This is a genomic window from Clostridium chauvoei (assembly GCF_002327185.1).
GTDB classification, from domain to species: Bacteria; Bacillota; Clostridia; order Clostridiales; family Clostridiaceae; genus Clostridium; species Clostridium chauvoei.
Window position 1 is genome coordinate 461,374 of sequence record NZ_CP018624.1, and the last position, 230,686, is coordinate 692,059.

Here is a 230,686-nt window from a genome sequence, read left to right on the forward strand (position 1 = left end):
TAAGGCATATAATATTTTGAGGAATGAAGGATATATAGAAATAGATAGAAGACATGGAGCAAAAATAAATACTAATTTAGACATGAGTCAAGGATTTAAAGAGAAAATGGAACAAGAGCTTGAACTTATAATTGTAGAGTCAGGGCTTCGAGGTATTGGATATGAGGATTTTATTAAGATGTGTAAAGAGATATTTGGAAATATGGAAGGTTTAAAAGTTATTGAAAAAGAAGGGTGGTAGTATTCTATATGAGAATAATTTTATTATTTACAGGAGCAATTTTGTTAATTTCATTTTATATTAATAATCAATCAGCTGCTAAAAACAATAATAATATTTTACTTGGAGTAACAATGCCTTTTGAAGGAATTAAAAATAAAAAAGTATTAAAAATTATACTAGATTATAAAAATGAAAATATTAAATTTACTACTTTAAGTTTTGTAGTTCTTCTTCCTATATTATTTATGTCATATATTTCATTTCAATTTTTATATTTATTTTTATGGGTGTTAGTAATAATATATGGTAGTAATAGGGTATTTTTAAAATACAATTATAAACTTAAAGAGTTAAAAAGAAAGAATAACTGGTTTATATCAAAGAAATATTTATTAACTATAGACACTGAAGTTTCAAGAATGAAAGATAAAATGCCAATTTCATGGTTATGGTTTATTCCAAGTATAATTATTTCAATTATGCCTATAGGTTTTTCTTTAATTAATAGAAAAATACTAGGAACTCCTGATATTGTTATATCATTGACATCTATTATAACTACTGTAATTTTCATTATATTGCATAGAATATATTCTAAAAAAAGTACAGAAGTTTTTAGTGAAGATTCTAAGGTGAATTTAGCTTGTAATACAATATATAAAAGAACCTGGACTTTAGGATTTATTATAGCTGCAACTATTCAAAGTATAAGTTATTTATTAATATTTTTATTAACAATATTAGGGGAAATAAATATCTTATTATTTAGTTTAGTTGTTATCATACCTGTATTAATAATATTATTAGGTGTATATTTTATTAATGATAAGATACGAGTAGAAAAGAATAGATTAATTAGAACTTCTGAAAATCCAATATATGTAGATAATGATGAGTATTGGAAAAATGGTGAATATAACAATCCTAATGATTATAGAACTATGGTAGAAAAGCGAGTAGGTTATGGTATGACTTATAATATGGCGACTAAAAAGGGGAAAATAATGACTTATGGATCATATGTGTTTGGAATACTTATATCTGTTATTTTAATATTTATGTTTTTTATATTTGATTTTAGTAAAATTACTTTAACAATTAATAATAATTTAGTTAAAATATCTGCACCTATATATGGAACAACTTTTAATATTGAAGATATTCAGGATATAACTAAAGTAGATAATATAAATAAAGGTATTAAAACTAATGGGATTGGAACTGATAGATATAGTTTAGGTCATTATAATATAGATGATTATGGAAATTCATTGTTATATATATATTCTAAAAATCCACCGTATATAGTAATTAAACTTAAAGATAAAAATCTTTTTATTAATGGAAAAAGTAAAGATGAGACGGAAATATATTATAATGATTTAATAAATAAATGGAAACATTAATTAAAAAACGCACTTTTAAAGTGCGTTTTAACTATTCTAAATATTTAAATACTCCTATCATATCTAAAGTCCCATAACCCCATTCTGGGTTAGGATAAACATCATTCATTCTTTTTGATGTTCCTCTTGATAAATAAGTTCTTAGCTTTTGGGCATACATATCAGGATCGTTTCCATCTGTTATCCCCCATTGAAACATAAGTGCACTTGCACCAGCTACAACTGCAGCAGATACACTTGTTCCACTAATTATAGTAGTTTGATTATTTGGAGCTGTAGTTTTAGCATTTATTCCACCAGCAGCTATATCAATTCTATCTTTTATATCATTTAGAAATGACATTCCAGAGCTATTAACAATGTTATAGTTATTTTGATTATAGTTAGCTACAGTTATTATGAACTCAGCAGAACCAGGACCTGTAAAAGTACCATATGGGTCTGGGGAAGTAAATCTAGTATCACCTAAAGTAATTCCTTTTGGAAGAAGCCAAGCATTATAAGTTCCGTCTAAAACATAATCTCCAAATAATCTAAGTTTCCATGTTCCAGGTCTTAAATAACTCATATCTATAACTATGAGTTCATCTCCAGATAGTTCATCTGGTAAGAAATAAGTTACGGTAACAACAGTCTTTTCAAATATAAACTTATTAGTTTGTTGTTGATTTAAAAAAGCAGGAATAATCCCTGAATTTTCACCAGAGGCTGAAATTATTTCAAGAGACATTATATTAGGTTTATCTACCCAGATTTCTAATCTAAAAAACTTTTGCTTATCTGATATATATAATTGAATATCTTGAAAGTCACCTTTTTTTTCAATTCTTCCAGATGTATGTCCAGAAGTATCAGCTTCATTTCCAGAGCCAGTAATAATAGCTATTCCTTTATTATTAGAAATATCATTTATAAAATCTTCTAATAATCCATCACCTTTATGATTTCCAAAGGTAGTTCCAAGGGGAAGGTATATAACCATTGGTTTATTAACTTTTATTGCATATTCATATAAGTAATCTATAGCTAACATAATAGCAGTTCTATCAAAAATAGGAACTGTAGGAGTAAGGTATTTTTTTACAGCAACAGCTTCAATTAATTTTACCATTACAAACTCACAATCAGGTGCAGCACCTTTAAGTTCAGGATCTACTCCTGTTGCACCAATAATTCCAGTCATTGCAGTACCATGACCTATTTCATCTTTAGAAGGTACAATTTCATAAGGATTTTGACCAGAGTTAAAAGCTTTAATTGCAGTATTTATTCTTTGATTAGTATATATTGAACCAAAGGGAACTCCATCACTTAAATCAGGGGTGTTAATAGTTTGATCCCATATATTTAAAATTCTACTTGTTCCATCAGCATTCATAAACTCTTTATTTAAGTAATCAACTCCAGTATCAATAATTCCAACGATAACACCTTTTCCAGTTAGAAAAAAGGGAGGCTCTATTTGAGTAAGATTTATATTAGCTGCAACTATAGGGCTTAAACTTTGTAAAGTATAACCATAATATCTACTTATATAAACTATAGAAGGAAAAGGATTATTTTCAAGAGTAAATCTGTCATTAGGATCTTTAAGAGGCATTGATATAATAGCATATTTATTATTTATTACAGTTATATACATAGTTGATGAGTTTTTGGCATCAGCAACGATATCCCCTTGATATTCAACTATATAATGTATATAATTTTCATCACCAAATATAGCTGGTGGAGCATTAGAAAAATGTTTATTCATTTAAATTAACCTCCAGTTCTTTAGGAATCCGTATAAATAAATTATTAATATAATATTCAGTATAATTATCATAAGAGCGAAGATAAGATCTAGTGCCAGATAAAGTATTGAATATTCCAGCTACATCTAATTTTCCATATCCCCAAGATGGATTAGGGTAAACTTCATTTGGCTTTCTTGAAGCTCCTGTTATTAGATAATTTATTATTTTAGGTGAGTACATAGTAGAATCATTTTTATCTATAATTCCCCATTGTACAAGTAAAGCACAAACACCAGCTACTATTGAAGCAGCAACAGAAGAACCTGTAACTAAAGTAGTTGTATTATTTATATTAGTAGTCAGTATATCTATGCCAGGGGCAACTATATCAGGTTTAATAAAGTTGTTTAAGGGATAACCTTTTCCAGATTCAGAAACTATTGAGTCTGTTAAGTGGTTATAGTAGCCAACAGAAATTATTTTTTTGGAAGCAGAAGGCACAGTTAGAGTAACATATGGATCAGGGGATAAGAATTTTGTGCCAGCTGGTAATGTTTTTTCCGGAGATAGCCATATATCAAATCTACCATCTGTAACATATTCAGCTTTTAATTGGAATTTCCAAATGCCAGGTTTTATATCTGTAAATGATAAAATAATTACTTGAAGTCCTGTAATATTATCAGGAACAAAAAAGGTTATATCTAAGAATGTATTTTCATAAATAAATTTAATTTGCTCAACTTGATTTATTTTTGAAGGAATAAATTTAGAGCTTTGTCCTGAAGGGGAAATAACATTTAGAGCAAATTTATTTGGTTTTCGAACCCAAATTTTAAAAGAAAAGTTATTAAGAGCTTTAACGATTTTTAACTCTACTGTTTTAACTTCACCTACATTAGGTGTATATCCTGAAGCATGGAGATCAGCAGCTCCTTGATTCCCAGTAGAAGTAACTACAACTAATCCTCTATAGGATGCAAGTTCATTTATATACCGAGCAACTAATCCAGTACCATCATGGCTATAGTCTGAGGAGCCAATTCCAATGAGGATTATCATAGGTTTATTAATACTTATAGCATATCTACGTAAATACTCTAAGCCAGCCACAAATTCAGCGGTGTTATAAACAGGAACATTAGTAATTCCATTTAACATAAGATCACGCTTAAAAGTTGCAGACTCAGCAAGCTTTACTATTACAAAATTACAATCGTGTGCAATTCCTCTAATATCTTTATTATATCCACGAGCACCTACTATACCAGCCATTTGAGTACCATGACCATTAGTATCCTTAGAAGGAACAATAGAATAGGGGTCTTTACCAGTGCTTGAAGCATCTAAAGCTTTATTAATATCATTATTTGAATAAGTAGTGCCTATAAATACATTGTTATTAGAGGCATCGCTTACTATTGTTTGATCCCAAATAGACTCTATCCTTGTCGTACCATCTTCACGAATGAATTCTTTATTTAGATAATCTATACCAGTATCAACTAACCCAACTAAAACACCAGAACCAGAAAGGTTTAAGTTAGGATTTAATTTTATAGGTTCAATATTACTAGTATTTTCAGCAGAGGTAGATTGTAAAACAAACATATTTCTAAAATTAATAAATAAGATTGAAGGTACATCTTTTAAAAGTTGTTGTAATTGACCAGCTTTAACAGATACAATAGCAAATTTTTCAGTTAATACATCACCACAAGCATAAGAAATTTTTGAAATTTGTCCTAGAAAATCACCTCTATATTCAATTAAGTATTCATAATAATCGGGATTAGAATAAAAACTACATTGTTTTACATCTGTCATAGAAAATCACCTAATAATTAATATAATTTATGATATGAGATATTAAAGAAATGTGATAATACATATTTAAAGGATAGTATTGATTTAATAGCATATTTTAATATAAAATTAATTTATAATTTGGTATTTAAGGAGACAATATGAGAAAAGCTTTAGAAGATTTAATTACAACATCAACAGTAAAAGATTTAAATGAAATAGATATGAAGGAGATAATTGAAGAACAATATTTTGTGAAAAATAAGCTTATAGTAAATTCGAAAAAGGGAGACCTTTTAAAAGAATTAAAGTTAAGCTTACAGAAATGTAAGAATTTTTATTTTAGTGTAGCTTTTATTAATTTTAGTGGTGTACAGCTTCTTTTGGATTCTTTTAAAGAATTAGAAGAAAGAGGAGTAAAAGGTAAAATAATTACTTCTACATATTTAAATTTTACTGAGCCTAAGGCATTAGAAAGATTAAAGGGCTTTAACAATATAGATTTAAAGATATTTATAGCCGATAATGAAAATGGATTTCATACTAAGGCATATATTTTTGAGAATGAAGAAAATTATAAAATTATCATAGGATCATCTAATATTACGCAAAGAGCATTAAAAAGCAATGTGGAATGGAATGTTATGGTTATTTCTAAAAAAGAAACTGAATTTGTTCAAGAAGTTTTAGACGAGTTTAATTATTTATGGGGTGAAACATGTTTTATAGATAATGAATTTTTGGATAAATATAAGAGTTTTATAAATACAATAAAGCAAGGAGAAAATAAAAATTTAATTAATTTTAATGATTATAAAATAATTAAACCTAACTTAATGCAAGAGAAAGCATTAGAAAATTTAAAGAGGTTGAGGTCGTTTAAAGAAAATAGGGCATTAGTTATTGCAGCCACAGGAACAGGGAAAACATATATGTCTGCATTTGATGTAATGAACTTTAATCCTAAAAAATTATTATTCATAGTACATAGAGAAGATATTTTGCGTAGTGCAGCAAAAACATATATAAGTTTATGTAAAAACAAAAATATAAAGATAGGTTTTTATACAGGAAATATTAAAGATGAATCTGTTGAGTATCTTTTTGCTACCTCTCAAACTATGGAAAGACATTTAAAAAATTTTAAAAGAGATGAATTTCAATATATAATTATAGATGAGGCACATCATAGTACAAGTCCAACATATGAAAAAATTTTAAGTTATTTTTCCCCAAAGTTTTTATTAGGTGTAACAGCTACTCCAGAGAGATGTGATGATGGAAATATTTTTGAAGTGTTTGATAATAATGTTGCTTTAGAGATAAGATTACACGAAGCATTAGAAAATGATTTAATAGTACCATTTCATTATTTTGGAATAACAGATATTGAAAGTTGTAACTTAGATAAGGTGAATTTAGATAATATTTCAGAAGTATCTAAAAAATTGATGATAAATAAAAGAGTAGATTTTATAATAGAAAAAATGAATTTCTATGGTTTTGATGGAGAGTATCAAAAGACAATAGGGTTTTGTATAAGTAAAGAACATGCAAATTATATGGCAACTGAATTTAATAAATACGGTATAGAAAGTATTTCATTAACCGGAGATGATTCAATCAATAAAAGAGAAGAGGTTATAAAAAGGATTCAAGATAATAATGATCCATTAAAAGTTATATTTACAGTAGATATTTTTAATGAGGGGGTTGATATACCAGCTATTAATCAAATATTAATGTTAAGACCAACTAATTCACCAATTGTATTTATTCAGCAGTTAGGAAGAGGGCTAAGAAAATATAGTGATAAAAATTTCTTAACTGTTATTGATTTTATTGGTAATCATAATAAGGCTTTTTTAATAGCATTAGCTTTAAAAGGTAGCAGATATTATGATAAAGATAGTTTAAAGGTAGCTGTTTCAACTGAGTTTATAGACATACCAGGATGTACTAATATACAAATGGATAGAATATCAAAGGAAAGGATATTAGAACAATTAAATACTGAGAATTTTAATAGTTTAAAATATCTTAAAGATGAATATAATGAATTTAAAGCACTTATAGGAGGAAAGATTCCTTATAGCTTAATGGAGTATATAAAATATGATGGAGCACCAGATCCACTCAAATTTATAAATTATCAAAAAACATATCAGGGTTTTTTAGCTAAGGTAGAAAAAAATTCCAGTATAGAGGAAGTCTTAATAGACAAAGAATTTTTTAATATCCTTAAAGAATTTTCTAATAAGTTACCAATAAAAAGACCATATGAATTTGCAATAATAAAGTATTTGATTAATCATAGCAATATAACAGTAGAAATTGCTATAGGGCAAATATCTAAATATTTAGATTCAGTAAATAAAAATACAATTCTACATAGTTTTAAAACATTAAATCAAGATTTTTATGATTCAGCACAAAAAAATAATAATATTAAGTTATTTAATTATGAAAATAATACCTTGATTAAATTATTGCCATTTGAGAGAATATTACAAAATAAACAGTATAGATGTATAATTGAAGATTTAATAAATTATGGACTTGTTAGATATGAAAAACAATTTGGAAGTAAAAATTACGGAAATCCTTTTTTAAAATTATATGAGCAATACCAAATGGTAGATATAGCATTATTATCAAACTATGAAAAAATCCATAGTTCCTTTAGAGGATCAGGACTTATAACTAATGGACGAGAGTATTTTTTATTTGTAGATTTACATAAGGAGAAGTCAATTAAAGAAAGTATAAATTATAAAGATGAATTTATAGATAATAAAAACTTTCAATGGCAAACTCCCAATAGTACTTCTAAAAGTTCAGAAAGGGGAAAAAATATAATTTTTAATAAAGAAAGAGAAATTAATCTACATTTGTTTGTTAGGAAATATAAAGAAATAGATAAAGTAACACAATCTTATATTTATATTGGAAAGAGCAATAGTATTAATTATAAGGGAGAAAAACCAATTACAATTAATTTAGAATTAGAAAATAAAGTACCTGAAAACTTATATATTGAGCTTACAAAAAAAGTTTAATTTTAAAATATATTATAAATAAAGGGGCTGTCGCATAGCGGGTAAAAAAATCCGCTAGCGATAGCTCCTTTTCTATATTTTTATAAAATTTATTACACATTTTATAATATAAATAAACTCTATTTAAAAATAGACGCACTTTAATAAAGCTAATAAAAAAGACTTAAAAAATTTAACTATAAAGCTTCTTTTAGCTCAAATAAATGCTTACCAGTTCGGTTAGATTGTATTTTGTTATGTAATTTATTAACATTATGAGCCATAGCAATTAGGATGCATACTTCTATTCATTCTAAGTAAGATGCATTCATCAGTAATAATTCTTTCTAAATCTTCTTTTCTTTGACGATTAAACTTTTTTGAAGTTTCAAGTTTCTTAGTTCTTTCCCCCAATGGAATTTTAGAATTATTTCCTTTAATACATTTACTCTTAAAGCTACAATTACTACAGTCCTCACATGAATAAATTGTTTTTTCACTTTCATATCCTGTTTTAGATTTCTTGAACTTTATACCATTGACTTTTAGAGTCTTACCATTCTGGAAAATAAATAAATCATTCTCAGCGTCATAATCCATATTTTCTATTCTGCCAATATCATTCTTATACTTTCTTGTCTTTGATATTTCATAATTAGAAGGTTTAATAAATGCTATTTGATTATTATCCTCAATAAATGAGTAATTCTCTTCACTTTCATAGCCAGCATCAGCAACTATTTTTGAATATTTAAAATTTAGATGCCATTCCATACTTTTTAAAAAGGGTATTAATGTAGTAGTATCTGTTGGCTGTGGTCCCACAGTAAGCCACGAAATATATTCTGCATCAACACCGTGTTGTACATTATAAGCAGGTTTAAGTTGACCATTTTTCATAGAATCTTCTTTCATTCTCATAAAAGTAGCGTCATTATCTGTTTTTGAATAACTATTTCTTTCTCCGCAGGTGTATACTTTTTGGTTATATTCTTTGAATTTTGAAAGATACTCTTCAAGCTTCTCTATAGATTTTTGAAGTGGTGATTTTCTTTTACCACATCCGTGGACGAATTCAATAGTTTCAATTTTCTTTAATTCATAAAGCCTTTTCTTTAGCTTTTTTACGTGCCTCATTTGAACTTTATTTTTATAAATCAATTTAATACCATAAAGTTCTTCGCATTCTTTTACAAGGTCGGCTATTTTTGTTAATAATTTAGCCATGTTTTTTGTCACAGCTTTTTTCCAAACGAATGTATATTTATTTGCATAAGCTTCTATTTTAGTACCATCAATAAATATTGATCTGCCTGATATTTCTCCAATCTCATAAAGAAAATTAGACATTTCAGCCAATATCTTTTCAGCACATGGAGCAAAATGTAAACTTCTAAATCTTGCAAATGTTGAGTGATCCGGAGCAGATGCCCCTTCGAGTAAAAACATAAAATTTATATCTCTAAGACATGCTGTTTCTATATCTCGTGAAGAATAGAAACCATTCATATATCCATAAAGCACAATCTTTAACATGTTCGTTGGCGATACTTGATTTTCTCTTATTTTAGAATAAGTAGAATATAGGTCAGTTAAATCCATCTCCTCTACAAACTGACTTAGTAATCTCACCGAATCATTTTCTGGAATTATGCAATCTATATCAAAAGGAAGTTTTAATTGATAAAACTTTCGATTTACAGTATAATTTTGTTGTAAAATATTTTTTAGTTGCATAAAAAACATTTTACCATAAATCCTAAACTATTGAGTTTGGGATTTATTTTTTTTTTGCATCAAAAAGGAGCTGTGCACTATTATTTAGTGCGACAGCCCCTTTAGTTTAATAGAATTAAGCTTGGTTAATTGAACCGAATAATTCCATTTTTTCTTTAACGATATCTTTTATAGCTTCAAATCCTGGAGCCAATAGCTTTCTTGGATCGAATCCTTTTCCTTGAATATCTTTACCAGCTTCTATGTATTTTCTAGTAGCTGCTGCAAATACTAATTGACATTCAGTGTTAACGTTGATTTTTGAAACTCCTAATGATATAGCTTTCTTAATCATATCTTCAGGGATTCCAGTACCACCGTGTAATACTAATGGCATAGTTCCAGTAGCTTCGTTTATTTTAGCTAATGCATCGAAGCTAAGTCCTTGCCAGTTTTCTGGATATTGTCCGTGAATGTTTCCGATACCAGCAGCTAACATAGTAACTCCTAAATCAGCTATAGCCTTACATTCAGCAGCGTCTGCGATTTCTCCAGCACCTACAACTCCATCTTCTTCTCCACCAATTGATCCAACTTCAGCTTCTAAAGAAATTCCTTTTTCAGCAGCAAGTTTAACCATTTCAGTTGTCTTTTCTATATTTTCATCTATTGCATAGTGTGATCCATCAAACATGATTGATGAGAATCCAGCTGCCATAGCTTCTTTAGCTCCTTCATAGCTACCGTGATCTAAGTGTAATGCAACAGGAACAGTGATTTTTAATTCTTCCATCATTCCGTTAACCATTCCAACTATAGTTTTGTAACCACACATATATTTACCAGCACCTTCTGATACTCCTAAGATAACTGGTGAGTTGTTTTCTTGAGCAGTTAATAAAACAGCTTTAGTCCATTCTAAGTTGTTGATGTTGAATTGACCAACAGCATATTTACCTTCTCTAGCTTTGTTTAACATTTCTTTTGCTGAAACTAACATGGTATACCTCCGTATAAATATATTTTTTAGGGTTTAATAAAAAAATATATTTTAAAATATTTTTTTTCTTTCCAAAAGTTATTATACCCCAAAATACCTATAATGAAAACAAAAAAATAACAATTCTACTTTTTAAACTTAGATAATATGACATTTTTTATCATATATATTGACGAAAAACTTTAAAAATAGGATGAAATCATTAAGTTTTAATAAATTTATCTTAGAATTTGTTAATATTATAACTATTTTAAATTTTATATAGCTTACTTTTTATAATGAAATATTTAAAATTAAAAGTTTTTTGTAATTGTTCAGGAATATATTTAAATGTTATAATGTATTTTATGATTTTAATATAGGTGGTGTAAATATGGAGTATATAAATGATATAAATATACAAGAAGCTATAATACATATAATTGATTCAAACGGCGAGGAACCAGTTTTAAATGAATATACTCTTGATTTAAATGATGATATCTATAAGTTTTTATATAGGCATATAGAAAAATGTTTTAAAGATGAAGAACTAAAGTATGCAGTATTTAATCCTGAAAGAAATATAGTTAAAGAAGTGGTTCAAGACTATTTAAATAACATTGATGGAAGTGAGTTAATATCATTATCTCAGGAATTAGCAAGACAATTGTTTATTATAATGAAGAGTAATGTAAATATTCCTTCTTGTGATTTAATTGTTATATCTTTAATTACAGATCAAGGTCCTATGATAGGAATACTTAAGATGGATTATGTTAAGAATTTTACTCATGAAGTGGAGTTTATAGAAAATAAAATTGGAATAGGAATAATTCCACAATTAGCAGGTCTTCCAGGAAGTAGTCAAAGAATTCAAAAGGCAGCCTTTATTAAGCCTATTAGAGAAGATAATAAATATGATTTAATGGTTATAGATAAGCAAAGAAAAAGTAAAGATCAAGATGAATATGGAGCTAATTATTTTATAGCAAACTTTTTAGGTTGCTCTTTAATAACTAATGAAAGAGATATGACAAAGACTTTATTAAAAGCTACAGAAACTTGGACTAGAAATAATGTTACTGAGAATGCAGATAAGGCTGAAACTATAAGAACTACAATTAAGAGTAAGTTAAAAGAAGAAGATAGTATAAATATAGATAATTTATCTCATGAGTTATTTAAAGAAGAACCACAAAGAAAAGAAGATTTTTTAAATTTTATTAAAGGTCATGGATTAGATGAGGTAACTGTAGATAAACAGTGGGTAGAGAAAAAACTTAAAAGAGTACGACTTAAAATTGATAAAGATATAGATTTATATATTAATGAAGAGGCTTATCACGATAATTCAAGATTTGAAATTCAAAGGAATGGTGATGGAAGCATTAATATGATAATAAAGCATGTTGTAAATTATTTAGAAAAATAACAAAAAGATGAAAAACTAATTAGTTTTTCATCTTTTTTATTACCATTCACCAGGATAGGCAACTATGTTTACTGTTACGCTTTGTCTTCCAAAAGAAATACATTCCTCATGAGAATTTAAGTATAAATCAATTCTATTTCCTTTAATATCTCCACCTGTATCAGAAGCTATTGCGTAGCCATAGCCAGGAATGAAAACTTTAGATCCTAAAGGTATTACAGAAGGATCAACAGAAACTGTACTTATTCCACTAGGGTCTCTAACAGGTTTAAAACCCATTGCAGTTACAGTACCACCAGTATAAGCTGTTGCTTCCATAGTAAGAGTTTTCTTAGATTCATTAGTATTATTTTCAGAACTATTATTGTTATTGTTTGTACTATTAGTATCATTATTATTAGAATTATTTGCCGCATTGTTTGCAGCCGTAATTTCTTCAATTTTAGCGTTTCCTGTTGAAATTCCATCATTAGCTTTATCAATGACAGATTCTGTATTAAGTTGCGGAATTAATGATTTTAAAGTACTTATAGCATCTTGAAGTTGTTTTATGGTAGAACCATCAGTATTAACTACAGATAATGGATGAGAAATAAGTTTTTCTTCATTGGCTTCAATTATTGAAGCTACTTCAGCTTTTTGACTATTAAGCTCATCTAATTTACTATGTAGTTTATCTTGTTTTTCATTTACTTCATTTAGATCCTTTTCAATAGTTTCGCGCAATGTTTTAAGTTTTTCTTGCTTTTCATTTAATTCATTAGCATTTTTTATTAAAAGTTCTTGCTTGTCTTTTATTTCAGTAACCATTTGCTTGTCCAAAGAAATGATTCTCCCCATAGAATCAATTCTATTAATAAATTCAAATAAGTTACTAGAATCTATTAAATAGGCTAACATACTAGTAGTCATATTACTTTTATACATAGTACGTAATCTACCATTTAAAATATCTTGTTTAGCATCAATATCTTTTTTTGCTTCTTCTATTTGAGAATTTATAAGATTTATTTTAACTTCAGTTTCAGTAGTTTCATTATTATTTTTTTCAAGTTTAGCATTAATTTCAGCAATTTCACCATCAAGCTTACTTATATCAGTATTAAGTGAAACTATACCTTCATCTAGTTGTTGATACTTAACTTTATTTTCTTCGATAGTTTGTGTTTCTGGTGATAGTGCTTTTACCACGGATGTATAGCTTAGGTTAAAACATAAAGCTACTACAGTAAGAGACAATAAAGTTTTTTTAATCAAATATTCTACCTCCTAGTTAATATAGATTGTACATAGTTAAGTATACACTATAACATAGGAGTTTTGTCAAATATCCTAAAAATGGATTAGGGGGAAGGGGATAGTATTTCTATTTTAAAGATACAATATCCTCCTTGGATTTAGCTATAAAGTCTTTTAAGAAATTAAGTTGTTTATTTATAGAATTGAAGCTAGGTCCACCAAAAACTTTTCTATCTTCAACGCAAGTAACTAAATCTATAGCTTTGTATATGTCTTTAGAAAAGATAGGAGAGAAACTTTTAAGTGTGTCTAAATTTAATTCTTCAATGGATTTATTTTCTTTAATACAATAAAGAACTATTTCACCTACTATTTCGTGTGCATTTCTAAAGGCAACCCCTTTTTTTACTAAGTAGTCAGCAACATCAGTAGCATTTGTAAAGCCTAAGGCAGCTCCTTTTCTCATTATATCTTTATTTACTTTTAAGGTTTTAAGCATTGCAGTAAAGGTTCTAATTGAAATAGTTACTGTATCTAAACCATCAAATAAAGCTTCTTTATCTTCTTGCATATCTTTGTTATAAGCTAGAGGAATTCTCTTCATTACAGTAAGTAAAGTTATTAAATCACCATAAACTCTACCAGTTTTTCCTCTAACTAATTCAGCTACATCAGGATTTTTCTTTTGAGGCATTATAGAACTTCCTGTACTATATTCATCAGATAATTCGATAAAGTTAAATTCATTTGTACACCAAATAATTATTTCCTCGGAAAATCTTGATAAGTGCATCATTATTATGGATAATGCAGAAAGGGTTTCTATAGCATAATCTCTGTCAGATACAGAATCTAAACTATTTATAGTTACTTTTGAAAATCCAAGTTCATTAGCTATAAAATCTCTATCAAGTGGATAAGTAGATGTAGCAAGAGCTCCACTACCTAAAGGCATTTCATCTAATCTTTTATAACAATCCAAAATTCTCCCAAGATCTCTTTTAAACATTTCAGCATAAGCTAAAAGATGATGCGCAAAAGTTATAGGTTGAGCTTTTTGCATATGAGTATATCCTGGCATTATAGTATCAATATTTTCATTAGCTTTTTCATAAATAATAGTTTGTAGGTTTATAATATCTAAGGATAATTCCTTTAAAAAGCGTTTTAGATATAATTTAGTATCTAATGCAACTTGGTCATTTCTGCTTCTACCAGTATGAAGCTTTTTGCCTTCATCACCTATATAATAAGTAAGAGTAGACTCTATAAAACTGTGTATGTCTTCAGCTGTTTCATCTATTTTTATAGTTTTATTTTCTAGTTTTTCTAAAATTGAATATAGACCTTCTATTATTTTTTCACTATCATTTTTAGGAATGATATTTTGTTTTCCAAGCATCTTTACATGTGCAAGGCTACCTTCAATATCTTCCTTATACATTCTTGAATCTATTCTAATAGAAGAGTTAAAGTCATTTACAAGTTTATTAACTCCTTTTTCGAATCGTCCTCCCCAAAGTTTCATAATTATTTCACTCCATTTTTTAATGCTGAATCCATTTTAGCTTTAACTGTAATAGGAAGTCCGAATAGATTTATAAATCCAGCAGAATCATTTTGATTGTATACTTCATCTTCTCCAAAGGTTGCATATTCTTCACTATATAGTGAATATGGGGATGTCATACCAGCATTAACTATATTTCCTTTATATAATTTAAGCTTAATTTCTCCAGTAACATTTTCTTGAGTTTTACTAACAAAAGCTGAAAGTGACTCACGAAGAGGTGTATACCATTGGCCATTATAGACAATATCAGCAAATTTTAATGAAATTATTTGTTTATAATGAGCAGTTTCTTTATCTAAGCATAATTCTTCTAAATCTTTATGTGCTTTATATAAAATACTTCCACCAGGAGTTTCATAAACACCTCTAGATTTCATTCCAACAAGTCTGTTTTCAACCATGTCAACAATACCTATTGCATTTTCTCCTCCAATTTTATTAAGCTTTTCAATTAAAGTAACACCATCTAAATTTTCACCATTCAATGCAACTGGAATACCTTTTTCAAAGTTCAATGTTATATAAGTTGGATTATCAGGTGCATTTTCTAATGTGTTGCACATTTCAAGAATCTTTTCATAGTTAGGTTCATTTTCAGGAAATTCAAGATCTAAACCTTCATGACTTAAATGCCATAAATTTTTATCTTTACTATAGTTTGTTTCATAACTAATAGATATTGGAACTTTTTTATCTAATGCATATTGAATTTCTTCTTCTCTAGATTTTATATCCCATATTCTCCAAGGTGCAATTATTGGCATATCTGGAGCAAAAGCTTTTATGGCAAGTTCGAATCTTACTTGATCATTACCTTTACCAGTACAGCCATGACAAATTGCATCAGCACCTTCAGCCATAGCAATTTCAACTATTCTTTTTGCGATAATAGGTCTAGCAAAAGATGTACCTAAAAGATACTTATCTTCGTAAATAGCGTTAGCTTGAATAGTTGGAAATACATAATCATGCACAAATTCCTTTGTTAAATCTTCAATATAACACCTAGAAGCACCTGTCATAAGAGCTTTTTCTTCTAAACCCACAAGCTCATCACTTTGTCCAACATTACCTACTACAGCTATAACTTCACATTTGTAATTTTCCTTAAGCCATGGGATTATCACTGATGTATCAAGGCCTCCAGAATAAGCTAAAATAACTTTGTTAAAAATTTTCATATATAGTCCTCCTTTAAATTTGACTTTTTAAAATTAAAAAATGGTTAATTTTTCTGTTTTCATAATTATACATACAAATGAATAATTATGCAATAATTATTTGATTTTATTCATAAAAGGACTTTGGTGAAAATGATGGAGAATATAGAATAAATAAACATTAAAGGTTTAAGTAAATAAAACGATAGTAATAAATATATAACTATTATATAAATATTTAATAAAAACCCAACAAACGAGGAGGATAAAAAATGCAATTTTTTAAGAGTTTAAAAATATCTACAAAGTTAATAGTAAGTTTTTTTGTATCAGGTATTTTAATGATTGCTATTGCATCTATAGGTATATTTGGAATGAGTAAAATCAGTGATTCAACTGAGGGGTTATATAATGACAATGTAATTGGTATTTCATCTATTCAAACTATAGATAAGAATACCTTTAACATTTATTCAAATATGAGACTTATGATGTACACAAAGGATAAAAGTCAATTGCAAGAATTAGTTAAGCAAATTGATGAGCTTACTGCAGAAGATTCAAAACTAATGGAAGAATATAAGGCTAGTATAACAAGAGACGAGGATAGAAAACTTTTTGATGAATTAAGTAAAAATTTAGTTGAATATAGAAGCGAAAGAGCAAAATATATAGAGTTAATAGAAGCAGGAAAAATGGATGAGGCTGCAAAATATTTTGACCAATTTTCCCAAGTAAGAACATTGGTAAGATCAAGCTTAGATAAGCTTCATAATTTAAATAATGAATGGGCTCAAGAAGCTTTAGAAAAAAATCAAGATATTTTCAATGGTTTGGTAAAATCAGCGATAATAGTAATAATATTAGCTATAGCATGTTTAATAGTAAGTTCTTACTTAATTATAAAAGCTATTGTTAAACCTCTTAATAAAATAGGAGAATTAGCAGAAAGATTATCAGATTATGATTTTTCAACTTCACTAGAGGTGGAAAGCGATGATGAATTTGGTTTAGTTGCAAATGCATTAAATTCTGCACAAGAGAATGTTAGAGATTTAATAAAAACTGTTATAAACAGCACTCAAGATATGAGCGCATCAAGTGAAGAATTATCTGCAACAGTAGAGGAAATGACTTCAAAATTTGAAATGATAAATGAATCATCAAAAGAAATAGGTTCAGGAGTTCAGGAAACAAGTGCAACAGCAGAAGAGTTATCAGCTTCTATTCAAGAAGTAGATTCAAGTGTTTCAATACTATCAAGTAAAGCTGTTGATGGAAGTAGCAATGCTATAAACATAAAAGAAAAAGCTGCTGAAATAGAAAAAAATAGTAAAGAAGCTGTTGAAACAACAAAAAATTTATATAGCAATATGGAACAAGAAATTTTAAAAGATATAGAAAAGGGTAGAGTAGTTGATAATATTAGTGTTATGGCGGATACTATTTCATCTATAGCAGATCAAACTAATTTATTAGCACTTAATGCAGCAATAGAAGCAGCAAGAGCAGGGGAACAAGGTAAAGGCTTTGCAGTAGTTGCTGAAGAAGTAAGAAAACTTGCAGAACAATCATCAATTGCTGTTGAAAATGTTAAAGTTACCACAGAAAAAGTTCAAGAAGCATTTAGAAGTTTATCACAAAATAGTAATGAACTTTTAAAATTTATGAATGAAAAAGTTACAGGTGAATTTGAAAACTTTGTACAAGTTGGAGAGCAATACCAAGAAGATGGAAACTTTATAAATGATATGTCAAGAGAGTTAGCATCTATGACAGAAGAGATTTCAGCTACTATAAACCAAGTTAGTGAAGCTGTTCAAAATATGGCTGAAATGGCTGAGGATTCATCAGAAAATATAACTGGAATACAAGAAAGTATAAATGAATCTACGTTAGCAATGGAACAAGTTGCAAATGCTGCACAAGGCCAAGCTGAATTAGCACAATCATTAAGTGAATTACTTATAAGATTTAAAGTTTAAAATATTTTAATATATTAAAAAAGTAGTACTGTCTACTAAAATGATTTTCTAAAGCATTTTAGTAGGCAGTTTTTTATTTTCAAAATATGAATATCTATTAATAAAAGTACTAAAAATACTATTATACGAAATTTTTAGGAGGGAATAAATGTGAAAAATAAAATTTAAATTTTTAATAGTGACGCTAGCAGTTATGCTTATAATACGTACTATAACTGAAGCGTATTTTGCAACACAAATAGTAATATGGAGTCTTGTGAAAGGTTATGATATAATTACCTTATTTATTTATAAAGCGGGGATAGGAATATGTTACAATTAATTCAAAATTTAGACGTAAATATACTTACATTGATAAGGGAAAACTTAACTAATCCATTTTTAGATAAGATAATGAAGACAATTTCATCATTAGGAAGTGGTGGACTTATTTGGATAGTTATAGCAGTCATATTATTATGTATCAAAAAGTATAGAAAAGTAGGAATAACATTAATATTAGCATTAATTATAATGACTATATTAGGTGAGGGAATTATTAAGCACTTAGTCCAAAGACCAAGACCATTTTTAGTAGTTCCGGATATAGAATTAATAGTTAAAGCACCTATGTCTTATTCTTTTCCTTCTGGACATACAGGGTCTTCATTTGCAGCAGCCTTTGTTTTAAGTAGTTATTTTAAAGATAAAAAATATTTATTTTTAGGAATAGCAACTTTAATGGGCTTTTCTAGACTTTATTTATTTGTTCATTACCCTTCAGATGTAATTGCAGGAGTTATAGTAGGCTTTATTAGCTATAAAGTTGCGAGTATTTTAATAAATAAAATCTTTACTAAAAATATTGTGGAATTAATAGTTTATAATGTAAAATATATGTAAAGGGTTCTTTTAGTATATTCTAATGAAATATATAGGAGGAAGGAGAAGTGGAATTTTATATAGAGTCTAAAGGAATATCTACAGAAAGAGATAAAAGTAAAGTATCCCTAAAAAATATAGAAAAGATTTCTATAGATGAAGGATTAAATATTATAGGAAAAACTATAAAAAGTATAATTAGTATGGGATATTTAAATAAAATATCAGAAGTTGATTTAGAATTAGCATATAATGAATTTTTAGCTTGGGTAGATGAGTTAATAGAAAATGAACCTATAAATAAAAATATAGTAGCTATTAATTTTGCATTATCTGAAACTAGAAGGGGATTTCAATTATATATAGCAGGTTCTAAAGAATGGGATTTTTATGATGATGATTGGATGTATAATAGAGATTATTTTCCTAAAAACCAAAACTGTAGGATAAGATTACTTAATAAATTAAAAAGTAATTATGATAAAGATGAATATATAAAAATGTTTTTCTCCATTATAGTGATATCTACATATTTTATATTAAAGTATATAAAATATAATAAAGTAATTACTAGTAGAAATATTAATATATCTTTAGGAACAGATGATTATATAATTAATTTATGTCAATTATTTAATGGAAGAATAGAAGTATACAAAAAAGCAATTCCATTACCAATAGATGAATAAATAAAGCCTTTTTGATTAATACTATTATTAAAACAATCTATAGTTATTATAGATAGAATAATAGGAGGTTTTGTGTTATGGGTATGGAAAAACTAGAAAGAAAAATGAAAAGACTTTATAAACAAGTGAAGTCAGGAAAAGTTACAGAAGAAATAGCAGATGAAATGGCTGATATGATGGATACCATAGAAAATATGGGATCAGAAGCAAAAGAAAAATTTGCTGATATGATGGATGACATGAAAAAATCCATATCAAAAATGAAAAAGTAGTATATTTAAGTCTATAACCACTAAGATTTTTAATCTTAGTGGTTTAATTTTTATAAGAAAAAATAAAAAAATTTATTAAATTTTATAATCAAATACAAACGGTTGTACTAATATAATATAAAGAGAAAAAATTAAGAGTGGAGAATAATATGAAAAGAAGTAGTGGGATTTTGATGCATATTTCATCTTTACCAAGTAAATATGGTATTGGAACCTTTGGAGAAGAAGCATACAGATTTGTGGACTTTCTAAAAAAAAGTGGACAAAGATATTGGCAAATATTACCCTTAGGTCAAACAGGATATGGAGATTCTCCTTATCAATGTTTTTCAGCTTTTGCAGGAAATCCATATTTTATAGATTTTGATTTGTTAAAAAATCAGGGATTTTTAAAGGAGTCAGATTATAACAGTGAATTTTTTGGAGAGAATAAAAATTTAGTAGATTATGGAACTCTGTTTATTGCAAAAAACAAAGTTCTTAGAAAAGCTTATGAAAACTCTAAAGGTAAATTAGAAAGAGAAATATATCAATTTTCAGAAGGAAATAAAGAATGGTTAGATGACTATGCCTTATATATGTCAGTAAAAAAACACTTTAATTTAAAGAGTTGGACAACCTGGGATAAGGATATAAGATTAAGAAAAATTGAAGCTATAGAAAAATATAAAAATGAATTAAAGGATGAAATTAATTATTGGAAGTTTATACAGTATATATTTTTTAATCAATGGAGTAGATTGAAAAAGTATGCTAATAATTTAGGGATAAAGATAATAGGAGATATCCCCATTTATGTAGCAGAGGATAGTGCTGACCTTTGGAGCAATCCACAATATTTTAAGGTGGATGATAATATGCTTCCAACTAAAGTTTCTGGATGTCCTCCAGATTTATTTTCTGAAACAGGACAACTTTGGGGAAATCCTATTTATAATTGGAGTTTAATGGAGAAAGAAAATTATAAATGGTGGATAAAAAGAGTACGAGAAAGTTTAAATATGTATGATGTTATAAGAATAGATCATTTTAGAGGTTTTGAATCTTATTGGGAAGTACCTTATGGGAATGATACAGCTATAAATGGTAGTTGGGTTAAAGGACCTGGTATTAAGCTATTTGATGAAATAAAAAAAGAGTTAGGTGAAGTAAGTATTATAGCAGAAGATTTAGGATTTCTAACTGAAGAGGTTATTGAATTTAGAAATAAGACAGGCTTTCCTGGTATGAAAGTATTACAATTTGCTTTTGGGGGAGGAAACAGTTATCTTCCCCATAATTATGAAAAAAACTGCGTAGTTTATACAGGAACTCATGATAATGATACAATTTATGGTTGGTATAATAATACAGCAAGTGAACAAGAAGTAGAATCAGCTAAAAAATATTTAGCATTAAGTTATGATGAAGGTATATCTATTGGATTTATAAGGGGAGCATTTAGTAGTGTTGCAGATTTAGCGATAACAACTATGCAAGACTTTTTAGGTTTAGGAAGTGAAGCAAGAATGAATCTTCCAGCTACCTTAGGTGATAACTGGAAGTGGAGAGTTAAAAAAGAAGATTTAACAGATGAATTAGCAGAAAAAATATATCAATTGACTATGAGATATGAAAGAATATAAGTTGAAAAATAGTTAATGTTTATAAATAATTGAACCTGTAGAGTATTAGTTATAGTACACTACAGGTTTTTTATATTATAATGAGAAGTATATTTAAAATTAAAGGAAGTAATAAGATGAATAGAGATTTAGATTTAGGTAAAGAAAGTATAGGTAAGTTATTTTTGAAGTATTCAATTCCTAGTGTTATAGGAACTTTAATATTTTCAATTTATATTGTAATTGATGGGATTTTTATAGGAAGAGCAGTAGGTTCCAGTGGACTTGCGGCTATAAATATAGCTATGCCATTTTTTAGTACTTCATTTGCTATAAGCTTAATGGTATCAGTTGGGGGAAGCACTATAACCAGCATAGAACTTGGTCAAGGTGATAAAGAAAAGGCTAGAAATACTTTTAGTTTAGCCTTTTATTCACTTTTATCAATTTCAATAATAGCGTCAATAATAACGATATTATTTACTAAGGAAATTGCAATATTTTTAGGAGCAACAGGTGAGTTAATAAAACCAGTATGTGAATATTTAGCTATACTAGCATTATTTTTACCGGTATTTACATGTTCAGGATATTTAGCTTCTGGACTTAGAACTATTGGAAAACCAAATTATTCAATGATTTGTAATATTGTTGGATCAGTATTAAATATTATACTTGATTACATAATGGTTATAGAACTTAATATGGGGGTTTTTGGAGCCGCATTAGCTTCAGGTATAGCCTTTGCAGTTGCTTTTATAGTTGCAATATTAGGATATTTTAATAAAAATTCAGTGTTAAAATTTGTTAAATGTAAAGTTGATCTTAAAAAGGTAGGAAGATTCTTTTATAATGGTTCGTCAGAGGCATTAGCTGAATTTGCCTTTGCTTTTTCAACATATTTATTTAATATTGTTTTAATAAATAGATTAGGAGAAATGGGAGTTTCAGCTTTTTCAATAATACAATATATAGCATCATTAGTTGTAGCTGTATTTCTAGGAATATCAACAGGAATATCACCCATTATAAGCTATAATTACGGAGCTAAAAATAATAAAAGAATAGGAAGTATAACAAAGATTTCATTGGTAGTTATGACAGCTCTTGGCATTATATGTACAACAACATTATTTGTTGGAGGAGAAGGATTAATAAGGTTATTTGTTGATGGAGATGAGGCTTTAATAGAAACTACAATAGGTGCTTGCAAAATATATTCAACTTGCTTTTTGATAAGTGGAATAAATATATTAGCCTCTGCATATTTTACAGCTTTAGAAGATGCAAAAACATCTATTATAATTTCAATGCTTAGAGGAATTATTTTTATTTCAATAGGAATAATTATATTACCGCTATTTTTAGATATTAATGGAGTATGGTTAACTGTAACTTTTGCAGAGTTAATGACGGTTATAATTTCTTATAGATTAATGAAAAAATCTTATTTATCAATGAAATTAGAAAATAAATAATTAAATTTTATAAGGTGATTAAAATTTTAGTTACCTTTCATGTTAAAATATATTTAAAATTTAAATTTAAGTAGAGGTTAAAATGATTAATTTTAGATTAGCTAAAGAAAATGATTTAGATAAGTTATGTAATATATTAGATGGAATAATTGAAAATAAACCAGAGGGTTTAAATTGGTCAAAGGATTATCCTAATAGAGAAGTTTTAAAAACTGATATAGAAAAGGGTGAATTATTTGTATTAGAAAAAGGTGATATATTAGGAGTAGTTGTTTTAAATAGTAGTGAAGATATAAATTATAAAAATATAAGCTGGAATAGTAATAAAACACCTTTAGTCATACATAGACTTTTTATAGCTAATGATTATATGGGAAAAGGTTATGGTAAGTTATTAATTGAAAAAATAATAGATAAAGGAAGAAATGATGGATTTGAATCTATACGATTAGATACCTTTAGTAAAAATATTAATGCTCAAAAGTTATATACTAAAAGTGGTTTTACATATAAAGGAACTATTAATTTAGATGGAAAAAATGGTGATTTTTTTTGTTATGAAATTAAATTTTAGGAAATTTTCTGAAAAGTAGTTGACAAATTTATGAAAGAATAATATATTAATATCAACAACAAAAACTTAATACATTATAAGATGTTTCTTATAAAGAGTGGTGGAGGGACTGGCCCTATGAAGCCCAGCAACCTACTTTTAAAATAGGTAGATAAACTTTCTAAAAGTGTTTATTTGTGTACTTGTTTTTAAGAGTGTGGTGCTAATTCCTGCAGCTAGGTTTAGCTGAAATATGAGAGAATAGATTGATGGGCGATTTCTACGCACTAGAGTTTTATTCTCTAGTGCGTTTTTTATTTTAGTAAATTTAAAGGAGGTTCAGATATGATTGAAATAAATAATTTAAGCAAAAGTTTTGGAAGTTTTGAGGTTTTAAAAGATATTTCTTTAGAAATAAAAAAAGGAGAAATATATGGACTAATTGGACATAGTGGAGCAGGTAAATCTACTTTATTAAGATGTATAAATGGATTAGAGGGTTATGACAATGGGTCTCTTAAAGTTATGGGTAAGGAAGTTAAAACTCTAAAAAATAATAGTCTAAGAGAATTTAGAAAGGATTTAGGTATGATATTTCAAAACTTTAATCTTTTAAAGAGAAAGTCTGTTTTTGATAATGTAGCACTTCCTTTAGAGGTTTGGGGTTATAAAAAAAGCTATATAGATAAAAGAGTTAAAGAACTATTGAATCTTGTTGGATTAGAGGACAAGGCTAATAGTAAACCAGAAGAATTAAGTGGAGGACAAAAGCAAAGGGTGGCTATAGCAAGAGCATTAGCTTTAGAACCTAAAATACTACTTTGTGATGAAGCTACATCGGCATTAGATCCTAAAACAACAAAAGATATATTATCTTTACTTGCAAGAATTAATAAAAAATTAGGTATTACAATTGTCATTGTTACACATCAGATGGAAGTGGTTAAGGAAATTTGTAAAAAGGTAGCGTTAATAGAAGGGGGCATTTTAAAAATAAAGGGACAAGCAGAAGATCTTTTCTTAAAACCTGGAGTATCTCTTAAAAAATTTTTAGGAGAGGAAGAGGAGGAACTACTACCAGATGAAGGTATAAATATAAAATTATTCTTTCCAAGTACAGCATCAGAAAATGCACTTATAACAAAGATGGCTAGAGAAATTGGAGTAGACTTTTCTATTGTAGGGGGTAAACTTGAAAAGTTTAGAGAAAATGTACTTGGAAGTTTAGTTATAAACATTAATAAAGAAGACAAAGACAATATAATATCTTACTTAACAAATAAAAATATAATATTGGAGGTGCTTAATTAATGATAGATATTTTAATACCAGCATTAGGGGAGACTTTGGTTATGGTATTTTTCTCAACATTATTTTCTTTAATATTAGGGTTTATACCAGCCATTGTATTAGTAATAACATCATCAAATGGATTAAAGGCTAATAAAGCGATATATAAAATTTTAGATTATGTAATAAATATTTTAAGAAGTTTTCCATTTATAATTTTAATGATATCAATAGCGCCAATAACGAAGTTTATAGTTGGGAAATCAATAGGAACAGTAGCAGCTGTTGTACCTCTTACAATTGCAGCAGCGCCATTTGTTGCAAGAGTGATAGAGTCATCATTAAAAGAAGTGGATCAAGGAGTTATAGAAGCTGCAAAATCTTTTGGAGCATCAGATACACAAATAATATTTAATGTAATGATTAAAGAAGCAATACCATCAATAATATCAGGTTTAACATTAACTATTATAAGTATTATAGGATATTCTGCTATGGCGGGGGCTGTAGGTGGTGGCGGTCTTGGAGATGCTGCTATAAGGAATGGTTATCAAAGATATAATACAGAGGTAATGGTAGTTACAGTTATTATACTTATAGTTATAGTGCAAGGTTTACAATCATTAGGAAATTATTTATACAAAAAATTATCATAAAATTAAGAATATTAGGAGGATTGATTATGAAAAGAAAATCAATAGTAAAAACATTATTAGTAGGAGTTTTAGCATTTACTTTAGTAGGTTGTGGAAAAAAATCATCATCAGATGAAAAAATTATAAAAATTGGAGTTAGTCCAGTTCCACATAAAGAAATTGTAGAGCATATAGCACCTGAATTGGAGAAGGAAGGATATAAGCTAAAGGTAGTAGAGTTTACTGACTATGTTACACCAAATACAGCTTTAGCTGAAGGAGAAATAGATGCAAATTATTTTCAACATACATCATATCTAAATGAGACAAATGACAGTAAGGGGTTAGACTTAACTTATACAGCTGAAATACACTTAGAACCAATAGCTTTATATTCAAAAACTGTAAAAGATTTAAATGAATTAAAAGATGGTGCTACCATTGCAATTCCAAATGATCCATCAAATGAAGCAAGAGCTTTAAGATTATTAGAAAAACAAGGGTTGATAACATTAAAAGATGGAGAACTTATTACACCGAAAGATGTAACTGAAAATAAAAAGAACTTAAAATTTAAAGAATTAGAAGCAGCACAATTACCAAGAGTATTAGATGAAGTTGATGCAGCTATAATAAATGGAAACTATGCTATAGAAGCAGATTTAAACCCACTTAAGGATGCATTAGTAATTGAAGATAAGGATGCAAAAGCTGCAAAAATATATAGAAATATATTAGCAGTTAAAAAAGGAAATGAAAATTCAGATAAGATTAAGGCTTTAACAAAAGCTCTAACTAGTGACTCAAGTAGAAAATTTATAGAAGAAAAATATAACGGAGCAGTAATTCCTACATTCTAATTAAAAATAGGGCTATTATAGCTCTATTTTTTTGTGACAATTTATTAGATTGGAGTATTTTGTTTTTTAATATATATATTTGTAACCAACATCAATTGAAATTAATATATTAAATTAAATAGAAATATATAGTTTTATGTAGTAAATATATAAAATAAGGAGGCAAAGGCATGGCAAAATGGATAATAGATGCAGCCCATGGAGGAAGTGATTCTGGAGCAATTGGATTAATGGGAAGAAGAGAGTCTGATATTGTTTTAGAAGCGGCATATGAAGCTAAAAGATTATTAGAAAAAAATGGAGAAACTGTTCTTTTAACTAGGGTAGCTGATATAGCAATAGATTTAAAAACAAGAGCTGATGTTGCTAATAAGTGGAATGCTGATTATTTTGTTAGCCTTCATATGAACTCTTTTGTTAATAAATCTGTTACTGGAAGTGAAATATTAATATCTGAAAATGAATACAAAGCAGAGGGTTTAGCTAAGTTCATAAAAGATGAATTAATTTCAAATTTAGAATCAAAGGATAGAGGTATAAAAGAAAGTAATAGTGAAATTTTTAAAATGACTAATATGCAAACAGTTATAGTAAGAGCTGAGTTTATATCTAATGAAGAAATAGAAAAAAACTTTGATTCAAAAAAATATGGGTACATGATAGCCAAGGCTTGTTTAGCTAAGGTAGATAAGGTTTTAATAGACCTTCCAGTAATAAATCCTAAGATACCATCAAAGTCTGCATGGAGAGTTTGTATAGGGTATTTTAAAGGTTATGAAGATGCAGAAAAATCACTTGATTCTACTAAAAAACAAGGGTATAAGGATGCCTATATAATACCATATGAAGGATAAAAAGCAGAGCAAAAGCTCTGCTTCTTATTTTAATTAAATTTAATTAATTTATTGATATCATCTTCTTCTAAAGTTTCTTCTTCAAGAAGAGTAATTGCCAATTTATCAAGAATATCTTTATTTTCCTTTAATAAAGCTAGAGTATCTTTATATAAAGAGTTTATTAATTCTCTATATTCCTCAACAACAGGTTGACCATAAGTTGTAGCTAAAGAGCCTAGCGTTGATAATTTAAGTAATCCTAAAGTTTCTCCCATACCATACTCAGAAATCATAGCAAGAGCCATTTCTGTTGTTTGAGTAATATCTCCTTGGGCACCTGTTGAGATTTTATCTACACCAAAAGTTAATTCTTCAGCAGCTCTACCACCTAATAATACCATTATTCTATTTTTTAGATAATCAATTCTTTGATAAGAGCTATCTTTTGGAATAGTTAATGTATATCCTCCAGCACCTTTAGTTGTAGGAATTATTGTTATTTTAGATACTTTATCTTCTGGAGTTTTTATTAATGAAATCAAAGCATGTCCAGCTTCATGATAGGAAGTAAGTAGCTTATCTTCTTTTAATAAATGGTCTCGTTCTTTCTTTTCATATCCAGCTAAAACTATTGAATAAGCACTATTTAAATGTTTTTGTGTTAATACTTTAGAATTTTCTTTTACAGCTAAAATAGCAGCTTCATTTATTAGGTTTTCAAGCTTTGCACCAGAAAAGTAAGAGGTTTTTTTAGCTATATCATGAATATTCAAATTTTCATAAGGTTTATTATTTAAATATAGTGATATAATTTTCTCTCTTGCTTTAATATCAGGAAGAGAAACTTCAACATGTCTATCGAATCTACCAGGTCTAAGTAAAGCTGGATCTAATATATCTAATCTATTAGTTGCAGCAATAACAACAATACCTTCTTGTTCACCAAAGCCAGACATTTCAGTTAAAAGAGCATTCAGTGTTTGATCTCTTTCATCATTACCTCCAGGAGTTTTACCTCCATCTCTTGACTTACCTATAGCATCTATTTCATCTATAAAAATAACAGCTTTTCCTTGAGATTTTGCTTTTTTAAAGAGATTTCTTATTCTAGCAGCACCAACCCCTACATAAACTTGCACAAAATCAGAACCACTTAGCGCATAAAAGGGAACTTTAGCTTCACCAGCAACAGCTTTAGCTAAAAGAGTTTTACCAGTACCAGGTTCACCATAAAGAATAACTCCCTTTGGCATTCTAGCACCATATTCTTTATACTTATCAGGTTTTTTGAGAAAATCTATTATATCCATTAAGCTTTCTTTTGCTTCCTCATTACCAGCAACAGAGTGAAAGCCAAAATCGCTATTTTGGTCATCACTAAAATCTTTAACATCTAGATTAGTTAATGAAGAAGTTCCTATTTTAGATTTATTAATAACCATAAAGGCAATAGAAACTAAAGAAATTACAAGCAGAGCTGCAGATATAGTTTTAGTTAATGGTGGTGAAAATTCGTCCATTACTTTAATATTACTTGAAAGTAAAGTTTCCTTTAAAGTAGGGCTATTTGGATTATCTGTTGAGTATTTTGTCCCATCTTTTAAGACAACCGTAAGATTAGAATTTTTATTCATAATAACTTCAGATATATTTTGGTTAGTTATATCTGATAAAAAACTTGAATATTGTTTATTGATATTAGATTTTGTTCTTAGCGTACTATAACTTAAAACGAAAAGAGAAAGAAGAGCTGTAACAATAGGTAACCAAATTAAGTTCTTTTTACTCTTATTCATAATTACCTCCTAAATTAATATGAATTGTTGTAATACACATTATACAGATTTAAAACTTTAAGTCTAACGATAAACATATAATTTGCCAATGTAAGTTATGGATTAAATGGAAAAGCTAAAATAGAATCTTTTAAATTATTATTAAATAGAGTATACTTTAATTACGTTTTGTAAGTTAGAGATACTCAGATTATTATGTAAAGGGGATAAAGAAAATATATGATAAATAGAACTCAACTAACTGCAGAAGATATAAAATCTCTTCTTAATATTAAAGGAAAAGAGAAGGGGTTCGAGGTTACTAATATAGTAATAAACAGAACGTTAAATTTTGATGGAGCAGTAAGCGGAATACTAAAGGGAAAGGTTACAGGAAATGTAGGAATAAAAGGTATAGAAAATAAGAAATTAATAGTTGAAGTATTAGATTTAAAGCTATCAAGTTTTGGAATATTTAAAGCTAATACTAATTTATTAATGAAAGCTATATCAAAGATAGCTAAAGAACATGAAGTTGAAGTTCAAGGTAATAAATTTTTAGTACAAGTTGACAAAATAAAAGAAGAAATGAAAATGCTAGAAACTATTATAGAAGATATATATATAGAAAATGATCATTTAAATATAGTTGGAGAAAACTTGAATGATTATGTAATAGGATAATTAGAATAAAGGATAAAAAAGATGAATACTAAGATATGGATTTGTTAATTCATAGGAGTAAGTATAGAGGAGGATATTTTATGAATATATCGGATGTGAAAATAGGATTAACTGGAGAAGATTTATTAAGTATAATAAAAGAGTTTCTTAATATTGATGGACTTGAAATATCAGATATTCAATTAAAAAATGAAATAAATGTTACAGGAAGCTTTAATAAGGGTTTTAAGATTGATTTTATTGCAGGAATAAAGCTAGTTAGAATTGAAAATGGAATAATTCATGCAGAAGTATCTTCGTTTAAATTACTTAAAATAGGAATAGTTTCATTAATAAGAAAATTAGCTTTAAAATATGCATTAAAAGCTTTTGAAGAAAAGGGAATTCATTATGAAAAGGGTAAAGTTGTAATTAATATAAAGAAGATATTAAAAGATGTACCATATATAGATTTTGATATTAAAGATTTATATATAAGAAATTCTATATTAAATGTAGAAGTTAAAGATATAAATGTGTCAATTAAAGGTACACTAATAAAAGAAATAGAAGATGAAAAGGAAGTATTAGAGGAAAATACTTCTTTGATGGTAGTAAGTAAAGTAAAGGATAGTTATTCTTCAGGAAGACAGTATGCTATAGATAAACTACCTGAAAAAGCTAAAAAGATAAGTGATTATTTATTTATTATACCAGATATGGTTGCACTTATATACAGATTGTTAAAGGATAGAAGAGTTCCTATGAAGACAAAACTTATTATATCAGCAGCCGTTGCATATATTGCTTTTCCAACTGATATTATACCTGATAGTATTCCATTTATAGGGAAGGTAGATGAGTTAGCAGTAGCTTTTTTTGCTTTAGATAGAATAATATCAGGTGTGCCACTTTATATTATATTAGAAAACTGGGAAGGTAAGAATGATATTATTTTAGTTATAAAAAATATGATAGAATATGTAATAAACTTTACTGGAGCTAGAAATGTAGAAAAGCTTTATAATGTTTTAGATGAATTAGTTAGTCTTTAATAAAGGTTTTATGTTTATACAATAGTATAATTTAGTAGGATAAGTAAAAGGAGTACAGAAGTATGGCTAAAAAGGTATATGCTATAAAAGAAGGATTTGACTTTAGCACAAATCAAAAAGTTGAAAACAAGATAGTAAATACATGGGCAGAATGTTTGAAATATGTAAAAGGTGTTAAAGGAGCAAAGTATAAAAGCTTTGAAAAAATAGAAGAAGCAAAGCAATTTTTAACTGAAGCTAGTAAATTGTTGAAAAAAGGTATAGATAAATACCCACAGGATTGTCTACACATATATGTTGATGGAAGTTATAATTTAACTTCTAAAAAATACTCTTATGGAGTAGTGGCTGTTAGAAATAATGTAATAGAATATATAGATAGTAAAGCTTCTAATGATAGCTCGCAAAGTAATATTAGACAAATAGCAGGTGAGTTAGAAGGAGCAGTTAGAGGTGTAGAATATGCCTTAAGCAAAAATGATAGTAAGGTAGTTATTTTTCATGATTATGAAGGCATTGCTCATCATGCAACAGGTTTTTGGGAAAGAAGAGAAGCATCATCAATAGAGTATTATGATAAAATGAATAATTTCATGAAATCAGGTATAGATATAATATTCGTAAAGGTAGATAGTCACACCGGAGATTTCTTTAATGAACTTGCAGATGAAAAATGTAAAGAGGCTTTAGATATAACTTCAGATAGAGTAGTTGAAAATTGGTTACTTAAGAATAAAGTTATAGTTGATAATTTAAAGATTAAAAATCAAGTATTAACTTTAGCACCAAGTTGTGAATCTAATATAGAATTAGCAGATAAAAAGACAAATAAAGTAGAATCTAGCGAAAAGGTCGAATTTATAGATATTATTAATGAATTTGTTGTTAATGAAGAAAATGGTATTAAGTTAATAAAAAAATTACAAGAAGATAAAAAAGTCGATTTTATTGAGTATTTAATTAAAAAATTAAATGTTCCTAAAAATTCCTAGAGTAAATATTATCTAATTTGGATAACATAACAATGTAACTTTAATATATAAATATAAAGAGGTGTTTTGTATGGGTAGAATGATGAAAGGTTTAGCAGCTGGAATGATGGTAGGAGCTGCAGTAAGTATCATGGTGATTCCACAATTAGATAGAAAGACTCAAAGGAACATAAAGAGAACAGGAAGAAAAGCTATGGGAATGGCAGAAGATGCATATGATACTTTAGTAGGATATGTTAAATAATTCATAAAACGACATTTCAATTCAAAACTAATATATCCTAAAAAAGATGAGAATTTAGAATTCTCATCTTTTTTTGCCTTAAAATTAAATTTCATAGGTTTAATTACAATCTTATACAAACCATTACAAATATTAAAAAAGTGTTAATAAATTTTTAATTTTATGAGGATAAAAATTTAAAATTTATAAAATAACAGGTACTAAAATGATATTTTCTTCTTTTTTTTTTATAATAATTAAAAAAGCATCTAGTTTTATTAACAAAAATAATGGTATAATAAATAAACATAAAGGGTAAAAATTTAATTAAATAAAACAAAGTGCTTTGTACTTTACTTAACAAAATTATGTTATAATTAATTAAATATAATTAAACTTTAATTGAATAAAATTGGTTGAAAAATTAATTGAAAAGTCTAAAGGGGTATATGATGAATTGAAGTTTGATAAAGATTTAGTTTATTAAAAACAATGATAAGATTGAAAAGGAAGAGTGGATAATGGAGATTCTTGCATTAGGAGAAAAGATTAAAAGAAGAAGAAAAGAATTAAATATGACTCTTAAAGATCTTGCAGGGGACAGAATTACTCCAGGTCAAATAAGTTTAGTAGAATCAGGGAGATCCAACCCTTCAATGGATTTACTAGAATATTTAGCTGGGGAATTAAATACATCTGTTGAGTATCTAATGGAGTCAGAAGAGTCACAAGCAGAAAAAATAAGTATATATTATGAACAAGTGGCAGAATCATATATACTAGCAGGTGATCATACTGTAGGTGAAAAGTATATAGAAAACGCTTTATATTATGCGGAGAAATATAACCTAGAATATAGAAAAGCTAAAATATTATATTTAAGAGCTAAAATCTATATGTCAAAAGGTGAATTAGTACTTGCACAACAATATTTCTTATCATCAAATGTTATATTTATAAAAAATAACAATTACGAAGAAATAATTAATACTTTCTTAAACTTAGGAAGAATTACTTTACAATTAAAAGCTTATCATTCTGCAAATAGTTATTTAAGGCAAGCTGAAAAAGTGTATATAGATAATAATATTGGGAATGATTATTTATTAGGAGAGATATACTATTTTATGGCTCAGTCTTATTTCAAGACAGATAATATAGGTAAAGCTATGGATTATTCATTTCTTGCTAAAAGTAAATTCGATCAAGTTAATAATAGAAATGAATATGCTAAAACACTTTTATTATTATCAGAAGAATATAATAAGAAAGGTGATTTAGCAAATGCTATAAAGTACTCACAAAAAACTTTGGAAGTTTATAGAGAATTAGAAGAACTTACAAATGTTTCAGATATAGAAAACAATCTAGGAAAACTATTCTATGAATTTGAAAATATAGAAGAATCTTTTAAACATTATGAAGTTGCTAAAGAAATTAGAATAAAGAAAAAAGACGATAAATTAGTAGAAACGTTAATTAATATATGTGAGAATTACATTAAAATAAAAAATATACCTAAGTGCGAAGATGTATTAAAAGAAATAAATGGGTATCTTAAAGAAGACGATATAGCTGGATTAGTAGAATATAATCTTTTATGGTATAGAATTTATATAATAAAAGAAATGCCAAAAGAAGCTGAGTATATATTATTAGATACTTATAATTTAGCAAAAGCAAATGATTTAAATAAGAAGGCAGGAGAAATTGCTATAATGATAGGTAAATTCTATATAGACAATAAAAAGGACTTTGAGGCTGCTAAATATTTAGATGAAGGAGTTAATGTTTTTAGGAAAATAGGCATTCTTAAAAACTAACTCAGATACGGGGGTTATGAATGGAAATATTATCAACTGGAGAAAAGATTAAAAGGTCTAGAGTGTATCAAGGCATTACTTTAAAAGAATTATGCGGAGACAAAATATCAATTTCTAAAATGAGCTGCATAGAAAATGGTAAGATAAAAGCAGATACAGGAATTTTATCCTATATAGCAAAAAAACTTGGGGTAGACTATAATTATTTAGTTCAAGATGTTCATGAGCAAATTATAGCGAATTTAGAATTATTAAGAAATAATTTAGTTAGTGAAGACGAAATAAGCGATTTAATTCAACACAATTTAAGTTATGCTATAGATTATTCTTATGATGATTTAGCTTTTGAACTTATACATAGATTATTTAACTTCTATGTAGAAAATAATAAAGTAGAAAAGATACAGCTTATAATATCACAGTATTATGATTTATACCAAAAAAATAATACTATTGAAAATACTATTGCTTATTATAGAGATATGGCAATGTTCTTCTATAGTATAGAAGAGTATATGGAAGCTATAAATTACTATAATAAAATAAGAGAAATAATTATAGAAAAGAACGTGGAAGATAAAGCTATATATGCATATACGTCATATAGAGAAGGTTTATGTTATGAAAAATTAAACAATATAGATAGTGCTTATAATTGTTTAAAAGAGGCTATTTTAAACATAGATAGTATAGATGACAATATGGATAAAGGAGATATTTATCATTCTTTTGCCACATTAAACATAATGCTAAATAAACCTGAAGCGGATACTTACATAGAAAAAGCATATGAATATCAAAAAGAAAATCCAATGGCACTATCAGTAGCAAAAGGTAAAAACGGAAAATGTTATTTCTATATTGGAAATAAAGAAAAGGCCATTGAAGAAATAAAAGAAGGCATAGAACTTTTTCCAAAGGATAACTCAAAGAAGTATGTTAGATTTTTAAATGATTGTATACAGACTTTCTATAATAATGGAGAATACAACTTAGCTTATGAGCTAACAGATACGGCATTAAATTTAGCAATTAACACAGAAGATATAGTATTAATTGAAGAAGCTTATTATTTAAAGGGAATGACATTACAAAAGTTAGATAGATATAGAGAAGCGGAAGTATATATGAATCTTTCTTTAGACTCTTTATTTAAGTTTGCAAATAAAGAAAAACGCTATAAAAGATATTTAGATATGGCACAAATGTACTATAAATTAAATGAAACTAAAGATGCATTAAAATATTTTACTCTTGCAATTAAGATGGAAGAAAGTAAATAACAAAAAAACCTCTGTTTTTTAAGACAGAGGTTTTATTTTTTTCAATAATTATTAAGAATACTTTTTCTATAAGAAACTTTATAGCTAGCTTTTTTATTATCTATTCTAGCTTTTCTCATAAAATAAAGTGAGGTTAAAGCTGATATAGCATCAGATACTGGATAAGCTATCCAAGCACCAGTTATACCCATAAATTTTACAAGTATAAATGCAAGTGGTATAAATAAAACCAATTGTCTATATACAGATAATAAAAAGGATAATCTAGCTTCATTTATTGCTTGATAATAATAAATACACATATAGTAAATACCGGCACTAGGTAAAATAGAAATACATATTCTAAAAGCATTAACAGCGACTGATAAAAGGTGTGAATCAGTTAGGAAACATCCTAAAATACCTTTTGCAAATATCATAAGAATAAGCCAAAGTCCTAGAGAAGCTATCATTAGATAGGATCCTCCAACCTTTAATACCTCATTAATTCTTTTAGTATTAGAACATCCATAATTATAAGCGATAATAGGTTGGATTGCAGAACTTATACCTATTATAGTTATAAACATAAACATAGATACCTTAGTAATAACCCCTACAATAACAATTGCATCATCTCCACCATGTGAATATAAAAGATTATTTAATAATACCGCAACAATTGCATCAGAAATTTCAATTATAAAACTTGAAAATCCAATAGAAACTATAGAAAATAATATTCCAACTTTAAATTCATCTTTAAAACTTGTATTTGATTCAGTAGCAGTTTCATTTAAGTTAGTAAAAGCAAAAATCTCTTTAACTTTATTAAAGGAGTATAAGACATATAATAATGCAATAATTTGAGAAATAACAGTGGCTATTGCAGCACCTTTAATACCCATATCAAATTTTGCAACAAGTATAAAATCTATGATTATGTTAATTACAGCTCCTAATGAATTTGAGTAAAGAGTAATTTTAGCATTTCCGAAGGCTGTCATTACATAAGATAAAACAACGCTAATGCATTGGAAAACTCCACCTATGAGAATTATAAGAATATAGTCTTTAGCTAATGGATAAAGCATATCAGAAGCACCTAATGCTGAAATTACGGGTTTTCTAAAGATAAATATAAGAAAAGAAACTGATGTTAATACTACAAATGTAGTAGTTAATGAAGTTATAAGAGCTTTTCTAAGATCTTTATAATTTTTTTCACCGAGACTTCTAGACATAAAAGTAGAAGTACCTACAGCTATTAATAATCCTAATGCAATTAATAACCTTTGAATAGGAAAGGCTACAGTTAATGCTCCAATTGCACTTGGGCCTATATATCTTCCAACAAAAATTGTATCAACCATATTATAAAGTTCTGAAACAAATAAGGAAATTGTAATAGGCAGTGCCAGTTTAAAAATTGCTTTGCTTATCTTTTCAGATGTAAAAAGCTTGTTGTCAATTCCCACAATGACCACCTCGTATTAAATATTGATAATATATCTGGAATAAAGAATAATCCTCTCATAATATATCAACCCCTTTGAAAATTTCTATCATCTTAATATAAGTATACTCTTAATAAGCCTTTATTTTAATTAACCAAAATGCTGACTTAAAAGGTACAATTAAGCTAAATAGATTCATGGATAAAAAAGGAAAAAGTACAAAAACACCATTGAAAATGGTATTTTTGTACTTTATTTAGTACTTTTTATTAAAATTAGCTTAGCTCCATAACCTTTTAGTTCAGTAATTATGTTTAGAATGGTATTTTTTTTCGAATATTTAAAATCAATTTTAGGAAAAGATGCTTTGTGAAGAATCTCTTTCTCTTCTTTATTTAATCTATCTGGAGATCCCATTGAAAGCCAGTAGTTATAAGAAGAACCTATTTTTTCATTAACTTCATAAGTAATTATTCTAGAAGAATGTTTTATATTTACTATATTTAAGGAAAATTTCTTTTTATATACCTTACCTTTTCCTCTCTTTTTATATAAATCATTATAGTCAGCTAAAGAATCTAAATCATCATTATGGGAATATAAAAGGATACAATATTCATCTTCTTTTTTTGTAACAATATAACCGTTATCTAGAGCTACAATTTCATCTCCAAGTTTACTAAGGAGATAGTATGCATAATAAGAAGGTTTTCTTATTCCCATATCATTAACTATACCAGGAGCGCCTATAAATACTTCATTAGTTAAGCTAGTTTCTTTTTCTAATACATCAAAGGCTCTTAATTTATCTAATGAATTACCTTTAAATATTATATTATGAATTATATAAGGAAGCATAAATGCTGTATCATAAATTCTATTACGATTGTTATCATAAGAACTAAAGGAAGTTTCAATAACATCTAAGTTATATTCATCTTTTAGTAAAAGTGTTAATTGTTCCTTTATTTCTTCATTAATTTCAGAGGAAAATTGAAACTTAAAATCCACTATATCAATATATTCGATTTCAGAAAAATACTCAAAAAAACTATTAAGTATATGAATATATTTCTGGGTATCAAATAAAATGTTATCTAAGACTATAAGTGGTTTTAAACCTATATAATCTAAAAATTCTATAACGCTTTTAGCTTTATTCCAATTATAAAATTCAGAATTGGGGAATACCCCCATATCGCTATTGAATAAATTTTCAATTCTACCATAATTAAAATGAACTTCTTCTTGGATTTCTTCTAAAATGTCCTTATTATCTTCGATTAATAAATCAAAAGAGTCTCCAAGATTTATTATTTCTTTATATTCTTTATTAAATTCCTTTAAAGTATCATCCATATTTATATGAATTTTCCACAACTTATTTTCATAATTAAAACGGTCATAATCTTCTAAGTCATAGGAGATATAATCTAGAGCTTCAGATAAAGGGAAAATTTCTGTGATTTTTTGTTTTTCAAATTCTTCTTCAGTTAATTTATTCTTCTTCCTATATTGAAGAGGAGTGCAATTATAGTAAATTTTAAAGTTTTTATTTAAATATCTTACATGAGAAAATCCAACTTCATCAGAAATATCGGAAATACTAAGATCGGTATCTAATAATAACTTAACAGATTCTTCAACACGAGTTAAATTAACTAAATCAGTAAAACTATAGCCAGTAGCATATTTAATTTCATGAGATAGATAGTGTGGACTTAAAAACTCTTTTTTAGCTATATCCTGAAGTGTAATATTACTATCATAATTATTAAATATATATTTAGATATTCTATGATATCTAGCTAATTGATCAGCCTTTTCCTTTAATTCTTCTTTTTCATAAGTTAGATAGTGAAAGTTGTTAATTAAATGATAAAGTAAATCAACTAAAGTCGCTTCAACAACTTCATCATAATCTTCTGTTTTTTGAACAGTTTCACAAAGAATTCGAGATAGAAAAATTCTAAAATCATCATACTCTTCGCCATCTTGAGCATTATCATCACTAGTATTTGTGTAAAAGAAAATATTGTTTATATCTTTATAATACTTTTCAAAAAAGTAAGGATCGATATGAAATACAAGAACTCTATTATCTTCATCACTATGAATTCTATGAGCTTCTTCTACATTTATTATTTCCAATTCTTTTTCTAAAATCTCAAAAGAGTCAGTATCTATATTAACTTTAAGACTTCCTTTAAGAACATATAAAATTTCTATAGAGTTATGCCAGTGAATAGGATATTCCTTTATACTTGTATAAGTAATTTTTACAGGTAAATCCGAAGGATAATTTATATATTCTCTTCTCAAAAAATCATCACCTTCTAAAAATAATAAATTTAAATAAACATATAACGGATTTATATTTTTGTTAAAAGTTTATTAATAGTACTATTATAACCTAACGAGGACAAATTGAAAAATTGGTAAATATTAAAAACAAAAAAAGACTAAATTTACTTTGACTTTCTTTGACTTTTGTATTAATATTTAAATATAGTAAAAAATAATAAGGTAAGAGATAGGAGGAACTAGAGAGATGAATATTGAAAAAATGACTTTAAGAGTACAACAAGCACTAAATGATGCTAGTTTAACAGCAGTAAAATATAACCATCAACAAGTGGAGGTAATTCATTTATTTTCAGCTCTAGTTGAACAAGAAGATGGATTAATTCCAAACATTCTAACAAAGATGGGAATACAAGTTAAAGCATTAAAAAATGAAATAAATAAGAATTTAGATAATATGCCTAAAGTGCTAGGTGAAGGGGCTAATTCTTCAGGGGTTTATGCAACAAGACAAATAGAAGAAGTTTTAGTAAAGGCTGAAGAGATATCAAAAAGATTTGAAGATTCTTATATAAGTGTAGAACATGTTATGCTTGCAATAATTGAAGTTGATAAAAATGGTCCAACTAAGAAGTTGTTAGATAAATTTAATATTAATAAAGATAATTTTATGAGTGTACTAGCAGAAGTAAGAGGAAATCAAAGAGTAGAAACACAAGACCCAGAAGGTACTTATGATGCGTTAGGAAAGTATGGAACAAATCTTACTGATTTAGCTAAAAAGCATAAATTAGATCCTGTAATAGGAAGAGATGAGGAGATACGAAGAGCAATTAGAATTCTTTCAAGAAGAACTAAAAACAATCCAGTTCTTATTGGAGAGCCTGGAGTTGGTAAAACAGCAATTGTTGAGGGGTTAGCAGAAAGAATAGTAAGAGGAGATGTACCAGAAGGTTTAAAAAATAGAGTAATATTTTCATTAGATATGGGAGCATTAGTTGCAGGAGCTAAATATAGAGGTGAATTTGAAGAAAGATTAAAGGCTGTATTAAAAGAAGTTCAAAGTAGTGAAGGAAGAATAATTTTATTTATAGATGAAATTCATACTATTGTAGGAGCTGGAAAAACAGAAGGTGCTATGGATGCAGGTAATTTAATTAAGCCATTACTTGCAAGAGGTGAGTTACATTGCATAGGTGCAACTACTTTTGATGAATACAGACAATATATTGAAAAAGATAAAGCTTTAGAAAGAAGATTTCAACCTGTAATAGTTGAAGAACCAACAGTGCAAGATGCGATTTCTATATTAAGAGGATTAAAAGAAAGATTTGAAATTCACCATGGAATTAGAATTCACGATTCTGCAATAGTAGCAGCAGCTAAGCTTTCTGATAGATATATACAAGATAGATATTTACCAGATAAGGCAATAGATTTAATAGATGAAGCTGGAGCTATGATTAGAACAGAAATAGATTCTCTTCCTACTGAATTAGATAAAATAAGAAGAAGACAATTCCAATTAGAAATAGAAAAAGAAGCGTTGACTAGAGAAAGTGATGAAGGTTCTAAAAAGAAGTTAAAAGCTTTAGAAAAGGATATAGCAGAGCTTAAAGCTAAAAATGATGAAATGACTGCAAAGTTTGAAAAAGAAAGAGATGCTATATTAAATCTTAGAGATTTAAAATCTAAGTTAGATGAAGCTAGAGGAGAGTTAGAAATAGCTCAAAGAAATTATGATTATAATAAGGCTGCAGAAATTCAATATAGTGAAATTCCAGGAATAGAAGCGCAAATAGTTGAAAAAGAAAAAGAAGTAAAAGAAAATTATGAAGGGGCTTTATTAAAAGAAGAAGTAACAGAAGAAGAAGTATCACAAATTCTTTCAAGGTGGACTGGAATTCCTGTAAGTAATTTATTAGAAGGTGAAAGAGAAAAACTTCTAAGATTAGAAGATGAAATGCAAAATAGAGTAATAGGACAAGAAGAAGCTATTACATCAGTATCAAATGCTATATTAAGAGCTAGAGCAGGATTAAAGGATGTAAATAGACCAATAGGATCATTTATATTCTTAGGTCCAACAGGAGTAGGTAAAACTGAACTTGCTAAAACTTTAGCTAGAAACTTATTTGATTCAGAAGAAAATATAATAAGAATAGATATGTCTGAATATATGGAAAAACATGCGGTGTCAAGATTAGTTGGAGCGCCTCCAGGATATGTAGGATATGATGAAGGTGGTCAATTAACAGAAGCAGTTAGAAGAAATCCATATAGTGTAATATTATTTGATGAAATTGAAAAGGCACATGAAGATGTATTTAATTTATTCTTGCAAATATTAGATGATGGTAGATTAACAGATAATAAAGGAAAAACAGTTGATTTTAAAAATACAATAATTATAATGACTTCGAATATAGGAAGTAGCTATCTTTTAGAGAATACTGAAGAAAATGGTGTAGATCCTAAGATAAGAGAACAAGTTATGAATGAAATGAAATTAAGATTTAAACCAGAATTCTTAAATAGAGTTGATGACATAATAATGTTTAAGCCTTTATCAGAAACAGGAATAAAAAAGATAATAGATATATTCTTAATGGAAGTACAAAGTAGATTAAAAGATAGAAATGTTAAATTAGAAGTAACAGATAGTGCTAAAGCAATTATGGCTAGAGAAGGATATGATATAGTGTATGGAGCGAGACCACTTAAGAGATATATTCAAAATACTCTAGAAAATAATTTGGCAAGAAAGATTATAAAAGGTGAAATTACTTATGGTTCAAAGGTAATTATTGATGGATTAGATGATGAAATAGTTATAACAGTTGAATAGTAAATTGTATTTATAACTGGAAATTTTAATTTCCAGTTATATTTTTTTTATAAAAAAAGTATAACTATTTTAAAGACGTAATAATTTAGGAGGTAAGATATGAAAAGTAAAAAATCTATATTTCCATACTTTAGGATATTTAGAAAAAAGAAAAATATTTATTTAAATAATAAAACTATAGAAGATGTAGAAGAAGTTTTGTTAGGTTATTTTAATAAATGTATAGAGAATGAGAGAAAATTAAAATTAGTGAAAAATAAATATATATATCCTAATAGCATTTTAGAAGAGTATAATAAATTACATTATTCAGCGCTAATAGATTTATATAGTTCTATAAAGGCTAGAGCTAAGTTTTATCATGTGTATTTAAATATAAATTCTATTAATAGAAGAGGAAAAACAATTGAAGTAGACGTAGATAAAATAATAAATATAAAATATAAAAATTCTAAAGTATTAACAGAATATAAAGATAATCATTTAATTTATCTAAATGATAAAAATGGAGAGTTATTTGTTAGTAAAGATATAAATGAAGAAGGAATGAAAGCTAGAGAAGTTTTTAATACTATTGATTCTTATGAGGAGTATATTAAAAATAAAATAAGAGTTACTAAAAAGAATAGATTTAATTTAAAATCTAAAGTAAATAAAAAAATAGTAAATAAAATAGGATATAGACATTCAACATATGATGGGACTAAGGCGGCAAAATGGGCTAGTGATAATTGGAATGCATTAGAAGAGTATGAAGGAAATGATTGTACTAATTTCGTTTCTAAAGCATTAAATGCTGGTGGTCTCTCCATAGATAGCATTTGGAAACCTGGAAGCTATGCTTGGATAAGAGTTATAAGTTTAAGAAATTGGTTGGTTAATACAGGGTATGCAAAAGAGTATAAAAGTAATAATGAATTAGAATTAGGAGATGTAGTACAATTATATAGTAGATCTAAAGATAAATGGTCTCATTCTACAATAATTACTTCTATAGATAGTGATGGACAAATTTATGTATCTGCACATTCATATCCTTATCATAATAGACCATTGTTTTCATATTATCCTACATATGCCTATGCCAATATTCGATTTTTAAAGATAACATAAGGATAATAGATGTTATTTTGTTAAAGGTTAAATATGATTTAGTATATTCTGACTTTTTTTTATTTTGGAACTTTAATTTTTTTGTTAGAATATGTTGACAAGACATACCTTTAGGGGTTATGATATACAACGTAATGTGCATGCGGCTTTAGCTCAGCTGGATAGAGCAACGCCCTTCTAAGGCGTGGGCCAGGAGTTCGAATCTCTTAAGCCGCACCAAATGATTTGATTAAGTTATTGCTTGTTAAATCATTTAAAGTTACTTGCGTGTTTAGCTCAGCTGGATAGAGCAACGCCCTTCTAAGGCGTGGGCCAGGAGTTCGAATCTCTTAACACGCACCACACGCTGGGATATCGCCAAGCGGTAAGGCACCGCACTTTGACTGCGGTATTCGTAGGTTCAAATCCTGCTATCCCAGCCATTTAGGTTTACTAGCTCAGTCGGTAGAGCACTTGACTTTTAATCAAGGTGTCCGGGGTTCGATTCCCCGGTAAGCCACCAATTTAATGCTAAGTTATTTAATATATAAGAACTCAGTTTTACTGAGTAATTCGTGCGGAAGTGGCTCAATGGTAGAGCGTCACCTTGCCAAGGTGAATGTTGCGAGTTCGAGTCTCGTCTTTCGCTCCAAAAAAAGAAGTGTAGACTATTCTACACTTCTTTTTGTTTATGTCAATTGAAATTGAGTCAATATTACTTGATACCTGATTCGTATTGTTGAACCATTCTCTTAACCATTTCTCCACCAACGCTACCGCATTGTTTTGAAGATAAGTCTCCGTTGTAGTCTGTAAATGGAACTCCCATTTCACTTGCAACTTCATTCTTAAATTTTGCTAATCCATTTTTGGCTTCTGGTACTAATGTCTTTGCCATAATTAAAACCTCCTACGATTCCAATATTAATTATTGAAATCTCCTAATTATTTTAATATTTAAATTTATATTACAGTCTATTATTTAAGTCCTGATTCGTATTGTTGAACCATTCTCTTAACCATTTCTCCACCAACGCTACCGCATTGTTTTGAAGATAAGTCTCCGTTGTAGTCTGTGAAAGGAACTCCCATTTCGCTTGCAACTTCATTTTTAAATTTTGCTAATCCATTTTTTGCTTCTGGTACTAATGTTTTTGCCATGATAAATTCCTCCTAAAAATTTAATATTAAAATTAAACTTATTATTGTTTTAATTCTAGATGTTTAAACTTTGATGTTACTTGATACCTGATTCGTATTGTTGAACCATTCTCTTAACCATTTCTCCACCAACACTACCGCATTGTTTTGAAGATAAGTTTCCGTTGTAATCAGTGAAAGGAACTCCCATTTCACCTGCAACTTCATTTTTGAATTTGGCTAGTCCGTTTTTAGCTTCTGGTACTAATGTTTTTGCCATTTTAATTCCCTCCTTAAAACTTTAAAAAGTTTTTTTATTTGCTAAGCTTTTCTGCTTTGCATTATTATATTGTGCAGAATAGAGTTTTATAAACTATAAAATTTAAACCAAAAAAGGGAAAAGAGTTTTATTTATACATATATTGGACAGAAGTTTTAAGTAAACCTGCCAGTGATTAATATTAGCCTTAGGAAAGATAAATATTCATATAAAAAAATAGCTATTTAAAATTTAAATAGCTATTTTTTATAAAATTATTGTTTTTTTATTTTTAATATTCCAAGTACAACAGGTATAGTTATTAATGCTGAAACTATAGCTTCAGGAATACCATTTGATACTCCTATAGCAAGTAAAGTTCCAGAAACAGCAGTAGTAGAGATGTCTCTGGCAGCTGCATATTGCTCTAAGTATAATAAGTAAGTTAATCCTAAAACTCCAACGGTATTAGTAAGAGTAGCTAATACTGCGGAAATACCTATTGTAACACTTTTATTTTTAATTATATTTTTTAAAAGTTTATAAATGTAGTAGGCTACTATACCTATTAAGACCCTAGGTACAAGAGCTACTATTGGATTGTAGAATACAAATGAAGTAAGTGTTGGTGCAGTGAAATTTTGATACATTGAAAATAATCCAAACATTAAACCAACAGTTGCTCCTACAATAGGCCCCTCTAAAATTGCACCAATAATTACAGGTACGTGCATAATTGTCAACCTAAAAATAGGTAGTGTAATGAATCCGAGACCAGATACACCTAAAAAGATAGAAATACCTGATAACATTGCTATCATTACCATTTTTCTTACATGTCCTCTCGAGCCGCTCATTTCAGTTGTTTTTAACATTTAACTCCCCTCCGTTCTTATTCCTTTATGGATATAATTCGGTAAAAATGATTATTAAATTTTAAAAGTTCAGTTTCATTTTTGAATACCGACGATTTTATTTTAGCATATGTATCGTAAGTGTAAAGGGGAAATTTATCTTAAATTATAGAATTCTAAAATTTTATATTGAAGAAAAGTTTATATTGTTATAGAATGAGTATAACAGATAGAACAAAAGGGGGTAGAATTATGCTTCAAATAATAAATTATTCTAAAGAATATAAAGGTGGAAAAAAGGCTGTTGATAACCTATCACTTGAAGTTAAAAAAGGAGAGATATTTGGATTTATAGGTCATAATGGAGCTGGAAAGACAACTACTATTAAATCCATAGTTGGAATTTTAGACTTTAAAGAAGGAGATATAATTATTAATGGTATTTCTATTAAGGATAATCCAAAGGAATGTAAAAAAATATTAGCTTATATTCCAGATAATCCAGATTTATATGATTGTTTAACAGGTATACAATATTTAAATTTTATAGGAGATATCTATTGTATAGAGAAGAAAAAAAGAGAGGATTTAATTAAAAAGTATGGAGAAATTTTTGAAATTACTAATGCTTTAGGAGGTTTAGTATCATCATATTCCCATGGGATGAAACAAAAGCTTGCTATAATATCAGCACTTATACACAACCCTAAATTACTAGTTTTAGATGAACCTTTTGTTGGCTTAGACCCTAAAGCTTCTCATAGTTTAAAAGAGATTATGAGGGATATGTGTAATAATGGAAGTGCTATATTTTTTTCAACTCATGTATTGGAAGTGGCAGAAAAGTTATGCAATAAGATAGCTATAATAAAAGATGGTGTTATAGTAACTAAGGGAGACATTAATAAGGTTAAAGGTGATAATACTTTAGAAGATGTATTTATGGAGTTGATAGATAATGAGTAGTTTAATTGTCTTACTTAGAACTAATTTAATTAATGAAATTGGTATAAATAAAATCATAAAAGATAAATCAAAGGTTAGAAGTTTTAAAAGTATATTTATAGCTATTAGCATATTTATAGCTATTGCTGCTTTAGGGTTTACATCTTTTGTATATTCATCAGTATTAGCAGATGGATTAAGTAAATTAGGATATATGCAACTTCTTTTAACTATAGCCTCTATATTAAGTACAATATGTGCATTTTTTACTTCTATATATAAAGCACAAGGCGTATTATTTTCATCTAAAGATTATGATATATTAATGAGTCTTCCTATAAGCTCTACAACAATACTTGCAAGTAAAATCATTAAGTTATTAACGCTTAATTATTTTTTTACAGCATTTATTTTAATACCACCTACAATAACTTATTATATTAGAGTGGAAACACCACCATTATTTTTTGTTTATTTATTTATAGGTTTTATATTTACTCCACTTATTCCTATAATGATAGCTTCAGTAGTAGCATTTATATTAAGTTATATAGCTATTAAGTTTAAATATAAAAATCTAATATTAAATATAGGGACATTTATATTTTTTATTGGGATAATGGCTATATCTATGAAATCAAATGATATTATCAATAGAGTCGCTATAAATAGCAGTTCTATAGTAGAGTTAATTAAAAATATATACCCTCCAAGTTTTTATTTTACTAACGTACTAGCCAATGGGGATATTAAATCATTAATAATATTTATTCTTTTATCAGTAATACCCTTTGTGATATTTTTAGTGATATTCCAAAAAGCTTTTAAGAAAATAAATTCAAAGCTTTCTGAAAGTTTTAAGGTTTCAAATTATGAAATAACATCATTAAATACGTCTTCACAAATTGGAGCATTAATAAAGAAAGAAATCAAAAGATATTTTTCATGTTCAATTTATGTTTTAAATACTTTATTTGGAGTTGTATTAGTTACTATATTTTCAGTAGGTTGTTTATTATTTGGAGAAGATACAATAAAAATATTAATAGAATCACCTATAGCACAAGAGCTAATACCGTTGATCTTAATAGTTGTTTTATCAGGAGCAGTTTCTTTAAGCTGTACTACTAATTCATCTATATCTATAGAAGGGAAAAATTTATGGATTTTAAAATCATCACCTTTAGACGTTAAAGATATATTTAAAGGTAAAATAATACTGAATTTATTACTTTTGATTCCAGTAATTGTTATAAATGTAATAGTGCTTTCTATGGCGTTTAAATTAAGTATTATTAATTTTGTATGGTTATTAGTTATTCCAATTATATATTCAGTATTAATTTCTATAATGGGGTTAGTTATTAATTTATATTTTCCTAAGTTAGATTGGACTTCGGAAGTTGTAGTAGTTAAGCAAAGCATAAGTTCATTTTTAGGGATTTTAATAGGTGGATTATTAGTAGTAATACCTACAATGCTATTTTTAGAATTAAAAATAAATAATGTTAACTTTTATTTGTTTATAGTATCAGTAGTCTTAACATCATTAATTATCATATTGATTTTAATTTTAAAGACTAAAGGGAAAGAACTCTTTAGTAGACTTTAAAATTACTTTTTGTTTTTAAATTAATTTAATTAAAAAATAAGAAAAACACTTTTGAAATAAAAAATATTATAATAGAATTAAATATAGGATTGTATATTTAATTTTAGGAGAAGAATATTATGAAGAATTCAAAAGTGTATGGTAAAATATGTGGAATTGCTATAGGGGGACTATTTATATTATTTATATACTCATTATATATAAAAGAATATATGCAAGCGATAATGTGCATTGTATTTTCAATAATGCCAGCTTATACGATGATTACGAGTTTAAAGAAAAAATAAAAAATTGTTCTATAAAATATATAAATAATAAAGTAAACACAGGGGTGATAAAGTGATTTTGAGAATAGATTTTGATTCGGAAATGCCTATATATTTGCAAATAAAGAATCAGATTATTCAAGGTATAGCTAAAAAAGAAATAGAGGATGGTGAAGAGTTACCATCGGTAAGGGGCTTAGCAGAAGATATTGGAGTAAATATGCATACTGTTAATAAAGCATATGCTATGCTTAAAGATGATGGGTATATAAAGATAGATAGAAGAAAAGGTGCTGTAGTATCTCTAAGCTTAGAGAATACAACAAATAGATTTAAAGATAGCCTAAATTTAGAAATGGAATATTATATGGCAGAATGTTTTAATAGAGGAATTTCTAAAGAAGAAATAAAAAAAGATATAGATGAGATTTTTCGTAAGTTTAAATAATAAGAGAATAAATATAAAGATATAGGTTATAGGAGAGGAGTGTGAATTTTATGGAAAAATATATACCTTGGATAGTTTTGAATATATTAATATTTACAGTATATATAATTAGCTATTATATAAATCAAACATCAAATAATGGGATATTCTTTGGTGTTAGAATTCCAAAAGAATATCAAAATGAAAAAGAGATAGTACAATTAGATGCAAGTTATAAGAAATTAACAATAATTATATTCTTATCTATAGGGTTAATTTCTAATATTATATTTGCATTAAGTATTAATTTAAAAGAGGAAATCTTAGCATTTATAATGGCTGGCATTACTATTTTACTTTTAATAATACACACTATATTATTTGCTATATACTATAAGAAATTAAAATTACTAAAGTACAATAAAGGGTGGACACGTAAGTCTAAAAACATTGTAGTTGTAGATACTACTTTAAGAAAACCTAAAAAAGATGAGAAGATTAAAGTAATAGATTCAAAATATTTTTTACTATTATTTATTTTTCCAATATTAATGATAGTATTAACTTATATTAGATATGATAATTTACCTAATATAATAGTGATTCCTAAAACAAGTTTTGGTGAAATAGAAAAAGAAACGGCTAAAGGTATTTTTATAGTATATCAGTTACCAATAATCCAAATTTTTATGGGTACATTATTTTATTTTATAAATAAAGTAATAATGAATTCCAAGGTGGATTTAAATAGTGGAAGCATAAAAGAAGCGGTAGAAAGAAAAAAGAAGTTTAAAAGATTAGGCTCTATATTAATGTTAGTTACAGGAATTCAAATAATAATTTTATTTTCAGTATTACAATTATCAATTATATTTGGATTTGATAGTAGTTTTATAGAGATTATTTTTCTTCTTATTATATTAGTAACTATGATTATATTTATATTTTCATTTATTAAAGCAGGTCAAGGTGGAAGAAATTTATCTTCTTCAGAAGAATTAGATGAATTATATAAAGATGATGATGATAAATGGATTTTAGGATGTTTATATTATAATAAAAATGATCCATCAGTAATGATAGAAAAAAGAGTAGGAATAGGATGGACAATAAATCTTGGTAATCCTAAAGGAATGGCAATATTAGTCATAACATTGCTATTAATATTTATTATGATTTTATTTGGAATTTTGACAAGTTAATATTAATAGTTAAGTAGAAAGGTTTAGTTTTAAAATATAGATTAAACCTTTTATTTTATTAATTTGTATGTGTATACAATTTTAATTTTTAAATATACTAGAAAAATATAGTTAAAAGTATTAAAATGGTAATTAACACTTTAGATGTATTATCTGTAAAATCATATATAAATTTATAAGGGGTAGGGAGATTTTATGAAATATTACAAAACTAATATAGAGAATTTAAAACTTAGGGAAACAACAATAGAAGATATTCCTTTAATTTTATCGCTTATAAAGGAAATAGCAGAATATGAAAAAATGTCACATGAAGTAATAGCAACTGAAGAAACCTTGAAAAAATCTATATTTGAAAATAATAGAGCGGAAGTTCTTATTGGTGAATTAGAAGGAAAGGTTATAGGATATGTATCATACTTTTATAATTTTTCAACATTTGTAGGGAGAGAGGGATTATATTTAGAGGATATATTTATAAAACCAGAGTTTAGAGGTAAAGGCATAGGAAAAGAACTTTTTAAAGTTTTAGGTAAATTAGCAAAAGAAAATGGGTGTAAGAGAATGGAATGGACATGCTTAAATTGGAATAAACCATCAATTAACTTTTATAAATCTTTAGGGGCTATAGCCATGGATGAGTGGACTACTTATAGATTAAGAGAAAGTGAAATAGATAATTTAAGTATATGATAAAAGGTCAACTTAATGGGTAGACAATTAAGTTGACCTTACTTTATTTAAATTTCATTATTTTTTTCTAAATCAATTATAAATTCACTATTTGGTAAATAGTTCATATGATAATTTTCTTCTGTTTTAGGAGTAAAGCTCCAATCAGCATAATAAAAACGTTTACCATCGATGGAGATTTTTCTATCAATTCCTATTGATACGTTTTCACAAGTACCATCAAAAGCTTCATATTTAGCATCTTTCATAAGAGCCACATCTTTAAGCATTGGTATTACATTAGAATTAAAAACAGAAATAGAGCAGTAGCCTATTAATAGAATTAATAAATAATACCCTTTGTGAATCTTTTTTTTAAATAACATAGAAAGTGTAAGGATGCTTCCTACTAGCCCTGCTAGAATTAAAGATAAATTAAATACTAATATAAAATAGAAATACATAAGCAGCATCTAGTGAGATAAAAATATAACCTCACTAAACTTCACCTCCCTAAATAATGTTTATTACAAAGATAATTTTTATAAGTTATCTTATATATAAATTATACTCCTAATCTTAATATAAGAGTAATGAATTTTAAAAAAATGTAAATTTGTATAATATATGTATGTTGTTTTTATAAATTTACATTAATATAGCATTATTTTTGTAATAAAAAAAGAAGGAAAATCAATAGGTTTATCGTTTTCATGAGTTTTATAAAGGAATGAGATTATCTATTTAAACTCATTCCTTCTAAATCTTTATATAAGCTATATATTTTAAGTAAAGTTTTTTTGAATTAGGATTATTTAATCTTGCAGAATTTAATTCCAAATATTTAATAAACGTTAATCACCCTTGATAAATATTATTAATAAAGATAGAATAATTATTATTATGTTGAAAATAAAGGAGAAAAAGATGAAAGAGTTATTTAAAATAAAAGATATAACATTTTATGAAGAGGAGTTTTTAGATGATATAAAAGAATATGAAGATGTATTACCTATAATTAAAGAACTTAGCTCTAATTTAGATTATGAAAAAATAGAAGTAGTTGATTTAAATGATTGTTGTGAGAAAACAAAGGAAAATTATATTATAGAAATTCCAGGGTTTTTAAATGAAGAGGATGAATTTTTAACTAAAGAAGAAGTTTTAAATATGGGGGAAGCTGCTCAAGGTAAAATATTAGATATTTTTGTTATAAGAATTTATAAATGTACTAAATGTAATAAGTGGATTATAGATATATTAGAGTAGGAGAGATGTAGACTTTGATAAAAAAGATTAGTGAACTAGGTATAAAAACAAAGGAATGTTTATCTTCTTTAAAGAGTGATTTATATAATTTAAAAAGAGAAAACTTAAAAGAGACATTACTTAAAAGAAAGATGTGTATTATAACAATATTATCTATGGTTATAGCTATAATTTTTTTATTTAAAAGTACAATTACATCGGAAAATAAATTGCTTAAAGATTTAGAAAGCTCATTAAAAGATGGATCTAGCTATAGAATTAGTAGGAAAATCAAAATATCTGAAGAAACTCCAAATAAAAAAGAATTGATGCCATTAATTAAATATTATAACTATGATCAAAGTAAAATAGAAGAAGTTATAAAAAGTCTAAGAGAAAAAGGTAAAAGTGGAGTTTTTACTTTGAAAAAAAATAAGGTATTAATTTTTAATAGTTACTATCTAGAATTAACCCCAGTATCTATTAAGTTAAATACAAACTTTAATGATGCGAAGCTATATCTAGATGGTAACTTATTAAGAGATACTAAAATTAAAAGAGGATTAGTACCTGGGATATATTCAATAAAGGCAGAACTTGAAACAGATTATGGAAAAATAACAAAAGAAGAAGAAGTATCTCTTATGCAAAATGAAGAAGTAGATTTGAAGTTAGATGCTATGAATATTACTTTAACTTCGAATTTTAATGATGCTAAAGTATATATAAATGATAAAGACACAGGAAAATTTGTTAAAGATATTAAGGATTTTGGGCCATTTAAAACAAATTCAGATACATATATATTCTTAGAAAGAGAATTTCCTTGGGGAACTATAAAAAGCGAAAAATTTAAGATTAAGGATTTACCAAACATAAATATAGATATAAATATGATTAATGACGAACTTATTACAAATATAGAAGATACAACAAAAACATTTTATAGAAGTGTTTTTACAGCATTAAATTCAAGAGATAAATCTTTAATTCGATTAACAGATGAAGATACAAGAAATAGAATTTATGAGGATATTGAACAAAAGACTTTGCTTTTAAAAAATAATTATGAAATAAGCGAGTTAGAAACAAATATACAAAGTAGTGAATTTAAGTATGAAGATAATACATATAAGGCTAATATAGTTGTTAAAGTTAATTACAATGTGTATAAACAATTTTTTTCTATTTCAAAAAAGAAAAATGAAAATATGTTTTTAACAACTATGAAATATGTAGGAAATGAATGGTTAATTGAAAGTGTCCAAAAATTCACTTTAGAATAATTAGAGGGGAAAGTTTATGAAAAATAAAAGATTAAAGTTTATAGTATATACTATTACTTGTATAATCACCATAAATTACAATGTTGTTTGGGCAGAATCTAGTAGTTCAATACAGCAAGAAATTGATAAAAATAAACAGAGTGTAGAAAAGTTAGAGAGTGAAAAAAATAAGATAAATGGGGAGAAATCTCAAGAAAAGAGTAAGTTAGATGGAATATTAAGCGAAATAGAAAATAAAACGAATATCTTAAATAGTGTTAATGAAGAAGTTAATAGTTATCAAAGTAAAATTGATAATATACAAACTAAAATAGATAATATACATAATGATATACTTGTTGTAGAAAATGAAATACAAGAAAAGCAAGACCTTATAGTGCAAAAAGAACAAGAAGAAAAAACAACTCAAGCTACTCTTGAAACGAGACTTAGAAGTTATTATAAAATTGATATGGCAAGTCAATATTTATATATGATAATTGAAAGTAAAAGTATAACTGAATTATTTAATACAACTGAAAATATATTTAGGATTATGAAATTAGATAAAGAGCTAATATCTAAAGTGAAAGAGGCGCAAAAAGAGTTAAAAGTAGAAAAGGACTCTTTAAATGAAAAAGTAGAAAAAATGAATAAGGATAAAGAAGAAGTTATAGCAAAGCAAGATGAACTTAAAGAAGCTCAAAAAGAATTTTTAGTAAAGCAAGAAGAACAGCAAAAGCAAATGAATGAACTTAGGGCTCTTGAAGAACAAAAATCAGGGTATATAAATTCTCTTTCAGATAAAGAAAATCAATTAGCAGGAAAAATTGGTGATTTGCTTGCTTATAACGAAGATTTACAAGCTGAATTAGATGCTATACTTGCTAATATAAATAATAGTAATAATTTGGGGAATAATGAATCTTCAAATAATAGTAATGAGACTACAACTAACTCTTCAGAAGAAACTTTTTTAAGACCTGGCGGAGGAGAAGTAACAGATGATTATGGCCCTAGAATTAATCCTGTAACAGGTGCCAGTGGGTTCCATAAAGGAGTAGATCTTGGAGATTCTTATGGAGCTCCAGTTAGGGCTGCTAAAAGTGGTACTGTAGAATATGTAGGGGTTATATCAGGGTATGGAAATACTGTGATAATAAATCATGGAAATGGAGTTCAAACTCTATATGCGCATAATAGTGAATTTTCAGTATCAGTTGGACAAGTTGTTAAAAGAGGAGACACTATAGCAAAAGTAGGATCAACAGGCATGAGTACTGGTCCACATATACATTGGGAAATAAGAGTTAATGGACAACATATAAGTCCTATGCCATATGTATAGTATTTTTTTGAACTAAAAGGGATATCTTAAAATGATAGGAAGAAATTTGTCTAAATATCATTTTAATGATATTCTTTTTTACAAAGCAAAAACCTGCACAATTGCTTGTACAGGTTAAAGGGTTTATGTTCATTTAAGAAAGGGAATAAATGAACATGTTGTGGGGTTTTATTATAACTCTATTAGTAAAAAATACTAAAAGAGTGGTATGGGCTTTTTAAAATTGTGTTACATAAATTTGTAATTGGTTATATTTACAATTAATATTATAAAACAAAATTTGATAAAATCCAATAGTTTTTGTAAAATTTATCGAAAATAAATGATTTTTTGAAATTTATGTTTAATGTGTTAAATAAAAATCACTTAATGGTAAAAAATGTTTTGTATTGTAATATAAATAATAAATTGAAAGAGGTGAGAATATGATAGAAATTAAAAAAGAAGATATTCTAAAGGATACTCCAGAATATGAGGAATATGACAATAATGAAGTTTCTTTATCAATTGAAGAAATGAGGGAGTTAGGACTACTAAAATGTGGTGGCTGTTGTCAAAATAAAAAAGGAGATAAAGAGGGTGGATGTGGCAAAAAAACAAAATGCTGTAGAAAAAAGTAAAAAATAAAGTAGAAAATCTATAAAATAATATTGATTTTATAATATTTATTGTATAATAAAATTATTAGAAATATAATATGATGTGTGACTTTATTTCAAACTTGTAATAACTTAACTATCTAGGAGGTATAAACTATGGCTAAGCCTAGCATATTCAGTAGAGATTATAAAAGGCAAATGAGAAGGAGACGAAGAAATAGAGCTATTATAATTTCTAGTGTAATACTATTAATTATAGTAGGTTTTGGAGCTATTAATTTCTCATATGTTAAAGCTAAAATTCAAAATTATGTTTATAAAACTGAAGAAGATATAGAAGAAGTACAAACAGATAAAGAAGTTATACAACAGCAAACAGATGAGATAGAGGAATTTAAGGAAGAAAAGAAAGTTTTAGACTTGTCTATAGGTGATGGTAGAAATATAAAAGTTGAGTATGATGAAAATAATAATATAATAAAATTTAAAGATGTATTAGAAATACCTAAGGGGATTTATTATAATATTAGTCCATCAAAAGAATTTCTACTTATAATAGATGAAAAACAAAATATGAAAATAATAGATTCCAAAAGTAAAGTAGAAAATATAACAAGTCCTACATATATAGCACCAAATGGTGAAAGATTTGAAAAAGATAGTACTTTACAAATATATTCAAATTATATATGGAATTCAGAAGCTAAGTTTATTAGTGATAGTAAAGTAGCTTATATTAGTAATATTCCTTATTTCGGATCTAATCTTAACAAATATATATGGATAGTTGATATTCAAAATAAGACTCATACAACTATATGGAATTCTAAGGCTAAGGATATTAAATTATTAAGCCAAAATGATAAGGGATTAGAAATAAGCATAGAGGGGAATATTAAGTATTTAGATAAACAAGGAAAACTATTAAATTAACATAGAAAAAATTAACCAAACAAATATTTGAAAAGAAATAAGAGTATATGTTATAATAACGTAGTTATATCAAATATGATAGTATTTACTATTTTAGGAGGAAGAATACAATGGAAGCTAAAATGGAGAAAATAGACACTAATGTTGTTAAATTTGAGGTTACAGTAGAAGCTAAGGAATTTCAAAAGGCTTTAACTAAGGCTTACAATAAGAATGTAAAGAAATTTAATGTGCCAGGATTCAGAAAAGGTAAAGTTCCAATGGCTATCGTTAAACAATATTATGGAGTAGGAGCTTTAATGGAAGATGCAATAAACTTTGCAATAGAAGCTTCATACCCACAAACATTAAGTGAAAATAATATAATACCAGTTGATTATCCAAAGGTAGATATTTTAACTGCAGAAGAAGGTAAAGATTTTGTTTACACTGCAGAAGTTACTGTATATCCAGAAGTTCAATTAGGTGAATATAAGGGATTAAAGGTGGAAAAACCAAGCTATAGCATTTCAGATGAAGAAATAAATGCAAAATTAAAAGAAATGCAAGAAAAGAATGCAAGAATAGAAAGTAAAGAAGATGCAGCAATAGAAAAAGGAAACTTAGCTGTTATCGACTTTAAGGGATTTGTTGATGGAGAAGCATTCCAAGGTGGAGAAGGTGCTGACTATACATTAGAAATAGGTTCAGGTACTTTTATAGATAACTTTGAAGATCAATTAGTAGGTGCTAAGATTGGTGATAAAGTAGAAGTTAACGTAACATTCCCAGAAAACTACGGTAAAGAAGAATTAAACGGAAAACCTGCAAAATTCGAAGTTACTGTAAAAGACATAAAAATAAAAGAATTACCAGCATTAGATGACGAATTTGCGAAAGAAGTTTCAGAATTTGACACATTAGCTGAAGTTAAAGAAGACATAACTAAGAAACTTGAAGAAGCTAATAAAGCAAGAGAAGAAAGAGAATATGAAGAAGCAATAATCAATGCAGTTGTTGAAAATGCTAAAGTAGAAGTTCCAGAAGTTATGGTTAACAAAGAAATAGATTCAATGGTTAAAAGTCTTGAACAAAGATTACAATACCAAGGATTAACTTTAGATCAATACTTCCAATTCACAGGAACAGATGCAGATAAGATGAGAGATTACATGAAAGAAAATGCAGCTAAGAAAGTTAAAACTGATTTAGTTTTAGAAGCTGTAGAAAAAGCTGAAAACATAGAAGTTACTGAAGAAGAATTAAAGGCTAAAGCTGAAGAAGTTGCTAAAATGTACTCAGCTGGAGATGAAAAAATGATAAACTTATTACTTGAAAATCAAAAAGAAGCTTTAACAACTGATGTAAAAGCTGGAAAGACAATCAAGTTATTAGTAGAAAGTAACAAATAGAAGTTTAAAAATAAAATTATAAGTTAAAAATAATAAATAGAAGTAAAAGATAATTGCCAGAAAATTTTTTCTGGCAATTATTTCAAATAATATATTAACAAAATAAAAAAAAAATTATATAATTTAGTATAATTACTTTTTTGTATTTTTGGATATAGTATTAGAAGAAGATTTTGTTCAGAAATAATAAACTCATAAATATCTTAATAAATGTTGAGCTATAATGATATTTATATTTAAGATTATAATATTTTAATTTATAATCTTAATTAAGAGGGTAAAAAGTTAGAGAAGGAGGGAATATAATGAGTTTAGTTCCAATGGTTGTAGAACAAACTAGTAGAGGGGAAAGATCTTACGATATTTTTTCAAGGTTATTAAAAGATAGGATCATAATGTTAAGTGGAGAAGTAAATGATACTACTGCTAATCTAGTTGTATCACAATTACTATTTTTAGAAAGTGAAGATCCGGATAAAGATATTTATATCTACATAAATAGTCCAGGAGGATCAATTACAGCTGGTATGGCTATTTATGATACTATGCAATATATAAAGCCAGATGTTTCTACTATATGTATAGGGTTAGCAGCATCAATGGGGTCATTTTTACTTTCATCTGGTGCTAAAGGTAAGAGATTTGCATTACCAAATAGTGAAATTATGATTCATCAACCTTTAGGTGGATTCCAAGGTCAAGCAACTGATTTTGATATTCATGCTAAGAGAATCTTAAAGATTAAAAGTTCTTTAAATAAAATTTTAAGCGAAAATACTAATCAACCTATAGAAAAGATAAAAGCTGATGTTGAAAGAGATTATTTTATGTCAGCAGAGGAAGCTATGAATTATGGGTTAGTAGATAAAGTAATTACTAAAAAGGAAAAAGGTAGTAATAATAAATAATTCTATCTTAACCTGAGTGAGGTGAATTTATGGCTAAGTACGAAGATAAAAAACAACTTAAATGTTCTTTTTGTGGAAAAGGTCAAGAACAAGTAAAGAGATTAATAGCAGGACCTGGAGTTTATATTTGTGATGAATGTATAGATTTATGTTCAGAAATTATCGCAGATGAATTTGAAGAAAGTAGTGAATTAGACACTACTACTCTTCCGAAGCCAAATGAGATAAAAAATTACCTAGATCAATATGTTATTGGTCAAGAGAAATCAAAAAAGGCTTTGTCAGTAGCTGTATATAACCATTATAAGAGAATCAGTTCTAACTTATCAGATGACGAAGTTGAATTACAAAAAAGTAACATACTTTTATTAGGTCCAACAGGATCAGGAAAAACACTTCTAGCTCAAACTTTGGCTAGATTTTTAAATGTACCATTTGCTATAGCGGATGCAACTACTTTAACAGAAGCAGGCTATGTAGGTGAAGACGTTGAAAATATTCTTTTAAAATTAATCCAAAATGCTGATTATGATGTAGAAAAGGCAGAAAAAGGTATAATTTATATAGATGAAATAGATAAGATTGCTAGAAAATCAGAAAATCCATCTATTACAAGAGATGTATCTGGAGAAGGTGTTCAACAAGCATTACTTAAAATTTTAGAAGGAACAACAGCTTCAGTTCCACCACAAGGTGGAAGAAAACATCCACATCAAGAATTTATTCAAATTAATACTTCAAATATATTATTTATTTGTGGTGGTGCCTTTGATGGGATTGATAAAATTATTGAAAAAAGAACTACAACAAGCTCAATTGGGTTTGGAGCAGAAATTCAATCAAAAAAATCTAAAGATATGGGTAAATTATTAAAGGATATAATGCCAGGAGATTTATTAAAATTTGGGTTAATTCCTGAATTTGTTGGTAGATTACCTGTAGTTGTGACTTTAGAATCATTAGATAATGATGCTTTAATCAATATTTTAACTGAGCCTAAGAATGCTTTGGTTAAACAATATTCAAAATTATTTGAAATGGATAATGTAGAATTAGAGTTTACAGAAGATGCATTAAAAGCTATTGCAGATGAAGCTATAGCTAGAAAGACTGGGGCAAGAGGATTAAGAGCTATAATAGAAGAAATTATGGTTGAGATTATGTTTGATATTCCATCAGACGAAAGTATATCTAAGGTTATAATTAATGAAGAGTGTATTAAAAATAATAAATTACCAGAATTAGTTAAACTTTCAGAAGGTGAAGTTAGACCTCAAATAAAGTCAAAAAAAGTAAAGCAAAGAAAAGGCATGGAAACAGCCTAAGATAAAAATATCACTTAATTACAGTTAAGTGGTATTTTTTTTGTAGAAAAAACATGGTTATTTTTCCTTATTTTATAGAATATTAACCTCTCTTTAAGTTAATAATATTGATAGTGGGAAATATCCCATTAATAAATGAAGGGAGGAATGCATTTACAATAGTAAATGTTATGGGTATGACACAAATATTAATAGTTTTACAAGTAGTAACGATGGTAGTTTTTATATTTTATATGATGAGCAATAACAAAAACACTCGATCAACTAAGGTTGTTATCGATAAGGAAAACACAAAAGAGATGGATAAGTTAACTAAAATGAGGAGTATTCAATTAACACAACCTTTAACAGAAAAGAGTAGACCTTCAACTTTTGAGGAAATTATAGGTCAGGAACAAGGTATAAAGGCTTTAAAGGCAGCTTTATGTGGTCCTAATCCCCAACATGTAATTATTTATGGACCTCCTGGAGTAGGTAAGACAGCTGCAGCTAGACTTGTGTTAGAAGAAGCAAAGAAAATGGCGAAATCTCCATTTAAGCAAGATGCAAAATTTGTGGAGATAGATGCAACTACAATAAGGTTTGACGAGCGGGGGATTGCAGATCCTTTAATAGGTTCAGTACATGATCCTATATATCAAGGAGCGGGTAATTTAGGGATAGCAGGAATTCCACAACCAAAACCTGGAGCTGTAACAAAGGCTCATGGTGGAATGTTATTTATTGATGAGATAGGAGAGTTACATCCTATAGAGTTAAACAAATTATTGAAAGTATTAGAAGATAGAAAGGTTTTTTTAGATAGTTCTTATTATAGTTCAGAAAATCCTAATATGCCTGATTACATAAAAGAAATATTTGATAATGGTTTACCAGCAGACTTTAGGCTTATAGGGGCTACTACTAGAGGACCAGAAGAAATAGTTCCTGCAATTAGATCAAGATGTGTTGAGATATTTTTTAGATCCTTACACCCTGACGAAATAATGTTAATAGCTAAAAATGCAGCTAAAAAGGTTGGGTTAGAGATATCTGATATAGGTTTAAAAACTATAAGTAAATATTGCAATAATGGTAGAGAAGTAGTAAATTTAATTCAACTATGCTCAGGTATTGCTATAAATGAAAATAGAAATAACATAACTATGGCAGATATTCAATGGGTAATTGAAAATGGTCAATATAATGAAATTTTAGATAAAAAAATAAAGGAATCTCCTGAGATAGGCGTAGTAAATGGGCTTGCAGTACACGGAGCTAATATAGGTATGCTTATGGAAATAGAAGCAACTGCTAAAGAGATTACTCATAGAAAAGGAGAACTTAAGGTAACTGGAATAATTGAAGAAGAAGAAATGGGTACTAATAATAGACGTGTAAGAAGAAAAAGTACTGCATATTCTTCAATTCAAAATGTATTAACAGTATTAAATAATATTTTTGATTTAGAATGTGAAAAATTTGATATTCATGTTAACATCCCAGGTGGTATTCCAGTAGATGGACCATCAGCAGGAATAACTATAGCAACAGCTATATATAGTGCTGTTAAAAAGTTAAATGTAAGTAATGAAGTTGCTATGACAGGAGAAATAAGTCTTTTGGGTGGAGTTAAACCAATAGGTGGAGTTTCAGCTAAGATATTAGCCGCTAAAAATGCCGGAGCTAAACGTGTTATTATCCCAATAGAAAATTGGAATGATAAATTTAAGAATATAAAAGATGTAGAGATAATACCTGTAAAGACGTTAAAAGAGGTTATAAATATTGCTATACAAACTAATATACATAGTGAAGAAAAAATAGATGTATTATCAGCAAAAGCAGAAAGTTAAAAGTAAATATTAAAATAGAAAGATATATGAAAGTTAAAAAGATTTACTTTCATATATCTTTTTAATTATTTAAAAAATTATTTTCCTTTAGTATGATTGAAAAAAATATGATTTATGTGTATACTATTAAAGTTACATATTATATGTGTAATGGATGGAGGGGAATAATATGAATGAAAATAAAAACACTCTACCTTTAATTCCTTTAAGAGGAATTACAATTTTTCCTAATATGGTTATGCATTTTGATGTAGGCAGAGAAAAATCTATTGCAGCTGTGGAATCAGCTATGGAACAGCAAGCAGATTTATTCCTTTCAAGCCAAAAGGATCCTAATATAGAAGAGCCTGAATTGGAGGATATACAAGAAATAGGGACCATATGTAAGGTAAAACAGCTTCTTAAGCTTCCAAATAATATAATAAGAGTTTTAGTAGAAGGAATAGAAAGAGCTAAACTTATAAATATCGAAGTAAATGAAGAATATATGGAAGCTACAATAGAAAAATTAGAAGAAGTGCAAGATATAGATAAGCAAGAAATTGAAGCTTATGTAAAAATGTTAAAGAAAAGCTTTAATAAATATATAAGAATTTCAGAAGGTGGAAAGGCAACAAATATAAACTTATTTGAACAAGTTAATGATTATAGTGAATTAACTGACGTTGTTGCATCTTATGTAATTATAGATGAAGATAAAAAACAAGAAATTCTTCAAGAATTAAATGTGATAAGAAGAATAGAAAAGTTACTTGCAATAATAGAAAATGAAATTGATATTATAAAGGTAGAGAAAAAAATAGGGAATAAATTAAAAGATAGTATGGATAAATCTCAAAGAGAATACTATCTAAGAGAGCAAATTAGAGTAATCCAAGAGGAACTTGGCGAAGATGATGATGACAAGAAAGAACTTTCAAGATATGAAGAAAAAATAAAAAATGCGAAATTGCCTAAGTATGTTAAGGAAAAGGCTAAAAGTGAACTTTCAAGATTAAAGTCAGCTGGAAGCAGTTCAGAAGGTAATGTAATAAGAAATTATTTAGATTGGATTTTGGACATTCCATGGAATAAGTCTACTAAAGATAACTTTAATATTAATAAAGCTGAAGATATACTTGATAAAGAACACTATGGACTTGAAGAAGTAAAAGAGAGAATTGTTGAGTATTTAGCAGTAAAGCAATATACAAATAGTTTAAAGGGACCGATTTTATGTTTAGTTGGACCACCTGGAGTTGGTAAGACATCTATAGCAAAATCAGTAGCAAAAGCTACAAATAGAAATTTTGTAAGAATGTCTTTAGGTGGATTAAAGGATGAAGCAGAAATACGAGGACATAGAAAGACTTATGTTGGAGCTATTCCAGGTAGAATTGTTTATTCTATAAAAGAAGCGAAGTCTAACAATCCTTTAATGTTACTAGATGAAATTGATAAGCTAGGTTTTGATCACAAAGGAAATGTGGCAGATGCTTTATTAGAAGTATTAGATAGCGAACAAAATAATACTTTTAGAGATCATTATTTAGAATTAGATATGGACTTATCAAAGGTAATGTTCATAACTACAGCTAATTCTTTAGATAATATACCATCACCATTATTAGATAGAATGGAGATAATTGAAGTATCAGGCTATACTTATGAAGAAAAATTCCATATTGCTAAGAAATATCTAATTCCTAAGATATTAAAAGAACATAAGTTAAATAGTGAAAAGTTTAAGGTATCTGATGGAGCTATTAAAGATATTATAAATAGTTATACTTGTGAATCAGGTGTAAGAAGTTTAGAAAGAGTTTTATCTAAATTAGTAAGAAAATCTCTTACAGAAATGATAAAAAAGGAAAAGGAAGTAACTAATATTACAACTTCTAGAATTCAAAAGTATTTAGGAGCTCCTATATATTCTTATGATAAGAGAGAACATGAAGATAGAGTAGGAGTAGTAAAAGGTATGGCATGGACAGCAGCAGGGGGAGATACACTTCCTGTAGAAGCTGTTACTATGAAAGGTACTGGTAAATTAGAATTAACAGGACAATTAGGAGATGTAATGAAGGAATCTGCTAAAATAGCTTTTGGATATGTTAGAGCTAATGCTAATAAGTTTGGCATAAAAGAAGATTTCTACAAGGATACAGATATTCATATACATTTTCCAGAAGGTGCTATTAAGAAGGATGGACCATCAGCAGGGATAACAATAACAACAGCTATAGTTTCAGCGTTAACTAATAAAAAAGTAAGAAGTAATGTATCAATGACAGGCGAAGTAACCTTAACTGGTAGAGTTATGCCAATAGGTGGATTAAAGGAAAAATCAATAGCAGCCTTTAGAGCTGGTATTGATACTATAATAATTCCTAAAGAAAATGAAAAAGATATAGTTAAAATACCTTCAACTATAAAAAACAAGTTAAATATTATTGTTGTAGAAGATGTAAAAGAGGTATTAAATAAAGTAATAATTGGAGTTGATACTATTGATAAAAATTAAAAATTCAGAGTTTATTATATCAGCTGTTAAAAGACATCAATATCCTGAAACAGGATTGCCAGAAGTAGCTTTTGTAGGACGCTCAAATGTTGGGAAAAGTTCAATAATAAATGCATTAACAAATAGAAAAAAATTAGCTAAAGTAAGCCAAACACCAGGAAAAACTAGATTAATAAATTTCTTTATGATAAATTCAGGAGAATTTTATTTAGTAGATTTACCTGGGTATGGATATGCTAAAGTTTCTAAAAAAGAGCAAGAAAGCTGGGGAAATACTATAGAAACTTATTTAACAGGAAGAGAGCAGTTAAAGAGAGTTATACTATTAGTAGATTCAAGACATAAGCCAACAACGCAAGATATACAAATGCATGAATGGATTAAGCATTTTGGATATGAAGAGATTGTAGTAGCGACAAAGAGTGATAAGCTTTCTAATAATGACCTAAGAAAAAGTGAAAAAATAATAAAAGAAACATTAAAACTAGATTCTAATGATAAGTTATATTTCTTCTCATCACTAAATAAAAAAGGTAAGGACCAATTGATTGATAATCTTTTTAGTGGTTTAGTACAAATGGAAGAAAATGTAGAAGAGTAATAGTTCTAAGAACCTGTAGGAATGGGTATTTCTACAGGTTCTTTCTTTTTATTTTAAAAAATTAAATATTTAAGCTTAAAATACAGTGTCAATTTTAATTTAAGCTCATAGTATATAGTATAAACAAACAAAAAAACTAAAAAATCCCAAGGAGGAGTAAATTATGGAAATGAATGAAATTCTAAATGGTTTAAATTCATGCGGATGTAACGATGGAGGGACACCACAATGTGCACCACAATGTATACCAGCATGCGATAATGGATGTGGCTGTGGATTCGGCTCATGGATATGGATATTATTAATCCTATTCTATAGTAATGGATCATGTATGTGGGGAAATAACGGATGCGGCTGTGGATGTGGCTGTGAGTCTAAGAAATCATGTGGATGTGGCTGTGGAGCTAATAATGGAAGCTGCTCATCATATTTATTCCTATTAGTTATCTTATTCTTATGTGCTGGCTGTGGATTTGGCTGTGGTTCAGACAATGGTAACTTAGGTAACTTATTTGGATGTTGCTAATAAAAACTATTAAAAAACCTGTTAAAAAACCTGATTTTAGGAAGGAGAGATAATTATGTCAAAAAAAAGTTGTGAAAAGAAATGTGAATGTTGCTGTCAAGATTGTTGCTGCAACAATGGGTGCGGAAACGTATTTAATGGATTAAATAGTTGTTGCTCACCAATAATATTCTTGTTAATCGCTTGTGGTTCAGGATTATTAAATAATTGTAGATCATATTTAATTATCTTATTATTCTTACTATGTGGAGGATCATTCAATAGTTTCTTTGGCGGAGACAATTGCTGCTGCTAGTATAGAAGATGGAGGGCCTATGGCCCTCCAAAAAAATGTCCAAAAACATAAACATATTTATTATCAATACATATAATGAAAGTATATATTAATTTATTAGGAGGAACCTACATGTCAAAGAAAAAACATAGACATAAGGTAGAACAATGTGATTGTCCTAATTGTAGAAATAAGAATAATAAGGGGACCAACAATCCTTTTGGTATAAATCCAGCTCAATTAATGGGATTACTAGGGGGAATGGACATGAGTCAAATAGGGAATATGCTCTCTTCGATGAACAGAGATGGGTTTGATTTAAACAATTTAAACTTAGGTGCTATGCAAAATATATTAGGTGGAAATAATAATAATAGTGGTATGAATCAAGGTGGCTTTGATGTAAGTTCATTACAAAATATAATGTCTAAAGTTGGAAGTGGAGCAGGATTGAATTTTAATAATTTAGATTTTGGTCCATTGCAAAATATGATGGGGGGGAATAATAATCAAGAAAAATCAAATGAAAATAAAGCTAATGAAAAAAATAATAATAAAATTTCAGATGATTATGATAGTCTAAGTATAGATGAGAACATAGAATTTCTAAGAAATATAAGAAGTATAGTAGATCCTAAAAGAGCAGATTTTATTGATAAAGTAATAGAAGCGTATAACAATGGTTCTTTTAGATAAAATATTTTATAGTTAAAAATGTATAAAAATATGATGGGGAGTTCATACTATAAATGTACCGGAGAAGTATTCTCCTATAGCAAATGAAGATAAATCTTCATTATAGCTAAAACCCCCCATCCCCCTTTAGGCCGCGAAAGCGGCCTTTTACTTTTTAATCAGAAGTCTTTTTTATAGATGATATTTTAAATTCTTTATAGTCATCTTTTTGTATAGTTAAATAAATAATAAGTTCCTTTTTAGTATTATCAGGATCTTGTATTTTAACTTCTTGAAAAGATAAACACCAAGTCATAGATAATATTTCACCATTATCATCCCAATTAACATCATGGAAAAAACCATTTTGAAAATCATATCTATAGTTTTCTTTATCTAAATTCCAAAGAAGACTTAATTCACTACTAGAAATATTAGGTGAAAAAATATCAGGTGGATCAGATATTTCATATTGAGCTTGTATAAGGTCTACAAAAGATTGAACTGAACCAAGACCAGGAACTATAGGTTTTGAAAAACTTATATCTTTTAATTTATCACCATTAAAAATATAGGAACTAGTAGAAGTATCTCCTTTGCTAGAGGATAAGGATAATATTCTAGGTGTTTTAGAGTTAGTAGAATCAAAGATACCTAAGATATTATCATTAGAAGTATAGATATTATAAAAGTCATTATTTTGCCAAGTAAAGATATAGTTTATTGTTGAATTATTCTTAGAGCCTCGAATAATTATTTCAGGTAGTCCATCTCTAGATAAATCAAAAGTATTAATCTTAATCGGCCAACTGTTAGACAAAGAAATTAATTCTTCAGAACCATCTTTACTTCTTAAAGTGAATTCTTTATTTTTACCCTTAATTTTAACTATGTAATATTCTTTTTCTTTTAGTATTTCTATAGTTTCTTTTTCACCATCTCCATCAAAGTCTTGAGTAATATCTTCTCCATTAGATAAACTATTTGAAAATGTAGCAATAACTTCAGCATTCTTATTTAATTTGTAAAAAGAAAATGATAATGTAAGAAGTACTCCTAAAAGGATTAAAGATGATAAAGTAAGTTTTTTCTTTATTACTATAAATTTAGCCATAAAATCACCTCAGTTTAAGTATATGAAGTAATGGTAAGATAAATTCAATTTTAACTAATGCAAAAGAAAAAACCAGTAAATTTAATAAATTAAATCTACTGGCAAATACAATTATTGACATTCCTTACAAATGCCATAAAAGAATACCTTGTTTGATATTACTTTATAATCTGAAGCGTCTTCTGCAGTTTTGTTTAAGTCTTTAAAACTTAGAGTTTCTAAATCATCGACTTTACTGCAATTAAGACATTGAATATGAGCATGCTCGCAAGGGTTGCCGTCATATCTAAAGTTTCCTTCGCCTACATTAATTTCTTGAACTAGCTCTACCTCTACTAAAGTTTTTAATGCTTTATAAACTGTAGCTAAACTCATAGTAGGATATTCAGGTTGAAGAGCTTTGTAAATAGTTTCAGCTGAAGGGTGTTCTTTTGTACCCATTAGGTACTTATAAACTGCTAGTCTTTGAGGAGTAAGTTTTAATTTTTTTTATCTAAAGATAGAAGTTATATTATCCATGATACACCATCCTTATATAGTTTAAATTAATTATATATTAATCAATATATAAAGTCAATTAATAATATACAATAAGAAATAATTACTATTAATTAACTTAATGATATTAACTAAATATTCAAAAAACTCTTGAATATCTAGACAAATTATGTTAATATCAAGATAGATGTTAAGAAATTAACAAATAAATGGAAATTAACAAACGTAAGTAGTTACAAAATACTTCAGTATTATTAATAATAACATAAATTTAATGTATAATATATAATAAGAATAAAAAAAACTAAAAAACTACAAATTTGTTATACTTTTTATGACTTAAGGAGGAGTACTAATGGCAAAATATAAAGTAGGCGATGAATTAATAGAAATAAATGATCCATCAAAAGAAATTAAAAAGTTAAAGGAATTAACTAATCTTACTACGGATGGTGAGTATGCACAAATTTCTTGGGGATTAAAAATTATTAATGTTGAATATGATAAGCCATACGTAACATTAACATATAAAAATTTTAATGGTGAATTAAATAAGGTGTTTGCAGAATGTAAAGATATAGCTAATTTTGATCAAGAAAAGGTATTAGAAAAAGCATTATTGAAGGCATTTACAAACGAAATAATAAATATTTCAGTAGTGAAGAATATAGGACATAAAAAAATGTAGATATAAATAAAAAGAGTTTCACAATTATGAAACTCTTTTTATTTATGAATATAATCCTATGCCTTTTAAAAGAGATATCATTAATGTATAATATTAAATAAAATAGAGAGATTAGGAGTATATATGGATATCTTTATAGCTAGACAGGCGGTTTATGATAAAAATGAAAAGACAGTTGCATATGAACTATTATACCGGAGTTCTTTAGAAAATAAGTTTGATAGTTCTGTAAATCCAGAAGATGCTACATATAAAGTTATTCAAAATATTTCATCTTTTGGATTAGAAAAGTTAACTAATAATAAAAGAGCATTTGTTAATTTCCCAGAAGAAGTTATAAATAGCAATATGGCAACGCTTTTGCCTAAACAGAGAACAGTAATAGAAGTATTGGAAACAGTAAAGCCTACAAAAGAAATATTAGATAACTTATTGTTTCTAAAAAGAAAAGGTTATTGTATAGCTTTAGATGATGTTAATGATATTGATAAAGTTGAAAAATTTATAGGTATTGTTGATATTGTAAAAGTAGACTTTATGTTTTCAAGTAAAGAAAAAAGAATAGAGATAGTTAATTTTATAAAAGATAATAATTCAAAATCAGGTAATATAAAATTGCTTGCAGAAAAGATAGAAACTAAAGAAGAGTTTGAAGAAGCTATAAATTTAGGGTTTCATTATTTTCAAGGATATTATTTTAGTGCTCCATCTGTAATTTTAGGTGAAGATATAGCTATAAAAAATACAACAATATTTAATGTGCTTGTTGAATTATTAAAAAAAAATTTCGATATAAATAGAATAGAAGGAATATTGATGTCAGATGTGGCGTTAAGTTATAGATTTTTACGATTTATAAATTCTGCATACTTTAGTTTTGTTCAAGAAATATCATCTATAAGGCAAGGAATCATGCTTATAGGAATAGAAGAGTTACGGAAATGGTTATCTATAACTTCAGTAGTTGAAATGAGGCTAAGTAAAAATGAGGAATATGCTAATAATACAGTTATAAGAGCAAAATTCTGTGAATTAATTATGGAGAAAATAAACTATGAAGAAAAAGCTAGTGCTTTTATGGTAGGATTATTTTCGGATTTGCACCTTATGATGAAAAGCGACCTTTATAGTGTAGTATCTGAACTTCCTGTAAATTCTGTTATTAAAGAAGCTTTATTAGGTAAAGAAAATATATTAAGTAACATATTAAAAGTTGCGTTAGCATATGAGGAAATTAATACTGAAACTATGTACAAGTTATGCAGTAAAATAAAAATAAATACAGGAAATTTAAGAGATTTATATTTAAACGCAATAGAATGGTCGGAAAAAATAAATACATATTAAAGAAAAAACAAAAAAATTACCAAATCAACCTTAAATATCTTTAAATTTACATAGAGTTATATTATAATAATATTATGGTTTCGTTTTCACATTTGGGTATTGGGGGGTAGAATTATGAGTAAGTGTCCATTTTGGTCTACTAGTAGAGAAAAAGTAAGTTGTTATAGTGATTGCCCGATGAATGAATCAATTCAAGAAGATGAGATTTGTCCATTCAAGGAACATTTAACAACAAAGCTAATATACAAAGATTCTATAAGTGAAGACTTTGCTTATTCACAAGATAAATATTTTGGTTATGAATTAATGGAGAAAATAATGAACTATTAAAAGGAGTGTATTTAACACTCCTTTATTATTTTCAAAAATATAGTAAATCTATTGTAGAAAAATAAAATAATTAATACAATATAGGTAATTATATTTTTAAATAGTTTAACGAAAATGTAAAGGGGATAAAATGAATATAAATTTAGATGAGTTTCAACAAGAAGCTGTTTATATAAAAGATAGAAATGTATTAGTGGTTGCAGCACCTGGTTCAGGAAAAACTACAGTAATAATAAATAGAGTAAACTACTTAGTAAATAATTTGAAAATAAAGATAGGTAATATAATAGTAATTACTTTTACAAGGGCCGCTGCGGACAATATGAGAACTAGATACAAGAAGATATTTGATTGTGAAAAAGCACCTTTCTTTGGGACTTTTCACGGATTGTTTTATAAGATTTTACTTAGAGAAGGATATAAAATAGACATAATAGATGGTGGAATAGCTTATAGAATAATTAAGAATGTATTATCTAAATATTTAGATGATGTAAATGATGATAAGATAAAAGAAGTTTTAAATAATATTTCATACTTTAAGACTTCTCTAAAAGAACTAGATGAATATAAGCCTACATTATCAAAGGAAATTTTTGAAGATTGTTTTTCTCATTATGAAGAATATAAAGATAAAAATAACCTTTGGGATTTCGATGATTTAGCTATAACTGTTTTCAAGTTATTTAGGGATAATGAAGTAATATTAAAAAAATATAAAATGTTATTTAAATATGTTTTAGTAGATGAATTTCAAGATTGTGATGATTTACAAATAAGTTTTTTAAAGTTAATAAATGATGGGAATGAACTTTTTGCTGTAGGTGATGAGGATCAATGTATTTATAGCTTTAGAGGATCAAAACCAGAATATATGGTAAGTTTTAATGAAGACTTTAAAGATGCTAGAAAGGTATATTTATCAATTAATTATAGAAGTAAATTAAATATAGTGGATATATCTAAAAAGGTAATTAAATATAATTTGAAAAGAAATAAAAAAAAAATAAATTCCTTTAAAGAAAATAGAGGGGTTATAAGATATTCAAAACCTTACGATGAAACAGCACAAGGAGAAGAAATTGCATCAATAATAGAAAAAAGTATAGATGCCGTTGATGAGAATGCAATTCTTTATAGAACAAATATGGAAGCTAGAAGTTTAATAGATACTTTTACGAGAAAAAGAATACCTTTTGTACTTTTAGATAAAGGATACAATTTCTTTGATCACTTTATATGTAAAGATATATTAAGTTATCTTAGATTAGCAATTAATATAAATGATAAAGGAAGTTTTATTAACATAATAAACAAACCTTTTAGATATATAAGTAAAGCTACTATTGCTTATGTAAAAACTTCAAATGAATATAAAAACTCGTTTGATTTAATTATAGATAAAAAGGATACTCCTCCATATCAAGCTAAAAAATAGCAGATTTGAGAAGAGATATTCAATATTTAAACAAAGTATCTTTAGGGAGTGCTATTCAAATTATAATTTCAGAACTTGGGTATATAGATTACTTAAAAGAATACGGTGAACGATATAATCAAAGTATTAGTGACTTGGAAGATATTTTAGAAGAATTTAAAAGCGCAGCACAAGGGTTTAAGACTATAGTTGAACTTTTAAATCATGTTGAAAATGTAAAAGAGCAAATAGAAGAAAGTAAAGCTGAACAAAAAGGAGTTATACTAAGCACTATACACGGTGTTAAAGGAATGGAATTTAAAAATGTATTTATAATAAATTGTGATGAAGAAACAATACCTCATAAATCATCTATTGATAAAAATATAGAAGAAGAGAGAAGATTATTTTATGTTGGTATAACAAGAGCTATAGATAATTTATATATATATTCACCTAAAACTATTAGGGGTAAATTCAAGGAGCCTTCAAGATTTATAAAAGAAGGTGAATTTTCAGAAGAAAACAAAGTAGAGAGTTATGGTATGGAAGTTGGAAATAATATTTTCCATAAAAATTATGGAGAGGGTAAAGTTTTAGATATTGATAAAGATACTATAAGTATAGACTTTGGTGACAACATTTTGAGAAGATTTTCCTTAAAAGTGTTAATAGAGAGTAATTTAATAGATTTTAGAATTGAGTAAAGAGGTTAATATTATGAATGATTTAAATGTTAGAAATCTTAAATTTGCATTAGATATAGGAACACGTTCTATGATAGGGACAGTTTTGGAAGTAAAAGATGATAGGATGCAAGTTATATGTGAAAAATATATAGAACATGAACAACGAGCTATGATAGATGGGCAAATACATGATATAGATTTAGTTTCTAAAGGAGTTTTAGAAATAGTTTCAAGTTTGGAAAGTGAACTTAACATAAAATTAGAATCAGTAGCAATTGCAGCAGCAGGAAGATTCCTAAAAACAATAGATACTAAAGCTGAAATGGAAATAAATCCTGATGAAGAAATAACTAATGATACAATAAGAAGTTTAGAGTTAATTGCAGTAAAAGAAGCTGAAGAGAAAATACAAGGGAATACAGATGGTAAGCTTTATTGTGTTGGATATTCAGTTGTAAGCTATTATTTAAATGGCTTTGTTATATCAAATCTTAATGGACATAAGGGAGAAAATATTTCAGTAGAAGTTATTTCAACTTTCCTTCCAAGATCTGTTGTTGATTCTTTATATACTGTTATTAAAAAAGTAGGATTAAGAGTTGAAAACTTAACATTAGAACCAATAGCAGCAATAGAAGCAGTTGTTCCTAAAAAATTAAGACTTTTAAATATAGCGTTAATTGATATAGGAGCAGGTACATCTGATATAGCTATAAGTGCTAATGAAAAAATTTCAGCTTATGGAATGGTACCTCAAGCTGGGGATGAAGTAACAGAGGTTATAGTACAAGAGTGTTTAGTAGATTTTAATTCAGCTGAAGAAATAAAGAAAAAAATAAATATTCAAGAAGAAATTACATATACAGATGTATTAGGCTTTGAAAATACTATTAAAAGTGAGGATTTAAAAAAAGCAATAAAGCCTATAGTAAAGAAGATAGCGGAAAGTATATCAAAAAAAATTATAGAGCTAAATGGCAGTAAGTCTCCAAGTGCTTTATTTTTAGTTGGAGGAGGGGCTCATACTCCAGGGTTATCAGAAGAGATAACAGCAGAACTGAAAATGGCACCACAAAGAGTTGCTATTAAAGATAGAAAGGCTATTGATGAATGTATTAGCAATGATAATTTAGGCTCAGAAGGTGTTACTGTATTAGGTATAGCATTAGTAGCTGCAAAAAATAATGGTAAGGATTTTATTGATGTAATCTTAAATAAGACTCCTATAACTATGTTTAATACAAAGGAACATAAAATAATGGATGTATTATTACAAGCAGGAATAAATCCAGCGATGTTAATAGCTAAAAATGGGAAAAATATAAAATATACAATAAACGGAAATAAAAGAATAGCTTTTGGAGAAAAAGGAGAGAATCCTATTATAAAGTTAGATGGAAATTTAGCCAATATAGAAGAAAGAATTAAAGCAGGCTCTAATATAGAAGTAACTTTTGCAACAAAAGGCTTAGATGCTAAACCCAAAATAATGGAACAAATAAAGACTTTAGATAGTATAAGTATTTATATAAATGAAAAAATTATAAATGTTGAAACAATATCATTTATAAATGGAAATTTAGTAAGCCTAGATACTGAAATTAAAGATGGTGATAATGTAACTTTTTTAATGCCTAAAACTATAGAAGATTTAAAGAAATATATAATAAAAAAAGAAGTTGCTTTATATAAAAATGATATGGAGCTAGATGATAATTATGAAATTTCTGATGGAGAGAAATTTCACACAAAAGATATAGAAACATCTAAAGAAACTATTGAAAATTCTAGTGAAGAAATAAAGGTAAATGTAAATGGAAAAAACATAGTACTTAAAAAAGATACTGAAAATATATTTGTTAGCATATTTAATTATATAGATTTTGACCTAAAAAATACTCAAGGTATAATAAATCTTAGAATAAATGGTATGGAAGCTAAGTTTACTGATAGTTTAAAAGATGGTGATAAAATAGAGGTATTTTGGAGTTAGTTAAAACCTCTTAATGGTTTTTGTTTCGGCTTATAAAAAGGGGGACGTATTATGAGCTATTTCAAACAACAAGCCTTAAATATTAAGAGTGAACTTATAGATATAAGACGTAAACTACACGAAAATCCAGAACTAGGTATGGAGGAGTATGAAACTTCAAAATTAATAAAAACTTTTTTAAAAAAAGAAGGTATTAATTTTGTTGAAGTAGCTAAAACTGGGGTTTGTGGAATAATAGAAGGAACAAAAGAGGGGCAAGATTTAAAAACAATAGCGTTAAGAGCAGACATGGATGCTTTACCTATTGAAGAAAAAAATTCTTGCATATATTCATCTAAGGTTAATGGAAAGATGCATGCGTGTGGACATGATGCACATACAGCTATACTTTTAGGTTGTGCAAAACTTTTAAATAAAAATAGAAATTTATTTAGTGGAAATGTAAAACTTTTATTTGAACCAGCAGAAGAAACTATAGGCGGTTCTAAAATTATGATTCAAGAAGGTGTTTTAGAAAACCCTAAAGTAGATGCTATATTAGGATTGCATGTAGAAGAAACTGTAGAATGTGGTAAAGTAATGGTTAAAAAAGGTGTAGTAAATGCATCTTCAAATCCTTTTAAAATAATTATAAAAGGGTCGGGTGGACATGGGGCATACCCTCATACTACAATTGATCCAATAGTTATAGCAAGTAATATTATTCTATCACTACAAACTATTGTTAGCAGAGAAATAAATCCTAATAATAAAGCAGTAGTGACGGTAGGTACAATACATGGAGGTACAGCTCAAAATGTAATACCTGAAGAAGTTATACTTACAGGTATAATAAGAACTATGTTTAAAGAAGATAGAGAATATATAAAAAAGAGACTAACAGAGATAGTAAGTGGAATATGTAAGGCATCAAGAGCTAATTGTAGTATCGAAATAGAAGATTCATATCCAAGTCTTTATAATGATAACTTTATGGTAGAGTTATTTAAAAATGTGTCAGATAATATTTTAGGTAGGGAAAATATAATTGTTCAAGAAAATCCTAAAATGGGAGTTGAAAGCTTTGCATATTTTGCAAATGAAAGGCCTTGTGTATTTTATTTTTTAGGATCTTCCAATAAAGACAAAGGGATTATATATCCAGCTCATAGTAGCTTGTTTGATATTGATGAAGATTGTCTGACTATAGGAGTAGCAATACAATGTGAGTTGGTTCTTCAATATTTGACAAGAAGGGAATTTAATATTAATCTATAACAATGGGGAAAATATAATTAAAGATAGAAAAAACACTAGGAGTGATTAGTTTGATAATAGGAATAGGTACAAATGAGGCAGGTCAAAGATTAGATAAGTTCTTAAGAAAATTATTAAAGGATGTTCCTTTAAGTAAAATATTTAAGGCTTTAAGAAAAGGCGACGTAAGAGTAAATGGAAAGAAACAAAAGGAAAATTATACATTACAATTAGATGATGTAGTAGAAATAAAATATATTCAAAGTAATAAAGAAAAGACAAAACCTAAGTTTATAAAAGTAGAATCTGGTGGTTTAAAGATAACTTATGAGGATGATAATCTTTTAGTTGTTGAAAAGTGGCCAGGAGTATTAGTTCATCCAGATCAAAAGGGGCACGAAGCAACATTAACAGATTATGTTTTATCATATCTAAATGAAAAGGGTGATTATCTTCCAGAAAGTGAAGTAACATTTACTCCAGCATCATGCAATAGATTAGACAGAAATACTTCAGGTATAGTTATTTTCGGAAAAACTTTTGAAGGCTTGAGAGAATTAAATGAAATAATAAGAGAAGGTAAAGTAGATAAATATTATAATGCACTAGTTAAAGGTAAAGTTAAAGATGGGTTATATAAAGGTTATATCCTAAAAAATGAGGAAGTTAATATATCAAAAGTATATGATAATGAAGTTCCAAATTCAAAAGAGATAGCCATGGAAGTTAAAACTATACAAACTAATGGTGCATATTCTTTATTAGAAATAAATTTAATAACAGGAAGAAGTCATCAAATTAGAGCTCATTTAGCTCACCTTGGAACACCGATTATAGGTGATAGTAAATACGGAGATAGAAAATTAAATTCTTTCTTTGCAAATAAGTTTGGGTTAGATTGTCAGTTTTTATATGCATATAAACTGATCTTTAGAAATACGGATGGGAAATTAGATTACTTAAAAAATAAAACAGTAGTTGAAAGTTTACCTCCAATATTTAAAAAGATAAAGAAGGATGTATTTAAGTTTTCAATATAGATTATAAAAGGGGATAAGTATGGAAGAGAGAAATGCCGGGAGAGGCTTTTTAATATTATCTATAGCTGGACTTGTAGGGAAGTTACTTTCAGCTGTCTATATGCCGTTTTTAAGAGGAATAATAGGTGTAGCAGGTTATGGAATATATCAAGCAAGTTATGATGTTTTTATATTTATATTTGCAGTAACAAGTTTAGGTACTCAACCAGCTGTTACTAAGGTTGTTACAGAACTTAGAGCTATTGGAAATCATAAAGATGCATTAAGAGCGATGAAGCTTGCCAGAAGGTATTTAGCTATAATAGGGGTGGTAGTTACTGCAATATTTATGACTTTTGCATCTAATATAGCAGAATTTGTTAATGCGCCTAAATCAGGAATAGCATTATTTATTTTAGGGCCAACAATTGTATTATCAGCAATATTATCTTCATATAGAGGATATATACAGGGAATAGAAGATATGACTACCTTAGCTATATCACAAGTTTTAGAACAAATAATAAATGTAGTTTTAAGTTTAGTATTTGCTTTTTTACTTGCAAAATTTAGTTTAGAGTGGGGTAGCGCTGGAGGAACTGTTGGTACTTCAATAGGAGCGTTAGTTGCAATAGTATTTATAATGTTCATATATGAAAAAAGAGATTATGAAGAAGAAGCAATTATAAGTGATACGTCTACTAAAAAAGTAAGTGATAGAATTATTTTAAGAAAACTTATAATGTATGGACTTCCAATAACATTAGTTGCAGGAATGCAAAATGCAGCAGGAATCATTGATGTAGCAAATGTTAACGGTAGATTATTACATGCAGGTTTTATAGGTTCAGAAGTAAATAGCTTATATGGAATATTAGGAAGTTATAAAACATTAATATATGTACCATTAACAATAGTTACTGCTTTAGGAACAGCTATTTTTCCAAAGATAATTCAAGCTTTTGTGGAAAGAAATAAAAAAGAATTAAAAAAACAAATGAGTTATTCTTTTAGAATAACTTATATGATAACTATACCAGCTACTTTTGGATTAGCTGTTTTAGCAAAACCAATTTATGAATTCTTATTTGGAACTTCACAAGGGTATGAACTTTTAATGTATGGTTCTTGTGTTTTAATATTTATGTCAATAACAACTATACAAAATACAATCCTTCAAGGAATTAATAAGTTGTATTTAATATTAGCTACAGCTGGGCTTGGGATAATAATAAAATTTATAGCAAATTACTTCCTTGTAGGTATTAAAGAAATAAATATAATGGGAGCTGTAATCGGGAATTTACTGGCATTTTTAGTTCCAGCAATAATAAATCATATAGAGCTAACAAAGTTCTTTAAGGTAAAAGTTCCAATAATAAAACAAGCAATAACCCCAATAATATCATCAATAATTATGACGTTTGTTATATATATAATTAAGGTTCCTGTACTTAGATCAATCTGGATAATTTCTGAAGGAGCGTTAATGACTAGACTATTAATAGGTCTTGCAACTTTTGTTTTAGTAGCTATAGGGGGAGTAGTTTACTTATACATAATGGTTTGTTTTGGTGGAATAAGAAAAAAAGATTTAGATATAATTTCTCCTAAATTATATAAAGTAATGCCGAGAAGTATTAGAAGACAATTATTATAAAGGTGAGCTGGAGAGCTCACCTTTTTAATCTTCTACAACACCAAAAAAACTTAAAATTGCAAATATACCAAAGGATAATACGCAAATAATTATATTTTTAGCTATAAATAAGTCTTTTAGAAGAGTAATTGATAATATGTTTAAAATCATATAAATTAATATACTTAACAAAATAAAAATACTTATATTAGTTTTAGATAAGTTTAAATCTAAATGTTTTTTTACTTCATAAAGGTTAATTGCAAGACTTAAAGTTGAAGTTATGAACATTGTTAAAGCATATCCTAAAATATTTATACTTGGTATAGCTGTAAATATAAAAAGTGAGATAAGTTCTACAAATGCAACTATAAGAGAGTTTCTTAAAATAATTCCTTGTTTATTTAACCCATTAAGAATTCCAAACATTGTAGTTGATGTAAATAAAATAGGTGCACAAAGAGAACTGATTTTTATATATTGGCCTAAATCGTCTCTGTTATAAAACATCTGCCCTAAAGAGTCAGGGATTATATTGCAAATTATAGTAGTAGCAAGTCCCAGTAAAAAGGCTATCTTCATTACCTTCCTTATTCTAACAGTTGCATTATAATACTCACCTTTACTTAAAGTTTGAGATAAATCAGGTATTATAAGAGAGTTTATAGAGCTTACTACAATCATTGGAAAACTAATTATAGTTAAAGCCATACCAGTGAATTTACCAATTAAACCAAGAGCGGTAGAATAATCGAATCCAGCAACTATTAATCTTCTTGGAATTATTAATGTAGAAGCTGTTGCAAATAAGTTACCTAAAAATCCATTTATACAAAGAGGAAAAGCAATTATAAATACGTTAAATAATAATTGTGAAGCTCTTTCAGGTTTATCCTTGGTTATAGGTGCTTTTCTAGATAAATGTTTATAATAAGTAAAAAGTAGTAATAAACTTTGAAGCTCACCAATTGCAAGTGATACATAAGCTAGGGTTACTAAGCCTTCAATAGTTTTAGACTTAAACATAAAAATTAAAAGGGCAAGAGTTAAAACTCTCATAGCTTTTTCTAAAATATCTATAAAAGAAGGCATAGTTATTTTAGAAACTCCATAAAAATATCCTTTTAAAATATTAGATAAGGCTATAAAAACCATAGCAGGACAAGTAACTCTTATTGCATTTACAGTCCTAACATCATTAACTCCATATTTACTTATAAATGGAGCAAGAATAAAAACAATAATTCCTATAATAACAGCCCATACAATATTAAATATAGCTACAGTTTTCATTGTTTTTCGTATGTTATTATATTCACCTTTAGCGTTATAGACTGCTGATACTTGTGAAATAGCAGCTATAATACCTGCTGTCATCAAGCAAATAAACAGATTATATATTGGCATAACCAAACTATATAATCCGATTCCTTTAGGACCTATAAGATTAGATAAGTATATTGAAAATATAAAACCTAAAATACCAGTTGTTATATTTGATGCGGTAAGTAAAAATGAGTTTTTAACAAAATTATCTTTTCCCACAGCTATTCACTCCTTTAATTACATTTATATTTATTCGAATAAATTAAAAATTATGATATTACATTAAATATTACAAAATACAACAAAGATTATAAGTTATATGTGTTTAAATTTTAATTTAATTATATATTTTATTTTAATTTTGATGTATAATACATAAAAGAGTTACTATTTAAAAAAGGAATGGATACAATGGATATATATAAATTATTTTTTGAAAATATGCCATGGCCAGTTTGGGTTGAAGATATAAATAAAAATATTATATTTTTAAATTCGTTATATAAAAAAGAATATACAAAATGGTTTGATGGTAAAAAAGAAAATGGTGTTTTTGAAAATAGATTAACTGAAAAATATAATAATGAAATTAAAAAATGTATTGAATCAGGAATTTTAAGAAAAGTTTCAGGTGAAAAAGATAATAAATTTATAGAGTGCTATATAATCCCTCTTAAAAATGAAAATCAAGGTGTTAAAGCGGTAGCAGGAATAATAGTAGACGTTACTGAAAAAAAAGAAAAATATTTCAAGTTAAAAAATCAACGTAATATATTAAAGACTATTATAGATGTATTGCCAGAAAGTATATTTTATAAAAGTAATAAATCTAAATTTTTAATGTATAATAAACGATTTAAAGAGTTTTATAAAAGAAGAGGAGTAGATGAATTAAAGGGAAAAACTGATATGGACATATTTTCAGATAAAGAAGTAGCCTTAGAATTTATAAAGCAAGATAAAGAAGTAATTGCTGAAAAGAAAAGTAAGTATTTTGAATGTATAATTACAGATGAGAATGGAGATACAAGAATAGAAGAAAATTTAAAGGTTCCTGTTATAAATAAAGGTGGAGATGTTTTAGGTATTGTAGGATTATCTAGAGATATAACTGAAAGAAAAATATTAGAAGAGAAGCTTAGATATTTAAGTTATACAGATGAATTAACAGGCCTATATAATAGAACTAAATTTGAGGAAAGAGTAAAGGAACTAGATAAGGAAAAATACCTTCCGTTAGGGGTAATAATGGGAGATGTTAATGGACTCAAGTTGGTAAACGATACAATAGGGCATCTTCAAGGTGATAAATTCTTGAAAAATATAGCTAATATATTGAAGGATGTTTGTAAAGAAAAGGGAGATGTATTTAGGTGGGGAGGAGATGAATTTATAATTCTACTTCCTAAGTGTAATAAGAGCCAATGTGAATCTATGATACAAGACATACTAAATAGATGTAAAAATCATGAGTATGAATTTATAAAATTAAGTATAGCTTTAGGAGCTGGAATTAGAACTTCAATGTCTGAAGATATATATAATTGTATAGAAAGTGTAGAAGATAAGGTATATCATCAGAAATTATTAGAATCGAATAATATAAAGAAATCCATTATAAAATCTTTAAGACATAGTTTAGAATTAAAAAGTATAGAAACAGATGAACATATAGAAAGAATAGCTAAACATTCTAATGAAATAGGAAAGAAAATGGGCTTAAGTGAAGTAGAATTAGAGGACCTTTCTTTAGTAGCGCAATTACATGATATAGGGAAGATAGGAATAAAAAAAGATATCTTATTAAAGAATAGTGAGTTAAGCAATGAAGAAATTGAAATTATGAAAACTCATACAGAAAAAGGATATAGAATAATAAATTCGTCTAGCGAACTTATACAAATAGCTAATTCTGTGTTAACACATCATGAAAGGTGGGATGGCATGGGATATCCTTTAGGATTAAGGGGGAAGGAGATTCCTATATTAGCTAGAATAATAGCTGTTGTAGATACTTATGATGCAATGATTACAGGAAGATTACATAAAAAACCTATAAGTAGAGAAGAAGCTATTGAAAAATTAAAGCACTATTCTGGAAATAGATTTGATCCAGAAGTTGTAAAAACTTTTATTACTTTAATTTTTCAGAAGGTTTTAACTTATAATAGTAATTTATAAGATTATAAGCTAATTTAGTAATACAATTCTAAAGTATTATTATATTTTCACAATAGTAGAAAAAAGGATAATTTAAAATATTCAGGTAATATTTTACTTATTTTAAAATATAAATTAATCATAAGGCAAAAAGGAGGGGGATATATGAAACGCTTTATAGAATTTCTAGCCATATCAATTATAATTGTAACCTGTGCTTTTGGCATTTTTAAATTAACAAATAAATATGATTTAGACGTAATATATCAAAATATAGATTGGTCTATTAGATTAAAAGGATGCAATGGGGCAAAAAGTTTTGATTTTGACAAGGACGGAAATTTATACATAGCCTTTAAGGATACAATTAGAATATTGAATAAAGATGGAAAGGATGAAGTTATAATAAATGAAAGCTCCTTTGATATTCTAGATATACTATGGCATGATGATAAACTTTTTATTGCTACAGATAATAGAGTTGTGGAATACGATCCAAAAACTCATGAAAGCCAAGATTTAGTAACAGATATACCTAATAGAGGTGAAAATAAAAATATACAATTATTATATAAAGATGATATTTTATATTTAACAGTAGGGAGTAATACAAACTCAGGTATAGTAGATGAAAAAGGAAAAGCAGAAGATATTGCAACAATTCCGTGGATATTAACAGGTAGTAATTGTGGAGAAAATAAAACAGGACCTTTTTCACCTTATTCAGTTTCAGTAGAAAAAGGAGAAAAGGTAAAAGAAAATAAGATAGGTAACGCTTCTATAATGGCTTATGATTTAAAGAACAAAGAAACTACAATATTTTCTCATGGTATTAGAAATGTTAAAGGTATTGATGATGATAGCGAAGGTAATATAAAAGGTATCGTAGGAGGAATGGAAGATAGAGGACTAAGACCTATAAAAGATGATAAAGACTATATATACGAATTTAAAAAAGGTGCTTGGTATGGATGGCCAGATTATAGTGGAGGAGATCCTATAATTTCACCAAGATTTACTGAGGGGGAAAAAATAGATTTTCTAATAGAAAATCATCCAATAAAAACACCTACAGCACCATTATATCAGCATAAAGATATTAGCTCTTTAAATGGATTTGCAATTGATAAAGAAGGTAAATTCTTTTTGAAAGATACAATGATATTTGCAGATAACAAACAAAGTGTTTTATATGCTCTTACAACAGATGGGATTTTGAAGAAATTAGTAGATTTAAGTGAGAATAGTTATGTAGAAAAGGTTAAGTTTTATGAGGATGGATTCTTTATATTAGATAGTAATCTAGGTTGCTTATATAGATTAGAAACTTTAAATTCAGGTACTTTATTTAATCTTCCAAAAGTAGTATGGATATTTTTTATAGGATTTTTAATAGTATTATTAATCTGTATCATATTCAAATTTAATAAGAAAAACTTAGTTAACAAAAGGTAGACAAAAATATTAATAATAAAACATTATTTTACTTAAAAAGGTGTGTATTTATAAATGCACGCCTTTTATTTATAAAACTTTTTTATGTATTTAATAAAGTGTCGAAAGAAATATTACAAAAAATGGATATTAGATGTTAATATTTAGTATAGAGTAATAATATAATATAAATATATTATGGTGTGGAAGGAGAGTATAAAAATGGGTAAAACGATAATACTTAATTTATCTGATGTAAAGCTAAATGGTGATATTTTAGACATAGGTGAAAGCTTTGGTGTGATATATAACTTGTCAAAAGATATTATGGATGAGATTTCAGTAGATTACATAGGAAGTGAAACTAGACATTTACTTGAAGGTGGAGAGTATGATACATGCACAATATTCTTTTGTTTAAGCAATATATGGAGTAATAACACAAGAGAAAAGTTAATTAATGAAGTTACTAAATATCTAAAAATTGGTGGAGAAATTTGCATATGGGATATAAATAAAGAAGTAGGGGAAGTTATAAGTAATAAAATAAGAGCTATATTACCATCAGGTACTTTTAGGGAATTTGAATTTAAAAACTTAAATCCTCTTTCTAAATCTAATATAGATGAAACTAAAATAATACTTGAAAAATATTATGAAATAGAAGAAACTAAAATGTGGGAAGATATTCATTTTATAAAAGCTAAAAAAATAATAATAAAGTTCTTGAAGTTGATATAGAAACTTGTAGCTGTTAATATATTTAAAGGGATATGTAAATAGTTATAACAATAAGGTTTGTACTCCTAAGGTTTTAAACTTTAGGAGTATTATGGTTTTTGTTTTACATAGAACTTTATTTATAAGAAAGGAAGAAAGTTATGAAAATTTTACTTACTGCTATAAATTCTAAGTTTATTCATAGTAACTTAGCTGTTAGATACTTAAGAGCATTTACAAAAGATATGGATTATAATTGTCAAATAAGAGAATTCTCAATAAATGATAGAGATGAGAAAATATTGGAGGAAATTATAAAAGAAAAACCAAATGTAGTTGCTTTTTCAACTTATATTTGGAATATAGAAATGATAAAAAGACTATCAAATCTTATAAAGCTAGTAGATGATAATATAGAAATACTTTATGGGGGACCAGAAGTATCTTATGATAGTCAAAATATATTAAAAGAATTAAATGGTGAGTACATAATAGAAGGAGAAGGGGAAAAGACATATAGAGAGTTTGTGGAATATAAACTAGGAAAAAGAGACATAGATAGTGTAAGAGGTTTATATTTTAAAAAAGATGGTATAGTAGTTGCAAATGGAAAAAGACCTTTGATGAATATGAATGACATAATGTTTCCTTATGAAGAGGAGGAAAATCTTGATAATAAAATAGTTTATTATGAAGCATCTAGAGGATGTCCATTTAATTGCAAGTACTGCTTATCTTCTACAATTCATGGTGTAAGATTTTTAGATATAGATAGAGTGAAAAAAGAATTACAATTTTTTATTGATAAAGAAGTAAGGCTTGTTAAATTTGTAGATAGAACTTTTAATTGCAATCATAAGTTTGCTATGGCTATATGGGAATTTTTAATAAATCAAGATACCAAAACTCAATTTCACTTTGAAATATCAGCAGACATATTAAAAAATGAGGAATTGGAACTTTTAAAAAAGGCGCCAAAGGATAGATTCCAATTTGAAGTAGGAGTTCAAACTACTAATGATGAAGTTTTGACACGTATAAATCGTTTTGTTAACTTTAGCGATATAAAAGAAAAGGTTCTAGAACTACTTAGTATAAAAAATATAAAGCAACACTTAGATTTAATAGCTGGATTACCAGGAGAGGATTTTAAATCTTTTAAAAAGTCATTTAATGATGTTTATAATATTAACCCAGAAGAAGTTCAACTAGGGTTTTTAAAGTTACTTAGAGGATCTTCAATGAGAGAAGAAGCAGAAGAGTATGGAATGAAATATTCACCGTATCCACCATATGAAATATTAAAAACTAAAAATATTTCATATTATGAAATACTAGAGTTAAAGAAAGTTGAGGAAATGGTCGATAAATATTATAATAGTCAAAAGTTTAATAATATAATAAAGTATTTAGTTGTCAAATTTGAAACACCATTTGATTTTTACCAAAGTTTAGGTAGCTTTTTCGACAAAAAGGGATATTTCAATAAAAATATAGGGAATAATGAGTACTATAAAGTATTTTTAGATTTTAATATGGAAATATTAAAAGAAGATAATTCTATTTTGATGGATTTAGCAAAATATGATTACCTAAATTTTAATAAAAGAAGAGGTATGCCAGCATTTTTTGAAAGAGGATTAGATAAAGAAGAAGAGCAGGCTATTAAGGAAAAAATTAGAGAAAAATATCTATTAAAGAATTATCATGTAGAATCATTTAGTATAAATATAGATAAATTTATGCATAATGGGAAGGTAATAAATGAAAAAACATACTATTTATTTGGGCATGAAGGTGATATAATAAATATTACTGAAGAAATTTATTAATATTAAAAAAAGGCTAAAAAAAGAAAGTAAGTCTATTTAAACATTTACAAACCTTGTAAGAATAGTTTGTTTATGCTTTAAATGAAATAAAATTGTTGAAAAATACACGAAACGGTGTATAATGAAAAATAGTAAAAAGTAATTAATACTATATAAAGTAATTAAATCATACTATATAAAGTAATAAGTGCATACTATATAGAGTAATAATTTAATACTGACAATAGTGTTACTTTTATTAATAAATAAATGACAGTAATAAAGGTGGTGAGATTTTGGCATTAGAAGCAATAGGTGAAATTAAAAAAGCAGAAGCTAAAGCGGAAGCTATAGTTTCAGAAGCTACAGCAAAGGCTAAGGAAATCATAAAAAATGCTACTGTTGAAGCAGAAAAACAATATGATGAAATTTTAGAAAAAGCAAAAGCAAAAAGAATGAAGCTTATGCAAGATGCTCAAACTGAAGGCGATAAACAAGCTGAACCTATCTTAACGAAAGGTGAAAAAGAAGTTCAAGGCATATATGATGTGTCTGGAGCAAAGAAAGATAATGCTATTAATTTAGTCGTTGAGAGGATAGTGAAAATTCATGGCAATAGTTAAGATGAACAAATTCACTTTGCTAGCATTTGAATCTCAAAAAGAAGAGCTTATTCGTAGATTACAAGGATTTTCTAGTGTAGAATTTGTTGATTTACAAGATGAAGAATTACTAGAAAAGTATGAAGAGCTTAAAAGTCTTTCAAAAGACGATATAGATTCAGAGTGCGCAAAGTACGAAGAAAATTTATCAAAAGCTAAGTCTGCAGTAAACTTCTTAACAAATTATGTACCAAAAAAATCTGGATTAAAAGCCTTAGAAGACGATAAGGAATCTTTAAGCTTAGATGAACTTGAAAGCCAAGTAGAGAAATCAGAATGGTTAGCAGTTTATGATAAGGTTAAAGAAAAAGAAGATGAGCTAGCTAGTTTACATGCTAAAATTACTAAACTAGAAGGAGAAATAGAAATATTAACTCCATGGCAATCTTTAGATACTTCATTTGAGTCATTAAATGAATTAAAAATGACTTATTGTGTCTTAGGTACTATTCAAAAGGAATATGAACAAACTTTGGTTGAAAGTTTAGATGAAGTATATCTTGAGATTATATCTAGAAATAACAATGATATTAATGTACTTATTCTTGCTAATTTAGAAGATAAGGAAAAAATATCAGAGGTACTAAGAGGTTTAGGATTTAGTTATTTCAAAACAGAAAGTAAACATGTTCCAATGAAGTCAATTACTGATTTCAAAGCTGAAATTGAAGAGTTAAAATCAAAAGAATTCTTTGTTAAGCAAGAACTTTTAGATTTTAAATCAGAACTAAAGACACTTCAATTAGTATATGATTATTATACTAGTAAGATACAAAGAAAAGCTGTATCAAAGAACTTCTTAAAGACTGACACAATAGTTACAATACAAGGATGGAATTGTAAAGAAGATAACGATAAGTTAATTTCTATATGCAAAGATGTACTTGGAGATGACTATTACTTAAACTTTGAAGAAGTTAAAGATGAAGAAATTGATGATGTACCAATAAAATTAAAAAATGGTAAAATGACATCAGCATTTGTACAAGTAACTGAAATGTACAGTTATCCAAAGTACAATGAAGTAGACCCAACACCACTATTAGCACCATTCTACTTAATATTCTTTGGTATGATGGTTGCAGATGCTGGATATGGCCTTTTAGTTATGCTTGGATCAATTTTTGCATTAAAAGGATTAAATCTTGATAAAAGTAAAAGAGATTTTGCAAGATTCTTCTTTTATCTAAGTATTCCAACAATAGCATTTGGATTAATATATGGATCATTCTTTGGAGATATGTTACCATTACCAAAACTTGTAGACCCTTCAAGGGATGTTAATACAATACTGATATTATCTATAATTTTAGGAGTAATTCAAATATTCTTTGGACTTGGAATAAAAGCATATACATTAATTAAATTAGGTAAGCCATTAGATGCATTTTATGATGTAGGAGCATGGGTAATTACTTTAGTATCAATAGGACTATTAGTACTTGCACCAATGTTTGGATTACCAGCAATAGTTGGAACTATTTCAAAATTTGCAATGATATTCGGTATGATTGTAATTATTTTAACAGGTGGTAGAGCAGAAAAATCTAAGGGAGCTCAATTAGGTCAAGGGTTATATGCTTTATATGGCATAACAGGATATGTAGGAGACTTAGTATCATATACAAGACTTATGGCATTAGGTTTAGCTGGTGGAAGTATAGCAGGAGCATTAAACTTACTTATTGGTTCTTTACCAGGAGTAGCAGTTTGGATAGTAGGACCTGTATTCTTCATATTAGCTCACATATTTAACTTACTTCTTTCATTATTAGGAGCTTATGTTCATACAGCAAGACTACAATATGTAGAATATTTCTCAAAATTCTATGATGGTGGTGGAAAACCATTTGAACCATTTACCGCTTCAGACAAATATATAAACTTAAAAAGAAATTAGGAGGATTTAACAATGGAAATGAGTTGGATTAAATTTTTTATAGAAAATAACGGTGGATTTATTTTTGCTGCAATAGGAGTTGCTTTAGCAGTAGGTTTATCAGGTATAGGATCAGCTAAAGGGGTTGGCTTAGTAGGTCAAGCAGCTACAGGATTAGTTACAGAAGAACCAGAAAAGTTTGGTAAGGCATTAGTTCTTGAACTATTACCAGGTACTCAAGGTTTATACGGATTCGTTATAGGTTTCTTAGTATTCAGTAAGATGACTTCAGGAATGACTTTAGAACAAGGTATGTACTTATTAGGAGCTTGTTTACCAATAGCTTTCGCTGGATTATGGTCAGGTATTGCTCAAGGTAAAGTTGCAGCAGCAGGTATTCAAATATTAGCTAAAAGACCAGAACACAACACTAAGGGTATCATTTTAGCAGCTATGGTTGAAACATATGCATTATTAGGATTCGTTATCTCATTCATGTTAGTAAGTAAGGGATTTTAGGATTGGAGAGAATACGTTATGTCAAATGTAAATAATTTAACTTCTAAAATCCTTAGGGATTCAGAAGAAAGAAAGGGAAATATATTAGCTTCTGCTGAAGAAGAAAAGAATAAAATTCTTTCAAAGAAAGTTAATAAGGCTAAAGAATTAGAGGCTGAAATTATAACTAAAGCTGAATTAGAAGCTAAGACTAGAAAAGAAAGAATACTATCTGCAGCAGCACTTAAAGTTAGAAATAACAAATTGGCTGCAAAGCAAGAAGTTATTCAAGATGTCTTTAAGAAAAGTGTAGATAAGTTAACTACACTTTCAAAAGAAGAATTCTTAAATTTTGTAAGAGAATCAATACTTGCATTAGGAGAAATTGGAGATCAAACTTTAATTTTAAATAATGAAGGACTTGAAGTTGTAGATATTGCCTTTATATATGAATTAAACGAAGCATTAGGCAATAACGGAAATATTAAATTAAGTTCAGAAGCTGGAGAATTCAAAGGTGGATTTATTCTTGAAAAGAATGGCATAGAAATCAATAACACATATGAAGCTTTAGTAAGTTCATTAAGAGATGAATTGGAGTTTGAAGTAGCAAGAGTGTTATTTAATTAAGGAGGGTAACGGATGGACGTAATGCAATTTACCCAAGCATTATCAAGAATTTGGGTATTAGAAACCAGACTCCTTGATAAGGCCAAAATAGAAAGAATGATTGATGCTGATTCAGCAGATGAAGCATTAAAGATACTTGGTGAAACTGAGTATTCAAATGTAATGGCTAATGTTAAAAGAACTACAGATTACGAAGAAATTCTAACATCTGAGTTAAAGAGAGTTTACGATTTAGTAAAGGAACTTTGCCCAGTTAAAGATGTAGTTAGATTAATGAGTATTAAATATGATTATCACAACTTAAAAGTACTTTTAAAAGGAAAATTCCTTGAAAAAGATTTATCATATATGCTTATACATTTAGGAGATTTAGAATTAACTGAAGTTAAGCGTAAGATTGATAGTGAAAATTATAAGGAACTAGATTCAAAATTAGAAAGAGCAGTATTAGAAGCTGTAGCTGAGTTTGAAATTACTAAAGATCCTCAAAAGATAGATATAATTATTGATAATTATATGTTTAAAGAAATGGTTGAACTTAAAAATGAGCTAAACTATGGATTTACAGATAAACTTGTAAAAGCAATAATTGATTCAACTAATGTTAGAACATTATTAAGAATCAAGAAGCAAAACAAGGGAAGAGAATTTGCTTTAGAGGTATTAGTTCCAGGTGGAGCTATAGATCCAAGTACATTAGTTTCACTAATTAATGAATCACCAGAAAATATAATATCTAAGCTTAATAGTACAATTTATTCAGATATGATTAAAGAAGGTATAGAAGCTTATATTAATACAGATTCTGTAAATCTTTTAGAAAAATTAAGTGATAATTATATTATGGCACTTATGAAGGATTCTAAACTTGTTACCTTTGGGCCAGAAAGAATATTAGCATATATTTACGCAAAGGAAACAGAGATAAAAATAATAAGAATTATAATGGTTGGCAAGCTTAATAATATTGCTGAGGAAGTAATAAAAGAAAGGCTGCGTGATATTTATGTATAAGAAAATCGGAGTTGTTGGAGATAAGGATTCAGTTTTAGCTTTTAAAGCACTAGGAATAGATGTTTTCCCAGTAGTTGGAGCTGATGAAGCTAGAATAGCAGTTGATAAATGTGCAAGAAATGATTACGCAGTTATATTCGTAACAGAGCATGTAGCTCAAGAAATCGAAGAAACAATAGCTCGTTACAATGAAGAATTACTTCCAGCTGTAATATTAATTCCAAGTAATCAAGGATCATTAAATATTGGTCTTAAGAGAATTAGTGATAGTGTGGAAAAAGCTGTTGGCGTTAACATTTTATAAGGAAGGTAGGTTAGTAATTTGAAGACCGGAAAGATAATCAAGGTTGCAGGTCCTTTAGTTGTTGCTGAAGGAATGGACGAAGCAAATATATTCGACATGGTTAAGGTTGGAGAAAAGGGTCTTATCGGTGAAATCATTGAAATGAGAGGCGATAAGGCATCTATCCAAGTTTACGAAGAAACTACAGGAATAGGCCCTGGAGACCCAGTTATAACAACTGGAGAACCATTAAGTATAGAACTAGGACCAGGACTTATAGAGTCAATGTTCGATGGAATTCAAAGACCACTTGATGCTATAGAAAAAGCTGCAGATTCACCATTTTTAAAGAAGGGTGTAGCAGTTAAATCATTAAATAGAGAAAAGAAGTGGGAATTTAAACCAACATCTAAAGTTGGGGATGAAGTTGCACCAGGAGACGTTGTAGGAACAGTTCAAGAAACTAAAGTTGTACTTCATAAAATAATGGTACCTTACGGAGTAGAAGGAACTATTAAGGAAATAAAATCAGGAGAATTTACAGTTGATGAAACTGTTTGTGTTGTAGAAACAAAAGAAGGTTTAAAGAACATAATGCTTATGCAAAAATGGCCAGCTAGAAAAGGTAGACCATATGCTAAGAAACTTAAACCAGAAGCACCAATGACTACAGGACAAAGAGTTATAGATACTTTCTTCCCAGTAGCAAAAGGTGGAGCTGCTGCAGTTCCAGGTCCATTCGGAGCTGGTAAAACAGTTGTTCAACATGCTATAGCTAAATGGGGAGATAGTGAAATAGTTGTTTACGTTGGATGCGGAGAACGTGGTAACGAAATGACAGATGTTCTTAACGAGTTCCCAGAACTTATTGACCCAAAAACTGGGGAAAGCTTAATGAAGAGAACAGTACTTATAGCTAATACTTCAAATATGCCAGTTGCTGCTAGAGAAGCTTGCATATATACAGGTATTACAATAGCTGAATACTTCAGAGATATGGGATACTCAGTATCAATAATGGCAGATTCAACTTCAAGATGGGCAGAAGCATTAAGAGAAATGTCAGGTAGACTTGAAGAAATGCCAGGTGATGAAGGATATCCAGCATACTTAGGATCAAGACTTGCTGATTACTATGAAAGAGCAGGTAAAGTTGTTTGTTTAGGTAAAGATGGCAGAGAAGGTGCTGTAACAGCAATCGGTGCCGTATCACCTCCAGGAGGAGATATTTCAGAACCAGTATCACAAGCAACACTAAGAATAGTTAAAGTTTTCTGGGGGCTAGATGCACAACTTGCATATAAGAGACATTTCCCATCAATTAACTGGTTAAACTCATATTCATTATATGATGATACTATAGATAGTTGGATGAACAAGGAAATAGCAGAAGACTGGTCATACTTAAGACAAAGAGCTATGACTATACTTCAAGAAGAATCATCACTTGAAGAAATAGTTAGACTTGTAGGTATCGATGCTCTATCAGAAAGAGATAGATTAAAGCTAGAAGTTGCTAAGTCAATAAGAGAAGATTATCTTCAACAAAATGCATTCCATGAAATAGATACGTATGCTTCATTAGGAAAGCAATACAGAATGCTTAAATTAATACTTTTATTCCAAGTTGAATCAGAAAGAGCTTTAGATGCTGGAGTTTACTTAGATAAGATATTAAAATTAGATGATGTAAGAGATAAGATAGCTAGAAGTAAGTACATTCACGAAGAAGATATAGCTAAAATGGATGATATTGCTAATGAATTAAAAGCTGCTATAGATACATTAATCAACGAAGGAGGGGTTCAAAATGCTTAAAGAATACAGAACTGTTACAGAAGTTGTTGGGCCTTTAATGGTAGTTGAAGGTGTTGAAGGCGTTAAATATGATGAACTAGTTGAAGTTGAACTTCAAACTGGTGAAAAAAGAAGAGGTAAGGTTCTAGAAATACAAGGATCAAAAGCAATGGTACAGCTTTTTGAAGGTTCTTCAGGAATCAACTTAAAGGGAACTAAAGCTAAATTCTTAGGAAGACCTCTTGAATTAGGTGTATCAGAAGATATGCTTGGTAGAATATTCGATGGTATGGGTAATCCAATAGATAATGGTCCAAATATCATACCAGAACAAAGATTAGATATAAATGGTGAAGCTATAAACCCAGTTTCAAGAGACTTCCCATCAGAGTTTATCCAAACTGGTATCTCTGCTATAGATGGTCTTAATACTCTTGTTAGAGGACAAAAGTTACCTGTTTTCTCAGGTTCAGGTCTTCCACACAAAGAGTTAGCTGCTCAAATTGCTAGACAAGCGAGAGTTTTAAATTCAGACTCTAACTTCGCAGTTGTATTCGCAGCTATAGGTATTACATTCGAAGAATCACAATTCTTCGTTGAAGAATTCCAAAGAACAGGTGCTATAGATAATGCAGTTCTATTTATGAACCTTGCATCTGACCCAGCTATCGAAAGAATAGCTACTCCAAGAATGGCATTAACTTGTGCTGAATACTTAGCATACGAAAAGGGAATGCAAGTTCTTGTAATACTTACAGATATAACAAACTATGCAGAAGCATTAAGAGAAGTATCTGCTGCTAGAAAAGAAGTTCCAGGTAGAAGAGGATATCCAGGATACCTATATACTGACCTTTCTACATTATATGAAAGAGCAGGTAGAATAAGAGGAAGAGAAGGATCAATCACTCAAATTCCTATATTAACAATGCCTGAAGATGATAAGACACATCCAATTCCAGATTTAACTGGATATATAACAGAAGGACAAATAATACTTTCAAGAGAATTATATAAGAAAGGTATTATGCCTCCAATAGATGTATTACCATCACTTTCAAGACTTAAAGATAAAGGTATAGGTAAAGGAAAGACTAGAGAAGACCATGCTGATACAATGAACCAATTATTCTCAGCTTATGCACAAGGTAAGCAAGCTAAAGAATTATCAGCTATCTTAGGGGAATCAGCTCTTTCTGATACTGATAAACAATACGCAAAATTTGCTGAAGCTTTCGAAAATGAATATGTTTCACAAGGATTCACTACTAATAGAACAATTGAAGAAACATTACAATTAGGTTGGAAACTTCTTAAGATACTTCCTAAGACAGAACTTAAGAGAATTAGAGATGAATATCTTGAAAAGTATATGCCAAAGGGAGATGAAGAATAGATCATGGCAAGATTAAACGTCAATCCTACTAGAATGGAAATGTCTAAGCTGAAGAAAAGATTAACAACAGCTGTTAGAGGACATAAACTACTAAAGGATAAGCAAGATGAGCTTATGAGACAATTCGTTAATCTTGTTAAATATAATAATGAGTTAAGAAAGTCTGTAGAAGCTGAACTTCAAGGCTCATTGAAGGATTTTGTTATGGCAAGTGCTGTAATGAGTTCTGAATTTCTTGAGGAAGCAGTAGCTTATCCAAAGGAAAGTATTTCAGTTGAAGTTGGAACAAAAAACATCATGAGTGTTAATGTTCCTGAAATGAATTTCAAGAGACAACTAGAAGGAGATGAGGGAAGCATATATCCTTATGGATTTGCTAATACATCTGCAGAATTAGATGATGCTATTGGAAAACTTTATGGAATACTACCAAAACTTCTAGAACTTGCAGAAGTTGAAAAATCAACACAGCTTATGGCTGATGAAATAGAAAAGACTAGAAGAAGAGTTAATGCTCTTGAATATATGACAATACCATCTCTTCAAGAAACTATCAAGTATATAAGAATGAAACTTGATGAAAATGAAAGAGGAGCTTTAACTAGATTAATGAAGGTTAAAGATATGATAGAAGCAAGAAGTTAACTAAAAGGGAGCCTTAGGGCTCTCTTTTAATTTACATAAAAATCCAAGTAACATCATACTAAATTATATAATTACTTTCGGTTGATAAAGGTTGGCAATAATAGTATAATAGATAAGAAATTATTCGTTAACATAGGAATTTTTTATTCAAAGATAATCTAAGGAGTAATCGATTATGCAATATATACTAGCGTTTGCAATGTCATTTTTAATAGTGTATTTAATTATGCCACTATTAATGAAAATGTCTTTTAAATATAATTTTACAGATAAACCAACGAAGAGAAAAAAACATAGAGGAGAGATACCTTTATGTGGTGGAGTAGCTATGTTTATTGGTTTCTTTACTGTTTATCTAACAATAAATAATACATCTCCAATAAGTGAGAAAATATGGTTAACTATTAGTTCATTATTAATTTTATTTATTGGATTTATAGATGATTTTTATAAATCAAGAGGAAAAGAATTTCCTATATATCCAAGACTTATAATTCAGCTATTGGCAGCAGTACTTATATTTAAAGCAGGAATAGCATTTGTAGGATTTACTAATCCAATTACAGGTGAGTACATAACTTTAAATCCAATTATCCAATTTATTTTAACTATAACGTGGATATTCGGAGTAACTACTGTTATAAATTGGTCAGATGGCATGGATGGATTAGCAGGAGGATTATCATTTATTTCAGCTATTACTTTTGCAGGAGCAGCTTTAATATTAAATCAAAGTGAATCTGTTATTATGTCTCTTATAGTTTCAGGAGTAGCTATTGGATTTTTAATGTATAATAAATATCCAGCTAAAACATTTATGGGGGATTCAGGTGCAAATTTTTTAGGTTTTATATTAAGTATAATAGCTTTAGATGGTGCATTTAAACAAGCAACTATAATGAGTTTATTTATACCGATATTAGCTTTAGCAGTACCTATATTTGATAATTTATTTGTTATATTCAAAAGATTTTCAGAAGGAAAGCCTGTTTATCAAGCTGATAGAAGTCAAATACATTATAGATTAGAAGCGAAGGGTTTCAGTCCAAGACAAGTTGTAACCTATATAAATGCTATAAGTTTAGCATTTAGTATAATCTCAATAGTATTGTTACTAGTAAAAAAATAATTGATCATATAAAGCCCATTAAGAATTTTTCTTAATGGGTTTATTTTTATAAGGAAAATATTGACTCAATTTAAATTGAGTGATAATATTTTAAGAAAACTTATGAGGGGGATAAAAATGATTAAAGGGGATTTAGTTAAACTTAGAGCTTATAAAGAAGAAGATATTGTAAAGGCACATGAGTTTCTTAATGATGAAGAAGTAAAAAAGTTTATTTCTGTTGATGCAGCATTTCCAATGACTATTTGGGAAGAGGAAGCTTGGATTAAAACAAGAAAGAGTAATGCAAATTTAACATATGATTTTGCAATTGAGGATTTAAAAACTAATAAATATATAGGTGGATGCAGTATAAATTCTACTAATATAAAAAATAGAAATTGTGTTATAGGAATAATGATAGGAGATAAAGAATATTGGGGCAAGGGATATGGAACTGACGCTTTAAAGATTCTTATAAAATTTATATTTGAAGAATTAAATTTGGATAAAATAAAGTTAAGTGTATTTTCTTTTAATGAAAGAGCTAGAGCGTGTTATAAGAAAATAGGATTCAAAGAAGAGGGTATACTTAAAAAAGAAATATATAGAAATGGAAAATATCATGATGATATATTAATGGCTATATTTAAAGATGAATATTTTAATATAAATAAAATTAATTAAAAATATTTACAACATTTTCTAACTAGTGTATAATGATAAAAAATAAATATTTTCTTATCCAGAGTGGTGGAGGGACTGGCCCTATGAAACCCGGCAACCTATTTTATTGTTTATTCAATAGAATGTGGTGCTAATTCCTGATAGATAAGGGTGATTTTATAGGCGAATTTTACATACCTAAAGGTTATCCTTTAGGTATTTTTTTTATAAATTTATTAGGTTAGGAGGGATAAGAGAATATACTATTGGAGGTATATATGAGTATTACAGAATTATTTAACAAAAAGAAAGTAGTCTTTTCCTTTGAGATCTTTCCCCCTAAACCAACATCGGATATAAAGACTATATATTCTACATTAGAAGAATTGAAAGATTTAAATCCAGACTTTATAAGCGTAACTTATGGGGCTGGAGGGAATTTAGTAGAAAATAGAACTAGAGAGTTATCTGCTTTAGTTAAAAATAAATATGGGATTGAAACCTTAGCTCATTTAACATGTATAGGTTCAACAAAAAAAGAAATAGATTTTATGTTAAATGATTTATCTGAAATTGGAGTAACTAATATACTTGCATTAAGATGGGATATACCTATAAATAAAGAGATAAAAGGTGAATTTAATTATGCAAAAGATCTTATTGAATATATAAAAAAATCGAGAAATGAATTTAATATTTCAGGAGCCTGTTACCCAGAAGGACATCAAGATTATAAAGATGTAAACAGAGAAATAATGTATTTAAAAGTGAAAGAGCAAGAGGGTGCAAATCATTTTATTTCTCAGTTGTTTTTTGATAATAATTATTTTTATGATTTTTTAGATAAAAAAGAAAAAAATAATATAAAATCTCCTATTCAAGCAGGAATTATGCCTGTTGTAAATACTAGACAAATACAAAGAATAGTTTCTCTTTGTGGAGCTACCTTACCTAAAAAGTTTTTAAAGATAATTGACAAATATGAGCATGACAAAGTAGCTTTAAGAGATGCTGGAATAGCATATGCTGTAGAGCAAATAGTTGATTTAATTTCTTCAGAAGTAGATGGGATACATTTATACACAATGAATAATCCTTATATAGCTCGAAGAATAAATGATAATATTAAAACAATACTAAGATATGTAAATGATGATAAGTTATCTAAAGGAAGTATTGTAATATGAAAAATATTAAAGAGTTTGAAGTTAATAAAAAAGAAGTACTTAGATATCTAGGCTATAAGGGTCAAGAAATAGATAAGGAATTAGATTGTGTTATAGAGGAGTGCAGAAAAGAAGTTAAAGAATTAATAATACCACGATATGTATATAAATTTTATAATATAGATAGGAAAAATAATGAGATAAGCATGAATAGTGATAGTTTATTATTAAAAGGAGAAGATATAAAAAAACATTTAGAGAACTCAAAGGAGTGTATTTTAATTGCAGTTACAATAGGTAGTGATGTAGAAAAAAAGATAAAACTTTATGAAAGAATTAATTTAACAAAAGCTTTAATAATGGATGCGTGTGCAACTACAATTGTAGAAGAATTATGTGATTGTATAGAAGCTGAAATTAGAGAGAATCTAATTAAAGAGAATAAAAGCTTAACTTTTAGATTTAGTCCAGGATATGGGGACTTAGATATAGGTATTCAAAAAAATTTTATACAAATAATAGAAGCAAATAAAAAAATAGGAGTGACTGTATCATCCAATAATATTTTATTTCCTAGGAGATCAGTAACAGCAATAATGGGGATTGTTGATGGTAATAAAATTGTCAAAAAAAGAAGATGTATAGATTGTAGCAATTATAATAGTTGTAATTTCAGAAAAGAGGGAGTTAATTGTGGAGATTAAGGAGTTTATAAAAGATAATATATTATTATTTGATGGGGCTATGGGAACTATGCTTCAAAAAGAAGGATTGAAACTTGGTGAAAATCCAGAGATTTTAAATATAACACATCCAGAAATTATTAAAAAAATTCATAAGTTGTATATAGAGGCAGGAGCAAAAGTAATTACTACAAATACTTTTGGAGCAAATGAAAAAAAACTAGAAGCAACTATATATACAGTAGAAGAAATCGTAGAAAAAGGAATTTTATTAGCAATGGAAGCTAAAGAGGATAGGGATGTTTTAGTAGCTTTAGATATAGGACCTATAGGAGAACTTTTAGAACCAATGGGAACTCTATCTTTTGATGAAGCTTATGAGATTTTCAAAAGGCAGGTTATATTGGCAGAAAAGTATGGAGTAGATATTATTTTAATAGAAACTATGACAGATTTATATGAAGCAAAAGCAGCAGTTTTAGCAGTAAAAGAAAATTCCAATCTACCAGTATTTTGTACTATGAGTTTTGAAGAAAGTAGAAGAACATTTACAGGATGTAAGCCATCAAGTATGGCAATTACATTAGAAGGATTAGGTGTGGATGCATTAGGTATAAATTGCTCTTTAGGCCCATCAGAAATACTTCCTATAGTTAAAGAAATTAAAGAGTGGACTAATATTCCTATAATAGTGCAACCTAATGCTGGCTTACCTTCTTTTTCAGTAGGGGATGCAATTTATTATATATCTAAAGAAGAATTTAAAAATGGTATAATAGAATTTATAGAAAATGGAGTTAATATAGTTGGAGGATGTTGTGGTACAACACCAGAATATATTTTGGAAATATATAAAGCTATAAAATGTATAAATCCTGTTAAAAGTAATATAAAGTCTTTTTCAGCAGTATGTACCCCTTCAAAGACAGTAAAGATAGATGGCGTTAAAATAATAGGTGAGAGGATAAATCCTACAGGGAAAAAACTATTTAAAGAAGCGTTAATAAAAGGGGATATGGATTATATATTAAAACAAGCAATAATACAAGTAGATGCAGGAGCAGACATATTAGATGTAAATGTAGGCTTACCAGAAATAAATGAAGAAGAAACTATGATCAGAGTTATTAAAGAAATTCAAGGGATATTAGATGTACCTCTTCAAATAGATTCATCTAATATAAAAGCTATAGAAAATGGATTAAGGTATTATAATGGTAAAGCGATAGTTAATTCTGTAAATGGAGAAGACAAAGTATTAGACAAAGTTCTACCATTAGTTAAAAAATATGGTGCGGCAGTAGTTGGATTAACTTTAGATGAAAAGGGAATTCCAATGAAAGCAGAAGAAAGGGTTAAAATAGCAGAAAAAATATTAAATAGAGCTTTAGAATATGGAATAAAAAAAGAAGATGTTTTTATAGACACTTTAGTTTTAACAGCATCAGCTAAGCAAAAAGAAGTTATAGAAACTATTAAATCTTTAAAACTAATTAGCGAGAAATTAGGATTAAAAACAGTTTTAGGCGTATCCAATATTTCTTTTGGACTTCCTAATAGAGAAGTAATAAATGAAACATTTTTAGCTGTAGCCTTAGGACATGGGTTAAATTTACCTATATTAAACCCTAATTCACAAGGAATGATAGATGTAGTAAATTCATTTAATGTATTATACAATTTTGATAAAGGTTCTACTAAATATATAGAAGTCTATGGAGGCAATAATAGAATAATTGAAAATTTACAAAAAGAAAATGATTTAAAATATATAGTTTTGAAAGGCTTAAAAGATGAAGCTATTAAGGCTACAGAAAAATTATTAGAAGCTATAGATGAACTTCAAATTGTTAATGAATATCTTATACCAGCTTTAGATGAGGTTGGAAATAAATTTGAAAAAGGAGAAATATTTTTGCCACAGCTAATACAATCAGCTGAAACAGTTAAAAACTCTTTTGAAGTTTTAAAAAGAAAATTATTATTGGAAAATAAGGATAAAATATCTAATGGAAAAATAGTTTTAGCAACAGTAAAGGGAGATATACACGATATAGGAAAAAATATAGTTAAAGTAATATTAGAAAACTATGGCTTTGAAGTAATAGATTTAGGAAAAGATGTTCCTGCAATTAATATAGTAAATACAGTTATAGAAAATAATATAACTTTAGTAGGATTAAGTGCTTTAATGACTACAACATTAAAAAGTATGGAAGAGACTATAAAAGCTTTAAGAGCTACAAAAAAGGATATAAAAGTATTTGTAGGTGGAGCAGTATTAACAAAAGAATGTGCGAAAATGATAGGAGCAGATTTTTACGCAAAAGATGCTAGGGAAGCTGTTGAAATAGCGAAAAAACATTTTGGAAAATTATCCTAGAATAATAAGTTTATTTTTGTAAGATACTATTAAAGAAATAAAGAAAGGAGGGAATTAAAATGCAAAAGAATCCAAGTATAAAATGCACAATTAATCAATGTAAGCATCATGCTTGTTCAGAAAACTATTGCACATTAAATGTAATAGAAGTAGGAACTCATGAAGCAAATCCTAAAATGCCTGAATGTACAGATTGTAATTCATTTGTATTAAAATAATAGGATTTAAGGAAGAAGAGACAGAAATTAAATTTTAAATTTCTGTCTCTATTTATGTGATAAGTTACAATTAGTAATAAAGTCAATAAATTCCTTGGATTCATTAGAGATAACTTTATCTTTAGAACTAATCAAGGCTATTTTACTTTTAGGTTTATTTTTAAGAGATACTATTTTAAGGTTAGGATTATTAAAATACTCAACAACCTTTTTAGTTAATAGAGTTATTCCTAAATTTTCAGATACTAATTCCATAATAGTTTCTATCCTACAATTAGTATGAGAAGTTTTTGGAGCAAAGCCTGCCTTAAGACATTCGTTACAACAAAGGTTATATATGGTAGCATTAGAGTTTAATAATATAAATGTTTCATCCTGCAAATCGCAAATACTTATATTATTCTTATTACATAAAGGATTGTTTTTTGAAACTACTAAAACCAGTTCATCAGTGAAGACTGGAACTATATTATAAAGATTAGCATCAATATTGAATGTATTAGTAAAAGCTAAATCTATAGTTGAAGAATTAAATAATTCTGATAAGCTATCTTCATCTTTTTCCATTAGATTTACATTAATATTAGGAAATTTTTTATTAAAAGATGAGATTAAATGGATTACTCCATATTGTGCAATTAAGGGCATTACTCCAATAGATATAGATTTATTACTACAGTGATTTTTCATTTCTTTAATTATTTTATTATGCAAATTTAAATATTCTTTAGCATAATCTAAAAAAGCTTCTCCAGAAGGTGAAAGAGTAACATTTCTAGTACTTCTATTAAAAAGTAGAGTATTTAATTCTTTTTCTAAGGCTTTAATTTGTTTAGACAAAGAAGATTGTGAGATACATAGCTCTTCTGCAGCTAAAGTAAAGCTATTAAATTTTTCAACTTCTAAAAAATAGTGAATTTGTTCTATATTCAAGATAAGTAGCCTCCTAGATGCATATTTATTCCTTTTTGGAAAGAAATATTTTCCTAAAAGGAATTGCAAAAATATCAAAATGATATAAAATATAATTGAAAATAATTATCAATTAATCATTATAATTACCTCTTAATAGAGGTGATATATTTTTTATAACATGAACGATAATGAAAATCAATATAAATAGTGGAGGAAAATTTATGATGATAAATAAAAGGCTCATAAATTTATGTGATGAGTCAAAAAAGTATGTTTTATTAACAGTATTAGTTAATTGGATAGCTATACTATGCAATATTTTAATTGTTTTATTAATAGGAAAATTTATTAATAGAATTTATTTGGGAGAGGAGATAATCCTTACTTCATCAAGTAAAGTAATAAATGCTTTATCCGATTTCGATATGGGACATAATTTATCTTTACTTGGAGCAATAGGAATAATAATTACACTTTTAGTAATTAGATATATAAGTAATTTATATTATGGAAAATTTTCTTATTTAGCATCAGCAAATGCAAGAGTAACATTAAGAGAACTTATATACAAGAAATTATTAAGTCTTGGGACAAACTATAATGAAGTAGAAAGTACATCTTCATTAGTACAAGTTACGGTAGAAGGGGTAGAAGCTCTAGAAGTTTACTTTGGAAAATATCTTCCACAGTTTTTCTATTCAATATTAGCACCTGTGACTTTATTTGTGTTTTTATCATTTATTTCCTTTAAGGCAGCAATAGTATTTATGCTATGTGTCCCATTAATACCTTTATCAATAATAGCTATAATGAAGTTTGCTAAAAGAATATTAAAAAATTATTGGAAAAGTTATTCAAACTTAGGAGATGTCTTTTTAGAGAACCTTCAAGGATTAACAACGTTAAAAGTCTTTGATAGAGATGGAGAAAGACATAATAAAATGAATGAGGAAGCAGAAGGCTTTAGAAAAATCACTATGAAGGTTTTAAGTATGCAACTTAACTCCATAAATATAATGGATTTAATAGCTTTTGGAGGAGCAGCACTAGGGACTATAGTAGCGTTAATTCAATTTAAAAATGGAGAACTTTTAATAGGTAATTTATTAGTAATTATATTATTATCTTCAGAGTTCTTTATACCATTAAGACTTTTAGGATCATTTTTCCATATAGCTATGAATGGAATGGCAGCATCCGATAGAATTTTTGCATTATTAGATAGTGAAGAAAGAACTAAGAATTTAGTAGATACAGATAAAAAATTAGACAACATAACTATTTCTTTAAAAAATGTAGATTTTAGTTATGATGGAAAAAGAAAAGTTTTAGAAAACATAAATATGGAAATAAAAAATAAAGGTTTAGTAGCTATTGTAGGAGAAAGTGGAAGTGGGAAAAGTACTATTGCATCACTTATATTAAACTCATATGTAGTTAATAATGGTGAGATAAAGTTTAATGATATAAATGTAAATAATATCGCATTAGATACTATATATAATAAGCTTTCTTTAATATCAACTAATAGCTATATATTTAATGGTAGTATATTAGATAATTTATTGATGGGAAATGGAAAGGTTACTAATGAAGAAATAGAGATAGCTTTAAAAACAGCGAGATTATATGGATTTGTAAGTTCATTAAAAGATGGGCTATCAACGAATGTTGGTGAAGGGGGCAGTCTTTTATCGGGAGGACAAAAACAAAGGTTAGCTTTAGCTAGAGCAATACTTGCAAATAGAGAAATTATGATTTTTGATGAAGCAACTTCTAATATTGATGTTGAAAGTGAAGAGGATATTTGGAAAGCTATTTATGAATTAGCTAAAACAAAAACAATAATAGTAATATCTCATAGATTAGCAAATGTAGTAGATGCAGAGAATATTTATGTGATGAAAAAAGGTAAAGTTGTAGAAAGTGGAAATCATAAAGAATTATATAAAAATAAAAATACTTACTATGAAATGATAAATACACAAAGAGAATTAGAAGAAATAAGGGTGGTGATTTAATTTGAAAAGGCAATCTGGATTTAAAATAATGACAAGGCTAATTAAAGAATTAAAGCCACTAATACCAGTTATGGTAATAACTATAACTATGGGGATTTTAGGATTTTTAGCAGCTATATCAATAGCTACCTTTGGAGCAATTGCTATTGGAAGTGTGATAGAAGGCGGAATGTTTATATCCTTTAAAGGCTCAGTAACAGTAATGCTTGTTTGTGCTGTATTAAGAGGATTACTTAGATATTGTGAACAATTATCAGGACATTATATAGCTTTTAAAATATTAGTTATATTAAGAGATAAAATATTTACAGTATTAAGAAGATTGGCTCCAGCTAAATTAGAAAGTAAGGAGAAGGGAAACCTTATCTCACTCATAACTTCAGATATAGAATTATTAGAAGTTTTTTATGCACATACTATAGCACCAATAGCTATAGCTATTGTAACAAACTCTATAATAAGTATTATATTATATATAATAAATCCTATATTTGGAATTATATCAGCTGGATTCTTTTTTACAGTTGGATTTTTAATACCATATAAATCTTCAGCTATGGTAAAAGATGATGGGGTTGAGTATAGAAAGATTTTTGGGGATAGTAACTCATATATATTAGATTCGTTAAGAGGGTTAAAGGAAATACTATTATTTAATAGTGGAAATGAAAGATTAAATAAGATAAATGCAAACTCAAATAAGTTAAATAATAGCCTTTATAAAATAAAAAGACATGAAGGAATAATAAGGGCAATTACAGATTTAGTGATAATGTTAGCTATATTAACTTTTGTAATAGTAGGAAGTATCCTTTATATAAATAATACCTTAACTTTTACAGAAATGCTTGTATCAATAGTAATAATAGCTTCATCCTTTGGGCCAGTTGTTGCTTTAAGTAACCTTTCAAATAATTTACTTCATACTTTTGCTTGTGCTGAAAGAATATTTAATCTTTTAGATGAGGAACCAGAGGTTTATGAAGTTTTAGGCAATGAAAATTTAGGGGTTTCAAATATAAAATATGAGAATGTAGATTTTTCATATAAAGGAAGAAAAGATAAAATTTTTGAGGATATAGATTTAGAGATTAAAAAGGGCGATAAAATTGCATTAATAGGGGATAGTGGAATTGGAAAAAGTACATTTGTAAAATTGCTTATGAGATTTTTTGATGTTAATAAGGGAACAATTTCTATAAATAATAGAGATATAAAGGAAATACCAACTAAAGCATTAAGGGAAAGTCAAACCTTAGTAAGTCAAGAAACCTATCTTTTCAATGAAACTATAGAAGATAATATAAAAATAGGAAAAATTAATGCAACTAGAGAAGAAGTTATAGAAGCGGCTAAAAAAGCATCTATACATGCATTTATAGAAACTTTACCAAATGGGTACGATACTAAAGCTGGAGAACTTGGAAGTAATTTATCATCAGGTGAAAAACAAAGAATAGGATTAGCTAGAGCATTTTTAAATGATGGACAAGTACTTATTTTAGATGAACCAACAAGTAATTTAGATACACTAAATGAAGGGGAAATATTAAAGGCTATAAAAGAAAATTGTGAAGATAAAACAATTATATTAATATCACATAGAAAATCTACAACATCTATATGCAATAGAGTATTTAAGGTTTCAAATAAGAAATTACTTGAAGAGTTTTAAATAAAGAATAACCTTTTGTTTTTTAGATTAAAAAGGTTAATTGTAAAAAAGAGGAGGTAAGATAGATGAATAAACTTAAAAAAGGATTCTATATAACAGTAGGACTAATTTGTGTTATATTAGGCTCAATTGGCGTTATACTTCCAATACTACCTACAACACCATTTTTACTATTAGCATCATTTTGTTTTGTTAGAGGATCAGATAGGTTTGATAGATGGTTTAAAGGGACAAAACTCTATAAAAAACACTTAGAAAGCTTTACGACAAACAGAAGTATGACATTAAAAGCTAAGATAAGTATTTTACTATTTGCAGATATAATGATGGCATTTCCGCTTATAATAATTGATAATTTAGTTGTAAAAGTAGTATTAATACTAGTTATTTTATTTAAGTTCTATTACTTTATTTTTAGAATAAAAACCATTAAAGAAAAACCTATTAATGGATAGAGGCGTAAAATATGAGTAGAATTGAAAAAGAAAAAGAGATTGTAGAGCTTATGATTAGGCTTTATTGTAATAAAAAGCATAAATGTGATTGTAAATTATGTGATGATTGTAGTGAACTTTTAGATTATGCTCATAAAAGATTAGATTATTGTAAATTTGGAAACAATAAAACTTCATGTAGTAAATGTAAGATTCATTGTTATAAAAAAGATATGAAAGAAAAAATAAAATCGGTTATGAAGTTTTCAGGACCACGACTTATAATTTATAGACCGTATGAATTTATAAGACATATTTTCAAATAAAAATTATATTATAAAGATAGAAATATAGCAAACAGGCTTAAAAAGCCTGTTTTTATTATTATAATTATAATTCAATTAATTTTATTAAATAAGTGTTGGAAATAAATTATAATAAAATTTAATTAATAATATATCAGAACTAATAATTTCATAAAAAACTTATATAAATTGAAAAATTAATTTAAATTTAAAAATAATTCAAAAAGTATGGAAAACTATAGGTGTTGATAGTATAATAAAGAAAAGAAAATGAAAATGATAAAGAATTAAAAGAGGAAATGGTAAAAAATGATAGAAACTATCATAATTGCACTTATATTTTCAAAAATTAAAGGATATAAAATAAAAACATTATTTAAAAATTGGACTATATATCCCATTATTATTATGGAAATAGTTTATATATTTATACAAGCTAATATATTTAATGGGAATTATCAGCTAATAAAATATGTAGGAGTATTAAAAACTATATATTTGTGTACATATATACCAATGATATTTAAATATAATCAGTATATGCCTGCAATTACAGGAGCTGTATTTACTATAGTAGGAGGATTTTTAAATAATATTGCTATAAGGGCTAATAATGGAAAAATGCCTGTATTCCCAACTGTATCACACTTAACGGGATATATAAAAGCAGATTCCTTTATTAAAATAAATGATATTCATATATTAGGTACTTCAGCTACTAATTTAAAGTTTTTAACGGATATATTTGATATAGGATACGGTGTTTTAAGTATAGGAGATATATTCATTAGATTTTATGTTTTCATAATAATATATAAATCGATACAATATATTAATAAATTAGAAAAGATTTAAATTTAAAAGGGTATTGATGAAAATATAAATGATAAAGGAGAAAGTCACATGTTAAAGCTAGCGCCAATAGAATTTTTTTTAAGAGCAATACCAGAGGGTTTTTTATTTATATTGGCTATATATTCATTTTCTAAGACAAAGATAGATAGAAATAAGTATATTTCAGCAAGTTTACTATATGGAATAGTAGTGTACTCAGTAAGATTTTTACCTATAAGTTATGGGGTACATAGCATAATGAATATATCAATAGTTATATTTATAAGTGCTAAAATAAATAAAATAGATATAATAGATTCAATTAAAGCTGTTATAGCTATTTTTATTATACAATTTGCAACAGAGGGAATAAGTATATTTATAATTCAAAACATAATGCAAAGAGATACTAATTACATATTTAATGATCCTATATTAAAGGTATTATATGGAGTTCCTTCTTTATTTATTGCAATATTTATAGTAATAGTATATTACTTAATACTAAAGAAAAAAGGGAAATTAAAAAATGTATAATATAGAAAGATTATCAGAAACCTTAGCAAATAACATTGCATCAGAACTAAATTTTGATACTGATAGAAAAGAAGTAATTCAATATGGAATTTTTGCTATGATACAAATAGCTTTATCTATAGTATCAGTTTTAATAATAGGTGCTTTTTTAAATATAATGTGGGAAGCTTTTATAGTTTCTTTAGCAATAACTATTTTAAGAAAATCATCAGGTGGAGCCCATGCAACCTCACCAGGAAAATGTACATTTATAGGTACAAGCATAAGCTTGATTATTGCTATAGTATTAAAAAATATATATAGCTTAAATATAGTTTTAACTATAGTATTTATAGGCTTTATAATTTCATATTATTTAGTTTATAAATTAGCACCAGTAGATAGTATTTCTAAGCCTATAAGAAATCAAGAAAAAATTAAACGATTAAAAAAGAACTCTATAATTATAGTTAGTATTTATTTGATTTTAGTGATAATAAATATTTTAACTTTTAAAATTACTGGGCATAAATATTTCATAAGCTATGCTTTATGCATATGTGGAGGAATGTTATGGCAGGTAATGTCTTTAACTAAATTTGGACATAAGTTAATTGAAATTATAGAGTATTTTATTAATAAAATTTTATAATCCTAAGGGGGAGTACAATATGAGAAAATTAAATAATAAGGTATTAATGGCTGTAGCTGCATTTGCAACTGTATTTGCATCAGTAGTAGCAACATCAGCATGTGTATGGTGTTCATATCAACCAGAAGAACCTAAATGTCTTAGAGACAAATAGTAGTAGAGGTCGGATATTCCGATCTCTATTCTTACATTTATAATAAGAGGTATAAAGTCATGGACAAGATAGAAGATTATAAGCAGAAACAGATAAATGACATAGTATCAGTAGTAAAACTAGCTTCATTATTATTTATATCTATAATAATATTTCAATATTTTTTTAAAAGTGAAAAAGGTAATTATATAATACTATATTATAATGTAGCAACAATTTGGATAACTGTATGCTTATTATTATCAATATATTCAATATGGGCATTTTCCACATCTAGAAAATTAAGCTATAAAAATATGAGATATGTGCAAACTGGAGAAAATATACTGTTCTTTTTTATATTTTTAGTTATAATAATTATTTCAGGGAATTATGCTAGTGAATATAAATATTTATTTTTATTTATAATAATAACTACAACTATACAATCAGGAATGAAAAGAGGAATATTAACAGCATGTGCAGCCTCTATAGTTATTTTAATGGTAGATATATTTTTTATACCAGGAGTAGAGGTAAATAGTTACTTTGAAAATGATTTAATATTAAGTGGAGTATTCATACTGACTGCATGGACCCTTGGGTACTATGTAAAAATAGAAGATGAACATATTTATAAGTTAAAAAGTTTAGTAAATGAAGATGGATTAACTAGTGTATATAATCATAGATATTTCCATGATACTTTAAAGGAAAAGGTAATGACATCTAATCTTAAGAACGAAAAAATTTCTATGATATTTATTGATATAGATTATTTTAAGCACTATAATGATCTTTATGGACATCAAATGGGTGATGGTGTTTTAAAGATAATATCAAGCTTATTAAAAGAAAATGTAAGAGAGAAAGATATTGTATGTAGATATGGAGGCGAAGAATTTTCTATAATACTTCCAAATACAGAAGAAAGTGAAGCATTAATTCTTGCAGACAGATTAAGAAATTTAATTGAGAAAACAAAATTCTATGGTGAAGAAAATCAACCAAATGGAAGATTAACTGTTTCGATGGGAGTTTCTACATATCCAACAAAAGCAGAAAGTGATATAGATCTTATTAAAAGTGCTGATGATGCTTTATATAGAGCTAAATTTTTCTATAAAAATAGAGTTGAAGCATATACTTCAATTTTAGATGAGATAAAAAAAGATATTGATGAAAAGGATATAGAATTAGTTACATCAATAAAAACTTTAATAAGTATAATAAATGCTAAAGACAGATATACTTATGCACATTGCGAAAGATTAGTTTTTTATAGTAGACTATTAGCAGATGAACTTAATTTGAATCAGAGAGAAAAAAACATATTAGTACATGGTGCATATATGCATGATATAGGAAAGATTAATATATCAAAAGATATATTAATAAAAAAAATGCCTCTTACGAAGGAAGAATGGGAATTATTAAAGCAACATCCACAAAATGGTGTAGATATAATAAAATCTGTTAAATCTTTAGAATCAGTAATACCATTAATATTATATCATCATGAAAAGTATGATGGTACAGGATATCCGGCTAATTTAAAAGGAGAAGAGATTCCATATTTAGCTAGAATATTAACAGTTATAGATAGCTTTGATGCTATGACATCTACTAGACCATATAATAAGCAAAAAACTTATGAAGAAGCTATAATAGAACTTGAAAAATATAAAAATATTCAGTTTGATCCTAAAATAGTTGATTGTTTTATAGAAGTTTTAAAAGAGAATCATGGGAAGTTAGACAGAATATTTTAAAATTTAATATTTAGAGGGGAGTTGTTTAATTAATGGTTATTAGTAATCATAATATCAACTCTTTTTTTGACTATATATAAATTAATATTAAGAATATAAAAAATGGAGTGATAAAAATGAAAGCAATAATAGATTTACATTGCCACACTATTTCAAGTGGTCATGCATATAGCACTATAAAAGAAAATGTAGAAGGAGCAATAGAAAATGGAATAAAGATATTAGGAACATCGGATCATGGACCTAATATGCCAGGAGGACCTTATATTTTTCATTTTGGAAATTTAAGAGTTTTGAAAAAAGAGATAAATGGAGTAAGAATGTTAAAAGGGGTTGAGGCTAACATAATTGATTATGATGGAAATATAGATATTCCGCTAGATGTTTTAGAACAATTAGATTATGTTATAGCAAGCTTACACCCACCATGTCTTGAATTTGGTTCAAAAGAAGAGAATACTAGAGCTATAATAAAAGCTATGGGAAATCCATATATAAAAATAATTGCTCATCCTGATGATAATAGATATCCTTTAGATTATGAAAAAATAGTAAAAGCAGCAAAGAAGAATAAAGTTTTATTAGAAGTAAATAATTCATCATTAAAGCCAGATAGCTATAGACCAGGAGCTTTAGATAATTATAAAAAAATGTTAAGACTATGTATAGATAACCAAGTTAAAATAATCTTAGGAAGTGATGCTCATATATGGTATGATATTGGGGTATTCGATAATTGTGAAAAACTAATGAAAGAAATTGATTTTCCTAAGGAATTAGTTGTTAATTACAATAAAGAAGATTTAAAGGACTTTATAGAATTAGATAAATAAAATTAATTATGATAGGAGTATTTGTATATGGATAGATTATATTATACTGATCAGTATATTAAAAGTTTTACAGCTGAAATTACTAACATAAAAGAGTTAGATGGAAAGTTTCATGTAGTTTTAGATAAAAGTGCATTTTTCCCTGGCGGTGGAGGACAATCAGGAGATACTGGATTTATAGAAAATCATAAGGTTATTGATGTTTATGAAGAAGGTGGAACTTTATATCATGTTGTAGAAACTAAACCTATAAAAATACATAAAGTTAAATGTTCTATAGATTGGGAAAAAAGAGAAGATGGAATGCATCAACATTTTGCACAACATGTTTTGTCAGGATGTTTCTTTAATCTATTTAATGCAAATACAGTAAGTGTTCATTTTGGTAAAGAAATAAGCACTATAGATATAGAAGGTTATCTTGAAGAAGATAAGATAAGAAAAGCAGAAGCATTAGCAAATGATATTATAGGTGAAAATATAGAAGTAGAATTTTTAACTCCTACAAAAAAAGAATTAAAGAAAATGAATTTAAGAAGAGATTTACCAAATACTAATGAAGAGATAAGAATAGTTAAAATTGGAGATTTAGATATAAATGCTTGTTGTGGAGTACATCCAAAATCAACACTAGACCTTAGAATGATAAAAATTAAGAAGTGGGAAAAACATAAAAAAGCTACTAGAATAGAATTTTTAGCTGGAAAAAGAGCTATTAATGATTCAATTAAAAAGGATAAATTTGCATTAGAAATATGCAAATATTTAAGTAGTAATGAAGAAGAAGCTATAAATGGTATAAAAAACTTAAATATTAAACTTAAAGAGACATTAGATGAAAAAAGAAAAATAGAAGAAGAGATAGCTAGATATCAAATGAAGGAAATGATTGAAGAAGCAGATAAAATTAAGAGTATATCAGTAGTTAGAAAGATATATGATGGTGAAAATATAAAATATCTTCAAAAGCTTACAAGTAAAATAGTAGAAAATGAGAACACTATTGCTTTAATGGTAGTAAAAAATGATGAAAGAGCAAATTTAATTTTTGCAGCATCTAAAGATATAAAAAATATAAGTATGAATGATTTATTAAAGGATGCCATAACTCTTATTGATGGTAAGGGTGGTGGAAGCTCAAGTTTAGCTCAAGGAGCAGGGAAAAATAATAGTAATTTAGAAATGGCTTTAGATTATGCTTTTAATAAATTGAAAAATGCCTAATATTTGTAATAACAATAGAAAAATTATATAATTAATTAAAAACAATATAGATTGGAGTTGGCAAATATGAGTAAAGTAAAAATAAATAAAGTAGATATGCTAGCTGATACTAAATATTTAAAATTATATAATGCAGAATATACTAATAAAAATGGAGATTTAAGAAATTGGACTATAGCATCAAGAAAAGATTTAGATACTATAAATAATCAGTTTTTTAATGGATTAGAAGAAAAAATTGATGCAGTTATAATATTAGCTAAGCATATAAAAGAAGATAAGCTAGTAATTATTAAACAATTTAGAGTACCTCTTAATGATTATGTATATGAATTACCAGCAGGTCTTATTGATAGTGGTGAAGATTTTATTGAAACTGTTAGACGTGAACTTAAGGAAGAAACAGGTTTAGATTTAATAGAAATAGACTATGAAAAAACAAAACAAAAAGCTTATGTATCTACAGGAATGACCGATGAATCAGTAGCGTTTGTTTATTGTAGTTGTGATGGTAAAATGTCAACAGAAAACTTAGAAGCAGATGAAGATATAGAAGTTATGTTAGTTGATAAAGAAGAAGCAAAGAATATATTAACTTCAGATGAAAAAATAGATATAAAAGCATTACTTGCAATACAAAACTTTATAGGCTATTAAGAAAGGAGTTATCCACTAATTGTTTAGTGGATAACTCCTATTTTAAATTTTTAGGAGATTTTAAGAACTTGACCTGGGTAAATTAAATTAGGATCACTTATACTATTTAGTTCAGCTAAATGTTCATAAGTTGTTCCAAATAAACTAGCAATTTCACTTAAGGTATCATTAGGTTTAACTACATAGGTGCCAGTAAAACTATCATTTGAAGGAGTATTACCAGAAGAATATAGTTTTAGAATTTGGCCTGGGTAAATTAAGTTAGGGTTTTGAATATTATTTATTTCTACTAAATAGTCAATAGTTGTATTATGAGTAAGAGCAATTTGGCTTAAAGTATCACCTTCTTGTACTATATAGGTGCTTAATAAAAGATTAGAATTTCCAGTATTAGAAGATGTGGAAGATGGAATTTTTAAAACCTCTCCAGGATATATAAGATTAGGATTGCTAATACTATTTACGTTAACTATAGAATTAACTGAGGTTCCAAAAACATTAGCTATATTACTTAGAGTATCACCAGGTTGTACTATATAAATTGAGTTAAAGTTTTCTGATGAAGTAGATGAATTTATATAGATAGTTAATGTCTCGCCGGGATATATAAGATTAGGATTTTTTATATTATTTGAAAGAGCTAAAAAATCAACTGTAGTATTATATTTACTTGCAATTTCACTTAAAGTATCACCGGGTTGTACAACATAAAGGATTTCCTTACCAGTAGCTTCACTATTATTGATATTGGGCTGTATATTTGGAATACTAGAGCTATTTAATAAAATATCACTAGTAAAGACATCTAAATCTACACCCCCAGAAACACCAGGAACATATCCTGAATCAGAATATTGGAAACCAATCCAACTATCCCATATAGGATTATACATTGGAGTATTTACTCCGTATTCAGCTATCCATAAAGGATAAGCATCTAATATATTAGTTAAATTGTAGTTTGCAAAATTACTATAAGTGTAGATAACTACATCCATACCAGTAAGTTTTTTTACTTCTATTAAAAATATATTTGCTAATTCAGAAAGCTCTGTTTTAGAAAATCCACCTGTTACTTCAACATCTAAAGCGAGTTTACAATCAGGGGTTAATCCACTTATTTTACTTATGAAATAATAAGCTTGATTAATGGAGGATTCTTTACTTTCAGGTATGAAAAAGTGATAGAATCCAACATATAAATTTTGAGATTTGGCATTATAATAATTAGATTTTAAAAATGGATCCGTATAATAGGTTCCTTCTGTAGCTTTTGTATAAACTACTTGAATACCACTATTTTTTACTTTGGCAAAATCAATTACACCTTGCCAGTTACTTACGTCTATTCCTTTTAAATTATCAGAGGATATGCTCTGCATTTAAAAAGCCTCCTTTGTTTATACATAGATTTATTATAGAAATGAATCTACTTATATATACTATGCAGTATAAGGTTTTTTTGCATAATATTATGCTTATAAATATTAAAAGTGATTAGTTTATATAAATATTATATACTTAATTTTTTATAGTATATAATAATAGAGTTTCATTTTTATATGTGGAAAAATGAAAAAATAGAAAAAATGCAACGGAATTAACTTAGAAAAATATAAAATATTAAACTAAAGTATAGAAAAAATATAAAAAACAAAAAATCTTTAATAAAATGGAAAAATATTGTATAATGTTATAGTGGGATTTAAAAAATGTTAAAATAAAAGGGAAAAATAAAAGGGGTTGAGCAAATTGTGTCAAAATAAAATAAGTTATGGTGTAGATATAGAAAACTTTAAGAGTGAATTATTTGCAAATGTATCGCATGAGTTTAAGACACCACTAAATATTATTTTATCAACAATGCAATTAATAAACAACAATATAGAAGAAGAAAAAATATGTTGTGATAGTGATGTTAACTTAAAAAAATATATGAATTATATTAAACAGAATTCATATAGGTTATTAAGACTTGTAAACAATTTAATAGATGAAAGTAAGATAGAGAACGGTTACTATGATTTATGTTGTGGGAATCATAATATAGTTAGCATAATAGAAGACATAACACTATCAATATCTCCATTTATTGAGAGTAAAAAGATAAACTTAGTTTTTGATACTGATATAGAAGAACTTATAATTTCATGTGATCCAGATAAAATAGAGAGAATTATGTTAAATCTATTATCTAACGCAGTAAAATACACAAAAGATAAGGGGAAAATTATAGTTAATATAAAATCAGATAAAAATAAGGTGTTAGTATCTATACAAGACAATGGAATAGGAATTCCAAAAGAGAAGATAAATTCTATATTTGAAAGATTTGAAAGAGTACAAACTGAAGAAACTAAAAAGATATCGGGAAGTGGAATAGGTCTTTCATTGGTAAAGTCTTTAGTAGAAATGCATGAAGGGAAAATTTACGTAGAAAGCAAATTAGGAGAAGGAACAAAAGTATCCTTTGAGTTACCTAATAAAAAACTTAAAGGAGATTTTATTGTACAAGAAAATAGAGATTTGACTTTAGGAAAAGTTGAGAAATGTAAAATTGAGTTTTCTGATATATATAAATATGTTGGTTAATATATTTTATCAGTACAAAGAGGCTGTATCGAAATTTATTTTGATATGGCCTCTTTATTATTTTTAAAGTTAGGTTGAAAATCATCATATAAAGGAAGATTGTAAAAATAAGTATAAGGTATATAATATTTATATAGAATATATTGTAATTTAATATATATTTTAGTTATTGAGGGGATAGTAAGGTTCTACCAAAAGAATTTTTTATGAAACCTCAGTATAATACTTTGATAGAGTTTATTCATAATCAAAATCAACAAGGAATTTTAGAATACGCTGAAAATATAATTAATAACGGAATGCCTGAAGGGATAATTATGATTGACGATGGGTGGAGTGATTATTAAGGTAACAAATCAATTTATGGTAAGGAATATTTTTATGGAATAGAGGCATATTTAATATTTTACGAGAAAAGTAATTTATTAATGGTAGTATAATAATAAAATATATTTAGACAAAGTTATATTAAAATAACTTTAAAAATACAAGGAAATATTGTATAATTATGGAGATAATATTAACTAAATTAAAAAGTTCCTAAAGAATTAGGGAAAGGGGTAACTTTGAAGTACGATAACGAGTTTAACGAACCCGGAAATAGTTTATTCTTAGATTCATTAAATGAGTATGTAATATTATTGAATAATAGCGGAGATATTTTATATTTAAATAAATCTTTATTAAAGAGATTACAGTATTCAAATGAGGAATTATTAAAGAGTAATATAGGAGATATTACCTTTGATAAAAATATTAAAAAAGTAATCAAAAAGGAGCCTAGCAGCTATTATCTAAAGGTATTTACTAAAAATGGGAATGTAGTAAATTTAGATATTAAGGTTATAAAAGGAATTTGGAAAAGTAAAAATACTTATTGTATTATAGGAAAAGAAATAGAGGACAAAGTATATTTAAGAAGTGATTTAGAAGATTTATTTGAAAATATACCTTATTATGCATGGATAAAAGATTGTGAATGTAGATATGTCTATGTTAATAAAAGTTTTTTAGAGTTTATAGGAAAAAATAAAGAAGAGATTTATGGAAAGACTACTTCAGAACTTTTATCAGGAAGAATTAAGGGCAAAGATTTTATATTAGATGAACAATTAGAAAGAAATAAAGAAGAAGTTCTTTCGGAAGAAAAGTTATATATAGATGGAAAAGAATCTATTATGGAGTGTTATAAAAAACCAATATTAGATCAATGTGGAGATATAAAAGCTAGTATAGGAATTGCTAGAAACATGACGCTAAAAAGATTAACAGATAAAGAAGTTATTAAAGAGGATTTTGATTTATTAAAGATATATAATTTATTTGATGATAAAAATAAAAAAATTCAAAGGGATAGCTTATTAAAAGACCTAGGCCCTCATATTGTAAATAGATTTGATGCAAGGGGCGTTTGCATATATTTATATGATTCTAATGAGAAGTATATAAATTTATATTCTATATATGGATTGGAAGAAGCAGAATCAGAGGAACTATGTAAGTGGATAAATAGAAATAACATTTATACAGGATTAAAAGAAATATATTCTAATAAATTAAATGGAATGTATAGATGGAGGAGTAATTTAGATTACATAGCTTTATATCCAATTAAATTTGAAGGTAAAACAATAGGATTACTTTTAATAGGATATCAGTCAAGTTGCATACCTATTCATATAAAAAATATTTTAATAGATGCAATATGCAATCAATTAGGGATTATTATTAAGAATAATATTTTATTTGATGAGGTTAAAGAAAATTTAGAAAAAAAATTAGCAGTAGAAGAAGATATGAATATGCTATTTGATGCAACTAATGAACTTATAAGTGTTATTGATAAAGATAGAAAATTTATTAAAGTCAATAAAAATTGGAAACGAGATTTAGGGTGGAGTAGTTCAGAAATATTAGGAAAAGATTTTTTAGACTATGTTCATCCAGATGAAAGAGCGGAGTCAAAATTAGTATCAGATAATAGATATGAACGATATAAACTAATTAATAGACAGGTATGTAAAGATGGTAGTTATAAGTGGATTTCATGGCAGATAAGACATTTGAAAGACAGAGATATCTTTATAAGTTCTGGAAAAGACATTACAGAAGCACTTATAATGGAAAGAAAAAATAAAATGTTAGAAGAAAGTATGAAGCTAGAAGAAATAAAAAGTGAATACTTTGCTAATATGTCTCATGAACTAAAAACACCTTTAAATATAATATTATCAACTATGCAACTTTTAGATTCTAATATTAAAGAAAAGAGAATTTATGCAAATAATAATATAGATTTAGATAGATATGTAAAATCTATAAGACAAAACTCTTATAGACTTTTAAGATTAGTTAATAATATTATAGATCAAAGCAAAATAGATACTGGATATTTTCAATTACAAAAGGGAAATTATGATATTGTAAAAATTGTAGAAGATATTACTTTATCAGTATTAGAGCTTGTTGAAAATAAGGGGATTACATTAATATTTGATACAAATATTGAAGAAAAAATAATAGCTTGTGATTATGATAAAATTGAAAGAATAATGCTTAATTTATTATCTAACGCTACTAAATACACTCAAGAAAATGGAGAGATTTTTGTAAAAGTAAAGTGTACTGAAGAAGGAATTATGATTTCTGTAAAAGATAATGGAATAGGAATTCCGCAAAATAGATTAGAAAATATTTTTAATAGATTTGAACAAGTAGATAATAAAATAACTAGAAACTCTTTAGGTAGTGGAATAGGATTATATTTAGTTAAATCTTTTGTTGAAATACATGGTGGAAAGATAACAGTAAAAAGTGAAGAAGGTAAGGGGACTGAATTTAAATTTATTATCCCAGATACAATTTTAGAAGAAGTTGAAGATTACAGTGTAAGTAAAGAATTAACTAATAATACAAGTGAAAAATGTAATATAGAATTTTCGAATCTTTCAATATAGATGTATAATTTATTAAAAATAGAAGTTTAGCAAAATATTGCTAAGCTTTATTTTTATTTTTTAAATTTAAAAGTAAACAGTATATAAAATAAAATTTGTAAATGATAGCAATTAGAATGTTAAATTATTAATAGATTGACTGTTTTATAAAAAAGTATTAAATTAGTAGTATCGCTATTTTGAAAAAAATACAAAAGTACTAATAATTAAAGGAGTAGAACAAGTGAAAAATATAATATTAAAGTTAGTAAGACTATTTACAGGTTTTATACTTTGTGCAAGTTCAACAGTACTTATGCTAAACTCAAATTTAGGACTATCTCCATGGGACGTTTTTCATCAAGGTATTTCTAAATTAACAGGGATAACTATAGGACAAGCAAGCATTATAGTTGGAGTAGTATGTGTAGGATTTGGTATATTACTTGGAGAGAAATTAGGCGTTGGAACAATTTTAAATATGTTAATAGTAGGTAAGTTTATAGATATGATTATTGCTATGAATATAATTCCTATAGCTAGTAATATTTTTATGGGAGTAATTATGATGATAATTGGAATGCTTGTTATGGGACTTGGATGCTATTTATATATAGGATGTGGTTTAGGATGTGGTCCTAGAGATGGCGTTATGGTAGGTCTTAGTAAAAGGTTAGTTAAACCGATTAAGTATATAAGATCCAGTATAGAGATAACAGTATTAATACTTGGATACTTTTTAGGTGGAAGTGTAGGTATAGGAACTGTAATAACAGCATTATTTTTAGGTCATAGCATACAATTAATATTTAAAATTTGTAGCTTTGATATAGGTGGAGTTACGCATAAATCAATAACTGAAAGTGTAAAAGCTGCATTTATTATGTTTTAAATAGAATATATTCTATTATTAACGTATTTTTATAGTATAATTATAGTATTTTATATAAATAATAAAACTATTAAAATACGGGAGTGATAGTTTTGGTAGAAGAAAAAATTATGTCTTTTAATGATGAGAATGGAAAAAAAGTTGATTATGCTATTTTAGAACAAAGATTAATTTGTGGCAAAGAATACGTAGCATTAGCACCAGTAAAAAATAAATCTCATATCGAACTTTTTAAAATAAACTTTGATAAAGATTGGAATGAAAGTTTAGTAGAAGTTGAATCACAAAATGAAATAAATATGTTTAAACAAGTTTCAAACCTAAAGTTTTAGAGAATGAAGATAGATTTAACCTATCTTCATTCTTTAATTTTATTAATAAAGAGTGGATATCTAAACTAATAAAATATAAACAAAAAGTTAATATCATACAAAACTATGTACAATATGGAATGTAAAGGTATAAAATAGAATTATTTAATAATTAAACTATAAATGGGGGATAATTATGCAAAAAGTATTAGATTTAATAAGAAAAGATGGAAAAGTTAAAAAAGCTACTTTAAAGGAATTAAATATAAGTTATATAGATAAAATAATGGAACTGCAAAATATAATTTTAAATGGATTAGAGGATAAAACATTATATGCGCCTACAGAAAAGGAAGAGTTTATAGAGTATTTTAAAAAAGGTGCCAAAATATTAGGTTATATTACAGATGAAAATATATTAGTAGCTATGGGAGTGTACATAGAAAAAGGATATGATGATGGAAACTACGGTTATGATATAGAATTAGAAGGGGAAGAACTTTTAAAGGTTGGGCAAATAGAATCAACAGTAGTTAGGGAGGAATTTAGAGGCAATAGACTTCAAAGAATAATATGCCAGCTTTTTGAAAATGTAGCAAGAGAAAATAATATCAAAATTTTATGTGCAACAGCAGCTCCACACAATAAGTTTAGTGTAGATACATTTGAAAAATTAGGTTATGAAGTTTCTAGAGATAAAATTAAATATGGTGGATATAGAAGATATGTATTAGTCAAAAACATATAAAAGAGACATCTAGGATATCTCTTTTATTTTTTAATTAAAGGATTTATAAAAGGATCCTTTTTTGTTTATAAAGTTATCTATCTCTAAAAATGGTATTTTAAAGGTAATAAAACCTGCTGCATAAGGGCCTATTTCATAAGGAGAAAAATAAATATATAGAAAATTTTTATCTATATAAAAATCTTGATTTTCATTTATTCCTTTAAAGCTGTTAGGATATACAAATTCATATTTAGAATTTGTTTGAATTTGATTTTCTATTATAGAGTTAATTTCATTAATCCACTTAGTAGAAGATTTAAACAAATCCTTAAGAATATAGATTTCTCCAGTTTTAAGATTTATACTAGGAGTTAATAATGTCTCCATTCCATGAGCAGCTCCTAGAGGATAATTATACCCTGTAAGTTTTAAAACTAATAAATTTTTATAAAAAAAACTTATAAAAAAATCTCCTAAATAGGAAAAAGTTAAATCATCATATTTATCTATAGGTTTAAGTTTAGATAAATATTTAAGTTTAAGATTTATTCTATTTTCTATAGATTTATTTGACTTTAAATTTACTCGAGGGTAATATACTAGATAATTAACATTAGGTTTATACTTAAGCTTATTAATAGAATAAATTCTATTTAAAATAGTTAAAGTATTAGGTCTATAAATTAGTTTTCCAGATAAAGAAAAATAATACTGAACATAATCTATATAGGCTGAAATAATATTATCTTCAATAATTAAATTACCACTTCCTTTAACTTTAGGAAGGTTATTAACTATAGTTCCTCTTAAATTTATAAAAAAAGTATTATTATAGTTATACGCAGAGGCTAAATTATTATCGAATTCATCAATATTTAAATAGATAAACTCTGAGAGTCTATTTCCATCAGTATCACCAAGAGCATAAATACTATTAACTATATCCTTGATATCACCAAGGGGCATACCTAAAGCAAGACGCTTTTCACTAAGAGATTTTATATTACTATATATAGGTTCATAGATATATTTACCAATCTTGTTAATAACACCATAGGGACCATTAAAATTTTCAGAAGTACTAACTATAGCTACACCATCTTTAAAGTTATCGGCACTATAAAATTTTGGCTTTATGAGAATGTCACCATTTTCATCAATATATCCATAAGGACCATAAGCGTTATTACTAAAGCTCATGATTCCTTCACTATAGGAGCCAACAAATTTATAGTTAAAAGAAGCAATAGAATTACCATTAGTATCTATTAGTTGGAATTTTCCATTCTTTAATTTAACTACTGAAAAATCATCAGAAAAATCATTAGCATTAAGATATATAGGTTTTATAATTTCATTTCCATCAAGATCTATATAGCCATATAAATAGGTATCATTAGGTCCTGAAATTCCAATAACAGCTCTAGAGTTATTAAAATTACCTATATAATTATAAGTTTTTTTAGTAATTTGGTTTCCGGCTTCATCTATAACACCCATATTCCCATCAGTAAAAATACAGATTGCACGACCTTCTTTAAATTCCTGAATATCAGAAAAAGTAGGATCTACTATAAAGTCACCATTAATATCAATTAATCCTGTTAATCCATCCTTTACAACAATAGCAACTCCATTATTATTAAAATCTCTAGCATATTCAAAACTAGGTTTGATAAGGAATTTACCTAAGTTATTTATATATCCATATAATGATTTAGAGGTTATATTTTTTATAGCAGGATATAAATTAATAATATTATGTTTATACTTTATTCCTTTCATAACAATACTCCTAAAGTAATTATAATAATTATAATAGTTAAAAGCAGTTAATAATGTGATATAAAAGAAAAAAAGAGTTATATTTGTTAAGAAAAAGGAATAAAATGTTTAAATTTTCCTAATTTACGTATATAATTAATAGTGGTAGAAAGATGACTAGGAGATAATAGGGAATTATGGGGAAGAAAATTAAAATAATACATATAATATTAATATTTACTATAATTATATTAGGAGTGTTCATATATCGATGTGGGAAAAAAGATTCAATTATGTTATTAGGGAGTAATGATGAGAATTATTTTGCTATTGATAATACAAGAAGTTCAGATAATCTTACAGATTTAGTGTTAGTAACTTATAATAAAGAAAATAGAAAAGAAAAAAATATCCTTTAGATTTTTCAGGTAATAAATATCCCATAGATTTTTCTAAAATAAAGGCTTTTGATAAGTGGATATTAACACAAACTGTTGGAAAAGAAGAGATTATAGGAATAAATACCTTAAATGGACAAGTTAAAACATTAGTTAGAATAGAAACTAGAGGAAAGGTTTCACATTCAATAAAGGATTTCTCAATTTATGGAGATAACTTAATATATTCTTATTTTTATGAGAATGAAACTATAATAGAAGTTAAAAACTTAAAAACAAATAAGGTTACAGAAATTAATAGGTTTAAAACAATAGAGAAAGTACCTGTTTCAATATATAAAGATAAAGTAGCCTATATAACTAATAATACTATATACGTAAGTGATTTAAATACAGAAGAGGTAATATTAAAAACATCTTCAAGTTTTAAAGATAGAGTACTTTTATATAAAGATAAAATATATACATTTAAAGGTAATGGTTATTATGAAAATTTTGTGCAGATAGATTTATATAATAATTTGAATGAGAAGATTATATTAGAGAGATGTGCAGTAGCTTTTGAGTTATATATAGATAATGATAAGGTTATATACAATAATTATTTTTATGATACAAACGAAGATAAATTATATAGAATAATATCAGATAGAAATGGATATACAAATAAAAAGATTATAATTGGAGATTGTATAGCTAGAGGAGATAATGAATATAGAAAAATTCAAATAGGAAAGAATTGCTTTGAATACTTATTGAATGGGGATATAGACTGTAGAACTTTAGTGTACTTAGATCATAAAAAGCGTATAAATGTAATATCAGATGGTGAGATTGTTATAAATAAACTATCAGATGGAAGTATTATTAATCATCTAAGTGGATTTAAAAGCAATAATACACAAAATACTTTAGATTATGCTTATTTCAATAATAAGGTCTATGGAATAGAAGAAACGGAAAATGGAATATATATGATAGTAAGTATAGATTTATCTACAGGAGAAAAGAGTTTTATAAAAGAAGTAAATGAGGATATAAATAATATAAAGCAAATTGCAGTATATAAAGATGAAATTGGCTATTTAATTGAAAAGGATGGGAAGTGTAAATTTAAATCATATAATATGGTAAGCAAAGAAGTAAGCAGTATAGAGTTAAATATTAACCAGTATGTAAAAGAATTAGCTTTTGATGAAGATAATATTTTAACATTACATTCTGAAGATGGAAAGTTTTATAGTTTCAAAAGAAGTACTGGAAATATAGCTAAGGTAAGTGAGGAAGATTATAGTTATATTATAGGAGTAACTAATTTAGGTATAGTAGTATCTGATATAAATGGTCAGTATGAATTAATAGATTATAAATTAAATACAATAAAGAGGTTTGTAGATAAGAAAAATGGATTAAGACTTATATATAATAATCAAATAAAGGAGTGATAAATTAATATTTATCACTCCTTTTTATTATAATAATTTTATGTTGTTTTCTTCACAGATTTCTATCATTTCTTCAGGCCATACAGAAGCTTGAACTTCACCAACGTGAGCTTTTCTAAGGAAGAACATACAAATTCTTGATTGACCAATTCCACCACCAACAGTATAAGGTAATTTTCCATCTAATAATTTTTTGTGGAAATCAAGTTCTTTTCTATCTTCACATCCACGAACCTTTAATTGGTGTAAAAGAGCAGCTTCATCAACTCTTATACCCATTGATGAAAGTTCAAGAGCTTTATCAAATACAGGGTAATAGAATAATATATCACCATTTAAGTTCCAATCATCATAATCAGGTGATCTACCATCATGTTTTTCACCAGATGCTAATGCACCACCAATTCCTTGTATAAATACAGCTTTCTTTTCTCTACAAATAGCATCTTCTCTTTCTTTTGATGTTAGTGTAGGATATTTATCTTCAAGTTCTTGTGCTGTTATAAAATAAATATCTTCTGGTAATATTTCATCGAAATATTCATATTTAGATGAAACAAATTTTTCAGTTTTCTTGAAAACTTTATAAATAGACTTAACTATAGTTCTTAAAGTTTCTTCTGTTCTTTGTTCTTTAGTTATTATTTTTTCCCAATCCCATTGGTCAACATAAGTTGAGTGTGTGTTATCTAAATCTTCATCTCTTCTTATAGCATTCATGTCAGTATAAAGACCTTCACCTGGAGTGAAATCATATCTATATAGAGCCATTCTTTTCCATTTAGCAAGAGAATGAACAATTTCAAAGTTTCTATTTTCTATACCTTTCATATCGAAACTAACAGGTCTTTCAGTTCCATTTAAAGCATCATTTAAACCGCTGTTTTGATCAACAAATAGTGGAGCAGATACTCTAGTTAAGTTTAATGCTTTTGCAAGTTCGCTTTCAAAATAGTCTTTTACAGCTTTGATAGCTACTTCTGTTTCTCTTAATGATAAGTGTGGTTTATATCCTTTTGGTAATATTAATCTTTCTTTATACATTATTTATCCCTCTTTCAAAATTTGATTATGAAATTATTAAAATTATATAATTTATTTTTCAGAATTAAAAATCATTTTAATAGGCCTTTAAAATTAAAAATAAAAAAAACCTTCATCCTAAAGTATAGGACGAAAGGTATATCTTCCGCGGTACCACCTATGTTAACATAAATAAGTTCACTCAAAATCAGTACAGAATAAAAATAAAATTCGATACTGTCCAATTTCTAACAGGTTGGTTCCGTCCAGATGTACTATTTATATAAATTAAAGTATATAAATTTCCAGTGGAAGCTCCGAGATGTTATTCACCAATGGCTTAGTATGGGTATTACACCATCACCCACTCTCTTAAACTAGTTTCAATTAGTTACTTCTTCTCTTCTTAGCTTTTAAATATTTATTTGTTGAAATTAATATATCATCATTTTTGAAGCTTGTCAATAATATATCTTGCATTTTTAGAAAATTTATATTGTAAGTAAAAAAATACAAGAAAGTAATTGGTATTAATACATAATTTATATTATAAGGAATTATATATTAATAAATTGATTTTAAAGAGCGAATAAAATAGAAAAAGTTGCTCATAATATGATTATCTAATGGTTAATTACTTCTAATATTATTTAACCATAATATTAGAATAAGTTAGCCCCTAGATGGAACTAAAGTAATTAAGATTATAACTTCTTAATTGCTTTAGTTTTATATACAAAAGAAAGTAGGGAGTTTATGAAGTTTTTTTTATGGGTAACATTTAATTTTGTACTTTATTCTTTTATAGGTTGGTTGATAGAAGAAGCGTATGCATATATTATTAAAGGGAGTTTTAAAAAAGAAGGTTTTTTAAAAAGTCCCTTTAAGCCTATGTATGGATTCGCTATGACTATATTAGTAGCTTTTAATAGAATAAGTAATCCTAATATCTTTATTATGGCTACGCTTTGTTTTATAGTACCGAGTATAATAGAATATATAAGTGGAGATTTATTGAAACGAAGTTTTAATAAAGTGTACTGGGATTATTCAAATTTAACTTATAATTTAAATGGATTAGTAAGCTTAAGGTTTTCATTTTATTGGATGATTTTATGTTTAATAGGTGTATATTACTTTCAACCTATAGTTGATATAGTTTATTATAGTTTTTATTCAATGTGGTCAATTATATCGTTAGCAAGCACTATTTTAATGATAGTAGATTTAGGATTAACAATAAAAGAAGAGAGTAAGCTTCATACAAATAGAATATAATATAAAAAACACTATGTTCTTAATGGAACATAGTGTTTTTTGTTAGTTAAATGGTTGATAAGTACTAGTATCTAGATATTTTTCATATACTTGATTTCCACTTGCATCATATCCGTATAAATAAGTGTCGGCACTTAAAGGACCTTTTTGATAACTTTTAGGTTCATAAGTTATTCCTTTAGTTACAGTATCATTTGACCAAAACTCTATAGTTAAGTTACCATTACCTGCATATGAATTAATAACTACTGGAAATTCAAAATCATTTTTGAATTTTAAGTCTATTGAACCATCAGCTAATGTAGCATCTAGTCCCATAGGAACATAAGAAACTGTCATCATATGATTCATTCTTTCAGTTGGTATAATACCTGATCTAAGCATTGCGTTATATAGAGTAGATGCAACTTGACAAACTCCACCTCCATAGTTTTTAACAACTTTACCAGCTACATAAGTGTTAGCAAGTACAAAACCATTTTCAGGAGTAGTAGGACCAATTGCAGCTTCGCAAGAGAATATATTACCAGGCATTACTAAAGAATTATCGATATTTCTTGCAGCAATTTCTAAGTTAGTTCCACTAGGACCACCAGGGTAGTGTGTTGAGAATGTAGCAATTCTTTTATTAACACCAGTTAAAGCTTCACTTTTAATAGTAGGTTCTACTGTTTGCATTTCACCAGTTAAAGCAATAACATTTGCACTATCGATATCCTTAATATTTGATTTTAATTGTTCAAGTAATGTTTCAGAATTTAATTTAGACCCATTTTGACCTGCTGTAATATTAATTCCTCCATCAATGCTTATTGAGGCATTTACAGGAGCAACGTTAACTGTTGAACTTATGTTATTTACAAATTCATTAAGCTTGTCCTCATTATAAGAAAGTTCAAGTTTATAAGTTCTATTTTCAGGTTTTTTTAATAATTTCACTTTTTGAAAGAAATTTTTATCTTTTCCATAATTTAAAATATCTTGTTCAAGTTCTTCATATGGAATTGTTACATCAAGATTTTTATAAAATGTTTGGAAAGATTGATCACCTACAGTTACGTTAATTTCCTTATCACCACCAACGGTCATCATAGAAACTAATGTTTTATGAAGTTCATCGGCAGTTTGTCCAGAGATATCCTTGTCTAAAATATATGCACCTGGATATACTTTATCAGAAAAACTTTTTATTAGGTTATTATCTTTAACACCTTTGTAAGTTAATAAAGCTACTAAAATAACAATAATTGCAATAGCTAATAAAAAGTATTTTGATTTAAAAAGTTTTTTAATAGTGACATATTTGTTTCTTCAGTAAGTACAATGTTTTCTCCAAGGTTAGTATTAGATTCATTACTATCCATAGGTACCTCCTATAATTACTAGTTTTTATATAATAATATTTAAATAGTATGTTTATATAAATAAATATATCAATGAAAATAGATAAAAATTTATTATTATCAAATATATGGGAAATTTATATCAAACATATTCTATTATATTATACATCAATAATAATAAAATCAAAATAATTTATTTAATAATAATTACACAATTTATTAACAAATAGAAGAAATTGTAATTATAACAAAATTATGCAAAATAACGCTACAAGGCAATAAATTGTATTTTATTTTGAGAAAATGAAAAAAAATACCTTATTTTAATAAATGATTTTGAAATGAATTAAAATATTTATATAAACAAGAATAACATATATAGAATAGGTTTTCAAAATAAATCTAAAAATATAATATAAATACATTTATGCAGGAAGTTTGTTAATTAATAAACATTAAATAAATACGTTTAGAATACTAATTTATTATTTGAACATACTAGTATTAATTTAATAGGATAGTGTAAAGTTTCGTATGAAAAAATAGCTTATGGCTAATTTGGAATAATAGTTAAAAATATCTTTATAATATCTAAGAAAATTTTAAAATTGAATATGCTAAAAAGACCTTCGGTAACGGAGGCAAAAACTTAATCAATATTTGATTTTATGATTTATCAAGAAGTTTGTGATTCTTGCATATGTAATATGGTTTGTTGACCGAGACTGATAAGAATTTGCCACTTTGCAGACATATTGTCAATACCATCTAGTTGCTTTAATTCGTTTAAAGGACGCCAGTAATTGTAAGGATGCGGGCGTAAGAAGTTGTAATAAGCAACCCAAAGGGAGAAGCCATAAAGAGCACCTTCATCACTTCCATAACCACAGGTACCCCTGTAGGAAGATTTAAAGGTACGGTTTAAACGCTCTACAACTTGCTTAACCCAACGAAATTCTTCAGATACTGGATCATCGTTAGTAAGTCCGATAACTTGAGTTAGATTAAATTCTTTATTTTTTTCTAATTCAAATTGTTGCTTCGCTAACGGATATGAACTGTAACCATCGGCAACGAAGTTTAAAGCTTTTCCAGGGAAGTCTTTAAACTTATCAAAAGCCATACGCATTGCTAGTATACAAGGGCCAGTATCTCTTGTATCAGATACTTGATAACCTAGAATAGACCTTTTACAAGCATCCATTACAATCCAGACATAATGCTTAATGCCTTTTACTTTTATATAAGTTTCATCGGCAGAAAGTATTTTAGAGGGTTTGTAATCAAAGGTATCAACAAACGGCTTAATAACAGCAGCTGCTGTTAGAGCATAATTAGCAACAGTTCTATGTGAAATTTTTATTCCATGAACTTCTTTTAAAACATGAGCTGTTTGTCTTGTAGACATTTTACAATTAACGTGATAAGTCAAGCATAGTCCCATTATATGCGGGCTAAACTTCTTAAAACTAAATCCGGTAGCATGTTTTGATATTGGATATAGATCCATTTTAAAGAAGTTAATATTAAATTCACGATATATGTAATGAAGCTTATACTTGTATTTATCACAAGGATCAATATTCTTTGGAAGATTCTTAAGATTTCTTTGATAGTATAAGCATTTAGAATTATTGCATTTATGTATTTTAAAGTGCTTGCGTTGCTTTTGTTCCGTAAGCGTAGCACCGCAATAAGGACATATAAATACTATTGGTTTAGTTGTGTGATTAGTTTCTTTAAATGTAAGACCACAAACTTTACATTGAAACTGTCCTTTACTGCCATTGTTATCGTATATATATTCATGTGGTGCACCACACTTAGGACATTTAGTTTTTTTAGGGATAGACTTCCCGTTCCGTCTTTGGACGGGTTTTACGGTCTTGTTATATTTATGTTTGTAATAAGCTAAAAGTAATATATAGTCTACCTTTTCAAATCTAATAATTGTGGGTAGCTTATCTACTTTGAATTTTTGGTATTCTGGACTATTAGAATCATCAAATATCATCTGGTTAAGTGGAATATGTTTTGAGATGAATAAAAGTAATTGACCGATAATGGCAATTAAATATTGATTATAAGTAATTAAATAAGTTATAATTGAATCCATAATAACGACATCCTTTCATGTGTGATTTTGTTTGGTTAGAGATTCAATTTTAACATGAAATTAGGGGGTCGTTATTTTTTTATACAAAAAAACTGGCGAAACCTTGATATATAAAGATTTAAAAAGAAAAGTAGTGTAAAAAACTTTACACTAACTTTAATAGAAAGGAGGATAAAATATGGATAGCGTTAATTACACAGTAAGTGGTTTGGTTAATACAATGAGTAAGACCCATGTGAAAAATGCCTTAGATAAGATTGAAGGTGTACAACAAGTTTGTGTAGATCTTGGTAGAGGAACTATTGAGGTCATGTATGGACAAGAAGCAAATGAAAGTGAAATTAGACAATGTATAGAAGAGACAGGATATACTATTGAATCTTAATTATAAGTTTAAGCCACTAATTAGTGGCTTTTTTGTTTATTAAATATTTTGTATTGACAAATATAAATTATTATTTAATAATAAGAATAAGTAAAATTCTTAAAAAGAATAAAATTAGAAATGTAAACATAGGAGGATTTTAAAAATGAAGGCATTTGTAGATGGAGATATTTGTATATCATGTGGATTATGTGAGGGAACTTGTTCAGAGGTATTTTCATTAGATACAGGAGTTGCTGTAGCTAGTGAAGTATCAGAAGGAGCAGAAGATTTAGTAAGAGAAGCATGCGATGGGTGTCCAGTACAAGCAATTTCAATTGAAGAATAATATTTAAGTAAATTGTAAATATTAATAAAAGCTTATAATTATTATAAAAAGGAGAGATTGTTATGTCAAAGGTTTGTCTTTGCAAAGGTATTGAAGAAGAAGAAATAGTAAAGGCTATAAAAGAAGGGGCAATTACTTTTGAGGAAGTAAGAGAAAAAACAGGTGCAGGCTCAGGATTCTGCAAAGCAGGAAGATGTAAAGCTAAAATAGAAGAATTAATACAAGAAAATAAATAAAGAATTTATTAAGCCGTACATATTAATATTGTACGGTTTAAATTCTAATTGTTTATCAGTGCACTAATATAAAAGTTTAGTGATAAGCAAGTAGAAAGAATTTATAGAGGTGATTAATATGTCATTTGAAAAAATAGATACTACAAATAATGAAATTGAGGAAGGTAGAAGTTGTATATTATTGTGTAACTTTATAGGCAAGGAGCTTAAAATTGTTCAAAATTATTCAGATATTATAGGTGTTAGAGATAAAGAGATTCTTTCTTATAAAAATGGAGAATCAAAAATAGAAGATATTATAGATGGTAGAATATTATCAGAAGGTAATGATGGACCCAAAAATAAGGTGATAATTTTTAATAATGTATCCCAATCAAAAATAGGTATCTTTATTGAAAATATAAAAAAGCTTAAAATTAAAAATGTTTTGTTTGCGGTGGTAACAGATACATCAAAAGAGTGGACATTAAATACATTAATAAATAACTTAGTTGAAGAGCGTAAAGCTATGCAAAAAGGAACTTCAGCCCATTAATAAAAGTTAGGTAAGAGAAAAAAGACTAGGATATATAAATCCATAGTCTTTTTTGCTTACTTTTATATTTAATTATAAGAAATAGCTACATCTTTTGAACATTTGTAGCCATTGGGCCTTTTTTACCTTCTTCAATATCGAAAGTAACATTTTCGCCTTCGTGTAAGTCTTTATCAGTACCTTTTTCTTTAACTTGAGAGTGGTGAACAAAAACATCATTACCATCATCACAAGAAATAAATCCGAATCCTTTTTCTTGATTAAACCATTTTACAATACCTGTTTTACTTGACATAGGTAATATCGCTCCTTATATAAAAAATATCATTAATAGTATTACCAGTGAAAAAATTTTTAAACTTAAAATGAGAAAATAAAGAAAATTTCAAAAAGTATATTGACTATAAATAAAAATTGGTATAATCTATATATAATATTTAGATTAATAAATTCTATGAAGAGAAAAAGTAAGTAATATTTTTGTTCCACAGAGAGTTGGCATTTTGCTGCAAGCCAATGTTCAAGGTATAACTGAAAATCATCTCGGAGAAGTAAGGCTGAAGATTATTAGTAAGTCTTATCGGAGTTTTTCACCGTTAAAAGAAAAGCGTATTATTTAGTACGTAGCTGAGAGCTATAAAAGAATCTATTTTTATTTATTATAGATTTAGTTTTATAGAATTAGGGTGGTATCGCGAGTAACCTCGTCCCTTTGTTTAAGGGATGGGGTTTTTTTATGTTTATAAAGGGGGGATTTTATATGGATATTGAAGGTGGCATAATTATTCGGCAATAAAATTTGAATTGTATAGGAGGATTTAAAATGAAAGGTTTATCAAGGAAAGATTTAGTATTAATAAGCTTAATGCTTTTTTCATTATTTTTTGGAGCAGGAAATTTAATATTTCCACCATTTTTAGGTCAAGCGGCAGGAACAAAAACAGTTATAGCTATGTTAGGGTTTTTTATAACAGCGGTAGGTTTTCCAGTACTTGGAGTGGTTGTAATAGCTAAATCAGGAGGATTATATGCTTTAGCTAAAAGAGTAAATAAAACTTTTGCAGGAGTATTTACTGTATTAATATATTTATCAATAGGACCATGCCTAGGAATTCCAAGAGCAGGAAGTTTACCATTTGAAATGGCAGTTTCACCTTATTTACCAAGCAATATGTCGAGAGCTCTTGCATTATTTATTTTTACATTAATATTTTTTGCGGTGGCTTATTGGCTTTCATTATCACCAAGTAAATTAGTAGATAGAATGGGTAAGGTTTTAACTCCAACATTATTAAGTTTAGTTGCAATAATATTTATAGCAGCTATTTTCAAACCATTAGGAGGTTATGCAAAGCCAACAGGTGAATATATAACTTCACCATTTATTAAAGGATTTTTAGAAGGATATTTAACTATGGATACTATTGCAGCTTTAAATTTTGGAATAGTAATTAGTTTAGCAATAAAATCTAGAGGCGTTAAAGATGAAAAGACTGTTATTTCTACTTCAATTAAAGCAGGAATTATTGCAGGAATATTATTAATAGCTATATATTCAATGTTAGGACATTTAGGAGCAACTAGTGGAGGAAGATTTGGAGCAACTGAAAATGGAGCTCAAACTCTAACAAATGTAATGACCTATATTTTTGGAAAACCAGGAGCTGTATTACTTGCAGTAGTATTTACTTTAGCATGCTTAACAACTTGTGTTGGATTAATAACATCATGTAGTCAGTACTTTACAACATTAAATAATAAGGTAAGCTATAAAGCTTGGGTTAGCCTTTTAGCTTTATCAAGTATGTTACTTGCTAATATGGGATTAACTAAAATCTTATCAATTTCAGTACCAGTATTAAATGCAATTTATCCAATAGCAATAATGTTAATTTTAGTAGGAATAATGAATAATTTATTTAAAGGTAGTAGAGTTGTTTATTCTACAACAATATTATTTACTGGAGTTATAAGTGTAATAGATGCATTAGAACAAGTTGGCTTTAGGTTAGGTTTTGTAACAAAACTTGTTGATAAACTACCATTTTACTCACAAGGGTTAGGTTGGGTAGCACCAGCAATTCTAGGTTTATTACTAGGTATTGTTATAAAAGAAGTTAGAGAAAAGATGTTAGCAAAAAATCTAGAGTTACAAGAATAAAAAAGAGCCTAAAATGTGAACTGCCCCCTATCTAGTAGATAGGAGGCAGTTCAATGGTTCTACCTTTTAAGATTTTTAAATTTAATCATCATAAAAATCTCTTTCATAATCATTAGTATTTGGAGTGCTTGGCATATGACTGTAAGGTGCATTAGGATAATCAAATAAATTATCTTTTTTGTGTTTAAGTTTATGCTTTAATTTTTTAAGATCAAACATAATATCACCTCATAGGATTATTTATTAATAGTATGTACATAAAATTATATAAATATGTACAGTTAGGATATAGTAAGTTGTTATTGTAATAAATTACTAATATAACAAATATAAGGATGGAGGGATGATATGAAGGATTTCTTTGTTTTAAAAATACCAAATGAATTTTATCGAACAAGTTTAACGGAACAGACAATACCTATAATTCTTTTATGTATAGCAATAGGAATTATTTATTTTTATAAAGATAAGATAAGAGCCAAAGAAAGATTAGATAAAATTATTAGATACTCCATAGGAATAATATCATTAACTATTTTTGTATCATACTATATTTCTGTATGGATAATTGAAGGGATTAGACCAGATAATTTACCATTTCATCTATGTTATCTTACCAATATTCTTTGTATTATTTTAGCGTTTACTAAAAATAGAAGCCTTTTTAACTTTTCAATATTTGCAGGAGTTTTAGGTGGAATAAGCAGTTTAATATCAGTAGATATGGAGCTTTCCTGGCGATATTTTAAATATTATCAGTTTATGGTGGGACATACTATCATAGTTTTAGTTCCAATATATTTTCTTATTATATATAAATATATTCCAACTTTTAAAGATGCAATTAAAGTATTTTTATTATTACAGGTTATAGGAATGCCTATGGGAATATTTAATGAAATATATAAAACAAATTATTTCTTTGTAAGCTTTGGATCTAATGCAGCAAGCAAGGGGACATTTTTAACATTCTTAGGGGATGGATATATGTATTTATTTAATCTAGAATTGTTAGCTATAACTTGTATTTTAGTATGGTATTTAGTTTTGAAATTTATATATAAAATTTTAAAATCTCATTCACTAAATAATGATTATAGCTATAAAATGTAAGTATAATTATTAAGTTTTATTTGATTATATAGAGTAAATCTGATAAGCTAATAAGGGAAAATTTAATAAGTACTTCAGTTGTATAGGGGAGTAGTTAGCTCATATTTGAAGAGTTGTTAAGTCAACATATTGAACTTAAAAGTTCTGGCTTAATATTAAATAACGAGACTTATGCGTAGTTTTTGCTACGCATAAGTCTTTATTTTTTGTATAAGAAAGTTAAAAAAGTAGAACTAATAAAGTAAGTATTAAATTAAAAATTAATATATGTTAAGGAGAGTATTGTATGGGATTTTTATCAATTTTAATGACAGGAATAGGATTATCTATGGATGCCTTTGCAGTTGCCCTTGCAAAAGGAATGAACCTGAAAAAAGATTTACTTAAAAATGCAGTAAAAATAGCTTTATTTTTTGGGTTATTTCAAGCAGTTATGCCTCTTTTAGGATGGTGGGCAGGAAGATATTTTGAAAGCTATATAAAATCATTTGATCATTGGATCGCTTTTATACTGCTAGGGATAATTGGTGGGAAAATGATATATGAATCTTTCAATGGAGAAAAAGAAGATGAAAACTTAAATAATGAAATTGAAGAAGAAGTTAGTATAACTGAAGTTTATGAGGAAAAAGATGAGTTAAACAACAAAAATTTAATTATATTAGCTATTGCAACTAGTATAGATGCTTTAGCAGTTGGCGTAAGCTTTGCATTTTTAAGCGTTAACATAGTACCTGCTATAACAATAATAGGATTAACTACTTTTGTTTTATGTATAGTTGCTGTACTTGTAGGTAAAAAATTAGGAAACCTACTACAAAGGTATGCTGAAATTATTGGTGGAGTAATTTTAATACTTATAGGAACAAAAATTTTAATAGAGCATTTATTTATGTAGATAAAGGTTATATTACCCTTAATAAAAGAATGAATTTTGATATAATAAGACTTAATAGAATACAAAATGAAAGGAATAATTATATGACAGATAAAGAGTATGAATATTTTGGGTTTAAACCATTAATACATGGAGAAGTGGAAAGAGATGATAACGAACTTTGGTTTTTAATATGTAACGATAAATTATTAGTAAAAATTACTGAAGATAAAGTAAGCATTCCAACATATAAAGATATTAAAGTGCTTAATATAAGTTTTCAAGAAGCGTATTGTTTAGGTGAGCTTAAAAATAAAATATGCTTTACAGTTGAAATAGAAGAAAATATAGAAATAAAAGAAGAGTTTAAAATGATAACCATTTATGAAGCAGGTATTCTTTTAGAAGAAGAAATGTTTTTTGTAGCAGGAAGAGGAAGACAATTATTACACTGGGATAAAACTCATAAATTCTGTGGAAGATGTGGAAATAAAACTATTAAAAAGGAAGATGAAAAAGCAAAAATTTGTACAGAGTGCAATCTTATAACATATCCTACTATTTCCCCGGCAATAATCGTTGCAATAACTAAGGGAGATGAAATACTTTTAGCTCACAATAAAGGATTTAAAGATAATAAATATGGAATTATAGCAGGATTTGTTGATGCAGGTGAAGATCTAGAAACATGCGTAAAAAGAGAAGTCTTTGAAGAAGTAGGAATAAAAATAAAAAATATAAAATACTATGGTAGCCAAATATGGCCTTTCCCTAATTCATTAATGATAGGTTTCTTTGCAGAATACCAAAGCGGAGAGATAAAAGTAGATGGTGAAGAAATAGTTAAAGCAGATTGGTTTAAAAAAGATAACTTTCCTAAAATTCCAGACAAGATATCTATCGCAAGAAAGATGATAGACCATTTTGCTGAAATTAGTTAAATATATAAATTAAATAACTACGGGAGAGAGAATTATATGCATAAGGTGATGGTAAAAGGTATACTATCTAGTAATAATGGAATGAATATTTATAGAGGTTGCAGTCATGGGTGTATATATTGCGACTCTAGAAGCTTATGTTATGGGATGAATCATATTTTTGAAGATATAGAGGTAAAGATTGATGGTACACAGTTATTAGAGGATGCACTTAAGAAAAAGAGAAAAAAGTGTATGATTGGAACTGGTGCAATGAGGGATCCATATATTCATATAGAAGAAAAGCTTCAAAATACAAGAAAATCCTTAGAGATAATTGAAAAGTTATGTAAGATTATTGAACCAAATGTTTCTACAACAAAAGAACGTTTTGAAGTTTTGAAGGTAATGAGGGACAATGGAATTCCTACAGTCGTTTGGATATCTCCTATTTTGCCTTATATAAATGATACAGAGAAAAATAATGGGATTCAATTGAGTTTTGATATATAAACGTATTGAGTAAAATCAATACGTTTTTTATTTTTATAAAATGATATTTCTAATCTATAAAATAAAAAATGTAGTAGTTAAAAATAATAAAAAATACAAAAAAAGGTTTATGGCATTTGACAATAAATAAAAGTGATGCTAACATATTATTAGCATATGCTATTAATGTGTTGGGGGATGAGTTAATGGGGAGTTAGTTTTATGGTTATGAAGCAATTAAAAATTTATAAAATAAGATTAAGGATGAGGTGTAGTATATGAAAATAGCGGTTTCATCAACAGGAAAAGATAAAGATAGTACATTAGATATAAGATTTGGTAGATGTGAGTATTTTCAAATTTATAATACAGAAAATAATGAGTTAAAGGTAATAGAGAATAGAGGGCAAACTGCAAGTGGAGGAGCTGGAATTGCAGCATCTAATCAAATAGTAGAAGAAAAAGCAGATGTAGTCATTACAGGAAGTTTAGGCCCAAATGCTTTTAATATTATAAAAGAATCAGAAATAAAAATGTTTAAATGTGATTCGATATCAGTAGAATCTGCAATTAAAAAATATAGTAATGGTGAACTTGAAGAAATAAAATCAGCTAAATAGATAAAAGTTAGTAGATTGGAGATGAAAAAAACTGTGAATATTGCTGTGCTTAGTGGAAAAGGTGGAACTGGGAAAACAACAATGTCAATAAATCTTGCTATTGCATTAAATGCAAATTATGTAGATTGTGATGTAGAGGAGCCAAATGGTTTTTTATTTTTAAAGCCTACGGTTTATAAAAATGAAGATGTAATGGTTGAATATCCAGAGATAAAAAAAGACAAATGTATAAGTTGTGGTATATGTACACAAACTTGTAAATTTAACGCTTTAGCAAAAGTAAAAGATAATATTATGGTATTTGATAAATTATGTCATAGTTGTGGAGCATGCAAAATTTCTTGTAAAACTGATGCAATAGTTTATAAAAATAGAGTCATTGGAAAATTAGAATCAGGTAAAACAAGAAATATAGAGTGTATAAGGGGAATTTTAAATGTAGGTGAACCAATGGCAGTACCTGTTATAAAGCAACTTTTAAAAAGTTTACCTAAGGGTATTAATTTAATTGATTGTCCACCTGGAACTAGTTGTAATGTAGTAAATAGTTTGAAGTATGCAGACATTGCTATACTTGTTACAGAGCCTTCAGAGTTTGGTCTTCATGATTTAAAATTAGCTGTTGAACTTGTTAAAATATATAACATTCCATTTTGTGTAGTTATTAATAAAGATGACGGAAAAGAAAATATAGTAAAAAAATACTGTGAAGAAGAAAATATAAAAATAATAGGATACTTACCTTATAGTAGAGATACAGTAACTCTATATTCTAAAGGGCAAATATTATATGATGATGTAAATCATAAGTTATGGTTTGATGAAATATCAACTAATATAAAGGAGGTGCTACTTTGGAACTAACTATTTTAAGTGGAAAAGGTGGAACTGGTAAAACAACTATTGCTACAGCCTTAGCAGAACTTGAAAAAGATGCAATAAGAGTAGATTGTGATGTAGATGCACCAAATTTATATTTATTTTATGAGGGTAAAGACATAAGAAAAGAAAATTTTATTGCAGGTAAAAAGGCTATTATATGTAAAGAACTTTGCGAAAACTGTGGAAGATGTATTAATGTTTGTAAGTTTTCTGCAATAAAAGACTTTGAAGTAGATGATTTTACTTGTGAGGGGTGTGGTGCTTGCACATTAGTATGTCCTAATAATGCAATAAAGCTTAATGATGATAAAATTGCAGATGTATTTTTAACTGAATTAGAAGAAGGTATAATTTCAAGAGCAGAAATGGAAATAGGTAGCGATGGCTCAGGAAAGTTAATTAGTCAATTAAAGAAAAATAGTAGAGATGTTAATAATGGAGAAAAACTAACTATAATAGATGGATCACCAGGAATAGGATGTCCTGTTATTTCATCAATTACAGGGAGTGATGCAGTGCTTATAGTTACAGAGCCAACAAAATCAGCTTTAAAAGATTTGCTTAGGATACTAGAACTTTGTAATCATTTTAATGTTTTTACTATGATTTGTATTAATAAATATGATATTAACAATGAAGTTTCTGTAGAGATAGAAGAATTAGCTAAAGTAAATAATTTAATTATAGTTGGGAAAATTCCTTATGATGATATGGTTATAAAATCTATAAATGAGTTAAAACCAATAACAAATTATAAGGATAGTATAGCTAAAATTGAAATTGAAAAAATGTGGATTAATATAAAAAATAAAATAGAAAAATTAGGAGGAATTAAATTATGAAAATAGCAGTTGCTAGTGAAAATAATATTGTTAGTGGACATTTCGGACATTGTGAAGGTTTTGATATTTATGAAGTAGAAGAAGGAAAAATATTAAATAAAAACTTTGTGAAAAATCCAGGACATAAACCAGGATTTTTACCAGTATTTTTAAAAGGACTAGATATAGATATTATAATTTCTGGAGGAATGGGGGCTACTGCGCAACAATTATTTGAACAAAATAATATAGAAGTAGTTGTAGGAGCAGCTGGAATAACTGATGAAATAATTAAAAAATATATAAGTGGAGAAGTAAAATCAACAGGAAGTATTTGTACAGAGCATGCACATGAGGGGCATTGTAACGACTAAATAATTAATAAAGATTATTTAAAAGTAAAACATAAAAATTGAGGGATTGCTACTATATTATATAAGTTTTAATATATTTACAGAGATGGATATAGTCAAAGAAATAAATATTGAAGGATATCGTGGCTTTAAATGTTTTAAATGTAATAGTATAATTGATATAAATAATAAAGAGATTAAATTTAATTACTAGATATTTATGATATAACTATAATATTTACAGGATTATATGCAAACTGTAAGGAGGAATTTAAGTGGCGAGACCAACAAAAGTTAGAACAGTTAGTTTTTTTCCCGAAGATACCTATTTTGTGCCAGTAGGGAAACCTAAATGTCAATTAAAAGAAGTAACTTTAAAACTAGAAGAATTAGAAGCAATGAGGCTTAAGGATATTGAATCTCTTAGTCAAGAAGAATGTGCAAAACAAATGAAGGTGTCAAGACAGACCTTTCAAAATATTATTGATACAGCAAGACAAAAGGTTGCAATGGCTTTAACCCAAGGATATTCTATAAGAATAGATGGAGGAAATTATAGAGCGAAATTTTGTAAATTTAAATGTTTTGAATGTGGCAATGAATATGAAATAAAATATGAACAAGACAAAGAAAAATGTCCATCTTGTGGATCAGATAAGGTTATTTGTAGCAAAAAAGCTCAAATATGCTCTAGATGGTGTAATAAAAGTAGATAGAATAAATATTAATAAAGTAAATAAAAAAATCATATCAATTTAATTTTGATATGATTTTTTTATTTAAATCTTAGTATCTTTTATTTTTAAAGAAGAATACACCTAAGCTTGCAAGCATAGCACCTATCATTGATAAGAAGTTACCATTAAAGCTTGAACCAGTATTTGGTAGTGTTTTTTGTTTTATATCTTTTTGAGATGATTTATTTTGGTTAGGTGTATTATTTGCTTTTACTTCAGGTTTTGTAGTGGAATCTGTTTTAGATGAAACTTCAGTTTTAGTATTAGCTTTAGCATCAGTTTTCACATCAGACTTAGCATCAGTTTTCACATCAGCAGTTGTATCTGAAGCTACAGCAGGAGTAACATCTGAAATTATATCAGGATTTTCGTTAGGTTTTATATCAGGTGTTTCATCAAGATCAATTTTTGTAGTAAAGCCTTTCCAACCTTTTGAACAATTTTTATCAAATACAAATCTTACTTCTTTATACTCAGAGTAATTTCCAATATCACTTGGCTTACCCCCCATCATACCTACAAGTACACAGCCCATGTGATCTGAAGTTAAATCAGATATTGACACTTCGCATAGTTGCATATCATATTCACCTATACTATTTTTTTCTCCTACAAATTGACGTTTTGAACTTACATATTCTCCATCACTTTCTATACAGAAATCTAAAATACTATATCCATAAAGAGTATTTAACATTGTTAAGTTTATTTTACCATCTTTAACAGTAACCTTTATTTTTTCATCAAAGAAACCATTTAACATTGATTCATTCTCAGGAATATCAGCTCTATATGCTTTAAATCCTATAGTATAAACACCATCTTCAAGATTATCCGTTGGAATAATGGCATTAGAAACAATAACTCTTCTTTTTTGAGTCTTAGTTTGACCGTTATGAGTTACAGAATATGTTACTTCATAAGTTCCTTCTTTAGGGTTTTGAGTATCTAAATCACCAGTATCAATTTTAATTTGATTACTTAAATCAATAGTTTCTTTACCTATTGAAAAAGCAGATACATTATCCATTAAATCAATAGGTTCACCAACTAATGTAGATGCATCTTCTTTTATATTATAGATTCTAAGAGTTTCTGTTGTAGCAGTTAATGAAGGAGCTTCTTCTTGGCTTATTAATGTTCCGTCTTTTTTTACTCTTATTCTCATATCATTATAGCCATCTACTTTTAAAATTATAGTATTTATATCTTCTGTGAAAGAGGTATCATTTAATTCTAATCCACCCATATAACTAAGATGATACTCATTTATTCCAAAACTAAAGTTATCATAATATCTAACTCCATTTACAGTTAACTCAGAAGGTTTAGTGTTTGGATTTTGAGGATCTGCTGCCTTGATATATTCATTTAATATATCATTTTGTTCAAAACTTATTTCATATTCCACTCTTCCATAAATTTCACCGTATCTAGCGGTTGTTACTTTAGGTAATAAAGATACAGCTTGCCAATTTTGTTCATCTTTATTAGTTTCTTTTATATCATCTGATATAGTTGAAGATTTAGAGTTTGAATTATCTACAGCCTCAGTAGAAGAGTCTGCTATGCTCATAGTTTGTCCATCTTTTTTTATTTTTATAGTCATAGTATCATAACCATCAGCTTTGATAACTACTGTATTTACTCCATCTTTAAATGCATTTTGATTAAGTTCAAAGCCAGTTAACCCAAAATAAAAAGTATTTACATTTTCTACATCAGATGAATTAGTGTAATTAACTCCATTTACAGTTACAGTACTTTTAAAATTTATAGCTTGTCTAAAATCAGTTACAGATTTCCAATTAGCATCTGTAACAGAATCAAAACTAATTCTACATTTCATAAAATTTGAATAGAAAGTATCAAATTCTACTTTTTCTACTTCAGGTAATATATTCTTAACGACACTAGAAGTATCTACAAGTGATTCATTAGAGTTAATTTCTTTTTCACTTATAAAAGTACCATCTTTATTTACTAATATCTCCATATCGTTATATCCATTAGCTTTAACAATAATAGTATTTATTTCTTTTGTGAATCCACTTGGATTAAGTTCAAGACCTAATGCCCCCATTTTATAAGTATCTTTTTCGCTTACAAGGTTTGTATTATCATATTTGATTCCATTTACTGTTACATCATTTGTTTCATTTATAGCTTTTATATATTTTTTAAATTTATCAAATTCACTGTTGGTTGTACCAGGGAAATTTATTCTGTATTTATCGTAATCCTCCCAGAATCGTCCTAATTCTGCTGATTCAATTTTAGGTAAGGTAGTTACATTAATCCATTTACTTTCAACATTTAAGGCAGTATCTTCTACAGATAAAGTACGTGGATCGATATTGTTTGTGTCAGCACGTACCACTTGTGGGGCAGAGCCAACTATTAAAGTTGCAGCTATAATAGCACTTATTTTTTTGTTGAATTTTTCTGATTTTATCATATAATCACTCCTATTTGTAATATTAAAATTATTAATAAATAAATTGTTTTGTCATATATAATTAAAATGATACCACGAATGATAATCATTTTCAATTCGTTTTTGGTAAAATTTTAGAAATACTATAATTTTTACTATTATTTTATTAATATTATATGAATTGATAAGGAGTAATTATTTTTTTGCATAAAATTACTCCATTAAATAAATAACACAATAGTTTCTTATAATGTGTTTATTTAATGGAGTCTATTTTCATAAGAAAAATTAAATTTTTCTTGTTGCCTTTATTCTAAAATTACTATATTGATAAGGAATATAGTATTTATTAAATAATAGTGGAGGGGAATAGTCATTTAGGTATAACGTTTCCAAAATTAAGTCACATTGTTCACCACCAACAAGTTTATGTCTTTGGTGATTAGTATTTCCAGCAGTTGAACGTTTTATTTCTAACATTGAACTAGTTGATACTTCATAAGCTTTATTTTCAAGAAAATCCAATAATTGATCTTTATTATTTAAATCTATATTCATTTCTAATATTGTTTCAATAGATATAAAAGTAAAAGCATATGCTATAACTTTATTATTAGATTTATAATAACGTTCACATGCAACTACTGCTGTTGAAGTCTTTTCTAATACTTGTCTTGTATAGTCACTTTCTAAATCTAATCGAAAGAATAACTCAACATCATTAATAGGTTCATTATGATATTTGTATATTGGGTTACCTATTAATTCTAAGAAATCTTTTTTATTACACTTTTCAGGAGAAGTTATAAAATTCCCCTTACCATGTATATTTTTTACTAAACCATCATCTTGTAATAGTGAGAGAGCCTGACGTAAAGTCATTCGACTAACACCAAACATTTTGGCTAATTGTGGTTCAGATGGTAATTTTGAATTTATAGGATATTCACCGTTAATAATCATTTTATATAGATTATCATATACCAATGTATATAGTAATTTTTTTGAGTTCTTTGGAACGAGTTTCATGATATCACCTTACTTGTCGTCAAAAATTTTATCGTATGATTAGGAATAGTATACCATATATTTTTATTTCTTTAAATAAAATATAAAGGGGGTTTTAGAATGTATAAGATTACTTTAGACAAGTAAATAATAAAAGAAATTTAAGAAAATAGACAAAAAAAGCTAAAAGTAAGTAAAATAAACGATTACAGGAGTGTTGAAATAAAAAAAGAAATATGCTAATATTAACTTATCTAAAATATGGAGCAAAAAATGAACAAGTTTACAAAGAGTAAAATAGGTGTATGATGGGTAGTTCGTAAACGATTATTAAGAATACACAAAGGAAAAAATTAAAGAAAGAGGTACATAACATGGAAATTTCATTTAATACGTCAAAGGATACGTCAAAAGAAATTGAAGAAGTAAAAATAAAAAAGGCAGTACCAGCGGTATTAGCTTTAATGATTTTTGCGCTAGTTATAGATAATTCATTTAAAATTATTTCGCCAGATTTAGCAAGTACTTTTAATTTATCGGCTACTGCAGTTAGTTGGCAAGTAACTTTAGCTGGATTAGTTATAGGTATTGGAGCAATTGTATATGCTTCTTTATCAGATTCAATAAGTGTTAGAGATTTATTAGCAATGGGAATTGTTTTAATTTGTATTGGATCATTATTAGGATTTATTTTTCAAAAATCATTTACAATGATAGTTATTTCAAGAATAATTCAATCAGCTGGATTAGGAAGTGCAGAAACTTTATATGTAATATTTGTTGCAAAGTATTTTAAAGACCAAGATAAAAAGAAGTATTTAGGATTTAGTACAAGTAGTTATGCAATATCACAAGTAATTGGTACTATTACAGGTGGATATGTAGCTACATACTTACGTTGGCAAGTACTATTCTTAGTACCATTATTAACTTTATTAATATTACCTTTTATTTTAAAATATATTCCAAAAGAAAAAGTTAAGGGTGGAAATGTAGATTTTATAGGATTTGTACTAGTTTCATCAGTAGCAGCATTATTAATGCTTTTTGTTTCAGAATTTAATTGGATATATTTAATAGCATTCTTAGTTGCTCTTATATTATTCGTTACATATATTAGTAAAAATAAAAATGCTTTTATTAGTATTAAATTCTTTAAAAATAGAAATTTTATATCAATATTAGCTGTAGCATTTGTTATATATAGTGTTCAACTTGCATTTATATTTATGTTCCCATTTTTAATTGAATACATATATAATTATAGATTAGATCAAGTTTCATTAATTTTACTTCCATCATATATTTTAGCAGCTACGGTAGGAGCATTATCAGGTAAGATTGCAAAGAAAATCGGAAATAAGCAATGTATTCAATTAGCAATAGTAGGGATAGTAATAAGTCTTCTTATAGGGACTTTCTTTATAGAAACATCAGTATACGTATTTATATTTATAATGATATTATTCTCTAGTTCCTTTGCTTTAATGTATGCGCCTATGATAGATACATTAATAAAAACAATACCAGAAGAAAATTCAGGAACAGCTATTGGTTTCTATAATTTCTGTTTAAGTATGGCTGCATCAATCGGTATAACATATGTAGCAATATTAATGGAAATAGAGCCTTTAGGAAAAAATATTACTGGTCTTTTCAGTAATGCAAGATCTATACAATATAGTAATGTACTATTTGTATTAGCTGTTATTTCAGTAATAGCATTCTTATTATACTGGAGTTTAGTAGGAAGAAAAGAAAAGACTGAAAGCAAATAATAATTAAATTATATACGCCAAAAAGATATAAAAAAAATACGCCAAATAAAATATAAAAAAATACGCCTAAAAGGCTGTCTACTGAAATAATTTTAAAAATAATTTCAGTAGACAGCCTTTTTATTGGTTAATATTAAAGTTTGTTTTGATTTAAGTATTTTTAACTTTGAATAAGAAACTATAATATTTCTAAAATTTCTACAGAATATTTTTCTCCAGGAGCATTAACTTCAACTATATCAGAAACTTTCTTACCAGAAAGTGCTTTACCTAAATCAGATTCTATACTTATACACATATTATCAGGATCTAAGTCCATAGTAGTTACTAAAGTTACTTCAGTTTCAAAATCATCTTCAACAAATCTAATTTTAGCTTTACTATTAATTCCTAATACTGATTTATCTATGCTATCCTCATCTATTACAGTTGCTGTAGAAATCATAGTTAATAGATATTGAATTCTATTATCATTTTCTCTATAATTTGCACAGGCTTCTTTATATTCTGCATTTTCAGATCTATCACCATGTGCAGCAGCTATTGCTTTTTCCTTTGCTATCTCAGCTCTTTTTACTGTTAATCTATAATCTAATTCTTCTCTTAATTTTCTTATATTCTCTTCAGTAAGTTGATTATTCATAAAATTACGCCTCCTTAGGATATATCTACTTTAAATATTATATAATATATAGAGAAAAATTAAAGAATATAATATAAAAATTTATTATATATTACATATCAAGCCAGCGATTACTTCCTTTATAAATATTATTACATATTAGTATATATATGTAAATTACAGTATTTACATTAAATTACCACAAATAAAAAAGTAGATAAAAGCCAATGATAAAGTGTAATAGTTTTTATGCTAATAAAAATAAATTACAAGGAGGGAAATAAAAATGAAAAAGAAGCTAAAATGCTTTTTATTCCTTGTTTTAAATGTATTTATTATTATTTCTATGTTTAATCAAAGTATTAAGGCAACTCCTACAGAAGGAGAAGTAAAAAATACTAAAGGAAATGAGTTAAGTGATACAAGTGAAAATGAAAATAGTCTTTTAAAAAAAGAAGTATATTTAACTTTTGATGATGGGCCAAGTTGTAAAATAACAGATGAAGTTCTAAATGTATTAAAAGAAAATGATGTAAAAGCAACCTTCTTTTTAATAGGTAATCAAATTGAAGGTAGAGAAGAGGTAGTAAAAAGAATTAATGATGAAGGGCATAGTATAGGATTACATACCTTTAATCATAAATATAAATGTGTATATGCTAGCGAAGATAAATTCATTGAAGAAATGAATCAATGTCGTGAAGAGATAAATAGAGCAATTGGAATTTCGCCTAGTATAATTAGATTCCCTGGTGGAAGTTATAAGCATTTAAGTAAAAAATATTTAAAGAGATTACACGATAATGATTTTAAGGTGTATGATTGGAATGTAGATAGTACAGATGGGATGAATCCGAATTTACCTCCAGATAAAATATACAGAAAGGCTATTAAAGTAAATAAGGATTTAAAACCTACAATAGTACTTATGCATTGTACAGATTTACAGAAAAATACACCTAAGGCGTTACCTGAAATAATAAAATATTATAAAGAACAAGGATATGAATTTAAAACAATTGATGAGGATACAAAAGAAGTGTACTTTAGATTATCATAAAGTATTAGAGAAGCTTAGTGTAATAAACACTAAGTTTTTTTATTTATCTAAAATTAAGAGGAGAGTAATAATATCATTAATTTATAATAGATAGTACCTAATAATTGAAAATATATCTGTAAAAAGGGTATAATTGGGTTTGTAGAAATAAAATGGGGGGATGATATTGTCTAAGATATTAAAAATAAAAAAAGGTGATAAAATAGGAATTTTTTCACCATCAACACCAATAACTAGTATATGTCCAAATAGATTTCAAAGAGGAGTGGAATATTTAGAAAGTAAAGGCTTTGAAGTTGTCAAAGGTAATTTAACAGGAAAAAGTGATTTTTATAGGTCTGGCAGTATTAAGGAAAGAGCAGAAGAATTAAATGACTTGATAAGAAATCCTGAAGTTAAATGTATTATGTCTACAATTGGAGGAATGAATTCAAATTCAATACTTCCATATATAGATTATGAAGCTTTTAAAAATGATCCTAAACCTATAATAGGATATTCTGATTTAACGGCAATACTTCTTGGAGTTTATGCCAAAACAGATATATATACTTATTATGGACCAGCTTTAGTAGCTTCTTTTGGAGAGCTAAAACCTTTTGTAGATAAAACATATGAGTATTTTGAAGATATATTAGTTAAAGATAGTAGTTTACCATATGAATTAAAAGAACCAGAGGTTTGGACAGATGAATTCCTTGATTGGGAAAATCAAAAAAGAAGTAAAGTTGGTATAAATAATGAACTTATAACTGTTTATGAAGGCAAGGTTACAGGAAGAGTTATTGGAGGAAATTTAAATACTATTATGGGCATATGGGGAAGTGAATATATGCCAGAAATAAAGAGTGGAGATATACTTTTTATAGAGGACTCATTAAAAGATGCAGCGACTATTGAAAGAAGCTTTTCATTATTAAAATTATGTGGAGTATTTGATAAGGTATCAGGAATTATATTAGGAAAGCATGAGATTTTTAATGATATGAAAACGGGAAGAAAACCTTATGAAATATTACTAGAAGTATTAGGTGATAAGAAACTTCCATTTTTAGCTGAATTCGATTGTTGTCATACACATCCAATGTTAACATTACCTATTGGATGTAGAATAGAACTTGATGCAACAAATAAAAAAGTTTCAATTATTGAATAGCTAAAATATTAGTAACTAGGGGGATAGTAATGGCTACTAAAAGAGAAAGATTAAAGATACTAATGAAAAGAAGAATATACATACTAATGGATTAACTTATCTTAATGAAATATTAGTTGCAACTAAAAAAATATGTAATATAGATTCCAATGAAATTATAGAAGATAAATATAAATTAAAGAAAATTTATAAAGAGTTAAAACCTATTATAAATAATACTAGAGTATGTAATTTAATGAGTATTTATGGAGGAATCTTTGAAGGATTAGGAATTTCTTTCTTATTATTAGAAAGTTCCTACTATGGAGTAATTAAAGAACTTGAAAAAAATAAACAGCTTGTTTTAGAGCTATATGAAGCTTTAGGAGAAATTGAGGCATTTATTTCTATAAGTATTTATAAAGAAATATTAGAAGGTAATTATTGTGAACCTAAGTTTATAGAAGATATTAAACTAAATATAGAAGATGGTGTTCATCCATTATTAAAAAATGGGGTACCTAACACAATTCCTTTAAATAAAAAAGTGCCAGTATTTTGTATTATAGATGAAATTTTTAGAGGAACTAATCCAGTTGAAAGAATTTCATCATCAATGTCTATCCTAAAATATATAGGAGAAACAAGAGCTTTAACCTTTGTAGCAACTCATGATAGAGAACTTACGGATTTACTAAAGGATAAATATGATTTTTACTATTTCTCAGAGGATGTTGATTCAAATAAAGGATTATCCTTTGATTATAAATTAAAAGAGGGTGTATCTAAAACTAAAAATGCAATAAAACTACTAGATTATATTGGATATCCAAAAGTTATAACAGATAATGCTAGAAAATATGCTGAAAAGTTAGAGAATATAATTTAAGTTTTAAAGGGAGTTAAGTGACTCCCTTTAATTTTTGTTAAAATACTTATTAAAAATTTTTATTTTTGATAGATATTGTACATACTATTACGAAGTATTAAGTGTAAGGGCTAAACCTACAAAGCAAGCTTGCATGAAAGAAGGGAAAAAATGAAGGTAAATGAGAGAAATTTTATTTTAGAATTAAGAAAAGGTAATGAAAAAGCTTTAGATTATGTAATTGATAATTACGGATGGATTATTAAATCTATAGTTAAAAAACATTTATATGGATTAGTTAATAGTCAAGATGAATGTATAAATGATATACTTATGGCAGTTTGGCTTAATATAGAAAGCTTTGATGAAAATAGAAGTGAATTTAAAAATTGGATAGCAGGGGTAGCTAAATATAAATCAATAGATTATAAAAGAAAGTATTTAAAGGATTTAGAATACGAAAATATTGATGATTTAAACATAAGTGTAGAAGCTGGGATTCAAGAAGATATTATGGCAAAGGAGTTAGATGAGGAAGTTAGTTCTTTATTAAACTGCTTAAAAAAAGAAGATAGAGAATTATTTATAAAACTTTATGTAGAAGAGATGGAAGTTGATGAAGTAAGTAAAAAAACGGGATTAAAAAGAGATGTTATCTATAATAGAATCTCTAGAGGAAAAAGAAAAATAAAAGATTTATTTAAACTAGTGGAAGTTAGGGGGCATTAACTTGAATAAAAATATATATGATATGTTAAATGATAGTAATATAAACTTAGATGAATATCACAGCTATGAATTAAATGATATTGAAAAAGCTAAAATGAAAAGTAATTTTAGGAAAACAAGTAAGACTAAGAAAAATAGGAAAGCACCTAAAATTGTAGCTGCTATTGCATTAGGATTAACAGTTGGATTATTTGCAACTAACATAGGAAACAATGTATTAGCAACTATAAATATAATAAGTGAAGATATTGCAAGTAGATTAGGAATAGAAAAGAATTTAGATGATTATAAAACTGTAGTAAATAAGTCAATTACAAAGAATGGAGTAACTATTCAATTAAATGAAGTTATTTTAAATGGGGATGAATTAATAGTTTCTACTAATATAAGAGCTAGTGAATCTATTGGTGAGTATGGGCTACAGGCTTTTGGAGATGTATATATAAATGGAAGAAAAGCAAGTAGTGGAGCTGGGGGAGGAGCTAAGGCTATAGATGAGTACACAATGGAAGAAACTATTACCTATAATCTTAACTCAATTAATATAGATGATAATTTAAATATAAAAATAAGATATTCAACTATAGGGATGGAGAATGATGAAGTAAGAGGACCTTGGGAATTTGAATTTAAAGGAAATGGTAAAGAACTTGCTATAGCTACAAAAGAAATAGACTTAGATTATAGCTTTAATCTTGAAGATGGAGAAAAAATTATTTTAAATAAATATACAACTAATGCTATAGGACAAAAAATATATTATAAAACTGAAAATGGAACAGGAAAATATGATATGGTATTAAAAGGCAGTGATGATTTAGGAAATAATGTAGAGTTTTATTTATCTCATGGAAGTAAAATAGAAGGATTATTTAAAAATTCAAGTATAGATGGAGAGGTATCAAGTGAAGCTAAAGAATTAACACTTACTCCATATGCAGTTAAATTCCCAGAAAAAAGTGGAAAGCTAAGCAATGACTTTAAAAAGGTTGGAGAAGAATTTAAGATAAATATTAATAAATAATTTTATTGTAAAGTGGGCAAAGAGTATTTGTCCACTTTGCATTTGCACAATAGATTTATTTAAATAGATCTTTAAAAATACTCTTTTAAAGTTACAATTATTTGAAAAATATTATTAATTTAGATTACATACTGTATAATTAATATATTAGATAATTTATAAAATTAGCAAAAAAAGGGGCATGTTTATGAGGATTAATATAGTGGATTTTGGAGCAGATCCAAGTGGGAAAAAGGATAGTACAGTAGCTATATATAATGCATTAGAAGAAGCTAAGAAATATAACGAACCAATTACGATTAACTTTCCTAAAGGTGAGTATAGTATTTATAAAGATTATGCTAGAGAGAGAGAATATCATACATCTAATACAAATAGTATAGAAAATCCAGTGAAAAAAATAGGGATTCTTATAGAAGGACAAAGGAATCTAACTATAGAAGGTAATGATTCTTTATTTATTATACATGGTGATATGATGACATTAGCTGTAGTAAAGTCAGAGAATATAAATCTTAGAAATTTTGCTTGGGATTTTCAGGTTCCAACAACTACAGAAATGACAGTTAAGAATATCGGTATTGAGAATGGGAAAAATTATATTGATTATTTTATACCAGAAAATTTTAATTATGAAATTATAGATAATGAGAAGAGTATTCTTTGGACAAGTGAAAAAAGTCCATATACAGAAGAATATTATTGGGAGGAAAAAGGTCACCATAATGCATGGTCAGTAGTTATATATAATCCTAAAACAGAAATTACAAGAAGATATTTTCTAAATGAAGGGCCTTTTAATGAAGTAAAGTCTATAAGAAAATTACAAAAAAATATTATAAGAATAATTTATAATGATAAAATACCAACAGGGCAAACATTAGGCGTTATAAATGAATTATGTGGAAGTATTAATAGACATACAGCAGGAGCTTTTATATATGAAAGTAAAAATACCATTATAGAGAATGTAGATGTACATTATATGGATGGTTTTGGATGGCTTACTCAGATGAGTGAAAATGTAACCTATGATAATGTTAATTTTATACGAAGAAAGGGAACTGAAAAATATACAACAAGCTTTGCTGATTTAATACATATATCAGGAGCAAAGGGTAAAATAACAATAAAGAACTCAAGTTTTTCCCATGCACATGACGATCCTATAAATATTCATGGGACTTTTACAAGGGTTGAAGAAAAAATAAACAATAGAACATTAAAACTTAAATATATTCATAGGCAACAAGGGGGATTTCCTCAATACCATATAGGAGATAAAGTAGCGTTTTTTACAAGAGATACATTAGAATCTAAAGGTGAAATGCTTTATAAAGTTATTCATACTAGTAATCCTGGTGAAAATGGAAATGATTTAAAAACTATGATAATTGAATTTGATAAAGATTTACCAGAAGATATTGATGATAAAATAGAAAATCAACCTAAATATGTTGCAGAAAATGTAACTTATACACCAGAGGTTGAAATAGTAAATAATTTATTTTATAAAATTCCAACTAGAGGAATACTGGTAACAACTAGAAAGTCTGTTTTAATAGAAGGAAATACTTTTAAAAATATAGCTATGGCAAATATATTTTTATCAAATGATTCTAATGAATGGTATGAATCTGGTCCAATTAGAGATATGGTAATAAGAAATAATAAATTTTATATTGTAGATACAGGACAAAAAGAATGGGCAGATACTCCAGGGATATTTATTCATCCAGTTACATTAGGAGGAATTTTACCAAATGCTAAAAAACCTATTCATAAAAATATAGCAATAGAAGAAAATGAATTTTATACAAATAATACTCCTATAGTTATAGCTGAAAGTGTTGAAAACTTAAAAATAAGAAAAAATAAAATATTTAAAGAAGATAATAAAGAGGTCTTTTCATTTAAAGCATGTAAGAATGTAGTTATTGAAGATAATATTTATAATTGTAATGGAGTAAAAAATGTAATAGTAAAAGATATGTCTTTAGAATATATAGATAATAAGGATAATGATTTAACATTAATACAACTTTAAAGTTATATTAATTTATTTTATAATTATTGAATAGGAAAATTAAGGAATATTTAAAAGGGAGGATTTTATTTGCAAACAAAACACTTAATAGTTATATCTTTCGATGGAGTATCAACAGAAGATTTAGAAGTACTAAGCGAACTACCAAACTTTGCAAAACTTATTAAAGGAGGAGCTTTAATTAAAAATGTAGAAATTATTTATCCATCATTAACTTATCCAGCTCATGCCACTATAGTTACTGGATGTTATCCAGCTAAACATGGGATAATAAATAATACTTTATTAGAAATTGGAGAAGAAAGTCCAAACTGGTATTGGTATAGTAAGGATATTAAGAAGGATACTATTTTTGATTTAGCAGAAAAAACAGGCTTAAAAACTTGCTCCATATTGTGGCCAGTTACAGGTAGAAGTAAAATCACTTATAATATGCCTGAAATATGTTGTACAAAACCTTGGCATAATCAAATAATTATGTCAGCTTTAGCAGGAAAAATTTCTTACCAGTTACCATTAAATAAGAAGTATGGAAGCTTAATAAAAGGAATAGAACAACCGTATTTAGATAATTTTTCTATGGAAGCAGCTAAGGATACGATATTAAATAAAAAGCCTAATTTAATGCTTTTACATTTAGTAGATGTAGATAGTCAAAGACATTATACAGGATATAAAAGTAATGAAGTATCTGCTGCTTTAAAAAGACATGATAAAAGGCTTGGAGAAATAATAGATACTTTAGAGAAAACGGGAATTTTAAAGCAAAGCACTATAGTAGCTTTAGGAGATCACAGTCAAATAGATACAGATAAAATGGTTAGATTAAATTCTTTATTTAGGGAAAAGGGACTAATTACTATAGATAATAAGAATAAAATAAGAGATTATAAAGCTATTGCTAAAAATTGTGATGGTAGTAGTTATATATACTTGAAAAATAAATATAATGAAGAGGATAAGAGATTAGTTGAAAAAATTTTGGATGAAATAGTATCACTAGACAATAATCCTATAGAGTTTATATTAAATTCTAAAGAAGCTGAAAATTTAGGGGCAGATCCTAAATGTACATTTATGGTAGAAGGAAAGCGTAGTTATTCCTTTATAGATGAAGTTACTGGAGACTTTATTGAAAAAATAAAAGAAGAAGATATAGGGAAACTTCCTCATCGTGTAAAAGCTACTCATGGATATTTTCCTAAAAGGGATAATTATACTACATTTTTTATAGCGTATGGAAATGGAATCAAAAAAGGAACAACAATAGAAAGTGGAAATTTAATAAATCATGGACCTACATTAGCTAAAATCTTAGGATTAGAGCTTAAAGATATTGACGGAAAAGTTGAGGAGAGAATATTTAATAATTAAGAGACCATATGAGTAAGTTAAGCAGGGAAGAAGAAAAAGGTTCAGTTCTTTTAAATAATAATAATATTAAAATATAAATAGAAAGCCTATCAATAGAAGAAAATATTGATAGGCTTTTATATTTATAAATAATTATAAATATATTGTAAATAATAATAGAAAAAGTATAAAAATTTTTATCTTGAAATGAATTTTTTATTGTGATAATATTGTTTCTTGTATATCAAAAAGAGGTGGGGAAAATGACAAAGGATAAGATAATATCTAACACATTTATATTTATAGGGATAATGATATTTATAAATATTTTTCAAAGGATGTTTGGTTCAGAAAATACTCTTGTTGGAGTTGCAATTATTACAGCAAGTTTGGCTTTGTTGGAAAGAGATTTAACAGTAGAGCCCATTAAAAATCTTATTAAATTATTAGGTTTAAATTTAATTTTAGGATTCTTTGCATTTTGGTCAAACAATAATATTTGGTTAGGGCTAGTACTTAACTTTATAGCATTATTTATGATAGCTTATTTATTAAGTTATAAATTAAGAAAGTCTATAGTTGTACCTTTTGGACTTCAGTATTTATTTATGTTGTTTGCACCTGTATATGGTGAATCTTTTAAAAATAGAATTTTATCATTAATTTTTGGAGCTTTTCTTATAATGGCATTACAATTTTTAGCTAACAAAGACAAGCTTTCAAAAGTAGGTGGAAAAAAAGTTGACAAAATATATCAGGAGCTTTTAGTTAAGATTAGTATATTAAAACTTGGAGTAACAGGAGAAGGTGGAAAGTTAGGTATCGTTGACTCAAATATATTAGAAGACATTAATAATATAAAAAGAATAGTTTATGATAAAAGAATTAATAATTTTTATATAACAAACCATGGGAAAATAACTACTAATATTATTTGGACATTAGAGAGAATAAACATATTATTAAATACTATACAACTTGAACGTGATAAGAATGCTTATATAAGCTTTTTAGGAGATATGTATAACATAATAAGTAAGCTAAAAGATGGAACTATTAAATTAGAAGAGATAAAAGCTTTAGAAAATAAGTATAAAAATAGTGATTTAAAACAAATCTATGTACATGAATTTGTTACTTTAATGGGGGAATTAATTTAGGATTTATTAGAAATTTTCAATTTAAAAAAGAAAAATAGAAATACTATAAATACAAGTATTTCTATTCCTAATAAATTTAAGAAATTAACTATTCATAAAAGAGATTTTAGCTTTGATTCAGTAAAGCTTACTTATGCTATTAAACTAGCAATTGCAGGTTCTTTAACAGCATTTTTGACAGGATATTTTAATTTATCAGAAGGTAGATGGATGTGTTATACTATATTTTCATTAATACAACCTTATTCAGAAACGTGTAGATCAAAAGCAAGTCAAAGAATACAAGGAACTTTAATTGGAGCTTTAATAATCTTTATATCCTTTAGTTTAATAGAAAATCAAACAGCTAGAATGTTTATAATATTACTTGCAGGATATTTAAATCCTTTTGCAACAAATTATAGAAATTCTATTATCTGTGTTACAGTTTCAGCAATAGCAGGTTGTGCAATAATAGATGGAACAACTAAGTTTGTTTTAAGCAGAATAATATATGTACTAATAGGGACTATAATATCATTAATTATAAATAAATATATTCTTCCATATAAAATTGAAGATGGCAAAAAGTATTTACTTAAAACCTATGGAGATGTTATAAACCATATGTTTAATAGTATGGGAGATAAGGATGCTGATGAAAGCATTAAAAACTTATTTTTAATTCCATCATTAATTGAAGAAAAATTAAAAGTAACTAATTTTGGAGCACAATCAGTGGAAGAAAAAGAGTTTATATATAATCAAAGGAGACTTATAAATAATATATATCACTACCATACTTTAATTAAAGAAAATAAAGATATAAGAGAAAAGGTAGGAGATGTAGTAGATAAAGTTAAAGACTTAACACAAAAGGATAACTTTGATTATGATTATGTAATTTCTAAAGTAAATGAAAAAATATCCAATACTAAGGATGAGAAAGAAGTAGTTTTATTAGAAAATATAATTAGTATAATTGAAAATTATAAAAGGATTCAAAAATTCGTTGCTATTTAATTGTAAAAAGTTATCCGTTAGAGGGTAACTTTTTTATTTTAAAAACATTTTATACTATTGTATCAAATCACCTATATTTCAAATAAGTATATAGTAATAAGAAATTTTATAGGAGAAAAAAATGTTAGAGATGCTTTTAAATAGTTTATTAGGAGGAATGTCAGGAGGTATGCCAGGTGGAATGATGGGTGGAATGCCAGGTGGCATGGGTGGAAATCCATTAATGAGTATGCTAATGGGTGGAAATCCAATGGGAAACATGGGTGGAGGTAACCCGATGGGTAATATGGGAGGAAATCCAATGGGTAACTTAATGGGAAATAATCCATTAGGAATGATGTTAAGTATGTTAATGGGTGGAAATCCAATGGCTAATATGGGAAACATGAATATGGGAAATCAAATGAATCAAATGAATGGAATGGAAAATAATCCACTAGGAATGCTTCTAAATGGTATGGGTGGAAATAGAGGAAATCAAAGAAATCCAGCACCTAATATGAATGCAGGAGGAAGTGGGAATACCTTTGATATGGGACAAATGCTAAATATGATGATGGGTGGAAATCAACAAGCAGGTGGAAACCAACAAATGAATGGAAATCAAATGAATCAAATGGCAAACAATCCATTAAGTATGCTTTTAAATGGAATGGGTGGAATGAATAATAACAATAATAATAAATCAAATAATATGTCAACTTCAAAAAGTAGAAGACATAGATAAAATATATTTTAAGAGTTGGTTTGAGACAAGTGTTAGTAAAAATACTTTTAGAAGTATATCTTAAAATAACTCTAAAAATAAGCATTAACTTCTTAAAAGATGTTAATGCTTATTTTAGTTATTAGTCTTCTTTATCTTTTATATCAGACAATTCTATTTTAACAATTTCATCTAAGTTAGAATGTTTTATAGGGGAACTAGAAGTTACGTTATCAATTTTTGTTATTGGGAAAGTTAAAGTAAATATTGTACCTACATTAGGTTTACTAGCAACACTTATAGTTCCATCTTGAATTGTAACAAGACCTTTTACAATAGAAAGTCCAAGTCCACTACCTTCATTGAATCTTGTTAATGAAGAGTCAACTTGTTTAAACTTATCAAAGATATAAGGCAGATAATCTTCAGAAATTCCTATACCAGTATCTTTAATATCTATAAATACTTTATTTGCATCTCTTCTTACCATAACTATTATATTACCATTAGAAGGAGTAAATTTTATTGAATTAGAAAGTAAATTAAGCAAGGTACGCTCTAATTTAGGTTCATCCACGGCGGTAATAATTTCCTCTTCTTCTGTATCAAAAAGTACTTCTATATTATGAGATTTAGCAAAATCAACAATAGAAAGTACAGTGTTTTCTATTATTTCAACTATATTAGACATTTCAAAATGAGCTTCCATAAACCCACTTTGTATTTTAGTAAGGTCTAATATATTATTTACAAGTCTTAAAAGCCTTTGGGAGTTTTGATCTATGTAAGATAATTTCTCATTTAAATAAACTTTGTCAATATTACCGTTTTCTGATTTTAAACTTAAAAGCTTAGAAGTATTTAAAATTATATTTATAGGAGTTCTAAGTTCATGAGAAACAGTTGATATAAATTCGGTTTTTAACCTTTCAGCTTCTTGCGCATTAAGATATAATTTTTTATTTTTCAAAGACTCTCTTTTATGTAAAAAAAGCTTATATATTAAAACTATAATAAAAATACAAAAGGTTATAAGAGTACTCCATATAAATACTTTAACAGATGTAGGTAATAAAAAATCAAAGGCTCCTTTATTTATAAAAAGACTGTTTTCAGGAAGTAATAACGGATTAATGTTATACTCATCTAATGAATTATAATCAAAAACTACTTTTTCTAAAGAGTCATAAATAAGGTTAAGGTTACTTACACTTTCACCTTCAGAGAGTTTTATAATTATATCGCCAAGAACATTTCCGTGAGTTTGCCCCCAATCAACAATACCTCCAACTATTCCAGTAAAAACATAAGGTTGCGATTTTGTATAAATAGGGGTACTTATAGTATTTTTAATTAATTTTATAGTTTCTTTTAAAGGATATATATCATCACCATTTAAAGATTTAAAATCTCCAACAATTATATTGGCTTCATAAGATGTAGAATCTTTAGATAATTCATTAAGTATATCTTCAATATAAGTATGCTGAAGATAATTTATTTCAATAGGTCTTTTAAAATACATTTTTACACTTTCTATATTTTCTTTAACTACATTTGAATATGTTGCATTATCTAAAATTATATTAATCTTAGTTATATCTTTATGGATATCTAAAATCATATTTATAAGCTGTAAATTATTTTCGATTTGAACAACACCTGTTATATAATTTTTTTCTTCTTTAGTAAGATTTAAGACTTTATTTACTCCTGTAAAAACAATAGGGGTTTTATAAAATATACTATTACTATTAAAGAGATTTTTTCTAGCTAAATTAAAGGCTTCATCATCAATAACTAGAATAGTATCTATCTTTTTATTAGAGTATTTTAAATTTAGAAGTTCCAAAAAACCTTTTAAATATTCTTCATCTAATCGTTGTCTTGAATCTAGATATTCACGATTAATTTTAATGTTAGGATAGTCGTCTAATTTATTTTCGATACCTTGAAATACAAAATGTTCCCATTCACTAGAAGAATTGTATGAATTAATAACTAATACATTAAAGTCATTAGTATTATTATTAAAAACGCTTTTATAATTAGTAGTATTATTAGCATCAAGAGGTATCATAACACAAGTAATAATACAAAGAGTTATTAATAAGAGTTTTATATAAAGTTTTGAATTAAAAATTTTCATCCTATTTACCTACTATCTTTTAAAACTTTATATATAGTATGGTAATAATCTAATAATTTTATTTATTATTATTTATGATAAGTTTCTATAAATATCTGTCTATAATATAGAAGTAGGACAAAGATAAGATTAGGGTACCTTTATATAGAACAATATCCAACAAAAAAATACAAAAAGTATTAATAAATATATGATTTATGTGATTTAAAATGTTATAATCATTAAACGGGACATTAGAATTTTTATTAATAAGTTTATTAACAGTAGTTTTAATAAGATATAGTAGGTGATTAAATGATAGAAAATAAATTTTTGCCAATAAGTAGGCAAGATATGGAGGAAAGAGGCTGGGAGCAATGTGACTTTATCATAGTTACAGGGGATGCCTATATAGACCATCATAGTTTTGGAACAGCAATAATTTCAAGAGTTTTAGAAAATGCTGGCTATAAAGTTGGTATAATACCACAACCAGATTGGCATAGCATTGATGATTTTAAAAAGCTTGGAATACCAAGACTTGGCTTTTTAGTTAATGCAGGAAATATGGATTCAATGGTTAACCATTACACTGTAAGTAAAAGAAGAAGAGAAAAGGATTTATATTCTCCAGGTGGGAAAATGGGTTTAAGACCAGATAGAGCTACAATTGTTTATTGTAATAAAATAAGAGAAGCATATAAAAATGTAAATATAATGATAGGGGGTATAGAAGCAAGTCTTAGAAGATTTGCTCACTATGATTATTGGGGCAATAATGTAAGAAATTCAATACTTATAGATACAGGAGCAGATTTACTTATTTATGGTATGAGTGAAAAGCAAGTTGTTGAAGTTGCAAATGCTTTAAATGATGGCTTTGAGGCTAAATATGTAAGACATATAAATGGTACTTGTTATACTATAGAGTCTTTAGATGAAGTTTACGGAGATTATATAATAATGCCATCTAAAGAAGAAGTAACTGACGATAAAAGAAAATATGCAGAAGCATTTAAAATTCAATATCAAGAACAAGATCCAGTAAGAGGAAAGCAACTTATACAAAAACATGGAGATAGATATGTTGTTGTAAATAAACCTGAAATGCCTTTAACAAGAGAAGAGTTAGATGCAGTTTATGGTTTACCATATGCAAAAAATTATCATCCCATATATGAAAAAGATGGTGGTATTGCAGCTATAGAAGAAGTTAAATTCAGTATAGTAAGTTCAAGAGGTTGTTTCGGAAATTGTTCATTCTGTGCAATAACATTCCACCAAGGTAGAGCAGTTCAAAGTAGAAGTGAAAAATCTATATTAGAAGAAGCTGTAGAAATTACTAATCTTAAAGACTTTAAGGGATATATACATGATGTAGGAGGTCCTACTGCAAACTTTAGAAAGCCAGCTTGTAAAACTCAACTTACATTAGGAGCCTGCAAGCATAAACAATGTTTAACGCCAAAACCATGTAAAAATATGATAGTAGATCATTCTGAATATTTACATTTACTTAGAAAGATAAGAAAGCTTCCTAAGGTTAAAAAAGCCTTTGTACGTTCAGGGTTAAGATATGATTACATAATGGCAGATAAAAATGATACTTTCTTTAAAGAGTTAGTAGAACATCATGTAAGTGGACAATTAAAAGTTGCACCAGAACATGTATCACCAAGAGTTTTAAAATATATGGGAAAACCATCAGGAGATACTTATGATAGGTTTAGTGAAAAATTCTTTAAAATAAATAAGCAATTAGGAAAAGAACAATATTTAATTCCATACTTAATGTCAAGCCATCCAGGTAGTGGATTAAGGGAAGCTATAGAACTTGCAGAATATTTAAGAGATATTAAATATCAACCAGAGCAAGTACAAGATTTTTATCCAACTCCAGGAACATTATCAACAACAATGTTCTATACTGGACTTGATCCAATAACTATGGAAGAAGTATATATTCCAAAGAGTAAAGAAGAAAAAGCTATGCAAAGAGCACTTCTTCAATTTAAAAACCCTAAAAATTATAATTTGGTTTACGATGCTTTAATGAAGGCAGAAAGAGAAGATTTAATAGGAAACGGCCCTAAATGCTTAATAAAATCAAAAGCAGATAGATACCTTGCAAGTTTTAAAAAATCTAATAGTTCAGGATATCAAGGCAAAAACAAAAATAAATCTAAGAGTAGTGATAAAAAACAAGGTAAGATGACCAAGGAACAATCAAGAGGTAAAGCAGGAAATAGAGAAAAAGTTTCAGATAGAGACTTTAAAGGAAAAACAAAAGCTACAAGAATAACAGATGGAAGAAAAGTAGGAGCTAAAAAAAGTAGAGGTCCTGCTAAAAGTAGATTAAAAAAATAATATTTATAGAATTAAAAAGAGCTATTGCTAAAGAAATTTTATTTTTAGTGATAGCTCTTTTATATTAAAATGAATTTTATAGTTTTTAGGAATAGAAAATTGAAGGGATTTTTAATAATTTATTAGTTGATTTAGATATTTTTATAAGAATTATTACATTTATTTGCTTAAAATTACGAATATATATTTTTACCACTTTTTCTAAAATTAATACACTTACTATATAAAAAGAGTCATGATAAAGTTTATGTATACCTTTTCAATAAAAAATACTAAAGGAGAGAGGCATTATGTATTCAAAAAACACAAGAAAATCAAAATTTGTAATACCTATGGTCTTAGCTTGCACTATTGGTGCAGGACTTGTTTCTTGTTCTGGAGGAGAAATTACATACAAAATTACAGAAGAAAATGAAACAGATCTTATAATGTTAAATCAACCTACTTCATCTCATTGGTTTCCAGAGGAACTTTTAGATTGGAATCCAAGTGAAGATAAAAATCTTGATTTCAATACAAGTGTAATACCATTAGCTGAAAGAATAGATAAATCAAAGTTAACACCAGTTAATGAAACGCAAAACAAAGATATGAATGTTGTTGCTATTTCAATTATGAATGGAAGTACTAGTGGGAATCCATCACAAGGTACTAATAAGTTTTCATCTAATACCTTTTCATATTGGCAATATATAGACAAGCTAGTATATTGGGGTGGCTCTTCAGGAGAAGGATTAATAGTTCCACCAAGTCCAGATGTTACTGATTCAGCTCATAAAAATGGTGTTCCAGTATTAGGAACAGTATTTTTCCCTATGACAGAACATGGTGGAAAACTTGAATGGCTAGATGAATTCCTTAAAAAAGATGAAAATGGTAATTTCCCTATGGCAGATAAGCTTATTGAAGTTGCTAATACCTATAATTTTGATGGTTGGTTTATAAACCAAGAAACAGAAGGAACAAAAGAAAAGCCAATAAACTCCAATCATTCAGTACTTATGCAAGAGTTTATAAAACAATTCAAGGAAAAGTCAGAGGGCAAGCTAGAAATAATGTGGTATGATTCAATGACAAAGGATGGAGAAATGGATTGGCAGAATGCTCTTACTGACAAAAATGAAGTCTTTTTAATTGACGGAGGCAAAAAAGATGTTGCAGATAGTATGTTCTTAAATTTCTGGTGGACTTATAAAAAGTATGCAGATCAAGAATTACTAAAAGCTTCTAATAAAAAGGCAGAAGAATTAGGAATTAACCCTTATGATCTTTATGCAGGAATAGATTTACAATCAAATGGGACAGGTACTCCAGTACGTTGGCGGTTATTTGAAAAAGATTCTAAGACTCCATTTACATCTCTTGGACTTTATTGCCCAAGTTGGACTTACTTCTCATCAGAAAATGTAGATGAATTTGAAGCTAAGGAAAATAGGTTATGGGTAAATGAATTTGGAAATCCTGCAAAAGCTACTGAAACAGTAGATAGAGAATGGAGAGGTATTTCAACTTACTCTATAGAACAATCTGTAGTAAAGAGTTTACCTTTTATAAGTAATTTCAATATAGGGAATGGATATAACTTCTTTATAGATGGAGAAAAAGTATCATCACTTGATTGGAATAATAGAAGTCTTTCAGATGTAATGCCAACTTATAGATGGATTATTGAAAATGAAGGAAATAATAAATTAAATGCAGCTATGGACTTTTCAACAGCATATTATGGAGGAAACTCTATAAAGCTTAGTGGTAAATTAGAAGCTAATAAGGAATCTATCATAAAGTTATACACTGCAGAATTAAAGCTAGAAAAAGGAATTGACTTTAAAACTTCAGCAAAATCAAGTGAAGATATAGAGTTAGATTTAGTTTTAGAGTTTGAAGATGGAACAATAGAAACAGTTAAAGCAGATAAAAATATTGGAAATGAATGGACAACTGTAAGCTATGATGTTTCAAACTTTAAAGATAAAGTAGTTAAGACAATATCTTATAAAGTATCTTCAGCAAAAGATGTTAGCAATTTAATATTAAACTTAGGAAATATAACAATAGAAAAAGCTAAGTCAAGCAAAACAATAAATGTTTCTAAATTAAAGGTTGATGATGTAAGCTTTGAAGAAGATAATATATATGCAGGGGTAAGACTTTCTTGGAATGAAGGTAAAAAGGAAGATATTAATCACTATGAAGTTTATAGAATTGATAAAGATAAAACTAAATCATTCTTAGGAGCTACAGTAAACAATAATTTCTTTGTAAATACTCTTAAGAGAGATAAAAATTCAGATAAAACTAAATTTGAAGTTGTAGCTGTTAATAAGAATTTCAATAGAGGTAAAGCAGATACTGTAGAAATAAAATGGCCAGAAAATAATACACCTACTGCAAACTTTAAGGTTTCAAAAACATTAGTTGCACCAGGAGAAAAAATACAATTTGAAAATTTAAGTTCTGAAATAACAGAAAACATAACTTGGGAATTTGAAGGTGCAGATGTTGAAACAAGTACTGAAAACAATCCAACTGTAAGCTATGCTAATGAAGGTACTTATTCAGTTAAATTAACTGCTAAAAATAAAAAGGGTGAGGATGTAAAAGATATAGAAGGGCTTATAACAGTAACATCAAAAGCAACTGAAGAACTTAAAAACCTTGCCTTAAATAAAGAAACTACTGCATCAAGTTTTGTTAATAATAATGAAGCACCTAAATTTGCTGTAGATGGATCAAAAGAAAATAAATGGTGTGCAATAGGAAAAGCTCCACATGATATAACAATAGATCTTGGAGATATTAAAACAGTTAGTGAAGTTTATATAGCTCATGCTGAAGCTGGTGGAGAAAGTCCTGATATGAATACTAAAGAATATATAATAGAAACAAGTGTTGATGGAGAAAATTTTGAGGAAGTTACAAAAGTTACTAAAAATATATTAGGTGAAACTGTTCATGCATTTAAAGCAACTGAAGCTAGATATGTTAAATTTACAGCAGTAAAACCTACTCAAGGTTCAGATTCAGCAACAAGAATTTACGAAATTGAAGTTCGTGGATTAGATTCAAAACTTTAAAATCTATTTACTAAATTTTTAATATAAAGGAGTTTACTTTAATATAAAGTAGACTCCTTTTTTAAGAAATAAGTAAGAAATTATGGATATAATTTAATGATATAATATATAATTATAGAAAACCATGGAGAAAAGTAGGGAGAATTAAGGGGAAGGAGATACTAAAGAAATGAGAAAGTATTTTATTAAGAAATAGGGGGTAAATTTTATGAGAATTTTAAGTCATGGATGTACATTAGATTGTGCAGATGCCTGTAAATTTAATATATATGTTGATGACAACCAAATAATTAAAATAGAAGGAGATAAAAATCATCCATATACAAAAGGCTTTATATGCAAAAAAGGAAGAGCTCATTTAGATAGATTAAATCATAAAGATAGAATAAAAACACCACTTTTAAAAATTGATGGAGAATGGAAAGAAATTACCTTTGAAGAAGCTATAGGAATAATGGAAGAAATGCTAAATCATTATAAAAGTAGATATTCTTCTAGATCTGTATTTTATCATGAACAATATGGAAGCGGATCTATTCTTAAAAGTATAGGAGAGGTTTTCTTTAATTTTTATGGTGGAGTTACCAAGGGGAAAGGTGGTCCTTGCTGGAGTGCTGGGATAAAAGCACAAAAATGTGACTTTGGAGATGTTAGAAGTCATTCTTTAGAAGATATGATAAATAGCAAAAACATATTTATATGGGGAAAGAACCCAGCATATACAACTATACATACAATGCAAATGATAAAAAGAGCAAAAAATAATGGTAGCAAAATAATAGTTATAGATCCTATTTGTACAGCTACAGCAAAAATGGCAGATAAATATGTAAAAATAAAGCCAGGTAGTGATGAGGCATTAGCTCTTGCTATGGGAAAAATAATTATAGAAGATAAACTTTACGATGAAGAATTTATAGAAAAATACATTAAAGATTTTCACAAGTATAAAACTTATTTAGATTCTTTAGATATAGATAAACTATGTAGTAAATGTAATCTAACATTAGAAGAAGTTAAAGAACTTTCATATTTATATAGTTCAAAATATTCAACTATTTTAGTGGGTTATGGAGTGCAAAAATATAAAAATGGAGGAAGCACAATTAGGTTTATTGATGCTTTAGGAGCTATAACAGGACAAATAGGTTTTAGTGGTGGAGGGATAAATTATGCAAATAAAGTTTATTCAGACATATTAAATGGAGATCCATATGAAAGTAGCTTATATGGTAAAGATAGATTATTTTATGTAAGTCATATAAGTGATTTTATTAATTATTCTTTAAATGAAACTACATATTATGAAGAAGATATTTATAAACCAAAAGAAACTATAACTGATAAGGAAAATTTAACAATTAGTAGTACTCCTATTAAGATGGCAGTTATAGTTAAAAGTAATTTGTTAAATCAGTTTCCAAATCTTAAAGAACTAGAAAAAGCTTTTTCAAGAATAGAATTTAAAGTATGCTTTGATATGTTTATGACAGATACAGCTAAAGCCTGCGACTTATTTATTCCATGTACAAATACTTTAGAAAGCGAAGACATAATATATAGCTCAATGACTAATCCATACATAACATATAATGAAAAAGCAGTAGAACCTATTGAAGAATTAATGGACGAATATTACTTCTTTAGAGAATTAGCTAAAAAAATGAACTTTAAAAGTTATCCTTACATAGATAAGAAAAAATATTTAGAAAAAGTTATAGAGCCTTTAAAAGAATACAATAAAGATATAACTTTAGAAACTCTAAAGAAAAATCCAATTACTATACATAAAGAAATTCCTTGGGAAGACAAAAAGTTTTTAACTCCATCAGGAAAATTTGAAATATATTATAAAAATGACTTTGAAGAAATTAAAGAGGAAAAAAGTAAATTTAGACTTTTAACTAATCATCATAGAGATTCCATATCTAGCCAACATTTAATGGATGAGGAAGGTATATCAAAAGCATACATAAATGAAGATATGGCTGATAAATTAGAAATTAAAAATGGTGAGATAGTTAGATTAGAATCAACAAATGGAAGTATAGAAGTAGAAATAAATATAAACAATGATATTTATGATTACGTAGTTATGATGTATGTAGGTTGGTGGAAAAAGCATGGAAATCCTAATTTTCTTACAAGTAGTGGAATATCTGATATAGGTGGTCAAATAACATATAATGAATCTTTTGTAACATTAGTTAAGTTGTAATAAAAGTAATTTTTATAAATAGATGATATAATAACTAATATAAAATTCATTAAAGATGTAATAATTTTAAGGAGGATTTTAAATGAGTGGAATTTTAGATAAATACGATGAATCAATTAATTCAACTTATAATTATACTTATAGAATGCTTATGAATTTAAAAAATATAAAAGAAAAGTATATAAATTTAAATAAAGTAGACGAGATAACACTTGAAGTTTATAGAGACTCTATTATAAAAAAATATGAGACTTTAGAGGAATTAACATGGAAACTTCTATCTAAAATATTTAAAGCAGATGGATTAGATATAAATAGTCCTAGAGGATGCTATAAACAAGCATTTAAAGAAGGTTTAATAGAAGATATGATTGTTTGGAATAATATTTTACTTGCTAGAAATTCTACAGCGCATATTTATGATGAAACTGATTATGAAGCTATAAAGAATGATATTTTAAATAAATATATGGATGCAATAGAAAGTCTTTTAAAGAAAATATCAACGGAGAGATTATAATGTTTGGAATAGAAGAAAGGGTATACAATAATTTATTAAAATATTTTAAAGAGAATACTTATATAAAAAGAGTTCTTATATTTGGTTCAAGAGCTAAAGGGAACCATAAATATAATTCTGATATAGACCTTGGAATTTTGTGTGAAAAAAGCTATAGAGGGGTTATTGTAGAAGATATAGATGAAATTATAGGGGTTTATTCTTGTGATATTGTTTTTCTAGATAGTATGAATGAACAGATAAAGTTTCAGATAGATAGAGATGGAATTGAAATATATAATGGTTAAATTAAAAAGGGAAAATATTTATTAGAATCTGTTAAGTAGTTATGAAAAAATAGCTTAATTTTTCATAGAATTACTTGCTCTTTGAAAATTATATAAGTTTGAATGTTTTATTGTATGGCAAATAAGCCTACAATAGCATTGATTTTTTGCAGGTTAATCAAAGGTATTAAATTTAATTAAGATGCTGAAAACCAAGAGTTTTTAGCAAAGCTATCGCTGGCGAAGCCGGCAACTTCTGCTTGTTTAAAGAAAGGTGCAAATTTATTAGTCCAACTCGCTATCGTAACATGAGATACTTTAATTCCAGAGTTAATCATCAAGAATTGAGAAATAGACCTTGTTGATGAATTATTTAAAAAATATAGTGTGAGTGTAGTTAATATTACATGTAGTGGAAAACGCATTCCTTTCATTGAAAGGGAACCACTAACTAATTCATTAGAGGCTATATCAATATTTGTAGTATGATGTTTAACTATTATGTGATTACATTTCTTATTACCACATTTATAGCGATTGTAGTGCTTATATTCATGATGAAGGAATGTAGCTTTATTACATTTAGGACATCTAGGGTATTTAGATATTATCGGATTGCTGACGGAGTCAGGAGCAAATTGACGTTTACACTTTTTACATTGATACTTTTGATTAGCCTGCTTATCTAAACCGAACTTATATAGTTTATTAGAATGGCAGCGAGGACATTTTATATTAGTTTTGCTCATTGTTCTGCTCTCCTTTTCTAGGGGGATATTATTTAGTATTGCAAACCTATTGTATTTCCTTAGGTTGAGAAGAGCAATGTTCATTTAACTTAACAGATCGATTTATTAGAATTTGTATTTAATATTTTTAAAATATGTACAAAGCAGAAAAAGTATTATTACGATAATAGTAATTATTTTGAGAATTATACTTTGTATCTTAATTATAAAGGTAATCAAATAGAGGTATTTGTAATGTATGGGTAGGGAAATTATTTTGAAGTTAATGCTGCAACAGAAGGATATAAACAAGAGTTATCTTTAGATTTAGAAATGATAGTCTAATATAATGATTACATAAAAATAAATTTTAAGAAGTGCTATTGCAATAAAAAAGCGATAGTGCTTTATTTTTGCCTAAATTAAATATTAAAAATAAACTTACCATATTTAATGTAATAATATATATTTTTATGAATAGATGGTATAATAAATAGTATAAAGTGGACCACGGAGGCGATGTTTTAAATGGAATACAAATCTACAATTAAGTCTAGACCGTATTTATACAAAGAGACTAAAAAGGCTTCAAGCCTTATAAATAAAGGAATAGATGCTGATTGCATAAAAGAAAAATCATTACAAGATAATATTTTTCAATTAGAAAGTGAAGCCAGAAAGAAGGAAGTTGCATCAATAATTACTACTAGATTAAAAGATTTAGATAAGCAAATTATCTATAGTATTGAAAATAGTAATATTGAAACATCAAAGGTTTTAGTTTTATATGCAATATTAAAAACAGATAGATTGTTTTTTGAGTTTATTAACGAGGTTTATAAGGAAAAGATATTGTTAAAGGATTTATTTATAAAAGATAAGGATTTCAATGTGTTTTTTCAAAATAAGAGAGAGCAAAGTGAAAAGGTTGCATCATGGTCAGAGTACACTTTTAAGAAATTAAAACAAGTTTACATAAGAATTCTTTTTGAAAGTGGACTTATAGTTAATCAAAAAGGTGATAGAGAAATTAAAATTCCTATAATTGAAAGTGAAGTAAAGGACTATTTATATAGTATTGGGGATAGTGTTTATTTAAATGCAATACTTGGAATAATGAATTATTAAACGATAGGTGGTTAATGGAGTGAAAGATATATATCAAAGATTGGATGAGATATTACCTAAGATAGTCGAACCTGATTTTAGAAAAAACAAGGGCTTAGGTAATGAAATTGGATTTTATGTATTTGATTATAATCCAGAGGAAGAGTTATTAGTTAGAGATAGAGTTAAATTTATAAAAGAAAAAGCTAAATCAGCCTATGGGTTAAATATTGTTGAATTTGACTTATATGAAATTATAATCGAAACATTAATTGAGTTTGGATATTTAGAACGCTGTTTTAAAATGGAACAGGCTAAAGGTAGTGAACATGTACTTTTAAAGGCAATAAAAACATGTTTAAAAATTACTGAAGATGATGATATGTTTTTAGAGTACATTGGATCAAGGCTTAATGGTGCAGATATAGTATTTTTAACTGGTATTGGTAAAGCATGGCCCATAATAAGGTCACATACTATATTAAATAATCTTCATAGAATTGTTGAGGAACAACCATTAGTAATGTTTTTCTCAGGTACATATGATGGGGGAACGCTTATGTTATTTAATCAATTAAAAGATGATAATTATTATAGAGCATTTCAATTAATAGACAAATATTAAGGTATAGGGGAGTATATTTATGGACATAAAATTAAAATCAATGTTTTATAAACCAATTGATAGAGATATTAAAGGGGTAATTAAAGTAGGTCAGGCTGATGATGAAAATATTAAGCAAGAACTAGAAGAATATGTTGTAACGGGAGAGTTAAATAAACATATAGATAGGTTCTTTGAAGCTTATAAGACAGGTATTATAGGAAATACTGATAAGAATGGAGTTTGGATTTCAGGATTCTTTGGAAGTGGTAAGTCACATTTCTTAAAGATATTATCTTATCTACTAAAAAATAAAAGTATAGAAGGAAAAAACGCTATTAATTATTTTGACGATAAGGGATTAGATAGTTTTATATTAGCAAATATGAAAGCAGCAGGAGATGTTTCAAGTGATGTAATTCTATTTAATATAGATTCCAAATCGGATTCTAAAAGTAAATTAAATAAAGATGCAATAGTTAATGTATTTAATAAAGTTTTCAATGAAATGCAAGGCTTTTGTGGAACTATGCCTTGGCTTGCAGACCTAGAAAGACAAATGGCTAAGGATGGAGTTTATGAAAACTTTAAAGAAAAGTTTAAAGAGATAAGTGGTGGAGAATGGGAGAAGTGCAGATCTAATTTCTACTTTGAGGAAGATGCAATTGTAGAAGCATTAGCAGAGACTACAAGGATGAGTGTTGATGCTGCAAGAAATTGGTACAATAAGGCTGAAAATAATTATTCTTTAAGTATAGATGATTTTGCTAATAAAGTTAAAGAATACTGTGATTCTAAGGGAAAGAATCACCATGTTGTATTTTTGGTGGATGAAATTGGACAATATATTGGAGATAATACTCAACTTATGCTTAATCTTCAAATAGTTGTTGAGGATTTAGGTACTAAATGCCAAGGTAAATGTTGGGTTATAGTAACTTCACAAGAAGGATTAGACGAATTTACAAAGGTAAAAGGAAATGACTTCTCTAAGATTCAAGGTAGATTTAATACAAGATTATCTTTATCATCAGCAAATGTTGATGAAGTTATTAAGAAACGTATACTTAGAAAAACAGAAGGTGCTGAAAGTCATTTAAAGGCATTATATGAGCAAAAAGAATCAATAATAAAGAACCTATTAACTTTCACTTCAGATACAGCAGAAATGAAGTTATATAAGAATAGTGAGGATTTTGCAGAAGTATATCCTTTTATACCTTATCAATTTAATTTATTACAGTCAGCCTTTAATGGTGTAAGAGAACATGGTGCATCAGGGAAGAGTTTATCTAAGGGAGAAAGATCTCTTTTAGGTGCTTATCAACAAGTTGCAGTAGATTATGTGGAAAATGATTCTAATATATTAGTTCCTTTTTCAGCATTTTATAAAACTATAGAAACTTTCCTAGATTCATCAATAAGGTCTGTTATCATGAATGCAGAAAAAAATGATAGATTAGATGAATTTGATGTTGAAGTATTAAAGTTGCTATTCTTAGTTAAATACGTAAAGGAAATTAAAGCAAACATTAATAACCTAGCGACTTTATTAGTTGATAATATAGATGCATCTCATAGAGATTTAACATTTAAAGTTCAAGAGTCATTAAAGAATTTAATAAGAGAAACATTAGTACAAGAGAATGGGGAAGAGTATGTATTCCTTACTAATGATGAACAGGATGTTAATAAAGAAATAAAAAATATGAATGTAGATAATGGGGAAGTTATACAAAAGGTTGGAGAAATTATCTTTGATGATATTTATAAAGATAATAAATATAACTACTCTAAAAAATATATGTTTACATTTAATAAGATAGTTGATGATAGAACAAGAGGCCCACAAAATAATGAAATAGGGGTTAGAATAACAACTGCTAACTTTGATTTAATAGGTGGAGGAGGAACTTCCCAAAGTGAATTAAAACAACTATCTATTAGAGAAAACAATGTAATAGTTAATATTTCAAGATATGATAATTTTTTAGATGAAATAAGAAATGTATTAAAAATAGATGCATATTTAAGATTAAAAGGTGGCTCAAAATCAACATCTACTATAGAAGATATAAAAACTAAGAAAAGTAGAGAAAGAGAAGACAGGCTAAAGAGGGCAAAACTTTTAATTGAAGAAGCAGTAAGAACAGCAGAAATATATGTAAATGGAAGCCTTTTAGATATAAAAGAAAAGGGTGCTGTAGATAGGGTTAATGAAGGGTTAAAAGCCCTAATAGATTCTAAATATAATAAGTTAAATTATATAAAGGAATTTAAAGAAACTACAAAGGATTTATTTGATATTATAGATGCTAAGTTAGTTAAAATGACTATGATAGATGTTGCTCCTAACAGACTTGCAATAGATGAAATAAAAACACATATAGAAACAAGTACATCAAGAAATCTTCAAGTAACGGTTAAAAGTGTTATAAGCAAATTTTCAAATGCTCCATATGGGTGGAAAGAGATAGACATTCAAGGAGTAATAGTAACTTTATTTAAAAAGCAAGATATAAAGGTTGTTTTAAATAATGAGGTATTATCACCAAATAATAGAGAAGTTGTTAATTATGTTACTAAGAGAGATTATGTAGATAGGGTTATTTTAAAGACTAGAGAAAAAGTTCCAACTAAGTATATAGAAGCATTAAAGGATTTAAATAAAGATTTATTTGGGTTTTCCTCTATGCCAAGTGATGAAGATGGAATAATGAGTTTATTCAAAGAGCATAGCAGAACAGAATTGCACAGAATAGAAGTAATGTTAAATAACTTTAATATAACAAGTAGATATCCTGGAGAAGATATATTAAAGAAAGGCAGAGAACTATTTAAAGATATTATAGAAGTTAAGGATACCTTAGAATTCTTTAAGAAAGTATATGACTTAGAAGATGATTTCTTAGACTATGTAGATAAGATTGATAATATAAAGGGGTTCTTCTTTAAGAAAGAAAATGGAACTATTGATACTTCTTCTAAGGGAGAACAAAGATTAATATTCGATAGTGCAATAGAAACGTTAAAAAATTATGATGAAAATAAAGAATATATAGTAAATGATGAAATTAAAGAAATAGTTGAAGAAATAAAAATTATTTTAAGAATGAAAGAGCCATACTCTAAAATACCAACTATTCCACTATTGATAGAAAAATATAATAATAAAATTTTATCATTATTAGAAGAAGAAAGTATTCCTGTTCTTGGATTTATTCAAACATGTAAAAAAGAAGTTATAGAGACTTTAGAAAACTATAATCTTAAGAATAAGTTCTTTAATGGAATAAATGAAGAATTTAATAACTTAACAACTAGAACTGAAAAGGCTAATAGTTTTGCAGTGCTTTCATCAATGTCAGACCTTTCAGAGAAGTTAAAATTAAAGTGGATTAAAGAAATAGTAGCAGAAGATGAAAGACAAAGGAGATTAAAGGCTAAAGAAATTGAGTTGGCAAATAATATTAAAGATCCTTCTGGAGCAATAGAAGGAAATGATACAGGTTATGTTGCAGAGCCAGTTAAATCTGAACCTGAAGTAGTAATAAAAACTAAAACTTTAAGTATGAGAGAATTGGTTAGAGGACAGAAAGTTATTAAAAATACTACTGATATAGATGAAGTTGTTGAGGCATTAAGAAAGAAATTAGAAGAAGAGTTAGAGCAAGATACAATTATAAGTTTAATTTAAGTGAACATCTAAATCTTAAGTGAGAATCTAAATTTCACCAGTATGGTACATATGTAATTTAGTTATTCGAACTTACCTACTTGATGGATTTAGTAATGTGAACTTACTCAGCGAACGTATGTGAGTCGAGTTACAAATATAAATAGGGGAAGGTGATACTTCCCTTATTTAATGTGAAAGGATTGTAAAGATGGATAAGAATAGAATAAAATCTTTTGCTATTTGGGCAAGAAGAAGTTTAATTAAGTCGGTAAGCGAAAAAGCATATAGTATTGGAATATATGAAGATAAAATATTAGAAGCAACTGCTGTACAAGGTGGATTTAAGTTGGAGGGAAAAGAAGAGATATTTACTCTTTCAAAAAAGGATAGAGATGCTTTAGTTACTCAAGTAAGAGAAAAAGGATTTGAACAAGTAATGGAAGAAGTTGCATATACTTGGTTCAATAGATTTATGGGATTAAGATATATGGAAGTTAATGATTATCTTCCATCAGGCGTTAGAATACTTTCATCAGAAGTTAAAGAAAAAAAAGAGCCAGATGTTTTAACTAAGGTATTAGAAATAATAGATGAATTAAATTTAAATGCTAATGAAATATATGATCTTTTAGATACAGGTGATACATTAGATAGAGAAAAAGCATATAGAATTATTTTAGTTAAGCAATGTAATGAATTAGGTAAAATAATACCTAAAATGTTTGAAAAAATAAGTGATTATACAGAACTTTTATTACCAGATAACCTATTAGAAGAAGGTTCTGTTATAAGAAGAATGGTTGAAGATATAGAGGAATCGGATTGGCGTGAAGAAGTAGAAATAATAGGTTGGATGTATCAATATTATATTTCAGAAAAGAAAGATGAAGTTTTTGCAGCCTTAAAGAAAAATGTGAAAATAACAAAAGAAAATATACCCGCAGCAACTCAATTATTTACTCCTAAGTGGATAGTTAAGTATATGGTAGAGAATTCATTAGGAAGGCTATGGCTTGAAGGTCATCCGAACGAAGAACTACAAAGAGAATTTAAATATTATTTAGAAGAAGCAGAGCAAGAGCAAGAAGTAGAAGAAGAGTTAAAGAAAATAAGAGAAGAACATGCAAAACTAAAACCAGAAGATATAAAAGTATTAGATCCATGTATGGGTTCAGGACATATCCTAGTTTATGCATTTGATGTGCTTTATGAAATATATAAAACAGCAGGGTATTCTGAAAGAGAAATATCTAGATTAATATTACAAAATAATCTTTATGGGTTAGATATTGACGACAGAGCAGCACAATTGGCATCATTTGCATTAATAATGAAGGCTAGACATTATAATAGAAGATTGTTTAGAGAAATAGAAAGAGAACATCTAGAGTTGAATTTATGTTCGATTCAAGAAAGCAATAGTATTAATAAAGAAGTAATAGATTATTTTGTTGGAAAAAATAAGGATTTAAGAAAAGATGTTGAATATTTAATTGAGATATTTACTGATGCTAAAGAGTATGGCTCTATACTTGAAGTTGAAGAAGTAAACTTTTATGCTTTAAAACAAAGGTTAAAAGAAATAGAAGATGATGACAACTTGATGTTTGGTGATTATAGAAAAATGCTTTTAGAGAAACTGCCTATTATGATAAAACAGGCAGAGATAATGAGTATAAAATATGATCTTTGTGTAACTAATCCTCCATATATGGGTAATAGAAATATGAATGAAAAAATAAAAAAATATTTAAGCAACAAGTATGAAGATTCAAAAATGGATTTATTTTCATCATATATAGAAAGGAATATTAAATATATAAATAATGGAGGTATAGCATCATATATGACACCAAATGTTTGGTTTTATATAAATATTTATGAAACACTAAGAAAAAATATAATTGAGAATTACCAAATAACATCATTAATTGAGTTAGAAAAATCATCATTTAGTGATGCTGCTGTATCTATATGTACGTTTGTGTTAAGAAATTATAAAAGTAATTATAGTGGGCAGTATATACGATTAAATCAGTTTAAAGGGGCATTAAATCAAGATAAGGCAACATTAAACGCTATTAAAAATAATGTAAACTATAAGTATATATTAAATCAAAAGAAATTTTTAAAGGTAACAGGAGCCCCTTTAGCATTTTGGATAAGCGATAAATTTAGAGAAATATTCAGTAATAGAAAAGTTTACGATATATCTATATCAGATGGTCAGAATGTTACAAGTGATAATAATAGATTTGTTAGGAAATACTGGGAAGTAAACTATGATAAAATTGGCAAATTAAAAATGTGGAGATCATATGCTAAAGGGGGAGGATACAAGAAATGGAAAGGTAATATGGAAGATGTGGTCAATTGGTCAATTGAAGCAAGAAGTTATTATAAAGTAAATAGTTCATCTAGAATAATTCCTGAATATTTATGGTATAAAAAAGGTATAACTTGGGGCTTGATAACTTCTAAGCACACAAGTTTCAGAGTATTAGAAGAAAGTGAAACATTTGATAAAGGAGGTTCTTCTATATTTTTTACAAATTATGATGAATATTATTATCTATTAGGTTTTTTAAATAGTAAAGTTTGTAGAATAATTATAGAATTATTAAATCCAACGTTAAATTTACAAGTTAAAGATGTGAGAAACTTACCATTAATTAAACCAGATGAAGTTGTAATTGAAGAAACTAGTAATTTAGTTAAAGAATTAATAAATATAGCAAAATGGGATTGGGATCAGTATGAAAATTCGCTAGACTTTAAGAATAATTTTATAGTGTTTAATTCAAAAGAAACAAAAACAATTCAAGGTTCTATTAACACGTGGATTTCTGAAAAAGAAAAAGCATTTAATAATACAAAGGAAAAAGAAGAACGATTAAATAAAATTTATATTGAATTATATGGATTAACTGATGAGATGAATAATAAAGAAGATGAATCTGATGTAAGTATAATAAAGCATAATATAGAAAATGATATTAAATTAGTAATTTCTTATGCTATTGGTTGTATGTTTGGTAGATATTCAATTGATAGTGAAGGTCTTATTTATGCAGGTGGAGATTTTAATGACAAATGGAATTTTGAAAGTAGTAAAGTCAAAAAGATAGAAAAAGATGATGATGGGAACATAATATCTGATTTGTGGATTGATTCTATATTTATGCCTGATAAGGATAATATTATTCCTATAACAGAGGATGAATACTTTGAAGATGATATGGTTTCAAGATTTATTGATTTTGTTAGAACTGTTTATGGAAATGATACATTAGAGGAGAATTTAGATTTTATTGCTGATTCTATAGGTAGAAAAGCATCTGAAACTGCTAGACAGGCAATTAGAAGATACTTTATTAAAGATTTCTATAAAGATCATTTAAAGGTTTATCAGAAGAGACCTATATATTGGATGCTTGAATCAGGTAAGAATGATGGATTTAAGTGTTTAGTTTATATGCATAGATATAATGAACAAACAGTTGCTAAGGTTAGAACTGATTATCTTCATACATTACAAAGAAAATATGAAGCAGAGATTAATAGACTTCAATTAGTAGTAGATTCAGAAGAGTATACTGCAAAGGATAGAACTGCTGCTAAAAAGAAGATAGATAGAATATCAAAGCAAATAGAAGAATGTAGGGAGTATGATCAAGTAGTAGCATACTTAGCAAATGAAAAGATATCTATTGATTTAGATGATGGGGTAAAAGTAAATTATGCTAAATTCCAAAATATTAAAGTAATAAATTCTAAAGATAAAGAAGTTAAGATGAATTTATTAGCGAAGATATAATATGACGTTATAATACTGATATTTCTTTTTTGAGAAATTTATTGATTTTCACATGAAAAATAATAGGGATTAAGGGGATTTGAATATGATTATAACATATATGATAGGTAATGGATTAGATATTTCTTTAGGACTTAAAACTAGGTATACTGATTTTTATGAGTATACAAAAAATAATTATAGTGATAATGAGAGTAGAAAAAATGAAATATTAGATAGTATTGATAATGATACTGAATTATGGTCAGATCTTGAGTTAGGATTGGGAGAATACACAAAGAATATAGAAGATGATACAGAGAAGTTGGATAAGTTTTATAAAGATAAATTTGAAATTGATATTATGCTTAGAGAGTATTTGAAAATTGAACAGGATAAAATAAATTGGGACGATAAAGAGTATATGGATAAATTTAAAACTGAGTTTGTTCAACAAATAGTATACTTTTATAATTATTTCAAAACCACAGATAAGACTGATATACTTAATTTAATAGGAAATCAGAGTTTAAAATATTACTTGATTTCATTTAATTATACTGATGTCATTAAGCGCGGAATTCAAATAAGTAGGTCAGCGGATATAGAAGAATTTTATTTGCATGGTACTCTAAAAGGGGATGATGCAATACTAGGGGTTAATGATTCAGATCAGATAAAAAATCAACATTTTAATAGTAAGCATGAGATGTTATTATCAATGTGTAAAGTAGAAATAAATAAGTACATTGGCGAAAATAAAACAAAAAGAGCAGAAGAAATCTTAGATTCAAGTACAATAGTATGTATTTTTGGAATGTCAATTGGTGAAACAGATAAACATTGGTGGGAAAAAGTAGTAGATAATCTCAAACGAGGTGTAACACAAATGATAATAATATTTCATTACAAACCTAATTTAGATAAAAGAAATTATGTTGAAGTTTGGAGAGAAGAAGAAAGAATTAAAGAACAGTTATTAAAGTATGCCTCTGAAGGAGATGAGTCAAAATCAAATTTAAAAGATAAAATTAAAGTTATCTGTAATTCGAATATGTTTAAATTACAATTAAAGTTTAGGAACAACCCAAATTTAGACGAGTTAGTTAAAGAAAAGTCTTTAATCTCATAATAATTTGTTTTATTGGAAACTAAGAGGTGATTAAGTGAATTTACAAGAAATAAGAAATTTTCTTAAAGAATTATTTTTAAAGCCATTAGATAATGGTAAGAAACGTCATATTGTATTTTGGTATGATGAAAATGAAGATTTTATAGATGAAATAGATAGTTTTGATTTGGAAGGGATAAAGGTTATTAAATTAACTGAAAACAATGCCTTCTGGATAAAACATTATATAGAAAAAGAAGACGAAACAAGTAATATATTAATATATTCGAATATGAAAAAACCAAATCCACAAGAAGATTGGCTTTATGATATCTTTTCTTATAGCCAAGAATTCTCTACTGATAGAGCAACAGTTATAATGAGAGAATTAAAAGTAATTGATTCATTACTAAAGCCAGAGTTTGAAACCTATAATGTATTCTTTAAAAATAAAGAAAGAATATCAGGATTTAAAAATTTAAGTATTCAAGATTATACAAAAGAAAAAGTTCATATAGGTGTTCTTGCTGTATTAACTAAGGTTAAAGTAATGGATATTGAAGAAATAATTAAGGCTATTATTAAAGATTATTTAGATGGAAGTAATAAAATATATGAAGCTATAAAGAAATTTGGTAATGTAGATGCATTATGGGATTTACTTGAGAAGTATTTTGGGTATTCATTTGAAGAAAAAAGCATAGAGAGATTTATGGCTATGCTATTAGTAACTAATATGAATGAAAATATTAAGTTTGAATTCCCTAAAGCGTATACAACATATATTTCTACAAAGGTTAGAAACTGTTTAGTTTTCATAAATCATTTTATGGATAACATTAAAGATAGTGATTATTATGATAAGATGCAAGAATTAATTGCAGGAAAACTAAAAATAACACAGTTATTAGAAAAAAGGGATACTGATGAATTTATAAAATGTGAAGTTTTTGAAGATGTTGATAAAATAATTTTAACTAGAATAACAAATCTCTTAAAAGATGGTGTAGAAGAATATGATAAGTATTTATCTATTTTAGCATCAAGAAGAACATTACATTATTATAAGCAGTATAAAAGTGAATACAAGGCTATAAAATGGGCTATAAACTTATTAAATAAGAAGAAGTCATTAAATTCAATGATACAAACAGAAGGCTCATTTGATATGGTTAAGTCTTATACAAAAGATTATTACTATATAGATAAGGCATATAGAAAGTTCTATTATCATTATGATAAGTGTCAATGGAAAGAAGAATTAACAGATTTAAGAGATACTATTGAAAATACATATAATAACTGGTATTTACAAGAGTTATCAATTAAGTGGAATGATTCAATTAGAAGTTTAAATTCTTGGAGAATAGAAGGGTTAAAACAACAAGATAAATTCTACAGAGAAAATATTATGTATAAAGGAAAAGAGAGAACTTTTGTAATAATATCTGATGGATTAAGATATGAAAGTGCAGAAGAGTTAAACACTTTACTTACAAATGAAAGAAAAGGTAAAAGCCAGTTAGATTTTATGCAAGGGGTATTACCTTCATATACAAAGTTAGGAATGGCATCTCTTTTACCTAATAAAACTATTGAAATCAATGATAAATATGATGTTATAGTTAATGGAATAAATAGTAATGGCACAGATAATAGAGACTCTATTTTAAAAATGGAAAATGAAAAATCTTTAGCAATTACTTATGATAAAGTTATGGATATGAGAGATGCTGAAATAAGAAAAGCATTTGTAGGCTTAGAAGTAGTTTATATTTATCATAATACTATAGATGCAAGGGGAGATCATGCTTCAACAGAAAGAGAAGTGTTTGGTGCTACAGACGAAGCCTTTAAAGAAATAATTGCTTTAGTAAATAAGTTAGTTAATAGAGTAAGTGCAGCAAGTATAATTATTACAGCAGATCATGGATATCTCTATAAAAGAAGTGCTATGGAAGAAAGCAATAAAATATCAGGCATTAAACTTGATGATGGTGAAGATAGCAGAAGATTTTTATTAACATCTAAAGATGAAGATGTTGAAGGTACAATAACATTTAGCATGGATTATTTATTAGGAGATGGTACTAATAAATATGTTATAACTCCAAAGGGTACTTCAAGGTTTAAAGTTCAAGGAGCAGGTGCTAACTATGTTCATGGTGGAGCAATGTTACAAGAAATTGTAGTACCAGTTATAAGATTTAAGAATGACAGAAGTACATCATCAGTTAATGATATAAGAAAGGTTAAAGTATCTTTAACAAGTATAAATAGAAAGGTAACTAATCCGATAACATTCTTAGAATTCTTCCAAGACGAAAAACTACAGGATAAAGTAATCGGGAAGAAAATAAGAACTTATTTTGAAGATGAAGAAGGAAATAAGATATCAAATATTAAAACTATAATAGCAGATTCAAGATCAGAGAATCCAACTGACAGAACTTATAGAATTGAGTTTGTTTTAGAAAGTAAATCGTATGATAAAACTAAGCAATATTTCTTAGTTATGGAAGATGAAGAAGATGCAAATGGTGAATATGAGAGAATACCATTTAATATTGATATAGCAATAGTAGATGATTTTGGTTTTTAAGGTTAAGTAGGAGCATGTCAATGCTCCTTATTTAGAAATATCTAATAATTCTTTAAGTATAATTTCAGATTTTTCAGAAGTAAGTGAAAAATCTGAAATTATAAGAGCAGTTATATTACTTAAAAAGAATAAGAAAAAGGTATATCATTATCTAGATAATATAAATCTATTGGAGTTATGGTACGTGATATAGTTTTATCTTTAAGTTCTTCCGCTGTTATAATAATATCTTTCTTTTCGGTAGTATTCCAAAGAGGTGGCATTTTAAAGTGTACCGTACTAAAATCTATTTTTTTGAATTGGTGTATAGATAAACTTTATTATCAAATTTACCAAGTTCATTTAACCAGATATAAGGTATATAATTGCATGTTAAACTTCTTAGTTGTAGTATTTTTGGATTTGATACTTTTTTTAGTATTTTTATAAACAAATTAGCATCGAGTGTGGGAAGATATTCTGACTTTAGTTTTAGAAAAATTTTATAAGAATTCAGAATAATAGATACCTTCAAATTTTCTATGTCGGCACTTGTTTTTGGAGTACCACTAGACTTGAAGAATTCTGAATAAGATTTATATGAGCAGGACTGCTTAGGTTTATGGGAAAAGTTAGTTTTTTCATTAGAATTTATTGCTTTAACAATTAACTTTTTTCCGCAAAAAGGACAAAAAACAGCAGGGTAGATTCCGTTAAGTTTAGATTCTATACAGTAGTCTTCAATATTAACAATATGATTATTAGAATTTATACAGTAAAACATTTAATTACCTTAGAAATTAATATCATAATATAGTATTCTAAATATTATTTAAATAGAACTATGGATGGAGGGATAGCATGAATGAGTTAAGTATGAAACTTAATCAGCATTTTGCTGGTAAGGTTGTTAGAAAAGATTTAACACAAAAGTTAAAGCAAGGTGCTAATGTACCTATATATGTACTTGAATATCTTTTGGGAATGTATTGTGCTACTGATGATGAAGATAGTATTAATGCAGGAGTAGAAAGAGTTAAAAACATATTAGCAGATAACTTTGTTAGACCAGATGAAGCAGAAAAGATTAAGTCTAAAATTAGAGAAATGAGTAGGTATACTGTTATAGATAAATTAACAGTTAAACTTAATGAAAAAAAGGATATATATGTAGCAGAGTTTTCAAACTTAGGCTTAAAAAATGTTGAGATAAGCGCTAACTATGTTAAAGAGTATGAAAAACTTTTAGGTGGAGGAATATGGTGTATTGTAAAACTGCAATACTTTTATGAAGATGGAGTAATAGATCAAAATCCGTTTATTATAGATTCTGTTACACCTATTCAAATGCCTAATATGGATATGGATGAATTAGTAGAAGGCAGAAAGCAGTTTAGTAAAGAAGAGTGGATAGATATACTTATTAGAAGTATAGGAATGGAGCCAACACAACTTGAAAATAAGGTTAAATGGCATATGCTTTTAAGAATGGTGCCTCTATGTGAAAATAACTATAATATGTGTGAATTAGGACCGAGGGGAACTGGTAAATCACATTTATATAAAGAAATATCACCAAACTCAATATTAGTTTCAGGTGGTCAAACTACAGTAGCGAATTTATTTTATAATATGTCTCAAAGAAAAATTGGACTTGTAGGAATGTGGGATACAGTAGCCTTTGATGAAGTTGCAGGGATAACATTTAAAGATAAAGATGGAATACAAATAATGAAGGACTATATGGCATCAGGTTCTTTTGCAAGAGGGAAAGAAGAAAAGGCGGCATCTGCTTCTATGGTTTTTGTAGGTAATATAAATCAAAGTGTAGATGTGCTTTTAAAAACATCACACCTTTTTGAACCATTCCCAGAGGCTATGGCTTATGATAGTGCCTTCTTTGATAGAATGCATTATTATTTACCAGGATGGGAGGTTCCTAAAATGAGACCAGAACTTATTACTAATAGTTTTGGATTTATAACAGACTATTTGGCTGAATACTTAAGAACAATGAGAAAAAGAACTTTTGGAGATACTATTGATAAGTTCTTTAAATTAGGAAACAACTTAAATCAAAGAGATGTTATTGCTGTAAGAAAAACAGTATCAGGGTTAGTAAAATTACTTTATCCTCATGGTGAATATTCAAAAGAGGATATAGAAGAGATATTAAGATATGCTTTAGTTGGGCGTAGAAGAGTTAAGGAACAATTAAAGAAAATAGGGGGAATGGAATTCTACGATGTACATTTTTCTTATATAGACAATGAGACAATGGAAGAAGATTTTATATCAGTACCAGAACAAGGTAGTGGATCATTAATACCAGAAGGTGATTCAAAAGCAGGTCATGTCTATACTATTGGTTTAGGTGATTCTGGAATGATAGGTGTATATAAATTAGAAGTAGAAGTTGTTGGAGGAACAGGTAAGTTTGAAAAGACTGGACTTGGATACGATAGAGAGGCTAAGGAAAGTATAGAGACGGCATTTAGATATTTTAAGGCTAATAGCAGAAATATTAGCGCTTCAATATCAACAACTAACAAGGATTACTTAATGCATATACAAGACGTTAATGGGGTAGGAATGACTTCTAGCCTATCACTAGCAGCAATAATAGCAATGTGTTCAGGTGCATTAAATAAACCAGTACAAAGTCAATTGGCTGTATTAGGTTCTGTAAGTATAGGTGGAACAATTAATAAGGTGGAAGATTTGGCTAATACATTACAAGTATGTTTTGATGCAGGAGCAAAGAAAATATTATTACCAATGGTAAATGCAGCAGATATACCATTAGTACCACCAGAACTATTTGCTAAGTTCCAAATAATGTTTTACAGTGGCGCAGAAGATGCCGTATTTAAAGCATTAGGAGTTCAATAAAATAAAAAGACATAGGATAAATAAGTTTTATACTTTATATCCTATGTTGAGCAAAAGTTATAAAAAGAATATAAGAGAGGTTAAAAGTATGGAACAAAATATAATTGAGATATTAAAAATTATTGTACCATTTGTTGGAACAGTTTTGGTAGGGATTTTTGTTTTTACTAGTAAAAACAAAAATAGTATTAAAAATAAAAAATCAAATAATATTAATAATAGCACCAATACTAATGTTCAAGGAAATAATTATGGGATAAATAATAAAATAGATAAGTAAGAGAGGATATATGGGGTTAAAAGAATTTTTGAAAATATGACAGGTAGATTAAAAACATCTACTCAAATTAAGAATAAAGAATCTAATAATATAGTTAATTCTCCAAATACAAATAGTCAAGCAAATAATTTTGGAATTGAAACTGTTCATGGAGATAAAATAACTCAATTTAATACTTTTAATGTATTGGTAAATAGTGAAACTATAGGACAAGAACTTGGAAGTGTGGATTTAGAAGTTGATATAAAGAGAATAAAAGAAATACCGAATTATTCATATAGTTTAAAGGCAATTGAAGAATATAATAAATTATTAATAGTCCATTATCCAAAGCACATAAGTAATGATGATTATATAAAAATATTAATAAATATATGTTATATCTATATTAATAGAAATGAACTAGATAATATTTATGAATTTATAGTTAAATTAGATGAAGTATGTAGCGATGTAAACAAAGATGTTATAAAGGTTAAAAGTTTAATTTTGTTTAATAGTCAAAAGTATGCGTTAGCATTAGATATGATGAATAAATTAGAATGGACTATAGAAGATAAATTTGAGTATGTATTATATAACTCATTAAAATGTCTTAATAATTTAATTACATATAAAGAATTTAAAGATATAGTATTACTGAAAGACTTAATTGAAAAAAATACATATCATCTTGTAGCAATTGTGGCTAGAAGTTTAAATGAATATGAAGATATGGAGATGTATTCATATAAGGCTTTTGATAATAATAACGATATGCATTCTAAATTTCAGTATGCTCATAGTTTATATGATTATGCAATTAAGGATTCTATATATGAAAATAAAGTTTTACACGATAAAATTAATTATAAATATTTAGTGAATACAAAATTATTATGTGAAGAAGTACTATCATTATCACATCAAGAAAGAGATATGAAATTATATAAAGATTGTATGATGTTATATGTAAATACATTATCATTGCTTGGAAAGATAAATGAAGCAATGGAAAGTTTGAAAAGTATAAAATTTGTAGAAGATAATGATGAACTTTTAAATTATGAAGAAAAATTAAAAGTTTTAAGTGGTCAACAGGATGATGGAAAGAATATTTTAAGTGAATCAGATATATTTTTAAAAGATATACTTAAATTATGGGAAGAAGAGAAATATAGTGAGACTATCTTGAAAATTGAATCAGTATGTTGGAGTAAATACAGGAGCAATATTAATATACATTGTGTTTTATTAGAATGTTACATAGAAAATAAAGACTATTCTAATTTTATTAATCATTTACGTAGACTAGATATAATTGAGATTGAATCGAATTTATTGATAAAAGTTCAAGGTAAATATTATATATCAAAAGGGGATTATGAAAAGGCTGAAAGTTATTTGTGGCAAAGTATAACAAAATATAAGGACCCAGATTCATATTGTTGGTTATTAAATTTATATGATAAGCGAGGAGACGTAGAAAAATTTCAAGAATTAATTGAAAGAATATTAAGTCAAGATAAATTTGTATTAGAAATAGAATATACAAGGGTATATAATTGTTACTTTAGATTTTTATTTAAAAATAATTTATATTATAGAGCCTTAGAGGTCTTAAATAATTATTGTAATCAGGATAGATTGGGTAATGAACAATACATTAAAGCAAGTATAAATATATTTTCTAGTTTCGGAAGATATTTTGATTCAGCATTAGAATTAGAGAAATTATATACTATTGATAATAATTATGAAACATTATTTAATGCTGCAAATGAATATTTTAGGTGTAATGAACTTGATAAGAGTTTGAATATATTGAATAAATTAGAAAAAAGCAACGTGAAATTTTTAGAAAAAGTATATATTATGAAAAGTAATATTTACATATTGAAAAATAATTTAAATGATGCTTATGAATATGCGGAAAAAGCAAAACAATTAGTTATTGATATACCACGTTCAGACGTTCATAATTTTTTTGTAGGTAGAAGTTTAAGGTGCAATAAGATAGATAATGGAGTAATTCATATAAATGAATTTAGGCAAGCGTATCCAAAGGTAGATGATTGGTTTAAGTGTTTTAATAGTATAGATGTTGATGAAGATGGAAATGAGGAACTTTCAGAAGAAATTAAATCATTTTTTAAAGAACAATCACAAGGATTTAATGCTTTATTAGAAATGTTGAGAGAAGGACAAGTAGGAATGTCTCTTGTATCTAAATATAAAGGTTATACTATAAATGAACTCATTAGATGGAAAGATATTTATAATATAAAAGTTAATATTAATAGTGGAAATATTGATGAAATGTCAAATGAAATTAATAATATTTCAGAAACTATTGTTTTGGATGTATTTACATTGTATATACTATCTGATATTAAGTGTCTTGAGTTGCTTAGGGAGTTTAATGATATAAGAATATGTAATTCTACAATAGAATATTTAAATTATGTACTTTTGAAAGAGGAAGATGAAAAAGTAAGAGAGATACTTGTATTTATTGAAAATGAAATTAATATTAGAGTAATACCATTCAATAATAACTGCATAAATGATTTTGAACCTGAATTTAGGAAGGGTATAGATGATTTTATATTAGATTCAATTTTATATGCAAGAGATAATAATTTTAGTTATTGTTATGGCGAAGTATTTATAAAGCAAGTGTGTAGCGTTATAGGTACAAATAGTATAAGTTTAGTTTCGTTAATTAGGAAGTTAGGTGAAATTAAAGGATTTAAAGCGATAAGTAAGTTGATAAATGGTAATTATACATTTATCAATTTTACATTTAAGGATATGTATTATCTTGCAAGAGAAAGTAATTTTACTAAAGATAATAGTTTAGATAACTTTTTTAAGATTAGTAAGGGTGGGGATATCTCTACATTTATAGGACAATACATAATGTTCATTTTGTCTATATACTATTTAAACAGAGACTCATTTGATTTGTATTTTAATATATATATAAAGGCTATGGAATCATTATATAAAAAATCAAATTATTATTTGTTTATAAACACTGATATTGCTAATAAATTTTATGGAAATTGGAAATCAGTAAATAAAGATTTATACTTAATTGGTAATGAGGAATATATGAAGGGAAGAGTTATGAGATTGTCTGCGGAGATGGCTATAAATGCTATATTTAGTCATTTTGAAAATGAAGAAGAAATTAAGTATTATTATGAGTTAAGCACTAATATTGCAGACAATGAATTGATTTATAATGCACTTATTAACGAAGATTTGAAAGAATTAAAAAATAAAGATAAGATTAAAGAAATACTAAAAAATTTATAATAAAAAGATAAATGATTGGTTGGAGGAGAAAATGATGATTAATAATTTAAAGTTAGACAAGGAATTGATATTGAAAATAGCAAAAGAAATATTGGAATTTGATAGTCCTACGGGATTTTGCTTCGAAATAATCAATAAAATAGAGGAATTGATAAAGGGTTACGGATATAAGTTTGAACGAACTAATAAAGGATGTGGAATAATTACTATTGAAGGAAATAGTAACGAGAAAACAGTTGGACTTTGCGCTCATGTAGATACGTTAGGTGCAATGGTAAGGTCAATTACACCTCAAGGAACTTTAAAGTTTACTATATTAGGTGGACCCATAGTACCAACATTAGATAGTGAATACTGTAAGATAAGAACAAGAGATGGAAAGATTTATACAGGGACTTTTTTGAGTACAAGTCCTGCAGCACATGTTTTTGAAGATAGTAAATCAAAGCCTAGAGATGAAAAAAACATGGAAATCAGAATTGATGAAGTAGTAAAAAATAAACAGGATGTTTTAGAGTTAGGGATTGCTAACGGAGATTTCATATTTATTGATCCTAAAACTACAATTACTGAAAGTGGATTTATAAAGTCTAGATTTATAGATGATAAAGGTAGTGTAGCAGCATTAATAGCAATGCTAGAAGTAATGAATAGAGAAAATATAAAACCTAAGTTTACAACAAAAATATTAATTTCTATATATGAAGAAGTAGGACATGGATCATCATATATACCAAGTGATATTACTGAATTAATAGCCGTTGATATGGGATGTATAGGTGATGATTTATCTTGTACGGAATATCAAGTAAGTATCTGTCCGAAAGATAGTAGTGGACCTTATGATTTTGGGCTAACTACAGAGTTAATAAACTTAGCAAAAAATAATAACATAGATTATGCAGTAGATATATATCCTATGTATGGATCAGATGTAAGCGCGGCATTAAAAGCAGGAAATGATGTAAGAGGAGCACTTATTGGGCCAGGAGTACATGCATCGCATGGTATGGAAAGAACACACTATATAGCACTTGAAAATACAATTAAATTATTATATTTATACTTAACAAAATAGAAAATTTTACAAACAAAATTAAAATAGTCATTACTAAAAGTAGGATGCTAGATTTTAGCACCCTACTTTATTTTATTAAGTAAAATTAATTTTAAATAAAATGCTTAATAGTTACAACTTTATTGTTTTTAATATAAACTCTAGGAGCTCTTCTACCGATTAAGCAAAGAACTTCATAATTAATAGTTCCTAGTAAATTAGCCATGTCATCAGCATCAAACTTTATGTTATTATCACTTCCAAGAAGAATAACTTCATCATTTAAATTTACATCTTTTAAGTCAGTTATATCTACCATACATTGATCCATACATACATTTCCTATTATAGGAGCAAATTGACCATTTATAATTACTTTTCCTTTATTAGACAAACCTCTTGAGTAACCATCAGCATATCCAACAGGTATAGTAGCGATTATACTTTTTCTTTTTGTTTCAAAAGTTTTACCATATCCTATAAAAGCTCCTTTATTAACTTCTTTAATATGAACTATATTAGTTTTCCAAGTTAATACAGGCTTTAAATTAAAGTTTTCTTTAATTACTTCATCAGAAGGATAATATCCATATTGAATAATCCCAGGACGAACATTATCAAAATGAGCATTTGGTATATCTATAATAGCAGCGCTATTAGATAAATTTCTATTTCCTACAGGTATATTATATTTTTCAATTTCACTTATAAAATCATTATAAGTTTTTAATTGGAAATTAGAATAATTTTTATCTTTATAATCAGAAGTAGAGAAGTGAGAAAAAGTGCTTTTAATTTTTAAATTAGAAAGCTTAGAAATTAAAGCTATTTCTTCTAAACTTTTAGAAGAAGGTAAAAAGCCTATTCTTCCCATTCCAGTATCTAAAGCTATATGAATATTAATTGTTTTATTGCTTTCTTTAGCCTTATTATTTAGGGTATTAGCAAATTCTAAAGAAGATATAGTAGGTTCCATATCATAATTAATAATTGCAGCTATTGCAAATTCTTCACTAACTCCAAGTATCATTATAGGAGCTTTTATATCTGCTTCCCTAAGTTCTATGCCTTCAACAATATTAGCAACAGCTAGAGTTTCAGCTCCATTTTCTAATAGAGTTTTAGATATTTCAACAGCACCATGACCATAAGCATTAGCTTTAACTATACCTATAATTTTGCTATTACCAATATGTGATTTTATTTCATTTATGTTATATATAAAATTATCTAAATTAATTTCTGCCCAAAATGGATGTAATAAATTCATTTATAAGACTCCTTATCAAAACTTGAGTTTTTTTATTTTCATTGATATTATTATAACAAAAAACTGAATATGTTATAAGTATCAGTTTTTTAATATTTTATGGTGTCAGATTGGAGAATGTTATGGATATTATAACTATAAATTTAAATAGTAGTAGTGAAGTTCCTTTATATGAACAATTATATAATTATATAAAAAATGAGATTCAATCAGGTAAGATAGTATCTCATAGTAAATTACCATCTAAAAGAAAGTTAGCAAAATATCTTCAAATAAGCTTAAATACAATTGAAAGTGCTTATGAACAGTTAATGGCAGAAGGATATATATATTCAAAGCCTAAAAAAGGTTTTTTTGTTAGTGAATTAGAGGGAGTAATACAAATAAAAAGTTCTAAAGACCCTATTAATATAGTTAATAATAAAGAAAAAGTTAAATATAAATACGAGTTTTTATCAAGTAGAGTTGATTTAGAGAGTTTTCCTTATAATATATGGAGAAAGATAATAAAAGAAATAATAGATATAGATAATAATGAATTATTACAAATAGGTCATTCTCAAGGGGATTTAAATTTAAGAGAAGCAATAGCAAAGTATTTATACTTTTCAAGGGGGGTAGTATCTCATCCGAATCAGATTATAGTAGGAGCAGGAACAGAATATTTATTTCAAATTCTAATTAATTTAATAGGGGTAAGTAATATTTATGGAATGGAGGATCCAGGATACTTCAAGATAAAACGAATGTTAAATACTCATGGAATATGGGCTAATGGAATTGAATTAGATAATTATGGAGTTAATATAGATAGGCTAAATGAAAGCAATGTAAATATTCTTCATATAACACCATCACATCAGTTTCCATTAGGAGTAGTTATGCCAATTAACAGAAGAATGCAATTACTTACTTGGGCAAATGAAGGTGAAGATAGATATATTATAGAAGATGATTATGATAGTGAATTTAGATTTGGAGGTAAGCCTATACCAGCCTTACAAAGTTTAGATAATAATGGAAGGGTAATTTATTTAGGAACATTTTCTAAATCTTTAGCCCCATCAATGAGAATAGGATATATGGTATTACCTGAAACTCTTCTTGAAAAATATAAAAAGCACTTTAGCTTTTATGCATGTACAGTATCACGAATAGAGCAACAAACTTTATGTAAGTTCATAGAAGAAGGTTATTTTGAGAAGCATCTAAATAAAATGAGAAATATTTATAAAAAGAAAAGAGAAAAGCTAGTATCATTAGTAAAAGAAAATTTAAAAGATGCAGAAATAATAGGAACTAATGCAGGGTTACATTTACTATTAAGAGTGAACAATGGAATGACAGAAAGAGAGTTAGTTTCTACTGCAAAAGAAAAGGGAATTAAGGTTTTAGGATTATCTAACTCTTATATGAATAGAGAAATCTGTCAAAGTAAATCTACAATATTTTTAGGTTATGCAAGTTTAAGAGAGGAAGAATTAGAAGATGCTATAAAATTATTAAAATTAGCTTGGTATTAAAAATTATCTAAACACAAAAATAATTTATTGTTTTTGGAATATTTATGACATGTAAAGTTTTTTATAATACAATTTTTTATAATGAGAGTTATTTAAATGCTAACGAAAAAGTTGTTTTTGGAGTTTTATTAACAATAGGAATTAGTAGTTTGTTTTTAATAGTTTTAGAGCTTAGAAAAATAATAGTAACTTTAATAGAAAGTGATCCATTTGTAAGAAAAAATGTAGACTCTTTTAAGAAAATATCTATGGAATCATTTGTTATATCAGTATGTTATATAATTAATTTTATTTTTAATTTAAATTTAAAAAACTTCAAATTTATATATGTAGACAATAAAGGGATACATACAGATATGAAATTTTTAATTTTTTTATTTGCAGGTATATTCATATTTATATTAGCTAAGGTTTTTGAAAAGGCAGTAGAATTTAAGGAAGAAAATGATTTTACTGTATAGAATAAAGGAGAAATTGATGAAGATAGTTGTTAATTTAGATGTAATGATGGCTAAAAGAAAAATTTCATTAAATGAATTAGCAGAAAGAGTTGGTATAACCAATCCTAATCTTTCTATACTTAAAAATAATAAAGCAAAGGCCATAAGATTTTCTACATTAGAAGCAATATGTAGAGAGTTAAATTGTCAGCCTGGAGATATATTAGAGTATATTGACTAGATAGTGTAAAGTTTCGTATGAAAAAATAGCTTATGGCTAATTTGGAATAATAGTTAAAAATATCTTTATAATATCTAAGAAAATTTTAAAATTGAATATGCTAAAAAGACCTTCGGTAACGGAGGCAAAAACTTAATCAATATTTGATTTTATGATTTATCAAGAAGTTTGTGATTCTTGCATATGTAATATGGTTTGTTGACCGAGACTGATAAGAATTTGCCACTTTGCAGACATATTGTCAATACCATCTAGTTGCTTTAATTCGTTTAAAGGACGCCAGTAATTGTAAGGATGCGGGCGTAAGAAGTTGTAATAAGCAACCCAAAGGGAGAAGCCATAAAGAGCACCTTCATCACTTCCATAACCACAGGTACCCCTGTAGGAAGATTTAAAGGTACGGTTTAAACGCTCTACAACTTGCTTAACCCAACGAAATTCTTCAGATACTGGATCATCGTTAGTAAGTCCGATAACTTGAGTTAGATTAAATTCTTTATTTTTTTCTAATTCAAATTGTTGCTTCGCTAACGGATATGAACTGTAACCATCGGCAACGAAGTTTAAAGCTTTTCCAGGGAAGTCTTTAAACTTATCAAAAGCCATACGCATTGCTAGTATACAAGGGCCAGTATCTCTTGTATCAGATACTTGATAACCTAGAATAGACCTTTTACAAGCATCCATTACAATCCAGACATAATGCTTAATGCCTTTTACTTTTATATAAGTTTCATCGGCAGAAAGTATTTTAGAGGGTTTGTAATCAAAGGTATCAACAAACGGCTTAATAACAGCAGCTGCTGTTAGAGCATAATTAGCAACAGTTCTATGTGAAATTTTTATTCCATGAACTTCTTTTAAAACATGAGCTGTTTGTCTTGTAGACATTTTACAATTAACGTGATAAGTCAAGCATAGTCCCATTATATGCGGGCTAAACTTCTTAAAACTAAATCCGGTAGCATGTTTTGATATTGGATATAGATCCATTTTAAAGAAGTTAATATTAAATTCACGATATATGTAATGAAGCTTATACTTGTATTTATCACAAGGATCAATATTCTTTGGAAGATTCTTAAGATTTCTTTGATAGTATAAGCATTTAGAATTATTGCATTTATGTATTTTAAAGTGCTTGCGTTGCTTTTGTTCCGTAAGCGTAGCACCGCAATAAGGACATATAAATACTATTGGTTTAGTTGTGTGATTAGTTTCTTTAAATGTAAGACCACAAACTTTACATTGAAACTGTCCTTTACTGCCATTGTTATCGTATATATATTCATGTGGTGCACCACACTTAGGACATTTAGTTTTTTTAGGGATAGACTTCCCGTTCCGTCTTTGGACGGGTTTTACGGTCTTGTTATATTTATGTTTGTAATAAGCTAAAAGTAATATATAGTCTACCTTTTCAAATCTAATAATTGTGGGTAGCTTATCTACTTTGAATTTTTGGTATTCTGGACTATTAGAATCATCAAATATCATCTGGTTAAGTGGAATATGTTTTGAGATGAATAAAAGTAATTGACCGATAATGGCAATTAAATATTGATTATAAGTAATTAAATAAGTTATAATTGAATCCATAATAACGACATCCTTTCATGTATGATTTTGTTTGGTTAGAGATTCAATTTTAACATGAAATTAGGGGGTCGTTATTTTTTTATACAAAAAAACTGGCGAAACCTTGATATATAAAGATTTAAAAAGAAAAGTAGTGTAAAAAACTTTACACTAACATTGACTAAAAGGGAGAGAGTTTATGAGAAAAAATAGTTATTTGGTGATTTTAAAAGGAGAGAAAATATTAGTATTTAATAAATCAGAAGAAAGATATTTAAAATTAGATATAGATAATGAAGATGGGGAAGATACATTTTCAAATAAATGGATAGAAAAAAATTTAGATGATTATAATAAAGAAATCTTTAAATTTTCAAAGGATATATTTATAGAGGGAAGTTTATCTAGAGTCTTATTTATAGATGCTACAAACAGTAATTTAGATATTAAAAGTGAAGTTAGGGAATATGTAAAATTTAAAAATATATTTTTTGGAGAAACCATAAGTTATAATGAAAAAGTTATTTTAAATTCTATTTTTCTTGAGTGTAGGGAGAAAAGTTATAATTCTTTTGCCGTAGAATCTATTAAAAATATTTTATATAAAAATAAAGTTATACAACCTAAAAAGAAAAACGTAATAGATGAAAGTGTTGATAAAAATAAGATTAAAATACTTGCAATATTAACGTTAATTATAGGCTTTTTAACGTATAAGTTTTTCTTTGGATATTTAGGTATTTCAGTAGGGATATTTATAACCTATTTAACTTTAATATTTTTTATTATAAATGGTGTGAAAAATAAAAATATAATGGGATTCTTTTTAATAGGAGTAAGTCTTATATTATCCTTTAGTTATGGAATTTTTACAAATATTATATTCAGAATTTTCAATATATTATTAGTGCCTATTAGTTTGTTTTCGGGGTTTTTACTTTTAAATTATTCTGATATACCTTTAAAGCTAAATAGCTTTATTAGTATATTTTTAGAACGAATATTAGATTTACCGTTAGTTAATTCTTTTAATATATCAAAAATATTAAAATCAGCAACAAAAGAAGGAGATAAAGTAAAGAATAAAAGTAATATTAGAGCTATAACTACAGGATTAATTATATCAATTCCTATTTTAATAATTCTTTCTATGATATTAGCAGGAGCAGATAATATGTTTAATTATTATATAGCTAATATAGTAAAGTATATTAATGTAGATAATATAGTTACAATAGTTTTTAAGCTTTTAGTATCTTTAGTGGGAATGGCATTTTTATATAGTAGGAGCTATTATATATGTAGGATTAAATTATTCAAATTTAGATAATTATATTGTAAAAAAGAATATTGATGCTAAAAATTTAGAAAGTGAGGTAGATAATGCATATCTAACAACATTATCTTTAGATGCTTATAAATCTATGTTAGAAGGAAAAAGCAGAGGGATAATATCAGATGAGGAATATAAAGTTTGGAAGTATAAAGGTACAACTAAACATTCATATTGGTATGAATATAATTATTTTTATAATAAACAAAAATAAATTAGGTGACTAACATTTATAAAATCTAATAACTTGTGTTAATTTTCTGCAAATTATACTTTTCATTGCTAAATATAATGTATAATAAAGATACTTAAAAATATTGGGATGGGGGAATTAGGATGAGAATAGATTTTAGAAATGTTGGGAAAAGCAAAATCTATATAAATACTGATAATAAAGAATATATAGAGGTTTGTGATATTTTAGGAAATGTTTATAAGGTAAAGAGAGAAAATATAATAGATGTAAATTTTATTCCAGATAATGTAGCAATTACCATAATGGGATTACCTACTTCACGTTTTAAATCAACTTTAAAAATAAATTTTAAAGATAATAAAGGAAAAGGTGAAGAAAAATTAGTTATATATAGTGATGCAAGTAAGTTACTTGTAGAAAATGCTTATAAAGAAATAATGAATTGGATAAATTAAAATTAGGAATTAAACCATAGAACTGTTAAAAATTCTATGGTTTTTTTTATTGAGTATTAATAGATAAAGGTGTATTATAGAGATATTTGATTAGAAATAAGCTTAGGTGGAGATTGTATGTTAAGTAAAGAACTAGCACAAAATATAGTAGACAAAATGATGGATGTTATTCCTTATAACGTAAATGTAATGGATTATAAAGGAAAAATAATAGGAAGTGGTGATTATTTAAGAATAGGAAATGTACATGAGGGAGCTAAAAAAGCTTTAAAAGAAAAACGGGTAATTGAAATATATGAAAGAGTTGATAATAGTAGACCAGGAGTTAATACACCTATAATTTTTAGGGGTGAGATTATTGGCGTTATTGGAATAACAGGAAATCCAGATGAAGTAAGACAATTTAGTAAATTAGTTAGTGTAACAACAGAGTTACTTATTAACCAAGAATACACGTTAAATCAACATATGATAAAGCAAAAGCTAAAAGAAGAATTTGTTTATGAGTGGATATATTTAAAAGAAGAGTATAATAGAGATTTTATTAGTAGAGGAAAATCCTTAGGAATAGATGTTAACTTAGAGAGAATAGTTGTAGTTGTAGAAAATGAAAGGGAAAAATTCAAAGAACTTAGAGGATTTGTTAAAGAAGATGAATATTATATTAAATTCTCTCCAAATAGACTAGCGCTAATATTGAGAAATAAAAAGAATTTGTTTTCTAGAATTGATAGTATAAGAGAATTTATGGATGAATCTATAACTAAAATTGGAGTAGGAACAGTACATAGTAAACTTATTGAATCTTTATCAGAAGCTATACAGTCCTTGGAAATAGGTAAAAAATTATATAAAAATAATTTTATAAATAATTATGATAAAATAAGTCTTTTTTATAAAGGAGAAGAGTTATTTGATATAACTGAATGTAAAAATATAATTTATAAAATAGAAAGAGAAGGAAGTGATTTGAATCTTTTAGAAACTTTTTTATGTTATATGGAAATGAATGGAGAAAAACAAAAAGTAGCTAAAGAAATATATATACATAGAAATACTTTAAATTATAGATTAGAAAAAATTGAAGAAATTACAGGGCTACATTTTAATAATTATTTAGAATTTTTCCAACTACTTTTAGCATATATAAGTTATAAATTAAAGGTTTAATTGTGCAAATGCACAAAAATATAAAATCTTCTTTCGTCTAAGAAACAATGTATTTTGATGGGAAAACATTTACAATATCTTTATTAATTAAATTATAAAAATGACAATATAGATGAGTGAAGGGAGATAATATAATGGAAATTACTGTTACAGCATTAGGAGCAATAGTAGCATTAGTTATTGCTATTACTTTAATAATTAAAAAAGTACATCCAGCATATGGCTTGATAATTGGAGCACTAATTGGGGGATTAGTTGGTGGAGCTGGATTAACAGGTAGTGTTAACTTAATGATGAACGGGGCAAAGGGAATGATACCTGCTATATTAAGAATACTTACAGCAGGAGTTTTAGCAGGAGTGCTTATTGAATCAGGAGCAGCAGCTAAAATTGCAGAAACTATAGTAAGTAAAATTGGAGAATCTAAAGCTTTAATAGCATTAACAATAGCAACAATGGTTTTAACATCAGTTGGAGTTTTTGTAGATGTAGCTGTAATAACAGTTGCACCTATAGCATTAGCAATAGCATATAAATCAAATCTTAGTAAATCAGCAATACTTTTAGCAATGGTTGGAGGGGGAAAGGCTGGAAACATAATGTCACCTAACCCAAATACTATTGCAGCTGCAGATAATTTAGGTGTTTCATTAACAAGTGTAATGATAGCAGGAGCAATACCAGCTATATTTGGAGTTATTGTAACGTGTATAATAGCAAAACGTCTTAAAGATAAAGGAACTTTTGTAGGAAGTGATGAAAATACTAAGGAAATAGAAAATATGCCAAGTTTTCTTTCTGCTATAGTAGGACCTTTAACAGCAATAATATTATTAATGTTAAGACCAACTTTAGGTATTAGTATAGATCCTTTAATAGCTCTTCCAGTTGGAGGATTATGTGGGATAATAGCAATGGGAAAAATTAAATATATTAATGAATATGCAACATATGGTTTAGGGAAAATGAGCGGAGTTGCTATATTATTAATAGGTACAGGAACTTTGGCAGGAATAATATCTAATTCAGGTTTAAAAGATGTAATAATACAAGGAATAAATACATTAGGTTTACCAAACTTTGCATTAGCGCCAGTATCAGGAATACTTATGTCTGCTGCAACAGCATCAACAACATCAGGTACAGCTGTAGCGACTTCAGTGTTTGGAGCTACTATAACTGGTATGGGAGTATCTTCATTAGCAACAGCAGCAATGATCCATGTTGGAGCAACAGTTTTAGACCACTTACCTCATGGAAGTTTCTTTCATGCAACAGGTGGTAGCATAAACATGGGAATGAAAGAAAGATTAAAACTTATACCATATGAATCATTAGTTGGATTAACAATGACTATTGTTTCAGTTATAATATTTGGATTTATATTATAAAAAATTAAAGATATAAAAATGAAATGGAGTTGAACTAAATGAAATTTATATTAGCACCAGATTCCTTTAAGGAGAGTATGTCATCAAAAGAAGCTTGTGATGCTATGGAACTTGGAATTAAAAAAGTAATAAAAGATGCAGAGTGCATAAAGGTACCTATGGCAGATGGAGGAGAAGGAACTGTAGAAGCTTTAGTAGAAGCAACAAAAGGAACAATTCATAAAGTTAAGGTTACAGCTCCTTTAGGAAATGAAATAGAAGCTATTTTTGGAGTGTTAGGAAATAAAACTACAGCAGTTATAGAAATGGCAAGTGCAAGTGGAATACATTTAGTTAAGAGAGAAGAAAGAAACCCACTTATAACTACAACTTATGGAACAGGAGAAATTATAAAAAAAGCTCTTGATTTAGGTGTAAAGCATATAGTTATAGGAATCGGTGGAAGTGCAACTAATGATGGTGGAGCAGGAATGATTCAAGCATTAGGTGGAAAGATTTTAGATAACAGTGGAAATGAAATAGGTTTTGGTGGTGGTGAACTATCAAAAGTAGAAAAAATAGATTTAACTAATTTAGATAAAAGACTAAAAGATGTAACTATAGAAGTTGCTTGTGATGTTACAAATCCATTAATAGGAGATACTGGAGCATCAGCTATATTTGGACCACAAAAAGGTGCTACAGAAGAAATGGTTAAAATATTAGATAACAATCTTTCAAACTTTGCAAAAGTAATAAAGAAAGATTTAGGAAAAGATGTAGCGAGTGTAGAAGGAGCAGGAGCAGCTGGTGGATTAGGAGCAGCTTTATTAGCCTTTTTAGATGCAAAATTAGAAAAAGGTATAGAACTTGTAATAAAACATACAGAACTTAAAGAAAAAGTAAAGGGTGCAACTTTTGTATTTACAGGAGAAGGTGCTATAGATAGCCAAACTATTTATGGTAAAACACCAATGGGAGTAGCTAAAACAGCTAAAGAAGAAGGCGTTAAAACTATTGCTTTTGCTGGGAAAGTTTCAGAAGGAGTAGAAAATTTATATCCTATAGGAATAGAAGCTATTTTTAGTATAATGCAAGGTGTATCTACTTTAGATGAAGCGTTAAGAGACGGAAAAGAAAATCTAGCTAAAACAGTAGAAAATGTAGTTAGATTAATAAATGTAAAATAAAAAGAACTTTAAAAACTATATTTACAATAGTTAATACTAAAGTTATAATGTTACTGTATTTAGGTTAAAATATAAATAAAGTAGCATTGAAAGAGAAGAGTATATAGTAAATTATTTTAAAGAGATTTAGGGAAGGTGAGATCCTAGAATTTAATCCTATAGAAAGAAACTCTGGAGCTATAAATTTAAATGAGTGGATTAGTTTATCTAATCAATTTAGGTGGTAACGCGGAAGTAGTCTTTCGTCCTAAAGCTTTTAGGATGAAGGACTTTTTTATTTAAATTTAAAGGAAGGAAAGGTAAAATATGAGTTTAGAAAAATTAGCTGAAATTATTTTCCCTGGTATTGACAAAACACCAGAATATTACATCGAAAAATATCCAAAGAGAGAATTAAAGGAAGGTGCAGTAGTTTGTAGATATGCTCCATCACCAACAGGATTCCAACATATAGGTGGAGTATTTGCTGCATTAATAAATGAAAGATTAGCAAGTCAAACAGAAGGTGTTTTCTATTTAAGAATAGAAGATACAGATCAAAAAAGAGAAGTAGCAGGAGCTATTGAAGATACTATAGCTACTATGCATAATTTTGGAATGGACTTTAATGAAGGTATGACAGGAACAGATACATTAAAGGGAAATTATGGTCCATATAGACAAAGTCAAAGAGCAGAAATATATAAGACTTTTGCTAAGGATTTAGTTAAAAAAGGTTTAGCATATCCATGTTTCTGTACACCAGAAGAATTAGCAGAGCTTCGTGAAAAACAAACAGCTGAAAAAATCACACCAGGATATTATGGAGAATATGCTAAATATAGAAACTTAACTTCAGAAGAAGCTATAGAAAAAATAGAAAAAGGTGAAAGCTACATTATAAGACTTAAGTCACCAGGAAATATAGAAAATAGAGTAGAATTTCATGATTTAATAAAGGGTGATGTACATTTCCCAGAAAATAATCAAGATATAGTCTTAATAAAAGGTGACGGACTTCCTACATATCATTTTGCACATGCTATAGATGATGCATTAATGAGAACTACTCATGTTATAAGAGGTGAAGAATGGTTATCATCACTTCCAATACATGTTCAATTATTTGATGTTTTAGGATTAGAGAGACCAGAATATGCTCACATTCCAACAATAATGAAAAATGATAATGGTTCAAAGAGAAAATTATCAAAGAGAAAAGATGCAGAAGCAGCAGTTTCTTATTATAAAGAAGTTGGGTATCCAATGGTTTCAGTAATAGAGTACTTATTAAATATAATAAACTCAACATTTGAAGAGTGGAGAGTTGAAAATCCATTAGTTGATTATCACGATTTTGAAATAGCATTAGATAAAATGAGCAAGAGTGGAGCATTATTTGACATAGTTAAGTTAAATGATGTAAGTAAGGAAGTAATCTGTAAGATGAAACCAGAAGTAGTTTATAACTACTATACAACTTGGGCAAAAGAGTTTGATAAAGAAATGTTTGAATTAGTAACAGCTAATGAAACTATGACTAAAGAAATCTTTAATATAGACAAAGAAGGTCCAAAGCCAAGAAAAGACTTTGCTAAATGGGAAGATGTTAAAGAAAAAATATTCTATTTCTATGATGAATTATTTGCTAAAGAAACAGCAGATCAAGTAGAATTACCAAAGACATTATCTCTTGAAAATGCAAAAGCTATAATCGAAGCTTATGCAAAGGAATTTACTTTTAACATAGGTAGCCAAGAAGCTTGGTTTGATGAATTAAAAGAAATTGGGTTAAAATTAGGATATTGTGCAAATAGAAAAGAATATAAAGCTAATCCAGATCAATACAAGGGTATGATTTCAGACGTAGCAGGAGCTGTAAGAGCAGCTTTATCACATAGAACAAATACTCCAGATCTTTATACTATAATGCAAATTATGGGAGAAGAAAAAGTTAAAGATAGATTTAATAAGTTTTTAAATATATAATTATTTTTTTAAAACCTTGTTTAGTATTTTATTACTAAGCAAGGTTTTTTATTATCCTTCTAAATTAGTAATACAATAAAAATGTTTTCAAATAAAATAATTTGACAATCAAATAAAAATCTATATAATATATTTTGATAGTCAAAACAAGCAATTAACTTAGGAGGAAATATGAAAAAGAGAAACAAGATAATACTTAGTATAGCATTAATAGGATTAATATTATTTTCAACAGTTACATATATTGTTGGACAAATGGTTTATAATGGATCAGTAGGATCAAAAACTGAAGTACCTAAAGATGAGATGGTAGATTTTTATAGAAAAAAAGAGGACAAGCGTTTAGAAATTTTAGATAAATATAAACATGAAAAGCTATTTGTAAAAAGCCCTAAAAATGGATATGATATAGAAGTCATGAATATAAAATCAAATAAAGAAACTAAGGATGTAATGGTAATTGTACATGGAATAGAAAGTAATTACTATGAAGTTTTAAATTCAGCATTTAATTATTTAGAAAGAGGCTATAATGTAGTAGTATATAATCAAAGACATACTGGATATACAGGTGGAGACAATTATACTTTTGGATTATACGAAAGATTTGATTTAGATGAAGTTGTAAATTATGCAGCAACTGCCTATCCAAATGGGATTTTAGGGGTACATGGATTTTCAATGGGAGCTGCCACATCAACTATGCATACTGAATTAAATGAAGAAAAGAAAAATGTAGATTTTTATATACTAGATGCTCCATATAATACTATGGAAAGTGCAATAAGTCTTGGAATAATAGATAAAAATGTACCTTTAATACCTGTAAAATTTGCAGAATGGGCAGGAAATCTTTATATAAAAACAAAAGCAGGATTTTCATATGATGATATAGAACCATATAAAGCAGTTCAAAATATAACAGTTCCAGTAATGCTTATTCATGGGGCAGAAGATGTAACAACATCACCACAAGGTAGTAAAATGATTTATGATAATATTCCACATGACAAAAAAGAGTTATGGATAATACCTGGCTTAAAGCATTGTAAGGCTGATGATCTTATCCCTGATGAATATTTCAATAGAATAAATGAGTTTATAGATAGAAATGTAAGAAACTAAATAAAAGGGGTTATGGCATTAATAGTTAGTGCCATAACCCTTTTATTTTATTATTTATTTAATTTAAATGAACTCTTAAGAGATACTATTCTATTAAATACTAGTTTTTCATCTGTAGTATATTTAGGATCTACATTAAAGAAACCATTTCTTATTAATTGGAATTTATCTTGAGCTTTAGCAGTCTTAGAAGCAGTTTCTTCAATAAATCCTTGTAAAACTTCTAAAGAATTTGGATTTATTTGTTCTAAGAAGTGCTTACCTTCATTTTCTTCTTCATCATCAAGAATTAATGGTTCATAAAGTCTAAATTCAGCAGGTTTAGCAGTTTTAGCATCTACCCAGTGAATAGTTCCCTTAACCTTTCTGCCTGTAAACCCTGAACCACTCTTAGTTTCAGGATCATAAGTACAGTGAATTTCTGTTACATTTCCATTTTCATCTTTTATTACTTCGTTACATTTAACGAAGTAAGCTCCCATTAGTCTAACTTCATTACCAGGGAATAATCTAAAATACTTTTTAACTGGAACTTCCATAAAGTCTTCTTGTTCTATATAAAGTTCTCTTGAGAATGGAATTTCTCTAGTACCAGCATTTTCATCTTTAGCATTATTAGCTACTGGTAGCATTTCTGATTGTCCTTCAGGATAGTTAGTTATAATAAGCTTTAAAGGTCTCATAATAGCCATTGCTGATGGAGCTTTAAGTTGTAAATCTTCTCTTATGAAGTATTCAAGCATTTGAGAATCTACAACTGAATTAGCTTTTGAAACTCCAATTGCATGACAGAAGTTTCTTACAGCTTCAGGAGTATAACCCTTTCTTCTTAAACCACTTATAGTAGGCATTCTAGGATCATCCCATCCATCAACTACCTTCTCATCAACTAATTGTTTAAGCTTTCTCTTACTCATAACAGTGTTAGTTATATTAAGTCTAGCAAATTCAATTTGTCTTGGAGTATTTTCCATTTCACATTCTTTAACGAACCAATCGTAAAGTGGTCTATGATCTTCAAATTCAAGAGTACAAATTGAGTGAGTAATTCCTTCGATAGCATCTTCTAGGGGATGAGCGAAGTCATACATTGGATATATACACCATTTATCTCCTGTATTGTGGTGTATTGCATGAGATATTCTATATATAATAGGATCTCTCATATTTATGTTTGGAGAAGTCATGTCTATTTTAGCTCTTAAAACTTTTTCTCCGTCCTTAAATTCACCCTTCTTCATTCTTTCAATTAAATCTAAATTTTCTTCTACGCTTCTATTTCTATAAGGACTTTCTTTACCTGGTGCAGTTAAAGTTCCTCTATATTCTTTTATTTCTTCTGTTGTTAAATCACATACGTAAGCTAAACCTTTCTTTATAAGAAGTAAAGCTCTACTATAGATTTCATCAAAATAATTAGAAGCAAAGTAAATATTATCCCAGTTACCACCAAGCCATTTAACATCTTCTTTAATTGATTCAACATATTCTGTATCTTCTTTAGTAGGGTTAGTATCATCAAATCTTAAATTAAACTTACCTTTAAATTCTTCTGCTAATCCAGAGTTTAAAACTATTGATTTAGCATGACCAACGTGTAAGTAGCCGTTTGGTTCAGGTGGGAAACGAGTTATTATCTCGTCATGTTTTTTGCTTTCTAAGTCTTCCATGACTATATTTCTTATAAAATTAGATGAATTAATTTCATTTGCCATATGAGCACCTCTCCTATACAAATTTATAGTTCTATATTTAGTTATATACTGTTTACTTAATTTAAGTTAAATATACTTTAAAAGTAAGTATTTATATATTAAAGCAATACAATTATTAATGTATTTGACTTCTTAAAAACTAAATTAAATACCTATATTTATTATTATATGTAAATAAACATATATCTTATAATTATAATTAAATTTAATATAATTTTAAACTACTAACGGAAAAAAATAAAGGGATTGTTGGCAAAAATAAGCTTTTTATCTTTATTTAAGGTGAAAATATAGGATAAAAATATGGTATACTACAAAAAAGGTTTAGATTAAGGAGAAAAGATATGCTAAATAAAGTTACAGATAGAGTTTATTATATGGATTATGTAGAGCAAGGTGATAGAGCTGTAATTGGATTAGTTATAGGTAATGATTGCAGCTTAGTTATAGATGGAGGAAATTCAAAAGAGCACGCAGAAGAATTTCTAAGAGAAGTCTCTAAGTTAGATATTCCTAAGATAAAGTATTTAATGCTTACTCATTGGCATTGGGATCATGTATTTGGAATAAAAACAATGAATGCAATTAATATAGTTCAAAGGGAGAGTTATGAAAAAATAGAATGGTTAAAAACTCTAAAATGGACTAATGAAGCTATAGATGAAAGAGTTAATAAAGGTGAAGAAATAGATTTTTGTAGAGAACATATAAAAATTGAAATGCCAAATAGTAATAGAAAAATAGAAATACCTTCAGTAGATATAATATTTAATGAAGAGATAGAAATTGATTTAGGTGGTTTAAAAGTAAAAGCAATACATATACCTTGTGATCATTCTAGTGATTCTACAATAGTTTGGATAGAAGAAGAAAAGGTTACCTTCTTAGGGGATGCTTTATATTTAGATATGTATCATGGAGAATGGAGTTATTCAAGAGAAAAGTTTTATCCTTTATTAGAAAAATTAAAGAAGCAACAATCAGAACATTATATACCAGCACATCATCCTAAGTATGATAATAAAAGTTTTAATGAATTTGTAGACTATCAAATTGCTATGGGAGATATAGTAAAAGAATTAACTTCTTTAGAAAGGGCTAAAGATATATTTGAAGATAAGTATAAAAGAAAGGTATCAAAGCAAGAATTAGAAGATTTAAAAGTATTTATAAATGGAAATAGGAAAAACCTTATTATTGACAATTCGACAAAATAATCTTATATTAGAACATGTATAACTTTATACTAAATATAATATGGAGTATAGATAATGAGATATAAGAAATTATCAATTAAAACAATTGTTGCAATAGGAATAGGGTCAGCTGTTTTTATGATATTAGGAAGATTTGGTTCTATACCAACAGGAATTCCTAATACAAATATAGAAACTGCATATGCATTTTTAGCATTAATGGCGTTACTATATGGACCATTAGCTGGAATGTTAATTGGATTTATAGGACATGCTTTAAAAGATATAGTATTTTATGGATCACCTTGGTTAAGCTGGGTATTAGCATCAGCAGTAGTTGGTTTAATTATAGGTATTGCATGGGAAAAAATTAGAATTAATGAAGGTGTATTTGAGAAGAAGCAAATAATAATATTTAATATCGTTCAAATTATAGCAAATGGAATTGCATGGTTTTTAGTGGCACCAACTTTAGATATATTTATATATGCAGAACCTTTTAATAAGGTTTATCTTCAAGGTGCTATTGGAGGAGTATCTAATATGATTACCGTTGGAGTACTTGGGACAATATTAATAGCCAATTATTCTAAAACAAGAATTAAAAGAGGAAGTTTAAGAAAAGAATTTTAAAATTTTTACATACCGGAGACTTTTCTCCGGTTTTTTAATTGAAGAAGAAAAATAAGGGGGTACATATGAAAAAGCCAATTATAGAGTTTAAAGATTTTTCTGTTCATTATATAGTACAAGAAGAAAAAACTTTAAAAAATATAAATTTAACTATATATGAGGGTGAGAAGGTTCTTATAGTTGGGCCTTCAGGCTCAGGAAAAAGTACCATAGCTCATTGTATAAATGGACTTATACCATTTTCTTATGAGACGGATATTTCTGGAAGTTTAAAAATAGATGGTAAAGAAACAAAGAATATGAGTGTATTTGAACTTTCTAAAAAAGTAGGTACTGTACTTCAAGATCCAGATAGTCAATTTATTGGATTAACAGTTGGAGAAGATATTGCTTTTAAGTTAGAAAATGATTGTGTACCTAAAGAAGAAATGAGAAATATGGTGGAGAAGGTAGCAGAAGTAGTAGATATTAGTAGTCACATTAATGTAGCTCCACATAGACTTTCAGGAGGTCAAAAGCAACGTGTTACTTTAGCAGGAACTATAGTTGATGATGTAGATATATTACTTTTTGATGAACCATTAGCAAGTTTAGATCCTAAAGCTGGGAAAACATCTATAGACCTTATAGATAAAATACAAAAAACAAGTAATAAAACTATTTTAATAGTTGAGCATAGATTAGAAGATGTTTTATATAAAAATGTTGATAGAATTATAGTTATGAATGAAGGGGAGGTAATAGCAGATACAACTCCAGATGAATTATTAGCATCAAATTTATTAAAGGATTGTGGAATTAGAGAACCGTTATATATAACAGCTCTTAAATATGCAGGTTGTAAAATAACAAAGGATGTTAAAGCATCTAATATAAATACAATTAATCTTGATAATTACAAAGATAAGCTAAAAAATTGGTACGAAGATGAAGCAGAAGTTTTAGAAGAAAAAGAAGAAAATCCTATATTAGAATTTAAAAATGTATCTTTTGGATATAGCAAGGAATCAAAAATATTAAAGGATATGAGCTTTAGTATAAACAAAGGTGACATGATTAGCATAGTAGGGAAAAATGGAGCTGGAAAGTCAACTATATCAAAGCTTATATGTGGATTCTATAAAGAAAATTCAGGAGATATATTATTTAATGGTAAAAGCCTAAAGGGATATACTATTAAAGAAAGAGCTGAACATATAGGGATGGTAATGCAAAATCCAAATCAAATGATTTCAAAAACTATGATTTTTGATGAAGTTGCATTAGGGTTAAAAGTAAGAGGGGTTTCAGAAAAGGAAATTGAAGAGAGAGTTTTTGAAACACTAAAGATATGTGGTTTATATGAATATAGAAATTGGCCTATATCAGCTTTAAGCTATGGTCAAAAGAAGAGAGTTACGATAGCATCAATATTAGTTTTAAATCCAGAAATAATTATATTAGATGAGCCTACAGCAGGTCAGGATTTTAGAAGATATAATGAAATAATGGAATTTTTATTAAAACTAAATAAAAGAGGTATAACTATAATAATGATTACTCATGATATGCATTTAATGCTTGAATATACAGATAGAGCAATAGTTATAGCTAGTGGGTGTAAATTAGCAGAAGATACTTCAGTAAATATTTTAACAAATAAAAATTTAATTGAAGTGGCAAGCTTAAAGGAAACATCTTTATATGAATTGGCTATTAAGATAGGGATAAATAACCCAAGAAGCTTTGTTAATAAATTTATTAATTATGATAGGAGGGGTAGAAGTTAATGAATGAAAAGATGTTAGGATATATAAATGAAGATTCTATAATTCATAATTTAACAGGAGCAACAAAACTTATATGTTTTATATTATGGACACTAATTTCAATGTTAACTTATGATACGAGGGTATTAATGGTAATGTTTATTTTAAGTATAGGTATATTTAAAATATCAAAAATAAAATTTAAGGATGTTTCATTTATATTTTATTTTATATTATTCTTTTTAATATTAAATAATATAGCTATTTTTATATTTTCACCTTATGAAGGAGTTAATATTTATAGTACAAGACATGATATATTAAATTTAATAGGGCCTTATAATATAACGTTAGAGCAATTATTTTATCAATTTAACGTAACAATTAAATATTTTTCAGTTATTCCAATGGCTTTATTATTTATATCAACTACAGAACCAAGTGAATTTGCAGCATCTTTAAATAAAATAGGAGTAAGTTATAAAATAGCCTATTCTGTTTCTATAGCATTAAGATATATACCTGATATACAAAGGGATTATCAAGATATTTCCTTTGCTCAACAAGCAAGAGGGATAGATATGTCTAAAAAGGAAAAGTTTTTAAAAAGAATAAAAAATATGGCATCAATACTTATGCCACTTATATTTTCAAGTTTAGATAGAATAGAAAGTATAACATCAGCTATGGAGCTTAGAGGTTTTGGAAATAAGAAAAATCGTACATGGTACAATTCAAATAAATTTAAAAGAAATGATTACATAGCAGTATTAATAGTGATGGTATTGTTTGTAATATCATTAATTATAACTAAAAATAATGGAAATAGATTTTATAACCCATTTATATAAAACAAAAAGAGTAAGATTTAAATTATCTTACTCTTTTTGTTAAACATAGTAAATAAAAGAAAAAGATAGAAAAACATAATATGAACAAATTATTAATAGTACATCGTAAATTAACAAATTGACTTAGATTATGTTATAAATATAAGATTATAATTGAGTAAATAAAATATATTTTATGGGAGGAACTATGAAGGGTAAAATAAAAAGTTTATTAGCGGGTATTGGATATTTCTTTTTAATGCTTATAATCCAAGGAATCGTAGGTGGTTTTGCTGGAGCTATAATAGGTTTTAAAATGCAAACACAAGGTGAAGCTATGAATATGGATATTATAACAGAAAGGATGAGTTCAGTTCTTGTTTATGTCGGACTTATAGCATCAATTTTAACGGTACTTATATTGTGGGTGATATTTTCCTGTAGAAAGTTAAATTTAAAAAAGGAGATATTATTAAGAAGTACAAAGAATTCTAATCTTTTATCAGCAGCTATATTAGGAATTTTTATATGGCTAGTTAATACTTCATGGATGGACATATTACAAGGGCTTGGAAAATTCCAAGGTGCTTTTGAAAAGATGCAAGATATAACTGGTGGTTTAGTTGAGGGAAACATATTCGTAGTTATTCTTGTAGCTGGAATTATAATTCCATTTAGTGAAGAAGTTATATTTAGAGGATGTATATTTAGAGCTTTAAATAAAAATATGAATATAGTAGCTACAATAATAATACAAGCTATATTATTCGGCCTAGCACATGGAAATTTAATTCAAGGAATGTACACAATACCTTTAGGTATAATATTAGGGTATGTAGTTTATAGATGTAATTCAATAGTGCCATCTATGATAATTCATATGGTAAATAATATTGTAGCCGTAGTTATTTCGATGGCGTTATCAGGAATAGAAATAACATTACCAATAATTATAGTAATGTTGGTTATAGGCTTGATAGGAGTAGTATTAGCATTAAGGTTTATAATAAAGAATAATCCTAAAAATAAAAATGATTATCTAGAAGTTGATAATACATCAATATAATAAATAATAGAAGCAGTTATTTAACCACTTAAATAGCTGCTTTTTTATATAATTGAATATATTTAAAAAATTGATATATTATGACCCTGTAATACTTCAATTACTTCATTACTAGGAGTTGATTCAGTAATAATTGAATCAATATCATCTAAGGTAGCAAAGGTATAAACTCCATCATGATAGAATTTTTCATTTTCGATAAGAAGATAAGAATCTCTACTTGATGATAATATAGCTTGTTTTGTATTTCCTTCTTCTAAATCAAAATTACATAGAGTACTATTAGATAGATTAACTCCACAACTACCTATAAAAGCTTTATTAAATCTATATTTTCTTAAAGTATTAATAGTTTCAGATCCAATACAACCTCCAAGGTCTTTATTATAAACACCGCCTATAACAATTAAAGTACAAGTAGAATTAGAGTTAAATAAAGGGGGTATAGCACTCATTGATGTTATTAAAGTTAATTTCTTAGTACTATTAGCAATTAGTGATGCTAAGTTATAATTTATACTAGATATATCTAAGAAGATAGTATCATTATCGCTAATGATATCAAAAGCTTTTTTAGCAATTTTTAATTTAGTTTCAGTATTTTCTTTTATCCTATTATTTATATTAGAATTTATTGTGATATTGCGATTGGATATGGCACCACCATAAGTTCTCTTTATAGAACCTTTATTTTCTAATCTTTGCAAGTCTTTTCTTATCATTCCTTCTGATACATTAAATTTAATGCTAAGGTCTTTTACAAAAACTTTACCTTCTTTATTAACTAATTTTAGGATTTCCTCTAAGCGTTCTTCTGCAAACATAGATAATTACCTCGTCAAAATTATTATTTATTATTATTATAACCTGAAATGATAATAAATAAAACTAAATAACAAAGCAGTTTATTGACAAAATAATAATATAATAATAAAATGATATTAAAGAGTAATAAATAATAATAAGTGATAACAAATGATATTTGCTATTATAATAAAAGTGAGATTGGTATTTAGGGGGATTTACTATGGTATATATGATAGATATAGCAAATATTAATGAAATAAAGGAAGCGAAAGAATATTATCCATTATGTGGAGTAACGACTAATCCAAGCAGTATTGCAAAAGAAGGAAGAAATTCTATAGAGTTATTAAAAGAAATAAGAAAAGTAATAGGAAATGATGCAATGATTCATGTACAAGTTTTATCAACAAAAGCAGAAAACATGATAGAAGATGCAGAGTATTTAAAAAGCAACCTTCAAGGAAATATATATATATCAATTCCAGTTATAAAAGAAGGAATTAAGGCAATTAAAATATTAAAAAATAGAGGTTATAAAATAACTGCAACAGCTATAGTTACTGTACAACAAGGACTTATGGCAGCTATGGCAGGAGCAGATTATATAGTTCCTTATATAAATGAAATTGATAATTTAAATGGAGGTGGAGTAGGGGTTGTAGAAGCGTTAGTTAATTTAATAAAAGAATATAAATTAGATACTAAGGTTTTGTCATCTTCATTTAAAAGTACTAATCAAGTAAATAATATAATTAATGGAGGTGGACATGCAATTAGCTTAAATAAAGAGATTTTTGATAATTTATTAGATCATCCTATGACTGATTTATGTGTTGAAGGTTTTATTGAAGATTGGAAGAAAACCTTTGGAGTGAGTATGATACTTTAATATTTGCAATATTTAATAAAGTAGATTATATTAGAAAATAGACAAAAGAAGAAATTAAATTTTATATAAATATTAGAATGCTAATAAAATAGGAGATACGATATATGATTAAACTTATAGCAACAGATATGGATGGAACATTACTAAATAGTAAAGATGAAATAAATCCAGAATTTTATGATGTTTTTAAAAAGTTAAGAGAAAAGAATATAATTTTTGCAGCAGCCAGTGGAAGACAATATTATAATCTTTTAAAAAGATTTGATGCAGTAAAAGATGATATGCTATTTATAGCGGAGAATGGAACTTTTGTAATGTGCAAAGGAGAAGAACTTTTAGTAAATGCATTAGATAAAGCTGTAGCTTTAGAGTTAATTGAAATAGGGAGATCAATAAAAGATTGCTATGTTATTGTTTGTGGTAAAAATTCTGCTTATGTTGAAAGTACTGATGAAAGGTTTATAAATGAAACCAAGAAGTACTATGAAAGATATGAAATAGTAGAAGATGTTACTAAAATAGAAGATGATATATTAAAGGTAACTATATGTGATTTAGCTGGAGCAGAAATAAATAGTAATAAATATTTTAAAAAATTTAGACAGTCTCTTCAAGTAACTGTTTCAGGTGAAATTTGGCTAGATATGACAGCTAAAGGTGTAAATAAAGGTGTAGCTATAAGAAAACTACAAGAAATATTAAATATAAAGCATGAAGAAACAATGGTATTTGGTGATTACTTAAATGATTTAGAGATGATGGAAAGTGCATATCATAGTTATGCAATGGAAAATGCTCATGAAGATTTAAAAAAGGTAGCAAGATTTACAACTAAAAGCAATGATGATAACGGAGTTGTTTTAGCTATAAAAGAAGCTATTGAAATTTAATAATATACAAAATAAAGACAAGCTGAAATAGCTTGTCTTTATTAATTTTACTTTAAATTATAAATGTATAAATGCTAAATAATACTTCTTAGTCTAATTTAGAGACTATATTAGTAAGATTATTTATTGAACTTTCAAGAATTAATAAGTCCTCTTCACAAAGATTAGAAATTTTTTTTAGTAGCATATCTTTAATTCTTTGTTTATGCTCTTCAAATAAAATAGTAGCTTTTTTAGTTAATTCAATTCTAATAATTCTTCTATCCTTAGGGTCCTCATATCTAGTAACTAAATCTTCTGATATTAATTTATCTATAATAGGTGTCATATTAGGTTTTGATATACAAAGGTTTTGTGCTATTTGTGAAACAGAGGATGGTCCAGTATGAATAAGATGAAATATAACTTTTACATGTGAAGGTGGCATTGGTATTCTTTTTATAATTTCATCTTGATTAAATACTTTTTTATTTAATTGGAATAACATTTTAAATAAAGAGTCAGATATTTTAGTTAAGTCAATAGTATCCATATTAAATTCCTCTTTTCCTAGTAAATTTTTTGTAATTTTTTAAACTGAAAATATTTATATAAATATTATAAACTAAATTTTAATTTTCATCAAGAAAATAGTTATTGACTTATAATAGTTATGAAAATATAATTAATATAAAATATAATATTAAAGTATATAAATCCTAAAAAAACAAAACACTATAATAAGCACTTTAGGAGAAAGGAGACAAGTTAATGTTAAAATTAATCAAGTATTTAAAGAATTCAATAGTTTCGATTTTACTTATAATTGGATTACTTATAATTCAAGCAGTTTGTGATTTATCTTTACCTGATTATACTTCTAATATAGTTAATATTGGAATACAGCAAGGTGGAATAGAAAATGCAGTACCTAGTATAATTAGAAAAAGTGAATTCGAAAAGATTCTTTTATTTGTTAAGGATGAAGATAAAGATATAATTGAAAGCAATTATAAATTATTAGATAAAAATAATCTTACAGATGAGGAATATAATGAGGAAGTTAAAGCTTATCCAGAGCTTGATAAACAAGCTTTATATAAGATTAACACAGAAGATAAAAAAATAATTGAAGAGTTAGACTTAAAGTTAAGTAAACCAATTCTTATATTATCAGGAATTGAAAATTCCAATAAAGAGGGGGATGGTGAAAATAAAGATATGGGCTTTAATATGGAACAAGCAATAAATCTTCCGCCAGGAATGGATATGATAAAAGCTTTACAAATGATGCCCAAGGAAAAATTAAATTCAATAAAAAGTGATATGTATGAAAAGTTAAAGGATATGCCAGATAGTATAGCATCACAATCAGCAGTTTCATATATAAAAAGTGAATATTCTGCTATAGGTATAAATACAGATAAGCTTCAAAGTAATTATATACTTTATTCAGGAGCAATAATGGTCGTTATAGCTTTAGTAAGTATGGCAGCTACAGTAACTGTTGGATATCTAGGAGCTAAGGTTGCTGCAAAATTAGGTAGAGATCTTAGGGGGAGAGTATTTAGAAAGGTTGTATCTTTTTCAAATACAGAGTTAGATAAGTTTTCAACAGCATCACTTATTACTCGTAGTACAAATGATATTCAACAAATACAAATGCTTATGGTTATGCTTTTAAGAGTAGTATTTTATGCACCAATTTTAGGTGTAGGTGGAATTATAAAAGTTCTTAATACGGATACATCAATGGCGTGGATAATTGCAGTTGCAGTAGTTTCAATATTAAGCTTAGTCTTAGTATTATTTGGTGTTGCAATTCCTAAATTTAAAGCAGTACAAAAGCTTATAGATAAAGTAAATCTTGTAACTCGTGAAACTTTAACAGGTATGTTAGTAATTCGTGCATTTAGTACACAAAAGCATGAGGAAAAGAGATTTGATAAAGCTAATAAAGACTTAACTAAAACAAATCTTTTTGTTAACCGTATAATGTCTATAATGATGCCAATGATGATGCTTATAATGAACTGTATTACTGTTTTAATTGTTTGGAATGGATCACATGCTGTGGATTCAGGTGCAATGCAAGTTGGAAATATGATGGCATTTATACAATATACAATGCAAATAATCATGTCATTTTTAATGATATCAATGGTATCTATAATGCTTCCACGTGCTTCAGTTTCAGCAGGTCGTATAGATGAAGTATTAACAACGGAGCTTGTAATAGAAAATCCAAAGAAGGAAGAAGAATTTAAAAAAGATAAAAGAGGATTAGTTGAATTTAAAAATGTTTCATTTAGATATCCTAATGCAGAAGAGGATGTATTAAGTAATATTACATTTACAGCAAATCCAGGGGAAACCACAGCATTTATAGGTAGCACAGGTAGCGGTAAGTCAACTCTTATAAACTTAATACCTCGTTTTTATGATGTTACAGCAGGTGAAATTCTAGTAGATGGTGTAAATGTAAAAGATGTAAAACAACATAACTTAAGAGAAAAAATAGGATATGTTCCACAAAAGGGAGTATTATTCTCAGGAACTATAGAAAGTAACTTAAAGTACGCTGGGAAAAATATAACAAAAGAACAAGTAGAAAAAGCAGCACAAATAGCTCAAGCAAATGAATTTATAATGGCAAAACCAGGAGGCTTTGAAACAGAAATATCACAAGGTGGTACAAATGTATCAGGAGGTCAGAAACAGAGACTTTCAATAGCAAGAGCAATAGCCAAAAATCCAGATATATTTATATTTGATGATAGCTTCTCAGCTTTAGATTTTAAAACGGACTCAGCATTAAGAAAGGCTTTAAATGAAGAAATATCTGAAAGTACTATATTAATAGTAGCTCAAAGAATAAGTACTATATTACATGCAAATAAAATAGTAGTTATTGATGAAGGTAAGATTGTTGGAATTGGAACACATAAAGAGTTACTAAAAAATTGTGAAGTGTACAAACAAATAGCTTTATCACAACTGTCAAAGGAGGAGCTAGCTAATGAGTAAAAAAGAAGTTAGTATAAAAAAGGGCTTTGGTGGTGGCCATATGGGTGGTGCTATGAGAGGTGGAGAAAAAGCTAAAGATTTTAAAGGGACTATGAAAAATCTTATGAAATATTTAAATCCCTTTAAGTGGGGAATGCTTTTAGTTATTATATTTGCAATAGGTAGTGCAGCTTTTTCAATTGTTGGTCCTAAAATTTTAGGTAAAGCAACTAATAAGATTTTCGATGGTCTTATGGCAAAACTTACAGGAGCCACTGGAGCAGGAATAGATTTTACTTATATAGGTAGAGTGTTATTATTCTTACTTGGATTATATTTATTAAGTGCTTTATTCTCATTTATACAAGGATTTGTAATGTCAGGAATTTCTCAAAAGGTATCATATAACTTAAGAAAAGAAATTTCAGAGAAAATAAATCGTATGCCACTTAAATATTTTGATTCTAAAACTCATGGCGAAGTATTATCTAGGGTAACAAATGATGTAGATAGCGTAAGTCAAAATTTAAATCAAAGTATGACACAAGTTATTACATCAATAACAACTTTAATTGGTGTACTTATAATGATGTTCTCCATTAGTTGGATAATGACATTAGCAGCACTTTTAATACTACCAATATCAATGATTTTTATATCACTAGTAGTAAAAAAATCACAAAAGTATTTTAAATCACAACAAGAATATCTAGGTCATGTAAATGGTCAAGTAGAAGAAGTTTATGGTGGTCATAATATAGTAAAAGCATTTAATGGTGAAGAGGATGCAATAGAAGAATTTGATAGAATAAATAATACTTTATATGGTTCAGCTTGGAAGTCACAGTTTTTATCAGGTATGATGATGCCTATAATGACATTCATAGGAAACTTAGGATATGTAATGGTATCTATTCTTGGTGGGTGGCTTGCAATTAAGAAGACAATAGGAGTTGGAGATATTCTTTCATTTATTCAATATATAAGAAGCTTTACGCAACCAATAGCTCAAACTGCTCAAGTAGCCAACTTATTACAATCAACAGCAGCAGCTGCTGAAAGAGTATTTGAATTTTTACACGAAGAGGAAGAAGAACAATTTGCTGAAAATCCAGCAAGTATAGAAAATATTAAAGGTCAAGTTACCTTTGAAAATGTTAGCTTTGGATATAATAAAGACAAGACAATAATAAATAATTTTAATGCAAATATAAAACAAGGACAAAAAGTAGCTATAGTAGGTCCAACAGGAGCAGGAAAAACTACAATGGTAAAACTTTTAATGCGTTTTTATGATGTAAATAGTGGAGAGATTCTTATAGATGGCCATAATATAAAAGATTTTAATCGTGATGAGTTAAGAAATTTATTTGGTATGGTTCTTCAAGAAACTTGGTTATTTAATGGTTCAATTATGGAAAATATAAGATATGGAAAATTAGAATCAACAGATGAAGAGGTTATAAAAGCTGCAAAGGCTGCTCATGTAGATCATTTTGTAAAAACTCTTCCAGATGGATATAATATGGAATTAAATGAAGAAGCAAGTAATGTATCACAAGGACAAAAACAATTATTGACAATAGCTCGGGCTATTTTATCAGATCCAAAGATATTAATACTTGATGAAGCAACAAGTTCAGTTGATACTCGTACAGAAGTTTTAATTCAAAAGGCAATGGAAAACCTTATGGAAGGAAGAACAAGTTTTATAATAGCACACAGATTATCAACTATTAGAGATGCAGATTTAATTCTAGTAATGAAAGATGGAGATATTATAGAGCAAGGAAATCATGAAGAGTTATTAAAAGCAAATGGATTCTATGCAACTCTTTATAATAGTCAATTTGAAAATTCACAAGCATCATAGATAAATTATTTATATTAGAAAACGGAAAATAATGTTGACAAGGTAATTTATAGTAATATAATAAAGGTATAAAATAGAATAATTGCTAGGGGTGCCTTAAGGCTGAGAGATAGATGAACTCTATTAACCCTTATACCTGATCTGGATAATGCCAGCGTAGGAAAGCTACTAAATATATTAAAAAAATATATTACTATATTTATAAACTGAACTATACAGCTATATTCTAGATTAGGAATAATAGCTGTTTTTTTATTGTTTAAAATAAAGGAGAGAAGAAAATGAGTAATTACAGAATTCCAACATTAACGATAGCAGGATCAGATTCTTCTGGAGGAGCAGGTATACAAGCTGATTTAAAAACATTTAGTGCTATAGGTACTTATGGTATGAGTGTAATAACAGCAATAACAGCTCAAAATACACAAGGTGTATTTGATGTTGAAGATTTAAGCAAGGAAATAATTCAAAAGCAAATAGATGTAGTTTTTGAAGATATAGAACCAGCAGCTGTAAAAATAGGAATGGTATCAAATCCAGAAATAATATTAGGAATAGTAGAAACTTTAAAAAAATACAATCCTAAGTATTTAGTAATAGATCCAGTTATGATATCAAAGAGTGGATATTCATTATTAAAGCCTGAAGCTAAGAAAAACTTAATAGAATATCTTATACCAATGGCATATGTATTAACTCCAAATACAATGGAAGCAGAAGAAATATCAGGAATAGAAATAAATAACTTAGAGGATATGAAAGTTGCTGGTAAGAAAATATTAGAACTTGGACCTAAGTATGTTCTTATGAAAGGTGGTCACTTAGATGGTGATGCTGTTGATGTTCTTATAGGTAAAAATACTTTTGAACTTTATAAGCAAGAAAGAATAAATAGAAAGAATACTCATGGAACAGGATGTACATTATCATCAGCAATAACATCACATTTGGCTTTAGGTTATGAAATAGAAAAAGCGGTAGCATTAAGTAAAGAATATATAACAGAAGCTATTAGACATAGTTTTGATATAGGTAAAGGCGTAGGACCTGTTAATCACTTTTATAGATTTGAAAATAGATAATAAGGCACATAGGAGATATTAAAATGTATCAATTAATTAACAAAGTTAAGGAAGTAAATCCATTAGTATTACATTATACAAATGAGGTAACTATAAATGACTGTGCTAATATAACTTTAGCTTTAGGAGCAAGTCCATTAATGAGTTATTCTTATGAAGAAGTAGATGGAATTGTTAATATAGCAAGTGCAGTAGTAATAAACATTGGAACTATGAATTCAAATAGACTTGATTTGTTTGTACAAGCAGGCAAGGCAGCAAATAAATTTAATAAGCCAGTTATACTAGACCCAGTAGGAGTTTTTGCAACAAAAACAAGAGCTGATTTTACTAATAGATTATTAAATGAAATAAAATTTGATGTTGTAAAAGGAAATGTTTCTGAAATTAAATATATAGGTGGCTTCGATGTTAGAGGTAAAGGTGTAGACTCCTTTGATGATGGAGAAGATATAACAGAAGTTATAAAGAAAGTAGCTAAAAAGCTAGAGTGTGTTGTAGTTGCTACAGGAAAGACAGATTTTATATCAGATGGAGAAAAAGTTATAAAAATAGATAATGGAACAACTAAACTTAAGAGTGTTACAGGTACAGGATGTATGATAGCAAGTTTAATTGGTAGTTATTTAGGAGCTTCTAATGATAAATTAAATTCAGCTGCTATGGGAGTACTTACTATGTCATTAAGTGGTGAGTTAGCTGATAAAAATAATATTTCCATTGGTAGTTTTAAAACAGAGTTGATGAATAATATTTATGAGATGAATGAAGAAAAGTTAAGAAAATATGGGAGGGTAAAATAAAATGAAATTTACAGATTATTTATTTAAGGAAAATAAAGCACTTTGGGATGAAATATTACAAAAGCCATTTGTTACAGAAATGGGAAAAGGAACATTAGATAAAATTAAGTTTAGAGATTATCTTATACAAGATTATTTATACTTAAAAGAATACTCAAAGGTTTTTTGTATGGGTGTCATTAAATCAACAACGATGGATGAAATGAAATTTTATTATAATTCAATAAAAGGAACTATGGAGGATGAAACTGCTGTTCATATAAAATATTTAGAAGAGTTTGGAATGTCTCCAGAAGATACAGAAAAGTGTAATGTTAAATTAGTAAATGAAAGTTACACAAGCTATATGAAGGGTATTTCTTTAACGGGAGATGTAAAGGAGATTGCTATGGCTGTTATGCCTTGTACTTGGAGTTATCAATATATAGGAAAATGTATGGAAAAAACATACAAAGATTCATTAGAAGGAAACTTCTATAAACCATGGATAGATATATATGCATCAAAGGAATTCGAAGATTTTACACAAGAGTGGATAGATTATATAAATGAAATATGTAAAGATGTAGCAAGTGAAGAAGAGAAGAAAAAATTATTAGACATATTCACTAAATCAAGTATATATGAAATGAAGTTCTGGGATATGGCTTATAATGACTAATACTTAAAGTTAGGAAGGTATAAAACATGAAAAGCTTAAAATTATATTTAGTAACTGATACATCTATTTTAGAAGGTAGAGATTTTTATGAATGTATAGAAGATGCCTTAAAGGGTGGAGTAACGATGCTTCAGTTAAGGGAAAAAGACTGCTCAGGAAAAGAATTTCTAGAAAAAGCTATAAAACTTAGAGAACTAACTAAAAAATATAATGTTGAATTTATAATAAATGATAGAGTTGATATAGCATTATTATGTGATGCAGATGGAGTTCATGTTGGACAAAGTGATATACCAGCAAATGAGGTTAGAAAGCTAATAGGGCCTAATAAAATATTAGGTGTATCTGCAAGAACTATAGAAGAAGCTAGAAAAGCAAAGGATGATGGAGCAGATTATTTAGGGGTTGGAGCCATGTTTGGAACAAATACTAAATTAGATGCAAAACATGTTTCTATAGAGACTTTAAAAGAAATTAAGAAAGAAGTTAATATTCCAATAGTTGCAATTGGTGGATTAAACCTAGATAATATGGAATTAATCAAAGAATGCAATATAGAAGGTTATGCTGTAATTTCAGCAATATTAAGAAAAGACAATATAAAAGCTGAATGTGAAAAATGGATAATAAAAATATAATTTTAAAAAGCTATACTTTTGTGTAGCTTTTAATTTTAAATAAAATATGCATTTATTGACAATACTATTTAAGATATGTTACATATAAGAGAAAGTATTAATAATAGAAAAGTGGTGGAGATTTTGAATATAATAGAAATAGCTAAATTAGCTGGGGTATCTAAATCAACAGTATCAAGGTACTTAAATAATGGATATGTTAGTGATGAATCTAGAGAGAAGATAAAAAAAGTTATAGAAGAAACAGGTTTTTTACCTCAAAGACATGCAAAAAGTATGAGAACTAAGAAAACTAATCTTGTAGGTGTCATTGTACCTAAAATAAGCACAGAAACTGCACCTAGAGTAGTTGAAGGAATTACAGAGATACTTTCACCACACAATTATGATGTATTAATTGCAAATACGAATCTTTCTATAGAAAAAGAAATTGAATATTTAAAGATATTTAAGAGTAATCAAGTAGATGGGATTATATTTATGGCAACTAAAATTACTGATAAACATTTAGAGGTTATGAGGGAAGTTAAAGTACCTATAGTAGTAGTAGCTCAAAAGGTAAATGAATATCCATCAGTTTATCATGATGACTACAATGCATCTAAAGAAATAGTAGGAGAGTTACTATATAAAGGACACAGAAATATAGGATTTATAGGTGTTTATGAAGAAGATATATCAGTAGGATATGAAAGAAAAAGGGGATATATCGATAAGTTAAAAGAAACATCTATAGAAATAATTGAAGATAATATAAAAATAGGTGATTTTTCAGAAAAAAGTGGGTTTAAATTAACTAGAGAATTGATGAATAGAAAAGATAAGCCTACAGCTATTTTTACTGCAACAGACAATATTGCATTTGGAGCAGTTCAGTATTTATTACAAAATAATTATAGAATTCCAGAAGATGTTGCTATTATAAGCATAGGAGATTCAAAAATATCAAGAGTAATAACTCCTAAATTAACAACTATGCATTATTACTATAAGACCTCAGGTAGGAAGAGCGCAGAAATGATGTTAGATTTATTGAATAAAGGTGTAACTTCATCTAAAAATATAGAAAAAAATCTAAAATTAACCTATAGACTAGAAAAAAGAGATAGTGTATAATAATCTTGAATTAAAGATTATTATATTTTTTAACGAATATGGGAACGTTCCCTTAAATATAAATAAAAATTTTTAAAACATGTTGAAATCGATTAATTAGAAATTTTATTTTTAATATTTGTGGGAACGTTCCCTTAGGTAATAAATATAAGGCATAAATTTGTAGTTATATTTGTACTAAAGATGAGTTAAATTAATAAAAACACTTAGCGTTATAGTAAAGTATTAATTTTAGGAGGGTTTTTAATATGGAAAAGAAAAAAAGCTATTATAAAACAGCTGAAAGTATTTTAAAGTTTATAGGGGGAAAAGAAAATATAGTTAGCGCTGCTCATTGTGCAACTCGTTTAAGGTTAGTTTTAAAAGATGAGAGTATTATAAGCAAAGAACAATTAGAAAAGCTTGATTTAGTAAAAGGGATGTTTACTAATGGGGGACAATATCAAATAATTTTAGGGCAAGGTATTGTTAATAAAGTATATGAGGAATTTGCAAAGCTTGCGGAAATAAAAGAGATGACAACTTCTGATGTTAAAAGTGCAGCTATGAAAAAGCTTAATCCCTTTCAAAGATTAGCAAGAACTTTATCAGATATATTTGTTCCTATTATACCAGCAATTGTTGCAGCAGGATTACTTATGGGATTACTTGGGGCAGCAGGAAAATTTGGATTAGATCAATATTCAGGTTCATGGTGGTGGTCAATGCTTGACTGGTTTAGTTCAGCAGCATTTATATTTCTACCAATTTTAGTTGCAATTAGTGCCGCTAAAGTTTTTGGCGCTAATCCTTATTTAGCAGCAACTATTGGAGGAATAATGATTCACCCAGCTTTACAAAATGCTTGGACTCAAGGTGAAGGTTATCAAACAATGAGTATATTAGGAATAATAGATATGCCTTTACTTGGTTACCAAGGAACAGTATTACCTATATTGATAGTAGTTTTTGTTATGGCTTATATAGAAAAATCTATAAGAAAGATAGTACCAGAAGTTTTAGATATACTATTAACTCCATTACTAACAGTTTTAATTACAGGTTTCTTAGCTTTAGCAGTTATAGGACCAGCAGCTAATTTTATAGGACATGGTATTAGTACATTTTTAACTTACTCATTAGATAAATTTGGCTTATTTGCAGGGTTGTTATTTGGTGGAAGTTATTCATCAATAGTTATTACAGGAATACATCATAGTTTTCATGCAGTGGAGTTAGGATTAATTGCAGATACAGGATACAACACATTATTACCTATCTGGTCAATGGCTAACTTTGCACAAGGTGGAGCGGCATTAGCAGTTTATTTTATGACTAAAAATGCAAAAATGAAGAGTATTTCATTACCATCAGCAATAAGTGCGTTTGTAGGAATTACAGAAGCCGCAATATTTGGTGTTAATTTAAAATATGTTAAACCTTTTATAGGAGCTGCTATAGGTGGAGCAGTTGCTGGAGCATATGTAGTCTTTACTAAAGTAGCTATGACAGCTGTAGGAGTAACAGGACTTCCAGCATTAACAATAGTAACATCATCATCAATGCTTAATTACATAATAGGCTTAGCTATAGCTTTAGTAGTTTCTTTTGTAGTAACTTATATATTAGGAATTAAAGAGGAAGCTTAATAATTAAGTTAAAGTTAAAATTAAATAATGAATAATAAAGGAATAATTTATAATTAATAGAATTGTAATGAATAAGTTTATTATTCATTATTAACAATTAATTTTAAGCAGGAGGAACATATTATGAAAAAAGTAATTTCAATTGGAGAAGCTTTAATAGATTTTATACCTAAGGAAAAAGGGGTAGCCTTAAAGGCGGTTCAGAATTTTTTTAGGGTTCCAGGTGGGGCACCACTTAATGTTGCTGCATCAGTATCGAAGCTAGGTGGAAAGTCTCAAATTTTAACAAAGCTTGGGATAGATGCTTTTGGTGACAGCATATTAGAAGAGGTAGAACCTTTAGGAGTAGATATTAGTAAGGTAAAAAGAACTAATAAAGCAAATACAGCATTAGCTTTTGTATCTTTAAAAGAAGATGGAGAAAGAGATTTTTCATTTTATAGAAATCCTAGTGCAGATATGCTTTTGGATAAAGAGGAAATTGAAGAAAATGATTTTAAAGAAGGATCCATTTTACATTTTTGTTCAGTTAGTTTAATTGATGCACCTATAAAAGAAGCACATAGAAAGGCAATTGAATTTGCAAAGAAAAATAATTGCTTAATTAGTTTTGATCCTAATGTTAGATTACCTTTATGGGAAAATCCAGAGGACTGCAGAAAAGCTATTATAGAATTTTTACCTTGCGCCAATATATTAAAAGTAAGTGATGAAGAGCTTGAATTTATAACAGGATTAAGTGATGAAGAAAAAGCAATAAAATGGTTATTTAGAGGAAATATAGAAGTAATTATATACACAAAGGGAACAGATGGGGCTGAATTTATAACAAAGGATAAAAAGATTTTTTCACCTTCCTTTAAGGTAAAGGCAGAAGATACGACAGGGGCAGGAGATTCATTTATTGGAGCATTTCTTTATCAAGTTTCCAAAAAAGATTTATCTTTAAAGGAACTTATAAAATTAGAAGATAATGAAATAAATGATATATTAACTTTTTGTAATGGGACAGCTGCATTGACTGTATCAAAACAAGGAGCTATAGGAGCATTACCAACAAAGGATGAAGTGGAAAAACTAATTTCAAAGAGGTAAGTATGATAAAAGAAAAATTATTAGCAGAGGTTGAAACGTATAAAAACAAACATATAAATGCTGTTAAAAATGATAAGTGGAGAAATAAGTATCATATAATGGCACCAATAGGATGGATAAATGATCCTAATGGATTATGTGAATTTAAAGGGAAATATCATATTTTTTATCAATATTCTCCCTTAAATTCAGAGGGTGGCCTAAAATTTTGGGGTCATTACAGTTCTAAAGATTTATTAAATTGGAAAGAAGAAGATATTGCTATTTATCCAGATAAGGATTTTGATAGAGATGGAGTTTATTCAGGTTCAGCTTTAGCAAAGGATAATGATTTATATATTTTTTATACTGGAAATGTTAAGGAAGATGGAAATCATGATTATATATTATCAGGAAGAGAACAAAATGTTGTTATGGTTAAGACTTCTGATGGAAAGGAGTTTTCAGAAAAAGTAGTATTACTTACAAATAAAGATTTTCCAATAGATATGACACTTCATGTTAGAGATCCTAAGGTGTGGCAAGATGAAAGTAAATATTTTATGGCGCTTGGAGCTAGAGATAATAAAGATAAAGGAACATTACTTATATATTCATCAAATGATTTATATAATTGGAGTTTATATAAGAAGATAAAAAGCCAAGATAATGATTTAGGTTATATGTGGGAATGTCCTGATTTATTTAAATTAGATAATACTAATATATTTATGCTTTCACCTCAAGGGATAAAAAAAGATGGATATAAATATAATAATATTTATCAAAGTGGATATTTTCTTGGTGATATTGAAAAATCAAGTACCTTATATTTGACTAATTTTAATGAATTAGATAGAGGATTTGATTTTTATGCACCTCAAAGTTTTATGGATTCTAAAGGAAGAAGAATTATAATTGGATGGATGGGGGTTCCAGATGCAGTAGAACATAGAAATCCAACCATAAAAAATTATTGGCAACATTGTTTAACTATACCTAGAGAACTTGTATTAGAAAATAATAAACTTTATCAAAAGCCAATAAAAGAATTAGAAGGTTTAAGAAAATCAAAATTTGAAATGAAGGAAATTAAACTAGAAGATAATATTTCATTAGATATATTTAGAAGTAATACTTATGAATTATTAATAACTTTAAATAAGGTAGAGAATATTGAAATAAACCTAAGAGAAGATTGTAAACTATCTTATGATAACCATATATTTAAGCTGTCATTAGGAAAGAGTGGTTGTGGAAGGAAAGTTAGAGCGGTAGAATTACAAAATATAGAAGAAATAAGAATTTTCTCAGATGAATCAACTATAGAAGTATTTTTGAATTCAGGAGAGGAAGCATTTTCAACTAGAATATATAACGAAATTTTAGATAAAAGTATTAAATTTAAAGGTGTAGGGAAAATAAATCTAATTAAGTGGGAATTTTAACTGAAAGATATGGAATACAGCTAGGTATTCCATATCTTTTTTTATATAATAAGTTTATAGAAACATTATTTAGAGGTAGTAAAAGATGAAAAAAACAATTGGAATATTAGCTCATGTAGATGCAGGTAAAACAACTCTTGCAGAGCAAATACTATATCATACAAAGAGTATAAGAAATAGAGGAAGAGTAGATCATAAAACATCTTTTTTAGATAATCATAATATAGAAAAAGAAAGGGGAATAACTATATTTTCAGATCAAGGTATATTTGAATATAATAATTCAACATATTATTTAATAGATACTCCAGGTCATATAGATTTTTCTTCAGAAATGGAAAGAGCACTTCAAATAATGGATTATGCAATATTAATTTTAAGTGCAGCAGAAGGAATTCAAGGACATACAGAAACGGTTTGGAGTTTATTAAGAAAACATAATGTGCCCACTTTTATATTTATAAATAAAATTGATAGAGAGGGAACTTCTTTAGAGAAAATATTAGAGGAAATTAAAAATAAATTTACAAAAAATATTTGTTATATTTCAAAGGATTTAACTAAAGAAGATATGGAAGAAGAGGTTATAGAATGTGTTGCAGAAAATAATGAGGAGTTATTAGAAAAGTACTTAGAGGGAGATTATGATAAAAACTTATGGGAAAAGACACTTAAAGAGAGTATTAAAGAAAATAAAATTTTTGTAGTATCTAGTGGGTCAGCTCTTCAAGATAATGGGGTAGAGGAATTTATAAATAATTTAGATAAGTTAACTTTTACAGATTATAAAGAAGATAAAGAGTTTTCAGGAAGAGTATATAAAGTAAGACATGATAGTGAAGGTGCTAGAATAACATATATAAAAGCCTTAACAGGAACATTAAAAGTTAGAGATGAAGTAGAATATGGAGATTTAAAAAATAGAAAATCAAATAAAGTAAGTCAAATAAGAATATATAATGGAATTAAATATAAGACTGAGGATAAAGTTTCAGCAGGAGAATTATTTGCTGTAGTTGGGTTAATAGATGCAGTGCCTGGTGATGGAGTAGGAAATATAAAGGGTAACATTAATTATGATATGATTCCAACATTAAAGTCTAAGGTTATATATGATGAAAAATTAAATCCAAAGGATATTTTAAAAGTTTTTAAAATTTTAGAAGCTGAAGACCCTGCTTTAAATATATTATGGGATGAAAGTCTTAAAGAATTACAAGTTAATATTATGGGGGTTATACAATTAGAGATATTAAAAGAATTAGTTAATGAAAGATTTAAAATAGATATAAGTTTTGGACCTTGTGAAATTTTATATAAAGAAACTATAAAAGGTGAAACTTTAGGATATGGTCATTTTGAGCCATTAAAACATTATGCAGAGGTTCACTTAAGTATTAAAGAAGGTAAAAGAGATAGTGGAATAATTTTTACAAGTAAATGTCATACAGATAATTTAACTGTAGGACAACAAAATTTAGTAGCTACTCATATTTATGAAAAAGATCATAAAGGGATATTAACAGGTTCACCTATTACAGACTTAGAAATTATATTGATAACAGGTAGAAATCACGATAAGCATACAAGTGGAGGAGACTTTAGAGAGGCTACCTTAAGAGCTTTAAGGCAAGGATTAGAAAAAGCAAATAATATTTTATTAGAACCTTATTATAATTTTAATATAGATATTGAAATTGATTATATGGGTAGAGTTTTATCAGATATACAAAAATTAAATGGATCATTTGAAATAAAAGAAAATAAAGGTGATAGAGTAATAATAATAGGAAGAGGGCCAGTAGCAACTTTTATGGACTACAGTAAAGAGTTTATAGCCTTAACTAAAGGTAAAGGGAAAATTAATTTTATATTTGATGGATATGACTTATGCCATAATGAAGAAGAAGTTATAAGTAAGATATCTTATGATAAAAATGCTGATATTAATTATACTTCAAGTTCAATATTTTGTTCTAAAGGGCAAGGTTTCATAGTTCCATGGGGAGAAGTAGAAAAATATATGCATTGCTTAAAGAGTTAAAATTATCAATACTTAAAATAAAGAATACATATAAAAATTATCCTTGGTAAACATAAGAATGAAAATATTCTTATGAGGTGAGGCTATGAAGAAATTTATAAAAAAAATATTAGTTATAGGTATTTTTCTATTTAATACCATGGCTGTAAGTGTGTCAGCAGTTAATATGGAAGATAACCAATTGTATAATATTACAGCTAAAAGAGATTTGCTAGTATTAATGTTAGCATATAAAGATGAAATCAATACTATAGAGCAGGATAGTAATGGATTAATTTATTTAGTAATGAATAGTGGTAATAAGGTATTATATGATGATAAAAAGCCTAAAAGTGACGAAGAGAAGTTATCAAACCCAGATGTGCAAGATATGTTAGAAGTTAGATACCCATTAGATGAAATTGAAAAAGTTCAAAAGGGTAATAAAGATCCAGGAAGAGCAAGGGTATATACTTTGTTAAATGAAGTTTATGGAAGTAGCGAAGGAAGTATAACTAAGAATTTGGTACAAACTTCAACTAATTATGGAACATTTCCTTTTAATAAAAAGGCAGATGCATCAGAAAATTTAAAGAAGGCATTAAATGAAGCCTTTGAAGCATCAAAATCAAATCCTAAAATAGGAGGTTTTGTAGCACCTGTAAATGGAACTTTTAATTATAGAGTAGTAAGAGGTACAGGAAGGCTTAGTGCACATGCTTATGGAATTGCTATTGATTTAAATAGACATAACAGCGATTACTGGAAATGGGTAAGTGAAGAAGAAGGTTCTAAAAGAATAGCTTCTTATCCTAAAGAATTAGTTAAAGCTTTTGAAAATAATGGCTTTGTTTGGGGTGGTAAATGGGAGCATTTTGATATATTACATTTCGAATATAGGCCAGAATTTATATTAAAAGCTAAGTATTTTTCAAAGGATGAGATAGTGGAAAATGGAAATTGGTATGATGGAATAGAAATTACAGAAGATATAAAAAATAAAATAGATATAATAGATAAAACAATACATTGAATGACAAAAATTGTCTAATAATAAATTATTAAAGGGAAATTACATTGAGGATAATAATATAATATGCTAAAATATTATAGTAAAATATTATAATATTAAAAGAATTACTAACTAATACTATGAAATAATAGAAGGGTATTGAGAGTAGAAAAAAAGATGAAAAAAGATAATAGTTATTTTGCAATAAATTTAATAATAGATAAAGTAATAAGTGAAATAAATGATGGTAAAAATAATATTTTTAAAATTGTAGATAATTTAAGAGATGAGTTTCAAAATAAGAAACAAGAATTAGATGAAATAAAAATACAAATAGATGAAATTATTAGAGAAGTAGATGAATTAGAGCAAATAGATAGAGGAATGAGAAGACTTTTAGCTAAAACTTCTAGGAACTTTAAAAATGGTGCAGAAGAATTAGTAAGAGATATATACGAGGAAACTCTAGATATAAGAGTAAAATATATAACTAAGCAAAATAAGGAAAAAGAGTTAAGGAAACAAAGGGATGATTTAGAGCAAGTATTGAAAAATTATTTGAAAAACATAGAAGATGCTGACAATGTGGTTAATAAAATGAATGTAGCGTTAGGTTATTTGCAAGGAAAAGTTCAAAAAGATATAAAAAATTTTCAGGGAGATTCTCAATTATTATTAGGAATTAAAATTTTAGAAAATCAAGAAAATGAAAGAAAAAGAATTGCAAGGGAAATTCATGATGGACCAGCACAATATCTTGCTAACTCATTGATGAGGATAGATTTTTGTAAAAAAGTAGTTGAAAAGGATTTAAGTAAAGGGTTAGAGGAGTTAGACGACTTAAAAGCTAATGTAAAAAAAGCATTAAAGGAAGTTAGAGGGATATTATTTGATTTAAGACCATTAGCATTAGAAGATCAAGGATTATATGAAGCTATAGAAGAAATGGTTAGGAATATATCAAATGATACAAATATAAATATTGAAGTTGATAGTATTCCTAATAATGTTTATATAGATAACATAATACAAATAGCTATATATAGATTAATTCAAGAAATTTTAACTAATATAGAAAAACATTCTCAAGCTAATAATGTAATTATAAAGTTTTCTTGTGAAAAAGATCATATAATATTTATGATTAGAGATGATGGCGTAGGATTTAATGTAGAAGAGACATTAGGATTTATAAAAGAAAATGGGACAAGTTATGGATTAATAGGAATATTAGATAGAGTAAATCAACTGCAAGGTGGAATAGAAATAAAATCAACTAATAAAATAGGTACTACATATATTATAAAATTGCCAACCAATAGAGGAGCACAAAGAAATGACAGAGAATAAAATAAAAATATTTATTGTAGATGATCATGACTTAATTAGGGAAGGCTTAGATAGAATATTAAGTTTTGAGGACAATATATCTATATTAAGGGAATGTAAGAATGGAAGAGAAGTTTTAGAATTATTAGAAAAAGAAGTTCCAGATATTATTTTATTAGATATAAACATGCCTGTTCTTAATGGTATAGATACTTTAAAGGAAATCAAAAAAAGATTTAATAAAATAAAAGTTATTATGCTTACAGTTGAAGATGATAGAAGAACCATAACTGAAGTTATAGATATAGGGGCTGATGGATATATATTAAAAGAATCAGCAGGTAGTGAAATTGTTAATGCTATAAAAGCAGTTTCAAATAATGAAAAGTATATGGATGTGGCTCTTCTGAAAATAATATTCCATGACATAAAAGATAATTTTAGAAAAGAAAAAAGTATTATTTATACTGATAAAACTAGTGTTATACAACAAATAATTAAATAAGCACCATCAAAAGGAGCAATATAGTTGCTCCTTTGATTTTTAGATTAAATTTAAAAATTCAAGCCTATAAATTCAGTTGTTCTCACTAATTGAAAATCTTCTTTTTTTTATACCTAATTCAGCTATGATGATTTTTTCAAGATTTTCTTTTGAAAGGGGACATAGTAGTCTATATCCAGTATAACCTCCAACTTTTATTCAAATTTGCAATAATAATTATATAGTATTATTTCAACATAAATAGACTTATTTTCTGAAAAAGAGGATATTATTTATAATTACTTCATAATGTTTAAAAATAAACACTATTTAAGAAAAATATCAAAATAAAATATAAATAGAGTTATAAATTAGTTACTAAATTATATCTAAGGCATATTATATAAATGAACAAATAATATGTGAGGGTATAAATGTACACAAAAGGAGACTTCCATTTGCATACAACGGAATCGGATGGTGAACATACGCCTACAGAGGTAGTAAAAATAGCAAAGGAAAAAGGGTTAGATATAATTTCTATAACAGATCATAATACAATATCTGGCATAATCGAAGCTAAAAAAGCAGGAGAAGAGTTAGGGATTAGAGTAATTCCAGGCTTAGAATTATCAACAAGATATAATGGTAATAAAATTCATATACTAGCATATTTTTTAGATGATAGATATGAAAATAAAGATTTTAATAAAGGGTTAAGGTATATTAAGAATCATAATATACAAGCATTAGAAAAACTTATGAAAGGAAATATTTCAGTTTTTAGAGATAATGAAAAAAATAGATTAGATATACAAACTGGAATAGAGTTTTTAAAGTTTTTTGGAGGAATGATTGTATTAGCAC

Annotated in this window: 193 protein-coding genes, 5 tRNA genes, 6 pseudogenes, 3 riboswitches and 3 other annotated features (2 of these 210 running past the window's edge); of the genes and pseudogenes, 168 read left to right on the forward strand and 36 right to left on the reverse strand. The window is 27.3% G+C overall.

Translation table 11 applies throughout. From position 1 onward, the window contains the following. Together BTM21_RS02125 and BTM21_RS02130 are read left to right on the forward strand one after the other, a co-directional pair. Positions 1-241, forward strand: partial view of a GntR family transcriptional regulator gene (locus tag BTM21_RS02125; protein WP_079481560.1) — the 3' portion only. Its footprint begins 161 nt before the window's first position; only the last 241 of its 402 coding nucleotides appear in the window; its start codon lies beyond the left edge, outside the window; the stop codon is at positions 239-241. An 8-nt stretch (positions 242-249) separates the two neighbouring features. Then, positions 250-1,629, forward strand: coding sequence for a PH domain-containing protein (locus BTM21_RS02130; protein ID WP_021876369.1), 1,380 nt, complete (start codon positions 250-252; stop codon positions 1,627-1,629). 31 nt (positions 1,630-1,660) lie between these two features. Here the strand turns inward: BTM21_RS02130 and BTM21_RS02135 are convergent, their stop codons facing one another. Continuing rightward, complete coding sequence (locus BTM21_RS02135) at positions 1,661-3,385, reverse strand: S8 family peptidase (protein WP_096145318.1); 1,725 nt, start codon at positions 3,383-3,385, stop codon at positions 1,661-1,663. After that, positions 3,378-5,195 (reverse strand): S8 family peptidase, encoded by a 1,818-nt coding sequence (locus BTM21_RS02140; protein ID WP_021876367.1) that lies wholly within the window; start codon positions 5,193-5,195, stop codon positions 3,378-3,380. Before BTM21_RS02140 ends, BTM21_RS02135 begins: the two co-directional genes overlap by 8 nt. Before the next feature lie 140 nt (positions 5,196-5,335). On the opposite strand from BTM21_RS02140, the gene BTM21_RS02145 reads away from it, so the two are divergent. Then, positions 5,336-8,233: a DEAD/DEAH box helicase gene (locus tag BTM21_RS02145; RefSeq protein ID WP_021876366.1), complete on the forward strand. Its 2,898-nt coding sequence runs from the start codon at positions 5,336-5,338 to the stop codon at positions 8,231-8,233. A gap of 176 nt (positions 8,234-8,409) precedes the next feature. Here BTM21_RS02145 and BTM21_RS02150 read toward each other — a convergent pair. Next, positions 8,410-9,949: pseudogene (locus tag BTM21_RS02150) on the reverse strand (IS1182 family transposase). 115 nt (positions 9,950-10,064) lie between these two features. Then, a complete protein-coding gene (gene fba / locus BTM21_RS02155; RefSeq protein ID WP_021876365.1) occupies positions 10,065-10,928 on the reverse strand; it encodes a class II fructose-1,6-bisphosphate aldolase in 864 nt (287 codons plus the stop codon). Between the two features lie 373 nt (positions 10,929-11,301). Here fba and BTM21_RS02160 point away from each other — a divergent pair, with 373 nt between their 5' ends. Further along, positions 11,302-12,342 (forward strand): nucleoid-associated protein, encoded by a 1,041-nt coding sequence (locus BTM21_RS02160; RefSeq protein WP_021876364.1) that lies wholly within the window; start codon positions 11,302-11,304, stop codon positions 12,340-12,342. A 39-nt stretch (positions 12,343-12,381) separates the two neighbouring features. On the opposite strand, the gene BTM21_RS02165 is transcribed toward BTM21_RS02160, so the two are convergent. The 3 genes from BTM21_RS02165 to BTM21_RS02175 form a co-directional block, all read right to left on the reverse strand. Further along, entirely contained in the window at positions 12,382-13,599 is a 1,218-nt protein-coding gene (locus tag BTM21_RS02165; RefSeq protein ID WP_079481558.1) for a 3D domain-containing protein, read from the reverse strand. A 109-nt stretch (positions 13,600-13,708) separates the two neighbouring features. Then, on the reverse strand, positions 13,709-15,109 hold the full coding sequence (gene argH / locus BTM21_RS02170; RefSeq protein ID WP_021876362.1) for an argininosuccinate lyase: 1,401 nt from the start codon (positions 15,107-15,109) through the stop codon (positions 13,709-13,711). 2 nt (positions 15,110-15,111) lie between these two features. Continuing rightward, positions 15,112-16,335 (reverse strand): argininosuccinate synthase, encoded by a 1,224-nt coding sequence (locus tag BTM21_RS02175; RefSeq protein ID WP_021876361.1) that lies wholly within the window; start codon positions 16,333-16,335, stop codon positions 15,112-15,114. A 251-nt stretch (positions 16,336-16,586) separates the two neighbouring features. Here BTM21_RS02175 and BTM21_RS02180 point away from each other — a divergent pair, with 251 nt between their 5' ends. The 11 genes and pseudogenes from BTM21_RS02180 to BTM21_RS02230 all read left to right on the forward strand — a co-directional run bounded on the left by BTM21_RS02180 (position 16,587) and on the right by BTM21_RS02230 (position 27,395). Beyond that, the gene (locus BTM21_RS02180; protein WP_021876360.1) at positions 16,587-18,299 is read left to right on the forward strand and encodes a methyl-accepting chemotaxis protein; all 1,713 of its coding nucleotides are present in this window, start codon (positions 16,587-16,589) and stop codon (positions 18,297-18,299) included. A 309-nt stretch (positions 18,300-18,608) separates the two neighbouring features. Continuing rightward, positions 18,609-19,181: a phosphatase PAP2 family protein gene (locus tag BTM21_RS02185; protein WP_096145319.1), complete on the forward strand. Its 573-nt coding sequence runs from the start codon at positions 18,609-18,611 to the stop codon at positions 19,179-19,181. Between the two features lie 47 nt (positions 19,182-19,228). Beyond that, positions 19,229-19,849: a hypothetical protein gene (locus tag BTM21_RS02190; protein ID WP_021876358.1), complete on the forward strand. Its 621-nt coding sequence runs from the start codon at positions 19,229-19,231 to the stop codon at positions 19,847-19,849. A gap of 77 nt (positions 19,850-19,926) precedes the next feature. Next, the gene (locus tag BTM21_RS02195; protein WP_021876357.1) at positions 19,927-20,121 is read left to right on the forward strand and encodes a hypothetical protein; all 195 of its coding nucleotides are present in this window, start codon (positions 19,927-19,929) and stop codon (positions 20,119-20,121) included. A gap of 134 nt (positions 20,122-20,255) precedes the next feature. After that, positions 20,256-21,746, forward strand: a pseudogene (gene malQ, locus BTM21_RS02200) (4-alpha-glucanotransferase); the annotation flags it as partial. A 116-nt stretch (positions 21,747-21,862) separates the two neighbouring features. Next, positions 21,863-23,203, forward strand: coding sequence for an MATE family efflux transporter (locus tag BTM21_RS02205; RefSeq protein WP_161493120.1), 1,341 nt, complete (start codon positions 21,863-21,865; stop codon positions 23,201-23,203). 82 nt (positions 23,204-23,285) lie between these two features. Beyond that, positions 23,286-23,777: a GNAT family N-acetyltransferase gene (locus tag BTM21_RS02210; RefSeq protein WP_021876354.1), complete on the forward strand. Its 492-nt coding sequence runs from the start codon at positions 23,286-23,288 to the stop codon at positions 23,775-23,777. 85 nt (positions 23,778-23,862) lie between these two features. Beyond that, positions 23,863-24,016, forward strand: a riboswitch (SAM riboswitch). An 85-nt stretch (positions 24,017-24,101) separates the two neighbouring features. After that, positions 24,102-25,067 (forward strand): methionine ABC transporter ATP-binding protein, encoded by a 966-nt coding sequence (locus BTM21_RS02215; RefSeq protein ID WP_021876353.1) that lies wholly within the window; start codon positions 24,102-24,104, stop codon positions 25,065-25,067. After that, on the forward strand, positions 25,067-25,702 hold the full coding sequence (locus BTM21_RS02220; protein WP_021876352.1) for a methionine ABC transporter permease: 636 nt from the start codon (positions 25,067-25,069) through the stop codon (positions 25,700-25,702). The genes BTM21_RS02215 and BTM21_RS02220 overlap by 1 nt, the downstream gene beginning before the upstream one ends. Before the next feature lie 26 nt (positions 25,703-25,728). Beyond that, positions 25,729-26,541, forward strand: a complete 813-nt coding sequence (locus BTM21_RS02225; RefSeq protein ID WP_021876351.1) for a MetQ/NlpA family ABC transporter substrate-binding protein — start codon at positions 25,729-25,731, stop codon at positions 26,539-26,541. Between the two features lie 170 nt (positions 26,542-26,711). Next, a complete protein-coding gene (locus BTM21_RS02230; RefSeq protein WP_021876350.1) occupies positions 26,712-27,395 on the forward strand; it encodes an N-acetylmuramoyl-L-alanine amidase family protein in 684 nt (227 codons plus the stop codon). Positions 27,396-27,424: 29 nt separating this feature from the next. On the opposite strand, the gene BTM21_RS02235 is transcribed toward BTM21_RS02230, so the two are convergent. Then, positions 27,425-29,173 (reverse strand): ATP-dependent metallopeptidase FtsH/Yme1/Tma family protein, encoded by a 1,749-nt coding sequence (locus tag BTM21_RS02235; protein WP_079481555.1) that lies wholly within the window; start codon positions 29,171-29,173, stop codon positions 27,425-27,427. A 219-nt stretch (positions 29,174-29,392) separates the two neighbouring features. Here BTM21_RS02235 and BTM21_RS02240 point away from each other — a divergent pair, with 219 nt between their 5' ends. The 6 genes from BTM21_RS02240 (at position 29,393) to BTM21_RS02265 (ending at position 35,191) form a co-directional block, all read left to right on the forward strand. Continuing rightward, on the forward strand, positions 29,393-29,836 hold the full coding sequence (locus BTM21_RS02240; RefSeq protein WP_021876348.1) for a hypothetical protein: 444 nt from the start codon (positions 29,393-29,395) through the stop codon (positions 29,834-29,836). Positions 29,837-29,916: 80 nt separating this feature from the next. Continuing rightward, positions 29,917-30,870 (forward strand): YkvA family protein, encoded by a 954-nt coding sequence (locus BTM21_RS02245; RefSeq protein ID WP_079481554.1) that lies wholly within the window; start codon positions 29,917-29,919, stop codon positions 30,868-30,870. Positions 30,871-30,932: 62 nt separating this feature from the next. Beyond that, entirely contained in the window at positions 30,933-31,862 is a 930-nt protein-coding gene (locus BTM21_RS02250) for a ribonuclease H1 domain-containing protein (RefSeq protein ID WP_021876346.1), read from the forward strand. 70 nt (positions 31,863-31,932) lie between these two features. Further along, a complete protein-coding gene (locus BTM21_RS02255) occupies positions 31,933-32,106 on the forward strand; it encodes a YtxH domain-containing protein (RefSeq protein ID WP_021876345.1) in 174 nt (57 codons plus the stop codon). A gap of 500 nt (positions 32,107-32,606) precedes the next feature. Next, the gene (locus tag BTM21_RS02260; RefSeq protein ID WP_021876344.1) at positions 32,607-33,908 is read left to right on the forward strand and encodes a helix-turn-helix domain-containing protein; all 1,302 of its coding nucleotides are present in this window, start codon (positions 32,607-32,609) and stop codon (positions 33,906-33,908) included. Positions 33,909-33,928: 20 nt separating this feature from the next. Next, entirely contained in the window at positions 33,929-35,191 is a 1,263-nt protein-coding gene (locus BTM21_RS02265; protein WP_021876343.1) for a helix-turn-helix transcriptional regulator, read from the forward strand. Positions 35,192-35,232: 41 nt separating this feature from the next. Here BTM21_RS02265 and BTM21_RS02270 read toward each other — a convergent pair whose 3' ends face one another. Further along, on the reverse strand, positions 35,233-36,648 hold the full coding sequence (locus tag BTM21_RS02270; protein ID WP_079481553.1) for an MATE family efflux transporter: 1,416 nt from the start codon (positions 36,646-36,648) through the stop codon (positions 35,233-35,235). Between the two features lie 231 nt (positions 36,649-36,879). Then, positions 36,880-38,949: a helix-turn-helix domain-containing protein gene (locus BTM21_RS02275; RefSeq protein WP_021876341.1), complete on the reverse strand. Its 2,070-nt coding sequence runs from the start codon at positions 38,947-38,949 to the stop codon at positions 36,880-36,882. A 229-nt stretch (positions 38,950-39,178) separates the two neighbouring features. On the opposite strand from BTM21_RS02275, the gene clpB reads away from it, so the two are divergent. The 7 genes from clpB (at position 39,179) to BTM21_RS02310 (ending at position 43,523) form a co-directional block, all read left to right on the forward strand. Further along, positions 39,179-41,779: an ATP-dependent chaperone ClpB gene (clpB, locus tag BTM21_RS02280; RefSeq protein WP_021876340.1), complete on the forward strand. Its 2,601-nt coding sequence runs from the start codon at positions 39,179-39,181 to the stop codon at positions 41,777-41,779. 99 nt (positions 41,780-41,878) lie between these two features. Beyond that, positions 41,879-42,892: an amidase domain-containing protein gene (locus tag BTM21_RS02285; protein ID WP_021876339.1), complete on the forward strand. Its 1,014-nt coding sequence runs from the start codon at positions 41,879-41,881 to the stop codon at positions 42,890-42,892. A gap of 142 nt (positions 42,893-43,034) precedes the next feature. Then, positions 43,035-43,111, forward strand: a tRNA-Arg gene (locus BTM21_RS02290). Between the two features lie 46 nt (positions 43,112-43,157). Continuing rightward, positions 43,158-43,234 (forward strand) — tRNA-Arg (locus BTM21_RS02295). Positions 43,235-43,239: 5 nt separating this feature from the next. Continuing rightward, positions 43,240-43,314 (forward strand) — tRNA-Gln (locus tag BTM21_RS02300). Between the two features lie 4 nt (positions 43,315-43,318). After that, positions 43,319-43,394 (forward strand) — tRNA-Lys (locus BTM21_RS02305). Between the two features lie 54 nt (positions 43,395-43,448). Continuing rightward, a tRNA-Gly gene (locus BTM21_RS02310) sits at positions 43,449-43,523 on the forward strand. A 63-nt stretch (positions 43,524-43,586) separates the two neighbouring features. On the opposite strand, the gene BTM21_RS02315 is transcribed toward BTM21_RS02310, so the two are convergent. From BTM21_RS02315 to BTM21_RS02330, 4 genes are all read right to left on the reverse strand, one after another. Continuing rightward, positions 43,587-43,769, reverse strand: a complete 183-nt coding sequence (locus BTM21_RS02315) for an alpha/beta-type small acid-soluble spore protein (RefSeq protein WP_021876338.1) — start codon at positions 43,767-43,769, stop codon at positions 43,587-43,589. Positions 43,770-43,849: 80 nt separating this feature from the next. Then, the gene (locus BTM21_RS02320) at positions 43,850-44,032 is read right to left on the reverse strand and encodes an alpha/beta-type small acid-soluble spore protein (RefSeq protein ID WP_021876337.1); all 183 of its coding nucleotides are present in this window, start codon (positions 44,030-44,032) and stop codon (positions 43,850-43,852) included. 76 nt (positions 44,033-44,108) lie between these two features. Next, positions 44,109-44,291 (reverse strand): alpha/beta-type small acid-soluble spore protein, encoded by a 183-nt coding sequence (locus tag BTM21_RS02325; RefSeq protein WP_021876336.1) that lies wholly within the window; start codon positions 44,289-44,291, stop codon positions 44,109-44,111. Between the two features lie 254 nt (positions 44,292-44,545). Continuing rightward, positions 44,546-45,145 carry an ECF transporter S component gene (locus BTM21_RS02330; protein ID WP_242969958.1) on the reverse strand — a complete coding sequence of 200 codons (600 nt, stop codon included), beginning with the start codon at positions 45,143-45,145 and terminating at the stop codon, positions 44,546-44,548. Positions 45,146-45,376: 231 nt separating this feature from the next. On the opposite strand from BTM21_RS02330, the gene BTM21_RS02335 reads away from it, so the two are divergent. The 6 genes from BTM21_RS02335 (at position 45,377) to BTM21_RS02355 (ending at position 50,269) form a co-directional block, all read left to right on the forward strand. Continuing rightward, positions 45,377-46,090: an ABC transporter ATP-binding protein gene (locus tag BTM21_RS02335; RefSeq protein WP_079481552.1), complete on the forward strand. Its 714-nt coding sequence runs from the start codon at positions 45,377-45,379 to the stop codon at positions 46,088-46,090. Next, positions 46,083-47,681 (forward strand): ABC transporter permease, encoded by a 1,599-nt coding sequence (locus BTM21_RS02340; RefSeq protein WP_079481551.1) that lies wholly within the window; start codon positions 46,083-46,085, stop codon positions 47,679-47,681. Before BTM21_RS02335 ends, BTM21_RS02340 begins: the two co-directional genes overlap by 8 nt. 119 nt (positions 47,682-47,800) lie before the next feature. After that, on the forward strand, positions 47,801-47,968 hold the full coding sequence (locus BTM21_RS13620) for a hypothetical protein (protein WP_161493108.1): 168 nt from the start codon (positions 47,801-47,803) through the stop codon (positions 47,966-47,968). A 52-nt stretch (positions 47,969-48,020) separates the two neighbouring features. Further along, positions 48,021-48,395 carry a GntR family transcriptional regulator gene (locus BTM21_RS02345; RefSeq protein ID WP_079481550.1) on the forward strand — a complete coding sequence of 125 codons (375 nt, stop codon included), beginning with the start codon at positions 48,021-48,023 and terminating at the stop codon, positions 48,393-48,395. Positions 48,396-48,445: 50 nt separating this feature from the next. Further along, positions 48,446-49,576 carry a DUF5808 domain-containing protein gene (locus BTM21_RS13625; RefSeq protein ID WP_021876330.1) on the forward strand — a complete coding sequence of 377 codons (1,131 nt, stop codon included), beginning with the start codon at positions 48,446-48,448 and terminating at the stop codon, positions 49,574-49,576. 195 nt (positions 49,577-49,771) lie between these two features. Further along, entirely contained in the window at positions 49,772-50,269 is a 498-nt protein-coding gene (locus BTM21_RS02355; protein WP_021876329.1) for a GNAT family N-acetyltransferase, read from the forward strand. 47 nt (positions 50,270-50,316) lie between these two features. Here the strand turns inward: BTM21_RS02355 and BTM21_RS02360 are convergent, their stop codons facing one another. Further along, the gene (locus BTM21_RS02360; protein WP_079481549.1) at positions 50,317-50,712 is read right to left on the reverse strand and encodes a hypothetical protein; all 396 of its coding nucleotides are present in this window, start codon (positions 50,710-50,712) and stop codon (positions 50,317-50,319) included. Between the two features lie 463 nt (positions 50,713-51,175). Between BTM21_RS02360 and BTM21_RS02365 the strand changes: the two genes are divergently transcribed. From BTM21_RS02365 to BTM21_RS02430, 14 genes are all read left to right on the forward strand, one after another. Continuing rightward, positions 51,176-51,517: a hypothetical protein gene (locus BTM21_RS02365; RefSeq protein ID WP_079481548.1), complete on the forward strand. Its 342-nt coding sequence runs from the start codon at positions 51,176-51,178 to the stop codon at positions 51,515-51,517. 14 nt (positions 51,518-51,531) lie between these two features. Continuing rightward, complete coding sequence (locus BTM21_RS02370; RefSeq protein WP_021876326.1) at positions 51,532-52,782, forward strand: TcaA 3rd/4th domain-containing protein; 1,251 nt, start codon at positions 51,532-51,534, stop codon at positions 52,780-52,782. A gap of 16 nt (positions 52,783-52,798) precedes the next feature. Continuing rightward, positions 52,799-54,109, forward strand: coding sequence for a murein hydrolase activator EnvC family protein (locus tag BTM21_RS02375; RefSeq protein WP_021876325.1), 1,311 nt, complete (start codon positions 52,799-52,801; stop codon positions 54,107-54,109). 425 nt (positions 54,110-54,534) lie between these two features. Then, on the forward strand, positions 54,535-54,729 hold the full coding sequence (locus BTM21_RS02380; RefSeq protein WP_021876324.1) for a hypothetical protein: 195 nt from the start codon (positions 54,535-54,537) through the stop codon (positions 54,727-54,729). Positions 54,730-54,864: 135 nt separating this feature from the next. Beyond that, a complete protein-coding gene (locus BTM21_RS02385; RefSeq protein ID WP_021876323.1) occupies positions 54,865-55,641 on the forward strand; it encodes a hypothetical protein in 777 nt (258 codons plus the stop codon). Positions 55,642-55,751: 110 nt separating this feature from the next. Then, on the forward strand, positions 55,752-57,032 hold the full coding sequence (gene tig, locus BTM21_RS02390; RefSeq protein WP_021876322.1) for a trigger factor: 1,281 nt from the start codon (positions 55,752-55,754) through the stop codon (positions 57,030-57,032). Positions 57,033-57,337: 305 nt separating this feature from the next. Beyond that, positions 57,338-57,940: an ATP-dependent Clp endopeptidase proteolytic subunit ClpP gene (clpP, locus tag BTM21_RS02395; protein WP_021876321.1), complete on the forward strand. Its 603-nt coding sequence runs from the start codon at positions 57,338-57,340 to the stop codon at positions 57,938-57,940. Positions 57,941-57,969: 29 nt separating this feature from the next. Beyond that, positions 57,970-59,265: an ATP-dependent Clp protease ATP-binding subunit ClpX gene (gene clpX, locus BTM21_RS02400; RefSeq protein ID WP_021876320.1), complete on the forward strand. Its 1,296-nt coding sequence runs from the start codon at positions 57,970-57,972 to the stop codon at positions 59,263-59,265. A 176-nt stretch (positions 59,266-59,441) separates the two neighbouring features. Beyond that, entirely contained in the window at positions 59,442-61,100 is a 1,659-nt protein-coding gene (gene lonB, locus BTM21_RS02405) for an ATP-dependent protease LonB (protein ID WP_079481861.1), read from the forward strand. Between the two features lie 169 nt (positions 61,101-61,269). Then, positions 61,270-63,603, forward strand: a complete 2,334-nt coding sequence (gene lon, locus BTM21_RS02410; RefSeq protein WP_079481547.1) for an endopeptidase La — start codon at positions 61,270-61,272, stop codon at positions 63,601-63,603. Beyond that, on the forward strand, positions 63,593-64,204 hold the full coding sequence (gene yihA, locus BTM21_RS02415; protein ID WP_079481860.1) for a ribosome biogenesis GTP-binding protein YihA/YsxC: 612 nt from the start codon (positions 63,593-63,595) through the stop codon (positions 64,202-64,204). Before lon ends, yihA begins: the two co-directional genes overlap by 11 nt. A 163-nt stretch (positions 64,205-64,367) precedes the next feature. Further along, positions 64,368-64,730 (forward strand): hypothetical protein, encoded by a 363-nt coding sequence (locus BTM21_RS02420; RefSeq protein WP_079481546.1) that lies wholly within the window; start codon positions 64,368-64,370, stop codon positions 64,728-64,730. Positions 64,731-64,785: 55 nt separating this feature from the next. Next, on the forward strand, positions 64,786-65,025 hold the full coding sequence (locus tag BTM21_RS02425) for a hypothetical protein (protein WP_079481545.1): 240 nt from the start codon (positions 64,786-64,788) through the stop codon (positions 65,023-65,025). 111 nt (positions 65,026-65,136) lie between these two features. After that, entirely contained in the window at positions 65,137-65,700 is a 564-nt protein-coding gene (locus BTM21_RS02430; protein WP_021876315.1) for a hypothetical protein, read from the forward strand. A 154-nt stretch (positions 65,701-65,854) separates the two neighbouring features. Here the strand turns inward: BTM21_RS02430 and BTM21_RS02435 are convergent, their stop codons facing one another. Continuing rightward, positions 65,855-66,793 (reverse strand): hypothetical protein, encoded by a 939-nt coding sequence (locus BTM21_RS02435; RefSeq protein WP_021876314.1) that lies wholly within the window; start codon positions 66,791-66,793, stop codon positions 65,855-65,857. A 111-nt stretch (positions 66,794-66,904) separates the two neighbouring features. Then, positions 66,905-67,312: pseudogene (perR, locus tag BTM21_RS02440) on the reverse strand (transcriptional regulator PerR). Between the two features lie 334 nt (positions 67,313-67,646). On the opposite strand from perR, the gene BTM21_RS02445 reads away from it, so the two are divergent. From BTM21_RS02445 to BTM21_RS02480, 8 genes and pseudogenes are all read left to right on the forward strand, one after another. After that, the gene (locus BTM21_RS02445; protein WP_021876312.1) at positions 67,647-67,979 is read left to right on the forward strand and encodes a hypothetical protein; all 333 of its coding nucleotides are present in this window, start codon (positions 67,647-67,649) and stop codon (positions 67,977-67,979) included. A 123-nt stretch (positions 67,980-68,102) separates the two neighbouring features. Next, positions 68,103-69,326 (forward strand): EAL and HDOD domain-containing protein, encoded by a 1,224-nt coding sequence (locus BTM21_RS02450; protein WP_021876311.1) that lies wholly within the window; start codon positions 68,103-68,105, stop codon positions 69,324-69,326. Between the two features lie 114 nt (positions 69,327-69,440). Then, positions 69,441-69,656: a hypothetical protein gene (locus BTM21_RS02455; protein ID WP_079481544.1), complete on the forward strand. Its 216-nt coding sequence runs from the start codon at positions 69,441-69,443 to the stop codon at positions 69,654-69,656. A 130-nt stretch (positions 69,657-69,786) separates the two neighbouring features. Continuing rightward, positions 69,787-71,780 (forward strand): annotated as a pseudogene (locus tag BTM21_RS02460) (ATP-dependent helicase). Between the two features lie 13 nt (positions 71,781-71,793). After that, on the forward strand, positions 71,794-73,755 hold the full coding sequence (locus BTM21_RS02465) for a cell division FtsA domain-containing protein (RefSeq protein ID WP_079481543.1): 1,962 nt from the start codon (positions 71,794-71,796) through the stop codon (positions 73,753-73,755). 51 nt (positions 73,756-73,806) lie between these two features. Further along, positions 73,807-75,012 (forward strand): M20 metallopeptidase family protein, encoded by a 1,206-nt coding sequence (locus BTM21_RS02470; RefSeq protein ID WP_021876306.1) that lies wholly within the window; start codon positions 73,807-73,809, stop codon positions 75,010-75,012. A 50-nt stretch (positions 75,013-75,062) separates the two neighbouring features. Next, a complete protein-coding gene (locus tag BTM21_RS02475) occupies positions 75,063-76,031 on the forward strand; it encodes an RluA family pseudouridine synthase (protein WP_021876305.1) in 969 nt (322 codons plus the stop codon). Between the two features lie 19 nt (positions 76,032-76,050). Continuing rightward, positions 76,051-77,670, forward strand: a complete 1,620-nt coding sequence (locus BTM21_RS02480) for a putative polysaccharide biosynthesis protein (protein WP_021876304.1) — start codon at positions 76,051-76,053, stop codon at positions 77,668-77,670. A gap of 24 nt (positions 77,671-77,694) precedes the next feature. Here BTM21_RS02480 and spoVB read toward each other — a convergent pair whose 3' ends face one another. After that, entirely contained in the window at positions 77,695-79,194 is a 1,500-nt protein-coding gene (gene spoVB, locus BTM21_RS02485; protein ID WP_079481542.1) for a stage V sporulation protein B, read from the reverse strand. 192 nt (positions 79,195-79,386) lie between these two features. Between spoVB and BTM21_RS02490 the strand changes: the two genes are divergently transcribed. The 19 genes from BTM21_RS02490 to BTM21_RS02580 all read left to right on the forward strand — a co-directional run bounded on the left by BTM21_RS02490 (position 79,387) and on the right by BTM21_RS02580 (position 100,128). After that, positions 79,387-81,156, forward strand: a complete 1,770-nt coding sequence (locus BTM21_RS02490) for a sensor domain-containing diguanylate cyclase/phosphohydrolase (RefSeq protein WP_242944818.1) — start codon at positions 79,387-79,389, stop codon at positions 81,154-81,156. A gap of 144 nt (positions 81,157-81,300) precedes the next feature. Next, positions 81,301-82,590, forward strand: a complete 1,290-nt coding sequence (locus tag BTM21_RS02495; RefSeq protein ID WP_021876301.1) for a PQQ-dependent sugar dehydrogenase family protein — start codon at positions 81,301-81,303, stop codon at positions 82,588-82,590. Between the two features lie 201 nt (positions 82,591-82,791). After that, entirely contained in the window at positions 82,792-83,310 is a 519-nt protein-coding gene (locus BTM21_RS02500) for a hypothetical protein (RefSeq protein ID WP_096145320.1), read from the forward strand. A gap of 140 nt (positions 83,311-83,450) precedes the next feature. After that, positions 83,451-85,121 carry a B12-binding domain-containing radical SAM protein gene (locus BTM21_RS02505; protein WP_021876299.1) on the forward strand — a complete coding sequence of 557 codons (1,671 nt, stop codon included), beginning with the start codon at positions 83,451-83,453 and terminating at the stop codon, positions 85,119-85,121. 275 nt (positions 85,122-85,396) lie between these two features. After that, positions 85,397-85,723: a V-type ATPase subunit gene (locus BTM21_RS02510; RefSeq protein ID WP_021876298.1), complete on the forward strand. Its 327-nt coding sequence runs from the start codon at positions 85,397-85,399 to the stop codon at positions 85,721-85,723. After that, on the forward strand, positions 85,710-87,662 hold the full coding sequence (locus BTM21_RS02515) for a V-type ATP synthase subunit I (protein WP_079481541.1): 1,953 nt from the start codon (positions 85,710-85,712) through the stop codon (positions 87,660-87,662). Before BTM21_RS02510 ends, BTM21_RS02515 begins: the two co-directional genes overlap by 14 nt. Positions 87,663-87,674: 12 nt before the next feature. Further along, the gene (locus BTM21_RS02520; protein WP_021876296.1) at positions 87,675-88,160 is read left to right on the forward strand and encodes a V-type ATP synthase subunit K; all 486 of its coding nucleotides are present in this window, start codon (positions 87,675-87,677) and stop codon (positions 88,158-88,160) included. Between the two features lie 18 nt (positions 88,161-88,178). Beyond that, positions 88,179-88,769, forward strand: coding sequence for a V-type ATP synthase subunit E (locus BTM21_RS02525; protein WP_021876295.1), 591 nt, complete (start codon positions 88,179-88,181; stop codon positions 88,767-88,769). Between the two features lie 12 nt (positions 88,770-88,781). Next, a complete protein-coding gene (locus tag BTM21_RS02530; RefSeq protein ID WP_079481540.1) occupies positions 88,782-89,783 on the forward strand; it encodes a V-type ATP synthase subunit C in 1,002 nt (333 codons plus the stop codon). After that, entirely contained in the window at positions 89,776-90,087 is a 312-nt protein-coding gene (locus BTM21_RS02535; protein WP_079481539.1) for a V-type ATP synthase subunit F, read from the forward strand. The genes BTM21_RS02530 and BTM21_RS02535 overlap by 8 nt, the downstream gene beginning before the upstream one ends. A gap of 18 nt (positions 90,088-90,105) precedes the next feature. Further along, on the forward strand, positions 90,106-91,884 hold the full coding sequence (locus BTM21_RS02540) for a V-type ATP synthase subunit A (RefSeq protein ID WP_096145321.1): 1,779 nt from the start codon (positions 90,106-90,108) through the stop codon (positions 91,882-91,884). Then, positions 91,877-93,259 (forward strand): V-type ATP synthase subunit B, encoded by a 1,383-nt coding sequence (locus BTM21_RS02545; protein WP_066673475.1) that lies wholly within the window; start codon positions 91,877-91,879, stop codon positions 93,257-93,259. Before BTM21_RS02540 ends, BTM21_RS02545 begins: the two co-directional genes overlap by 8 nt. Before the next feature lie 3 nt (positions 93,260-93,262). After that, complete coding sequence (locus tag BTM21_RS02550; RefSeq protein ID WP_079481538.1) at positions 93,263-93,904, forward strand: V-type ATP synthase subunit D; 642 nt, start codon at positions 93,263-93,265, stop codon at positions 93,902-93,904. 175 nt (positions 93,905-94,079) lie between these two features. Beyond that, positions 94,080-95,033, forward strand: coding sequence for an MraY family glycosyltransferase (locus BTM21_RS02555; protein ID WP_079481537.1), 954 nt, complete (start codon positions 94,080-94,082; stop codon positions 95,031-95,033). Positions 95,034-95,150: 117 nt separating this feature from the next. Further along, a complete protein-coding gene (locus BTM21_RS02560; RefSeq protein WP_079481536.1) occupies positions 95,151-95,699 on the forward strand; it encodes a GNAT family N-acetyltransferase in 549 nt (182 codons plus the stop codon). Between the two features lie 51 nt (positions 95,700-95,750). After that, positions 95,751-95,850: riboswitch (SAM riboswitch) on the forward strand. Between the two features lie 106 nt (positions 95,851-95,956). Beyond that, complete coding sequence (gene metF, locus BTM21_RS02565) at positions 95,957-96,865, forward strand: methylenetetrahydrofolate reductase [NAD(P)H] (protein WP_079481535.1); 909 nt, start codon at positions 95,957-95,959, stop codon at positions 96,863-96,865. Next, complete coding sequence (locus tag BTM21_RS02570) at positions 96,862-97,548, forward strand: vitamin B12 dependent-methionine synthase activation domain-containing protein (RefSeq protein ID WP_096145322.1); 687 nt, start codon at positions 96,862-96,864, stop codon at positions 97,546-97,548. Before metF ends, BTM21_RS02570 begins: the two co-directional genes overlap by 4 nt. After that, on the forward strand, positions 97,538-99,910 hold the full coding sequence (locus BTM21_RS02575; RefSeq protein ID WP_079481533.1) for a homocysteine S-methyltransferase family protein: 2,373 nt from the start codon (positions 97,538-97,540) through the stop codon (positions 99,908-99,910). The genes BTM21_RS02570 and BTM21_RS02575 overlap by 11 nt, the downstream gene beginning before the upstream one ends. Before the next feature lie 59 nt (positions 99,911-99,969). Beyond that, entirely contained in the window at positions 99,970-100,128 is a 159-nt protein-coding gene (locus BTM21_RS02580) for a DUF1540 domain-containing protein (RefSeq protein ID WP_021876285.1), read from the forward strand. Positions 100,129-100,176: 48 nt separating this feature from the next. Here BTM21_RS02580 and BTM21_RS02585 read toward each other — a convergent pair whose 3' ends face one another. After that, on the reverse strand, positions 100,177-101,061 hold the full coding sequence (locus BTM21_RS02585; protein WP_131431639.1) for a LysR family transcriptional regulator: 885 nt from the start codon (positions 101,059-101,061) through the stop codon (positions 100,177-100,179). A 203-nt stretch (positions 101,062-101,264) separates the two neighbouring features. Between BTM21_RS02585 and BTM21_RS02590 the strand changes: the two genes are divergently transcribed. The 12 genes from BTM21_RS02590 (at position 101,265) to BTM21_RS02645 (ending at position 112,099) form a co-directional block, all read left to right on the forward strand. Further along, positions 101,265-103,064, forward strand: coding sequence for an ABC transporter ATP-binding protein/permease (locus BTM21_RS02590; RefSeq protein ID WP_079481532.1), 1,800 nt, complete (start codon positions 101,265-101,267; stop codon positions 103,062-103,064). A gap of 1 nt (position 103,065) precedes the next feature. Further along, on the forward strand, positions 103,066-104,739 hold the full coding sequence (locus BTM21_RS02595) for an ABC transporter ATP-binding protein (protein WP_079481531.1): 1,674 nt from the start codon (positions 103,066-103,068) through the stop codon (positions 104,737-104,739). A 65-nt stretch (positions 104,740-104,804) separates the two neighbouring features. After that, positions 104,805-105,194: a YbaN family protein gene (locus tag BTM21_RS02600; protein WP_021876281.1), complete on the forward strand. Its 390-nt coding sequence runs from the start codon at positions 104,805-104,807 to the stop codon at positions 105,192-105,194. An 11-nt stretch (positions 105,195-105,205) separates the two neighbouring features. Beyond that, positions 105,206-105,499: a nitrous oxide-stimulated promoter family protein gene (locus BTM21_RS02605; RefSeq protein WP_079481530.1), complete on the forward strand. Its 294-nt coding sequence runs from the start codon at positions 105,206-105,208 to the stop codon at positions 105,497-105,499. Between the two features lie 288 nt (positions 105,500-105,787). Continuing rightward, a complete protein-coding gene (locus BTM21_RS02610; protein WP_079481529.1) occupies positions 105,788-106,333 on the forward strand; it encodes a DUF5317 family protein in 546 nt (181 codons plus the stop codon). A 48-nt stretch (positions 106,334-106,381) separates the two neighbouring features. After that, positions 106,382-106,849, forward strand: a complete 468-nt coding sequence (locus BTM21_RS02615) for a hypothetical protein (RefSeq protein ID WP_021876279.1) — start codon at positions 106,382-106,384, stop codon at positions 106,847-106,849. Then, on the forward strand, positions 106,842-107,480 hold the full coding sequence (locus BTM21_RS02620) for an accessory gene regulator ArgB-like protein (protein WP_079481528.1): 639 nt from the start codon (positions 106,842-106,844) through the stop codon (positions 107,478-107,480). Before BTM21_RS02615 ends, BTM21_RS02620 begins: the two co-directional genes overlap by 8 nt. A 19-nt stretch (positions 107,481-107,499) precedes the next feature. After that, the gene (locus BTM21_RS02625; protein ID WP_021876277.1) at positions 107,500-107,634 is read left to right on the forward strand and encodes a cyclic lactone autoinducer peptide; all 135 of its coding nucleotides are present in this window, start codon (positions 107,500-107,502) and stop codon (positions 107,632-107,634) included. A 59-nt stretch (positions 107,635-107,693) separates the two neighbouring features. Further along, a complete protein-coding gene (locus BTM21_RS02630) occupies positions 107,694-109,385 on the forward strand; it encodes a diguanylate cyclase (protein WP_096145323.1) in 1,692 nt (563 codons plus the stop codon). A 116-nt stretch (positions 109,386-109,501) separates the two neighbouring features. Further along, positions 109,502-110,218 carry a phosphatase gene (locus BTM21_RS02635; protein ID WP_021876275.1) on the forward strand — a complete coding sequence of 239 codons (717 nt, stop codon included), beginning with the start codon at positions 109,502-109,504 and terminating at the stop codon, positions 110,216-110,218. A gap of 27 nt (positions 110,219-110,245) precedes the next feature. Continuing rightward, positions 110,246-111,442 carry a DHHA1 domain-containing protein gene (locus BTM21_RS02640; protein ID WP_021876274.1) on the forward strand — a complete coding sequence of 399 codons (1,197 nt, stop codon included), beginning with the start codon at positions 110,246-110,248 and terminating at the stop codon, positions 111,440-111,442. A 66-nt stretch (positions 111,443-111,508) separates the two neighbouring features. After that, positions 111,509-112,099, forward strand: coding sequence for an NUDIX hydrolase (locus tag BTM21_RS02645; RefSeq protein WP_021876273.1), 591 nt, complete (start codon positions 111,509-111,511; stop codon positions 112,097-112,099). Between the two features lie 50 nt (positions 112,100-112,149). Here the strand turns inward: BTM21_RS02645 and BTM21_RS02650 are convergent, their stop codons facing one another. Further along, positions 112,150-113,481, reverse strand: a complete 1,332-nt coding sequence (locus BTM21_RS02650; protein WP_021876272.1) for a LysM peptidoglycan-binding domain-containing protein — start codon at positions 113,479-113,481, stop codon at positions 112,150-112,152. 370 nt (positions 113,482-113,851) lie between these two features. Between BTM21_RS02650 and BTM21_RS02655 the strand changes: the two genes are divergently transcribed. From BTM21_RS02655 to BTM21_RS02675, 5 genes are all read left to right on the forward strand, one after another. Continuing rightward, entirely contained in the window at positions 113,852-114,691 is an 840-nt protein-coding gene (locus BTM21_RS02655; protein WP_021876271.1) for a sensor histidine kinase, read from the forward strand. Between the two features lie 566 nt (positions 114,692-115,257). After that, positions 115,258-117,648: a sensor histidine kinase gene (locus BTM21_RS02660; RefSeq protein WP_096145324.1), complete on the forward strand. Its 2,391-nt coding sequence runs from the start codon at positions 115,258-115,260 to the stop codon at positions 117,646-117,648. A 223-nt stretch (positions 117,649-117,871) separates the two neighbouring features. After that, positions 117,872-118,519: a YczE/YyaS/YitT family protein gene (locus tag BTM21_RS02665; RefSeq protein ID WP_021876268.1), complete on the forward strand. Its 648-nt coding sequence runs from the start codon at positions 117,872-117,874 to the stop codon at positions 118,517-118,519. Positions 118,520-118,611: 92 nt separating this feature from the next. Further along, positions 118,612-118,851, forward strand: a complete 240-nt coding sequence (locus BTM21_RS02670; RefSeq protein WP_079481526.1) for a DUF1292 domain-containing protein — start codon at positions 118,612-118,614, stop codon at positions 118,849-118,851. 175 nt (positions 118,852-119,026) lie between these two features. Next, positions 119,027-119,578, forward strand: a complete 552-nt coding sequence (locus BTM21_RS02675; protein WP_021876266.1) for a GNAT family N-acetyltransferase — start codon at positions 119,027-119,029, stop codon at positions 119,576-119,578. Positions 119,579-119,608: 30 nt separating this feature from the next. Here BTM21_RS02675 and BTM21_RS02680 read toward each other — a convergent pair whose 3' ends face one another. Further along, on the reverse strand, positions 119,609-121,345 hold the full coding sequence (locus BTM21_RS02680; RefSeq protein WP_021876265.1) for a WG repeat-containing protein: 1,737 nt from the start codon (positions 121,343-121,345) through the stop codon (positions 119,609-119,611). Between the two features lie 176 nt (positions 121,346-121,521). Between BTM21_RS02680 and BTM21_RS02685 the strand changes: the two genes are divergently transcribed. Then, positions 121,522-121,743, forward strand: a complete 222-nt coding sequence (locus tag BTM21_RS02685; protein ID WP_096145325.1) for a hypothetical protein — start codon at positions 121,522-121,524, stop codon at positions 121,741-121,743. A 476-nt stretch (positions 121,744-122,219) separates the two neighbouring features. Further along, complete coding sequence (locus tag BTM21_RS02690) at positions 122,220-123,167, forward strand: hypothetical protein (protein WP_096145326.1); 948 nt, start codon at positions 122,220-122,222, stop codon at positions 123,165-123,167. 27 nt (positions 123,168-123,194) lie between these two features. Here the strand turns inward: BTM21_RS02690 and asnA are convergent, their stop codons facing one another. After that, entirely contained in the window at positions 123,195-124,211 is a 1,017-nt protein-coding gene (asnA, locus tag BTM21_RS02695) for an aspartate--ammonia ligase (protein WP_021876263.1), read from the reverse strand. 122 nt (positions 124,212-124,333) lie between these two features. Next, positions 124,334-124,607, reverse strand: a binding site (T-box leader). A 339-nt stretch (positions 124,608-124,946) separates the two neighbouring features. Here asnA and BTM21_RS02700 point away from each other — a divergent pair. Then, positions 124,947-125,468 (forward strand): putative ABC transporter permease, encoded by a 522-nt coding sequence (locus tag BTM21_RS02700; RefSeq protein WP_021876262.1) that lies wholly within the window; start codon positions 124,947-124,949, stop codon positions 125,466-125,468. A 42-nt stretch (positions 125,469-125,510) separates the two neighbouring features. On the opposite strand, the gene BTM21_RS02705 is transcribed toward BTM21_RS02700, so the two are convergent. Further along, the gene (locus BTM21_RS02705) at positions 125,511-126,560 is read right to left on the reverse strand and encodes a VanW family protein (RefSeq protein ID WP_096145327.1); all 1,050 of its coding nucleotides are present in this window, start codon (positions 126,558-126,560) and stop codon (positions 125,511-125,513) included. Between the two features lie 927 nt (positions 126,561-127,487). Beyond that, positions 127,488-128,927: a DDE-type integrase/transposase/recombinase gene (locus BTM21_RS02710; RefSeq protein ID WP_079481036.1), complete on the reverse strand. Its 1,440-nt coding sequence runs from the start codon at positions 128,925-128,927 to the stop codon at positions 127,488-127,490. 178 nt (positions 128,928-129,105) lie between these two features. On the opposite strand from BTM21_RS02710, the gene BTM21_RS02715 reads away from it, so the two are divergent. The 4 genes from BTM21_RS02715 to BTM21_RS02730 all read left to right on the forward strand — a co-directional run bounded on the left by BTM21_RS02715 (position 129,106) and on the right by BTM21_RS02730 (position 130,411). Next, a complete protein-coding gene (locus tag BTM21_RS02715) occupies positions 129,106-129,312 on the forward strand; it encodes a heavy-metal-associated domain-containing protein (protein ID WP_079481524.1) in 207 nt (68 codons plus the stop codon). 145 nt (positions 129,313-129,457) lie between these two features. Next, positions 129,458-129,640, forward strand: coding sequence for a ferredoxin (locus tag BTM21_RS02720; protein ID WP_021876259.1), 183 nt, complete (start codon positions 129,458-129,460; stop codon positions 129,638-129,640). 62 nt (positions 129,641-129,702) lie between these two features. Then, positions 129,703-129,876: a (2Fe-2S)-binding protein gene (locus BTM21_RS02725; protein ID WP_021876258.1), complete on the forward strand. Its 174-nt coding sequence runs from the start codon at positions 129,703-129,705 to the stop codon at positions 129,874-129,876. Between the two features lie 118 nt (positions 129,877-129,994). Beyond that, positions 129,995-130,411 (forward strand): DUF3783 domain-containing protein, encoded by a 417-nt coding sequence (locus BTM21_RS02730; protein ID WP_021876257.1) that lies wholly within the window; start codon positions 129,995-129,997, stop codon positions 130,409-130,411. Between the two features lie 85 nt (positions 130,412-130,496). On the opposite strand, the gene BTM21_RS02735 is transcribed toward BTM21_RS02730, so the two are convergent. Further along, positions 130,497-130,706, reverse strand: coding sequence for a cold-shock protein (locus tag BTM21_RS02735; RefSeq protein ID WP_021876256.1), 210 nt, complete (start codon positions 130,704-130,706; stop codon positions 130,497-130,499). A 150-nt stretch (positions 130,707-130,856) separates the two neighbouring features. Beyond that, positions 130,857-131,126 (forward strand) — a binding site (T-box leader). A gap of 108 nt (positions 131,127-131,234) precedes the next feature. Here BTM21_RS02735 and brnQ point away from each other — a divergent pair. Further along, a complete protein-coding gene (brnQ, locus tag BTM21_RS02740) occupies positions 131,235-132,572 on the forward strand; it encodes a branched-chain amino acid transport system II carrier protein (RefSeq protein ID WP_079481523.1) in 1,338 nt (445 codons plus the stop codon). A gap of 81 nt (positions 132,573-132,653) precedes the next feature. Here the strand turns inward: brnQ and BTM21_RS13630 are convergent, their stop codons facing one another. Further along, positions 132,654-132,791: a hypothetical protein gene (locus BTM21_RS13630; protein ID WP_021876254.1), complete on the reverse strand. Its 138-nt coding sequence runs from the start codon at positions 132,789-132,791 to the stop codon at positions 132,654-132,656. A gap of 129 nt (positions 132,792-132,920) precedes the next feature. Between BTM21_RS13630 and BTM21_RS02745 the strand changes: the two genes are divergently transcribed. The 9 genes and pseudogenes from BTM21_RS02745 to BTM21_RS02785 all read left to right on the forward strand — a co-directional run bounded on the left by BTM21_RS02745 (position 132,921) and on the right by BTM21_RS02785 (position 139,366). Then, positions 132,921-133,685 carry a YwaF family protein gene (locus BTM21_RS02745; protein ID WP_096145328.1) on the forward strand — a complete coding sequence of 255 codons (765 nt, stop codon included), beginning with the start codon at positions 132,921-132,923 and terminating at the stop codon, positions 133,683-133,685. 286 nt (positions 133,686-133,971) lie between these two features. Next, positions 133,972-134,583 (forward strand): manganese efflux pump MntP, encoded by a 612-nt coding sequence (locus BTM21_RS02750; protein ID WP_021876252.1) that lies wholly within the window; start codon positions 133,972-133,974, stop codon positions 134,581-134,583. A gap of 83 nt (positions 134,584-134,666) precedes the next feature. Next, a complete protein-coding gene (gene nudC / locus BTM21_RS02755; RefSeq protein WP_021876251.1) occupies positions 134,667-135,503 on the forward strand; it encodes an NAD(+) diphosphatase in 837 nt (278 codons plus the stop codon). A gap of 36 nt (positions 135,504-135,539) precedes the next feature. Further along, positions 135,540-135,965, forward strand: a pseudogene (locus tag BTM21_RS02760) (SPL family radical SAM protein); the annotation flags it as partial. Between the two features lie 287 nt (positions 135,966-136,252). Beyond that, positions 136,253-136,594: a NifB/NifX family molybdenum-iron cluster-binding protein gene (locus BTM21_RS02765; protein ID WP_021876249.1), complete on the forward strand. Its 342-nt coding sequence runs from the start codon at positions 136,253-136,255 to the stop codon at positions 136,592-136,594. Between the two features lie 33 nt (positions 136,595-136,627). Continuing rightward, positions 136,628-137,458, forward strand: a complete 831-nt coding sequence (locus tag BTM21_RS02770) for a nucleotide-binding protein (RefSeq protein ID WP_079481522.1) — start codon at positions 136,628-136,630, stop codon at positions 137,456-137,458. Beyond that, positions 137,449-138,318 carry an ATP-binding protein gene (locus tag BTM21_RS02775; RefSeq protein ID WP_079481521.1) on the forward strand — a complete coding sequence of 290 codons (870 nt, stop codon included), beginning with the start codon at positions 137,449-137,451 and terminating at the stop codon, positions 138,316-138,318. The genes BTM21_RS02770 and BTM21_RS02775 overlap by 10 nt, the downstream gene beginning before the upstream one ends. Further along, entirely contained in the window at positions 138,315-138,671 is a 357-nt protein-coding gene (locus BTM21_RS02780) for a NifB/NifX family molybdenum-iron cluster-binding protein (protein ID WP_079481520.1), read from the forward strand. Before BTM21_RS02775 ends, BTM21_RS02780 begins: the two co-directional genes overlap by 4 nt. A gap of 254 nt (positions 138,672-138,925) precedes the next feature. Beyond that, the gene (locus tag BTM21_RS02785; protein ID WP_079481519.1) at positions 138,926-139,366 is read left to right on the forward strand and encodes a DUF134 domain-containing protein; all 441 of its coding nucleotides are present in this window, start codon (positions 138,926-138,928) and stop codon (positions 139,364-139,366) included. A gap of 70 nt (positions 139,367-139,436) precedes the next feature. Here the strand turns inward: BTM21_RS02785 and BTM21_RS02790 are convergent, their stop codons facing one another. Together BTM21_RS02790 and BTM21_RS02795 are read right to left on the reverse strand one after the other, a co-directional pair. Then, positions 139,437-141,845: a hemoblobin-interacting domain-containing protein gene (locus BTM21_RS02790; protein ID WP_021876243.1), complete on the reverse strand. Its 2,409-nt coding sequence runs from the start codon at positions 141,843-141,845 to the stop codon at positions 139,437-139,439. Between the two features lie 267 nt (positions 141,846-142,112). After that, a complete protein-coding gene (locus BTM21_RS02795; RefSeq protein WP_021876242.1) occupies positions 142,113-142,853 on the reverse strand; it encodes a GntR family transcriptional regulator in 741 nt (246 codons plus the stop codon). Between the two features lie 353 nt (positions 142,854-143,206). Here BTM21_RS02795 and BTM21_RS02800 point away from each other — a divergent pair, with 353 nt between their 5' ends. Further along, positions 143,207-144,610, forward strand: a complete 1,404-nt coding sequence (locus BTM21_RS02800) for an MFS transporter (protein WP_021876241.1) — start codon at positions 143,207-143,209, stop codon at positions 144,608-144,610. Between the two features lie 178 nt (positions 144,611-144,788). Here BTM21_RS02800 and BTM21_RS02805 read toward each other — a convergent pair whose 3' ends face one another. Then, complete coding sequence (locus BTM21_RS02805; RefSeq protein WP_021876240.1) at positions 144,789-145,253, reverse strand: GreA/GreB family elongation factor; 465 nt, start codon at positions 145,251-145,253, stop codon at positions 144,789-144,791. Positions 145,254-145,518: 265 nt separating this feature from the next. On the opposite strand from BTM21_RS02805, the gene BTM21_RS02810 reads away from it, so the two are divergent. From BTM21_RS02810 to BTM21_RS02855, 10 genes are all read left to right on the forward strand, one after another. After that, positions 145,519-146,292 (forward strand): polysaccharide deacetylase family protein, encoded by a 774-nt coding sequence (locus BTM21_RS02810; RefSeq protein WP_079481518.1) that lies wholly within the window; start codon positions 145,519-145,521, stop codon positions 146,290-146,292. Positions 146,293-146,458: 166 nt separating this feature from the next. After that, entirely contained in the window at positions 146,459-147,448 is a 990-nt protein-coding gene (locus tag BTM21_RS02815; protein ID WP_197685101.1) for a S66 family peptidase, read from the forward strand. Between the two features lie 235 nt (positions 147,449-147,683). Then, positions 147,684-148,316 carry a MutS-related protein gene (locus BTM21_RS02820; protein ID WP_021876237.1) on the forward strand — a complete coding sequence of 211 codons (633 nt, stop codon included), beginning with the start codon at positions 147,684-147,686 and terminating at the stop codon, positions 148,314-148,316. Positions 148,317-148,466: 150 nt separating this feature from the next. Then, positions 148,467-149,024, forward strand: coding sequence for a sigma-70 family RNA polymerase sigma factor (locus BTM21_RS02825; RefSeq protein ID WP_021876236.1), 558 nt, complete (start codon positions 148,467-148,469; stop codon positions 149,022-149,024). Position 149,025: 1 nt separating this feature from the next. Continuing rightward, entirely contained in the window at positions 149,026-150,048 is a 1,023-nt protein-coding gene (locus tag BTM21_RS02830; protein WP_079481517.1) for a DUF4179 domain-containing protein, read from the forward strand. 187 nt (positions 150,049-150,235) lie between these two features. Next, positions 150,236-152,095 (forward strand): glycosyl hydrolase family 28-related protein, encoded by a 1,860-nt coding sequence (locus BTM21_RS02835; RefSeq protein WP_161493106.1) that lies wholly within the window; start codon positions 150,236-150,238, stop codon positions 152,093-152,095. Positions 152,096-152,164: 69 nt separating this feature from the next. Then, complete coding sequence (locus tag BTM21_RS02840) at positions 152,165-153,469, forward strand: alkaline phosphatase family protein (RefSeq protein WP_021876233.1); 1,305 nt, start codon at positions 152,165-152,167, stop codon at positions 153,467-153,469. Positions 153,470-153,711: 242 nt separating this feature from the next. After that, positions 153,712-154,608, forward strand: a complete 897-nt coding sequence (locus BTM21_RS02845; protein ID WP_096145329.1) for a hypothetical protein — start codon at positions 153,712-153,714, stop codon at positions 154,606-154,608. Positions 154,609-154,746: 138 nt separating this feature from the next. Beyond that, on the forward strand, positions 154,747-155,610 hold the full coding sequence (locus tag BTM21_RS02850) for an FUSC family protein (protein WP_278336958.1): 864 nt from the start codon (positions 154,747-154,749) through the stop codon (positions 155,608-155,610). A 121-nt stretch (positions 155,611-155,731) separates the two neighbouring features. Beyond that, entirely contained in the window at positions 155,732-156,337 is a 606-nt protein-coding gene (locus BTM21_RS02855; RefSeq protein ID WP_021876231.1) for a hypothetical protein, read from the forward strand. Between the two features lie 121 nt (positions 156,338-156,458). Here BTM21_RS02855 and BTM21_RS02860 read toward each other — a convergent pair whose 3' ends face one another. Further along, a complete protein-coding gene (locus BTM21_RS02860) occupies positions 156,459-158,465 on the reverse strand; it encodes a sensor histidine kinase (RefSeq protein WP_079481514.1) in 2,007 nt (668 codons plus the stop codon). Positions 158,466-158,759: 294 nt separating this feature from the next. Here BTM21_RS02860 and BTM21_RS02865 point away from each other — a divergent pair, with 294 nt between their 5' ends. The 5 genes from BTM21_RS02865 (at position 158,760) to BTM21_RS02885 (ending at position 166,913) form a co-directional block, all read left to right on the forward strand. Then, complete coding sequence (locus tag BTM21_RS02865) at positions 158,760-160,811, forward strand: YgiQ family radical SAM protein (RefSeq protein ID WP_021876229.1); 2,052 nt, start codon at positions 158,760-158,762, stop codon at positions 160,809-160,811. Positions 160,812-161,143: 332 nt separating this feature from the next. Next, complete coding sequence (locus BTM21_RS02870) at positions 161,144-163,888, forward strand: endo-beta-N-acetylglucosaminidase (RefSeq protein ID WP_372450494.1); 2,745 nt, start codon at positions 161,144-161,146, stop codon at positions 163,886-163,888. 208 nt (positions 163,889-164,096) lie between these two features. Further along, complete coding sequence (locus BTM21_RS02875; RefSeq protein WP_021876227.1) at positions 164,097-166,106, forward strand: molybdopterin-dependent oxidoreductase; 2,010 nt, start codon at positions 164,097-164,099, stop codon at positions 166,104-166,106. Between the two features lie 82 nt (positions 166,107-166,188). Next, positions 166,189-166,626, forward strand: a complete 438-nt coding sequence (locus BTM21_RS02880; RefSeq protein WP_021876226.1) for an HI0074 family nucleotidyltransferase substrate-binding subunit — start codon at positions 166,189-166,191, stop codon at positions 166,624-166,626. Then, positions 166,626-166,913, forward strand: a complete 288-nt coding sequence (locus BTM21_RS02885; RefSeq protein WP_021876225.1) for a nucleotidyltransferase domain-containing protein — start codon at positions 166,626-166,628, stop codon at positions 166,911-166,913. The genes BTM21_RS02880 and BTM21_RS02885 overlap by 1 nt, the downstream gene beginning before the upstream one ends. Before the next feature lie 239 nt (positions 166,914-167,152). Here the strand turns inward: BTM21_RS02885 and BTM21_RS02890 are convergent. Further along, positions 167,153-167,641: pseudogene (locus BTM21_RS02890) on the reverse strand (IS1/IS1595 family N-terminal zinc-binding domain-containing protein); the annotation flags it as partial. 507 nt (positions 167,642-168,148) lie between these two features. Between BTM21_RS02890 and BTM21_RS02900 the strand changes: the two are divergent. The 10 genes from BTM21_RS02900 (at position 168,149) to BTM21_RS02950 (ending at position 188,051) form a co-directional block, all read left to right on the forward strand. Beyond that, positions 168,149-168,748, forward strand: a complete 600-nt coding sequence (locus tag BTM21_RS02900; protein WP_021876223.1) for a DUF1819 family protein — start codon at positions 168,149-168,151, stop codon at positions 168,746-168,748. A gap of 19 nt (positions 168,749-168,767) precedes the next feature. Further along, entirely contained in the window at positions 168,768-169,352 is a 585-nt protein-coding gene (locus tag BTM21_RS02905) for a DUF1788 domain-containing protein (RefSeq protein ID WP_079481513.1), read from the forward strand. A gap of 19 nt (positions 169,353-169,371) precedes the next feature. Continuing rightward, positions 169,372-173,028, forward strand: a complete 3,657-nt coding sequence (gene brxC, locus BTM21_RS02910; RefSeq protein ID WP_021876221.1) for a BREX system P-loop protein BrxC — start codon at positions 169,372-169,374, stop codon at positions 173,026-173,028. Between the two features lie 190 nt (positions 173,029-173,218). Next, positions 173,219-176,827, forward strand: coding sequence for a BREX-1 system adenine-specific DNA-methyltransferase PglX (pglX, locus tag BTM21_RS02915; protein WP_096145331.1), 3,609 nt, complete (start codon positions 173,219-173,221; stop codon positions 176,825-176,827). An 85-nt stretch (positions 176,828-176,912) separates the two neighbouring features. After that, positions 176,913-177,938, forward strand: coding sequence for an AbiH family protein (locus tag BTM21_RS02920; protein WP_021876219.1), 1,026 nt, complete (start codon positions 176,913-176,915; stop codon positions 177,936-177,938). 34 nt (positions 177,939-177,972) lie between these two features. Next, the gene (gene pglZ, locus BTM21_RS02925; RefSeq protein ID WP_021876218.1) at positions 177,973-180,519 is read left to right on the forward strand and encodes a BREX-1 system phosphatase PglZ type A; all 2,547 of its coding nucleotides are present in this window, start codon (positions 177,973-177,975) and stop codon (positions 180,517-180,519) included. An 840-nt stretch (positions 180,520-181,359) separates the two neighbouring features. Beyond that, positions 181,360-183,390, forward strand: coding sequence for a protease Lon-related BREX system protein BrxL (gene brxL, locus BTM21_RS02935; protein WP_021876215.1), 2,031 nt, complete (start codon positions 181,360-181,362; stop codon positions 183,388-183,390). Between the two features lie 88 nt (positions 183,391-183,478). Then, complete coding sequence (locus BTM21_RS02940; protein ID WP_079481512.1) at positions 183,479-183,670, forward strand: hypothetical protein; 192 nt, start codon at positions 183,479-183,481, stop codon at positions 183,668-183,670. Positions 183,671-183,706: 36 nt separating this feature from the next. Further along, the gene (locus tag BTM21_RS02945; protein ID WP_096145332.1) at positions 183,707-186,973 is read left to right on the forward strand and encodes a tetratricopeptide repeat protein; all 3,267 of its coding nucleotides are present in this window, start codon (positions 183,707-183,709) and stop codon (positions 186,971-186,973) included. A gap of 34 nt (positions 186,974-187,007) precedes the next feature. Then, the gene (locus BTM21_RS02950) at positions 187,008-188,051 is read left to right on the forward strand and encodes a M42 family metallopeptidase (protein WP_079481511.1); all 1,044 of its coding nucleotides are present in this window, start codon (positions 187,008-187,010) and stop codon (positions 188,049-188,051) included. 91 nt (positions 188,052-188,142) lie between these two features. Here the strand turns inward: BTM21_RS02950 and alr are convergent, their stop codons facing one another. Next, the gene (alr, locus tag BTM21_RS02955; protein WP_021876211.1) at positions 188,143-189,300 is read right to left on the reverse strand and encodes an alanine racemase; all 1,158 of its coding nucleotides are present in this window, start codon (positions 189,298-189,300) and stop codon (positions 188,143-188,145) included. Between the two features lie 122 nt (positions 189,301-189,422). Between alr and pdxR the strand changes: the two genes are divergently transcribed. Genes pdxR through BTM21_RS02970 form a run of 3 tightly spaced genes read left to right on the forward strand, consistent with a single transcriptional unit; the run spans position 189,423 to position 191,504 of the window. Beyond that, positions 189,423-190,823, forward strand: coding sequence for a MocR-like pyridoxine biosynthesis transcription factor PdxR (gene pdxR, locus BTM21_RS02960; RefSeq protein ID WP_021876210.1), 1,401 nt, complete (start codon positions 189,423-189,425; stop codon positions 190,821-190,823). Between the two features lie 44 nt (positions 190,824-190,867). Continuing rightward, on the forward strand, positions 190,868-191,284 hold the full coding sequence (locus tag BTM21_RS02965; RefSeq protein ID WP_021876209.1) for a DUF2975 domain-containing protein: 417 nt from the start codon (positions 190,868-190,870) through the stop codon (positions 191,282-191,284). 16 nt (positions 191,285-191,300) lie between these two features. Further along, the gene (locus BTM21_RS02970) at positions 191,301-191,504 is read left to right on the forward strand and encodes a helix-turn-helix domain-containing protein (protein ID WP_096145333.1); all 204 of its coding nucleotides are present in this window, start codon (positions 191,301-191,303) and stop codon (positions 191,502-191,504) included. Between the two features lie 159 nt (positions 191,505-191,663). Here the strand turns inward: BTM21_RS02970 and BTM21_RS02975 are convergent, their stop codons facing one another. After that, positions 191,664-193,103, reverse strand: coding sequence for a DDE-type integrase/transposase/recombinase (locus tag BTM21_RS02975; protein WP_079481036.1), 1,440 nt, complete (start codon positions 193,101-193,103; stop codon positions 191,664-191,666). Between the two features lie 178 nt (positions 193,104-193,281). On the opposite strand from BTM21_RS02975, the gene BTM21_RS02980 reads away from it, so the two are divergent. The 8 genes from BTM21_RS02980 (at position 193,282) to BTM21_RS03015 (ending at position 201,889) form a co-directional block, all read left to right on the forward strand. Continuing rightward, entirely contained in the window at positions 193,282-194,412 is a 1,131-nt protein-coding gene (locus BTM21_RS02980) for a DUF4153 domain-containing protein (RefSeq protein ID WP_079481510.1), read from the forward strand. A gap of 4 nt (positions 194,413-194,416) precedes the next feature. After that, positions 194,417-194,629: a hypothetical protein gene (locus BTM21_RS14195; RefSeq protein WP_375539878.1), complete on the forward strand. Its 213-nt coding sequence runs from the start codon at positions 194,417-194,419 to the stop codon at positions 194,627-194,629. A 122-nt stretch (positions 194,630-194,751) separates the two neighbouring features. Further along, positions 194,752-195,066, forward strand: coding sequence for a hypothetical protein (locus BTM21_RS02990; RefSeq protein ID WP_021876205.1), 315 nt, complete (start codon positions 194,752-194,754; stop codon positions 195,064-195,066). A gap of 117 nt (positions 195,067-195,183) precedes the next feature. After that, on the forward strand, positions 195,184-196,236 hold the full coding sequence (locus tag BTM21_RS02995) for a CdaR family transcriptional regulator (protein WP_021876204.1): 1,053 nt from the start codon (positions 195,184-195,186) through the stop codon (positions 196,234-196,236). A 134-nt stretch (positions 196,237-196,370) separates the two neighbouring features. Further along, entirely contained in the window at positions 196,371-197,627 is a 1,257-nt protein-coding gene (locus BTM21_RS03000) for a GntP family permease (RefSeq protein ID WP_079481508.1), read from the forward strand. Positions 197,628-197,665: 38 nt separating this feature from the next. Further along, positions 197,666-198,796: a glycerate kinase family protein gene (locus BTM21_RS03005; RefSeq protein WP_021876202.1), complete on the forward strand. Its 1,131-nt coding sequence runs from the start codon at positions 197,666-197,668 to the stop codon at positions 198,794-198,796. Positions 198,797-198,873: 77 nt separating this feature from the next. Beyond that, positions 198,874-199,049, forward strand: a binding site (T-box leader). Positions 199,050-199,102: 53 nt separating this feature from the next. Continuing rightward, positions 199,103-200,764 (forward strand): glutamate--tRNA ligase, encoded by a 1,662-nt coding sequence (gene gltX / locus BTM21_RS03010; protein WP_021876201.1) that lies wholly within the window; start codon positions 199,103-199,105, stop codon positions 200,762-200,764. A 171-nt stretch (positions 200,765-200,935) separates the two neighbouring features. After that, a complete protein-coding gene (locus BTM21_RS03015) occupies positions 200,936-201,889 on the forward strand; it encodes an alpha/beta hydrolase (protein ID WP_021876200.1) in 954 nt (317 codons plus the stop codon). Between the two features lie 50 nt (positions 201,890-201,939). On the opposite strand, the gene BTM21_RS03020 is transcribed toward BTM21_RS03015, so the two are convergent. Next, entirely contained in the window at positions 201,940-203,604 is a 1,665-nt protein-coding gene (locus BTM21_RS03020; RefSeq protein ID WP_096145334.1) for a glutamine--tRNA ligase/YqeY domain fusion protein, read from the reverse strand. Between the two features lie 344 nt (positions 203,605-203,948). On the opposite strand from BTM21_RS03020, the gene BTM21_RS03025 reads away from it, so the two are divergent. From BTM21_RS03025 to BTM21_RS03045, 5 genes are all read left to right on the forward strand, one after another. After that, positions 203,949-204,821, forward strand: a complete 873-nt coding sequence (locus BTM21_RS03025) for an MBL fold metallo-hydrolase (protein WP_021876198.1) — start codon at positions 203,949-203,951, stop codon at positions 204,819-204,821. A gap of 54 nt (positions 204,822-204,875) precedes the next feature. Continuing rightward, the gene (locus BTM21_RS03030; RefSeq protein ID WP_021876197.1) at positions 204,876-205,433 is read left to right on the forward strand and encodes an ECF-type riboflavin transporter substrate-binding protein; all 558 of its coding nucleotides are present in this window, start codon (positions 204,876-204,878) and stop codon (positions 205,431-205,433) included. 65 nt (positions 205,434-205,498) lie between these two features. After that, complete coding sequence (locus tag BTM21_RS03035; RefSeq protein ID WP_079481507.1) at positions 205,499-207,202, forward strand: ABC transporter ATP-binding protein; 1,704 nt, start codon at positions 205,499-205,501, stop codon at positions 207,200-207,202. Further along, positions 207,202-208,032, forward strand: coding sequence for an energy-coupling factor transporter transmembrane component T family protein (locus BTM21_RS03040; RefSeq protein ID WP_021876195.1), 831 nt, complete (start codon positions 207,202-207,204; stop codon positions 208,030-208,032). The genes BTM21_RS03035 and BTM21_RS03040 overlap by 1 nt, the downstream gene beginning before the upstream one ends. Before the next feature lie 187 nt (positions 208,033-208,219). Continuing rightward, entirely contained in the window at positions 208,220-209,077 is an 858-nt protein-coding gene (locus tag BTM21_RS03045) for a CPBP family intramembrane glutamic endopeptidase (protein WP_161493105.1), read from the forward strand. A gap of 62 nt (positions 209,078-209,139) precedes the next feature. Here the strand turns inward: BTM21_RS03045 and BTM21_RS03050 are convergent, their stop codons facing one another. Then, positions 209,140-209,901, reverse strand: a complete 762-nt coding sequence (locus tag BTM21_RS03050; protein WP_021876193.1) for a DeoR/GlpR family DNA-binding transcription regulator — start codon at positions 209,899-209,901, stop codon at positions 209,140-209,142. A 203-nt stretch (positions 209,902-210,104) separates the two neighbouring features. On the opposite strand from BTM21_RS03050, the gene BTM21_RS03055 reads away from it, so the two are divergent. Next, positions 210,105-210,773, forward strand: a complete 669-nt coding sequence (locus tag BTM21_RS03055) for a transaldolase family protein (protein ID WP_079481506.1) — start codon at positions 210,105-210,107, stop codon at positions 210,771-210,773. Positions 210,774-210,877: 104 nt separating this feature from the next. Next, a complete protein-coding gene (locus tag BTM21_RS03060) occupies positions 210,878-211,663 on the forward strand; it encodes an HAD family hydrolase (protein WP_021876191.1) in 786 nt (261 codons plus the stop codon). A gap of 88 nt (positions 211,664-211,751) precedes the next feature. On the opposite strand, the gene BTM21_RS03065 is transcribed toward BTM21_RS03060, so the two are convergent. Then, a complete protein-coding gene (locus tag BTM21_RS03065; RefSeq protein WP_021876190.1) occupies positions 211,752-212,195 on the reverse strand; it encodes a MarR family winged helix-turn-helix transcriptional regulator in 444 nt (147 codons plus the stop codon). A 218-nt stretch (positions 212,196-212,413) separates the two neighbouring features. Here BTM21_RS03065 and BTM21_RS03070 point away from each other — a divergent pair, with 218 nt between their 5' ends. From BTM21_RS03070 to BTM21_RS03140, 15 genes are all read left to right on the forward strand, one after another. Beyond that, positions 212,414-214,669 (forward strand): ABC transporter ATP-binding protein, encoded by a 2,256-nt coding sequence (locus BTM21_RS03070; protein ID WP_021876189.1) that lies wholly within the window; start codon positions 212,414-212,416, stop codon positions 214,667-214,669. Then, positions 214,662-216,521, forward strand: a complete 1,860-nt coding sequence (locus tag BTM21_RS03075) for an ABC transporter ATP-binding protein (protein ID WP_079481505.1) — start codon at positions 214,662-214,664, stop codon at positions 216,519-216,521. Before BTM21_RS03070 ends, BTM21_RS03075 begins: the two co-directional genes overlap by 8 nt. Positions 216,522-216,598: 77 nt before the next feature. Beyond that, a riboswitch (TPP riboswitch) is annotated at positions 216,599-216,701 on the forward strand. Positions 216,702-216,802: 101 nt separating this feature from the next. Next, positions 216,803-217,603, forward strand: a complete 801-nt coding sequence (gene thiD / locus BTM21_RS03080; protein WP_021876187.1) for a bifunctional hydroxymethylpyrimidine kinase/phosphomethylpyrimidine kinase — start codon at positions 216,803-216,805, stop codon at positions 217,601-217,603. Between the two features lie 23 nt (positions 217,604-217,626). Then, positions 217,627-218,406, forward strand: coding sequence for a hydroxyethylthiazole kinase (gene thiM, locus BTM21_RS03085; protein ID WP_021876186.1), 780 nt, complete (start codon positions 217,627-217,629; stop codon positions 218,404-218,406). A gap of 1 nt (position 218,407) precedes the next feature. After that, entirely contained in the window at positions 218,408-219,067 is a 660-nt protein-coding gene (gene tenA, locus BTM21_RS03090) for a thiaminase II (protein WP_021876185.1), read from the forward strand. 26 nt (positions 219,068-219,093) lie between these two features. Beyond that, positions 219,094-219,705 carry a thiamine phosphate synthase gene (thiE, locus tag BTM21_RS03095; protein WP_021876184.1) on the forward strand — a complete coding sequence of 204 codons (612 nt, stop codon included), beginning with the start codon at positions 219,094-219,096 and terminating at the stop codon, positions 219,703-219,705. Between the two features lie 123 nt (positions 219,706-219,828). Continuing rightward, positions 219,829-220,821, forward strand: a complete 993-nt coding sequence (locus tag BTM21_RS03100) for a LacI family DNA-binding transcriptional regulator (protein WP_079481504.1) — start codon at positions 219,829-219,831, stop codon at positions 220,819-220,821. Positions 220,822-221,069: 248 nt separating this feature from the next. Further along, the gene (locus tag BTM21_RS03105; RefSeq protein ID WP_021876182.1) at positions 221,070-222,449 is read left to right on the forward strand and encodes a sucrose-specific PTS transporter subunit IIBC; all 1,380 of its coding nucleotides are present in this window, start codon (positions 221,070-221,072) and stop codon (positions 222,447-222,449) included. Between the two features lie 123 nt (positions 222,450-222,572). Further along, the gene (locus BTM21_RS03110; protein ID WP_021876181.1) at positions 222,573-223,544 is read left to right on the forward strand and encodes a carbohydrate kinase family protein; all 972 of its coding nucleotides are present in this window, start codon (positions 222,573-222,575) and stop codon (positions 223,542-223,544) included. Positions 223,545-223,546: 2 nt separating this feature from the next. Next, positions 223,547-224,971 carry a glycoside hydrolase family 32 protein gene (locus BTM21_RS03115; protein ID WP_021876180.1) on the forward strand — a complete coding sequence of 475 codons (1,425 nt, stop codon included), beginning with the start codon at positions 223,547-223,549 and terminating at the stop codon, positions 224,969-224,971. Positions 224,972-225,056: 85 nt separating this feature from the next. Continuing rightward, entirely contained in the window at positions 225,057-227,015 is a 1,959-nt protein-coding gene (locus BTM21_RS03120; RefSeq protein WP_096145335.1) for an elongation factor G, read from the forward strand. 85 nt (positions 227,016-227,100) lie between these two features. Then, positions 227,101-228,027: a M15 family metallopeptidase gene (locus BTM21_RS03125; protein ID WP_021876178.1), complete on the forward strand. Its 927-nt coding sequence runs from the start codon at positions 227,101-227,103 to the stop codon at positions 228,025-228,027. Positions 228,028-228,183: 156 nt separating this feature from the next. Then, complete coding sequence (locus BTM21_RS03130) at positions 228,184-229,356, forward strand: sensor histidine kinase (protein ID WP_079481859.1); 1,173 nt, start codon at positions 228,184-228,186, stop codon at positions 229,354-229,356. Then, positions 229,343-229,840, forward strand: coding sequence for a response regulator (locus BTM21_RS03135; protein ID WP_079481503.1), 498 nt, complete (start codon positions 229,343-229,345; stop codon positions 229,838-229,840). The genes BTM21_RS03130 and BTM21_RS03135 overlap by 14 nt, the downstream gene beginning before the upstream one ends. 413 nt (positions 229,841-230,253) lie before the next feature. Beyond that, positions 230,254-230,686: the 5' portion of a PHP domain-containing protein gene (locus tag BTM21_RS03140; protein ID WP_021876175.1), read on the forward strand. 260 nt of this gene lie beyond the right edge of the window; 433 of the gene's 693 nt are visible here — the first part of the coding sequence; its start codon is at positions 230,254-230,256; its stop codon lies beyond the right edge, outside the window.

What these genes read in the sequence shown, in the direction of transcription:
- argH (WP_021876362.1), bottom strand. Translation starts at nt 15,109, where the DNA reads ATGAAACTTTGGGGAGGACGATTCGAAAAAGGAGTTAATAAACTTGTA.
- BTM21_RS03075 (WP_079481505.1), top strand. Translation starts at nt 214,662, where the DNA reads ATGAGTAAAAAAGAAGTTAGTATAAAAAAGGGCTTTGGTGGTGGCCAT.
- BTM21_RS02720 (WP_021876259.1), top strand. Translation starts at nt 129,458, where the DNA reads ATGAAGGCATTTGTAGATGGAGATATTTGTATATCATGTGGATTATGT.
- BTM21_RS02845 (WP_096145329.1), top strand. Translation starts at nt 153,712, where the DNA reads ATGACAAAGGATAAGATAATATCTAACACATTTATATTTATAGGGATA.
- BTM21_RS02750 (WP_021876252.1), top strand. Translation starts at nt 133,972, where the DNA reads ATGGGATTTTTATCAATTTTAATGACAGGAATAGGATTATCTATGGAT.
- BTM21_RS02180 (WP_021876360.1), top strand. Translation starts at nt 16,587, where the DNA reads ATGCAATTTTTTAAGAGTTTAAAAATATCTACAAAGTTAATAGTAAGT.
- BTM21_RS02805 (WP_021876240.1), bottom strand. Translation starts at nt 145,253, where the DNA reads ATGAATAATCAACTTACTGAAGAGAATATAAGAAAATTAAGAGAAGAA.
- BTM21_RS02525 (WP_021876295.1), top strand. Translation starts at nt 88,179, where the DNA reads ATGTCAAATGTAAATAATTTAACTTCTAAAATCCTTAGGGATTCAGAA.
- clpP (WP_021876321.1), top strand. Translation starts at nt 57,338, where the DNA reads ATGAGTTTAGTTCCAATGGTTGTAGAACAAACTAGTAGAGGGGAAAGA.
- BTM21_RS02820 (WP_021876237.1), top strand. Translation starts at nt 147,684, where the DNA reads ATGAGTATTTATGGAGGAATCTTTGAAGGATTAGGAATTTCTTTCTTA.
- tig (WP_021876322.1), top strand. Translation starts at nt 55,752, where the DNA reads ATGGAAGCTAAAATGGAGAAAATAGACACTAATGTTGTTAAATTTGAG.
- BTM21_RS02285 (WP_021876339.1), top strand. Translation starts at nt 41,879, where the DNA reads ATGAAAAGTAAAAAATCTATATTTCCATACTTTAGGATATTTAGAAAA.
- BTM21_RS03130 (WP_079481859.1), top strand. Translation starts at nt 228,184, where the DNA reads ATGAAAAAAGATAATAGTTATTTTGCAATAAATTTAATAATAGATAAA.
- BTM21_RS13625 (WP_021876330.1), top strand. Translation starts at nt 48,446, where the DNA reads ATGGAAAAATATATACCTTGGATAGTTTTGAATATATTAATATTTACA.
- BTM21_RS02495 (WP_021876301.1), top strand. Translation starts at nt 81,301, where the DNA reads ATGAAACGCTTTATAGAATTTCTAGCCATATCAATTATAATTGTAACC.
- BTM21_RS03065 (WP_021876190.1), bottom strand. Translation starts at nt 212,195, where the DNA reads ATGGATACTATTGACTTAACTAAAATATCTGACTCTTTATTTAAAATG.
- BTM21_RS02450 (WP_021876311.1), top strand. Translation starts at nt 68,103, where the DNA reads ATGGATATCTTTATAGCTAGACAGGCGGTTTATGATAAAAATGAAAAG.
- BTM21_RS02700 (WP_021876262.1), top strand. Translation starts at nt 124,947, where the DNA reads ATGAAGTTTTTTTTATGGGTAACATTTAATTTTGTACTTTATTCTTTT.
- BTM21_RS02990 (WP_021876205.1), top strand. Translation starts at nt 194,752, where the DNA reads ATGAGAATAGATTTTAGAAATGTTGGGAAAAGCAAAATCTATATAAAT.
- BTM21_RS02330 (WP_242969958.1), bottom strand. Translation starts at nt 45,145, where the DNA reads ATGTTAAAAACAACTGAAATGAGCGGCTCGAGAGGACATGTAAGAAAA.
- BTM21_RS02520 (WP_021876296.1), top strand. Translation starts at nt 87,675, where the DNA reads ATGGAAATGAGTTGGATTAAATTTTTTATAGAAAATAACGGTGGATTT.
- BTM21_RS03020 (WP_096145334.1), bottom strand. Translation starts at nt 203,604, where the DNA reads ATGGCAAATGAAATTAATTCATCTAATTTTATAAGAAATATAGTCATG.
- BTM21_RS02570 (WP_096145322.1), top strand. Translation starts at nt 96,862, where the DNA reads ATGAAAAATATTAAAGAGTTTGAAGTTAATAAAAAAGAAGTACTTAGA.
- BTM21_RS02250 (WP_021876346.1), top strand. Translation starts at nt 30,933, where the DNA reads ATGGCTAAAAAGGTATATGCTATAAAAGAAGGATTTGACTTTAGCACA.
- BTM21_RS02630 (WP_096145323.1), top strand. Translation starts at nt 107,694, where the DNA reads ATGGACAAGATAGAAGATTATAAGCAGAAACAGATAAATGACATAGTA.
- BTM21_RS02230 (WP_021876350.1), top strand. Translation starts at nt 26,712, where the DNA reads ATGGCAAAATGGATAATAGATGCAGCCCATGGAGGAAGTGATTCTGGA.
- BTM21_RS02425 (WP_079481545.1), top strand. Translation starts at nt 64,786, where the DNA reads ATGTCAAAAAAAAGTTGTGAAAAGAAATGTGAATGTTGCTGTCAAGAT.
- BTM21_RS02135 (WP_096145318.1), bottom strand. Translation starts at nt 3,385, where the DNA reads ATGAATAAACATTTTTCTAATGCTCCACCAGCTATATTTGGTGATGAA.
- BTM21_RS02920 (WP_021876219.1), top strand. Translation starts at nt 176,913, where the DNA reads ATGATTATAACATATATGATAGGTAATGGATTAGATATTTCTTTAGGA.
- thiE (WP_021876184.1), top strand. Translation starts at nt 219,094, where the DNA reads ATGAAAAGCTTAAAATTATATTTAGTAACTGATACATCTATTTTAGAA.
- BTM21_RS02780 (WP_079481520.1), top strand. Translation starts at nt 138,315, where the DNA reads ATGAAAATAGCAGTTGCTAGTGAAAATAATATTGTTAGTGGACATTTC.
- BTM21_RS02535 (WP_079481539.1), top strand. Translation starts at nt 89,776, where the DNA reads ATGTATAAGAAAATCGGAGTTGTTGGAGATAAGGATTCAGTTTTAGCT.
- BTM21_RS02885 (WP_021876225.1), top strand. Translation starts at nt 166,626, where the DNA reads ATGTTTGGAATAGAAGAAAGGGTATACAATAATTTATTAAAATATTTT.
- BTM21_RS02315 (WP_021876338.1), bottom strand. Translation starts at nt 43,769, where the DNA reads ATGGCAAAGACATTAGTACCAGAAGCCAAAAATGGATTAGCAAAATTT.
- BTM21_RS02320 (WP_021876337.1), bottom strand. Translation starts at nt 44,032, where the DNA reads ATGGCAAAAACATTAGTACCAGAAGCAAAAAATGGATTAGCAAAATTT.
- BTM21_RS02530 (WP_079481540.1), top strand. Translation starts at nt 88,782, where the DNA reads ATGGACGTAATGCAATTTACCCAAGCATTATCAAGAATTTGGGTATTA.
- BTM21_RS03060 (WP_021876191.1), top strand. Translation starts at nt 210,878, where the DNA reads ATGATTAAACTTATAGCAACAGATATGGATGGAACATTACTAAATAGT.
- tenA (WP_021876185.1), top strand. Translation starts at nt 218,408, where the DNA reads ATGAAATTTACAGATTATTTATTTAAGGAAAATAAAGCACTTTGGGAT.
- BTM21_RS13620 (WP_161493108.1), top strand. Translation starts at nt 47,801, where the DNA reads ATGAAGAATTCAAAAGTGTATGGTAAAATATGTGGAATTGCTATAGGG.
- brxL (WP_021876215.1), top strand. Translation starts at nt 181,360, where the DNA reads ATGAATGAGTTAAGTATGAAACTTAATCAGCATTTTGCTGGTAAGGTT.
- BTM21_RS03035 (WP_079481507.1), top strand. Translation starts at nt 205,499, where the DNA reads ATGAAAAAGCCAATTATAGAGTTTAAAGATTTTTCTGTTCATTATATA.
- BTM21_RS03135 (WP_079481503.1), top strand. Translation starts at nt 229,343, where the DNA reads ATGACAGAGAATAAAATAAAAATATTTATTGTAGATGATCATGACTTA.
- BTM21_RS03125 (WP_021876178.1), top strand. Translation starts at nt 227,101, where the DNA reads ATGAAGAAATTTATAAAAAAAATATTAGTTATAGGTATTTTTCTATTT.
- BTM21_RS02515 (WP_079481541.1), top strand. Translation starts at nt 85,710, where the DNA reads ATGGCAATAGTTAAGATGAACAAATTCACTTTGCTAGCATTTGAATCT.
- BTM21_RS02730 (WP_021876257.1), top strand. Translation starts at nt 129,995, where the DNA reads ATGTCATTTGAAAAAATAGATACTACAAATAATGAAATTGAGGAAGGT.
- BTM21_RS13630 (WP_021876254.1), bottom strand. Translation starts at nt 132,791, where the DNA reads ATGTTTGATCTTAAAAAATTAAAGCATAAACTTAAACACAAAAAAGAT.
- BTM21_RS02625 (WP_021876277.1), top strand. Translation starts at nt 107,500, where the DNA reads ATGAGAAAATTAAATAATAAGGTATTAATGGCTGTAGCTGCATTTGCA.
- thiM (WP_021876186.1), top strand. Translation starts at nt 217,627, where the DNA reads ATGTATCAATTAATTAACAAAGTTAAGGAAGTAAATCCATTAGTATTA.
- lon (WP_079481547.1), top strand. Translation starts at nt 61,270, where the DNA reads ATGAATGAAAATAAAAACACTCTACCTTTAATTCCTTTAAGAGGAATT.
- BTM21_RS02355 (WP_021876329.1), top strand. Translation starts at nt 49,772, where the DNA reads ATGAAATATTACAAAACTAATATAGAGAATTTAAAACTTAGGGAAACA.
- asnA (WP_021876263.1), bottom strand. Translation starts at nt 124,211, where the DNA reads ATGTATAAAGAAAGATTAATATTACCAAAAGGATATAAACCACACTTA.
- BTM21_RS02640 (WP_021876274.1), top strand. Translation starts at nt 110,246, where the DNA reads ATGGATAGATTATATTATACTGATCAGTATATTAAAAGTTTTACAGCT.
- brnQ (WP_079481523.1), top strand. Translation starts at nt 131,235, where the DNA reads ATGAAAGGTTTATCAAGGAAAGATTTAGTATTAATAAGCTTAATGCTT.
- BTM21_RS02855 (WP_021876231.1), top strand. Translation starts at nt 155,732, where the DNA reads ATGTTAGAGATGCTTTTAAATAGTTTATTAGGAGGAATGTCAGGAGGT.
- BTM21_RS02635 (WP_021876275.1), top strand. Translation starts at nt 109,502, where the DNA reads ATGAAAGCAATAATAGATTTACATTGCCACACTATTTCAAGTGGTCAT.
- BTM21_RS02645 (WP_021876273.1), top strand. Translation starts at nt 111,509, where the DNA reads ATGAGTAAAGTAAAAATAAATAAAGTAGATATGCTAGCTGATACTAAA.
- BTM21_RS02265 (WP_021876343.1), top strand. Translation starts at nt 33,929, where the DNA reads ATGGAAATATTATCAACTGGAGAAAAGATTAAAAGGTCTAGAGTGTAT.
- pglX (WP_096145331.1), top strand. Translation starts at nt 173,219, where the DNA reads ATGGATAAGAATAGAATAAAATCTTTTGCTATTTGGGCAAGAAGAAGT.
- BTM21_RS02435 (WP_021876314.1), bottom strand. Translation starts at nt 66,793, where the DNA reads ATGGCTAAATTTATAGTAATAAAGAAAAAACTTACTTTATCATCTTTA.
- BTM21_RS02490 (WP_242944818.1), top strand. Translation starts at nt 79,387, where the DNA reads ATGGATATATATAAATTATTTTTTGAAAATATGCCATGGCCAGTTTGG.
- BTM21_RS02745 (WP_096145328.1), top strand. Translation starts at nt 132,921, where the DNA reads ATGAAGGATTTCTTTGTTTTAAAAATACCAAATGAATTTTATCGAACA.
- BTM21_RS02835 (WP_161493106.1), top strand. Translation starts at nt 150,236, where the DNA reads ATGAGGATTAATATAGTGGATTTTGGAGCAGATCCAAGTGGGAAAAAG.
- BTM21_RS02970 (WP_096145333.1), top strand. Translation starts at nt 191,301, where the DNA reads ATGAAGATAGTTGTTAATTTAGATGTAATGATGGCTAAAAGAAAAATT.
- BTM21_RS03105 (WP_021876182.1), top strand. Translation starts at nt 221,070, where the DNA reads ATGGAAAAGAAAAAAAGCTATTATAAAACAGCTGAAAGTATTTTAAAG.
- BTM21_RS02375 (WP_021876325.1), top strand. Translation starts at nt 52,799, where the DNA reads ATGAAAAATAAAAGATTAAAGTTTATAGTATATACTATTACTTGTATA.
- BTM21_RS02470 (WP_021876306.1), top strand. Translation starts at nt 73,807, where the DNA reads ATGAGCTATTTCAAACAACAAGCCTTAAATATTAAGAGTGAACTTATA.
- BTM21_RS02545 (WP_066673475.1), top strand. Translation starts at nt 91,877, where the DNA reads ATGCTTAAAGAATACAGAACTGTTACAGAAGTTGTTGGGCCTTTAATG.
- BTM21_RS02865 (WP_021876229.1), top strand. Translation starts at nt 158,760, where the DNA reads ATGATAGAAAATAAATTTTTGCCAATAAGTAGGCAAGATATGGAGGAA.
- BTM21_RS02185 (WP_096145319.1), top strand. Translation starts at nt 18,609, where the DNA reads ATGTTACAATTAATTCAAAATTTAGACGTAAATATACTTACATTGATA.
- metF (WP_079481535.1), top strand. Translation starts at nt 95,957, where the DNA reads ATGAGTATTACAGAATTATTTAACAAAAAGAAAGTAGTCTTTTCCTTT.
- thiD (WP_021876187.1), top strand. Translation starts at nt 216,803, where the DNA reads ATGAGTAATTACAGAATTCCAACATTAACGATAGCAGGATCAGATTCT.
- gltX (WP_021876201.1), top strand. Translation starts at nt 199,103, where the DNA reads ATGAGTTTAGAAAAATTAGCTGAAATTATTTTCCCTGGTATTGACAAA.
- BTM21_RS02365 (WP_079481548.1), top strand. Translation starts at nt 51,176, where the DNA reads ATGAAAGAGTTATTTAAAATAAAAGATATAACATTTTATGAAGAGGAG.
- BTM21_RS03040 (WP_021876195.1), top strand. Translation starts at nt 207,202, where the DNA reads ATGAATGAAAAGATGTTAGGATATATAAATGAAGATTCTATAATTCAT.
- BTM21_RS02175 (WP_021876361.1), bottom strand. Translation starts at nt 16,335, where the DNA reads ATGAAAATTTTTAACAAAGTTATTTTAGCTTATTCTGGAGGCCTTGAT.
- fba (WP_021876365.1), bottom strand. Translation starts at nt 10,928, where the DNA reads ATGTTAGTTTCAGCAAAAGAAATGTTAAACAAAGCTAGAGAAGGTAAA.
- BTM21_RS03015 (WP_021876200.1), top strand. Translation starts at nt 200,936, where the DNA reads ATGAAAAAGAGAAACAAGATAATACTTAGTATAGCATTAATAGGATTA.
- BTM21_RS02680 (WP_021876265.1), bottom strand. Translation starts at nt 121,345, where the DNA reads ATGAAAGGAATAAAGTATAAACATAATATTATTAATTTATATCCTGCT.
- BTM21_RS02880 (WP_021876226.1), top strand. Translation starts at nt 166,189, where the DNA reads ATGAGTGGAATTTTAGATAAATACGATGAATCAATTAATTCAACTTAT.
- BTM21_RS02975 (WP_079481036.1), bottom strand. Translation starts at nt 193,103, where the DNA reads ATGGATTCAATTATAACTTATTTAATTACTTATAATCAATATTTAATT.
- BTM21_RS02140 (WP_021876367.1), bottom strand. Translation starts at nt 5,195, where the DNA reads ATGACAGATGTAAAACAATGTAGTTTTTATTCTAATCCCGATTATTAT.
- BTM21_RS02550 (WP_079481538.1), top strand. Translation starts at nt 93,263, where the DNA reads ATGGCAAGATTAAACGTCAATCCTACTAGAATGGAAATGTCTAAGCTG.
- BTM21_RS03000 (WP_079481508.1), top strand. Translation starts at nt 196,371, where the DNA reads ATGGAAATTACTGTTACAGCATTAGGAGCAATAGTAGCATTAGTTATT.
- BTM21_RS02940 (WP_079481512.1), top strand. Translation starts at nt 183,479, where the DNA reads ATGGAACAAAATATAATTGAGATATTAAAAATTATTGTACCATTTGTT.
- BTM21_RS02765 (WP_021876249.1), top strand. Translation starts at nt 136,253, where the DNA reads ATGAAAATAGCGGTTTCATCAACAGGAAAAGATAAAGATAGTACATTA.
- BTM21_RS02580 (WP_021876285.1), top strand. Translation starts at nt 99,970, where the DNA reads ATGCAAAAGAATCCAAGTATAAAATGCACAATTAATCAATGTAAGCAT.
- BTM21_RS02380 (WP_021876324.1), top strand. Translation starts at nt 54,535, where the DNA reads ATGATAGAAATTAAAAAAGAAGATATTCTAAAGGATACTCCAGAATAT.
- BTM21_RS03045 (WP_161493105.1), top strand. Translation starts at nt 208,220, where the DNA reads ATGAAGGGTAAAATAAAAAGTTTATTAGCGGGTATTGGATATTTCTTT.
- BTM21_RS02420 (WP_079481546.1), top strand. Translation starts at nt 64,368, where the DNA reads ATGGAAATGAATGAAATTCTAAATGGTTTAAATTCATGCGGATGTAAC.
- BTM21_RS02620 (WP_079481528.1), top strand. Translation starts at nt 106,842, where the DNA reads ATGTATAATATAGAAAGATTATCAGAAACCTTAGCAAATAACATTGCA.
- BTM21_RS03025 (WP_021876198.1), top strand. Translation starts at nt 203,949, where the DNA reads ATGCTAAATAAAGTTACAGATAGAGTTTATTATATGGATTATGTAGAG.
- BTM21_RS02860 (WP_079481514.1), bottom strand. Translation starts at nt 158,465, where the DNA reads ATGAAAATTTTTAATTCAAAACTTTATATAAAACTCTTATTAATAACT.
- BTM21_RS02240 (WP_021876348.1), top strand. Translation starts at nt 29,393, where the DNA reads ATGATAAATAGAACTCAACTAACTGCAGAAGATATAAAATCTCTTCTT.
- BTM21_RS02430 (WP_021876315.1), top strand. Translation starts at nt 65,137, where the DNA reads ATGTCAAAGAAAAAACATAGACATAAGGTAGAACAATGTGATTGTCCT.
- pdxR (WP_021876210.1), top strand. Translation starts at nt 189,423, where the DNA reads ATGGATATTATAACTATAAATTTAAATAGTAGTAGTGAAGTTCCTTTA.
- BTM21_RS02900 (WP_021876223.1), top strand. Translation starts at nt 168,149, where the DNA reads ATGGAATACAAATCTACAATTAAGTCTAGACCGTATTTATACAAAGAG.
- clpX (WP_021876320.1), top strand. Translation starts at nt 57,970, where the DNA reads ATGGCTAAGTACGAAGATAAAAAACAACTTAAATGTTCTTTTTGTGGA.
- BTM21_RS02675 (WP_021876266.1), top strand. Translation starts at nt 119,027, where the DNA reads ATGCAAAAAGTATTAGATTTAATAAGAAAAGATGGAAAAGTTAAAAAA.
- BTM21_RS02790 (WP_021876243.1), bottom strand. Translation starts at nt 141,845, where the DNA reads ATGATAAAATCAGAAAAATTCAACAAAAAAATAAGTGCTATTATAGCT.
- BTM21_RS02360 (WP_079481549.1), bottom strand. Translation starts at nt 50,712, where the DNA reads ATGTATTTCTATTTTATATTAGTATTTAATTTATCTTTAATTCTAGCA.
- BTM21_RS02710 (WP_079481036.1), bottom strand. Translation starts at nt 128,927, where the DNA reads ATGGATTCAATTATAACTTATTTAATTACTTATAATCAATATTTAATT.
- alr (WP_021876211.1), bottom strand. Translation starts at nt 189,300, where the DNA reads ATGAATTTATTACATCCATTTTGGGCAGAAATTAATTTAGATAATTTT.
- BTM21_RS02235 (WP_079481555.1), bottom strand. Translation starts at nt 29,173, where the DNA reads ATGAATAAGAGTAAAAAGAACTTAATTTGGTTACCTATTGTTACAGCT.
- BTM21_RS02500 (WP_096145320.1), top strand. Translation starts at nt 82,792, where the DNA reads ATGGGTAAAACGATAATACTTAATTTATCTGATGTAAAGCTAAATGGT.
- BTM21_RS02825 (WP_021876236.1), top strand. Translation starts at nt 148,467, where the DNA reads ATGAAGGTAAATGAGAGAAATTTTATTTTAGAATTAAGAAAAGGTAAT.
- BTM21_RS02945 (WP_096145332.1), top strand. Translation starts at nt 183,707, where the DNA reads ATGACAGGTAGATTAAAAACATCTACTCAAATTAAGAATAAAGAATCT.
- BTM21_RS02225 (WP_021876351.1), top strand. Translation starts at nt 25,729, where the DNA reads ATGAAAAGAAAATCAATAGTAAAAACATTATTAGTAGGAGTTTTAGCA.
- BTM21_RS02340 (WP_079481551.1), top strand. Translation starts at nt 46,083, where the DNA reads ATGAGTAGTTTAATTGTCTTACTTAGAACTAATTTAATTAATGAAATT.
- BTM21_RS02160 (WP_021876364.1), top strand. Translation starts at nt 11,302, where the DNA reads ATGGAGTATATAAATGATATAAATATACAAGAAGCTATAATACATATA.
- BTM21_RS02325 (WP_021876336.1), bottom strand. Translation starts at nt 44,291, where the DNA reads ATGGCAAAAACATTAGTACCAGAAGCTAAAAACGGACTAGCCAAATTC.
- BTM21_RS02980 (WP_079481510.1), top strand. Translation starts at nt 193,282, where the DNA reads ATGAGAAAAAATAGTTATTTGGTGATTTTAAAAGGAGAGAAAATATTA.
- BTM21_RS03115 (WP_021876180.1), top strand. Translation starts at nt 223,547, where the DNA reads ATGATAAAAGAAAAATTATTAGCAGAGGTTGAAACGTATAAAAACAAA.
- BTM21_RS02255 (WP_021876345.1), top strand. Translation starts at nt 31,933, where the DNA reads ATGGGTAGAATGATGAAAGGTTTAGCAGCTGGAATGATGGTAGGAGCT.
- BTM21_RS03070 (WP_021876189.1), top strand. Translation starts at nt 212,414, where the DNA reads ATGTTAAAATTAATCAAGTATTTAAAGAATTCAATAGTTTCGATTTTA.
- BTM21_RS02465 (WP_079481543.1), top strand. Translation starts at nt 71,794, where the DNA reads ATGAATGATTTAAATGTTAGAAATCTTAAATTTGCATTAGATATAGGA.
- BTM21_RS02610 (WP_079481529.1), top strand. Translation starts at nt 105,788, where the DNA reads ATGATAGAAACTATCATAATTGCACTTATATTTTCAAAAATTAAAGGA.
- BTM21_RS03055 (WP_079481506.1), top strand. Translation starts at nt 210,105, where the DNA reads ATGGTATATATGATAGATATAGCAAATATTAATGAAATAAAGGAAGCG.
- BTM21_RS02950 (WP_079481511.1), top strand. Translation starts at nt 187,008, where the DNA reads ATGATTAATAATTTAAAGTTAGACAAGGAATTGATATTGAAAATAGCA.
- BTM21_RS02590 (WP_079481532.1), top strand. Translation starts at nt 101,265, where the DNA reads ATGATGATAAATAAAAGGCTCATAAATTTATGTGATGAGTCAAAAAAG.
- lonB (WP_079481861.1), top strand. Translation starts at nt 59,442, where the DNA reads ATGACACAAATATTAATAGTTTTACAAGTAGTAACGATGGTAGTTTTT.
- BTM21_RS02795 (WP_021876242.1), bottom strand. Translation starts at nt 142,853, where the DNA reads ATGAAACTCGTTCCAAAGAACTCAAAAAAATTACTATATACATTGGTA.
- BTM21_RS02130 (WP_021876369.1), top strand. Translation starts at nt 250, where the DNA reads ATGAGAATAATTTTATTATTTACAGGAGCAATTTTGTTAATTTCATTT.
- BTM21_RS02995 (WP_021876204.1), top strand. Translation starts at nt 195,184, where the DNA reads ATGTTAAGTAAAGAACTAGCACAAAATATAGTAGACAAAATGATGGAT.
- BTM21_RS02870 (WP_372450494.1), top strand. Translation starts at nt 161,144, where the DNA reads ATGGTCTTAGCTTGCACTATTGGTGCAGGACTTGTTTCTTGTTCTGGA.
- BTM21_RS02385 (WP_021876323.1), top strand. Translation starts at nt 54,865, where the DNA reads ATGGCTAAGCCTAGCATATTCAGTAGAGATTATAAAAGGCAAATGAGA.
- BTM21_RS02705 (WP_096145327.1), bottom strand. Translation starts at nt 126,560, where the DNA reads ATGATGACCGTTGGTGGTGATAAGGAAATTAACGTAACTGTAGGTGAT.
- BTM21_RS03110 (WP_021876181.1), top strand. Translation starts at nt 222,573, where the DNA reads ATGAAAAAAGTAATTTCAATTGGAGAAGCTTTAATAGATTTTATACCT.
- BTM21_RS03030 (WP_021876197.1), top strand. Translation starts at nt 204,876, where the DNA reads ATGAGATATAAGAAATTATCAATTAAAACAATTGTTGCAATAGGAATA.
- BTM21_RS02210 (WP_021876354.1), top strand. Translation starts at nt 23,286, where the DNA reads ATGATTAATTTTAGATTAGCTAAAGAAAATGATTTAGATAAGTTATGT.
- BTM21_RS02715 (WP_079481524.1), top strand. Translation starts at nt 129,106, where the DNA reads ATGGATAGCGTTAATTACACAGTAAGTGGTTTGGTTAATACAATGAGT.
- BTM21_RS02505 (WP_021876299.1), top strand. Translation starts at nt 83,451, where the DNA reads ATGAAAATTTTACTTACTGCTATAAATTCTAAGTTTATTCATAGTAAC.
- BTM21_RS02555 (WP_079481537.1), top strand. Translation starts at nt 94,080, where the DNA reads ATGCAATATATACTAGCGTTTGCAATGTCATTTTTAATAGTGTATTTA.
- BTM21_RS02725 (WP_021876258.1), top strand. Translation starts at nt 129,703, where the DNA reads ATGTCAAAGGTTTGTCTTTGCAAAGGTATTGAAGAAGAAGAAATAGTA.
- BTM21_RS02480 (WP_021876304.1), top strand. Translation starts at nt 76,051, where the DNA reads ATGGAAGAGAGAAATGCCGGGAGAGGCTTTTTAATATTATCTATAGCT.
- BTM21_RS02810 (WP_079481518.1), top strand. Translation starts at nt 145,519, where the DNA reads ATGAAAAAGAAGCTAAAATGCTTTTTATTCCTTGTTTTAAATGTATTT.
- BTM21_RS02735 (WP_021876256.1), bottom strand. Translation starts at nt 130,706, where the DNA reads ATGTCAAGTAAAACAGGTATTGTAAAATGGTTTAATCAAGAAAAAGGA.
- BTM21_RS02605 (WP_079481530.1), top strand. Translation starts at nt 105,206, where the DNA reads ATGAGTAGAATTGAAAAAGAAAAAGAGATTGTAGAGCTTATGATTAGG.
- BTM21_RS03050 (WP_021876193.1), bottom strand. Translation starts at nt 209,901, where the DNA reads ATGTTTGCAGAAGAACGCTTAGAGGAAATCCTAAAATTAGTTAATAAA.
- BTM21_RS02220 (WP_021876352.1), top strand. Translation starts at nt 25,067, where the DNA reads ATGATAGATATTTTAATACCAGCATTAGGGGAGACTTTGGTTATGGTA.
- BTM21_RS03005 (WP_021876202.1), top strand. Translation starts at nt 197,666, where the DNA reads ATGAAATTTATATTAGCACCAGATTCCTTTAAGGAGAGTATGTCATCA.
- BTM21_RS02615 (WP_021876279.1), top strand. Translation starts at nt 106,382, where the DNA reads ATGTTAAAGCTAGCGCCAATAGAATTTTTTTTAAGAGCAATACCAGAG.
- BTM21_RS02335 (WP_079481552.1), top strand. Translation starts at nt 45,377, where the DNA reads ATGCTTCAAATAATAAATTATTCTAAAGAATATAAAGGTGGAAAAAAG.
- clpB (WP_021876340.1), top strand. Translation starts at nt 39,179, where the DNA reads ATGAATATTGAAAAAATGACTTTAAGAGTACAACAAGCACTAAATGAT.
- BTM21_RS02215 (WP_021876353.1), top strand. Translation starts at nt 24,102, where the DNA reads ATGATTGAAATAAATAATTTAAGCAAAAGTTTTGGAAGTTTTGAGGTT.
- BTM21_RS02260 (WP_021876344.1), top strand. Translation starts at nt 32,607, where the DNA reads ATGGAGATTCTTGCATTAGGAGAAAAGATTAAAAGAAGAAGAAAAGAA.
- nudC (WP_021876251.1), top strand. Translation starts at nt 134,667, where the DNA reads ATGACAGATAAAGAGTATGAATATTTTGGGTTTAAACCATTAATACAT.
- BTM21_RS02455 (WP_079481544.1), top strand. Translation starts at nt 69,441, where the DNA reads ATGAGTAAGTGTCCATTTTGGTCTACTAGTAGAGAAAAAGTAAGTTGT.
- BTM21_RS02600 (WP_021876281.1), top strand. Translation starts at nt 104,805, where the DNA reads ATGAATAAACTTAAAAAAGGATTCTATATAACAGTAGGACTAATTTGT.
- BTM21_RS02560 (WP_079481536.1), top strand. Translation starts at nt 95,151, where the DNA reads ATGATTAAAGGGGATTTAGTTAAACTTAGAGCTTATAAAGAAGAAGAT.
- BTM21_RS02800 (WP_021876241.1), top strand. Translation starts at nt 143,207, where the DNA reads ATGGAAATTTCATTTAATACGTCAAAGGATACGTCAAAAGAAATTGAA.
- BTM21_RS02965 (WP_021876209.1), top strand. Translation starts at nt 190,868, where the DNA reads ATGACATGTAAAGTTTTTTATAATACAATTTTTTATAATGAGAGTTAT.
- BTM21_RS02685 (WP_096145325.1), top strand. Translation starts at nt 121,522, where the DNA reads ATGGGGAAGAAAATTAAAATAATACATATAATATTAATATTTACTATA.
- BTM21_RS02205 (WP_161493120.1), top strand. Translation starts at nt 21,863, where the DNA reads ATGAATAGAGATTTAGATTTAGGTAAAGAAAGTATAGGTAAGTTATTT.
- brxC (WP_021876221.1), top strand. Translation starts at nt 169,372, where the DNA reads ATGGACATAAAATTAAAATCAATGTTTTATAAACCAATTGATAGAGAT.
- BTM21_RS02245 (WP_079481554.1), top strand. Translation starts at nt 29,917, where the DNA reads ATGAATATATCGGATGTGAAAATAGGATTAACTGGAGAAGATTTATTA.
- BTM21_RS02195 (WP_021876357.1), top strand. Translation starts at nt 19,927, where the DNA reads ATGGGTATGGAAAAACTAGAAAGAAAAATGAAAAGACTTTATAAACAA.
- BTM21_RS03120 (WP_096145335.1), top strand. Translation starts at nt 225,057, where the DNA reads ATGAAAAAAACAATTGGAATATTAGCTCATGTAGATGCAGGTAAAACA.
- BTM21_RS02445 (WP_021876312.1), top strand. Translation starts at nt 67,647, where the DNA reads ATGGCAAAATATAAAGTAGGCGATGAATTAATAGAAATAAATGATCCA.
- BTM21_RS02875 (WP_021876227.1), top strand. Translation starts at nt 164,097, where the DNA reads ATGAGAATTTTAAGTCATGGATGTACATTAGATTGTGCAGATGCCTGT.
- BTM21_RS02145 (WP_021876366.1), top strand. Translation starts at nt 5,336, where the DNA reads ATGAGAAAAGCTTTAGAAGATTTAATTACAACATCAACAGTAAAAGAT.
- BTM21_RS02650 (WP_021876272.1), bottom strand. Translation starts at nt 113,481, where the DNA reads ATGCAGAGCATATCCTCTGATAATTTAAAAGGAATAGACGTAAGTAAC.